Annotated in this window: 181 protein-coding genes, 4 tRNA genes and 8 pseudogenes (1 of these 193 cut by a window edge); 57 read left to right on the forward strand and 136 right to left on the reverse strand. The window is 43.8% G+C overall.

The genetic code is table 11. The annotated features are described in order from the left end of the window. From wapA to NYE56_RS19980, 12 genes and pseudogenes are all read right to left on the reverse strand, one after another. Window positions 1-3,797 carry the 5' portion of a tRNA nuclease WapA gene (gene wapA / locus NYE56_RS19925; RefSeq protein ID WP_341284308.1) on the reverse strand. 3,199 nt of this gene lie to the left of the window's left edge, so the window shows 3,797 of its 6,996 coding nt (coding positions 1-3,797); it begins with the start codon at window positions 3,795-3,797; the stop codon falls past the left edge of the window. Window positions 3,798-3,961: 164 nt separating this feature from the next. Further along, the gene (locus NYE56_RS19930) at window positions 3,962-4,897 is read right to left on the reverse strand and encodes a DMT family transporter (RefSeq protein ID WP_341284407.1); all 936 of its coding nucleotides are present in this window, start codon (window positions 4,895-4,897) and stop codon (window positions 3,962-3,964) included. 151 nt (window positions 4,898-5,048) lie between these two features. Continuing rightward, entirely contained in the window at window positions 5,049-5,495 is a 447-nt protein-coding gene (locus NYE56_RS19935; protein ID WP_003227162.1) for a universal stress protein, read from the reverse strand. Window positions 5,496-5,597: 102 nt separating this feature from the next. Beyond that, complete coding sequence (bglH, locus tag NYE56_RS19940) at window positions 5,598-7,007, reverse strand: aryl-phospho-beta-d-glucosidase (RefSeq protein WP_341284309.1); 1,410 nt, start codon at window positions 7,005-7,007, stop codon at window positions 5,598-5,600. Window positions 7,008-7,029: 22 nt separating this feature from the next. Next, a complete protein-coding gene (bglP, locus tag NYE56_RS19945) occupies window positions 7,030-8,859 on the reverse strand; it encodes a PTS beta-glucoside transporter subunit IIABC (RefSeq protein ID WP_341284310.1) in 1,830 nt (609 codons plus the stop codon). 383 nt (window positions 8,860-9,242) lie between these two features. Continuing rightward, window positions 9,243-9,551, reverse strand: a complete 309-nt coding sequence (locus tag NYE56_RS19950) for a contact-dependent growth inhibition system immunity protein (protein WP_268556041.1) — start codon at window positions 9,549-9,551, stop codon at window positions 9,243-9,245. Between the two features lie 414 nt (window positions 9,552-9,965). Then, window positions 9,966-10,352: a hypothetical protein gene (locus NYE56_RS19955; RefSeq protein WP_268556042.1), complete on the reverse strand. Its 387-nt coding sequence runs from the start codon at window positions 10,350-10,352 to the stop codon at window positions 9,966-9,968. Between the two features lie 15 nt (window positions 10,353-10,367). Next, complete coding sequence (locus NYE56_RS19960) at window positions 10,368-12,065, reverse strand: T7SS effector LXG polymorphic toxin (protein ID WP_341284311.1); 1,698 nt, start codon at window positions 12,063-12,065, stop codon at window positions 10,368-10,370. Between the two features lie 19 nt (window positions 12,066-12,084). Beyond that, complete coding sequence (locus NYE56_RS19965; protein ID WP_003218942.1) at window positions 12,085-12,354, reverse strand: YwqI/YxiC family protein; 270 nt, start codon at window positions 12,352-12,354, stop codon at window positions 12,085-12,087. A gap of 11 nt (window positions 12,355-12,365) precedes the next feature. Next, entirely contained in the window at window positions 12,366-12,731 is a 366-nt protein-coding gene (locus NYE56_RS19970) for a YwqH-like family protein (RefSeq protein WP_268556044.1), read from the reverse strand. Between the two features lie 305 nt (window positions 12,732-13,036). Beyond that, on the reverse strand, window positions 13,037-14,446 hold the full coding sequence (gene abnB / locus NYE56_RS19975) for an arabinan endo-1,5-alpha-L-arabinosidase AbnB (protein WP_341284312.1): 1,410 nt from the start codon (window positions 14,444-14,446) through the stop codon (window positions 13,037-13,039). Between the two features lie 135 nt (window positions 14,447-14,581). Further along, window positions 14,582-14,745 (reverse strand): annotated as a pseudogene (locus NYE56_RS19980) (hypothetical protein). A gap of 283 nt (window positions 14,746-15,028) precedes the next feature. Here NYE56_RS19980 and hutP point away from each other — a divergent pair. The 6 genes from hutP (at window position 15,029) to NYE56_RS20010 (ending at window position 22,502) form a co-directional block, all read left to right on the forward strand. Then, window positions 15,029-15,475: a hut operon transcriptional regulator HutP gene (hutP, locus tag NYE56_RS19985; protein WP_003243875.1), complete on the forward strand. Its 447-nt coding sequence runs from the start codon at window positions 15,029-15,031 to the stop codon at window positions 15,473-15,475. A 112-nt stretch (window positions 15,476-15,587) separates the two neighbouring features. After that, on the forward strand, window positions 15,588-17,114 hold the full coding sequence (hutH, locus tag NYE56_RS19990) for a histidine ammonia-lyase (RefSeq protein ID WP_341284313.1): 1,527 nt from the start codon (window positions 15,588-15,590) through the stop codon (window positions 17,112-17,114). Continuing rightward, window positions 17,111-18,769 carry a urocanate hydratase gene (gene hutU, locus NYE56_RS19995; RefSeq protein WP_014478453.1) on the forward strand — a complete coding sequence of 553 codons (1,659 nt, stop codon included), beginning with the start codon at window positions 17,111-17,113 and terminating at the stop codon, window positions 18,767-18,769. The genes hutH and hutU overlap by 4 nt, the downstream gene beginning before the upstream one ends. Before the next feature lie 12 nt (window positions 18,770-18,781). Then, window positions 18,782-20,047 carry an imidazolonepropionase gene (hutI, locus tag NYE56_RS20000; protein ID WP_341284314.1) on the forward strand — a complete coding sequence of 422 codons (1,266 nt, stop codon included), beginning with the start codon at window positions 18,782-18,784 and terminating at the stop codon, window positions 20,045-20,047. Further along, complete coding sequence (hutG, locus tag NYE56_RS20005) at window positions 20,040-20,999, forward strand: formimidoylglutamase (protein ID WP_015483920.1); 960 nt, start codon at window positions 20,040-20,042, stop codon at window positions 20,997-20,999. The genes hutI and hutG overlap by 8 nt, the downstream gene beginning before the upstream one ends. Window positions 21,000-21,074: 75 nt before the next feature. Next, entirely contained in the window at window positions 21,075-22,502 is a 1,428-nt protein-coding gene (locus NYE56_RS20010; RefSeq protein WP_341284315.1) for an amino acid permease, read from the forward strand. A 42-nt stretch (window positions 22,503-22,544) separates the two neighbouring features. Here NYE56_RS20010 and NYE56_RS20015 read toward each other — a convergent pair whose 3' ends face one another. From NYE56_RS20015 to NYE56_RS20100, 18 genes and pseudogenes are all read right to left on the reverse strand, one after another. Beyond that, on the reverse strand, window positions 22,545-23,846 hold the full coding sequence (locus NYE56_RS20015) for a pyrimidine-nucleoside phosphorylase (protein ID WP_217019951.1): 1,302 nt from the start codon (window positions 23,844-23,846) through the stop codon (window positions 22,545-22,547). A 29-nt stretch (window positions 23,847-23,875) separates the two neighbouring features. Next, window positions 23,876-25,057: a nucleoside permease NupC gene (gene nupC, locus NYE56_RS20020; protein WP_003244143.1), complete on the reverse strand. Its 1,182-nt coding sequence runs from the start codon at window positions 25,055-25,057 to the stop codon at window positions 23,876-23,878. An 80-nt stretch (window positions 25,058-25,137) separates the two neighbouring features. Continuing rightward, complete coding sequence (gene deoC / locus NYE56_RS20025; RefSeq protein WP_003227127.1) at window positions 25,138-25,809, reverse strand: deoxyribose-phosphate aldolase; 672 nt, start codon at window positions 25,807-25,809, stop codon at window positions 25,138-25,140. 105 nt (window positions 25,810-25,914) lie between these two features. Further along, window positions 25,915-26,856, reverse strand: coding sequence for a DNA-binding transcriptional repressor DeoR (gene deoR, locus NYE56_RS20030; RefSeq protein ID WP_014478458.1), 942 nt, complete (start codon window positions 26,854-26,856; stop codon window positions 25,915-25,917). Window positions 26,857-26,989: 133 nt separating this feature from the next. Continuing rightward, window positions 26,990-27,817, reverse strand: coding sequence for a DUF1206 domain-containing protein (locus NYE56_RS20035; RefSeq protein ID WP_187956334.1), 828 nt, complete (start codon window positions 27,815-27,817; stop codon window positions 26,990-26,992). A gap of 72 nt (window positions 27,818-27,889) precedes the next feature. Continuing rightward, on the reverse strand, window positions 27,890-29,002 hold the full coding sequence (gene eutH / locus NYE56_RS20040) for an ethanolamine utilization protein EutH (RefSeq protein WP_341284316.1): 1,113 nt from the start codon (window positions 29,000-29,002) through the stop codon (window positions 27,890-27,892). A gap of 69 nt (window positions 29,003-29,071) precedes the next feature. Further along, a complete protein-coding gene (locus NYE56_RS20045) occupies window positions 29,072-30,409 on the reverse strand; it encodes an MmgE/PrpD family protein (protein WP_341284317.1) in 1,338 nt (445 codons plus the stop codon). Next, on the reverse strand, window positions 30,406-31,548 hold the full coding sequence (gene sndB, locus NYE56_RS20050) for an N-acetyl-sulfur-metabolite deacetylase SndB (protein ID WP_341284318.1): 1,143 nt from the start codon (window positions 31,546-31,548) through the stop codon (window positions 30,406-30,408). Before sndB ends, NYE56_RS20045 begins: the two co-directional genes overlap by 4 nt. A 16-nt stretch (window positions 31,549-31,564) precedes the next feature. Next, window positions 31,565-32,314: an amino acid ABC transporter ATP-binding protein gene (locus tag NYE56_RS20055; protein WP_341284319.1), complete on the reverse strand. Its 750-nt coding sequence runs from the start codon at window positions 32,312-32,314 to the stop codon at window positions 31,565-31,567. 12 nt (window positions 32,315-32,326) lie between these two features. After that, window positions 32,327-33,001 (reverse strand): amino acid ABC transporter permease, encoded by a 675-nt coding sequence (locus NYE56_RS20060; RefSeq protein WP_015715006.1) that lies wholly within the window; start codon window positions 32,999-33,001, stop codon window positions 32,327-32,329. 22 nt (window positions 33,002-33,023) lie between these two features. Then, window positions 33,024-33,818 carry an amino acid ABC transporter substrate-binding protein gene (locus NYE56_RS20065; RefSeq protein ID WP_101169692.1) on the reverse strand — a complete coding sequence of 265 codons (795 nt, stop codon included), beginning with the start codon at window positions 33,816-33,818 and terminating at the stop codon, window positions 33,024-33,026. A gap of 23 nt (window positions 33,819-33,841) precedes the next feature. Continuing rightward, complete coding sequence (gene snaB, locus NYE56_RS20070; protein ID WP_046381456.1) at window positions 33,842-34,339, reverse strand: sulfur-containing aminoacid acetyltransferase SnaB; 498 nt, start codon at window positions 34,337-34,339, stop codon at window positions 33,842-33,844. 13 nt (window positions 34,340-34,352) lie between these two features. Next, complete coding sequence (locus NYE56_RS20075; RefSeq protein WP_341284320.1) at window positions 34,353-35,678, reverse strand: LLM class flavin-dependent oxidoreductase; 1,326 nt, start codon at window positions 35,676-35,678, stop codon at window positions 34,353-34,355. 187 nt (window positions 35,679-35,865) lie between these two features. After that, a pseudogene (locus tag NYE56_RS20080) lies at window positions 35,866-36,093 on the reverse strand (hypothetical protein). Continuing rightward, window positions 36,080-37,066: a penicillin V amidase gene (gene yxeI / locus NYE56_RS20085; RefSeq protein WP_341284321.1), complete on the reverse strand. Its 987-nt coding sequence runs from the start codon at window positions 37,064-37,066 to the stop codon at window positions 36,080-36,082. The pseudogene NYE56_RS20080 and the gene yxeI overlap by 14 nt, the downstream one beginning before the upstream one ends. Window positions 37,067-37,219: 153 nt before the next feature. After that, window positions 37,220-38,032 (reverse strand): sugar-phosphatase, encoded by an 813-nt coding sequence (yidA, locus tag NYE56_RS20090; RefSeq protein WP_341284322.1) that lies wholly within the window; start codon window positions 38,030-38,032, stop codon window positions 37,220-37,222. A gap of 39 nt (window positions 38,033-38,071) precedes the next feature. Then, window positions 38,072-38,629, reverse strand: coding sequence for a hypothetical protein (locus NYE56_RS20095; protein WP_341284323.1), 558 nt, complete (start codon window positions 38,627-38,629; stop codon window positions 38,072-38,074). Beyond that, window positions 38,610-38,987: a DUF3255 family protein gene (locus NYE56_RS20100; RefSeq protein WP_341284408.1), complete on the reverse strand. Its 378-nt coding sequence runs from the start codon at window positions 38,985-38,987 to the stop codon at window positions 38,610-38,612. The genes NYE56_RS20095 and NYE56_RS20100 overlap by 20 nt, the downstream gene beginning before the upstream one ends. Window positions 38,988-39,133: 146 nt before the next feature. Here NYE56_RS20100 and cotNE point away from each other — a divergent pair, with 146 nt between their 5' ends. Further along, complete coding sequence (gene cotNE, locus NYE56_RS20105; protein WP_341284324.1) at window positions 39,134-39,499, forward strand: inner spore coat protein CotNE; 366 nt, start codon at window positions 39,134-39,136, stop codon at window positions 39,497-39,499. A 246-nt stretch (window positions 39,500-39,745) separates the two neighbouring features. After that, the gene (locus NYE56_RS20110) at window positions 39,746-40,099 is read left to right on the forward strand and encodes a hypothetical protein (RefSeq protein ID WP_043858345.1); all 354 of its coding nucleotides are present in this window, start codon (window positions 39,746-39,748) and stop codon (window positions 40,097-40,099) included. Between the two features lie 43 nt (window positions 40,100-40,142). On the opposite strand, the gene NYE56_RS20115 is transcribed toward NYE56_RS20110, so the two are convergent. Further along, window positions 40,143-40,541: a hypothetical protein gene (locus tag NYE56_RS20115; protein ID WP_003227087.1), complete on the reverse strand. Its 399-nt coding sequence runs from the start codon at window positions 40,539-40,541 to the stop codon at window positions 40,143-40,145. 177 nt (window positions 40,542-40,718) lie between these two features. Between NYE56_RS20115 and NYE56_RS20120 the strand changes: the two genes are divergently transcribed. Continuing rightward, window positions 40,719-41,684, forward strand: coding sequence for an iron-hydroxamate ABC transporter substrate-binding protein (locus tag NYE56_RS20120; RefSeq protein ID WP_015715010.1), 966 nt, complete (start codon window positions 40,719-40,721; stop codon window positions 41,682-41,684). Between the two features lie 40 nt (window positions 41,685-41,724). Here NYE56_RS20120 and NYE56_RS20125 read toward each other — a convergent pair whose 3' ends face one another. The 15 genes from NYE56_RS20125 to iolA form a co-directional block, all read right to left on the reverse strand. Continuing rightward, window positions 41,725-42,072: a YxeA family protein gene (locus tag NYE56_RS20125; protein WP_123374111.1), complete on the reverse strand. Its 348-nt coding sequence runs from the start codon at window positions 42,070-42,072 to the stop codon at window positions 41,725-41,727. Window positions 42,073-42,085: 13 nt separating this feature from the next. Continuing rightward, window positions 42,086-43,954 carry an ABC transporter permease YxdM gene (yxdM, locus tag NYE56_RS20130; RefSeq protein ID WP_326209058.1) on the reverse strand — a complete coding sequence of 623 codons (1,869 nt, stop codon included), beginning with the start codon at window positions 43,952-43,954 and terminating at the stop codon, window positions 42,086-42,088. Further along, on the reverse strand, window positions 43,929-44,702 hold the full coding sequence (gene yxdL / locus NYE56_RS20135; protein WP_014115765.1) for an ABC transporter ATP-binding protein YxdL: 774 nt from the start codon (window positions 44,700-44,702) through the stop codon (window positions 43,929-43,931). Before yxdL ends, yxdM begins: the two co-directional genes overlap by 26 nt. A 143-nt stretch (window positions 44,703-44,845) precedes the next feature. Beyond that, window positions 44,846-45,823, reverse strand: coding sequence for a two-component system sensor histidine kinase YxdK (gene yxdK, locus NYE56_RS20140; RefSeq protein ID WP_341284325.1), 978 nt, complete (start codon window positions 45,821-45,823; stop codon window positions 44,846-44,848). Then, window positions 45,820-46,509: a two-component system response regulator YxdJ gene (yxdJ, locus tag NYE56_RS20145; RefSeq protein ID WP_341284326.1), complete on the reverse strand. Its 690-nt coding sequence runs from the start codon at window positions 46,507-46,509 to the stop codon at window positions 45,820-45,822. The genes yxdK and yxdJ overlap by 4 nt, the downstream gene beginning before the upstream one ends. Window positions 46,510-46,616: 107 nt before the next feature. Further along, on the reverse strand, window positions 46,617-47,489 hold the full coding sequence (iolJ, locus tag NYE56_RS20150) for a 6-phospho-5-dehydro-2-deoxy-D-gluconate aldolase (RefSeq protein WP_014478478.1): 873 nt from the start codon (window positions 47,487-47,489) through the stop codon (window positions 46,617-46,619). Window positions 47,490-47,509: 20 nt separating this feature from the next. Further along, complete coding sequence (gene iolI, locus NYE56_RS20155; RefSeq protein WP_341284327.1) at window positions 47,510-48,346, reverse strand: 2-keto-myo-inositol isomerase; 837 nt, start codon at window positions 48,344-48,346, stop codon at window positions 47,510-47,512. A gap of 85 nt (window positions 48,347-48,431) precedes the next feature. Continuing rightward, the gene (locus tag NYE56_RS20160; RefSeq protein WP_014478480.1) at window positions 48,432-49,301 is read right to left on the reverse strand and encodes a sugar phosphate isomerase/epimerase family protein; all 870 of its coding nucleotides are present in this window, start codon (window positions 49,299-49,301) and stop codon (window positions 48,432-48,434) included. Window positions 49,302-49,320: 19 nt separating this feature from the next. Beyond that, a complete protein-coding gene (gene iolG, locus NYE56_RS20165) occupies window positions 49,321-50,355 on the reverse strand; it encodes a bifunctional inositol 2-dehydrogenase/D-chiro-inositol 1-dehydrogenase (RefSeq protein ID WP_003244482.1) in 1,035 nt (344 codons plus the stop codon). A gap of 22 nt (window positions 50,356-50,377) precedes the next feature. Further along, a complete protein-coding gene (gene iolF / locus NYE56_RS20170) occupies window positions 50,378-51,694 on the reverse strand; it encodes a myo-inositol transporter IolF (RefSeq protein ID WP_064671728.1) in 1,317 nt (438 codons plus the stop codon). A gap of 14 nt (window positions 51,695-51,708) precedes the next feature. Then, window positions 51,709-52,602 carry a myo-inosose-2 dehydratase gene (gene iolE, locus NYE56_RS20175; RefSeq protein WP_341284328.1) on the reverse strand — a complete coding sequence of 298 codons (894 nt, stop codon included), beginning with the start codon at window positions 52,600-52,602 and terminating at the stop codon, window positions 51,709-51,711. A gap of 16 nt (window positions 52,603-52,618) precedes the next feature. Next, window positions 52,619-54,532 carry a 3D-(3,5/4)-trihydroxycyclohexane-1,2-dione acylhydrolase (decyclizing) gene (gene iolD, locus NYE56_RS20180; RefSeq protein ID WP_032725033.1) on the reverse strand — a complete coding sequence of 638 codons (1,914 nt, stop codon included), beginning with the start codon at window positions 54,530-54,532 and terminating at the stop codon, window positions 52,619-52,621. Window positions 54,533-54,564: 32 nt separating this feature from the next. Beyond that, the gene (gene iolC, locus NYE56_RS20185) at window positions 54,565-55,542 is read right to left on the reverse strand and encodes a 5-dehydro-2-deoxygluconokinase (protein WP_014478485.1); all 978 of its coding nucleotides are present in this window, start codon (window positions 55,540-55,542) and stop codon (window positions 54,565-54,567) included. A 23-nt stretch (window positions 55,543-55,565) separates the two neighbouring features. Next, on the reverse strand, window positions 55,566-56,381 hold the full coding sequence (iolB, locus tag NYE56_RS20190) for a 5-deoxy-glucuronate isomerase (protein ID WP_014478486.1): 816 nt from the start codon (window positions 56,379-56,381) through the stop codon (window positions 55,566-55,568). A gap of 74 nt (window positions 56,382-56,455) precedes the next feature. Beyond that, window positions 56,456-57,919 (reverse strand): methylmalonate-semialdehyde dehydrogenase, encoded by a 1,464-nt coding sequence (gene iolA / locus NYE56_RS20195; protein ID WP_268553968.1) that lies wholly within the window; start codon window positions 57,917-57,919, stop codon window positions 56,456-56,458. Between the two features lie 415 nt (window positions 57,920-58,334). On the opposite strand from iolA, the gene iolR reads away from it, so the two are divergent. The 4 genes from iolR (at window position 58,335) to NYE56_RS20215 (ending at window position 61,298) form a co-directional block, all read left to right on the forward strand. Next, window positions 58,335-59,090, forward strand: a complete 756-nt coding sequence (gene iolR / locus NYE56_RS20200; RefSeq protein WP_003227050.1) for a myo-inositol utilization transcriptional regulator IolR — start codon at window positions 58,335-58,337, stop codon at window positions 59,088-59,090. Between the two features lie 53 nt (window positions 59,091-59,143). Then, the gene (locus NYE56_RS20205) at window positions 59,144-60,076 is read left to right on the forward strand and encodes an aldo/keto reductase (protein WP_341284329.1); all 933 of its coding nucleotides are present in this window, start codon (window positions 59,144-59,146) and stop codon (window positions 60,074-60,076) included. A 262-nt stretch (window positions 60,077-60,338) separates the two neighbouring features. After that, the gene (locus tag NYE56_RS20210) at window positions 60,339-60,989 is read left to right on the forward strand and encodes a hypothetical protein (RefSeq protein ID WP_003244225.1); all 651 of its coding nucleotides are present in this window, start codon (window positions 60,339-60,341) and stop codon (window positions 60,987-60,989) included. Between the two features lie 3 nt (window positions 60,990-60,992). Beyond that, window positions 60,993-61,298: a YxcD family protein gene (locus tag NYE56_RS20215; RefSeq protein WP_021481035.1), complete on the forward strand. Its 306-nt coding sequence runs from the start codon at window positions 60,993-60,995 to the stop codon at window positions 61,296-61,298. A gap of 177 nt (window positions 61,299-61,475) precedes the next feature. On the opposite strand, the gene NYE56_RS20220 is transcribed toward NYE56_RS20215, so the two are convergent. Next, window positions 61,476-61,946 (reverse strand): hypothetical protein, encoded by a 471-nt coding sequence (locus NYE56_RS20220; RefSeq protein ID WP_341284330.1) that lies wholly within the window; start codon window positions 61,944-61,946, stop codon window positions 61,476-61,478. A gap of 78 nt (window positions 61,947-62,024) precedes the next feature. Between NYE56_RS20220 and NYE56_RS20225 the strand changes: the two genes are divergently transcribed. From NYE56_RS20225 to NYE56_RS20235, 3 genes are all read left to right on the forward strand, one after another. Further along, complete coding sequence (locus NYE56_RS20225) at window positions 62,025-62,591, forward strand: CGNR zinc finger domain-containing protein (RefSeq protein ID WP_103804040.1); 567 nt, start codon at window positions 62,025-62,027, stop codon at window positions 62,589-62,591. Between the two features lie 136 nt (window positions 62,592-62,727). Continuing rightward, window positions 62,728-63,216 carry an HPP family protein gene (locus tag NYE56_RS20230; protein ID WP_223497743.1) on the forward strand — a complete coding sequence of 163 codons (489 nt, stop codon included), beginning with the start codon at window positions 62,728-62,730 and terminating at the stop codon, window positions 63,214-63,216. 117 nt (window positions 63,217-63,333) lie between these two features. Then, entirely contained in the window at window positions 63,334-64,719 is a 1,386-nt protein-coding gene (locus tag NYE56_RS20235; RefSeq protein ID WP_341284331.1) for a sugar porter family MFS transporter, read from the forward strand. A 41-nt stretch (window positions 64,720-64,760) separates the two neighbouring features. Here NYE56_RS20235 and htpG read toward each other — a convergent pair whose 3' ends face one another. Together htpG and NYE56_RS20245 are read right to left on the reverse strand one after the other, a co-directional pair. Then, the gene (gene htpG / locus NYE56_RS20240) at window positions 64,761-66,641 is read right to left on the reverse strand and encodes a molecular chaperone HtpG (RefSeq protein WP_341284332.1); all 1,881 of its coding nucleotides are present in this window, start codon (window positions 66,639-66,641) and stop codon (window positions 64,761-64,763) included. Between the two features lie 167 nt (window positions 66,642-66,808). Beyond that, the gene (locus tag NYE56_RS20245; protein ID WP_014478494.1) at window positions 66,809-67,060 is read right to left on the reverse strand and encodes a hypothetical protein; all 252 of its coding nucleotides are present in this window, start codon (window positions 67,058-67,060) and stop codon (window positions 66,809-66,811) included. A 116-nt stretch (window positions 67,061-67,176) separates the two neighbouring features. Here NYE56_RS20245 and NYE56_RS20250 point away from each other — a divergent pair, with 116 nt between their 5' ends. Continuing rightward, the gene (locus NYE56_RS20250) at window positions 67,177-67,998 is read left to right on the forward strand and encodes an SDR family oxidoreductase (RefSeq protein WP_341284333.1); all 822 of its coding nucleotides are present in this window, start codon (window positions 67,177-67,179) and stop codon (window positions 67,996-67,998) included. 29 nt (window positions 67,999-68,027) lie between these two features. Here the strand turns inward: NYE56_RS20250 and NYE56_RS20255 are convergent, their stop codons facing one another. Then, window positions 68,028-69,170 carry a TetR/AcrR family transcriptional regulator gene (locus NYE56_RS20255; RefSeq protein WP_341284334.1) on the reverse strand — a complete coding sequence of 381 codons (1,143 nt, stop codon included), beginning with the start codon at window positions 69,168-69,170 and terminating at the stop codon, window positions 68,028-68,030. A gap of 142 nt (window positions 69,171-69,312) precedes the next feature. On the opposite strand from NYE56_RS20255, the gene NYE56_RS20260 reads away from it, so the two are divergent. Continuing rightward, on the forward strand, window positions 69,313-70,650 hold the full coding sequence (locus NYE56_RS20260) for an aldehyde dehydrogenase family protein (protein WP_335450126.1): 1,338 nt from the start codon (window positions 69,313-69,315) through the stop codon (window positions 70,648-70,650). 419 nt (window positions 70,651-71,069) lie between these two features. Here the strand turns inward: NYE56_RS20260 and NYE56_RS20265 are convergent, their stop codons facing one another. The 3 genes from NYE56_RS20265 to NYE56_RS20275 form a co-directional block, all read right to left on the reverse strand. Further along, window positions 71,070-71,495, reverse strand: coding sequence for a DUF5391 family protein (locus tag NYE56_RS20265; protein ID WP_335450129.1), 426 nt, complete (start codon window positions 71,493-71,495; stop codon window positions 71,070-71,072). 124 nt (window positions 71,496-71,619) lie between these two features. After that, window positions 71,620-72,561 carry an aldo/keto reductase gene (locus tag NYE56_RS20270; RefSeq protein WP_341284335.1) on the reverse strand — a complete coding sequence of 314 codons (942 nt, stop codon included), beginning with the start codon at window positions 72,559-72,561 and terminating at the stop codon, window positions 71,620-71,622. A 94-nt stretch (window positions 72,562-72,655) separates the two neighbouring features. After that, window positions 72,656-73,021, reverse strand: a complete 366-nt coding sequence (locus NYE56_RS20275) for a MerR family transcriptional regulator (RefSeq protein ID WP_341284336.1) — start codon at window positions 73,019-73,021, stop codon at window positions 72,656-72,658. Between the two features lie 155 nt (window positions 73,022-73,176). On the opposite strand from NYE56_RS20275, the gene NYE56_RS20280 reads away from it, so the two are divergent. Next, the gene (locus tag NYE56_RS20280; protein WP_341284337.1) at window positions 73,177-73,632 is read left to right on the forward strand and encodes an RDD family protein; all 456 of its coding nucleotides are present in this window, start codon (window positions 73,177-73,179) and stop codon (window positions 73,630-73,632) included. 29 nt (window positions 73,633-73,661) lie between these two features. On the opposite strand, the gene NYE56_RS20285 is transcribed toward NYE56_RS20280, so the two are convergent. From NYE56_RS20285 to yxaF, 3 genes are all read right to left on the reverse strand, one after another. Beyond that, window positions 73,662-74,870, reverse strand: a complete 1,209-nt coding sequence (locus tag NYE56_RS20285; protein WP_341284338.1) for a DUF418 domain-containing protein — start codon at window positions 74,868-74,870, stop codon at window positions 73,662-73,664. A gap of 107 nt (window positions 74,871-74,977) precedes the next feature. Next, on the reverse strand, window positions 74,978-75,991 hold the full coding sequence (qdoI, locus tag NYE56_RS20290) for a quercetin 2,3-dioxygenase (protein WP_341284339.1): 1,014 nt from the start codon (window positions 75,989-75,991) through the stop codon (window positions 74,978-74,980). A 93-nt stretch (window positions 75,992-76,084) separates the two neighbouring features. Continuing rightward, window positions 76,085-76,660 (reverse strand): transcriptional regulator YxaF, encoded by a 576-nt coding sequence (yxaF, locus tag NYE56_RS20295; RefSeq protein WP_003227022.1) that lies wholly within the window; start codon window positions 76,658-76,660, stop codon window positions 76,085-76,087. Window positions 76,661-76,791: 131 nt separating this feature from the next. On the opposite strand from yxaF, the gene NYE56_RS20300 reads away from it, so the two are divergent. Next, window positions 76,792-77,862 (forward strand): SDR family oxidoreductase, encoded by a 1,071-nt coding sequence (locus NYE56_RS20300; RefSeq protein ID WP_341284340.1) that lies wholly within the window; start codon window positions 76,792-76,794, stop codon window positions 77,860-77,862. A gap of 56 nt (window positions 77,863-77,918) precedes the next feature. Here NYE56_RS20300 and NYE56_RS20305 read toward each other — a convergent pair whose 3' ends face one another. Continuing rightward, complete coding sequence (locus tag NYE56_RS20305) at window positions 77,919-78,350, reverse strand: MarR family winged helix-turn-helix transcriptional regulator (protein WP_326209110.1); 432 nt, start codon at window positions 78,348-78,350, stop codon at window positions 77,919-77,921. 226 nt (window positions 78,351-78,576) lie between these two features. Here NYE56_RS20305 and NYE56_RS20310 point away from each other — a divergent pair, with 226 nt between their 5' ends. Further along, window positions 78,577-78,981: a CidA/LrgA family holin-like protein gene (locus NYE56_RS20310; RefSeq protein WP_268556076.1), complete on the forward strand. Its 405-nt coding sequence runs from the start codon at window positions 78,577-78,579 to the stop codon at window positions 78,979-78,981. Then, window positions 78,951-79,643 carry an LrgB family protein gene (locus NYE56_RS20315; protein WP_003227015.1) on the forward strand — a complete coding sequence of 231 codons (693 nt, stop codon included), beginning with the start codon at window positions 78,951-78,953 and terminating at the stop codon, window positions 79,641-79,643. Before NYE56_RS20310 ends, NYE56_RS20315 begins: the two co-directional genes overlap by 31 nt. A 39-nt stretch (window positions 79,644-79,682) precedes the next feature. On the opposite strand, the gene NYE56_RS20320 is transcribed toward NYE56_RS20315, so the two are convergent. Beyond that, window positions 79,683-80,714 (reverse strand): polysaccharide pyruvyl transferase family protein, encoded by a 1,032-nt coding sequence (locus NYE56_RS20320; protein WP_014481442.1) that lies wholly within the window; start codon window positions 80,712-80,714, stop codon window positions 79,683-79,685. Window positions 80,715-80,806: 92 nt separating this feature from the next. Then, on the reverse strand, window positions 80,807-81,955 hold the full coding sequence (locus tag NYE56_RS20325; protein WP_326224625.1) for a glycerate kinase: 1,149 nt from the start codon (window positions 81,953-81,955) through the stop codon (window positions 80,807-80,809). Between the two features lie 195 nt (window positions 81,956-82,150). Here NYE56_RS20325 and gntR point away from each other — a divergent pair, with 195 nt between their 5' ends. The 6 genes from gntR (at window position 82,151) to ahpF (ending at window position 89,792) form a co-directional block, all read left to right on the forward strand. After that, window positions 82,151-82,882, forward strand: coding sequence for a gluconate operon transcriptional repressor GntR (gene gntR, locus NYE56_RS20330; RefSeq protein ID WP_014478509.1), 732 nt, complete (start codon window positions 82,151-82,153; stop codon window positions 82,880-82,882). Then, window positions 82,875-84,416, forward strand: coding sequence for a gluconokinase (gene gntK, locus NYE56_RS20335; protein ID WP_341284341.1), 1,542 nt, complete (start codon window positions 82,875-82,877; stop codon window positions 84,414-84,416). Before gntR ends, gntK begins: the two co-directional genes overlap by 8 nt. A gap of 28 nt (window positions 84,417-84,444) precedes the next feature. Beyond that, window positions 84,445-85,791 (forward strand): gluconate permease GntP, encoded by a 1,347-nt coding sequence (gntP, locus tag NYE56_RS20340; RefSeq protein ID WP_003243139.1) that lies wholly within the window; start codon window positions 84,445-84,447, stop codon window positions 85,789-85,791. A 22-nt stretch (window positions 85,792-85,813) separates the two neighbouring features. After that, window positions 85,814-87,220, forward strand: a complete 1,407-nt coding sequence (gene gnd / locus NYE56_RS20345; protein ID WP_341284342.1) for a decarboxylating NADP(+)-dependent phosphogluconate dehydrogenase — start codon at window positions 85,814-85,816, stop codon at window positions 87,218-87,220. Window positions 87,221-87,685: 465 nt separating this feature from the next. After that, the gene (gene ahpC, locus NYE56_RS20350) at window positions 87,686-88,249 is read left to right on the forward strand and encodes an alkyl hydroperoxide reductase subunit C (RefSeq protein ID WP_003243686.1); all 564 of its coding nucleotides are present in this window, start codon (window positions 87,686-87,688) and stop codon (window positions 88,247-88,249) included. Between the two features lie 13 nt (window positions 88,250-88,262). Then, complete coding sequence (ahpF, locus tag NYE56_RS20355; protein ID WP_003243077.1) at window positions 88,263-89,792, forward strand: alkyl hydroperoxide reductase subunit F; 1,530 nt, start codon at window positions 88,263-88,265, stop codon at window positions 89,790-89,792. Between the two features lie 108 nt (window positions 89,793-89,900). Here the strand turns inward: ahpF and bglA are convergent, their stop codons facing one another. Both bglA and NYE56_RS20365 read right to left on the reverse strand, forming a co-directional pair. Then, window positions 89,901-91,340 carry a 6-phospho-beta-glucosidase BglA gene (gene bglA, locus NYE56_RS20360; protein ID WP_046381465.1) on the reverse strand — a complete coding sequence of 480 codons (1,440 nt, stop codon included), beginning with the start codon at window positions 91,338-91,340 and terminating at the stop codon, window positions 89,901-89,903. A gap of 13 nt (window positions 91,341-91,353) precedes the next feature. Further along, complete coding sequence (locus tag NYE56_RS20365) at window positions 91,354-93,222, reverse strand: beta-glucoside-specific PTS transporter subunit IIABC (RefSeq protein ID WP_341284343.1); 1,869 nt, start codon at window positions 93,220-93,222, stop codon at window positions 91,354-91,356. A 157-nt stretch (window positions 93,223-93,379) separates the two neighbouring features. On the opposite strand from NYE56_RS20365, the gene NYE56_RS20370 reads away from it, so the two are divergent. After that, on the forward strand, window positions 93,380-94,090 hold the full coding sequence (locus NYE56_RS20370; RefSeq protein WP_341284344.1) for a GntR family transcriptional regulator: 711 nt from the start codon (window positions 93,380-93,382) through the stop codon (window positions 94,088-94,090). A gap of 129 nt (window positions 94,091-94,219) precedes the next feature. Here NYE56_RS20370 and NYE56_RS20375 read toward each other — a convergent pair whose 3' ends face one another. Both NYE56_RS20375 and NYE56_RS20380 read right to left on the reverse strand, forming a co-directional pair. Further along, window positions 94,220-94,942 carry a peptide ABC transporter permease gene (locus NYE56_RS20375; protein ID WP_014478516.1) on the reverse strand — a complete coding sequence of 241 codons (723 nt, stop codon included), beginning with the start codon at window positions 94,940-94,942 and terminating at the stop codon, window positions 94,220-94,222. A 20-nt stretch (window positions 94,943-94,962) separates the two neighbouring features. Further along, a complete protein-coding gene (locus tag NYE56_RS20380) occupies window positions 94,963-95,592 on the reverse strand; it encodes an ATP-binding cassette domain-containing protein (RefSeq protein ID WP_041337916.1) in 630 nt (209 codons plus the stop codon). A 481-nt stretch (window positions 95,593-96,073) separates the two neighbouring features. On the opposite strand from NYE56_RS20380, the gene fbp reads away from it, so the two are divergent. Next, complete coding sequence (gene fbp, locus NYE56_RS20385; RefSeq protein WP_341284345.1) at window positions 96,074-97,999, forward strand: fructose-1,6-bisphosphatase; 1,926 nt, start codon at window positions 96,074-96,076, stop codon at window positions 97,997-97,999. Window positions 98,000-98,436: 437 nt separating this feature from the next. Here fbp and NYE56_RS20390 read toward each other — a convergent pair whose 3' ends face one another. From NYE56_RS20390 to NYE56_RS20410, 5 genes and pseudogenes are all read right to left on the reverse strand, one after another. Then, window positions 98,437-99,405 carry a TIR domain-containing protein gene (locus NYE56_RS20390; RefSeq protein WP_321541398.1) on the reverse strand — a complete coding sequence of 323 codons (969 nt, stop codon included), beginning with the start codon at window positions 99,403-99,405 and terminating at the stop codon, window positions 98,437-98,439. Between the two features lie 15 nt (window positions 99,406-99,420). Next, window positions 99,421-101,808 (reverse strand): sacsin N-terminal ATP-binding-like domain-containing protein, encoded by a 2,388-nt coding sequence (locus tag NYE56_RS20395; protein ID WP_341284346.1) that lies wholly within the window; start codon window positions 101,806-101,808, stop codon window positions 99,421-99,423. Between the two features lie 870 nt (window positions 101,809-102,678). Further along, window positions 102,679-103,075: pseudogene (locus NYE56_RS20400) on the reverse strand (N-6 DNA methylase); the annotation flags it as partial. Window positions 103,076-103,200: 125 nt separating this feature from the next. Beyond that, window positions 103,201-103,680, reverse strand: a complete 480-nt coding sequence (rlmH, locus tag NYE56_RS20405; protein WP_003226975.1) for a 23S rRNA (pseudouridine(1915)-N(3))-methyltransferase RlmH — start codon at window positions 103,678-103,680, stop codon at window positions 103,201-103,203. Between the two features lie 80 nt (window positions 103,681-103,760). Next, window positions 103,761-103,931 carry a CxxH/CxxC protein gene (locus tag NYE56_RS20410; protein WP_003219122.1) on the reverse strand — a complete coding sequence of 57 codons (171 nt, stop codon included), beginning with the start codon at window positions 103,929-103,931 and terminating at the stop codon, window positions 103,761-103,763. Between the two features lie 184 nt (window positions 103,932-104,115). Here NYE56_RS20410 and NYE56_RS20415 point away from each other — a divergent pair, with 184 nt between their 5' ends. Then, on the forward strand, window positions 104,116-104,529 hold the full coding sequence (locus tag NYE56_RS20415) for a hypothetical protein (protein WP_114523574.1): 414 nt from the start codon (window positions 104,116-104,118) through the stop codon (window positions 104,527-104,529). A gap of 33 nt (window positions 104,530-104,562) precedes the next feature. Here the strand turns inward: NYE56_RS20415 and fdhA are convergent, their stop codons facing one another. The 6 genes and pseudogenes from fdhA to NYE56_RS20445 all read right to left on the reverse strand — a co-directional run bounded on the left by fdhA (window position 104,563) and on the right by NYE56_RS20445 (window position 108,910). Continuing rightward, window positions 104,563-105,789 (reverse strand): formaldehyde dehydrogenase, glutathione-independent, encoded by a 1,227-nt coding sequence (fdhA, locus tag NYE56_RS20420; protein ID WP_080121227.1) that lies wholly within the window; start codon window positions 105,787-105,789, stop codon window positions 104,563-104,565. A gap of 62 nt (window positions 105,790-105,851) precedes the next feature. Next, a complete protein-coding gene (locus NYE56_RS20425) occupies window positions 105,852-106,022 on the reverse strand; it encodes a hypothetical protein (RefSeq protein ID WP_187956286.1) in 171 nt (56 codons plus the stop codon). A 90-nt stretch (window positions 106,023-106,112) separates the two neighbouring features. After that, window positions 106,113-106,372: pseudogene (locus NYE56_RS20430) on the reverse strand (DUF2651 family protein). Between the two features lie 15 nt (window positions 106,373-106,387). Next, a complete protein-coding gene (locus NYE56_RS20435; protein ID WP_268749267.1) occupies window positions 106,388-107,551 on the reverse strand; it encodes a hypothetical protein in 1,164 nt (387 codons plus the stop codon). 10 nt (window positions 107,552-107,561) lie between these two features. Continuing rightward, on the reverse strand, window positions 107,562-108,299 hold the full coding sequence (locus tag NYE56_RS20440) for a YiiX/YebB-like N1pC/P60 family cysteine hydrolase (protein WP_341284347.1): 738 nt from the start codon (window positions 108,297-108,299) through the stop codon (window positions 107,562-107,564). A gap of 140 nt (window positions 108,300-108,439) precedes the next feature. Further along, complete coding sequence (locus NYE56_RS20445) at window positions 108,440-108,910, reverse strand: GNAT family N-acetyltransferase (protein ID WP_341284348.1); 471 nt, start codon at window positions 108,908-108,910, stop codon at window positions 108,440-108,442. Window positions 108,911-109,020: 110 nt separating this feature from the next. Here NYE56_RS20445 and rapG point away from each other — a divergent pair, with 110 nt between their 5' ends. Together rapG and NYE56_RS20455 are read left to right on the forward strand one after the other, a co-directional pair. Next, complete coding sequence (gene rapG / locus NYE56_RS20450) at window positions 109,021-110,118, forward strand: response regulator aspartate phosphatase RapG (protein WP_341284349.1); 1,098 nt, start codon at window positions 109,021-109,023, stop codon at window positions 110,116-110,118. Beyond that, the gene (locus NYE56_RS20455; RefSeq protein WP_003226961.1) at window positions 110,119-110,235 is read left to right on the forward strand and encodes a Phr family secreted Rap phosphatase inhibitor; all 117 of its coding nucleotides are present in this window, start codon (window positions 110,119-110,121) and stop codon (window positions 110,233-110,235) included. It abuts the gene before it with no gap. Between the two features lie 34 nt (window positions 110,236-110,269). Here the strand turns inward: NYE56_RS20455 and rocF are convergent, their stop codons facing one another. From rocF to rocD, 3 genes are all read right to left on the reverse strand, one after another. Then, on the reverse strand, window positions 110,270-111,160 hold the full coding sequence (rocF, locus tag NYE56_RS20460) for an arginase (RefSeq protein ID WP_003226959.1): 891 nt from the start codon (window positions 111,158-111,160) through the stop codon (window positions 110,270-110,272). Between the two features lie 73 nt (window positions 111,161-111,233). Further along, window positions 111,234-112,637, reverse strand: a complete 1,404-nt coding sequence (locus NYE56_RS20465) for an amino acid permease (RefSeq protein WP_341284350.1) — start codon at window positions 112,635-112,637, stop codon at window positions 111,234-111,236. Between the two features lie 222 nt (window positions 112,638-112,859). After that, entirely contained in the window at window positions 112,860-114,065 is a 1,206-nt protein-coding gene (gene rocD, locus NYE56_RS20470; protein ID WP_321541390.1) for an ornithine aminotransferase, read from the reverse strand. A 240-nt stretch (window positions 114,066-114,305) separates the two neighbouring features. On the opposite strand from rocD, the gene rocR reads away from it, so the two are divergent. Further along, window positions 114,306-115,691 (forward strand): arginine utilization regulatory protein RocR, encoded by a 1,386-nt coding sequence (rocR, locus tag NYE56_RS20475; protein WP_015385164.1) that lies wholly within the window; start codon window positions 114,306-114,308, stop codon window positions 115,689-115,691. On the opposite strand, the pseudogene NYE56_RS20480 reads toward rocR, so the two are convergent. The 15 genes and pseudogenes from NYE56_RS20480 to dnaB all read right to left on the reverse strand — a co-directional run. After that, a pseudogene (locus NYE56_RS20480) lies at window positions 115,673-115,834 on the reverse strand (ATP-binding protein); the annotation flags it as partial. The gene rocR and the pseudogene NYE56_RS20480 overlap by 19 nt on opposite strands. 15 nt (window positions 115,835-115,849) lie before the next feature. Continuing rightward, window positions 115,850-115,976 (reverse strand): annotated as a pseudogene (locus NYE56_RS20485) (hypothetical protein). Between the two features lie 19 nt (window positions 115,977-115,995). Beyond that, window positions 115,996-117,198: a serine protease HtrC gene (htrC, locus tag NYE56_RS20490; RefSeq protein WP_071581801.1), complete on the reverse strand. Its 1,203-nt coding sequence runs from the start codon at window positions 117,196-117,198 to the stop codon at window positions 115,996-115,998. Between the two features lie 81 nt (window positions 117,199-117,279). Then, complete coding sequence (locus NYE56_RS20495) at window positions 117,280-118,074, reverse strand: MBL fold metallo-hydrolase (RefSeq protein WP_003226939.1); 795 nt, start codon at window positions 118,072-118,074, stop codon at window positions 117,280-117,282. A 21-nt stretch (window positions 118,075-118,095) separates the two neighbouring features. Then, window positions 118,096-118,938, reverse strand: coding sequence for a WalRK two-component regulatory system regulator WalI (walI, locus tag NYE56_RS20500; RefSeq protein WP_003244037.1), 843 nt, complete (start codon window positions 118,936-118,938; stop codon window positions 118,096-118,098). Further along, window positions 118,925-120,292: a WalRK two-component regulatory system regulator WalH gene (walH, locus tag NYE56_RS20505; RefSeq protein WP_335450188.1), complete on the reverse strand. Its 1,368-nt coding sequence runs from the start codon at window positions 120,290-120,292 to the stop codon at window positions 118,925-118,927. The genes walI and walH overlap by 14 nt, the downstream gene beginning before the upstream one ends. Further along, on the reverse strand, window positions 120,282-122,117 hold the full coding sequence (gene walK, locus NYE56_RS20510) for a cell wall metabolism sensor histidine kinase WalK (RefSeq protein WP_009968432.1): 1,836 nt from the start codon (window positions 122,115-122,117) through the stop codon (window positions 120,282-120,284). The genes walH and walK overlap by 11 nt, the downstream gene beginning before the upstream one ends. Window positions 122,118-122,124: 7 nt before the next feature. Continuing rightward, complete coding sequence (walR, locus tag NYE56_RS20515; protein ID WP_003244363.1) at window positions 122,125-122,832, reverse strand: cell wall metabolism DNA-binding response regulator WalR; 708 nt, start codon at window positions 122,830-122,832, stop codon at window positions 122,125-122,127. Between the two features lie 383 nt (window positions 122,833-123,215). Further along, window positions 123,216-123,288: transfer RNA gene (locus NYE56_RS20520), tRNA-Phe, on the reverse strand. A 35-nt stretch (window positions 123,289-123,323) separates the two neighbouring features. Beyond that, window positions 123,324-123,400 (reverse strand) — tRNA-Asp (locus NYE56_RS20525). Window positions 123,401-123,481: 81 nt separating this feature from the next. Beyond that, window positions 123,482-123,553: transfer RNA gene (locus NYE56_RS20530), tRNA-Glu, on the reverse strand. 9 nt (window positions 123,554-123,562) lie between these two features. Next, window positions 123,563-123,638 (reverse strand) — tRNA-Lys (locus tag NYE56_RS20535). A 224-nt stretch (window positions 123,639-123,862) separates the two neighbouring features. After that, window positions 123,863-125,155, reverse strand: a complete 1,293-nt coding sequence (purA, locus tag NYE56_RS20540) for an adenylosuccinate synthase (protein WP_003226929.1) — start codon at window positions 125,153-125,155, stop codon at window positions 123,863-123,865. Window positions 125,156-125,360: 205 nt separating this feature from the next. After that, window positions 125,361-125,780 carry a VOC family protein gene (locus NYE56_RS20545; RefSeq protein ID WP_335450191.1) on the reverse strand — a complete coding sequence of 140 codons (420 nt, stop codon included), beginning with the start codon at window positions 125,778-125,780 and terminating at the stop codon, window positions 125,361-125,363. A 119-nt stretch (window positions 125,781-125,899) separates the two neighbouring features. Then, a complete protein-coding gene (gene dnaB / locus NYE56_RS20550; protein WP_003226923.1) occupies window positions 125,900-127,264 on the reverse strand; it encodes a replicative DNA helicase in 1,365 nt (454 codons plus the stop codon). Between the two features lie 169 nt (window positions 127,265-127,433). Here dnaB and NYE56_RS20555 point away from each other — a divergent pair, with 169 nt between their 5' ends. Further along, the gene (locus tag NYE56_RS20555; RefSeq protein WP_003226922.1) at window positions 127,434-127,634 is read left to right on the forward strand and encodes a DUF2188 domain-containing protein; all 201 of its coding nucleotides are present in this window, start codon (window positions 127,434-127,436) and stop codon (window positions 127,632-127,634) included. A 47-nt stretch (window positions 127,635-127,681) separates the two neighbouring features. On the opposite strand, the gene NYE56_RS20560 is transcribed toward NYE56_RS20555, so the two are convergent. Then, the gene (locus NYE56_RS20560) at window positions 127,682-127,885 is read right to left on the reverse strand and encodes a hypothetical protein (RefSeq protein WP_341284351.1); all 204 of its coding nucleotides are present in this window, start codon (window positions 127,883-127,885) and stop codon (window positions 127,682-127,684) included. 120 nt (window positions 127,886-128,005) lie between these two features. On the opposite strand from NYE56_RS20560, the gene NYE56_RS20565 reads away from it, so the two are divergent. The 3 genes from NYE56_RS20565 (at window position 128,006) to NYE56_RS20575 (ending at window position 131,575) form a co-directional block, all read left to right on the forward strand. Beyond that, on the forward strand, window positions 128,006-128,146 hold the full coding sequence (locus NYE56_RS20565) for a YycC family protein (protein WP_003242786.1): 141 nt from the start codon (window positions 128,006-128,008) through the stop codon (window positions 128,144-128,146). 72 nt (window positions 128,147-128,218) lie between these two features. Then, complete coding sequence (locus NYE56_RS20570; protein ID WP_003226917.1) at window positions 128,219-129,427, forward strand: CynX/NimT family MFS transporter; 1,209 nt, start codon at window positions 128,219-128,221, stop codon at window positions 129,425-129,427. 105 nt (window positions 129,428-129,532) lie between these two features. Continuing rightward, window positions 129,533-131,575 carry a glycosyltransferase family 39 protein gene (locus NYE56_RS20575; protein ID WP_341284352.1) on the forward strand — a complete coding sequence of 681 codons (2,043 nt, stop codon included), beginning with the start codon at window positions 129,533-129,535 and terminating at the stop codon, window positions 131,573-131,575. Between the two features lie 35 nt (window positions 131,576-131,610). Here the strand turns inward: NYE56_RS20575 and rplI are convergent, their stop codons facing one another. From rplI to NYE56_RS20595, 4 genes are all read right to left on the reverse strand, one after another. After that, entirely contained in the window at window positions 131,611-132,060 is a 450-nt protein-coding gene (gene rplI, locus NYE56_RS20580) for a 50S ribosomal protein L9 (RefSeq protein WP_003226915.1), read from the reverse strand. After that, window positions 132,057-134,036, reverse strand: coding sequence for a cyclic-di-AMP phosphodiesterase GdpP (gene gdpP / locus NYE56_RS20585; protein ID WP_341284353.1), 1,980 nt, complete (start codon window positions 134,034-134,036; stop codon window positions 132,057-132,059). Before gdpP ends, rplI begins: the two co-directional genes overlap by 4 nt. 36 nt (window positions 134,037-134,072) lie before the next feature. After that, entirely contained in the window at window positions 134,073-135,002 is a 930-nt protein-coding gene (locus NYE56_RS20590) for a YybS family protein (RefSeq protein ID WP_003243969.1), read from the reverse strand. 226 nt (window positions 135,003-135,228) lie between these two features. Next, the gene (locus NYE56_RS20595) at window positions 135,229-135,378 is read right to left on the reverse strand and encodes a hypothetical protein (protein WP_003226909.1); all 150 of its coding nucleotides are present in this window, start codon (window positions 135,376-135,378) and stop codon (window positions 135,229-135,231) included. Window positions 135,379-135,523: 145 nt separating this feature from the next. Between NYE56_RS20595 and cotF the strand changes: the two genes are divergently transcribed. Further along, the gene (gene cotF, locus NYE56_RS20600) at window positions 135,524-136,006 is read left to right on the forward strand and encodes a spore coat protein CotF (RefSeq protein ID WP_003243364.1); all 483 of its coding nucleotides are present in this window, start codon (window positions 135,524-135,526) and stop codon (window positions 136,004-136,006) included. Window positions 136,007-136,035: 29 nt separating this feature from the next. Here the strand turns inward: cotF and hypR are convergent, their stop codons facing one another. Continuing rightward, window positions 136,036-136,413 carry a transcriptional regulator HypR gene (gene hypR / locus NYE56_RS20605; protein ID WP_122895658.1) on the reverse strand — a complete coding sequence of 126 codons (378 nt, stop codon included), beginning with the start codon at window positions 136,411-136,413 and terminating at the stop codon, window positions 136,036-136,038. Window positions 136,414-136,617: 204 nt separating this feature from the next. Here hypR and NYE56_RS20610 point away from each other — a divergent pair, with 204 nt between their 5' ends. Beyond that, window positions 136,618-137,547, forward strand: a complete 930-nt coding sequence (locus NYE56_RS20610) for a manganese-dependent inorganic pyrophosphatase (RefSeq protein WP_003226902.1) — start codon at window positions 136,618-136,620, stop codon at window positions 137,545-137,547. Between the two features lie 234 nt (window positions 137,548-137,781). On the opposite strand, the gene NYE56_RS20615 is transcribed toward NYE56_RS20610, so the two are convergent. Continuing rightward, window positions 137,782-138,228: a DUF6376 family protein gene (locus NYE56_RS20615; RefSeq protein WP_341284354.1), complete on the reverse strand. Its 447-nt coding sequence runs from the start codon at window positions 138,226-138,228 to the stop codon at window positions 137,782-137,784. 11 nt (window positions 138,229-138,239) lie between these two features. Beyond that, the gene (locus tag NYE56_RS20620; protein ID WP_003226899.1) at window positions 138,240-138,560 is read right to left on the reverse strand and encodes a hypothetical protein; all 321 of its coding nucleotides are present in this window, start codon (window positions 138,558-138,560) and stop codon (window positions 138,240-138,242) included. 100 nt (window positions 138,561-138,660) lie between these two features. Here NYE56_RS20620 and NYE56_RS20625 point away from each other — a divergent pair, with 100 nt between their 5' ends. After that, window positions 138,661-139,968 carry an MFS transporter gene (locus NYE56_RS20625; protein ID WP_335450198.1) on the forward strand — a complete coding sequence of 436 codons (1,308 nt, stop codon included), beginning with the start codon at window positions 138,661-138,663 and terminating at the stop codon, window positions 139,966-139,968. A gap of 38 nt (window positions 139,969-140,006) precedes the next feature. Here NYE56_RS20625 and NYE56_RS20630 read toward each other — a convergent pair whose 3' ends face one another. The 7 genes from NYE56_RS20630 to NYE56_RS20660 all read right to left on the reverse strand — a co-directional run bounded on the left by NYE56_RS20630 (window position 140,007) and on the right by NYE56_RS20660 (window position 143,557). Continuing rightward, entirely contained in the window at window positions 140,007-140,354 is a 348-nt protein-coding gene (locus tag NYE56_RS20630; protein WP_341284355.1) for a hypothetical protein, read from the reverse strand. Between the two features lies 1 nt (window position 140,355). Next, window positions 140,356-140,700, reverse strand: coding sequence for a hypothetical protein (locus tag NYE56_RS20635; RefSeq protein WP_341284356.1), 345 nt, complete (start codon window positions 140,698-140,700; stop codon window positions 140,356-140,358). A gap of 15 nt (window positions 140,701-140,715) precedes the next feature. Further along, window positions 140,716-140,901: a hypothetical protein gene (locus NYE56_RS20640; protein ID WP_341284357.1), complete on the reverse strand. Its 186-nt coding sequence runs from the start codon at window positions 140,899-140,901 to the stop codon at window positions 140,716-140,718. Further along, window positions 140,889-141,293 (reverse strand): Hsp20/alpha crystallin family protein, encoded by a 405-nt coding sequence (locus NYE56_RS20645; RefSeq protein WP_341284358.1) that lies wholly within the window; start codon window positions 141,291-141,293, stop codon window positions 140,889-140,891. The genes NYE56_RS20640 and NYE56_RS20645 overlap by 13 nt, the downstream gene beginning before the upstream one ends. 98 nt (window positions 141,294-141,391) lie before the next feature. After that, window positions 141,392-141,637 carry a hypothetical protein gene (locus tag NYE56_RS20650; RefSeq protein ID WP_014666114.1) on the reverse strand — a complete coding sequence of 82 codons (246 nt, stop codon included), beginning with the start codon at window positions 141,635-141,637 and terminating at the stop codon, window positions 141,392-141,394. Window positions 141,638-141,672: 35 nt separating this feature from the next. Beyond that, complete coding sequence (locus NYE56_RS20655) at window positions 141,673-142,143, reverse strand: hypothetical protein (protein WP_335450204.1); 471 nt, start codon at window positions 142,141-142,143, stop codon at window positions 141,673-141,675. A 199-nt stretch (window positions 142,144-142,342) separates the two neighbouring features. After that, on the reverse strand, window positions 142,343-143,557 hold the full coding sequence (locus NYE56_RS20660; protein WP_341284359.1) for an MFS transporter: 1,215 nt from the start codon (window positions 143,555-143,557) through the stop codon (window positions 142,343-142,345). A 186-nt stretch (window positions 143,558-143,743) separates the two neighbouring features. On the opposite strand from NYE56_RS20660, the gene NYE56_RS20665 reads away from it, so the two are divergent. From NYE56_RS20665 to NYE56_RS20675, 3 genes are all read left to right on the forward strand, one after another. Beyond that, a complete protein-coding gene (locus NYE56_RS20665; RefSeq protein WP_268554576.1) occupies window positions 143,744-144,622 on the forward strand; it encodes a LysR family transcriptional regulator in 879 nt (292 codons plus the stop codon). A 13-nt stretch (window positions 144,623-144,635) separates the two neighbouring features. Next, entirely contained in the window at window positions 144,636-145,079 is a 444-nt protein-coding gene (locus NYE56_RS20670; RefSeq protein WP_268554575.1) for a GNAT family N-acetyltransferase, read from the forward strand. Window positions 145,080-145,161: 82 nt separating this feature from the next. Beyond that, complete coding sequence (locus tag NYE56_RS20675) at window positions 145,162-145,641, forward strand: DUF2798 domain-containing protein (protein ID WP_268554574.1); 480 nt, start codon at window positions 145,162-145,164, stop codon at window positions 145,639-145,641. 24 nt (window positions 145,642-145,665) lie between these two features. On the opposite strand, the gene NYE56_RS20680 is transcribed toward NYE56_RS20675, so the two are convergent. Next, window positions 145,666-146,553, reverse strand: coding sequence for a LysR family transcriptional regulator (locus tag NYE56_RS20680; protein ID WP_160244388.1), 888 nt, complete (start codon window positions 146,551-146,553; stop codon window positions 145,666-145,668). A gap of 127 nt (window positions 146,554-146,680) precedes the next feature. Here NYE56_RS20680 and NYE56_RS20685 point away from each other — a divergent pair, with 127 nt between their 5' ends. After that, the gene (locus tag NYE56_RS20685) at window positions 146,681-147,259 is read left to right on the forward strand and encodes a LysE family translocator (RefSeq protein WP_268554572.1); all 579 of its coding nucleotides are present in this window, start codon (window positions 146,681-146,683) and stop codon (window positions 147,257-147,259) included. 73 nt (window positions 147,260-147,332) lie between these two features. Further along, a pseudogene (locus NYE56_RS20690) lies at window positions 147,333-147,737 on the forward strand (VOC family protein). Window positions 147,738-147,752: 15 nt separating this feature from the next. Here NYE56_RS20690 and NYE56_RS20695 read toward each other — a convergent pair. Then, window positions 147,753-148,415, reverse strand: a complete 663-nt coding sequence (locus NYE56_RS20695; RefSeq protein WP_268554571.1) for an MBL fold metallo-hydrolase — start codon at window positions 148,413-148,415, stop codon at window positions 147,753-147,755. Window positions 148,416-148,585: 170 nt separating this feature from the next. After that, window positions 148,586-149,038 carry a MarR family transcriptional regulator gene (locus NYE56_RS20700; RefSeq protein WP_003226875.1) on the reverse strand — a complete coding sequence of 151 codons (453 nt, stop codon included), beginning with the start codon at window positions 149,036-149,038 and terminating at the stop codon, window positions 148,586-148,588. A 119-nt stretch (window positions 149,039-149,157) separates the two neighbouring features. Between NYE56_RS20700 and NYE56_RS20705 the strand changes: the two genes are divergently transcribed. Next, a complete protein-coding gene (locus tag NYE56_RS20705; protein ID WP_268554570.1) occupies window positions 149,158-149,598 on the forward strand; it encodes a GNAT family N-acetyltransferase in 441 nt (146 codons plus the stop codon). 1 nt (window position 149,599) lies between these two features. Further along, entirely contained in the window at window positions 149,600-150,196 is a 597-nt protein-coding gene (locus NYE56_RS20710) for a YczE/YyaS/YitT family protein (protein WP_335450222.1), read from the forward strand. A gap of 149 nt (window positions 150,197-150,345) precedes the next feature. On the opposite strand, the gene NYE56_RS20715 is transcribed toward NYE56_RS20710, so the two are convergent. Then, complete coding sequence (locus NYE56_RS20715; protein WP_049140531.1) at window positions 150,346-150,654, reverse strand: hypothetical protein; 309 nt, start codon at window positions 150,652-150,654, stop codon at window positions 150,346-150,348. 125 nt (window positions 150,655-150,779) lie between these two features. Here NYE56_RS20715 and NYE56_RS20720 point away from each other — a divergent pair. Further along, window positions 150,780-150,980 (forward strand): annotated as a pseudogene (locus tag NYE56_RS20720) (DUF255 domain-containing protein); the annotation flags it as partial. 211 nt (window positions 150,981-151,191) lie between these two features. On the opposite strand, the gene NYE56_RS20725 reads toward NYE56_RS20720, so the two are convergent. Further along, on the reverse strand, window positions 151,192-152,013 hold the full coding sequence (locus NYE56_RS20725; protein WP_217019856.1) for a MerR family transcriptional regulator: 822 nt from the start codon (window positions 152,011-152,013) through the stop codon (window positions 151,192-151,194). A 166-nt stretch (window positions 152,014-152,179) separates the two neighbouring features. Here NYE56_RS20725 and NYE56_RS20730 point away from each other — a divergent pair, with 166 nt between their 5' ends. Next, window positions 152,180-153,004, forward strand: a complete 825-nt coding sequence (locus tag NYE56_RS20730) for an SDR family oxidoreductase (RefSeq protein ID WP_268554565.1) — start codon at window positions 152,180-152,182, stop codon at window positions 153,002-153,004. A gap of 174 nt (window positions 153,005-153,178) precedes the next feature. Continuing rightward, entirely contained in the window at window positions 153,179-153,526 is a 348-nt protein-coding gene (locus NYE56_RS20735; RefSeq protein WP_217019852.1) for a DMT family transporter, read from the forward strand. Between the two features lie 540 nt (window positions 153,527-154,066). On the opposite strand, the gene NYE56_RS20740 is transcribed toward NYE56_RS20735, so the two are convergent. Further along, entirely contained in the window at window positions 154,067-154,372 is a 306-nt protein-coding gene (locus NYE56_RS20740) for a hypothetical protein (RefSeq protein ID WP_326209207.1), read from the reverse strand. A 312-nt stretch (window positions 154,373-154,684) separates the two neighbouring features. Here NYE56_RS20740 and NYE56_RS20745 point away from each other — a divergent pair, with 312 nt between their 5' ends. Beyond that, a complete protein-coding gene (locus NYE56_RS20745) occupies window positions 154,685-155,668 on the forward strand; it encodes a recombinase family protein (RefSeq protein ID WP_341284360.1) in 984 nt (327 codons plus the stop codon). A gap of 205 nt (window positions 155,669-155,873) precedes the next feature. Here the strand turns inward: NYE56_RS20745 and NYE56_RS20750 are convergent, their stop codons facing one another. Then, complete coding sequence (locus NYE56_RS20750) at window positions 155,874-156,497, reverse strand: hypothetical protein (RefSeq protein ID WP_326209211.1); 624 nt, start codon at window positions 156,495-156,497, stop codon at window positions 155,874-155,876. Window positions 156,498-156,580: 83 nt separating this feature from the next. On the opposite strand from NYE56_RS20750, the gene NYE56_RS20755 reads away from it, so the two are divergent. Further along, entirely contained in the window at window positions 156,581-156,754 is a 174-nt protein-coding gene (locus tag NYE56_RS20755) for a hypothetical protein (protein ID WP_326209214.1), read from the forward strand. A 228-nt stretch (window positions 156,755-156,982) separates the two neighbouring features. Beyond that, window positions 156,983-159,052, forward strand: a complete 2,070-nt coding sequence (locus NYE56_RS20760) for a thioredoxin domain-containing protein (protein WP_341284361.1) — start codon at window positions 156,983-156,985, stop codon at window positions 159,050-159,052. Here the strand turns inward: NYE56_RS20760 and NYE56_RS20765 are convergent. Beyond that, on the reverse strand, window positions 159,049-159,948 hold the full coding sequence (locus tag NYE56_RS20765) for a CPBP family intramembrane glutamic endopeptidase (RefSeq protein ID WP_032724963.1): 900 nt from the start codon (window positions 159,946-159,948) through the stop codon (window positions 159,049-159,051). The two genes, NYE56_RS20760 and NYE56_RS20765, sit on opposite strands and share 4 nt — an antisense overlap. A 226-nt stretch (window positions 159,949-160,174) precedes the next feature. On the opposite strand from NYE56_RS20765, the gene NYE56_RS20770 reads away from it, so the two are divergent. Continuing rightward, window positions 160,175-161,530: an MFS transporter gene (locus tag NYE56_RS20770; protein WP_341284362.1), complete on the forward strand. Its 1,356-nt coding sequence runs from the start codon at window positions 160,175-160,177 to the stop codon at window positions 161,528-161,530. A 33-nt stretch (window positions 161,531-161,563) separates the two neighbouring features. On the opposite strand, the gene NYE56_RS20775 is transcribed toward NYE56_RS20770, so the two are convergent. From NYE56_RS20775 to NYE56_RS20825, 11 genes are all read right to left on the reverse strand, one after another. Then, complete coding sequence (locus tag NYE56_RS20775; RefSeq protein WP_327810385.1) at window positions 161,564-162,118, reverse strand: sugar O-acetyltransferase; 555 nt, start codon at window positions 162,116-162,118, stop codon at window positions 161,564-161,566. Window positions 162,119-162,135: 17 nt separating this feature from the next. Next, a complete protein-coding gene (locus tag NYE56_RS20780) occupies window positions 162,136-162,516 on the reverse strand; it encodes a VOC family protein (RefSeq protein WP_341284363.1) in 381 nt (126 codons plus the stop codon). Between the two features lie 55 nt (window positions 162,517-162,571). Continuing rightward, entirely contained in the window at window positions 162,572-163,507 is a 936-nt protein-coding gene (gene ccpB / locus NYE56_RS20785; RefSeq protein WP_341284364.1) for a transcriptional regulator CcpB, read from the reverse strand. 58 nt (window positions 163,508-163,565) lie between these two features. Continuing rightward, the gene (xth, locus tag NYE56_RS20790; protein ID WP_187957487.1) at window positions 163,566-164,324 is read right to left on the reverse strand and encodes an exodeoxyribonuclease III; all 759 of its coding nucleotides are present in this window, start codon (window positions 164,322-164,324) and stop codon (window positions 163,566-163,568) included. Between the two features lie 64 nt (window positions 164,325-164,388). Then, window positions 164,389-164,628: a 30S ribosomal protein S18 gene (rpsR, locus tag NYE56_RS20795; protein ID WP_003219224.1), complete on the reverse strand. Its 240-nt coding sequence runs from the start codon at window positions 164,626-164,628 to the stop codon at window positions 164,389-164,391. A 43-nt stretch (window positions 164,629-164,671) separates the two neighbouring features. Continuing rightward, complete coding sequence (gene ssbA, locus NYE56_RS20800; RefSeq protein WP_003219228.1) at window positions 164,672-165,190, reverse strand: single-stranded DNA-binding protein SsbA; 519 nt, start codon at window positions 165,188-165,190, stop codon at window positions 164,672-164,674. 40 nt (window positions 165,191-165,230) lie between these two features. After that, window positions 165,231-165,518 carry a 30S ribosomal protein S6 gene (gene rpsF / locus NYE56_RS20805; protein ID WP_003244064.1) on the reverse strand — a complete coding sequence of 96 codons (288 nt, stop codon included), beginning with the start codon at window positions 165,516-165,518 and terminating at the stop codon, window positions 165,231-165,233. Window positions 165,519-165,628: 110 nt separating this feature from the next. After that, window positions 165,629-166,729 carry a redox-regulated ATPase YchF gene (gene ychF / locus NYE56_RS20810; RefSeq protein WP_003242727.1) on the reverse strand — a complete coding sequence of 367 codons (1,101 nt, stop codon included), beginning with the start codon at window positions 166,727-166,729 and terminating at the stop codon, window positions 165,629-165,631. A gap of 126 nt (window positions 166,730-166,855) precedes the next feature. Next, entirely contained in the window at window positions 166,856-168,859 is a 2,004-nt protein-coding gene (locus tag NYE56_RS20815) for a molybdopterin-dependent oxidoreductase (RefSeq protein WP_341284365.1), read from the reverse strand. A gap of 50 nt (window positions 168,860-168,909) precedes the next feature. Then, on the reverse strand, window positions 168,910-169,116 hold the full coding sequence (locus NYE56_RS20820) for a DUF951 domain-containing protein (protein WP_003219236.1): 207 nt from the start codon (window positions 169,114-169,116) through the stop codon (window positions 168,910-168,912). Between the two features lie 93 nt (window positions 169,117-169,209). Further along, on the reverse strand, window positions 169,210-170,226 hold the full coding sequence (locus NYE56_RS20825; RefSeq protein WP_268553673.1) for a YkvI family membrane protein: 1,017 nt from the start codon (window positions 170,224-170,226) through the stop codon (window positions 169,210-169,212). 463 nt (window positions 170,227-170,689) lie between these two features. Between NYE56_RS20825 and yyaC the strand changes: the two genes are divergently transcribed. Continuing rightward, the gene (gene yyaC / locus NYE56_RS20830) at window positions 170,690-171,307 is read left to right on the forward strand and encodes a spore protease YyaC (protein WP_003226834.1); all 618 of its coding nucleotides are present in this window, start codon (window positions 170,690-170,692) and stop codon (window positions 171,305-171,307) included. 38 nt (window positions 171,308-171,345) lie between these two features. Here yyaC and spo0J read toward each other — a convergent pair whose 3' ends face one another. Next, window positions 171,346-172,194: a stage 0 sporulation protein Spo0J gene (spo0J, locus tag NYE56_RS20835; RefSeq protein ID WP_341284366.1), complete on the reverse strand. Its 849-nt coding sequence runs from the start codon at window positions 172,192-172,194 to the stop codon at window positions 171,346-171,348. Then, window positions 172,187-172,948 carry a sporulation initiation inhibitor protein Soj gene (gene soj / locus NYE56_RS20840; protein WP_003219244.1) on the reverse strand — a complete coding sequence of 254 codons (762 nt, stop codon included), beginning with the start codon at window positions 172,946-172,948 and terminating at the stop codon, window positions 172,187-172,189. Before soj ends, spo0J begins: the two co-directional genes overlap by 8 nt. 247 nt (window positions 172,949-173,195) lie before the next feature. Here soj and NYE56_RS20845 point away from each other — a divergent pair, with 247 nt between their 5' ends. Beyond that, window positions 173,196-173,636, forward strand: coding sequence for a PH domain-containing protein (locus NYE56_RS20845; protein WP_003244005.1), 441 nt, complete (start codon window positions 173,196-173,198; stop codon window positions 173,634-173,636). Window positions 173,637-173,686: 50 nt separating this feature from the next. Here NYE56_RS20845 and noc read toward each other — a convergent pair whose 3' ends face one another. The 8 genes from noc to rpmH form a co-directional block, all read right to left on the reverse strand. Then, window positions 173,687-174,538 (reverse strand): nucleoid occlusion protein, encoded by an 852-nt coding sequence (gene noc / locus NYE56_RS20850; RefSeq protein ID WP_003226829.1) that lies wholly within the window; start codon window positions 174,536-174,538, stop codon window positions 173,687-173,689. 121 nt (window positions 174,539-174,659) lie between these two features. Beyond that, complete coding sequence (gene rsmG / locus NYE56_RS20855) at window positions 174,660-175,379, reverse strand: 16S rRNA (guanine(527)-N(7))-methyltransferase RsmG (RefSeq protein ID WP_015250777.1); 720 nt, start codon at window positions 175,377-175,379, stop codon at window positions 174,660-174,662. A gap of 13 nt (window positions 175,380-175,392) precedes the next feature. Continuing rightward, a complete protein-coding gene (gene mnmG, locus NYE56_RS20860) occupies window positions 175,393-177,279 on the reverse strand; it encodes a tRNA uridine-5-carboxymethylaminomethyl(34) synthesis enzyme MnmG (protein WP_003226825.1) in 1,887 nt (628 codons plus the stop codon). A 20-nt stretch (window positions 177,280-177,299) separates the two neighbouring features. Further along, window positions 177,300-178,679, reverse strand: coding sequence for a tRNA uridine-5-carboxymethylaminomethyl(34) synthesis GTPase MnmE (mnmE, locus tag NYE56_RS20865; protein ID WP_080530025.1), 1,380 nt, complete (start codon window positions 178,677-178,679; stop codon window positions 177,300-177,302). Between the two features lie 310 nt (window positions 178,680-178,989). Then, window positions 178,990-179,616: an RNA-binding cell elongation regulator Jag/EloR gene (jag, locus tag NYE56_RS20870; protein ID WP_268556293.1), complete on the reverse strand. Its 627-nt coding sequence runs from the start codon at window positions 179,614-179,616 to the stop codon at window positions 178,990-178,992. Continuing rightward, window positions 179,613-180,398: a YidC family membrane integrase SpoIIIJ gene (gene spoIIIJ / locus NYE56_RS20875; protein WP_010886648.1), complete on the reverse strand. Its 786-nt coding sequence runs from the start codon at window positions 180,396-180,398 to the stop codon at window positions 179,613-179,615. Before spoIIIJ ends, jag begins: the two co-directional genes overlap by 4 nt. Before the next feature lie 144 nt (window positions 180,399-180,542). Beyond that, window positions 180,543-180,893 carry a ribonuclease P protein component gene (gene rnpA / locus NYE56_RS20880; RefSeq protein WP_003242628.1) on the reverse strand — a complete coding sequence of 117 codons (351 nt, stop codon included), beginning with the start codon at window positions 180,891-180,893 and terminating at the stop codon, window positions 180,543-180,545. 151 nt (window positions 180,894-181,044) lie between these two features. Further along, window positions 181,045-181,179: a 50S ribosomal protein L34 gene (rpmH, locus tag NYE56_RS20885; RefSeq protein ID WP_003178075.1), complete on the reverse strand. Its 135-nt coding sequence runs from the start codon at window positions 181,177-181,179 to the stop codon at window positions 181,045-181,047. Window positions 181,180-181,805: the final 626 nt, after the last annotated feature.

The raw sequence follows: 181,805 nt of genomic DNA on the forward strand, positions 1-181,805 counted from the left end.
GATTTTCCGCTCTGATCGGTTTCGGATACAGCATCCAGTCCGTCATAAGCAATATCCGTGACATTGCCCTCGGTATCCTTCATTTTTGTGACATCGTTGTTTTTGTTATATTCGTATGTCTCAGTTCCATATGCGTCTTTAACCGACGTAACGTTGCCATCTTTGTCATATTGATAGCTTTCCGTTGCTTTTCCGGTGCCGACGTCGTTTGGATCTACATCTTCTACGACATTATTGCCTTCATATTTTGTATTCGTTGTAATTCTTAGCCCTTCAGCATCATCAATGACCTGAATCGGATTTCCCGCTTCATTATAGCCATACTGTACCTTCCGGCCATTTGGCTGTGTCATGAGAAGTGTCTTTTTATCAGCATCATAGCTGTAGACATATGTTTCTTTTTTAGCGTTGATCGCTTTTTCGAGACGGTGTCCGCTATACTGATATTCGGTAAAGACAGGCTTTGCTTCGGTACTGTTGGCTGAATACTGTTTGACAAGGCGCCCTTCGCTATCGTAGTCATAGCTTGTGACAGTCCCGTCTGTATCTGTAACCTTCTTCAGCAAATCATTCTCATATGAGTAGGTGACTTTCTTATTCTTAGGTCCTGTGATGGAAGTCACATGGCCGTTTTCATCATAGGTAAATGTAAGCTTGCGGCCTGATGCATCTGTAATGGCGGTCAGTTGATTTTTGTCATTGTAAGTATAGACAGTTGCATTGTTGTGGCCATCCACTACTTTTTGGAGTTTGCCGCCTTTTTTATTGAAATAAGCATTGGTTTGATCCTTTGTTTTTAATATGAACTGATCAGCTGTTTCTGTTAATTCAAGATATACACCGGTCGGCGGCTGATACGTACCATCGGCTTTTTTCGTGAATCGATGTGTCGTAGCGTCTTCATCGATATACATTGCCCCGCCATCCGTTGAGATGACAGATGTTTCTGCATCAGCATACCAGCCTTGCCCAAATAAATGATCAGAGCTGTCAAGACTGTTGTAGGTTCTCGATAAGCCAAGTCCCGGACCGCGTCCGTCAATTGACAAATCTTCTTCATTCACAATGACATTGCCTGTCGCACCATTTAACTGGCCGCTTGGGATATCAATGATAGACCAGTACTCTTCTGTACCTAGGAATTCTGCGCCTTCATGGAACGTTGGGTTAAAGGGCGCCGTCGGAATCGTTTCACCATTCGCATCATAAGCGACAAGCGTGAAAGAATAATTCTTCTTCCCTTTGTAATTCCCATTTGCATTGTTATAAACAGGTGATGGATCGAGGGCTAATTCCCCGCCTTTTCCATCTGTATGAAGCTTATAGCTTCCGGCTTTGATTTCCTCAGAAGTCGGCCAGATGTTTTTATTTTGGGTTGTCCAATGATCCGCGTCACCAACATCAAAGGACTGATATTCTTTACCGTTGTAAATGTTAACTTTATAGCCTTTCGCATTTTGAACCTTTTCCCATATCAAATTCACATAGCCAGTTTGACTCGATTTTGTATTTGTATACAAATAGCCCGTTAAATTCTTTGGCCTGGCGATATCAGGAAGTGCCGGGTTAGCAGCCGGGGATGCAATGGCTTCGCCGTCTTTGTTGTATGCGATAATTTTAAACGAGTAATTTCTTTTGGCTCCATCTCCCCCGGCGTTTTTATAGGTTGGTCCGGGATTGATCGGCAGCTCTGCACCATTGCCATCGTTCAGATGAAGAGCATATTTTCCCGCCTTGATTTCTGCACTTGTCGGCCAGATCTTTTTCCCTTTTGTGGTCCAAGACGTCTGATTTCCGAGATCAAGTGTCTCAAAGCCTTTCCCATTGAACACCTGAACCTTATAGCCGGTTGCACCGGATACAGCTTTCCAAGAAAGGTCGAAGTATCCTGTGGCATTCCCATTATTGTAGCCCTTTGCTGACGGTGCTTGTGCTTTTCCTACATTAGGGATAACGGGCTTTGCCGGTGCGGACATCGCTCCTTCACCTTGGTCAAATATCGCACTGACGCCAATCCAATAGTTTTTGCTTGTGGCATAGCTTCCGCCGGAGTTCTTATAGACCGGGGATGGGTCTAATGCCAATTCAGCTCCATCCTTGCCGTCCAGATGCAGTTTATATCGCTTGGAGGCAATTTCTGCGCTCGTAGGCCAGATTTTTTTTCCTTTTGTGCTCCACGACGTGACGTTTCCTGCAGAAATCGCTTGATATTCCTTACCATTGTAAATCCATACCTTATATCCTTTTGCACCTTCAACCTTTTTCCAGCTGATATCGAAATAACCAGTGGAATCACCATTGTGATAGGCTTTAATTGTAGGGGTGTTTCCCTTTGGTATGGTATACGTCACTTCAATATACGGTTTATTGGCGGAGTTCGCTGAAGAAATTAGTTTTTTCCAATATTCCTTGCCGTTTCCGTTTGTATGAAGCTTAAATCCATAGTTGGCCCCGCCGGAGTTCCATGACTTTACAGCAGCAGTCACGTCATAACTCGCCCACTGTCCTTTATGGACGTCGGCTTTTCCGATATTTTTAGATGCCGGTTTGGTGTTCCATGTCACTTTTGCATTATCATAATTGCTGTTGACCGTATCCAGCCAAAGACCGGTTGCCTTTGTTCCATAATAGGAATGGGCTACGTATGTTTTTAATGTAGCTTTGGTGACAGTCATATTTTGAATTGGCTTTAGGTTGTTAAATTTCATGAACGCATAATTTGTGCCTGTTGTTTTGTCATAATAGCCCGTTTTCAGTACATAGGCCTTTAAATTAGCATCCCATTTTTGTGAGGAGGCCGAATAGTTCGTCGTCGGGTAGGCACTCATGACAAACGTGTCCGATGAAACAGATAAAGAAGTTGACGGGTCGATAGATACCGGATATACGCGTTCTGGGTCTTTCAGCCAGTTCTCGTCTGCCGTAAGATGAAGCAAATACCCTTCTTCATTCTTTTCCAGCTTATAGCTGACTTTATCTGACCGTTCAACCTCGCCGGAAAGCTCATCTAGTTTTGAATCCGTCATAAAAGGTTTAGGCACAGAAAAAACAACTTTGCCTTTTTCATCAGAAAAATCAATGGATCCATCCTCTTGTTCTTTAGCCTGCAAATCGGTTTTTAACTGAAATGTAAATGTGTTGTATCCATCATACTGATGAAGGACTAAATCTTCTTTTATGTTTTCATTGAATGTGAAAGTCTGAAGATCAATATTCGGAAAAACATCCGGATACACAATCTCATTACTGTCCGTCTTATAATCTGCTGAGGTATCTTTCGGAGTAAGTGAAGTTTTATTCGGGCCTTTCGCTTCTACAAGTGAATATGTAACCTTATGGTCATTATGCTCAAAAGTCGCATAAAGCCCGTTCTTCATTTGCTTTTGAAAATCTGAATTCAAAATGGCATTCTCTGTCTCGACTTGTTTGCTTGTCGACTCTTTTAACTCAGGAGAAATGTCTTCCCAGTCGGCATCAGGTGTTTCCTTTGTATGAATAGGATCAAGGTATACTTCCTGTTTATAGACACCGTCACCTTCATAATAGAGTTTTGTATTTTCTGTTCTTTCAGAGGTGATCTCACCCTCTTTGTTTATATCTTTTGGATCAAAAGGTACGGCTTCCTCAGTTTGTTCTTTCTGAAGAGTTTCTTCTGGATCATCGGCAACAATACGATTTCCATTCTCTTCTTCTGTGGTTTTTGCTAGTACATCTGCTGGCACTAATGAAATCATTAAAGCCAGCACTAAAAATGCTGCAATGAACCTTTTAAAGTTTCGCCTCTTTCTTTTTTTCATTTTCTCTCTCCTTTTGTAATAAAAGTAATATTTACTCAATAATCTTAACTAGACTGAAATATTATTACAATATTTTTCTAGAAAATTTATCTTATTTTAAGGATTAGCGAGAGTCAATTGACCTAAAACAAAAAAAGGCCGCATAGGCCTTTTTACATTTTTTATTATTGCATTTGTTCAATATCCGTACCCTCAGCTGCCACATTCGCATTCCCCTGACTCCTGACAAGCGTCAAGGCTATGCCCGCAAAGATCATTACGATGCCAAGCGTTTGATATAGGTCAGGGCGGAAGCCTGTGAAGACGGTATCTAGCACTATTGCGACAGCTGGGTCGAGAAATACAATAATTGAAATAAATTTCGTTGATAAAAATCGTAAACTGTAAAAAAACAACAAATATACAATGCCCGTATGGATGATGCCGGTAGATACCACCATAATCCAGTTTCCCTGAGATAGGTCAGCAAAAGCGCCAAAGTGAATAAACGGAATCAGGATGATAACCCCTAAACCCGTCTGCAAGAAGGTGGTCGTGTAAGGACTGAGATTGTGAATGCCTTTTCCCAATAAAGTGGTGAACGCATAAAACAGTGCGGCGAGAACTGCCCATATGATCCCTGATCCCATCAGCTGTGTCAATGAAGTGCTGCCGTTAATCCCGCAAATCAGCGCAGTTCCCAGAAAGCAGATGATAATGGAGCTGACGGAGATCACATTTAATTTCTCTCCGTAGAGGAAGCTCCCCAGAAGAAGAACAAGCACCGGCGCTAGATGATAAACGGAGATGCCAATTGTAATGGACGTTTCTTCAAAAGACTTAAATAAGAACACCCAGTTGAATACAAGAAAGAAACCGCACGCCAATGTTTGCAGCACGTCTCTCTTGCTCCATTTTTCAGTTTTATACTGGCCGGACGCCAGCCAGCAAAGGCCTAAAAATAGCGTCGCGCAAAGGCAGCGGACAAAGACCAATTCAAATGACGGCAGACTGGTATGCTCTGAGAAAAAGCCGATAGAGCCGAAAATCACCATGGAGATGACCATTTTGATTACGGCTGTTGATTTTTGTTTTGACGATATGGAAAGATCCTGTTGCATCAAACGTATTCTACCTCCAGTACTGCATAGCATAAACTGTTTTTTATGAATTCAGAAATCTATACATAGAATTCCTCTTTTTTACATGTGGATATTATAACACTTCTATTCTAAATAGAAAAAAGCGCCCAAGGGCGCTTTTTTTACAAATCTATCGAACAATTAAAACCGGGCATGTTGATAATTGAGACACTTTATGGCTGACGCTTCCAAGCATCATTTCTTTCAGGCCGCTGATCCCCCGGCTGCCAACTACAATCAGGCTGACGCCTTTCTCTTTTGCGTGATTTAGTATCTCATGCGCCGGCTCGCCATTCGCGTAAATGGTTTCAGCTTGAACGCCTTTTTCGGCTGCTTTTTCTTTTGCATTTTCAAGGATTTTCAGGCCCTCTTTTTTAACCTCGTTCCTGATTTCATCAATAAAGTGTTCAGGTACATAGACAATTCCCGTCAGAGAAGAAGTCGTGACGACGGCTTCTCTCCCCACATGAAGAATGCTTAGTTCCGCTTGCTGCTCTTTTGCCAAATGCACTGCGGCATCAAGCGCTTTTGCACTCATGTCTGATCCGTCAATCGCTACTAACATTTTGTTAAACATGCTCTTCCCGCCTTTCGGACTGTGGGTGGTTCATCTTTCTCTTTTATTGTCCGCCTGCATTTCGTTATTGTCAATTGAAGCGCATGAGTTTTCAAAAAATTGTCAGAGACTCTCTCCGTTTGTGGCGATAACCTGTTGATACCAGTTGAAGCTTTTTTTCTTGATGCGGTTAAATGTTCCATTTCCTTCATTGTCCCTGTCCACATAAATGAAACCGTAGCGTTTTTTCATTTCCGCAGTAGATGCGCTGACAAGGTCAATTGGCCCCCATGATGTGTATCCGATTAATTCAACGCCGTCCGCAATGGCTTCGCGTGCTTCAATTAAATGATCACGCAGATAGTTGATTCTGTAATCGTCCTGAATCGTGCCGTCCTCTTCAACCTTGTCTACAGCGCCAAGGCCGTTTTCAACGATGAACAGCGGCTTCTGATAACGGTCGTATAAGGTGTTGAGCGTGATGCGCAAGCCTTTCGGATCAATTTGCCAGCCCCATTCTGATGATTTGAGGTAAGGGTTTTTGACTCCGCCCAGCAGGTTGCCCCCTGATTTTGCAAGCTCTTCCGGATCTGTGCTCGCCGCCATCGACATGTAGTAGCTGAATCCAATATAATCCACAGTATGTTCTTTCATGAGCTCTTCATCGCCTTCAGCCATTTCAATTTCAATATTGTTTTCTGCCAGATAGCGTTTCATATATCCCGGATATGCGCCTCTTGCCTGAACATCTGAGAAGAAAAGTGTTTTGCGCTCATTCTCCATTGCCGAGAAGACATCCTCCGACTTAGAAGTCATCGGATAGGTTGTCGTTGCCGCTATCATACAGCCGATTTTCGAATCAGGAATGATGTCGTGGCCCGCTTTGACAGCAAGAGCACTGGCCACAAATTGGTGGTGTGCCGCCTGGTACATCGCGTTTAATTTGTTTTCTCCTTCTTCAAAGACAAGACCGCCTCCGGTAAACGGCGCATGGAGCACCACGTTAATTTCATTGAACGTCATCCAATACTTCACTTTGTGTTGATAGCGTTTGAAAACCGTTTTGGCATAGCGTTCATAAAACTCTATGACTTTGCGATTCTTCCAGCCGCCATAATTTTTCACTAAACCGAGCGGCATTTCATAATGAGAGATGGTTACGACAGGCTCAATATGATGCTTTAACAGCTCATCAAACAGATCATCATAAAAGCTGAGGCCTTCTTCATTGGGCTCCTCTTCATCGCCATTCGGAAAAATTCTCGTCCACGCAATCGATGTGCGGAACGCCTTAAATCCCATTTCTGCAAATAAGGCGATATCCTCTTTATAACGATGATAAAAGTCAATCCCGTTGTGATACAGATTCAAGGAAGTCATTGATTCATCAAATGGAGACATGATCCCGTTCGGCGATACGTCAGCTGTCGAAAGCCCCTTACCACCCTCGTTATAAGCACCCTCCACTTGGTTGGCAGCAACTGCGCCGCCCCATAAAAATCCTTCTGGAAATCGTTTTGCGTTTAAACTCATATTAATCACCCCATTAGTTTTTTCAAGATAAAGCTAGCAACGCTTCTTTTGGCTGCACTTTACCGATCTCTTTCACCGGCGAAAATGAATATTGGTCTGTGTTGGTCACGATCACCGGGGTAATGACGTCATATCCCGCGGCTTTGATTTGCTCCAGATCAAAGGACACGAGCGGATCTCCCGGTGCGACCTTGTCGCCTTCTTTGACGTGAGCCGTGAACCATTGTCCCTCCAGCTTCACCGTGTCCAATCCAATGTGTATGAGTATTTCAGCTCCCTGATCACTCGTAATGCCAATTGCGTGTTTTGTTTTAAAAATGGTGGTAACGCTTCCACGAACAGGCGACACAACTTCTCCTTCTTCAGGCTCAATGGCGAATCCTTTTCCCATGATCCCGGCAGAAAACACTCCATCATTGACTTCACTTAATGCTTTCACTTCTCCTTTAATCGGGCTGTGAATGATCTCTCTGCTGCCTTCATGCACTGCCGGCTGCTGGCTGCCGTCAGAAGGCACATCCTCGAATCCAAGCAAATACGCAGCTGCTGTTCCCGCCGCAAATGCAATCACGAGACCGATCATCGCGTAAATAAACGTTGGACCGATAAAGACAGGGATGCTCGGCAGACCTGCATTCCCCCCGACGATATAGGAAGCAACACCCGTCATGCCGTAAAACGCGCCACCGGCTGCACCGCCAATCAAAGCGGCCGCAAACGGCTTTTTCAATCGCATATTCACGCCGTACATCGCAGGTTCTGTGATCCCCATCAGCGCCGTGATGCTTGTGGTAAGCGCGAGTGATTTAAATTTTTTGTTTCTGGAGCGAAGGAAGACGGCAAATGATGCCCCAGCCTGCCCCATATTCGCCAAAAACATAGCCGGCAGTAAATAATCGTGGCCATTTTGAGCGATGTTGTTGATCATGATCGGCACAAAGGCATAGTGCATGCCCGTCATAATGATTAAAGAGAACGTTCCCGCCAGCAAAATCATTGCCACAAGCCCTGCATGATCAAACAAATAATTGACCCCAGAAGACAAGTATTCTCCTAAAATAGCGCCAAGCGGACCGACTGTAATCAATGTCAGCGGCACGACAATCAATAGCGTGAATGTCGGAACCACAATCAATTTGAGAGATGCGTGTGTAAAACGGTCAATCCATTTTTCTACGTACGAAGCAATCCAAATCGCCAGCAAAATCGGGATGACCGTTGACGAATAAGTGGCAGCGGTTACAGGAAGCCCGATAAAGGAAATCGGTTTCCCCGCACCGAGCAGGGCTGTCAAATCCGGGTGCAGAATCGCCGCCGCAATGGCTGCCGCTACGTACGGATTGCTTCCGAATTTTCTCGCCGCACTCATCGCTAGCAGGAGCGGCAGGAAGTAGAACGCGCCGTCACCGACAGCCGTCAAAATGACATGGCCCTGGCTCTTCTCCGCCATCCAGCCAAACGTGACTGCCAGCGCAACAAGCCCTTTGATCATCCCCGCTCCCGCAATCGCAGGCAGAATCGGGGTAAACACACCAGAAATCACATCAAAGACCGCACTCAGCACATTCTTTTTCTGAGAGGATGAACCAGCGCTCTTTTCATCACTGAGATTGCTCTGCCGCACAATCGCCTGATACACCTTCGGCACATCGTTTCCGATAATGATTTGAAACTGCTCGCCGCTGATATTGGTGCCCATCACCCCCGGCAGCTGCTCCAGCTGACTGCGATCCGCCTTCGCGTTGTCATGAAGATTAAAACGCAGCCTCGTCATGCAGTGGATCACGCGCTGAACGTTTTCTTCACCGCCTACGAGTTGTAATATGTCCTTCGATAATTTATCATAATCCATGTGTATACCTCCTTTTTATGGGGGGACTGCTGGATGAAAGGTGGCCGCCTTTCACCAGCTTTTTTTGTATCAAATGCCGCATCACCTCCTAAAAGAGAATAAAAAAAACCTAAATGACACAGATTGCGAGAGTCTCCTCCTGCACCTGCACCATTTAGGTTTTGCCTGCTATCGCAGTAACAATCCTGACGGGTCGTTTTATTTGTTTGTAGGTATACTTTAGCACTAGATTTGCGGGATGTCAACGCTTTCATTTTTGGTGTTGACTATCGTTTCTAGAACAAAAGTAATCATAAAGATTTGAACTTAGTATTAACTTCAATAAAAAATTATTGTAATTAAAAACCCTGAAAGGCATTTTTTCCAATCAAGGTTATGAATCGTTACCGTTTAAATTTTTTTAAAGACTTCTTTATCTGTACTATTACATTCTTTAGCCAATCTATTGGTTCTAAATTAAACGCAGGAAAATACACGCCATCTGCGCAAGATTGAATGTAATCTTTTTTCTCATTTTCTGAATGCTCACTTTCAATAAAATCCGTTAAAAAGACAATAGCATCCTCCAAATATTCCTTACTTTCCTCTGTTAATAACTCTTGTATAGCGTCATCAGGAGTTTCAATATCTTGATGGAATGTTCCAGCTAAAAATTGAAAAACCGGGTCATCTTGCTTATTGATCGATAACATATCATTTCGCTTCTTTTAGGGAAAAATAATAGGGTTAATATCCTATATATATTTAATTTTATGGTAAATGTTTAAATCATTCATCATCTAATAAATTATAGAAGATCAATGGTTCTTTAAGTGTATGCCACTTTAGAAACTCTATTTATATCCGTCTATATCATTTAATTTTTTTATAAGTACTCTTTTCCTGAATATATAAATACCTAAAGGGAACACAAAGAAAAATATACCATATGATAAACCAGCAATCACATATAACTCTATATCGTGAACTTGATTGGCATTTGCTAACCAGATTGTCATGATAGTTAGAACTATTCCTGCTAGGGGGAAAATAATCTGGATGATTAATAATGATTCATTTATTTTTCTCAATAAAAATTTCTCATCTATCTTCTTCACTTTTTATATTTAAACAGAATCTCTTAAAAATTCTACGCTTATCCTGTCAACTTTTATCTCAACATGTTCCCCAATTAAATGAGGATATTCAGAAAAATACTCATCTTCATCAGTAAGAACGATTCCAGCATCAATTGAATCCTCTTGCAAAATTCCCCTAATATAATATTGATATCCTAAACCAATTTGTTCTAATTCTTTTGTTTTTTCTATACTTTCACGAATAACTAACTCATCCAAAATCGTAAAACCAACTAACACAGGATATTTTTTCCCTACTTCAATTTCATAAGGACAGACAGAAGAAAAACCTGTAAATTCTATCCCTTCTATTTCGAGAATCACTTCCTCTTCTATATGTGGATTAAGTTTTTTAACAAGCGCCTTATATATCATCTTAAGAACTCCCTTCTAATCTGCTGGATTAATTACTGGAATATTTTTTCCGTTAATTGTCTTCCAAATCTTTTTTCCACTCTCAGTATGATAGGTTGTAATTTCCCCTTTATTATTAGTACCTACAAATTCAAATTTCGCTTTACCATTTCTGCTATTACCCATAAACTTAACATAACCTGTTCGAATTTCACCCTTATAATTATATTTAACTTTTATACCGTTTTTGATCACTTCTTTTGCACCTTCAAGATATTCATCAGCATTTTTGTATAATTCACCAAATTCATTTCCATGTTTATAAAAATGAGATTCTAGCTTTTCCCTATCTGCAAAATTAGAAGGATTTTTTCCCTTACCCTTAATATCTTTTCCAACATTCGGAACCCTCTTTACTGCTTTCTCTCCCTTACTCCACACAAAAGCATACTTTCCAATTTTAGCAATAGGTATAATAAAAAGAGTACTCAATATTCGTTCATCAACCGAAACTTTTTTATTGGTTTTAGGATCTTCGCCAGTTGTTGCCCGAATTCCATCATTAACAACAAAAAATTCACCTATTGTATCCGATATTTTTCCTAAACTAGGTACTTCTTCATCAATATTTTTAACTTCGCCAGCTCTTCTTCCTTCTGGAATCTTTTCAACAATTTCTATACTTGGTTTACCATTTTTAAGATACCGCCGAACGATTTGGCCATTTTCGTAGATACTGTATACTCCGCCGATATAGTTAATATCCGCTTGATCCTTCACAGACTCATCTGCAACATCTACTCGTTGAATCACTTTCCAGTCCTTAACGTTATAAAGTTTACCATTTATTACTCGAATATCTCCAGCTACTTTTGGAGATATCTTAGCTGGTTCTTTCTGTAATACCGTTAAGTTACTATCATCAGCATGAATCTCGCGCTCGATCTTCTGTTGTTTGTCATCCATCATCACAGAATCAACGTTTGATTGCTTATGTTTCTCCAGTTTCTTCAGCATCATCTCCATTGGTGAATCATCCGAATGCTTCATTTGCGGGTTAATCGCGCCGAAGGTTTGGTTGATGTTTTCTTCTTCCTGTGATTTCAGGATGGAGCCGCTTTTGTAGCCTGTGATTTCAATTTTCGGGCCGGTGTACATGGTTTCGAGCTGGTCTATATATTTTTTCATCGTTTGAAAATCTGATTTTGCGGTTTCTAGTGCTTGGGTTTGCTGGCCGTCAAATTGAAAGAGCTTATTCAGGGTGTCTGAAATCAGTCGCTCAGCCTGTTCTGTTTCCATTCGGAAAAAGGTATCATTGACTGCCGGCAAGCTGACGATGTGGCCGATGGCTGATGTCTGGCGATTGACTGCATCAGTGAGCTGCTCTGTCACTTCTCGTGCATGCTTGACCCCATGTCTCGCATCGTGTGAGAGAAAAGCCTCTGCAATCATGCCGTGGGAGTCAGATTCTACAGAGGAAATCGCATGCTGTGTTTGTTTCAGCACTTTTTTGTATTCGTCGATAAACATGCCAAAGAAAAGGAGAAAAGGCTTGTGGCACTCCTCGTAAAAGGTTCGGATGGCATCTCCGCCTTTTCCTTTCAGCGCATCCTTCATGCCTGCCAGATGCTCAACGCTTTTTTCCAGCTTCTCTAGCTGTTGTTTTTGCTTGTCCAGTTTCTCAATCGTATGCTGAATGCCCTCGTGAAGAGCGTGGACATCTAATGTTTTCAATCCCTTGTCCTCCCGCGCTTTATTTCATGGAAGATGATATGTTTTCGTCCGTTTCCTTCATGGCGTTTACCGCGCTTTCCGTTTGTGCGATATGCTTGGCCAGAACAGACGCATATGCTTCAGTGAGCTCTTTGATGTCCTTATTTAATTGCTCGATGGACTTTACAACATTCAAATGGTTTCTGCCTGAGAGATGGCCGGGTAAGGAGGACTTGAGTTCAGCTGAATTCTTGAGCTGAGAAAGCCCTTGCTTCACTGTGCCATACACCATTTTAATTTCCTGTGCCATTTGTGCTCACCTCACTTTTTATGTTTTTCCTTCTCTATTTCATGCTCTATCCTCGTAATTTGGCGTCTTATGGAATAGACATCGCCCTCTAATGAGTGGATTTTTCCTTCTATGCTTTCGATGATTCCGCTGACTTGATCGCTTTTGATTTGCTGATATGCTTTGTTCATTCCTTCACGAATATCTTCAAACCGCTGAGCATGTGTTCCTCTCCATGCCTCCCGGTTAAGATGAGGCCGGTGAATGAGATGCTGGGCCTCAGAGATATCGTGTTTGATTTGCCTGATTTCGTGCAGCACTCGTTTTAATTGATGGATCTGTTCCTGCTTTTCATGTAAGTCGGCTTTTACCGAATGTAACAACATTTCACTATGCATGCCGCAACACCTCGTGTTTCTATCAAACTGTGTAAATTCTTTACAATACAGACTATTTTCATATTACATGATGGGTCATATTGGATAAATAGGTAAAAAGGATTGTCTTGAGGGGAGTTATACCAGTTCTAATTTGCTAAAAATACGTTTTTTACAATTTCGCAAGAGGGTGAATAATCACAACAGGGACTTTTAATTCAGGTCTTCAATCTCACTATCATTTACATTCACCCTCGTGCTTAACTGTTACTTTTAGTCAATAATAATCATAAAAAAACGCCTTCCCTCGAAGGCGCTTCTCCATCTTATTTAGATCCCCAAACAGCCTCACCGCTGCCATTCAACACACTAAACGTCATGACGTTCTTCTCTCTCACCGAATCCCACTGGCGTAAAAATACCCCGTTATACTTCTTGCCCGCTAACGTGATGTCGGCTGTGTTTTTTCCGGTTTTCTTCCATGTTCCGGTCATTTCCCCGGAAATGGTATGATTTTTGTTGAGCTGGATGTTGATGGTTTGTTTGATGTCGGCTGAGATATCTTTTCCATGCTGGATGACTTTGTATGTTCCTGTAATGTCTTTTTGTTTTACTTCTTTCAGTGTTTCGCCTGCGTAACGATATGGCGCTGTTACCGGCCAGCCGTCTTTGTTCATGAACAATTGGTGGACTCTGACTTCGTGTTCCTCACCCCTGCCCGGAAAGCGGGTGTGGAAGATTAAATAGGAACGCCCGGTTTTCTGGTCATAGTATGCGGAGTTGTGGCCTGGTGAGACGTACCCGGTGCCTTTTTCATTTTCTGTTTCAAAAGTGTAGCTGCCCATGAGTTTGACGCCGTATGGTTCGATGGAACGGTCGTCGAAGAATGTGCCTTCTTTGCCGCGGACATCGAGCATTGGATTGCCTTCTGCATCATAGTAAGGGCCGTCTGGTTTCTTGGAGCGGGCCACACGGATGTTATAGCCGCCTGTAGCATCAAGACCGCCATATGATAGGTATAAGTAGTAGTATTTAGTGTCTGGATTGTAGAGAACATACGGGCCTTCGATTCTGCTGTGGTTGCCGCCGAGCAGTTTTTTTCCGTATCCCTGTCCAGGAAGCGGGAAGCCTGTTTTCGGGTTCATTTCCAGTATGAAAATGCCGCCTGAGTATGATCCATACACCATCCACAGCTTGCCGTCTTTATCAAAGAAGGTATGCGGGTCGACGACATTCGGGTGTTTGGTTGCGTCATACAGTGTTCCATCGCTGCTTGTGCCTTCCATTCCTGATTTCAAAAAAATGCCTTTGTTTTTGTATGGGCCTTCGATGTTGTCAGCAACGGCAACACCCATGGCGGATCTTGGCGAATCGCCGCGGCAGGCGTTGTAGTACATGTAGTATTTGCCGTCCGCCAGCTGCGTGACGTCAGCAGCCCAAAGAGTATCGGATTGCGCCCATTCGAAGGTTTCTTTTAATTCTTCATAGACATTCGGGATAAGTGGGTTGTCATTGCTTACGCTGGTGGTCAGCTGCTGCCATTGCATGAGGTCATTCGATTTCGCTGAAGCGAGATGAGATCCAAAAACATAATAGGTGCCATTTGTTTCAATGATGGAAGGATCATGAACGCTGACTTCTTTAAATACGGGTTTTTGTGCATTGGCGGAGTTTGGCAGGGTGAAGGCCATGATAAGAGCTGCAAGAAAACATACATGAAACAATCGGTTGAACATCTAAACAATTCGCCTCACTTTTTTATTAAAATTTAAGCGCTTACATATCTCTATGAAGAAACATCAACCCGTTATGAAGGCCGGATGTTTTCATATTCAAACGGGTAGGTGATTCCCCACTGTTCTCTGACATTGTCAGACTGATGTCTGTCTGTTTTGCGCAGAACTGCTGCTTGCATATCCTCTCCTTCATAGTTCAACTCTTTTGCTGTTTCTCCTTCTTTCATCACTTCTGTTTTTCATTCGCGTACATGTAATAACTGCTTTGTCAGGTTTTGCATCGACTGTGATACAGCCATTTCGTTGTCGGCGTTTTTTAAGATGATGCCTGATTGCCCGTCAACACCGGAGTCAGTTGCCTTGGCTGTACTGAGGATGTCATTCGGCTGGACAGCGGCCGGTTACCTTCTGGATATCGTGTGCAATCGCTGAAAAAGCCCGTCCTGCTTTCTGCGTCTCGCTATTACAATAGCAATCTAACTTGTTAAAGACTGTAAAAAATCTTTTGACTTCTGCTGCTGAACCAATTAATATAATACTCAGTTAATAGTTATCAGAATTTTTAGGAATTGAGTGATTCATATGACACTGCATAAAGAGCGTCGGATCGGACGGCTGTCTGTTCTCCTGCTGCTGAATGAGGCGGAAGAAAGTACGCAGGTTGAGGAGCTGGAGCGAGACGGATGGAAGGTCTGTCTTGGCAAGGTAGGATCAATGGACGCGCATAAAGTAGTAGCCGCAATTGAAACCGCTTCCAAAAAGAGCGGTGTCATTCAATCTGAGGGTTATCGGGAGTCACATGCGCTTTATCATGCGACGATGGAGGCTTTGCATGGCGTGACCAGAGGTGAAATGCTGCTGGGATCGCTGCTTCGGACGGTGGGCTTGAGGTTTGCCGTTTTGAGGGGAAATCCTTATGAAAGTGAAGCGGAAGGCGATTGGATTGCTGTCTCGCTTTACGGAACAATCGGGGCGCCGATTAAAGGTCTTGAGCACGAGACATTCGGTGTTGGAATTAATCACATATGAAACAGCCCATAGATCTTAGACGATAGGGGGCTATGCGTGAAAACAGGTGTTCACAGCATAGCTCCTTTTTGTATGGGCGCTTTACCAAAGTAAAGAAAAAGGAGTTGGGCTTATGGTGACTTTAGACGGTTCTTCATTGACAACAGCCGACGTCGCTCGTGTGCTGTTTGATTTTGAGGAGGCAGCGGCTTCCGAGGAAAGTATGGAGCGCGTGAAAAAAAGCAGAGCGGCAGTGGAACGGATTGTACGCGACGAAAAGACAATCTACGGCATCAACACCGGATTTGGCAAATTCAGCGATGTCCTGATTCAGAAAGAAGACTCGGCGGCGCTGCAGCTGAATTTAATCCTTTCTCATGCCTGCGGAGTCGGCGACCCTTTTCCTGAGTGTGTTTCCAGGGCAATGCTGCTTTTGCGCGCCAATGCGCTGTTAAAAGGCTTTTCCGGTGTACGTGCTGAGCTGATCGAACAGTTGCTTGCTTTTTTAAATAAACGCGTCCATCCTGTCATCCCCCAGCAGGGATCACTTGGCGCAAGCGGAGATCTGGCGCCGCTTTCCCACCTGGCGCTTGCACTGATCGGGCAAGGAGAAGTCTTTTTTGAGGGGGAAAGAATGCCGGCAATGACAGGCTTGAAAAAAGCCGGGATTCAGCCGGTAACGCTGACATCCAAGGAAGGGCTTGCCTTGATTAACGGGACTCAGGCCATGACTGCAATGGGAGTGGTCGCCTACATTGAAGCTGAGAAACTAGCATATCAAACAGAACGCATTGCCAGCTTAACGATTGAGGGTTTGCGGGGAATTATCGATGCATTTGACGAGGATATTCACTCAGCACGCGGCTATCAGGAGCAGATCGATGTCGCAGAACGAATTCGCTTTTATCTATCTGACAGCGGCCTGACAACCTCCCAGGGAGAACTGCGGGTTCAGGATGCCTATTCATTGCGCTGTATTCCGCAAGTACACGGTGCGACTTGGCAGACACTAGGCTATGTCAAAGAAAAATTAGAGATTGAAATGAACGCAGCTACAGACAATCCACTCATTTTCAATGATGGTGACAAAGTGATTTCCGGCGGAAACTTTCACGGACAGCCGATCGCCTTTGCCATGGATTTTCTGAAAATCGCAATATCAGAGCTTGCGAATATCGCAGAGCGCCGGATCGAACGACTTGTGAATCCGCAGCTGAATGACCTGCCGCCGTTCCTGAGCCCTCATCCCGGTCTGCAATCCGGTGCAATGATCATGCAGTACGCCGCGGCCTCACTCGTTTCTGAAAATAAAACACTGGCCCATCCTGCAAGTGTGGATTCCATTCCGTCATCCGCCAACCAAGAGGACCATGTCAGCATGGGAACCATCGCCGCTCGGCATGCTTATCAGGTGATCGCAAATACAAGGAGAGTCATTGCGATCGAAGCCATTTGCGCATTGCAGGCTGTTGAATACAGAGGCATAGAACAGGCAGCGTCCTATACGAAACAGCTTTTTCAGGAAATGAGAAAAGTCGTGCCGTCCATTCAGCAGGACCGTGTTTTTTCCTATGACATTGAACGCTTGACTGACTGGCTGAAGAAGGAATCTTTAATACCTGATCATCAGAATAAAGAACTGAGGGGGATGAACATATGACTGATGTAAAAAAATCAATCCGTGCCAACAGAGGAACAGAGCTTGAATGCTTAGGATGGGAGCAAGAGGCAGTGCTTCGGATGCTTAGAAACAACCTTGACCCAGAAGTCGCCGAGAAGCCGGAGGACCTCATCGTATATGGCGGGATTGGCAAAGCCGCACGGGATTGGGACGCTTTTCACGCCATTGAGCATTCCTTGAAAACATTAAAAAATGATGAAACCTTGCTCGTGCAATCCGGTAAGCCTGTTGGCATGTTCCGTACACACCCGCAGGCCCCGCGCGTGCTCCTAGCAAATTCTGTTCTTGTTCCGAAGTGGGCAGACTGGGAGCATTTCCACGAACTTGAGAAAAAAGGGTTAATGATGTACGGACAGATGACGGCTGGCAGCTGGATTTACATTGGCTCACAAGGCATATTGCAAGGAACCTATGAAACCTTCGCTGAGCTGGCGCGACAGCACTTCGGGGGCAGCTTAAAAGGAACGTTGACGCTGACAGCGGGTCTCGGCGGAATGGGAGGCGCCCAGCCGCTGTCAGTCACGATGAATGAAGGCGTCGTGATTGCCGTCGAGGTTGACGAGAAACGCATCGACAAGCGGATCGAAACAAAATACTGCGATCGAAAAACAGCATCGATTGAGGAAGCCTTAGCTTGGGCTGAAGAAGCAAAGCTGGCAGGAAAACCTTTGTCCATTGCACTTCTTGGAAACGCGGCTGAGGTACATCACACACTGTTGAACCGAGGCGTCAAAATTGATATTGTGACAGATCAGACATCTGCCCATGACCCTTTAATCGGTTATGTTCCCGAGGGCTATTCCCTTGATGAAGCTGACCGTTTGCGTCAAGACAATCCAGAGCTTTACGTGCGCCTTGCGAAGCAAAGCATGAAAAAACATGTCGAAGCCATGCTGGCCTTTCAGCAAAAGGGCTCTATTGTATTTGACTACGGCAACAATATCCGGCAAGTCGCAAAGGATGAAGGGCTGGAGAATGCCTTCGATTTTCCGGGTTTTGTCCCTGCCTACATCCGCCCCTTATTCTGTGAAGGAAAAGGGCCGTTCCGCTGGGCGGCGCTTTCCGGAGATCCGGCAGATATTTACCGTACGGATGCGTTATTAAAAGAGCTGTTTCCGACAAATAAAGCCCTTCACCGCTGGATTGATATGGCACAGGAAAAAGTCACCTTCCAAGGCTTGCCGTCCCGTATCTGCTGGCTTGGATATGGAGAACGAAAAAAGATGGGCCTCGCCATTAACGAGCTGGTTAGAACCGGGGAGCTAAAAGCGCCAGTCGTTATTGGGAGAGATCATTTGGACTGCGGGTCTGTCGCCTCTCCAAACCGGGAGACAGAAGCGATGAAGGACGGAAGTGACGCTGTCGGTGATTGGGCTGTGCTAAATGCGCTTGTCAACACGGCGGCGGGTGCAAGCTGGGTTTCCTTCCACCATGGCGGCGGCGTCGGAATGGGCTATTCCCTGCATGCCGGCATGGTTGCAGTGGCCGATGGAAGTGAGCTGGCTGACGAGCGGCTCGCCCGTGTCTTAACGAGCGACCCAGGAATGGGCATTATCCGTCATGCGGATGCGGGTTATGAACGTGCCGTTGAAGTAGCGAAGGAACAGGACATTATCGTGCCGATGCAAAAATAAAGGAGTGATGACATGCCAAAGCAAATTGATACGATTCTCATCAACATCGGTCAGCTTTTGACGATGGAAAGCAGCGGTCCGCGGGCAGGCAAAAGCATGCAGGATCTTCATGTGATCGAAGACGCTGTTGTCGGCATCCATGAACAGAAAATTGTGTTCGCCGGACAAAAAGGGGCTGAAGCCGGTTACGAGGCAGACGAAATCATTGACTGTTCGGGACGCCTTGTAACGCCTGGCCTCGTTGATCCGCACACCCATCTTGTATTTGGCGGATCTCGTGAAAAGGAGATGAACCTTAAGCTTCAGGGCATTTCATATTTGGATATTCTGGCGCAGGGCGGCGGGATTCTGTCTACAGTCAAGGATACCAGGGCGGCTTCAGAAGAAGAGCTGCTGCAAAAAGCCCATTTTCATCTGCAAAGAATGCTGTCCTACGGCACAACCACAGCAGAAGTGAAAAGCGGCTACGGCTTGGAAAAAGAGACAGAGCTCAAACAATTGCGTGTCGCAAAAAAACTGCATGAAAGCCAGCCTGTTGACCTTATTTCCACATTTATGGGAGCCCATGCGATTCCTCCCGAATATCAAAACGATCCAGATCAATTTCTGGATCAAATGCTTTTCCTTTTGCCGGAAATCAAAGAGCAGGAGCTCGCCAGCTTTGCTGATATTTTTACAGAAACAGGCGTTTTTACAGTCAGCCAATCCCGCCGTTATTTACAAAAAGCAGCTGAGGCGGGCTTCGGATTAAAAATACACGCAGATGAAATCGATCCGCTTGGAGGAGCTGAATTAGCAGGTGAACTAAAGGCCGTCTCAGCCGACCATTTGGTAGGTGCATCGGACGAAGGCATAAAGAAATTGGCTGAGGCAGGAACGATCGCCGTCCTCTTGCCGGGTACGACATTTTATCTTGGCAAAAGCACATACGCCAGGGCAAGAGCTATGATTGATGAAGGGGTATGTATCAGCTTGGCAACGGATTTTAATCCTGGCAGCTCGCCGACTGAAAATATCCAGCTGATTATGTCCATTGCCGCGCTTCATCTCAAAATGACTGCAGAAGAAATATGGCACGCGGTCACAGTCAATGCCGCATATGCCATAGGAAAAGGAGAAGAAGCCGGTCAGCTCAAAGCTGGCCGCTCAGCTGATCTTGTCATTTGGCAAGCCCCGAACTATATGTATATTCCGTATCACTACGGGGTCAATCATGTACATCAAGTCATGAAAAACGGAACAATTGTTGTCAACAGGGAGGGAGCCATTCTTGGATAAGTACCCTTTTCTCAGAGAGGCCGGATCTTCGTTTAAAGACCGGGATGTCACAAAAATGAGCGACCTGATCGCAACATGGGACGGCCAGGACATTAAGGGACCGGCGTTGATAGGTGTCCCCCTATCAAAATCATCCATCAGTCATTCAGGCGCTTCCTTTGCACCCGGAACAATACGCCAGGCTCTGAAACATTCATCAGCCTATTCTGCTGAGCTTGGAGAGCATGTCGTATCAGAGCTTCTATATGATCTGGGGGATATCGATATTCATGTCACTGATATCGTAAAGTCACATCATCACATTTTCCAAACCATGCACGCTCTGCTTTCGGACCATCCGGATTGGGTGCCGCTCATACTTGGGGGAGATAACTCTATCAGCTACTCCACAATAAAAGCGATAGCACAAACAAAAGGAACGACTGCGGTGATTCAATTTGATGCCCATCACGATGTTCGCAATACGGAGGACGGGGGGCCGACAAACGGCACCCCCTTCCGCCGCCTTTTGGATGAAGAGATCATTGAAGGTCAACATTTGATCCAGCTGGGTATCAGAGAATTCAGCAACAGCCAGGCCTATGAAGCATATGCAAAAAAACATAACGTGAACATTCACACGATGGACATGATCCGGGAAAAAGGACTCATCTCCACGATAAAAGAGGTTTTGCCAGCCGTTCAAAATAGAACAGATTTCATTTTTATATCTGTTGACATGGATGTCTTAGACCAGTCCCATGCACCCGGCTGTCCAGCGATTGGCCCGGGCGGCCTCTATACAGACGAATTGCTTGAAGCAGTCAAGTACATTGCACAACAGCCCAATGTTGCCGGGATTGAAATTGTTGAAGTCGATCCTACCCTCGATTTTCGAGATATGACTAGCAGAGCTGCAGCTCATGTTCTGTTACACGCATTGAAAGGAATGAAACTCTCCCCATTCAAGTGATCTTCTGGCAGGTTGTATTTTGGGTATAAGAAACTCATCTGCCTAATGAATGGCAGCTAAAAGGAGGGCGAGACGGTGAATCTTCAGGAGAACAGCAGCCAACAGCTAAAACGCACAATGAAAAGCAGGCACCTATTTATGATTTCTTTGGGAGGCGTCATAGGCACAGGACTTTTCCTCAGTACGGGCTATACGCTACATCAAGCCGGATCCGGCGGTACGATACTTGCTTATGTAATCGGCGGGTTGATGATGTACCTCGTCATGCAATGTCTCGGCGAATTGTCGGTTGCCATGCCGGTGACCGGCTCTTTTCAAAAATATGCTACAACATTTATCGGTCCATCTACCGGTTTTATGGTCGGCATCATGTACTGGATCAATTGGGTGGTGACGGTAGGCTCTGAGTTTACCGCATCCGGTATTCTCATGCAACGCTGGTTCCCTGACAGCAGTGTATGGATGTGGAGTGCGATTTTTGCAGCCCTTCTTTTTATATGCAACGCATTTTCAGTTAAGTTATTTGCGGAAACTGAATTTTGGTTTTCCAGCGTAAAGATTGTCACCATTATTTTATTTATCATTTTGGGAGGAGCCGCCATGTTTGGCCTGATCTCTTTAAACGGAACGGCGGATGCTCCTATGCTGTCAAATTTCACAGACCATGGCGGGCTGTTTCCGAATGGTTTTCTCGCCGTTTTTATTGCGATGATTTCTGTAAGCTTCGCTTTTTCCGGTACAGAGTTAATCGGCGTTACAGCAGGAGAATCAGCAAATCCTCAAAAAGATATTCCGCGATCCATCCGTAATGTTGCATGGAGAACCGTGATTTTTTTCATTGGCGCTGTCTTCATATTATCCGGGTTGATTTCATGGAAGGACGCAGGCGTGATTGAAAGCCCGTTTGTCGCCGTATTTGCGGAGATCGGAATCCCTTACGCCGCAGATATTATGAATTTCGTGATATTAACAGCCTTGCTGTCCGTCGCCAACTCAGGCTTATATGCTTCGACCCGTATGATGTGGTCGTTAGCAAATGAAAACATGATCAGCTCCCGTTTTAAGAAAGTGACCTCTAAAGGCATTCCTTTAAATGCCTTAATGATCAGTATGGCTGTATCTTGTTTATCTCTCGTTTCCAGTATCGTGGCCCCGGGAACTGTCTATGTGGTGATGGTTGCAATTGCTGGATTTGCAGGAGTCGTGGTCTGGATGAGCATTGCCTTGTCCCAGCTCTTGTTTCGAAAGAGATTTCTGAAAAAAGGGGGGAATGTAAAAGATCTGACATTTCGCACGCCGCTTTATCCTCTTATGCCTATAGCCGCTCTCTTATTATGTTCTGCTTCTTGTATCGGTCTTGCTTTTGATCCCAATCAAAGAATCGCACTTTTCTGCGGAGTTCCTTGTATCATCCTTTGCTATCTCATCTACCATTTCAAAAGAAATGTTTCAAAAGCGAAAAAAATCAGCCAAGAGGAATATCAGGCTGATCACATCCTGTAATCAAAAAAGCACACCCCACTCAGGATGGGATGTGCTTTATTTTTATTCAGTAATCAACGTATGAATCAGCTTCGGCGCCTTCGCTTCCGCGGCGATGCGGATGTTGTCATAGACTTTTGCGATGACTTCATCAACGTTTTCGCGGTTGGCGTAAAGCGTCACGAGCGGTTCGCCTTTTTCTACTTTGTCGCCGACCTTCTTGCGGAGCATGATGCCGACGGCTAAATCGATCTCATCTTCTTTTGTGGCGCGACCGGCACCTAACAGCATCGCCGCGACGCCGATTTCGTCCGCAACGATTTCAGAGACGACACCCGCTTCTTTGGCAGGCACATCAATTTGATATGCGGCTTGCGGAAGCTTAGACGGATCGTCAACAATTGAGCTGTCGCCGCCTTGGTTTTTCAGGAAATCCTTGAATTTCTCAAGCGCTTTGCCGTTTTTCATGACTTCTTCCAGCTTCGCTCTTGCTTCGTCCAATGTAGCGGCTTTTTTCGCAAGCACAACCATCTGGCTGCCGAGCGTTAAGACAAGCTCATGAAGATCCTCAGGCCCCTCGCCTTTGAGTGTGTCGATCGCTTCTTTGACTTCAAGCGCATTTCCGATCGCAAAGCCGAGCGGCTGGGACATGTCTGAAATGACAGCCATTGTTTGACGGCCGACGTTATTTCCGATGCGTACCATCGCTTTGGCAAGTTCAGCTGCGTCTTCTTCTGTTTTCATGAAGGCGCCCGCTCCCGTTTTTACGTCAAGCACGATGGCGTCCGCCCCGGCAGCGATTTTTTTGCTCATAATCGAGCTTGCAATGAGCGGAATGGAATTGACCGTTCCCGTTACATCACGAAGCGCGTACAGTTTTTTATCAGCCGGCGTTAAATTGCCGCTTTGGCCGATGACCGCAACCTTGTCGCGGTTCACAAGTTTAATAAATTCATCCTTCGTCAGTTCCACGTGGAAGCCGTCGATTGCCTCTAACTTATCAATCGTGCCGCCCGTATGGCCGAGGCCGCGGCCGGACATCTTAGCAACCGGCACATCAAGAGCCGCAACAAGCGGAGCGAGAACGAGTGTTGTCGTGTCGCCGACGCCGCCGGTGGAGTGTTTATCCACTTTAATTCCTTCAATGGCAGAAAGATCAATCGTTTCACCGGAGTTCACCATAGCCATCGTCAAGTCCGCGCGTTCACGGTCACTCATATCCTGGAAGAAAATCGCCATAGCAAGCGCGCTTGCCTGATAATCAGGAATGCTTCCGTCTGTATAGCCGTTCACGAAAAATTGAATTTCTTCAGTGGTGAGTTCTTTTCCGTTTTGTTTTTTGATGATGATATCTACCATTCTCATGTTTGGTCACCGATCCTTTTCGATTAAGTTCAGTAAATCAAGCCCACAATTGCTGCTGATAAAAAGCTGACAAGCGTAGCACCGTATAGTAATTTCAAGCCGAAACGAGCGACGACATTTCCTTGCTTTTCATTCAGTCCTTTTACGGCACCGGCAATGATTCCGATTGAGGAGAAGTTCGCAAATGACACAAGGAATACCGATACGATCGCTGTTGTACGGCCGCTGAAATGGAAACCGTTTTGCGTAAGCGACGTCATGGCGACAAATTCATTCGATACCATTTTTGTTGCCATAATGCTTCCCGCATTAACAGCTTCATTCCATGGGATACCCACAAGAAAAGCGAATGGAGCAAACACATATCCAAGAATGCCTTGGAACGAAATACCGAATACTGCATTAAAAATGCCATTGATCAAGGCAATAATCGCGACAAATCCAATCAGCATCGCAGCGACGACAACCGCTACTTTGAAACCGTCAAGGATGTATTCTCCGAGCACTTCGAAGAAGGATTGTTTTTCTTCTTCCTCAACACGAAGCATATCCTCTTCTTTTGCAACCTCGTACGGATTAATAATAGAAGCAATTATGAAACCGCCAAATAAGTTCAAGACCAGTGCTGTTACAACATATTCCGGTTTCAGCATTGTCATATACGCGCCGACAATCGACATTGACACAGTTGACATCGCAGATGCGCAAAGCGTGTACAAGCGCTGCTGATTTAAAAGACCGAGTTCTTTCTTCAAGGAGATAAATACTTCTGACTGCCCTAAAATCGCAGAAGCCACTGCGTTATACGATTCCAATCTTCCCATACCGTTTACCTTGCTGAGGGCAAGGCCGATATATCTAATAATAAACGGAAGGACTTTCCACTTTTGCAGAATCCCGATCAGAGCGGAAATAAACACGATCGGCAAGAGAACATTCATAAAGAATGTCGTTTGGTCCGCATTCACCAAGCCGCCAAACACAAAGTTAATTCCCTCTGCCGCGTATTCAAGCAGGTAACCGAAACCTTTTGCAAATCCTCCTACGAGGAAATTCCCTATCCCGGTATTGAGGAGAATGTAGCCAAGAATAAATTGCAAAATGAGCATAACAACAATTGGGCGGATCTTAATTCTTTTTTTGCCGCTGCTCGCGATCCACGCGAGGCCTAAAAACACGATTAAACCGATAATCCCAATCAAATACTTCATATGTGTTTCTCCTTTATTTGTATTCGCTTACAATCACTGTTTCCTCAGAAAACGGAAAGCAGTCTGCCTTCCGTCAGCTCTTAATAGTTGTCTCCGCCTGATGCATTTTCTCCTTTTACGATAGAAACGCCTGCGCTGGCGCCAATTCGGCTTGCTCCGGCCTCTACCATTGTGTCTACATCTTCTTTCGTTCTGACGCCGCCAGATGCTTTCACGCCGATATCAGGCCCTACTGTTTTGCGCATTAAGGCGATATCTTCCTTCGTTGCGCCGCCTGTAGAAAAGCCTGTTGATGTTTTTACGAAATCCGCTCCCGCAGACACCGCTAAACGACATGCACGTTCTTTTTCTTCATCAGTCAGAAGGCACGTTTCGATAATGACTTTGACAAGCGCTTTTCCGGCTGCAGCTTCCACTACACCGCGGATATCAGCTTCCACCACATCGTCTTCCTTGTCTTTTAAAGCGGCAATATTAATGACCATATCCACTTCAGTGGCGCCTTTTGAAATGGCGTCTTTTGTTTCGAACGCTTTTGTTTCAGTTGTATTGGCACCGAGCGGGAAGCCGATGACCGTACAAACGTCGACTCCAGTTCCCTTAAGCTCTTTTGCAGCAAGCTCCACCCATGTCGGATTGACACATACTGAAGCAAATTTGTATGTTTTCGCTTCTTCAATTAGTTTTAGAATGTCCGCTTTTTGTGTATGCGGTTTCAAAGCTGTATGATCAATTATGTTGGCTAATGACATCCTTCGCACACTTCCTTTTTTGTTAAGATATTTTTTAGCATAACCGACTTTTGAACATATGTAAATTGGTAATTGAAATTTTGTTCAATGAAAGGTTTGAACGTGTCACAAATCATTAACAAGCGCCCTCGCGGTATGCTGGTCAATGATTAAAACGTTGGCATATTTTCCGGTTAATGCTCCGTGAATGGAAGATACTTTTCTGCTTCCGCCGGCCACTAAAATGGAGCGTTCCTTCAGCCTGAGGTCTTCAAGCTCAACACCGATGGTCCGGTCATTGATGGCGCTGCTGCAAATATTCCCTTTCGCATCAAAAAAGCGTGAACAAATATCCCCCACGGCCTGTTTTTTCAGCAGGGCTTTCTCTTCTTCGTTAAAATATCCGAGCCGGAACAACAGCGCTTCGTCACGGACAGTCCCCACCGTGAAGAGAGCGATATTCGCCTGCTTTCCCATCTCGATGATCCTCTCAATATGACGGTCTTTCTCCACCATTCGCTTCACATCCGCATTATCAAACACGACGGGAAGCGGGAGATAGCGCGGCATCGTTTGAAAAGCCTCTGCAAACAGCTGAATCGTTTCAGCCGAATACGTGTTTACCCGAGAATGGCTGATGCCGCCTTTCAGCTGGACGACCTCGACGCCTTTTACCTGCTTCGGCTGCATGTTTTGCGCGATTTGATACATGGTGGTTCCCCAGCTGACGCCGACAATGTCGCCGTCTTTTACCGTTTCATGCATATATTCTGCACCATAGCGGCTTAGGTCATGTGTAATTCCTGCATAATCGGGTGTCGGGGAAAACACAACATGCGCCTCGAGGAGCCCGTATTTCTCTTCAAGTATGGAACCGAGCGCATCCAAATCCTCAAAAGGGTCCATGACGCGAATCTGGACATACCCTTTTTCCTTTGCATATTGCAGCAGCCGGGAAACGGTTGGCCTTGAAATGTTGAGCTGCTCAGCAATTTGCTGCTGACTGTAGTCAGACTGATAGTAAAGCCTTGCCGCTTCTATGCTTAATTGTTGTTTTTCCCGATCCATTCTGCACCTCCCTGTGGATCAGTCCTGATAAAACTGCTTTTGATTTGCTTTTATTATACAGGCTGGCGCCGGCTTTCATCCACCTGATTTCTAAGAAACTGAAAAACGCTCTGGGCGCGGACCTGCCCAGAGCTTACTTCTCCCAGGTCATATGCTGATAAATGCCTTTCATAATGGCGTACATTCCATATAGGATCAGGCCTAATGCCAATATAGACAGAATCAATTTGCCATGCGGCTGCTGCGCGAGTTCGGCGAGCGCGCCGTCAAAGCCTCTTGTGTCGTCGGGATCAGCGGTCATGGCTGTCTTAATGAGAAAATAGCCGATAGCCGAGAAAATAATGGCCCGGGCGATATTGCCTGCGCGTCCGGTGTTTTTCGTGATGCATATCATCTGTTTGTTCATTTTTGATGTATCGAATTCTTTCATAAAAGCAGCCCGAACGCCTTTCATAAATTGAACAATCGCAAATACGATAAAACCCGCACCCGTAAGCCCTGTGAGCCATTGGCCGAACGGCTGCGCCAATACATAAGCGGACCACGTCTGTTCTGAAGTGCCGCTGTCCCCTTGGCCACATACAAATCGCAAGGCATTCCAAGCAATGGAGGCGTAAACGGCGGCACTGAAAAAGTTTCCTATTCTCCGTGACAGGCCGCGCCTGCTGTTTCCGTGCCCCTCCGTGTCCTTGATCGCGCTTAACACCATCCAGATCACATAGCCGATAAGGCCGATACCTATTAAAAAAAGCAGTAACGATCCATACGGCATGTGTGATAGCGTTTGGAGTGCTCCGCTCGAGTCTTTCGCGCGGCCTGCCCCGGCAGCCGTCATAAAGGCCAAAATCCCAAGCAAAATAAAAACGCCGCCGAATGCAAAATAACCAAGCCTCCCGAATCGTTTGATCCAAGGCTTGGTTTCCTGTTTTATTTTTGACACGTACTGGTCTTTCACCGCCATGTGTCCAACCCTCTTTCACAGAAATCTTTACTGTAACATTCCCGATTGGACAAAGTTGAAACAGCTTCTGCCTCAGCTATGGCCGGCTGAGATGCGTTTTTGCTGATCAGCTGACTGTGCAGGCATCATCCAAGCAGCAGCCGCGGCAGCTGTGACTCCGCCTGCTAATTTCCCAATGATCATGGCCGCCGCCATTTCTTTTTTCATTCCAGCCACAAAACCAAGATGGCTGCCGAGTACAAAGGCGCCGCTGACCGCAAACGCGACATTGATGACCTTTCCTCTCGGCGTCATATTCTTTAATGAAGCCAACATTGGGATATGATGCGCCAAAGAGGTCACTAATCCTGCTGTTGCTGTCTCATCTAAATGAAGGTGTTTCCCCAGGGCCTGAAGCGGTTTTTTAAAGGTTTTTGTAATAAAAGCCGTCATTGGAAACGCCCCTGCCAAGGCAATGGCGATGGTCCCTGTCGTTTGTATCCCTGTCTCGACATTCTCCATTCCCGGAATCAGCACAATACCGGTCATCGTTTCAACCGAGACAGCTGCAAGCCCGATAATCGCAACCACACTGACCGCTTTCCCGAAGAGATGAAACAACTGAATCATACTGTCGGTGTATCGCCATAACCCAAAAGCGATCACAGCAGATAACAGACTCGGGATCAGAAGATTTTTACCTATCATGCCGATGTCAAAGCCTGCGCATAATCCGCCGATTAAGCAACCGATCGGCACTGTGCACAGCCCGATTAATATGCCTTTCGCAAAATACGGATGATCCTCTTTTTCGATGATGCCAAGAGCGACGGGAATCGTGAAGACGATTGCCGGTCCCATCATTGTTCCTAAAAACACCCATGAAAACAGCCCAGCCTGCGGATCTTTCGCCATTTCTCCAGCCAGCGCATATCCTCCCATATCAATCGCCAAAATGGTGTTCGCAAAGGAAGAAGGGTCCGCGCCAATCGCTGTGTAAAACGGAGCAACAATAGGAATCAGGATGGCTGCCAGCACGGGCGCCAGCGACACAATTCCGATCATGGACAGCGCCAGCGGCCCCATAGCCTTAAAGCCGTCCGCAAACCGCTCGCCTAGCCCCCATCTGTTTCCCAAACAATAATCCGCCGCTCCCCATAGTAAAAAGGCAGCCAAAATGAATACAACCGCGTCATTCACCGTCATGGTTTTCTCCTTTTTCAAACGTATGATTGGTTTTATCATATCATCTGAAATCACCGAATAGAGTTGATCTTATTCAATATGAGCTAAAAATCCTTTTATATCGGCTTTTTCAACGGCTGTTATGATGCGTTGCGCTTTTTCTTGAGGAACCGTTAATGTCAATTTTTCTATTATGTCTTCTTCAGACAGCTCATTTCCCGGCGCCCCTTTTGGGCAGTCCACACGCGCTTCGCAAATCCGGCCGTCTGATAAATAGGCCCGGACAATCGTGAAACGGCCTTTCGGAACGGCATGGGGAGCCGGCTGAGTAGCATTGTCATATACGCGCTGAATATGCCCTATTGTCGTTTGAATGCCGTTTGGGATCGGCTGGCTGTTGAAATGTTCAACGGTCAGGTCGTGTCCATGCAAAGCAAGAGCAATCACATATTCAACGCTGAAACGGCCTTCCTCTCCAGTTTTCGGAGATCTTTCCGTCAATGCAGCATCTCCGCCTGGCGGAAAAACCACTTCAATACGTTCGGTATTGGCAGCAGAAATGGCTTCTTCGGAGATAAGCTGTCGTACCGCATCTGCAGCATGGTGTGCCGCGGAACAAAATGGATAGATTTTAAACCATAGACCCGGCTGCACGATTCTCCAGGGTGCCCCCCAATCGTTTAGCAAAGTATGTTGTGCTTTTTCAACGTCACCGTACAGACTGAAGAAACCAGTTTCTCCATCAAGTGCCGTGCGGGACCCGCCAAATTCTGATTGGGCCAGCTTAACGGCCAGCAAGCCAGCCTGAGCCGCCAAACCGGCGTGCAGCGGTTTCATTTCTGTTCCAAATTGCACCCTCATCCCAGCAGATTGCGTAGCCGCAAAACCAATTGCTTTTTCCAGCTCTTCCTGAGCCAGTCCCTCAGCATAACCTACGGCGCAGGCAGCAGCGATGGCACCAAGCGTACCTGTATTATGCCAGCCCTTTTCATAGTGGCGGCTGCCAATTGATTCTCCCAGCCGTGCCATCACTTCAACACCAACAATATAAGCGCCAAGAAGCCGCTCGTCATGTCCGCAAGCGGCAGATGCAATAAGGGCCGGTACGATGACTGCACTGGGGTGTCCTCTTACATCGGAGTGGACATCATCAAAATCCAATGCATGGGCGATAAATCCATTCAGCATCGTGGATTGTAATGGCGCGGCTTTTTTGTCCTGTCCGATAATAGGAACAAGGGGCCGGCCTCCTTCATCCTCTATCAGACGGAGCAGCTTTTGAATTCCTTTATCTTCTCTTCCTGCGAATGAAGCGGCAGTAAAATCAAGTAATCCTTTTTTTGCTTCGCGAATCGCGTCAACTGAATGCTCAGGTTGTGACGTTCTCACAGCCTCTGCAAGACCTGCTGTCAGCCCTTGTTTGCTCATTTGATGGTCTCCAATACAATAACCGCCAGCTCCGCAAAGTATTGAGAGGCAACCGTAAGGGCATCTTCATCCAGTGTAAAGGCCGGATGATGCCACTCCTCCGTCCCGTTCGTTCCCATCCAGACAAAAAATCCCGGAATCTTCTCTTGATACAGAGCGAAGTCTTCTCCGCCCGGAGACTGCTCAGCGTGAACGGTTTGATAGCCAAGCCGTGCTGCAGCTTCGGATGCCGCATTCAAAAATGTGCCGTCATTCTGAACGGAAGGCAAATAAGGAAACCACTTGAATTCTGCTTGTGCCCCATAGCCCGCTGCAATTCCTTCAGCCACTCGTCTCATATGCTCCGGAACAGCCTGCCGCGCTTCTTTTTGAAAGGTTCGAACCGTCCCCTCCATTTCAGCTTGGTCTGGAATCACGTTCCACGACGTGCCCGCCTGTACTCTTGTGATACTGACGACTGCGTTTTGCAGTGAGCTGATATTGCGGCTGACCACAGATTGCAGCCCGCTGATGATTTGTCCGGCTGCAGCGATTGGATCAATACTGTTATTCGGGATGCCGGCGTGTCCGCCTTTCCCTTTGATGACGATCTCAAACCGGTCAACACTTGCCATAAGCGGACCTGCCTTTACACCAATGGTTCCGACAGGCAGATCCGGCTTATTGTGCATGCCGAAAATCGCAGAAACGTCATTAAGTACGCCAGCTTCTAGAACCTTTCTTGCTCCTGCGGCAATTTCTTCGGCCGGCTGAAAGATAAAGCGGACTGTACCTTTCAGCTCGGCCCTTCTTTGATTCAGCAAAATCGCTGTGCCAATAATAGAAGCAGTATGAAAATCGTGTCCACATGCATGCATTGTGCCATCAACCTTAGATGCAAATGGGAGATTCGTCTGTTCTTGGATCGGGAGCGCGTCAATGTCCGCTCGTATTGCTATCATGGGCCCGTCTTCCCGTCCTTTGATTTCTGCAATCACACCAGTCTCCAATTGAGGAACATCAAGTATTTCGATTTGCTCCTCCTCAAGCCAGCGGCGGATTTTTTTCGTCGTTTCAATCTCTTGAAATGACAGCTCAGGATGTTCATGAAGATCACGCCGCATATTGATTAAACGGGTATGAAACACTTTGTCGGCCATTGTTCTTCTCTCCTTCTTATATAAGCTCTGCAGGCTCTCCCACCTGCTTGATAAATCGTTTCGTCCGTTCGTTTTTCGGATGGTCAAACAATTCCTCTGGCGTTCCCTGCTCGATAATATGGCCGTCTGCCATAAAAATCACTTGATCAGCAACCTCTTTTGCAAACGCCATTTCGTGTGTAACAATGATCATCGTTGTTTGTTTTTCCGCAATGGACTTGATGACCTGAAGCACCCCTGTGACGAGCTCAGGGTCAAGCGCTGACGTTGGTTCATCCAGCAAAATCGCATGCGGATTGACCGCAAGCGCCCGCGCAATGCCGATTCGCTGCTGCTGGCCGCCGGACATTGTGATCGGATAGCTGTCAGCCTTATGCTCCAGACCGACTTGTTTCAGAATCTCCATTCCAATACGTTTCGCTTCGTCGCGTGGTTTATGTTGAGCCACGATTAAAGCTTCTGTAATGTTTTGCAGAGCCGTTTTATTTTTAAACAGATTGTAGTTTTGAAAGACCATGGCCGTTTGCTGGCGAAGCCGATGTGCTTCCTTGCGTGTAAACTTTTCCGCATTCAGTTTGGCTTCTCCGATTTCAATAAGGCCTTGATCCGGACGCTCTAATAGATTTAAGCACCGGAGAAGCGTTGACTTTCCGGAACCGGACGGACCGATGATTGCCACCACTTCTCCGCGTTTCACTTCTAGATCGATTCCGTCGAGCACGACGAGATCTTTAAACGCTTTGTGAATATTTTTTACTGTTATCAACTGATTTCACCTCTAAGTCCGGTATGGCTTGCTCATGGCACGTTCAAACAAGTCCTGCAACATGCTGTAGATAATGGTAAGAACCCAATAGACGATCGCAACCGCTAAGTACGTCTCAAAATATTTGAGGTTTCCTGAAGCGTACATCTTCCCTTGGGCGAACATCTCCATGACCCCTAATGTAAAGGCCAGTGACGTTTCTTTCAAGAGCCCGATAAATGTATTACCCGTTGCCGGAATCGCATTTCGGATCGCTTGCGGCAAAATAATCCGTCTGTATGCCTGAAATTTTGTCATACCGACAGACAGGCACGCCTCCAGCTGCCCGTCATCAACAGAATTGAGGGCAGCCCGGAAGATTTCTGCCAAATATGCTGCATTTTTTAAGCTTAACCCGATGATGGCAGCTGTGAGAGCTGTCATTTTGCTCATCTCTGGAAATAGCTGCGGCAGCCCGTAATAGATTAAGAACAGCTGCACCAGTGTCGGCACGCCTCGGAAAAAGGATATATACAGCTTTGACAGCTGATGAAGCACTGGAATTTTGTTCTTTGTAATGAGTGCGAGAATAAGTCCTCCGATAATGGCAAAAATCATAGCCGCTATGGCCATAAACAACGTGATCGGAAGGGCCTGAATTAAAGTCGGGAACGCTGATATCATGAATTCCCAATCAATCGTGTTCATTCTGGTGGTTCACCGCCGTTTCTTAATGCTTCTGTTCTACTGTGATATCTTCATTAAAGTATTTTTCAGAGAGTTTTTTCAGTGTTCCGTCTTTACGCAATTCATCTAGCGCCTTATTGACTTTTTTGCGGAGCTTGTCGTGCGCATCGTCCTTGGCAAATGGGAATGCAACCTGTTCGTAAACAATCGGATCTCCTGCAAGCTTTAATGGCAAACCGGTCTTCTTGATTTGCGCGATCAATACAGTTCGGCTGTTGACATAAGCGTCTACACGGCCGTACGCAACATCCTTCAACGTACCCTCTTGTGTTTCATACGTTTTGATATTGATTTTTTTATCAGGATCTTTGCTTTCAAGGTTTTTCGCGTGGTTTGAACCGAGAACGGCTGCGACTGTCTTGCCTTTTAAATCGTCTACTGATTTGATGTCAGTATTGTCTTTTTTGACGACAATCTGTGTTCCCGCATAAGCGTATGGTTTCGTAAAGTTATACGTTTCCTTACGTTCGTCTGTCACAGCTACCTGGTTGGAAATGGTGTCAAGCTTGCCTGTTTGAAGCTCTCCCATCAGCCCGCTGAATTCAAGCAGCTTCCAGTCCAGTTTCATGTCAATTTTCTTAGCGACCGCTTCCATCACTTCCACGTCAAAACCTGTCAGCTTTCCGTTTTCTTTATAAGCAAATGGGTAACTTTGTCCTGTCGCACCGACATGAAGCACATTGTCATCCTCTTTACTGCTGCTGTTTCCATTGCCGCAAGCTGAGAGCACCGCTAATAATGCAGCAACGACCAGCACAATCCATTTTTTCATTTTCATTTGATTTTCCCGCCTTTTCTTTTTTATAGATCATGTCGCAATTGTTTTTTCATATAGACTGTGATATGCCCTTTTCCAAGGTCTTGCTCCCCTGAGCGGACATACCCTTTTCGTTCGTACATCTCAATCAGCCACGGATGCTTATCCGCTGTTCCGAGTGAGACAAACGGAACCTTTAACGTATCGCGAAGGATTGTTTCCTCCAGCCATTGAAGCAGCTTTGTTCCGATTCCTTTTTTTCCGGTGCCGGGGTCCACAGCAAACCACCAGATATGCGGAACGCCATACGGTCCCGGCTGTTTTCCCCAAGGCATTCTCAAGGTGATGGTCGCGATGATCCGCCCGTCTTCTTCCATGACGTAGCAAGCGTTTTTTCGAATATTTTGCAGCACCAAATCTAAATCCGCATGAGCGGCAGCAAAACGAATGCCGAGCTTTCGAATCGGTTCATAAGCCCGCAATGTCAGCGCGAGAAGCTGTTCGGCATCACGTTCAACTGCAAGGCGATATTGTGGCTTCATCTAGCGTTCCTCCTTACTTTGCATAGCGGTTTACCGGCTTTTCCAAACCGAAGTGCTCTCGTAATGTTGTGCCTTCATATTCTTTTCTGAACACGCCGCGCTCCTGTAAAATCGGAACCACTTGATCAACAAACACTTCAATTCCTTCTGGAAGAAGCGGAGGCATGATGTTAAACCCGTCACACGCTTTCTTATCCACCCATTCCTGCATCTTGTCGGCGAGCTGCTCCGGCGTGCCGACGAAGATATGGTGGCCTCTGGAGCCTGCAACGTATTTGTAAAGCTCTCGTATCGTCATATTGTCACGTTCAGCCATCTCCTGAACAAGCTTGAAGCGGCTCTTCACCGCATTTGAAGCTTCTGCGTCAAGCTTCGGCAGCGGCCCATCAAGCGGATATGCCGACAAATCAATTCCGCCTAAGTAATTTTGGAGAATTTGCAGACCAACAGATGGGATAATCAGATCTTGAAGCTCCTTGTATTTGGCTTGCGCCGCTTCTTCTGTATCAGCAATGATCGGGAAAATACCCGGCATGATGGCAATTTTTTCTGGATCACGTCCGAATTCCGCAGCCTGTTCTTTAATGGATTGATAAAATTCCTGAGCTGATTCCAGGTGGTTTTGTGCTGTGAAGATCACTTCTGCTGTTTTGGCAGCCAGCGCTTTTCCGTCTCCTGATGATCCTGCCTGGATAATGACCGGCTGGCCCTGCGGCGTTCTTGAAACGTTCAGAGGTCCGCGAACCGAGAAATAGTCTCCTTTGTGGTTCAGCTCGTGCATTTTTTCTTTGTCAAAGAATTCACCCGTTTCTTTATTACGGATAAAGGCGTCCTCTTCCCATGAATCCCAAAGCCCCTTTACAACCTCGACAAATTCCTCTGCCCGCTGATAGCGCAAATGGTGTTCAAGGTGCTTTTCACCGCTGAAATTCAGCGCTGTTGATTCAATAGATGAAGTGACGACGTTCCATCCGGCACGGCCATTGGACAGATGATCCAATGACGCAAACTGTCTGGCAATATGGAATGGCTCGCTGTATGTAGTGGAGGCTGTTGCTGTCAGTCCAATTTTTGATGTGACCTGCGCCAAAGCAGAGAGCAGGGTGAATGGCTCAAACCTTGTTAATACATTTGGATGTGATTTGCTGTCAATTGAAAGACTGTCCGCTAAAAACAGCATATCCAGCTTGCCTCGCTCCGCTGTTTTCGCAAGCTCTTTAAAATAATCCAAATTCATGCTCGCATCTGACGGCGCGTCCGGGTGCCGCCAAGACGCAACATGATGGCCTGTACCTGCTAAAAATACCCCTAATTTGATTTGTTTCTTTTTGCTTGTCATGACGATACTCCTTTTATCATGTTTTTAGGCTGAATAATCCGAAAAATAAACTCCTATATTCCTAGTCGTTTAATATGAATAAATCAAAATGTACCTTTGTCTTGGACGTTTGTCAATGAGTTAAGATAATTTTTTCTATTCAAGCGAAGAGACCCTTGCGTGACCAAGATGGTGGAACGGCATTGATTCATTCAACTAGTGCAACCTCTATATCGGCAAGAAAACTGAGTCTAATGAAGCAAAGACTCAGTTTTCATCCAAGAATTTTATATAAGATTTCGCCATTTCCTTTGCCTTTTCTTCGCTTTTGCAAACCGCCTATCCATTCAGACGCCGTAACGATTGTATAAAAAAACAGCTGACTCCAGATATTCAAACCGGAATCAGCTGATTGATGTGAATTAATTAAGCTCATGAATACTCTCTTCTGCTTTAGCGGAAAACACTTTAGGCTCCAAACAGTCAAGGTCTTCATGAAATAAATTTACTTTTTGGATTTGCCGATTGTCATAGTGGTGGAAATAGTAGTTTCCAGTTTCGTTGCACATCACGGAAGTATATTGCGTATAATGAATCTCGTCTTCTTCCGTTATCACTGCGCCCTTTGGTATCGTCATATTTGCCAAAATGTGAAAAGCGGCTGTTACACCTTTCGTTTCATCGGCCGCCGGCTCTAGATGTTCTTTCAAATAAACAGCTCTGACAAACCGGGAAGGCGGTGTATAATCCCCCGGCAGGCCAACCGTTCCTAAGCCTTGGCCAAAAGCGGAAAGGGCTAATCCGCCCATCTCTTTGCTCTCTAATTGCTTCGGTCTGATTCCTGTATATTGCTGCAGATTGGTTACATGCCATATAAAGTCGGGGCTGTTCGTCATGACACCAGGTTGATTGTCATAGACTTTGAGGCCGCCTGCTCTCGGTTCTATTGTCAGGCTTCGTCCCGTCCGGTCAGACAATATCCAATGAAGCGGTAAAACTGTATCCAATAGATCTAATTTTTTCTCTACAATCGTTAAAGATTGAATCTTTTCTTTCACGTCTTCCAAAGACTTACAGACTGACAGCACCCATGTCACAAACTCATGCGGGGCAACGTGAACGGTATCTTCCCGTATCGTTTTTTCGTACTCCGCATAGCCCGGAAAATAAAGTGCAGCACACGATAAACCGCTTTCATTAACGCCGTCTGCAAATAATATATTTCCAAGTTTTCTCCCCATACCGATAAATGCGTACTGTGTCTGATGGGCCTTTCCGTCAGCTTCACTATTCCAAATGTAACGGCGCGGATAGAGAATGACCTCCGTCCCCAGCTGAAATGCAAAATCCATTGTTCTCGCTAATACATGTTTACGGTCAGCAGTTTCCAATGTAAGACTTGTGCACATCTGATTCAGTCCCCTTTCAATTCAGGCTAAAATCGTACATTTTGTGAACAACTTGTTTTATCAGCATAACGAAAGTCAAATCGATTCGTCAAAGAATTGACATTACATCCAATAAAACGAAAAAATCCAGCCTTTAGAAGGCTGGATTTTTTATTATTTAGCCAAAACAAGCTCGTGAATCGCATGCGCAACACCATGTTCATTATTGGAGCGCGTTTGAAAGTTTGCGGCTTCCAATACTTCTGGAATGGCGTTTGCCATGGCAACCCCGCAGCCCGCCCATTCGATCATTGTCAGGTCGTTCCCGTTGTCGCCTATGCACATGACTTCCGCCTGCTCAATTCCAAGCAGCTGTGACAGCTGGCGTACAGCATTTCCTTTGCTGGCTTCCGAGTGCAGAATTTCATAAAAGAAAGGCGCGCTTCTCACCATTGTATATTTTTCTCTCACGTCTTTTGGAATCGATGTAATGACGCGGCTTAAGTTCTCCGGTTTATCAATAAACATCACTTTCGGGATGAGGATATCTTTTGGCACCTCGTCAATCTTGCGGAAATGAAGCGGCACCTGTGTCACATAGGATTCGTATACGGTAAATTCGCTAATATCCCGGTTAGGCGTATACAAATTAGATGAATCAAAGAAATGCATCGGCGTCTTCAGCTCTAAGCTCAGGTCATATAATGAAGTCAAATCATCATAGCCGAGAGACAGCTCCGAGACCACTTCATTTGTATGCGTATTTTGAACAAGCGCTCCATTATACGCAATGACATAGTCGCCTTCTTCAATTAAATTCAGTTCATCTAAATATCTCTGCACACCCCCGATAGGCCGGCCGGTGCAAAGCACAATTTTGACACCTTCCGCTTTTGCCGCGTGAAGGGCGTCGCGGACCTCCTCTGTTACTTCATGATGATCATTTAAAAGTGTTCCATCCATATCAATTGCAATTAGTTTGTACATCCTGCATCTCCTTCATGTCGTTTTCAGGCTATAGTCCCATCATATCGTTTTTTCTTTTTGATATTCAACCGGAAGAGATGGTTTTCTCCGGATTCTGTTTAGACGCCGCCCTTGTCTTCGGATACGCAAGCGCGGTTTCCGCTTTCTTTCTGCCTTGACGCCGTTTTCTGCTTTTTTCTGTTTCATCAGCAGAAAGCCGGCAGCTAGAAAAGGAATGCCGGTTATATTCAAGATGGCAAGCTTCACACCCGCCGCGATGAAAAAGAACCCCCATGAAGATGATGGATTCCGTCTGATCATGACGTAAGCCGCCATTTCCAGAACGATCAGGATGGCATGAAGCACTATGCCATAAATCAGCCATACAAGGGCAAAAAACAACACATAATTCACGATTGCCCCTGAGTACATCATAGCGCGCATCATTTGTATAAACGATAAGGACTGCATGGAGCCGCTGATGACATTAGGGTTATAGATCGTATAGTCACTAAATACATGTTTGACTTTGAGAAAAGCCCATAATATAAATATCCATTGAATGATATGTAAAACAAGCCCCGCTGCCACCAGTCTTTCAGCTTTTTGATTTCTCATCTTTCTCCTCCCTGCCGGTCTTTGATTCGATTCTTGTCATCGTTTTTGTCTGGCCATTTTGCTCCCATATCAATGTCCCGTTTTCTCCTCTTTTCAGCGTGCTTTTGAGCGGATAATAGGGGCCGAGGTACTGAATCTCGATAGACCCGTCAGTGCTTTGGGAAATCACCTTGTATGCCATAAAAGGCAGCTGCACCTCTCCTCTTCCTTCAATGACTTCCGTCTCCACTACCTCATCTTTGGTAAATGTGACTGTTGCTGATTTCACGCCATCCGCTGGCCCGGGGGCAAGCCCCTCATCCCACGTTCCGTAATAAAACGGCGTCTCTTCTTTTTGCTGTTGGCAGCCCGATACCATAATGCATACAGCAGTTAAAAGCAAAATGCCATATTTGTTTCTCAAGGGGATCACATCCTTTCCTCCTCTTTTTGGGCGAATGCCGTGCCGCTGTGCCAATGACTACATAAGTTATAAGGAATTCACCCACAAGGAGATTGATCATAATGAACCCTTATCAATATTACAGCCCTCAGCTGCCTCAGCAGGAACCTTACTATAGCCACTATGAGTACAATCCTTATCCGCAGCAGGATGTATACGATCCATACCAAATGGATAGACAGCCGGCATTAGAAAGAAGAATCGCAGCACTTGAACGGCAAAATGAACAGCAGTCGAGAGAATTAACCCGTCTAACAAACGAAGACCGACGTCAAAACCGCGAAATTGCGCGGCTGGCCGAACAGGTCAATCAGCTAAGCCAGACTGTTGAACGTCATACACGCCGCCTAAATCGGCTCAATCAGCGCCTCCGTACAGTAGAAAACAGGCTGAATATCCCATTTACTGCAGGGGAAGGCGGTTTCTGAGCAAACAAAGAAAAAAAGCGGAATACGATTCTCCCATTTCAGGGTTTCGTTTTCCGCCATTCTTATATGTTAAAACGGAACATTTACATAAAAAGGGTTTGTACCCAGTATACAATCTTTACCGTTTTCATTCAAAGACAGAGGGGCTGAGGAAAATAATTGTAGTTCCTCATTTGCAGAATTTCTTTTCAATCAGGTTGCATGATAATACCGACTCACGTCAATCGATACATGGAGGGATCATTCATGCATAATACACAACACGGCTTGCAGCAGCTGAACCAATGCCGCCAAACTGCTCAGCAGCTCATTCAGCAAACACAGCAAAGCAGCCAGCAATATCGCCACATGCTTCATCAGGAGCAGCAAAACATCCAAATGCTGCAGCAGATTCTAAACCACGAACAACAAGCTGCACATACCATTCAGCAAGCACTGCACGGGCATGACATGGCGATTCAAAAGTGCCAGCAGGTTGTCAACATGTGCAACCAAATGCAACAGGAACTTACTGGACAATCCAGCGTCATGAATACGAATGTGTCTACACTTCCATTCGGCCAAAACACGCCATTTCAGCAGCAATCCTACCAGCAGTAACATATAAAAAGCTCAACACAATGCGAGTGTTGAGCTTTTTTTCTTACTGTTCTTTGCGAATATGTATATCCTGAATAGACTGTTTCGGTGCATGAAATCTGCTCTCGGCTTCACTTCTTGCCTCGGCAAAAGCCCGCGCCTCCACATGATCTTTGTAGACATCCAGCTGAATCAAATACAGCGGGCGCACTTTAAATCCATGAATAATGGTCACCGCCCATAACGGGACCACAATAAAAACACCGGGCAGATCGGGCAAAACAAAACCAAACGCAAAAATGAAAAAATAAATGATGCCGTACATGATCCACTTTCTATTTCTAACCTTGATGCCAATAAATAAAAAGGCAAAAAAACTGGTAATGGCAAAAGGCATGAAAATAAACAGCATCCACCAGCTATGCAGCCATTCCCAAGCGGAACCTCTTTTTGTAATTCCCATATTTTTCTCCTCCTATTTACCTATAATAATCGATTAGGCATACCGCGTCACCCATAAACGGGAAAAACTTTCTCCCTTAAAAATAGTGATAGACGGAGAACAGGTTTCTTGCTATATTATTAATTGATAATGATAATCATTACTAATCTATTGAGATACATAGTGGGAGGGTTCTTGATGAAAAAGAACATATTACTCGTGGGCATGCTTGTGCTGCTTCTCATGTTTGTCAGCGCTTGCAGCGGCACGGCTTCTAAAGGGAGCTCAAGCGATTCTGCTTCCGAAAAAACAGAAATGAGAACATACAAATCACCAAAAGGGAACGTCAACATTCCTGCACATCCGAAACGCATCGTCACTGATTTTTATGCCGGTGAATTGCTGTCTGTCGGGGCCAATGTGGTCGGCTCAGGCTCATGGTCATTTGATAATCCGTTTTTAAAATCAAAGCTGAAAAATGTGAAGGATGTTGGTGATCCAATCAGCGTTGAAAAAGTGATGGAGCTTCAGCCTGACTTAATTGTTGTCATGAATGAAGAGAATGTTGATAAATTAAAGAAAATCGCTCCGACTGTTGTCATACCTTATAACACAGCGAAAAACGTAGAAGACACAGTCAGCATGTTCGGAGATATCGCCGGAGCGAAAGACAAAGCAAAATCCTTTATGGCTGACTTTAACAAAAAAGCGGAAGCAGCTAAAAAGAAAATTGCCGGCGTCATCGACAAAGATGCGACCTTCGGCATTTATGAAAACACAGACAAGGGCGAATTCTGGGTGTTCAATGACAATGGCGGACGCGGCGGCCAAGCTGTATACAATGCACTTGGGTTAAAAGCGCCTGAAAAAATTGAGCAAGATGTCATCAAAAAAGGAGAGATGAAACAGCTCTCTCAAGAGGTTATTCCTGAGTATGCCGCAGATTATATGTTCATTACGGATTACAACCCGAAAGGCGAAAGCAAAACACTCGACAAGCTGGAGAATTCCTCTATTTGGAAAAATCTTGACGCTGTTAAACATAATCGCGTGTTTATCAATGACTTTGACACGTTCTACCCGTACGACCCGATTTCTGTCAGCAAACAGGTGGATATCATCACCGACATGCTGATCAAACGGGCCGAAGAAAATAAAAAATAAAAAAACGGCACAGTCATGACGCTGTGCCGTTTTTTATGATTCACTTTAATTTTGACTGTACGGAGTCCGGCATATCTTCAAACTTGACTTCTTCCCAAGTCTCGACATACTTTCCTTTCGCCCTCACCTTCAAATACGCGTTCTTCCGAAGCTCTTTGCCGGCGAAAAAGGTCACTTCTTCTTTTTTTCCGGATGCATTGTATCCGTCTAATGTATATTCAGTACCGCCCGGGCTAAGATGTCTGCCATCTCGGTCAATCTGCACATAGACATCTTGCTGGTGAATAAACGGATTAAATCTGTCTGTAACATCGTTATGAAAAAAGAGAAGCCCGCATATTACGGCAGCAGCCGCCAAGACGGCCAGGATTGCCATTGCTTTTTTCATCTTTGCACTCCCCTTACTTGTTCATTTTTTTCAAATAGCTTGACCGCACCGCGAGGAAGAATAGAAGCTGAAAAATGAAAAACCCTCCGATGGTGAGACTGAGCGGCCCCGCGACATCGGAATAGCCTTCCACAGCCAATGTTCTCAAGGCAAACAGTGTATGCATGACGGCAATGACAAATGGAAAGAAGAAAAGAATGGCCAATTGTATTGTCACGCTTTGTGCCATTTCACGCTCACTCAGGCCGATTTTGGCCAGTGAACGGTAGCGCTCCCGGTCTTCATCTAAATCAGTGAACAGCCTGAAATATAAGAAACTTGCTGCCGCGACAAAGAATACAATTGCGATAAACAGGCCGATAAATAAACTCAGGCTCGGCAGTTGCACCGTATCATAGTAAGTCCCGGCTTTTGAAGCAAAATCAGAATGCACATCGATATAATTGCCGTAAATCTCATTTTGCAAGGATTGGCTGATCTCAAGACTGTCTTTCCAATGATCATAGCTGTAGCCGTATAATGACGCTTTATCACCGAGTGATTTCAGCTGATCAAAGGTTTGATCATTCACCGCGATGATGGCATTCAATGAGATCAGCGGTTTTTTAACTTCTTTTACCGACAGTTTTTGTCCGGACAGCTTGCCTTTTTGGTTCAGCAGCTTCAGCTGATCCGGCGCTTCGTTTTTGAAATTGCGGTCATACGTTCCTGGGAAATAGACAGCCTCGTCTTCTTTCAGGCCGTTCACTTTGACATGGAAGTATTTTGCCGCATCCGATTCACTGATCATGTAAACAGGGGGAACAGTTTCTCCTTCCTGATAGCGAACATAGGAAACATCTATTTTGTCTTTCTTATACGTAAAGCCGTGTGTTTTCAGTTCATGGTCAATATCTTTCAAATGAGTCTGTTCTTTTGGATTGTTGCTGTAAGATAAATACTCCATTTCATAAGCGGACTCTTCCGCTCCGACGGTCGATTTGTACATTGCGAGCACGCCTGTCGCAGTAAACGCAACCGCGGAAATAATGCTGACAATAAAGAACAGGCGGGCGTTGTCTTTTAAACGATAGACAAGGTCAGAAACCCAAATGACGTTTTTCCCGCGCAGATAAAAGGTTTTCCACTTCTTCAGCGCGCGCAGAATCCATATGCTGCTTTGGCTGAAAAAGAAATATGTTCCGATGACGGTGAGCAGTAAAATGATAAACGGTTCGGCCCCGTGGACATTGCCTTTAAGAACCATGCCGTACCCGCCGCACAGACAGGCGATGCCGAATAAGGACAGAAGCACGGACGGCTTAGGCTCCGGCTTAATCTTGTCAGTGCCCTTTATTAATTTGATAACCGTATTTGATCTGACAAAAAGGATCGTAAACTGCGATAAAAAGAAAAATAAGAGCAGAAATCCGCTGGCCGTAATACCGAGCGCTTTCCAAGGCATATACAAAGGCAGCGCGTCCATTTCTAAAATATAAGCGCCGACCGTAAAGAACGTCTTTGAAAAAATGAATCCTCCGATAATGCCGGCTGCAATTGACATGACGCCGATGATCATATTTTCCGCAGTAATGAGCTTTCTCAGCTGCCCCGGCGTGATGCCCTGCATGAGCAGGATGCCGAATTCTTTATTTCTCGATTTCAAAAATGCATTAACCGAATACAGAACAAATAAGAAAGAAAAAACAAAGATCATCCATTCCGCAGCGGTTAAGCCTTTTTTGGCGATATTATTCAGGTAGCCTTCCTTTAATGCCGGATGAAACAGGAACATCGCAAAGGTAAAGAAAATCAAAACGGAAAAGGCGCTGCTTAAAAAGAATGCAAGATAGGCCCTTTTGTTTCTCGTGACGTTTTTATAAGCGAACTGAAGAAAGGTCATTTGCGTTTCCCCCCAGCATAGACAGCACATCGAGAATTTGTTCATAAAAGACTTGGCGGTTTTCCCCGCGGTAAATCTCATTAAACAGTTCGCCGTCTTTTATAAAGATGACGCGGCGGCAGTAGCTTGCCGCAACAGGATCGTGGGTCACCATCAAAGCCGTGACATGATCATCCTGATTCAGGCTCTGCATCGTTTCCATGACGTCTTTTGACGCTTTGGAATCAAGGTTGCCCGTCGGTTCATCGGCCAGGATGAGTGACGGCTTATGAATGACCGCTCTTGCGATGGCGGCACGCTGGCGCTGTCCTCCGGATACTTCAAACGTCCGTTTGTTGAGCAGGTTTTCGATTCCGAGCTTTGCCGCGATGCCTTGCAGTTTTTCTTCCATGACAGACGGCGCTTCTTTTTCAAGCGTTAACGGCAGCATGATATTTTCACCGATTGTCAGCGTGTCCAGAAGGTTGAAATCCTGAAACACAAATCCGAGCTGCTTGCGGCGGAAATGAGCGAGCTTTGTCCGCTTCAGGCGATGCGGGTTTTCTCCGTGAATCAGGATATCGCCTGAATCCGGACGGTCGATCGTTGAAATGATATTCAAAAGCGTTGTTTTTCCGGACCCGGACGGCCCCATCACCGCCGTGAACTCGCCTTCTTCTATTGAAAATGAAATTTGCTTTAAGGCTTGATAGGACACTTGTCCTTTATAGGTTTTATTTATATGTTTGACTTCAAGCATATTCGCCATGAAAATCCTCCTTATGGTTTTATTCTTGTTGATCTGGGCTGCTTTCATGTAGTGCCGGGACGTTCAACATAAAAATCCCCTTGACATAAATCCATGTTATCAAGGGGAAACAAAGCGGGCTATGTTGTTTTCTTAACGCAGCCTTACATTTTTGTAAGAAATGAAAATCGAACTGATGTCCCTTCACCGGGAGACGAGCTGATGTCCACCGTATGATTGAGCTTACCTGTAATTTCATTGACGAGATGGAGGCCGATTCCCGTAGATTCTTGGAAACGCCGCCCGTTTTCACCGGTGTAATAAGGGTCAAACACCCGCTTGATGTCTTGTGAGGGAATCCCGACACCGTAATCTTTGACTTCAAGCACCGTCCTGTCTTCATCGCGGAAGACATTCAGCTCAAGTCTGTCACTCTTGCCCGCTGAATACTTGACCGCATTTGTGACTACTTGGCCGATCGCAAATTTGAGCCATTTGGCATCAGTGTAAATCTGATGATCATCGCAAACGTTCATTTTCGGATAAACGCGATATTGAATAAAAAATCGTTTATAGCTTTGAATGACTGATTGGAGAAGCTCGGACAGGGAAACCGCTTCAATTTTAAAATCCCGTTCAAACAGGTCGAGCCTTGAAGAATAAAGAAGCGTCTCCAGGCCGAATTCAATCTGCCGGACTTCTTTTTTGATTTGTTCAAAAACGGGCTCGTCCTCTTCTTGAATGATTAAATTAATGACCGACAGCGGCGTCTTTACTTGGTGCACCCATTGATTCATATACGTCACCCGCGCGTCCAGCTTGGCTTCGGTCTCATGGAGCTTCTGGTGCTGCAGCCGGATCAGCTCCATCTGCTTTTCATACAGCTCTGAACAGAACACTGAAGAACCGAGATACGGGATATCCGTCCCTTCCTGCCCCGAGCTGAGCCAATGATACACGCCGCGGTCTTTGTACCAGCGATAGGCAAGATAGCCCGCCAAAATAAGAAGCTGAACGCCCAATATGTAAAACAAGTGAGAAAAAGAATGAAGACCCGCAAACCAGTAATAAAAGAAGACAAACAGCCCTTGAAGGAGAAAAAGCAGAATCAGCACTGCATGAGACCGGAGAAACAGCTTCATGACTGCGCCCTCAGCTGGTAGCCTTCGCCCCGCACCGCTTCAATAGAAACAGGCGCATTCAGTTCCCGCAGTTTTTTTCTGAGCCGCGTGATATACACGTTAAGTGTATTATCATCGATGAATATGTCGGTGTCCCACGTCTTTTCCATGAGACGGTCCCGACTCGTCACCTTTTCCCCCCGCTCAAGCAGCACTTCCAAAAGCTTGCTTTCTTTTTTAGAAAGCTCGCTTTTTTCATCCTGAAAACGCAGTTCAAACCGTTCCACAAAGAGCTGAACGCCGGCATATTCAACCACTTTCTCTCCCTGCTTTGCGGCGTACTCCCCGTACGCCCTCCGGATCTGGCTTTTGATTTTCGCCAGCACAATATCATAAGAAAACGGTTTTTCGATATAATCATCTCCCCCATTTTCAATCGCCATCACCTGATCCATTTCCCCGCTTCTGGCAGAAATAAAGATGATCGGGCTTGTGGAGTGCTGGCGGATCTGCCGGCACCAATAATATCCGTCATATGCCGGCAAATTGATATCAAGCAGCACCACATCGGGCTTTTCCCGCAAAAAGACATCAAGAACAGCTGTAAAATCCGCGGCGATCACTGTTTGATATCCGTATTTTTCAAGGTAATTCTGCAATAGTCCGCGAATGTCTTCACTGTCTTCCACAATCATGATTTTATTCAAACTGAACCACTCCCGTTTCTTACACTGCTGCCATCATCATAATCGTTTTGGGCGTATGGACGCAACACCGCACAAAAAAACCGCCATCTCGGCGGTTTCTGGTCTCTTTAGCCGACCTGCTGCTTAGCTGCTTTACCGGCTGATCCGAACTCTCTCATTTTGCTTCGCACTGTCTCTTCCACGGCTTCAATGCCGGGTGTCAAATAGCCGCGCGGTTCGTACAGATCGCTGTTTTCCTGGAACATGCGGCGTGTTTCGTCTGTCCACGCTACCATACATTCCGTATTGATATTGATCTTCGCGTGGCCGAGCGTGATGGCTTTTTTGATCTGATCCTGCGGAATCCCGGATGCCCCGTGAAGAACGAGGGGAATATCAGTCATGCGGGAGATAGCCTCCATTTCCTTAAATCCGAGATTCGGCTCACCCTGATATTTGCCGTGTACAGAGCCGAGGGCGGCGGCCAGCGCGTCGATATTGGTTTCTTTAACGATCCGCTCACATTCCGTGATATCGGCATAGCAGACCCCGCCGACCAGTCCGTCTTCCATTCCGCCGACCGTGCCGACTTCGGCTTCTACTGACACGCCGTGTTTTGCGGCATAATCGGTGACTTCTTTTGTCATCGCGATATTCTCGTCAATCGGCTGATGGGAGCCGTCAATCATCACTGAGCTGAATCCGGCATCAATGGCCTGTCTGCAGCGTTCCGCACTGCTGCCGTGGTCGAGATGAAGCACGACCGGAACGGTGATCGCCATGTCCTCTATTAACGCGCCTACCATGGCGGCAATCGTTTTAAATCCGCCTAAATAGTCGACCAGGCGATCGGAAGCCGCGGCGATGACCGGTGATTGCTCCTTTTGCGCCGCCTGCAAAATCGCCTTCGTCCATTGCAGGCCGTTGATATTAAACTGGCCAATTGCATATTGCTCCCGCTTTGCATCTTCAAGAAGCTCTTTCATCGATACAAAAGCCATATTCACCCCTCCTTTATCCATTACATGCTGAAGTATTTTGATACGACGTCCACTGTTGTTTTTTTCGCTGTTTGAATGGCTTCCTCAGCAGTTAGCTTATAGTATTCAGGCCGGAAGAGCTCAACCGATACAACATCAGAGAAGCCGATTTCCTTCAGTGCTGATAAGTGGGCATCTAAGTCAATTGCCCCTTGTCCCGGCCATACACGATCCTCATCTGTTAAAAAGCCGATTGGGAAATCTTCTGTATCATCAATATGATAGATGAAGATTTTCTTTCCGTCCGCCTGCTTTAAGCTCTCAATATTTGAACCCATTGCATGGAAGTGAAAACTGTCAAGGACAAGCCCGACATTGTCACGGTTAACTGTGTTTACGATCTCATACGCCTGTTCAAACGTATTGACCGTACATTGCGGATGGCCGACAAATTCAAGCGCGATTTTTACGCCGTACGGCTTCGCGATATCTGACAGCTCAGTCAGCACGTCTACACTGCTCTTTTTGATCTCTTCTTTTACAATCTTCTGCTCTGTCACAAGCGGAACGGCCACCACATATTTCACACCGAGGGTTTTGCATGTTTCCATCATGCCTTTAAATTCAGTGATGATCTCGTTGTGGCCCTTTTCATCACGGTTGTTGAAGAAAACAAGCGCGTTTAGGGCAAGCGGTTTGATGTGATGAGTTTGAAAATATTCCGCAAGGTCATCCAATGAATGGTCTTCTAAGTACTCCGGCAGCTTATCCATTGTGCGGATTTCAATATAATCATAGCCGTGCTTTTCGCATAGTTCTAAATCCTGTTTAAGGTTTGAGTTTTCCAATGTTGTCGCTTCATTAAAACAAAGTTTCATGCCAGACTCCCCCATCTGCGTTTTAGATATGAAGGGAGTTCGGCAGGAAGGCTGTCGCCATATCCCGCCGAACTCCATGCTCAGCTTATGCCAGACCTAATTCTTCTTTCATTTTCTTAAGCATAAATCGGCTTGATTCATCCGCTCTTTCATCGACCCAAGCAAATACGGCATTCGTCGCAATTCCGTCGAACTTCATCTCTCTCAGTTTTCTGAAAATCGTATCAAAATCAACCTCGCCTTGGCCAATGTCCAAATGCTGGTGAACCGTTACTTTCGCGTCAGGCGGATTGACGATGTAGCGAAGGCCATGAGCCGCTTTATGATTATAGGTATCTGCAAATAAAACATGTGTGAGGCGGTCGCCGGCTTCGTCAAACATGGTCTCGATGTCGCCTTTGCCGTCATCATAGAAGAACGTATGCGCAGTCGAGTAGACAAGATTGATCCAATCCTTGTCAAGCGCGCGGATCATATCCATCGCACCTTTGTGCGTTTCGATAAAATCATATGGATGGGCTTGAAGGTTGAGTTTCATGCCTTCTTTTTCAAAGACTGGCAGAAGCTCATCCATGGATTTGATAAATTTTTCTTCACTTGTTAAAGGATCATATTTTGAACCGCTAAATTCGCTGTTCATCAAATCCACTTCAAGTTCAACCGCAATTTCGATTGCCCGTTTCCAGTTGCGCACTGCAGCCTGGCGGCGGTCTTCATCAGGACCCGCCCAGTGATAAAGAGGAAGAAGCGATGAAAGCTTAACACCTGTATCCCTTAAGAGCCGCTTTAATTGTTTGATCTTTGCTGAATCGACTTTCGGATATTTATAAAATGGGCAAAAATCCTCGCGCGGCGATAATTCGATATATTCATAGCCGAGCTCTGCCGTTTTATAGACCATTTCCTCTAAAGTTAAATCATCACGATACATGGATGGATCCAATGCTAACTTCATATTTTCACTCCTCTGTTTTTTAGTTTTGAACTGTTGTAAAAGATTGATAGAATTCCGGTTTTTCCTTCAATTCAACCTTTTCTTTTTGTCCAGATTCCTGGGCTTTTACACATGCGTCAGTCGTGACAGCGGCAATATAGCCGTCCCATGCCGTCGGTCCGCTGACCTCGCCTTTCTTTTGAATCGAATCAATAAAGTCTTGGATTTCCACATCGTACGCAGCGACAAAGCGTCTCTGCCAATCCATCAGAATATCTGTGCTGAATCTGCCTTCTTTTCTCAAGCTGATGCTTGATGGCTCGGGAAGCTTGATGATGCCGTCTTCTCCGACGATTTCGCATTGTATGTCATAGCCGTATTTACAGTTCACATAGATTTCAGCGTTGATGACGATGCCGCCTTTTGTTTCAATCACGACGATTTGCGGATCCTTTAAATGCGGCAGCGCGTTTTTCGATTTTTTCGGGTAGATGACTTGAACAGACTCGTAGTCATCGTTGACGAGCCAGTGCAGGACATCAATTTCATGAACAAGCGTGTCGACTACAGCCATATCGGTTGTGTAGTTATCTCCCACAGTCGGGTTGCGGTGCGCGCAGTGAATCATAAGCGGTTCACCAATCACATGGTTATCGAGTGCTTCCTTCAGCTGTACGTAACCGCTGTCATAACGGCGCATGAAGCCGACTTGAACAAGGCGTTTGCCCACTTTGATTTCTTCTTCGACAATGCGCATGCATCCTTCAGCCGTTGTCGCGAGCGGTTTTTCACAGAACACATATTTCTGGGCTTTAATGGCTTTCAGCACGCTTGACTCATGCGCAGGCCCCCAGCTTGTCACTAAAACAGCGTCTACATTTTCGTCTGCAAGCAGGCTGTCATCATTCGGATAAACCGTCGCGTTTAATTGGTATTGCTCAACGACCTTTTGTGCAGCTTCTTGATTAACATCCGTTACAGCTACGATTTCCGCGCCGGACAGCTTGTTCGTGATGCGGTTAATATGTTCTTTTCCGATTGCTCCAGTTCCAATTACGCCAATACGTAAACTCATTGACAGCCACTCCTTCTGTTGGTTACATGATTTTGCTTTCTGTTCCTTGCTTTACTTGGCTCTGGGGAGATCCGTAGAGTTCCTCTTGAATTTGTTCAAGCGACTTGCCAGACGTATTCGGCGCAAAGAGCAGCCCGATGATCATACTGGCCGTCACACATCCGAGAAGAATTGCAGCCATCGTTCCAATGCCGAAATTGGTGATAATCATTGGGACAAACAGACTCCAAATCCCTATTGAAATACGGACTAGGAAAAACATCAGTCCTTGTGCGGAAGCACGATATTGCGTAGGAAAGATTTCGCTCGCCCATAACTGATAGTTCGCTTGCTGCCCTGCTCCGTTATTGATGCCGATCACGACAATAAACAGGAGCAGAATCGGCAGGCCTTCAACTGGCAGCAGAAACAGTGTCCACCCGATCACCGCCATGAAAGCGGCGATTCCAAATACGGTTTTTCTATATTTGTCGGCAAAGGGCATGAAGATCAAGGCGACCCCCAATCCTGTGAAGATAAACAGCCCCATTTGCAAAAGGTTGGCCATGTTGGCAGATACACCGCCGACCTGCTGATAAATGTATGGCATAAAGAAGCCCATGACCCCGGCAGCTAAGTTCCAAACCAAGTACACACCCATCAAAAACAATATGCTTTTGAGATACATAGGCTTGAGCAAATCAAAATATGATGTCTTATTCAGTACAGCCGGCTTCTCTGCCTGAGCATCCTCCGGCTGATTTTTTGACTGCCAGGCGTCTGATTCCGGAAGCCTGATTCTCAGGATGTACGTAATCAGCGCAATCACAAGCAGATGGGCAAATACGATTTTATTCCCCAAGAGTCCCAAGTCACCGGCCAGTACGGAGAGGAGCAGTACAACGACAGCGCCCGCGGCCCAAGCGACTTGTGCTACGCCGCAATGCCTGGCCCGATTCTTCTTTGGCGCATTTTCCGCAATAATGGTCCATGACGCAGTTATGTCAGCTCCTACTGATAAACCGATAATGATGTAACCGCTTAACAACATGGGGAAATTAACCCCGAACAAAACCAAACAAATCCCTAGTGCATAAACCAGCATACTATTGGTATAAACAGCCTTCCGTCCGACTTTATCAGCCAGAAACCCGCCAAGCAGGGCACCGACAGCGGCAGAAATCGCATTTGCGCTCAGCGCGCCGAGCAGCCCGATTTGCGTATCGGATAGCTTAAGGTAACTGACCCATAATGATAAACCGGCGGAGCCTGCCACAATTGAACCGGCATCAATATAGTTGGCCAATGCTGCGGCGATTGTCCGTTTATTGAAGGCTGAATCTCCATTGGTATTGCCCATATGTCCAGTCCCCATTAAGCCAGATCCAACAACTGCTGATCAATATAGTTTCTCGCAATCAATGCATACTCCAGCGGGTTGGCAACATCGGGGTCCTGTTCAGCTTCAATGACAATCCATCCGGAATAACTGTGCTTCAACAGCAGCTGATATACTTCTCTAAAGTCAATGCAGCCGTCACCGGGAACCGTAAACATGCCTTTTAAAAATGATTGCCGGAACGATTGTCCTTCGAGCCTGCATTGTTCCATGACATTCAGGCGGGCATCCTTAAAGTGCACATGCTTAATGCGGCCGATATGCTTCTCAAGCATCCCCATGTAATCGCCGTCAGAAATATACGCATGGCCTGTATCATAGAGGAGGTGTACATGCGCAGGGTCTGTTCCTGCCATCAGGCGGTCCACTTCTTCTGCTGTTTGGATGCCAGTGCCGAGATGATGATGATAGACAAGCTTCAAGCCATGCTGAGCGGCAATTTCGCCAAGGTGATTCAGCCCTTCGCAAAGCCGCTCCCATTCATCATCCGTAAAGTGAGGCTTCTCTGTGAACACGTTTTTCTCCAAGCCTTGCACGCTGTACGTTTGTTCAGAGACAACTGCGACATCCGCGTTTACTTGCTGCAAATACTCACAATGCAGGGTAAATGTCTTTGCCGCTTCACCAAGTCCGTCACGCAAAATAAAACTGCTGAACCATTTTCCTGCAATGCGTAAGTTCCGAAGCTTCAGCTCTTTGTTCAGGATGGCAGGTTCGGGGAAAAAACCCCCGACCTCCGTGCCTTGAAAACGTGCGACAACGATATCACTTAACAAATGCTGAAGTGTATTTCCCGCTCCAATTTCAGGCATGTCATCATTCCGCCACCCAATGGGAGCGATTCCCCACAGGATTTCATTTTTGCCCATCTATGGTGCCTCCCCTCTAATACTGCTTCGCAGATTCCAGCTTTTTCTCTTTTGCTTCGTATGCTTTCTGAACGCTTTCTTGTTCAGATACCTCTGCCACCCCGACATGCCACCAGCTGTCATAGCCGTCCGTCATTGTTTTAGGCAGCACCTTCATTTCAATTAATGTTGATACATCCTGTTTCTTCGCATCCTCTAACGCCGCTTTTAATTCTTCTACTGTGTTTGCGCGGTAGGTTTTCGCGCCGTATCCCTCAGCAACTTTCGCGTAATCGACATTCAGGATTTGGTTGTCATCTGTGCGGAACTCGCAATAGTAGCTGCCGCTGCCGTGATCCATTTGCAGGTTGTTGATGCATCCGAATCCAGAGTTGTCAAAGAGCAGCACATTGATTTTCTTGTTGTACTGAATCGCCGTGATCAGTTCAGAATGAAGCATCAGGAAGCTGCCGTCTCCGACGATTGAATACACTTCTCTGTCAGGGTGGGCCAGTTTAAGACCGAGTGTCCCGGACACTTCATAGCCCATGCAAGAATACCCATACTCCAGGTGATACGTATTCGGAACATTAGAATGCCACAAACGCTGCAAATCTCCTGGGAGTGAGCCTGCTGAACAGATGATGACGCTGTCTTCAGGAATCGTCTCGTTGATTGTCAGCAATGCCGTTGTTTGCGGAAGCTCAGTATTCAACGCGTCAGCATATTCATTCAGAACCTCTTGAGAAAAATGATGTTTGATTTCCGGGTCAAATGCTTCCCGCTTAAACGTCACTTTGCTGAGACGCTCGCGTTCAGCGAGCCATTCGTCCTTCAGCTCCCGGATCGTTGTGCCGAACTCGCTCTCATAGCCTTCAAGCAAGCCGTGCAGTTTGCCAAGCGTCACTTTCGCATCCGCCACCACTTGGAATGCATCAAGTTTATACGCCTGCATTCGGCTGACGTTAATGTTCAAAAACTTCGCTTTATCAAAATCAAAAGCGGTCTTAGAGGATGTCGCAAAATCTGTATACCTTGTGCCTATGCCGATAATCAAATCAGCTTGGCGGGCCGCTTTGTTTGCCGCAAGTGTACCTGTGATGCCCATTCCGCCAAGGTTGTTCGCAAAATCTGCCTCAACAGTAGACTTTCCTGCCTGCGTTTCAACTAACGGAATGTTATAGGCTTCAGAAATGGCAACCAATTCATCGCGCGCACCGGAATATTTTGCGCCTCCGCCGACGAGAATCACAGGTTTTTTGCTGGATTTAATCAGCTCCGCCGCACCTTGAAGCTCGCGCTCGCTCGGCTGCATGCGATCAATATAGTGAACCCGTTTGACGAAGAAACTTTCATCAAAATCGTATGCTTCCCCTTCAACATCCTGAGAAATACAAATCGTTGCCGGACCTGCTTTTGCCGGATCAGTCATGACTTCAAACGCGCGCAGCAAACTGCTCATCAGCTGCTCAGGGCGCGTAATGCGGTCCCAGTATCTCGATACAGGTTTCAATGCATCGTTTGTCGTAATCGCCGCACTGTATTCTTGCTCCATTTGCTGCAGTACAGGGTCTGGCTGTCTTGTCGCAAATGTGTCTGCCGGAATCAAGAGAACTGGGATATTGTTTGCCAATGCAGTGCCGGCTGCCGCCACCAAGTTAGCCGCTCCCGGTCCGACGGATGTAGACACCGCATATATTTTTCTTCTCAGCATTTGCTTGCTGTACGCCATGGCCGCATGCGCCATTCCTTGTTCATTTTTCCCTTGATAGACTTTCAAATGGCCTGCATCCTGCTCAAGCGCCTGCCCGATCCCTAATACGTTTCCATGACCGAAAATCGTGAAAATCCCTTCGACAAAAGGCTCTTCCTTTCCATCAACATGGATGTACTGCTGGTTTAAGAATTTAATCAGCGCCTGTGCTGTTGTTAAGCGAATTTTCTTACCCACAAACGATCCCACCTTTACTCGATCTTTTTCAATTATGACTGTGCTTCAATAAGCTGTACGATTTCTTCCGCAGTCGGCATCGCTTCTGACGAACTGTGCTTGCTCACCACAATGGAAGCGGAAGCACTGCCGTATTTCAATGCCGTTTCAATGTCTTTTCCGCTGACAAGGCCATAGATAAAGGCTGACGCATAGGAGTCACCGGCTCCAAAGGTTTTTAGCACTTTTGTCTTGTACGCTTGAGCGCGGAATACCTCGCCGGATTTGCTGTATGCGTAAGAGCCTTCGACGCCGTGTTTGATGACAACGAGGTCGGCTGAATGGCCAAATAAATGATTGACGGATTCTTCATTGCTTCCGCCTGTGCGGTTTTCCATCACATCAAATTCATCGCGTGTGCCGATGACGATATCAGACTGCTCGGCAACCAAAGAATAATAAACGGCTGTTTCATCTGATGACTGCCACGTATACGGGCGGTAATCCAGTTCGAACACCACTTTAACCTGATGCTTCTTTGCGTATTGAACAGCTTTTAATACCGCTTCCCGTGACGGGCTTTTGGCGAGCGCTGTCCCGGAAACAAGCAGCATTTTCGCATTTGCGATATAGTCCTCGCTTACCTCTGAAGGCTCAAGATAAAGATCCGCCACATCATCGCGATACATTAAAATGCTGCATTCTTCTGGGCTGAGGATTTCTGTAAATGCAAGGCCTGCTTTGTGTCCATCTTGATCAACAACCATCTGTGTTGTATCAACGCCGGTCTTTCTCATATAGGACTCTATGAATCTTCCATGCTGGTCATCCGGAATTTTGCCGATGAAGCCCGCTTTTAAGCCAAGCTTCGCGCTGCCAATCGCGATATTCGCAGGTGAACCGCCAACGTATTTGGAAAATGTCATCGTCTCTTCCATTGGGCGGTTGTATTCGACTGCGTTCAGGTCAATACATGCCCGGCCGATGGCAATAATGTCAAAAGCCTTCTCTTCATTGAATGTATACTTCATCGTAAACAGCCACTCCTCACTTGTTAGCGTTCTAAAATCCACTCATGCGCCGGGTCGTTATGAAACTTCCATTTTCGCGTCGGCCCTGCCATGACATTTAAATAGTAGGATGTGTATCCGTCCGGAACGCCTACCGGGTGGTATCCCGCAGGAACGATGACAACGTTTTCATTTTCCACAGTCATTGTCTCGTCAATAGAACGGTCATCTGTGTATACGCGCTGAAATACAAAGCCCTGTCCCGGGTCTAACTCATGGTAGTACGTTTCTTCTAAGAAAGATTCTTCCGGCAAGTTGTCTTGATCATGTTTGTGAGGCGGGTAGCTGGACCAGTTGCCGCTGTCTGTATAGACTTCAACTACTAATAGACTGTTAGCTGAAGGGTCTGAATCCGGAAGAATGTTATGAACAGTACGTTTGTTTGAAAATTGCCCGCGATGTTCAATTCCGTTGTCTTCCGCTTTGATCAGCTTTGTCGGAAGCTGCTTTTCCGATGGAGAATAGCAAAGCGCCACTCTTGCGTCGCTGACCGCTGTGATCTCAAATGCACGGTCATTTGACATATAGACGCTGTCTGTCGGTTTTCGTTCAAATACGCTTTCACGCGTGCCGATATTCTCAAAAGTCGACTCATGATCTGTCACTGTAATTTTTCCCGTTACCGCCACAATACAGATTTCTTGTTTTTTCAATTCTTCTGTATAGCTTGAACCTGAAGCAAGATCTAACACTTTAAACTCTACATAAGTGAGATCAGAGTTGGATGTCGTTACTTCATGCACGAGTTTGACCCCATTAGATACTTCATGCGACTGCGGCTTACGCAACAAATAACTCATAGAGAAGCCCTCCTCTTTCTATTGGCAGAATGAGTCCGAACAGCGCACATGGACGCCGTTCGGCTGTTCGTCGTTTAGTTGAAATCAGGTGCCGGATATCTTGCCGTTACCACTTTTTTACGTGTATAGAAGTCGACGCTGTCTTTTCCGTTCGCATGCAGCGTTCCAAAGAATGAAGATTTCCAGCCTGAGAATGGAAAGAACGCCATTGGAGCCGGCACACCAAGGTTGATTCCTAGCATTCCCGCATCAATGTTTTCACGGAAGTAGCGGATTGCGTTTGAGTTGGATGTGAACAAGCAGGCACCGTTCGCAAACTCAGACTTATTGGCGATTTCAATCGCTTCTTTCAGGTTTTTCACACGGATGACAGATAAGACCGGAGCGAAAATTTCATCTTTCCAGATCGTCATCTCTGTTGTGACATTGTCAAAGATCGTCGGGCCGACAAAGTAGCCGTCGTCAGACACATTTTCACGTCCGTCACATACGAGTCTGGCACCCTCTTCAAGACCTTTTTCGATATAGCTGAGCGTGCGCTTCTTGTTGTCTTCGCGAATCACTGGTCCTAAGAACACGCCGTCATCAAGGCCGTTACCGATTTTAATGTCCGCCACTTTTTCCTGCAGCTTCGCCATAAATTCATCGGCGATTCCTTCTTCAACTGTCACAACCGCACAAGCCATGCAGCGTTCACCGGCAGAACCGAAGGCAGCTCCGACGATGTTTGTGACCGTGTCTTCAAGATTCGCATCGTTCAAGACAATCGTATGGTTTTTCGCGCCAGTCAGAGATTGAACGCGTTTTAAGTTTTCGCTTCCTTTTTTGTAGACGTATTCGCCTACTGGCTTGGAGCCTACAAATGAAATTGCTTTAATTTCGGGATGCTCAAGGATGCCGTTCACAACGTCATGCGCACCGTATACGACGTTGAATACCCCTTTCGGAAGGCCCGCTTTTTCAAAAAGCTCAACCAATTTCTCTGTTAACAGCGGAGTCCGCTCAGATGGTTTTAAAATAAATGTGTTGCCGAGCGCGATCGCCATCGGGAACATCCAGCAAGGAACCATCATCGGGAAGTTGAATGGCGCGATTCCGCCGACAACTCCGATTGGGTAACGGTAGTTGGCAGCTTCAACGTCTGTTGCGATGGAAGCAAGTGAGTCACCCATCATCAGGGAAGGTGCTCCAGCGGCGAACTCTACGTTTTCAATCCCGCGTCCCACTTCACCTAAAGCTTCTTTCGTGTTTTTTCCGTTTTCAATTGTAATTAGATGAGCAAGTTCTTCTCTATGCTGGGACAGCAGCTGCTGAAAGTTAAATAGAATTCTGGCACGGCGCGGAACCGCCACCTTTGACCATGTTTTAAATGCTTCAGCCGCCGTTTGCGCTGCGTAATCAATATCCTCTTGTGTAGAAATCGGCACTTGGCATAGTACTTCTTTCGTCGCCGGATTGACGACATCTTCATATTGATCTGTTTTGCTTTCAACCCATTCACCGTTGATGTAGTTTTTTAATTTTCTGATTTCTGCCATTCTTATTGCCTCCTTCATTAGTAAACACATACACTTGTATGGATGGTTCAGGATAGATTCATATCAATATCCACTTTTCAGCAAGCCAAGAATTAAACGCTTTCAAAAAACCAAAAAAATAAATGGCGGATGCATATTTACATACAAGCAACCATTTCATGCACAACAGGTTACTTTTTGGTCATTTCTTGGTTATATTCTAATCGTATAATACCCATAAGTCAATCATAAACACTAAATTTTTTCATTATTTTTATTATATTAATCTTTTAATCAAGTAAGAGAGGTAAGAGAAGCCCGTCGAATCTTGCAAAAGATACACACCGATGTTATCATTTTTTAAGCAACTATTGATTAACTTTTGGTTTTTATTATATATTTATGTTACGTAAAGATTCAAGAAGGAGTTTTTAATATGAAACTGATGCGGATTCAGGAAATGGAGGAGTACATTTTATCGCATGGCACTGTTTCCTTAGATGAGCTGTGCCAGGTGTTCAATGTCTCCAAAAACACAGTCAGACGTGATATCAACAAGCTAACAGAAAAGGGTGCGATTGAAAAAGTATACGGCGGCGTAACATCTATTGAAAAAACCGCATTAGTTCCTTTTGAAAATCGCACCATTCAGCACCAGGATGAAAAAACAAAAATCGCCCATTATGCTTCCCGATTTATTGAAGATCACGATTTGGTCTTCATTGATTCAGGAACGACGACAAAGTCTATTCTTGATACGCTTGATCCAGCCAAAAATGTCACCATCTTAACCAACAGTTTAGACATTATCAATGCGGCGTCAGCTTTGAAGAATATCAACTTAATCATTATCGGAAACAACTATAAGAGAAAAACCCGCTCCTTTGTCGGTATGGACGACCCGGCTATGCTTGATAAGTACAATATCAACAAAGCCTTTATGTCCGCTACCGGAACGACGCTGACACACGGATTGACCAACTCGGATCTGCTGGAGTATGAAATTAAAAAGAGGATTTCGGAAAAAGCAAAAGAAGTGTATCTATTGGCTGACCATTCTAAATTCGGAAAATCAACGCTTCTGACATATGCGCCGTTTGACAGGCTGCATTGCATTGTGACCTCTCAGCCATTAGACGACGAGTACACGCAGTACTGCAATGAGCATCAAATCGGCATTCATCTGGCCTAACGTTTACAATAGTGTTGAGAGTCTATCATCCATTTTATTCTAGGAGGCAGATCATGAAAAAAGCGAAGCTCGGAAAATCAGACTTGCAGGTATTCCCTATCGGATTAGGAACAAATGCTGTCGGAGGACATAACCTCTACCCGAACCTAAATGAAGAAACCGGAAAAGAATTGGTGCGCGAGGCGATCCGTAATGGCGTGACAATGTTAGACACCGCTTACATTTACGGGATCGGCCGTTCCGAAGAATTAATTGGTGAAGTGCTGCGTGAATTCAACCGTGAAGATGTTGTCATCGCGACAAAAGCCGCTCACAGAAAACAAGGCAATGACTTTGTCTTTGATAATTCACCAGAATTTCTTAAAAAATCAGTTGATGAAAGCCTGAAGCGCTTGAATACCGATTATATCGATTTGTTCTACATTCACTTTCCTGACGAGCATACGCCTAAGGATGAAGCCGTTAACGCGCTGAATGAGATGAAGAAAGCCGGAAAAATCCGTTCCATCGGTGTATCCAACTTCTCTTTAGAGCAATTGAAAGAAGCAAACAAAGACGGTTTGGTAGATGTATTGCAAGGCGAATACAACCTGTTAAACCGTGAAGCGGAAAAAACATTCTTCCCGTATACGAAGGAGCATAATATTTCATTTATCCCTTACTTCCCTCTCGTATCAGGTTTATTGGCAGGAAAGTATACAGAAGATACAACGTTCCCAGAAGGCGACCTGCGAAACGAACAGGAACACTTCAAGGGCGAGCGTTTCAAAGAAAATATCAGTAAGGTCAACAAGCTTGCGCCGATTGCCGAAAAACACAACGTGGATATCCCTCACATCGTATTGGCCTGGTATTTAGCAAGACCGGAAATTGATATTTTAATCCCGGGAGCAAAACGTGCCGATCAGTTGATTGATAACATCAAAACAGCCGACGTGACGCTTTCTCAAGAGGATATTTCATTTATTGATAAGCTGTTCGCATAAGAAGAAAACAGCCTTCTCCATTGGAGAAGGCTGTTTTTTTTGTGCGATAAATTCCTAAATAACTGATTTTGAAGCAAAACCTTACAAAATGAGCCATAAATCCGATAAAATAAAGGTAGTTTATCTCAGAAAGAAAGTGATTGAGAAAGCAAAAGTATGAAACGTTCATATCATCTAGCTCATATGAAATAAAGCTGACCCAGCTTCTTTTATTTGCTTGTCAGAATAGCGGACCGTTTCGGCGGTCTATGGAGGAAACAGAATGAAACTTAAATATGTAAAAGCCTTAGTTGCAGTAACCGTTGCTTTAGGTGTACTGCTGCCATCAACGATTTCTCATGCAAAGAGCTTTAGCGGCCGCTCATCATCTAGTTACAGCAGCCGAAGTTCAAGCTCGTCATACAGCGGAAGCTATAAATCAAGCCCGAAATCAAGCTACAGCTCAGGATCAAGCTCTTCTAGCAAAAAATCCAAGACGTCTGACGATTCATCATCATCGATTTCGCTTAAAAAGAAGCCTTCGGAAAAGGCAAGTTCATCAAGCTCTAAAAAATCGTCAGGCACCTTTTCCGGCGCTACATCAAAAGTAACCGGAAAGACATACAGCGGAAAAACGTCTAAAGCCTATGTTGGCGGACGATATGTTTCAGTCAATCATTACTATCACGCAGGTTTCGCGCCCTCAGGATGGTTTGGATATTATAGCGGATTTACAATGGGTATGTTCATGATCAGCATGATGCACCCATGGGGTTACACCTATCATCCAGTCGGAGGCCCCGGTTATGTTTCTTATGGCGCTTCACCCATTGCCTGGATCGTTGATATCATCGCTTTGATTATTATTTTAATCATTGTCATCGCATTGATTCGCGCATTTAAAGCACCGAAGACGTACAGAAGGAGATTTTAGGCAATGAGATTAATATTAAATGAGCAAGAAATTGTAGACGGAATTTGCGTGTATATTTCCAATGAAGAAGATATCTACCCTGAAGACGTTGAAGTAAAGGAGCTATCTTATAACAAGCGTACAGGGTTCTTCGCTGAAGCTACATTTGGCCTGCACCACAAGCAGCTTATGTCAGATGACATTTCAGAAGGCATTATTCAGTTCTTAGAGGAATACCACAACTTCAATCCGGACGTTACCGTCGTTGAATTGCAATTTGATAAGAAAAAAGGCTTCTCCGCCTTGGTTTTTGTCAACGAGGACGAATAAAAACCAAAACCTTACTCCGGGCGAGTAAGGTTTTTTTGATGCTTTTCACCTCCGGCCCATGAAATGCAGGTACAGAAACAGCATGTTTTCCGGTAAATAGGAAGCCCCTTTCAGTATGATATCCTAAAAAAAAAATCGTTTTTGTTTTGTAAGTTATATTTACAAATGATCATTTCATTATGCTGTTGTAAACCACGTATATAGATAAGCTGTTGTCCCTTCATAACCAAACACCATGAACAAATTCCAATCATCATAGATGACGACATGCCTGCTTTCATCCATAAACAGCGACTCATCAATTTGAATACCGTTATTTTCATAGGTATGGATTCGCTGTAAAGCAGATGCTCCGTCAATTTTGGAAAAAATCCCATGCTCTATTACCGGTTCCAGTATGTTCGTTAATACAGCATCTCTAGTTTTCTCTATTACTGCTCTGTTCCATTCCCGGCTTGCTTCGGCATACTCTTCCCTCTCTAGTAATAAACAAAAGACATCTTCAATTGATCTATCTTCTGGCCTTTCAGCTGTTAAGTAAAAAACGAATGATTCTGAATCAGGCTGGCGAAATTCCTGAATGCTGATATGCGGTAAAACATCCAATTGGCTGCTGCATACTTTTTTAAGCTTTTGCTTTTTCAACATAAAAAAGCCTCCCTTTATTAATATCCTTGCGTAAAAAAGGTTTTGGCGCTTACAATAATTTTGAAAGGAATGATCACAATGGCAAATGCTCAATTCCCTCTTATCACACATAACCTATCTGTCGATCTTGTGAATACTGAAATCGTAAGCTATGATAAACGGCACGATCTCATCCAGTCAGAAAAAGACCTGATGACATGGTTTGAAATAATGGGAGAAACTGCTCCTTTTCTCAGTTCTTTGACGCTACAGGAAGTCCGGGGACAATTGCAGCGGATTCATCAATTCCGGGCTGAGCTGAGAAAACACTTTGAGTGTATCGCCGAGGGCAGCGAACCTTCCCCAGCTTTTATCTCTTTCCTGCAAGACCAAATCACCGCCGCTCCTTTTTCTTATCAAATCATAGATGACAAACTTGCCCGCATTCCGAATGGAAAACCAGATGATTCCATTTTATCGCTTATCGCTTACGATGCGTTATGGCTGATTCACACAAAAGAAATCCAACAGCTGAAACGGTGCGCAAACGAAAAGTGCATTTTGCTTTTTCTTGATAAAACAGGAAGACGAAAATGGTGCTCGATGAAGATATGCGGCAACAGACATAAGGTCTCACGCCATCAGAAAAAAATAAATCATGAGTAAGAATCCGTTCCCCAGCGAACGGTTTTTTTATTGTTTTGAAAAACTAACCTCTAAAAATTAAATTGACAGGTTAGTATTTACCTATTATTCTATACATACTGGAGGGATAAATTTGGAAAACAACTTCTTTTTAAAAATGAAAGGGACAGGAAAAACGCCTTTACGGGTAAACGGCAAAGACGCTGTTACAGGGCTTATCGGAGGATTTATGACCATATTAACACTGGCTTCGTTGACCGCTTATACATCAAGCTTATGGTTAATGGCGCCTTTTGGGGCAAGCTGTGTGCTCGTCTTCAGCGCTTGGAATGCTCCATTATCACAACCGAGAAATGTAATTGGCGGCCATTTTATTTCCGCGCTTACCGGGATTGTTGTCCTTCACATATTCGGCGCCCATCCATGGACCTTTGCATTGGGGACAGGGCTTGCCATTTGCTTGATGATGCTGACCAAAACCACTCATCCTCCTGCCGGCGCCGACCCGATTGTTGTCATTCAAGGGGCATATGCTTGGAGTTATTTAGTATTTCCCGTGCTCATTGGGTCTGTCATCATCGTGATCATTGCTCTCATTATTAATAACTTACGAAAAAATCGCCAATACCCCGCCTTTTGGCTATAACGTTTCCGTTTTTTCAAAACAAATGTTTCAAATGAGATAGGAAATGGGTACTAATCTATTAACTTTGTTACATATTTTTAGATACTCATTGGCTCAACAACTGAGGAGGAGACATTTGTGAAGAAAGACACAAGGAAATATATGATCTACTTTTTCGGCGCTTTAGGGGGACTGCTATATGGTTACGATACAGGTGTTATATCCGGAGCACTCCTGTTTATCAATAACGATATTCCTTTAACGACATTGACAGAAGGATTGGTTGTCAGCATGCTGCTCCTTGGCGCGATTTTCGGTTCTGCCTTGAGCGGCACATGCTCAGACCGCTGGGGCAGGAGAAAGGTTGTATTTGTCCTTTCCATCATTTTTATTATCGGTGCGCTCGCTTGCGCATTTTCTCAAACAATCGGCATGCTGATTGCATCTAGGGTGATACTCGGATTGGCCGTCGGCGGTTCAACGGCGCTTGTGCCCGTGTATCTTTCCGAAATGGCACCGACAAAAATTCGCGGTACACTCGGCACAATGAACAACTTAATGATTGTCACAGGAATTTTGCTCGCCTATATTGTGAACTACCTGTTCACACCGTTTGAAGCGTGGCGCTGGATGGTCGGTCTGGCCGCAGTGCCTGCCGTGCTTCTATTAATCGGCATCGCGTTCATGCCGGAATCGCCAAGATGGCTCGTGAAGCGCGGCCGTGAAGAAGAAGCGAGACGCATCATGAACATCACTCATGACCCCAAAGACATCGAAATGGAATTGGCAGAGATGAAGCAAGGGGAAGCGGAGAAAAAAGAAACGACACTTGGCGTGCTGAAAGCCAAATGGATTCGTCCCATGCTTCTGATTGGCGTCGGCCTTGCCATTTTCCAGCAGGCGGTCGGCATTAACACGGTCATCTACTACGCGCCGACCATTTTTACGAAGGCCGGTCTTGGCACGTCAGCTTCCGCACTCGGCACAATGGGAATCGGCGTCCTTAACGTCATCATGTGTATCACTGCCATGATCTTAATTGACCGTGTCGGCCGCAAAAAACTTCTGATCTGGGGAAGTATCGGCATCACACTGAGCCTTGCTGCTTTATCAGGCGTGCTCCTAACGCTCGGACTTTCCGCATCAACAGCGTGGATGACAGTAGTCTTTCTAGGTGTCTATATCGTCTTTTACCAGGCGACATGGGGTCCGGTAGTGTGGGTGCTCATGCCTGAGCTCTTCCCGTCCAAAGCACGCGGAGCCGCGACAGGGTTCACGACTTTGGTGTTATCGGCGGCCAATCTGATCGTGTCGCTCGTCTTCCCGCTGATGCTAAGCGCGATGGGCATCGCATGGGTCTTTATGGTTTTCTCAGTCATTTGTCTTCTCTCATTTTTCTTCGCGTTCTACATGGTACCGGAAACCAAAGGGAAAAGCTTGGAGGAAATTGAAGCAAGCCTGAAAAACCGGTTTAAAAAGAAGAAAAGCACCCAAAACCAAGTGCTGAATGAGCGTACATTATAAAAAAAGGAATCGTCTCCTTATGGGACGATTCCTTTTTCTGTTTACACCATGACCTTGCAAATATTGTTCGTAAATTCCACAGGGTCCTGAATCGGCAGGCCTTCGATGAGAAGCGCCTGATTGTACAGAAGGTTTGTGTACAGGCTCAGCTTCTCTTTATCTTGTTCAAACGCGTCCTGCAGCGTTTGGAATACCTCGTGATTTGGGTTGATTTCCAGCACTTTTTCCGCCTTCACATTTTGGCTGTCAGGCATCGCGTTTAAGATTTTTTCCATCTCAATTGTCACTTCGCCGTCAGCAGCAAGGCAGACTGGATGTGATTTAAGCCGTTTTGAGATTCTGACGTTTTTCACTTTGTCTGACAGAATGTTTTTCATTTCCTCAAACAGATCCTTATACTTGCTTTCCTCTTCCTCGGACTGCTTTTGGTCCTCATCCGTGTCTATGCCAAGGTCTCCGCTTGATACCGATTTAAATTCTTTTTCTTGATAAGATGCCAGCATTTTAATTGCAAACTCATCGATGTCCTCAGTAAAGTAGAGGATTTCATAACCTTTGTCTGCCACCATTTCCGTTTGCGGCAGTTTCTCAATGCGATCGTAAGAATCACCGGTCGCATAATAAATGTATTTCTGCTCCTCTGGCATTCTGGAAACATACTCGTCTAAGCTGACCAGTTTTTTCTCTTTTGAAGAGTAGAATAATAGGAGATCCTTCAATTGGTCCTTATTCGCGCCAAAATCATTGTACACGCCGAATTTCAGCTGTCTGCCGAACGCCTTGTAGAACGTCTCGTATTTCTCGCGGTCTTTTTTCAACAGGCTTTGCAGCTCGCTTTTGATTTTCTTGCTGATGTTTTTCGCGATCAGCTTCAGCTGGCGGTCATGCTGCAGCATTTCTCTGGAAATATTCAGCGACAGATCCTCAGAATCGACCATGCCCTTCACAAAGCTGAAGTGGTCCGGTAGCAGGTCTGCGCACTTATTCATGATCAGCACGCCATTGGAATACAGCTCCAAGCCTTTCTCATATTCCTTGGAATAGTAGTCAAACGGCATGTTTTCAGGGACGAATAGAATCGCGTTGTAGCGAACGGCTCCATCCACACTAATATGAACGTGTGTCAGCGGTTTATCAAACCCGTAATGCTTTTCAGCATAGAATTTTTCATAATCCTCATCTGTCAGCTCGCTTTTGTTTTTTCTCCAGATCGGCACCATGCTGTTGACCGTCTGCTCTTCCTGCACCTCTTCAAATTCATTTTCGCTGCCTTCCTTCGGCTTATTAATGGTTGTATCCATTTTGATCGGGTAGCGAATGAAGTCGGAGTACTTCTTGATGATCGCTTTTAAACGATATTCCTCTAAAAACTCGTCATAGCTGTCATCTTCTGTGTTCTCTTTGATTTTCAGGATAATGTCTGTACCGACAGAATCCTTTTCACACGGCTCAATCGTATAGCCGTCTGCACCCGCAGACTCCCATTTATAAGCCTCTTCGCTGCCAAGCGCTTTACTGATGACTGTCACGACATCGGCAACCATAAATGCCGCGTAAAAACCGACACCGAACTGCCCGATAATGTCATGTCCGTCTTTCAGCTCGTTTTCCTTTTTAAACGCGAGGGAACCGCTTTTTGCAATTGTTCCAAGATGCTGTTCAAGCTCATCCTTTGTCATTCCGATCCCCGTATCAGAGATGGTTAATGTTCTCGCATCTTTGTCAGCTGCGACCTTTATGTAGTAACTGTCTTTATCAAACGTAAGCGCATCGTCCGTAAGCGCTTTGTAATAGATTTTGTCAATCGCATCACTCGAATTGGAGATTAACTCGCGCAGGAAAATTTCTTTTTGGGTATAAATGGAGTTAATCATCATATCCAGCAAGCGTTTAGACTCTGCTTTAAACTCTTTTTTCGCCACTCTTGATCGCTCCTTTACCATTATGTAAACCCTTTTCAGCATCTATTTATCACATAAGATGACAATTGTCAATTAGATTGATAGATGCATATATATGTAAATTTAACACTAGTTGGATTTGTTTTCACTCTTTTTCTCACTTATTCTCATAAAAAAGAGAGGCTTCATCATCCTCTCTTTTTTTCTGTGTCATTCCAGCGGCCAAACTCCCGCTTCATCCATATATGCACCGGGTAGAAAAACAAACCGAACGGTATCAAAAACAATAGATTATGCCATGAAGCATTCAGAAATGCGCTTGCAGTCACCGGAAACGTAATCTCTTGCAATAAAAAAGAGATGACAGTCAGCACAACAAAAGCAGATGGAATGGTCACGAAGCAATAAAACTTGAGCTCCTTCTTATGCTGTACCTTCAAACTTACAAACCTCCCAACAATTTCTAATTCATCTTAACATATGCTGGCCTATCTTTTCTCGCATGTTTATCACTGCACATAGCGGGAAGACAAATAGAAAAAGGAGGTCTCGTATCATGGGAAGACTGGAAAACAAAACAGCAGTGATTACAGGCGCCGCGACAGGCATTGGGCAAGCGACGGCAGAGGTTTTTGCCAATGAAGGCGCGCGTGTGATCATCGGAGATATCAATAAAGATCAAATGGAAGAAACAGTTGACGCAATCAGAAAAAACGGAGGACAGGCCGAATCCTTTCACCTCGATGTGTCAGATGAAAACAGTGTGAAAGCATTTGCTGATCAAATCAAGGATGCATGCGGAACGATTGATATTCTGTTTAATAATGCCGGCGTTGATCAGGAAGGCGGAAAGGTGCACGAATATCCGGTTGACCTGTTTGACCGCATTATCGCCGTCGACCTGCGCGGCACGTTCCTCTGCAGCAAATATCTGATTCCGCTCATGCTCGAAAATGGAGGCTCCATCATCAACACCTCCTCCATGTCAGGCCGTGCCGCGGACCTTGACCGCTCCGGCTACAACGCAGCAAAAGGCGGCATCACCAACCTGACAAAAGCGATGGCGATCGACTACGCACGGAACGGCATCCGCGTCAATTCCATTTCACCGGGTACGATCGAAACCCCGCTGATTGACAAATTAGCAGGCACCAAAGAACAGGAAATGGGTGAAAAATTCCGCGAAGCCAACAAATGGGTCACGCCGCTCGGCCGCCTCGGCCAGCCGAAGGAAATGGCGACAGTGGCCCTGTTCCTCGCGTCAGACGACAGCTCATACGTCACAGGAGAGGACATCACCGCAGACGGTGGCATCATGGCATACACATGGCCAGGGAAAATGCTGATTGATGAGAAATGGAAGATAGAAACGAAATAAGAGAGGGGATGTCCCTCTCTTTTTGTCTTTCAAAGCAATACAACCTTATACTTTTTCACATCCAAAAACTGCAAAAATTCCCTCGCCAGCACTTCAGGCGGATGCGCCTTTCCTTCATCCAGCCGATACAAAAGCAACCCGATAATCATTGCGGATACATAATGGGCATAAAGCTTTTTCTCTGCGTGAATATCAGTTTGCTGATGCAGATAGAACGATTCCAGCGCTTTAAACATATCAGGTATCACATGAGGAACACCCCATTCCCGATTGAGTAAATGGACAATGGGCATGTTTGACAAAGCAGAAAGCAGACTGGCGAGCGCCTTCTCCGCTTCCTTTAAGGAAAATTCATTCGGGCTGGAGGCAATCGTCAGGTGATCAATGATCTCCGTACATGATCGCTGTATCATGGTTTGGAGCAATTCCTCTTTATTGGCATAGTGATCATAAAAGGTTGCGCGGCGGATATTGCTTTTCCGGGTAATATCCGAAATCGTGATGGCTGCGTAGTCTTTTTTCTCCGCCAGCACCTCCAGAAATGCCTTCTGGAGCGCCTCTCTCGTTCGAACCACACGCCTGTCGATTTGCTTGTCCTTCTCTCGCTCTCCTGGCACAGCTTGTCCAAACAGCCAATAAAATCTCTTTTGAGAAACAAGCTCCCATACCTTTTGGCTGATAGCTTCCGGAGTCGCGGCCGCATCCTCATTCAGCCAATACAGGATAATCGCGTACGTGTACAAGGCCCGGTAATGTCCGTAAATGTCCCGTTCGATCGGCGTCAAATTCACATGGACCGGAGTCAGCAGAACATCCTGCTGAAACACATCCCTAAAAAAACGATGGAAATGCCCTCTGTTCATCATCACAGAAAAAAAGGATCGATGCTCATGAACAAAGGACAGCGTCGGATGCACCGTTTGCCGTTTTTTGTTCAAATGAAGGGTATCCATATGACTGAAGGCGTCAAAAAGCGCTTTGCCCAGTCCTTCCTTCATATCTTCGATCACATCCTCAATGATTGAAAACTTATCCTCATAATAAAGGTAGAGCGATCCGCGGCTCACTTTGGCCTTCTCAGCGATTTCTTTCATTGTGATGTGTTGAATATTTCTTTCTTTCAATAAAGCCAGCAGCGCCTCTTTCACTTGAGCTTCAGCAGATTCCGGCACAAAAGACACCTCCAATCATTAGACAGATCTTCGATATATGTACGGTAACGTATAGATGGTTCACCGTTGTCTTTCTTACAGAAAAGGTACCACCTTATAATAGGTCCGAGAAAAGAAGAAAGCAAATGAGGGGGATTTTACAATGGAACAGCAAGTAAAGGACGACATCCAGCGTGTCTTTCAGCTTCAGAAAAAACAGCAAAAAGCCTTGCGCGCTTCAACAGCGGAACAGCGGAGAGAAAAGCTTCAACGCTTTTTAGATTCCGTCATCGCCCATGAAGAAGAAATCATCGAAGCGATCCGCAAAGACGTCCGCAAACCATATCACGAAGTCAAAAAAGCGGAAATCGAAGGAACAAAAAAAGCGATCAGAGATAATATGAACAACCTGGAACAATGGATGGCGCCTAAAGAAGTCGGTTCATCGTTAAGCCCTGACGCAAACGGAATTCTTATGTACGAGCCTAAAGGCGTCACACTCATCCTCGGCCCGTGGAACTATCCGTTTATGCTGACGATGGCGCCGCTTGCCGCTTCTCTCGCAGCCGGAAACAGCGCGATTGTGAAGCTGTCCGATTTCACGATGAACACGAGCAACATTGCCGCAAAAGTAATCCGCGAAGCTTTTGATGAAAAAGAAGTCGCGATTTTTGAAGGAGAGGTTGAGGTGGCAACCGAGCTTCTGGATCAGCCGTTCGACCATATTTTCTTCACTGGAAGCACAAATGTCGGGAAAATCGTCATGACAGCGGCTGCCAAACACTTGGCATCTGTCACACTTGAGCTTGGCGGCAAGAGCCCAACGATTATCGACAGCGATTACGATCTGATGGACGCAGCGAAAAAGATCGCCGTCGGGAAATTCGTAAACGCCGGCCAAACCTGCATCGCACCTGATTACCTGTTCATTAAAAAAGACGTTCAGGACAGGTTCGCGGGGATTTTACAAACAATCGTCAACGCAGGATTTATGGAGGATGATCATACCCCAGACCGCAGCAAATTTACGCAGATCGTCAATGACCGCAACTTCAACCGCGTCAAAGATCTGTTCGACGATGCCATCGAAAAAGGGGCGGAAGTGGTGTTCGGCGGCGTATTTGATGCCAGCGACCGCACGATCTCGCCAACCGTTTTGAAAAACGTCACGCCTGACATGAAAATCATGCAGGAGGAAATCTTCGCACCAATCCTGCCGATGATGAATTATGAAGACATCGACGAGGTCATCGATTACGTAAATGATCACGATAAACCGCTTGCGCTTTATGTATTCAGCCAAAACCAAGACCTGATTGACAACGTCCTTCAGCACACGACATCAGGAAATGCCGCCATCAATGATGTCGTCGTCCATTTCAGTGACGTCAACCTGCCATTCGGCGGCGTCAACACAAGCGGAATCGGCTCCTATCATGGGGTATACGGATTCAAAGAGTTTTCTCATGAGAAGGGTGTCTTTATTCAGGCCTCTAAATAATCGTAATGAAGAGAATCTGCATCATCTTGCAGGTTCTCTTTCGCTTTTCACCCAACCTTTCTATCATTCTATAAACCTGAAAACTAAAAGGGAAAATAAAGAAATGACTGGTTATAAAATATGTTACAAGACAATACTCCTCTAGAGGTAAATGAAACCGTACAGCCTCTAACGTATAATATCAAAATTTATACATAGAAAAGCAAAAAAGGCTGCAGAGATCTTCTCGCCAGCCTTTTCTGACATTCAATTATTTCCCAAAATCCACTAGTTTCTGATAGATTCTGATATAAATCGTTACGTCCTCAGCAAATCAAAGCTTTCATATGAAATAATTTGACCATAAATGAGATCGCAATAAGTACAGCATATTGTCCATTTTATAATTGTATGAGCAGTAAAATTACAAGTCTAGGAAACTATGTAATACTTCTTGTAACGGGCTTTTTTGATGCAGAACGAAAAGCGGCAAAAAACCAAATGACATTGACAGCAGCCGCAGCGAGACTAACCCCAATTACAAAGATCACCTCAGAAAGCAGATGGTCACTGAACAAACTAAACATCAAGATAAACCCGGCAGAAGACAAGTGAATCAGCAGCCCAAAGCCGCAAAGCACGGCCATTACATACCTCATCGCATCTACTCCAAGCATGTAAATGAGAAAAGGAATGAAATACAACACTAGGATCATACCGATAGCTGACCACATGCCGACTGAGTTAAATTGATTGGACGCCCCTCCCGTTCCGGCCAGCTGCGAAAGTGAAGCAGCGACAATCATGGCACAAAAAAGGAACGCGGAAATGATTGTTACGATCGCCACGCTGTTTTTTCTAGACATAAACAGACACCCCATAAAATAGAAAATTTACCCCTTTATATCTTAAAACAAAAACAGCGGAAAAAGCGATCAAAACTAAAAGATATACCCCTTGCTTCAATTTGGGGTATATCTCTGCGATATGTTATGAGCCAAACATCCGATCCATTTGTTTCAGGTCATCTTCTGATAAATGAATATCTGCTGTTTTTAGATTAGCTTTCAGCTGCTCAGGCAGAGTGGCTCCCGGAATAATCATATCAATCCCCGGCTGGTGTAACAGCCAAGCCAATGCAATTTGCGCCGGTTCCGCTTGTTTTTGTCCAGCAAACTGCTTTAATTTCTCCACTTTCTCAAGGTTCTCCAAAAATGCCTGACGCTGAAAAAGCGGGTGATTCGATCTTGATACATCAGTGAAAACATCATCGTGTTTGTACCGCCCGGCAAGCAATCCGGAAGCGAGAGGATAAAACGGGATAACAGAGATGCTTTTTTCTCTGCAGTATGGCAGAATGTCCTCCTCAGCATGCCGTACAAGTAAAGAGTACTCAGTTTGAAACACGTCCAAATGGCCATCAGCATTAAACTCCTGCAGCTGATCAAAGTCCAGATTAGATGCGCCAACAGCTCTAATTTTGCCTTCCTTTTTTAACTGAGCCAGCGCGTCCGCCGCTTCCCCTAATGGTGTTCGGCTGTCAGGAAAATGCAAAAAAAGGATATCAATATAATCGGTTTGCAATCGAATAAGCGCTTCATCAGCAGCCTTGCGCAGCGCTGACGGTCGAATGTCTGTCTTCACAGCTCCATTCACAAACTCGGGAGAAGGGGAAACCTTTGTTGAAATCACGATCTTTTCCCGATTGCTGCGCTGCTTAACGGTCTCTCCAATCAGCTCCTCAGACCTGCCCAAGCCATATAAATATGCTGTATCAATAAAATCAATGCCTTCATCAAATGCAGCATGAATCAGATCTTTTCCCATCTCATCCGTCACCTTGGGATACATCATCGCATTACCGACAACACCTGTACCTAAACCAATGTTGAAAGCGTTCAGCCCGGTCTTTCCAATATTTACGTTTTTCATGTATAAAACACTTCCCTATTCGCGTGATTCCCTGATGCCAGGGTTGTGTTTTATGCTAAAACCTGGTGTAAACACCAGGTCAATACCTATTTTTTTACTGCGGGGGCCCAAATCCTTCTCCGCTCTCCAGCTTTTCTTCAATCAGTTCCCAAATTGTTTGCAGTTCTTTCTGTTTCTGTTTCAACTTATCCTGATAGTTTTTCAGCAGCGCGCGCTGATGATCATCTAACCTGTCAGTCTGCTCTTGCAGGCTGAGGAAGGGTTTTATTTCCTCCAAAGACATACCCGTTTTCTTCAGACATCTGATAAAGATGAGCCGTTTTTTATCGTCCTCACTGAACGCTCGATGCCCATTTGCCTTTCGTTTGACTGGCGGAAGCAGTCCGATCTTCTCATAATAACGGATGGCATCTTCGGTCATTTGGCAATGTTCCATCATTTCTTTTAATGTATAAGACATTTTTCATCACCTGCTAGTAGATTTATATAGTAAAAACAGAAGGATAAAAGACTCATTTTTCTGTAATATCAGGATTTTATCACCATACCATATTGCATGTACTTCTTTTTCAAAGTATACTATTCCAGATTCATTCAAAGGAGAGAGAAAAATACATGGAAAAACCAGCAGGATTTTGGATTCGTTTTTTAGCTTATTTTATTGACGGCATTATTGTATCTATTCCTAGTTATATTATTCTATTTATGATCAATTCTGTTTTTGTAGCTGGGGCTGTGGCAACAAACCCTTACATGACGGAAGAAGAGTATTTAGTGAAATACATGACGATTGCATTTTTGCCTACTATGCTGATCATGATCGTCATCAGTGTGTTATATTACGGACTGCTCACAGCTTCTAAAATGCAAGGCACACTTGGCAAAAAAATTCTTGGCCTGAAAGTGGTCAATGAACAAGGTAAACGGGTTTCTGTCGGACAGGCAATTGGCCGTTACTTTGCCTATATCTTATCTGGAATCATCTTTTATATCGGGTTTATCATGATCGCCTTTGGAGAGAAAAAAGGCCTGCATGACATCATCTGCAAAACACGTGTCGTGTATAAATAATAGAAAAAAGTCTAGACGCCAATAGGCATCTAGACTTTTGTTTTCTTTACAATAGGCTGCCACGACAGATACGTAGCGCTTCTCCACAGCCACTCAAACGGCCCCATCCGAAAGACCCGAAGCCAAAGATGGCTGAAGACCATTTGAACGGCACAAACGGCAATTGTAATGAGCACACCGGCAGCAGGGTACACTTTTCCATACAGGCCCAAGCCGTAATGATAAAAAATCCAAGTACATACAATAGACTGCATCAGATAATTGGTAAATGCCATCCTCCCAACAGCGGAGAATGATTGCAGCACTGTTCTCACTCTTGTTTTATGGTATAGATAGACAACCGTGGTAACATAGAAAAACATGAGAAAAGGCGCGCCAATCAGCAGAAATAGTTCCTTTTCCGTTACACTGTACAGCACATGGGCGCCGATGCCGATGACAAGCCCAGCCATCCATAATCGTTTTAATCCTTTGCGATGCTTTTCCGGTTCATGCAAATACCGTGATTTTGCTGCCGCAGCTCCCAGCAAAAACATGCTGAAATATGGAATGGATGCAAAGAAAAAGTTGAGCGGATTATACGTAAGCATGCCATTCGAAGACATGTAAACAAGACGGTCGTGGATCCGCTGTTCTGCAATGTCCCTCAGGCTGCCGCTTCCATAAACATGAATCGCTTGTTTTGCCTGGTGTGTTACCGCTTGTACCCATTCCTGTCCGTTTGATTGATCAAAACTTGTCAACATGAACGGAATGGAAAACAGAAGATACAAAGAGACCGCCCATATCAGCAGTGTTTTCGGCTTTGCTTTTCGAAACAAGAGCAGGACAAAACCGAGCAGGGCATATTCTGTTAAAATATCCCCGTCCCATATCAAAAACGCATGAATCGTTCCAAACAAGAGAAGCGCCATCAACCTTCTCACATATAACGGAACAAACCGTTTCCCTTTGTTTTCTGCTCTCTCCATCGTGACAACCATGCCAAATCCAAATAAAAAGGAAAACAATAAAATACATTTTGTTTGAATGAAGAATTTCAGTATGTCTGCGGCGGCAAAATCAGCTTCAGACCACTTATCCATGAAAAAATTCTCTTTTCCAAGCATAGACAAATACATATCCGGATAACTGAAATGTGCCAGATTGACAAATAAGATGCCGAAAATCGCCATTCCTCTCAGCACATCAAGCACACCGATCCGCTCATTTGCCAAAGTCGGCTGTAATGAAGACATAGCCATCACGCTCCTTTTTTCTGTACCTTAAGGGTATGAAAAAATGAAGCGCGGAAACATCGATTTAGGTGTCAGGCCGGCATGAAAACCTTACAATCTTGTCATCTTTATGGTTTCATCACCTTTAAATCTAATGCTTCGATATTCTGCAAAACGCGATCAAAGCGCAAAGCCTGAGGCTCACTTGGGAAGATGTGGCCTTCATACGGGTCGCCTAACGTCCGGAAAAACGGTTCAAATAAACCAGGAACCAATACGCCCACCATCTTTGTATAGTGAGAATCAAGGCGATAGGAGTGAACGGTATTTGCAGGGACATGCAGGAAATCTCCCGGATTCAGCTGAATTTCCTGGCCATCTGCCCACATCGTCATCTGACCTTCAAGGCAATAAAATGTTTCTGTATGATGTTCATGGTAGTGATCAACGATTCGGTCACCTTTAGGGCCTTCAGAGGATACGACGATAAACTGGCCATCTGTATTTTTTTGTGCAGCCACAATGCGGTGAAGCTGATCTCCAGTCAACAGGCGATCTCCTTCTCCAGATTCAAGAACGTATGGAACGGCTCCATCTGGCAGCTCTGTAAGTTCCGCTAATTTGGCCGAACATGCAGGCTTTTCTTCATCTAGAAATACAATGTCCGCTACAGCGGCTGCTTCTGCAAATCGATCGTTTGAGACTTCTTCGCTTGCGTACGGCGGATGTTCAGCGTGATCATATGGATTCCCAATAACGGAATACATGTGTGCTACGTTTCCTCTCATCGTGTAGGACACCAGTCTTGTTCTGTGGCTCTGCATCCGGTAGCTGTGCGGTGTTCCCGCCGGAATGTTGGCATAATCACCTGATATTAATAAATAGCGTTCACCATCAAGTGTCAGTTCCAGTTTCCCGTCCAAAACGAGAATTCCTTCATGTGTGTCCTTGTGGACGTGAAGCGGAAAGGCATCTCCTTTTCCCCCGGAAAGAAGCACGATCTCAAACAAATCACCTGTGCTCCTCCCATTCGCCATCACCGTGGCAACCTGTCTGCCGAACAGATAGCGTTCGCCTTCTCCGCTCCGGAGCAAATAAGGCATTTTTTCTTTAGGCAATGAATGTGTACATAATGTTTTCATATTATCATTTCCTCCAATTTAGACCAGTCTATATATTATCATTCATTTGTCTAGACCGTTCTATATAATTGTAGAAGAAAGGATAACAAAATGCTACCCTTTTTTTCTCACCAGCACTGGTATTTGTTCGGCAATGAGAAGAAGGGGCGTTTTGTCTTTATTCGTTAACGAAAGCATGATGCCGCCCTCAATCATCGAATTAATCAGCGTTCCAAGCTGATTTGCTTCTTCTTCTGCAAATCCGTTTTCCATTAATTTTCTGGCAAAAACCGCTTCCCAGCTTTTAAACACCTTCATGCAAACCGTCCGCAGCGGTTCACTGATTAACGCTGTCTCACTCGCCAGCAAACCGACTGGAATACCTTTAATGCTTTCTGTGTTGTCAAATTGGCTGGCTGTTTTTTTGATAAAAAGCTGAATCGCTTCAACAGGATCAGAGGATTCATCCATGCTTTGCTGTATCAGATGTTCAACGATCTTACCTGTATATGTAACCGCTTCAATTGCTAGTTCTTCTTTGCCATTCGGAAAAAAGTGATAAAGCGATCCTTTTGGAGCACCGCTTTCTTTTACAATCTGGTTCAAACCTGTCGCGTGATATCCTTGCAGCTGGAACAGACGTGACGCCGTGTGAAGGATTTTTTCACGTGAATCTCCTCTGCTAGTCATTAAAACATTCCCTCCTAGGTATGGTAGAGCGACTTATATAATATAAAAAAGAACCCTGTGATTGTCAAAAGGGGTAAGACCCTCCCGGATGGGGTAAATGTACAAAAACAGCGTCTAGGAGGGATCTCTCAATGACAATCGATCATTCAGTCACGAATACAGAACAGCTTGAACGACAAAACCCCGCCATAAAAACAAAGCTCAAACTGAAAAAGCTTAAGGATCAGGTGATCGTCATTACCGGCGCTTCAAGCGGAATCGGACTTGTCACGGCACGAATGGCAGCTGAAAAAGGCGCAAAGGTCGTGGCAGCAGCACGAAATGAAGACGCGCTGAAGGAGCTCACTGATGAACTTAAGAAAAAAGGGCACGACGCCATATGGGTAAAGGCGGATGTCGGAAAAGAAGAGGACGTCAACCGCATCGCAGAAACCGCGATCAGCACATTCGGCCGCTTTGACACATGGGTCAACAATGCGGCCGTCTCGACTTTCGGACATGCCATGGACGTCACCGTCGAAGACATGAAGCGCATGTTCGACACAAATTTCTGGGGACCTGTTTACGGAACAAGAGCGGCTGTCAAACACTACACCGGCAGAGGTGTGCCGGGCGCACTCATTAATGTAGGAAGCCTGTTCGGAGACAGGGGCACGGTCATTCAATCCACATATGCATCTGCCAAATTTGCGCTTCACGGCTGGACGGAAAGCATCCGAATGGAGCTCGAAAAGGAACAGGCGCCCGTCTCGGTAACGCTCATCCACCCGGGCAGAATTGACACGCCTTATAACGAGCATGCGCACAGCTACCTCGACAAACAGCCGGCTCATTGCCGCTCCATGATCTATCCGCCGGAAGCGGTCGCTGAAGCTATCCTGTTTGCCGCCGAACACCCTAAGCGCGACATGTACATCGGCTCACAGGCCAAAGCCATCGCCATGCTGGGCACGCTTTTCCCTCGTCTGACCGACAGACTGATGGAAAAAATCATGTATCACAGCCAGCATGCCGAAAAACCGTCCAAACCGCGAGAAGAAAGCGCTCTTTATGATGCGGGCTGCGGTATGCATGACAGAGGAACAAATAAAGGATGGATGAGGTCAAGAAGCTACTACACGAAAGCGACGCAGCGCCCCATTGTATCTGCGGCTGTTGTTGCCGGACTAGTGGCTTGGGCTGCCGCCAAACGATGCAGATAATCTCTAACCATAAGAAAAACCCATGCTGTTCCAGCGAACCATGGGTTTTTCAGCTGTTAATCGATAAAAGCCTTGTTCATACGCTGCAGCAGCTCGCCGAACATCTCTTTTTCCTGTGTTGACCATTCTTTCAGCATCTGTTCATAACGTTCAAGGCGCTTTTGCTTATCGGCTTTTAATGCTTGTTTGCCGAGCTTTGTAATGGTAAACAGACTGACTCTGCCATCGGAAGGGTCTGAGAAACGATAGATAAGCTCCTTCGCCTCTAATGCAGCTGCTTGTCTTGAAAGAGTAGAGATATCTAATTTAAACGAATCGGCCAGCTCCTTTACGCGGGCAGGCCCAAATTCATCCAATTGTCTTAACAATAAGTAGGATGATCTCTCCAAATTCCCTGTTCTTTTCTCTGATTGATCCAGATAAACAGCTCTCCTGATAAAAGTCGTCAGCTCATATTCAATTAATTCAACTGGATTTTGATTTTGCAATCGCTCTCGCTCCCTATTCCAATCTCCGGCATTGACAACATCATATATACTTGTATAATACAAATGTACATTAACTGAATAAATACAAGTCGTTATATGACTAAATCAATTATTATACTTGTATAGTACAATCATATAAGAAGAAAGTAAAGCGATTCCTCAGAACCATCCTAGAAGCAAGCACCAGAAAGGAGGAAGCTGTTCTGATTGGAGAGCAGCACTTGATGTGAAAACCATACGAATTATCTTGCAAGTGTTGATATTATATGTATTTTTTATGATCGGGGAAGCCATTCAGCATCTGTTTCATTTACCCGTGTCAGGAAGCATCGTTGGATTGGTATTGCTTCTGATCTGCTTGGGCCTCCGTATTGTTCCCGTCTCCCTCATTGAAGACGGAGCAGGGTTTTTATTATCCTTCCTTCCATTGTTGTTCATCCCGGCAATGACAGGAGTGATAAACTATCCGTCTCTCATTTCATTCAATGGTCTGATGCTGCTGATTACAGTCGTTCTGAGCACCATCGTCACGATCATTGCGGCTGGATTCGCCAGCCAGCTATTAGAGAAAAAAGCAAAAAAACGGGAGGAGAAAGAGAAATGCAGCAAGCATGTATCGCGATCATTATAATTCTTTTAACAGTTGCCGCTTATTTAGCGATGGTCAAACTCTATAAGCGATTCCCGCTTCCATTTCTGATCCCTGTTCTGACAACGACCATTTTGATTGTAGCGGCTTTGATGATGTTTCATGTTTCCTATGAAGGCTATATGATCGGGGGGAAATGGATCAATTCTTTGCTTGGGCCGGCTGTCGTGGCACTGGCCTATCCGCTTTATAAACAATGGCATATCATTGTCAAACATTGTGTTCCCATTCTAGGCGGCGTCCTAGTCGGATTATGCATGGGAATGATCAGCGGGCTGATCTTCGCAGAAGCATTCGGGATTGATCATGATCTCTTATTATCCATTCTGCCAAAGTCGATCACAACCCCTGTCGCTATTCAGATCGCCGCCGGTCTTGGCGGCGTCCCTTCCATGACAGTCGTATTTGTCATGATTGCGGGCTTTTCAGGCGTCATCCTCGGGCCTCTTTTCCTAAAATGGCTTCGCATACGCAGTTCCCTTGGACAAGGCATTGCATTAGGCAGCGCCTCCCATGCACTGGGTACCTCCAAAGCGTTGGAATATGGGGAATTGGCCGTCTCCATGAGTTCCGTCTCCATGACGCTTTGTGCGGTGCTCGGCTCATTCTTCGGCCCGCTCGTCGTCTGGCTGTTTCATATTTAACAAAGAAAGACTGCCCCGGGGGAGGGCAGTCTTTTTCGTTTAAGAAGCAAAAAAATCAATCAACGGCTGAAAGTCCTTAGATAAATCAACGTCATTCGGTTCTGCTTGAAGCAGGCGGTCAATCATGCGCTCCAGCTCCTCAACATCATTCTTATCCGTATACTCAATGAAGTTTAAGCTTTCAAGCCAATCCCGGTATGAATGTTTGGCTTTGCCATAGCTGTTTCCAAAGACAAGGCAAGGTGTTTTGGTGATAATCGAGAAAATCATCGCGTGAAGGCGGTCGGTAATCACCAATTTACTGGAACCGATGCGGTCTAGCATCTCCATAAAATGCTTTTCACGATCGGCGTAGTCGATGGTGTCGACCGTATCCAGCACCGTATCGGTACGCTCTGTGTAAGTTGTTTTTTCTGCCCATTTCTTCATCTGTGAAATAAAATCTTCGTCAGTCACTTTCTCCTTATCCGCTCTTAAAATAAAGAGAACGCCGTCCCGCTCGAGCTCTCGCGGCACAATATCCAAGGAAAGCACCATGTCCGGTGTAAAGATCACATTGGAGTTGAAGGTCTCTTTCACAACATCCAGTGTTTGCGTCTCACGCGCAGCAATCGTTAAGTTTGTATTTTGATGGTACGCATCCTGTGTTTTTTTCTTTTCCTTCTGTCCTTCCTCTGTATCCTCAAAATAAACGGATTGCGGCAGAGAAATTGATTTGTAGTCTTTAAACGCCGAAAAGACCTTTCTTCTGTCTTCCTCAATATCGAGATAAAGGTTTCCTAAGTTCCCTCCGCCTGTAAAGCAGACAATATCGTCTTCACGAATGATCTCCTTCACCAATTCAATGCCCTCATCCGTCGCATAATCCATAATCTCAATGTATTCATAATACGGAAAATGATTTTTGATAAATTTCTCTTCCGCATACGCAATCGCTTGGTCTCCAATGTTTGTGTAACTAGGGGAACCAAACAGAAATACTTTTCGTTTATCATTTAACAGAGCTTCCGGCTCCACATTTGGCGCAATGCCTTTTACTAGTTTTTTGCCTTTGATTTCTTGTACAGTCATATCTGCGTCCTCCTTCTGGGATGAATTCCTCATTGTGTGTTAACTGTCTCTACCCAAAAAGAAGGATGGCTATGCATTGGTATGTGCATCAGCTATATCAGAAACATCGTTTTCGCCAATTTGATAGACGCTGCAATGTCCCGCGCCGTTCTTTCCATATATTCCGCGGCATGTTCAAACGCATCTTCTAGAGTCACGGCTCCGGGGACGATGCTGAAAAGCGCATCGATTCCGTGTTGATAGACGGCATCACTGTCACGTGATACTGATCCCGCAATACCGATGACAGGCACATCGTATGATTTAGCCGCCTTGGCTACGCCGATCGGCGTTTTTCCATGAACCGTTTGGCTGTCGATCCGTCCCTCGCCGGTAATCACAAGATCTGCATCCTGAACGATACTTTCAAAATCAACCGCTTCAAGGACAATATCAATGCCTCTTTTCAGGTCAGCCTGAAGATAAGTCAGCAGGCTCCATCCAAGACCGCCCGCTGCACCGGCGCCCTCTGTATCTCGGAAGGTTGATCCGAGCTCTTTTTCTGCCATATCAGCGAAATGGCTTACGTTCTGTTCTAGTACATCCAGCATTTCGGCCGTCGCGCCTTTTTGCGGCCCGAAAACAGCCGTAGCACCCTTTGGTCCTGTTAACGGATTGTCCACGTCACAGGCAACTTCCAGTTTGACATTCCGCAATCTGGAATCAAGCCCGCTAACATCTATTGATGCAAGCTGAGATAACGCGCCGCCCCCTGGGCCAATCTCGCTGCCTGAGTTATCAAGAAGCCTTCCGCCCAATGCCTGAATCATCCCTGCTCCCCCGTCGTTCGTGGCGCTTCCGCCAATTCCGATGATCAATCGCTCCGCTCCCGCATCAAGAGCCGCTCCGATTAATTCTCCCGTTCCCCTTGTTGTAGTGATGAGCGGATTTCGCTTATCTACAGGCACCAGATGCAGCCCTGAAGCAGCAGCCATTTCAATCACAGCTGTTCTCCCATCTCCCATCATGCCAAAGAAAGCTTTCACCGGTTCCCCCAGCGGCCCTGTGACAACTTGCTCTATGATCCTTCCATTGGTCGCATCGACTAGAGATTGAACGGTTCCCTCACCGCCGTCCGCCACCGGCAATTTTCTGTAATCAGCACCCGGAAAGACCGATTTGAAACCTCTTTCTATCGCTTCGGCTGCCTCCAGAGCTGATAAGCTTTCCTTAAAAGAATCAGGTGCAATGATGATTTTCATCCAAATCGCCTCTTTCAAAACATGATTCACTTATGCTAGTTATCTCCAATGTACCATATTCCATTTAGAAATAAATACCATAATGATTGGGAAAAATTTTATTAAAAATTAGAAATGAAAGTGTTTGCATAAAAGAAATATTCACGTTATCATACTTGTATACAAGTATACTCCTTGAGTGAGGAAGGTGAGTGTATGCTAGACTCCAAAGACCTGTTGTATCCCGCAAAATGGCTCTCAAAAGCGTCAACCGGAGTTCGTGTCGCATACGAGCTGAGAATGCGGATCGTTTCAGGCCTGATTGAAAGCGGTACCATTTTATCAGAAAATACAATCGCCGCCGAGTTTTCAGTAAGCCGTTCGCCGGTTCGCGAAGCGCTAAAAATTCTCGCATCCGAAAAAATCATCCGCTTAGAACGAATGGGAGCGGTCGTAATTGGTTTAACTGAGAAGAAAATCGCGGAAATTTATGATGTGCGGCTACTATTAGAAACATTTGTCTTTGAACGGCTTGTCAAAATAGACATTGAGCCTTTAGTTAAGGATCTCAGCAAAATTCTTGAAATGATGAAAGTCTCAATCAAATATGAGGACGCTGACGAATTTTCATTTCAAGATGTGCTGTTCCATGAAACGATTATCCGAGCGATTGATCATTCATACATTCAGATGATCTGGAACAATCTAAAACCCGTCATGGAAAGCTTTATTCTTTTATCGATGCGGGTACGGTTAAAGGAAAAGTATGAAGACTTCACAAGGATCTTAGATAACCACGAGCTTTATATTCAAGCCATCAAAACAAAGGATAGGGCGCTGATGATTCAGTCTCTTCACCAAAACTTTGATGATGTGCAGGATAAGGTAGAAGACCTATGGCTCTCACAACAAATGCTGGCAAAAGGAGCTGAATACAGCAATGACTAGTTATATGTTAGGAATCGATATCGGCACGACAAGCACAAAAGCTGTGCTGTTCAGTGAAAACGGGGATGTGGTACAGAAAGAAAGCATCGGCTACCCGCTCTATACACCGGACATCTCAACAGCAGAACAAAACCCGGAAGAGATATTTCAGGCAGTCATCCGTACAACAGCGAAAATTACAAAACAGCATCCCGAAAAACAGATCTCTTTCATTTCATTCAGCAGCGCCATGCACAGCGTCATTGCAATCGACGAAAATGACAAGCCGCTGACGCCATGCATCACATGGGCCGACAACCGAAGTGAAGGCTGGGCGCATAGGATCAAAGAGGAATTGAACGGACATGAGGTGTACAAACGGACGGGAACACCGATTCATCCGATGGCACCGTTAAGTAAAATTGCCTGGATCACGAATGAACGGAAAGAAATCGCTTCCAAGGCAAAAAAATATATCGGCATCAAAGAGTACATTTTTAAACAGCTGTTCAATGAGTATGTCATCGATTACTCCTTGGCATCAGCGACAGGCATGATGAACCTGAAGAGCTTGGATTGGGACGAAGAGGCACTGCGCATCGCAGGCATCACGCCGGATCACTTATCCAAACTCGTGCCGACAACCGAGATCTTTCAGCACTGCAGCCCGGAAATAGCGATCCAAATGGGAATCGATCCGGAAACGCCTTTTGTCATCGGCGCCAGCGACGGCGTGCTGTCCAACCTCGGCGTCAACGCCATTAAAAAGGGCGAAATCGCCGTCACCATCGGAACAAGCGGTGCCATCCGGACGATTATTGACAAGCCGCAAACCGATGAAAAAGGGAGAATTTTCTGCTATGCCTTGACGGACAAGCATTGGGTTATTGGGGGACCTGTGAACAATGGGGGCATCGTCCTTCGCTGGATCAGAGACGAGTTTGCCTCCTCCGAAATCGAAACAGCGACACGGCTGGGCATTGATCCATATGACGTGCTGACGAAAATTGCCCAACGCGTCAGACCCGGTTCTGACGGTCTGCTGTTCCACCCATATCTCGCCGGAGAACGCGCTCCGTTGTGGAATCCGGATGTACGCGGCTCATTTTTTGGCCTGACCATGTCGCATAAGAAAGAGCATATGATACGCGCGGCATTGGAAGGCGTCATTTACAACCTGTACACGGTGTTCTTGGCGTTAACTGAATGCATGGATGGCCCGGTAACCCGCATCCAAGCGACAGGGGGATTTGCAAGGTCGGAGGTTTGGCGCCAAATGATGTCGGATATCTTCGAATCAGAGGTAGTCGTTCCGGAAAGCTACGAAAGCTCATGTCTCGGCGCCTGCATTTTAGGCCTGTATGCAACAGGAAAAATTGACTCTTTCGACGCCGTGTCCGACATGATCGGCAGCACATACAGACATACGCCGATCGAAGACTCAGCCAAGGAATACAGAACATTAATGCCGATTTTCATCAATCTATCAAGATTATTAGAAAATCAATATACACAAATTGCAGATTATCAGAGGGGCTTAATCACACACAAATAGTACATGACATGAAGGGGAGGGCATTACCATGCCGTTAATCATCGTTGCACTTGGGATCTTAGCATTACTATTTCTGATTATGGGCTTAAAATTAAACACATTTATTTCCCTGCTGGTCGTATCGTTCGGCGTGGCACTGGCACTCGGGATGCCGTTCGATAAAGTTGTCAGCTCCATCGAAGCAGGAATAGGGGGGACTCTTGGCCACATCGCGCTCATCTTCGGACTCGGTGCGATGCTGGGCAAGCTGATCGCGGATTCAGGAGGCGCACAGCGCATTGCGATGACGCTCGTCAACAAATTCGGTGAGAAAAATATTCAATGGGCCGTTGTCATTGCCTCATTCATTATTGGGATTGCGTTATTTTTTGAAGTAGGACTGGTTCTATTAATTCCGATTGTCTTTGCGATTTCAAGAGAATTGAAGATTTCTATTTTATTTCTCGGAATCCCGATGGTCGCGGCACTATCCGTCACACACGGTTTCCTGCCGCCGCACCCGGGACCTACGGCGATCGCCGGTGAGTATGGCGCAAACATTGGAGAAGTGCTGCTGTACGGCTTTATTGTTGCTGTTCCGACAGTGCTCATCGCAGGGCCGTTATTTACAAAGTTCGCGAAAAAAATCGTTCCTGCATCATTTGCGAAAAACGGCAATATTGCATCACTCGGCACACAAAAAACGTTTAACCTTGAAGAAACACCCGGCTTTGGAATCAGTGTCTTTACCGCAATGCTCCCGATTATCATCATGTCGGTCGCGACCATTATCGACCTGCTTCAAGAAACAATCGGGTTTGCAGATAACGGAGTTTTAGCTTTTATCAGATTGATTGGAAACGCATCGACTGCTATGATTATTTCGTTATTGGTCGCAGTCTATACAATGGGCATCAAGCGCAACATTCCAGTCAAAACCGTGATGGATTCTTGTTCAACTGCCATTTCACAAATTGGCATGATGCTTTTGATCATCGGAGGAGGCGGCGCCTTCAAACAAGTGCTGATCAACGGCGGTGTCGGCGATTACGTAGCAGACTTATTCAAAGGAACGGCATTATCACCAATCATTCTGGCATGGCTCATCGCGGCGATCCTGCGCATCTCTCTAGGATCAGCGACTGTTGCCGCACTAAGCACAACAGGTCTGGTCATCCCGTTATTGGGCCATTCTGATGTTAACCTGGCGTTAGTCGTGCTCGCAACAGGCGCCGGAAGTGTCATCGCTTCACACGTCAATGACGCCGGCTTCTGGATGTTCAAGGAATACTTCGGATTAAGCATGAAAGAAACATTCGCCACATGGACATTGCTGGAAACCATTATTTCCGTTGCTGGACTGGGATTCATTTTATTGTTAAGTTTAGTTGTATGAAATTAAGAAGGAGCTGTAACACATGTTCAATTCGATTGGTGTCATAGGCTTAGGCGTAATGGGAAGCAACATCGCCTTAAACATGGCAAATAAAGGCGAAAACGTCGCTGTCTATAATTACACCAGAGATTTAACGGACCAGCTTATCCAAAAGCTGGATGGACAATCTCTCAGCCCGTATTACGAGCTTGAGGACTTTGTTCAATCGTTAGAAAAACCAAGAAAAATCTTTTTGATGGTCACAGCGGGAAAACCCGTAGATTCCGTCATCCAATCATTAAAGCCTTTGCTTGAAGAAGGCGACGTCATCATGGACGGAGGAAACTCCCACTATGAAGACACAGAAAGAAGATATGACGAGCTGAAGGAAAAAGGGATCGGCTACCTGGGAGTCGGCATTTCCGGCGGTGAAGTCGGTGCATTAACAGGGCCTTCCATCATGCCGGGCGGAGATCGCGACGTCTATGAGAAAGCCGCTCCTATCCTGACGAAAATCGCAGCTCAAGTCGGAGATGACCCTTGCTGTGTCTATATCGGACCAAAAGGGGCAGGGCACTTTACAAAGATGGTGCATAACGGCATTGAATATGCAGACATGCAGCTGATTGCAGAAGCGTATACGTTTCTAAGAGAAACGCTTCATCTGCCGCTCGATGAAATTGCATCTATTTTTGAAACATGGAATCAAGGTGAGCTGAAAAGCTATTTAATAGAGATTACAGCTGAGATTTTACGCAAAAAAGACGAAAAAACAGGGCAGCCTCTGATCGATGTCATCCTTGATAAAACTGGACAAAAAGGCACTGGGAAATGGACAAGCATGCAGGCGATTGATAACGGCATCCCGTCCACGATCATCACAGAGTCCTTGTTCGCCCGCTACTTGTCATCCTTAAAAGAAGAACGGATGGCAGCTCAAGACGTATTAGCAGGCCCAGAATCCGAAGAAAAACACTTGGATAAAGACACCTGGATTGAATACGTCAGACAGGCTCTTTACATGGGGAAAGTATGCGCCTATGCACAAGGCTTTGCCCAATATAAGATGTCATCTGAGCTTTACGGCTGGAATCTGCCGCTCAAAGACATTGCCTTGATTTTCCGAGGCGGCTGCATCATCCGCGCTGATTTCCTAAACGTGATCAGCGAAGCATTCAGTGAGCAGCCAAATCTGGCAAACCTGCTGATCGCGCCTTATTTCACAGATAAGCTCCATGCCTATCAAACAGGCCTGCGAAAAGTCGTTTGCGAGGGTATCAGCACCGGAATCTCATTCCCATGCTTAACAACAGCGCTCTCTTATTACGACGGCTACCGCACAGGGCGTTCCAATGCGAACCTCTTGCAGGCGCAGCGCGATTACTTTGGCGCTCACACGTACGAACGGACTGATATGGACGGCGTTTTCCATACGAATTGGTCTGAATAACCAGTCATCAAAAACACGGTCAGTTTTCAACTGAACCGTGTTTTTTTCTTCTATCCCAAACAACAGAAGACATAAGTTATGTTTTAAATATCATAAACAGTGATACAATAATAGCTAGAAACAATCCCCAAGATCATCATGTGACAGCAGCTTGCTGTTCCGTTCTATTCTGCTTTTGGCCATTGTCCTTTGCCCTTGACCATGGTGTCATAAAATGTTCAAATGCCAAAACGGCCTGTCATTCTGATTTACAAAAGTCCCTGAAAACCTTGTCTAATTGAGAATCAGCCTCTCATTTGTTATAAAAGAAATGCATAAATCCTACCTGTCACACCTTTAGTAAGATGAAAAAAAGTAGGTTATGGCTTGACAAAAAATATATATTAATTAATAATTCATATATAATTAGAATTATTATTGAAAGCGAATATGCTTTCTAATACATTTTTAGGAGGAATATACATTATGTCTTTAATCGGTAAAGAAGTACTTCCATTCGAAGCAAAAGCATTCAAAAACGGTGAATTCATCGATGTAACAAACGAAGATTTGAAAGGCCAATGGAGCGTATTCTGCTTCTACCCAGCAGATTTCTCTTTCGTATGCCCAACTGAGCTTGAAGATCTTCAAGAACAATATGCTGCTCTTAAAGAATTAGGTGTTGAAGTATACTCTGTTTCTACAGATACTCACTTCGTACACAAAGGCTGGCATGACAGCTCTGAAAAAATCAGCAAAATCACTTACGCAATGATCGGTGACCCATCTCAAACAATCTCTCGCAACTTCGATGTTCTTGACGAAGAAACTGGCCTTGCTGACCGCGGAACATTCATCATCGATCCAGACGGCGTTATCCAAACTGTTGAAATCAATGCAGGCGGTATCGGCCGTGACGCAAGCAACCTTGTAAACAAAGTAAAAGCAGCTCAATACGTTCGTCAAAACCCAGGTGAAGTTTGCCCGGCTAAATGGGAAGAAGGCGGCGAAACTCTTACACCTAGCCTTGATCTAGTAGGTAAAATCTAAGGAGTGCATTCAATTGGTACTTGATGCAAACATCAAAGCACAATTAAATCAATATATGCAGCTAATTGAGAATGACATTGTTCTCAAAGTTAGCGCAGGCGAAGATGACACTTCTAAGGACATGCTGGCTCTCGTTGATGAGCTGGCTTCCATGTCATCGAAAATTTCAGTTGAAAAAGCTGAATTAAACAGAACGCCAAGCTTCAGTGTCAATCGTGTCGGAGAAGACACTGGCGTGACTTTCGCCGGTATCCCTCTGGGCCACGAATTCACATCATTAGTGTTGGCGTTGCTCCAAGTGAGCGGCAGACCGCCTAAGGTAGACCAAAAAGTCATTGATCAGGTGAAGAAGATCAGCGGTGAATACCACTTCGAATCTTATATCAGCCTGACATGCCACAACTGTCCTGATGTTGTACAAGCTCTAAACATGATGAGCGTGCTGAACCCGAACATTACGCACACGATGATTGACGGTGCAGCATACAAAGCAGAAGTTGAAAGCAAAAACATCATGGCAGTGCCGACCGTTTACCTGAATGGCGAATCCTTCGGAAGCGGCCGTATGACGCTTGAAGAAATTCTTGCGAAAATGGGCAGCGGCACAGATGCATCTGAGTTTGCTGACAAAGAGCCGTTTGACGTTCTTGTGGTCGGAGGCGGACCTGCTGGTGCAAGTGCAGCGATTTATACTGCACGTAAAGGCATCCGCACTGGTGTTGTCGCTGAGCGCTTCGGCGGACAGGTTCTCGACACCATGAGCATCGAAAACTTCATCAGCGTCAAAGCGACGGAAGGACCGAAGCTTGCGGCAAGTCTTGAAGAGCATGTGAAGGAATATGATATTGATGTCATGAACCTTCAGCGTGCGAAACGCCTTGAGAAGAAAGATCTGTTCGAACTTGAACTCGAAAACGGCGCTGTCCTGAAAAGTAAAACAGTGATCCTTTCAACAGGTGCACGCTGGCGCAATGTCAACGTACCTGGTGAACAAGAGTTCAAAAACAAAGGTGTCGCATACTGCCCGCACTGTGATGGGCCATTGTTTGAAGGCAAAGACGTTGCGGTAATCGGCGGCGGAAACTCTGGTATCGAAGCAGCGATTGATCTTGCAGGTATTGTGAATCACGTTACTGTGCTAGAATTCGCGCCAGAACTGAAAGCAGACGAAGTCCTGCAAAAACGTCTCTACAGCCTGCCTAACGTTACTGTCGTGAAAAACGCACAAACAAAAGAAATCACAGGTGATCAGAGTGTTAACGGCATCACATATGTAGACCGCGAAACAGGCGAAGAAAAACACGTTGAACTTCAAGGTGTATTCGTCCAAATCGGTCTCGTGCCAAACACAGAATGGTTAGAAGGAACGGTTGAACGCAACCGCATGGGCGAAATCATTGTCGACAAACACGGCGCAACAAGCGTACCAGGCTTATTTGCTGCCGGCGACTGCACAGACAGTGCGTACAACCAAATTATTATTTCGATGGGATCAGGTGCAACTGCCGCCCTCGGCGCGTTTGATTACCTTATCCGTAACTGATAAAAAAATCCGCTATATTGCCAGATTGGCAGGATAGCGGATTTTTCTTTTTCTACAGAAAAAACCCGAACCAGGCACTTCGGTAAAAGTGCTTGATTCGGGCGCTTCTTATAGTTCCTCTCCGTTCGTTTGAATGACGTTTTTGTACCACTCAAAGGAATCTTTCTTATACCGCTTCATGGATCCGTTTCCTTCATTGTCACGATCAACATAGATCATGCCGTAGCGTTTTTTCATTTCGCCAGTTGTGAAGGAGACAATATCAATAATGCCCCACGGCGTGTAGCCAATTAAATCAACACCATCGTACGTGACCGCTTTTTTCAATGCTTCAATATGCGATTTTAAATATTGAATGCGTTCCGGATCATGAACCTTGCCGTCCTCCTCCAGCGTATCCACTGCGCCAAAGCCATTTTCAACGATGAATAACGGGATTTGGTATCGGTCATAAAAACGATTTAACGTATATCTCAGCCCGGTTGGATCAATCGCCCATCCCCAGTCACTCGAAGTGATGTACGGATTTTCGACACCATTCGGCAAGCCGCCATTTACAATATCGCCAGTGTTATCATTTTTCACATCACTTTTCACAGTTGTTGACATGTAATAGCTGAAGCCTAAGTAATCGACGGTTCCGTTTCTTAAAATCTCATCATCGCCGTCTTCGAATGTGATATTGTAGCCTTCTCGCTCAAATTCCTTCAACGCGTAGCTTGGATAATAACCGCGAACCTGCACATCAGGGAAGAAATAGCGCTGCCTCATTTCTTCTTCAGCCAGCATCACATCTTTAGGATTGGAGGAGAAAGGATAAATCGGCACGTGTGATACCATGGCCCCGATCTGGAACTCTGGATTGATGTCTTTTCCTTTTGCCACTGCTAAGGCGCTCGCCACTAGTTCGTGGTGCGCAGTTTGATACATGACTTCCTTGGCGTTTTCGTTTTCGCCAACCACAACACCTGAATTCGTCCATAGGAACAACGGATTGTTCACATCCATTTGGTTGTTGATCTCGTTAAATGTCATCCAGTACTTCACTTTCTCTTTGTAACGGGTAAAGCAAGCCTCTGCGAAGTTGACGAAGAAGTCCACGACTTTCCGGTTTCTGAAGCCGCCATATTCTCTTGCCAGGTGCAGCGGCATTTCAAAGTGAGACAGGGTAATGACCGGCTCGATCCCATGCTTCAGCAATTCATCAAACACATCATCATAAAACTGCAAACCAGCTTCGTTCGGTTCAGCCTCATCGCCTTTCGGAAAAATCCGGCTCCAGCCGATGGACGTCCGCAGGCATTTTAATCCCATTTCTGCAAACAAAGCGATATCTTCCTTGTATCTGTGATAGAAATCAATGGCTTCATGGTTCGGATAAAACTCGTTCTCTTCAATCGTATCCGTGATTTTTCTCGGCACGCCATGTGCACCCGCTGTCATCACATCGACGACGCTCGGCCCTTTACCGCCTTGATTCCATCCGCCTTCAAATTGGTGGGCAGCTAAAGCACCGCCCCATAAAAAATCTTTCGGCATGTTTCCCATGTTTCATTCCTCCTCAGCTTACGACTGTAAATATTTTTTGATGTAATGCACTTTCCTCAATCTCTTCAATCAGAATTTCCTGGTACGCATGTGAATTCGTGATGATGACAGGAGTAATCGTTGTTAACCCTTTCTCTTCAATGAAAGCTTTATCAAACTCAACAAGCACTTCGCCTTTTTTGACGGTATCGCCTTCTTTTACCTTCAAGGAAAAAGGAGTGCCGTCTAATGTCACCGTATCCAGCCCGATGTGCGCAAGCAATTCGACGCCAGACGCTGAACGCAGGCCAATCGCATGCTTTGTAGGCGCAACCATGACAACCGTACCGTCAAACGGGGCATAGAGCTTACTGTCGGATGGCTCAATCGCCAATCCTTGTCCCATTGCGCCTGAGCTGAATACCTCATCAGGCACGTTAGAAAGCGGGATCACCTTGCCGCTAAACGGAGCATATACGGTTTCTTCATTTGCCTGTGCCGTTTGACCATTTTCCTTTTCCGTCTGTGCAGCAGTATCTTCACCGTAGCCAAAGATCTGAATCAGCACAACAGGGAGAATCACCGCAATCGCAGCACCAATTAAAATGCCCCAAATGGATGTCGGGAATTGTTCATTGATACCATTCACGATCGTCAGCGGTCCCGGAAGTCCCGCATAGGCAAAATAATACGGATGAAAGAAGCTTGCCACAATTGCGCCAACCGCGCCGGAGATACAGCCAAAGATAAACGGCTTCTTAAATCTCAAGGTTACACCATAGATCGCCGGCTCTGTAATGCCAAACAATCCTGTGATTCCAGCTGAGACGCTGACTTTTCTCGTTTCCTTGTTTCCCGCTTTCAAAATGACGCCAAGCACGGCCCCAACCTGCGCAATGACCGCAATCGTTTGATACGCCTGAAACGAATCCCGACCGTATAAATCAAAGTTTGCCAATACCATCGGCGTGATGCCCCAATGTACACCGAAGATCACGATGACCTGCCAGAATGCGCCGATGATTGCTCCTGCCAAAGCCGGCACATTTTCCGCCAAGAAGTTGTAACCGTTTGCAATTCCATTTGCGCCTAAAGTTGTCACAGGGCCTATGAGAAGAATCGTTAACGGCACCATGATGACCATGCATAGAAACGGAACAAATAACGGTCTGACCACTTCGTTCATTCTCTTATTCAAAAACCGCTCAAGATAAGATAAAATCCACACTAAAAATAATGGCGGCAGCACGGAAGATGTATATGTCGTTTCTGATAAAGCCATCCCTAAGAAAGAAATGCTCTTTCCGTCTGCAATTTGTGCAGCCATCTCCGCCCATGTCGGGCTGACCAATGCGGCACAGCACGCTACAGCGAGATACATATTGGTTTTAAAATGCTTTGATGCCGTAATAGCGATAAAAATAGGCAAAAACGTAAACGGCGCCCAAGATATGAAACTGAAAACCTGATAAGTCCCTGTTTTCTCAAAGCCGTCAAACAATAAGTTAATGATAATTAATGCACCTTGCAAAATACCAGCAGCGGCCAGAATGTAGATAAATGGCGCAAACACCGCTGACATCGTCGCAATGACCCGGTTCAACATCGTTCCTTTATTCTCGCTCTGTTCGCCAGAAAGATCAATATGGACCAGCTTTGAAAATTCCTCGTACACTTCCCCTACGTGCTGTCCAATGACAATCTGGAATTGGCCGCTGTTCTCGACCACCGTAATGACGCCGGGCATCGATTTTACGATATCCTTCGCTTTAGGGTTAGACCGCTTCAGCACCAATCGAAGTCTGGTAGCGCAGCGAGAAGCCCCAATCACATTCTCTTCCCCGCCTACGGCCTCTAAAATGTCTTTTGCTAGTCTCGTATAATCTCTCACTTTCCCCGACATTTTCACCCACCCCTTTGTTTTGGTTACGCTTTCATTATAATTGTACCGGTATAATTTATCAATACCGAAACAAAATATTTACGCACTAACTATCATTGTAAGCGGTTTATGCTATAATTTTGACAAGTGAAACTAAACGAATAAATGAGGAATGCGTATGTTAAAGTACCAGCAAATCGCAGCGGAAATTGAAACATATATAGAAGAACACCAGCTTCAGCAGGGAGACAAACTGCCAGTCCTAGAAACCCTCATGGCCCAGTTTGAAGTCAGCAAAAGCACCATCACAAAGTCCCTCGAGCTATTAGAGCAAAAAGGCGCGATCTTTCAGGTCAGAGGAAGCGGCATCTTCGTCAGAAAACATAAACGAAAAGGCTATATCAGCCTTCTGTCGAATCAGGGATTTAAAAAAGACCTCGAGGATTTTAACGTCACCTCAAAAGTCATCGAACTGGACGTGAGAAAGCCAACACCGGAAGCGGCGGAAAACCTGAACATCGGAATGGACGAGAACATCTACTATGTCAAAAGGGTCCGCTACATCAACGGCCACACCCTTTGCTACGAAGAATCCTATTACAACAAATCGATCGTGACGTATTTAAACAACGAAATCGTCTCCCACTCCATCTTCCATTACATCCGGGAAGGACTGGGGTTGAAGATTGGTTTTTCTGATTTGTTTCTGCACGTGGGCCAGCTTAATGAGGAGGAAGCGGAATATTTGGGATTAGAGGCTGGACTGCCGAAGCTGTATATAGAAAGTATTTTTCACCTGACAAATGGGCAGCCGTTTGATTACTCGAAGATTTCGTATAATTATAAGCAGTCGCAGTTTGTGGTACAGGCTAATAGTTTTTTGTTGTGAAATTCGGTATCTAATAGAATTTCTTTTAATAATTCTCCACCAAATATCAAGATATCTAGGTAAGCAGTGGGGATTTTTGTGGTCCCTTATGTTCAAAAAAGCTACTTCACTGTGAAGTAGCTTCCTTTATTAAATGCCCATTTTGATCCATCTAGTTTTAGAAAAGCGAAGGATAATCGCATTTATGATAATGATTGAAACTAAATACAAAATAATAAATAAAACATCATTACTCCCAAGTGTCATGTTATCAGATTGCAACACTCTTTCTATTCGGGGATACATAGTGTTACCTGCCTCAAAAGGAGCAATGAAACCAAACGTTTTATTGCTTATAGCTACTAAGATAACAGAAGTCATCCAATAAACGATACTGACACCTATACTAATTAATATATTAGGACATAACATGCTTATAGTTCCGATAATTAGAATATACTGCAGTATAACTGCAGAAAATAAAAAAAGTAATAATGCAAAATGCGAAAAATCATGGTACATCAACGATATGATTAGCAGGCCTAGCGTTATAAATGCAAAACATTCCAAAAATAAAACAGCTATCTTTTTATAAAAGAAAGTATAGATGTTCTCTCCAATTAACTTGTAAAAGAGAATATTTTTGTTTGAATACTCTCTATTAATAAAGAAAGCTATAACAAATGAAAATAACATCAAACCAAACTGGGTTGCAACAGTATAGGAGCTAAAGAAAAACATTTCAGGTGTAACATTGCTGACTTTATCAATTCCAACAAGTAAAAAATATCCCAGTAAAAATAAAAATACAAACATTGCTCCTAAAATAATGATAACTTTGTTGCTAATACTCTTTTTAAACTCTAATTTCATCTCAAGCCCCCACTGTTTTATTACTCATTTATATACACTTCAATTAATTGATCCACTGAATGATATTGTTGAATTTCTTGGTGATTAAATATATAATAATCCCCTTCTATCGCCTTTAAATCAGACAAATCATGTGTAATGTTAATGATAATCTTCTCGGGGTTCTCCTGAATATACTTATTTAAGAAGCCATGAATCTCTATAACCGTTTTTTTGTCTAATGAATTCGTTATTTCATCTAAAACAATAATATTTTTATCCTCTAATAAGAAACTGAGCAATTTTAATTTTTGCTTTTGTCCATCACTCAAATTTTTGATCAGAACTTTTCCATCAATATTATCCAGATTAAGTAAATGTGCAATTTTATCTATCATTTCCGCATCAAATTTTTTACTCAAAAAGTGTAATAAAAAGTCCTTAGAAACATCATTAGGTATATTCGACGAGCTGGATATTAAAGAAACATTTTGACGAATATCTCTGCCGATTCGTTTGCTATTATTCAACAAAAAGTCTTTGGCAAGCTGTGATTTACCGACTCCATTTTTTCCAACAACGTGATTAATTTTCCCGCTCGAAAAATGCAAGTCGGTGTCCTGAAGTAACGTTTTTCCTTTCACTTTTAAAGTGTAATTTGCTATATTCATATACATACTCCTAGGAAATATTTGTATTTTCGAGGTACCTCTTTCGTTTCCGGTTTGGAACTGTAAGAAATGTTTTTCGATGATTAATCTGGATATCTTTTACTCTAGTTTACAATATATAACACTCAATGTACAACAACGGCAGTTTCCTCAAGGTAATTACTTACAAGATAACTGACAAACAAGCTAAATAAATGGATCGTCAATACCATATCAATGCATATTGATAACAACAATAAGGAGGATACTGAACCTTTTAGCCTAAGCCCTTGACTAAATAACCTCCTCCGTAGATTCTGCTGAAAGGTTTTTCAGCTCTAGCTGCCTTAATCTTTCACTCGTTTTAATTGTCTATAAAAGCAGTTATGCGGTACTATCATATAAAGGTCCAATGATGAAAAACAATGACATACTTTTAAATTCACCTTATCATGCACATGCTCATAAAGAGGGGTTTATTCTAAAAAGGGGATGGACGGTTTTGGAAAGCAAGTACCTAGATCTACTCGCACAAAAATACGATTGTGAAGAAAAAGTGGTAACAGAAATCATTAATTTGAAAGCGATATTGAACCTGCCAAAAGGCACCGAGCATTTTGTCAGTGATTTGCACGGGGAGTATCAGGCATTCCAGCACGTGCTGCGCAATGGTTCAGGACGAGTCAAAGAGAAGATACGCGACATCTTCAGCGGTGTCATTTACGATAGAGAAATCGATGAATTAGCAGCATTGGTCTATTATCCGGAAGACAAACTGAAATTAATCAAACATGACTTTGATGCGAAAGCAGCGTTAAACGAGTGGTATAAAGAAACGATTCATCGAATGATTAAGCTCGTTTCATATTGCTCCTCCAAGTATACCCGCTCCAAATTACGCAAAGCACTGCCTGCCCAATTTGCTTATATTACGGAGGAGCTGCTATACAAAACAGAACAAGCTGGCAACAAGGAGCAATATTACTCTGAAATCATTGATCAGATCATTGAGCTTGGCCAAGCCGATAAGCTGATCACCGGTCTTGCTTACAGCGTTCAGCGATTGGTGGTCGACCATCTGCATGTGGTCGGCGATATTTACGACCGCGGACCGCAGCCGGATAGAATTATGGAAGAACTGATCAACTATCATTCTGTCGATATTCAGTGGGGAAATCACGATGTCCTTTGGATCGGCGCCTATTCCGGTTCCAAAGTGTGCCTGGCCAATATTATCCGCATCTGTGCCCGCTACGACAACTTGGATATTATTGAGGACGTGTACGGCATCAACCTGAGACCGCTGCTGAACCTGGCCGAAAAATATTATGACGATAATCCAGCGTTCCGTCCAAAAGCAGACGAAAACAGGCCAGAGGATGAGATTAAGCAAATCACAAAAATCCATCAAGCGATTGCGATGATTCAATTCAAGCTTGAGAGCCCGATTATCAAGAGACGGCCGAACTTTAATATGGAAGAGCGGCTGTTATTAGAGAAAATAGATTATGACAAAAACGAAATCACGCTAAACGGAAAAACATATCAACTGGAAAACACCTGCTTTGCGACGATAAATCCGGAGCAGCCAGACCAGCTATTAGAAGAAGAAGCAGAAGTCATAGACAAGCTGCTATTCTCTGTACAGCATTCCGAAAAGCTGGGCCGCCATATGAATTTTATGATGAAAAAAGGCAGCCTTTATTTAAAATATAACGGCAACCTGTTGATTCACGGCTGTATTCCTGTCGATGAAAACGGCAATATGGAAACGATGATGATTGAGGATAAACCGTATGCGGGCCGTGAGCTGCTCGATGTATTTGAACGATTCTTACGGGAAGCCTTTGCCCACCCGGAAGAAACCGATGACCTGGCGACAGATATGGCTTGGTATTTATGGACAGGCGAGTATTCCTCCCTTTTCGGAAAACGCGCCATGACAACATTTGAGCGCTATTTCATTAAAGAGAAGGAAACGCATAAAGAAAAGAAAAACCCGTATTATTATTTACGAGAAGACGAGGAAACCTGCCGAAACATCCTGGCAGAATTCGGCCTCAATCCAGATCATGGCCATATCATCAACGGCCATACACCGGTAAAAGAAATCGAAGGAGAAGACCCAATCAAAGCAAACGGAAAAATGATCGTCATCGACGGCGGCTTCTCCAAAGCCTACCAATCCACAACAGGCATCGCCGGCTACACACTGCTATACAACTCCTACGGCATGCAGCTCGTCGCCCATAAACACTTCAACTCCAAGGCAGAAGTCCTAAGCACCGGGACCGACGTCTTAACGGTGAAGCGATTAGTGGACAAAGAGCTTGAGCGGAAGAAAGTGAAGGAAACGAATGTTGGTGAGGAACTGCTGCAGGAAGTGGCGATTTTGGAGAGTTTGCGGGAGTATCGGTATATGAAGTGAGGGGTGTGGGGTTCAGGGATTATTCTCTGGGCTCTTTTTTTTGATGATTTCTCATTTTGTATAGCTAATTGCTAACAAGGTCTGGTTATTTGCCTTTCACCAGTGCGTTAAATATACCAATTGAATTCAATTTTAATTTTACAAGATCAATATATCCCAAGACCTTTTCACCTATACAGAAGCTATATCGTGAAACGGATAACGATGATATTTTCACTGCCATTATCCACTTCAGACATAAACCACTTTCAGTTATAACTTTTTTGTCTCTACTTATGGTACATTCACCGTAGTTATTTAAGAGGCAAAAAACAGACAGGATAATTATTTCCCTGTCTGTTTTAGTTTATTTAAGGAAGAATTTGAATAATACTTTTTAAAGAATTAGCCTCTTAAAGCCACCTGAAATAATATATTTACTAATGTTAAAAGTATTACTATCTATTAATTGTATCTAGTATTTCCTTGAATTCATCCTCATACATTTCTGTAAATGATCTGCCTACTTTATCACTCAACAACTTGATGAAGTCATCCATTGAAGGAATTACAGAATTTAACTTTCGCATATCTACTGCTAGATTGACCATTAACTCTGGTGAAAGCCCTGCTTCATTAATACTTCGCTCTAGTTCTACTTTTTTATCTCTCCAATGAGTAATATATTTTAATCTATCCATAACATCATAAATTTTCGCTTCAAAGCCATCATATCTATTTTTTTCAGCATAGTATTTTACATCATTTCTACTAACAATAATAAAAAATAACTTTTCTAGATAATCTTTATCTTGCATTAAATGCATAACTTCATACATGCAATTTAATGACTTGATATAGGCACTACTCACCACTGAAATAACAAAATCATGTTCCTTAATAGTCTTCATAAATTCGTCCAAACTATCTCTGTATGCTGTAACATTTATATCACGAGTTATTTTGATGTTTTTATGTTTATTCAATTCTTCTTCTAGAATATTAACTAGATCGCTATCTTTGTGCGCATACGAAATAAAAACTTTTTTTATTACCATCTCTTCTACATCACCATCTTTATTAATTTTATAAGGTATATTATTTACTTTTACTAACTCATCTGACTTATTAATTGAAATGTAAAAAAGATTATTGCCTTGAAATGTAAAACGATTATACTCAATTTTTACCTCACCATCTAATAAATCTAAAATATTGCCTATATTAAGCTTAAATGCAAATTTTTTAATGCTTAATGTAATGCCATCATCTTTTATACCTAAAATAATATCTCCACCATTACTGTTCGAGTATGCAGCAATAAATTTAGCTATTTCTTCAGGACTGGCAATTGGGTGTATATATAATGTATTCTTTCTATAATTTGTACTTATTTTGTTTTTTATATCATTAATTGTTCTAAACACTAAAAATTACCTCATTCATATCTTGGTTAATGGAATTTTAGATATACCTGTTGTTTTAAGCAAATCACCTAGAGTAACCATTCTTTGTTTTTCTCCGTCATCCGTCCACAATTGATAGGCGTAATCATCTAAAGCCTCTAATTCTTCATCATAATAAAATATTATTTTTTGATAATCACTTGGACGAATAACAATTCTTATGTCATCTTTCTTATACTTAGCTGGAAATACTGTATCAGAATACTTTTCATTCATCCATTCTTCTAAAGTTGCAGGAACTGTATAATCTTTAAGACTACTTAAATAATTAAAAATATTTTCTGTACTTCTAAATATTAGATTCTCAACATAGCGTCTCATCTCTTCGGTTGAGGTAACAACATGTTTTAACTGTTCGATTATATCTTCTCTACTCAGTTCATCGTTGTTAATAATTTCCAATACCTTGTCTCGATTACTAATAATTTCATCTAAATCTTCATACTTAATATTATTCTCTTCTATTTTTTCTGCTATTTTATATCTTCTAAGATTTTCTTCTGGAGAAGATAACATCATTCTCTTTGAATATAAAGTTTCAAACCACTCTTTTGATTTTTCTGGATTTGCTAGGAACCAATTAGTTAATCTATTAAATATTTTTTGAGTATCTTCTTTTCTTTCCTCCCTATCAATAGCTTCTTTGCTTAACAGTTGTGATACTTTTATATCTATTTGATCGGAACATAATTCATTAGTCTTAATTCTATCTGGATGTTCTTCAAAATATTGATATAATGAAATAATGTCTTGGTTTAATAGCTGTTTTTTAATTTTGCCCCCCAGTAATGTTAAAATCTCTTTTAATTCAATATCAATATTGTTATCCAAATGAATATTACCAAATTGTACAAAATCATTGATCTGATTCGGTACAAATGCAGATTCTACAACTTCTTCAACTCCTGCATCACTAATCCAAAGAGAATAAAATGTATTCAACCAATCTGAGCATAAAGTACCTTTTTCCAACCAGCCGGCTAATGTTTCAATATTTAGATCTTTAAGAACACTATTCATCCAAGAGAAATCAACATTCTCTCCAAAAACCGCAGCCCAACCTAAGTATGTATCTCGTGTCGGTATCTTTAACCCTTTATACTTAGACAAAATATCCCAAAGTGAATCATTATGTAAATTCTTTTTGGTCTTTGGTATACCTATTTTAATCTTACCTTCATTATCTTTATATGCTATTCGCTCTGAACCCTGAATAGGGACAATTGCACTCTTTTCAATATATTCTTTAACTTCTTTATAGCTATATGTTTGAATAGTTGATGTGACATTGGGTTTTAGTATACAAATATTAAATTCATTTCTAGTCTTACTGCTATTGGCACAATAATCTATTAATTCCTTATATAAAGAGACAGCTACCTTTATTAATTCATAATTAACCGGATTGTTATCTCGAATGGCATTTCTATCTCTTTCTACTTCAAATAATTTCGAATTAATAATCATAGGAAAACTAAATTCTTCAGTTCCTAATAGCGGAAATTCACAGAAAACCTTTGGCATAATACTAGGTATTGCTAAGAAATATAACTTATTGTCTTTACGCTCAATTGTGCATCCAATAGTTACATTTTTTTCATTTAATATTAGTAATTCTTTATTATCATCAGAAGCATCAATTCGAACAACTTTTAGCTTGTCATTTTTTTTTGAAATATTTTCTTTACCCTTCTTGTAACAATTTCCATTGTAAGTAATAGAGCTTATATTCTCATTAAAAGCTAACACGTATGGGATAGATTCTTTTAAATCAACTATCCCTTCCTCTACTGCTTCTCTTATGTTTTCATCTTCTATTGAATAAATGAATTTTGTATCCTCATATGTGGCTTGTAATGCCTCTTGACTTTTGGTTAATAGTTCTAGTTGTTCTAACATTATTTTTGTTTTATTCTTAATATCGCTATAATTTTCTCCCGCTCTATCAACAGTGAACTCTAGTTTTTTATACTTATTATCTTCTTGAATAAAAGACCCTTGAATTTGTACAACATCTGACAATAAATGGGTTGACATAAAGCCAGTTCCAAACTTCCCTGTTTTCTTTTCTTCTGAACTTTGTTTAGAAGAAATTTGAGTGATTAAATCTAATAAATTTCCATAGGAAAACGGTAGCCCATTATGGCTGAATATAATTTTCTGATTAGAATAATAAATATTTATATCTATCTTCTTACCTTTTGGCGTACAATCCGATGCATTCTGGATGAGTTCCCATATCCACCTACGTCTAATAGTTCTTTTTTCTATTTCTGATGACTCTTTTATCTTTTTCAATTCATCCCAAATTGTATTAGAACTCGCATCTAAAACTTTATTTAATAATACTACTTCATTAGACATAGTGATAATCAAACCCCTTTTATATCTATTTGACATAAATTTCCATTCATTGATACTTCATTAAAATATTTCATTTGTTTAAGAAATTCTTTATTTCGTCGTCTCTGGTTGCTTCTCTTAGAAGTTCTCCTAAAATGAAGTTGAACATATTTTCCTTCAAAAATGTACTGCAATGGATTCTTCCCTGAGATCGTTCACTTAAATGAGAGGCATCTTTTGCAGAGATTCCACCTTGGCAGCAACTTTACATATGGTGGTGATTATGATAGCCTAGTTCTGTATTTCTACACTTTTTTGTCCATAGCTATGACACTTCATCTAATTATAAACAAGACACTGAATTTTACTAACTGAGCCACCTGTTTATTTCCATTATAAAGATTTTGATAGTCAGGCCATAAAATAGTTATTTAATGACCTGACTTAGACAATTATCTTTCGCAGAAGACAATTGTCTAGGACAGATTGTCCTAGATATATCAGGCTTTTTTATTCAATGGATTCGAATTTTTCTTTAATATGTAGCATTCCTTTAACAGCCAGATTAGTTGCTACTTCAATTTCATCAACAGGTTTTCCTGCTATCAATATTTTAGTAACGTCAACTGCATCATAATTTGCTTTTTCGAAAGCTCTCTCTAATTCAAAGATTATTAAGCCCCCTTTTATGCCTATGCTCTATTATTTGAGAATGCTTTCGACCCTTCCAAGAAATAGAGATAGATGATGAACTTCCGAATCTGGATACCTTCAAACTAGTTTCTTTATCCCCAGCTTAACTGCTAATTCTATGTGAATACATAGGTATCCTTGGAATGTGGGTCGATTGTATTGATATTGCCTAGGATAGAACCAACACCTCTAACGAACGTGAAATTCGAAAGAATATGTGACCCCAATATTTCCATCGAGTCCGCGGATGGCCAAATTCATTTTACAAAGCTTCCAAGTTGTAGTTTTAGATTCTTGACCATATATCAATAAGTCCGAAATCTTACCTTGATGTTCTTCGGCAATCTTTTCGCTTTGCATGAACATTCCCCCACTTTCACACGCTGGGTAATAAACCCTACCTTTATACGGCTCTACCATTTCAACTAATGTTTTAACGACACTGGTAGGAGTATATAATTCTCACCACCTTTACCTTCTGCACTTGCAAACCTACCAAGGAAGTATTCATATACGCGGCTAAGTAAATCCTTTTCGCATGTAATTTTATCGTTTGAATAAGGTCGTTTAGCTCTCCTAAACGTCTTTTATCTAATCTAGTTCAGCTCTAGCGTATCGTTTATCTAGTACCCTTCTTAAACAGAAAAAGAAGGTTTATCAACCCCTTCTGTCCCTGCTTCAAATAGTAAATATCCGCCCTATATACAAAAATTTTTGCCTCTATTTATGATAAGGCTCCCCACGATTAATCCGAAAAGCCCGATAAATCTGCTCAACTAGTATGAGTCGCATCAACTGATGAGGAAACGTCATTTTTGAGAACGACAGCTTCTCATCCGCTCGCTTCATCACTGCGTCACTCAATCCGAGTGAGCCGCCGATGACGAAGGTGACTTTGCTTTTTCCATAAGTAGCCAGCTTATCTATTGTATCGGCTAGTTCTTCTGATGTTTTCATTTTTCCTTCGATGGCGAGGGCGATGACGTGGGCGTCGGGGCTGATTTTTGATAGAATGCGGTCGCCTTCTTTGTCTTTTATGATTTTCATGTCCTGGTCACTTAGGTTTTCCGGCGCTTTTTCGTCCGGGAGTTCGATGATGTCGATTTTTGCGTAGGCCGAAAGTCGTTTGGTGTATTCTTCAATGCCTTGCTTGAGGTATTTTTCTTTTAGTTTTCCGATTGTCACAATATTGATATTCACAGGTCATCCCCACTTTAGAAACAAGTTATTCATATATATTGTCCACAATTGTGGATATCTTTTCTGTATTTTGTGTAAGATCATTCGTTCCCCACTATATATACTGCGGGGTCTCCACATAATTCACAGGCTGTGGATAAACTGTTAGTATGTTCGATTTTTCTGATTTCGGGCGGCAGCTCGTGGTCGTCTATGTACATATCCAGCACCGTTTCGATGTGTTCTTCACAAGAATAATACGCTTGTTTCATGTTCAAATCCTCCGATGTTTTCTTCCATTTTTACAAATGTTCTCTTCTCAATATAACCTATTTATTCACATGTTAGTAGTGCTTCGGGCTGAGTTTTATCCACAATTCGACAAACAAGCTGTTGATGACTCTATTTCGCTCGTGTGTTAGTTTGGATGTAACCGATGTGTGGGGAGGTTTGCATTTGCGCTTTAGATGGGTTTGGCTTTTTGTGATCATGTTGCTGCTTGTTGGGTGTCAGCCGTCTTATTGGGTGTTGGAGAAGGATCGAATCGGTGAAGGCAGTCCAGACTTAGAAATATACGCTAATTACCTTCAAATACATGATGATGTAAAAGGATATCAAGTCTTCACCATTTTAGAAGGGAGAAAAATGGTTATTGTGTCTCTCGGAAGCAGCGAGAAAGATAAGAAGCTTGAAGTGTCAGACGTCAAATTCTCATCTAAAGAAACGATTGTAACTGTGAAACGAAAACCTGCTCCTACGGCAAATGAGAAAAACCCTTATATTTTGATTGGACTGGACAAAATCGAAGGGGAATTCATTGTACAGGATGAAAAGGGAAACCGCTTTGAAGAAACGGATTACCAGCAATAAAGCCGGCGTTCTGAGAACGTCCGGCTTTTTCTTTTACTTCAGTGTCCCATGCGGGTCGATGACGAATTTTTTGGCTGCGCCTTTGTCGAAGTCGCTGTAGCCTTTTGGCGCGTCGTCCAGAGAAATGACGGTGGCATTGACGGCTTTTGCGATCTGCGCTCTGCCGCTCAGGATCGCTTTCATCAAATTGCGGTTGTATGTCATGGCGGGCGTTTGGCCGGTGACGAAGGTGTGGGCTTTGGCCCAGCCGAGCCCGAAGCGGATTTTTAATGAGCCTGTTTTGGCGTCCGCATCCTTTGCGCCGGGATCTTCGGTCACGTATAAGCCTGGAATGCCAAGGCTGCCTCCGACCTGGGTGACGTCCATGATCGAGTTCAGCACGGCGGCAGGTGCTTCTCCTTGATTGCCGTGCCCAGATGCTTCAAAGCCAACACAGTCCACTGCAGCATCAACGGTTGGTTCACCTAGTATTTGTTCAATTTGCTCGCCGAGGCGGTCGTGTTTTTGTACGTTGACCGTTTCACAGCCGAAGCTTCTCGCCTGTGCCAGTCTGTCTTCGTTCAGATCTCCGACAATCACGGTGGAGGCGCCTAGGAGCTGAGCGGAGTGAGCGGCTGCTAAGCCGACAGGCCCCGCTCCCGCGATATAAACGGTTGAACCTGTTTGCACGCCCGCTGTGTAAGCTCCGTGGAAGCCGGTCGGGAATATGTCCGACAGCATGGTCAAATCGAGAATCTTTTCTAACGCCTGTTCTTTATCAGGGAACACCAAAAGCTGAAAGTCAGCGTACGGCACCATGACGTATTCAGACTGGCCGCCGACCCAGCCGCCCATATCGACGTAGCCGTAAGCCGATCCCGGCCGGTCCGGATTTACATTCAGGCACACATGCGTTTTCTGCGTTTTGCACATCACACAGCGTCCGCAGGCAATATTGAAAGGAACGGATACGATATCTCCTTTTTTGATAAATTCAACATCACGCCCCGTTTCAATGACTTCTCCCGTAATTTCATGCCCGAGCACCAAGCCTTCTGGCGCCGTTGTGCGGCCTCTGACCATATGCTGGTCGCTTCCGCAAATGTTGGTTGTAATGACTTTGAGAATAACCCCATGCTCACATTTTCGATTCACATTCGCCTTCGGAACGCCGGGCCCGTCCCTCAAGATTAACTCCGGATAGCCGATATCCTCCACCGCCACGTTTCCTTTACCTTTGTACACAACCGCTTTATTTCCTGTCAACGCCATTCCCCCCATTCATGTGTTTGGACTCTTGGCCCTTGAACATGACTTCGGTTCGGCATGACCCTTTCCCTTTTTCACGCCTGCTTTTTCTGTATTCTTACAACAACAAATATGCCAAGAAAGCAGCCGATAATGGTTCCGATGATGTCGAACCAATCTGCTTTACCTCCATTTAACAGGAATACAGTAATGGCCGAAACCAGGCTGATCATAACTGCCAGAAGAATGACCCGTTTGGTGTGCATGTAATTCCTCCTTTAGATTCGTTTCTAAAACATACCCAAAATCTCTGCAAACTTCGATTCAATAAAAAAAGAGACTTCACACCAGTCTCTTCATAAACAGAGATCAATTAAAAATTTCCTGAGAAATAATGTGACAATACTGGTTACTAAGCAATCCCCGTATACATAACAACCCAAAACAAGAATGAGCCATTGCCCGAAGCTAACGTAAATAACAATATCAAGCTCGCAATAAGGACGATGAGCGGTGCCACCCAAAATCTTTTAAATAAAAAATGACCCGCTATACCAAATACACCTGCGATGATCGGAAAACCAAAAACGATAAATAAAACGGCGACGGCTCCCATACTACCCTCCTTGCCTTAAAACCCCTTCATCACCTCAACATCATACAGCTTCAAATGACTCTTCGGCGTCACGACATCCTTTACCTTCCCAATCTCTTTTTCTTTCACTTTCTTTCCGGTTTTCAGGCTGTACTGTTCAATGTAGGCAGGCTTGTTATACGTGTATGTGAAGAAATAGAGGCTGCTGCCTTTTTGGGTGATTTCTTTGAAATCGGCTTTCATTTTGTCTCGGGAAAGGGTGAAGGCGATGCTTGTTTTTCCTGTCTTGGCATCGATTTTGTGTACCTTTCCTAAGCCGTCAATGAAATACAGGTTCCCGTCATAAGGGAAAAAGCTGTTTTTAAAGCTGAAGGGCATGGAGCTGTATATCGTTTGTTCGTCGTTTTTGTATTCGGCGATGTCGTGCAGCTCTACTTTGCCGCTTTTTTTGTTGATCTTGACCATTTGATAGAGATTGCGGGCTTTTTGGCCGCGAACCATAACATAAACAGCTTGGTCGTCCACAGCAAGCTGGGATTCGACTGAGGCTCCTTCCCGGTACTGCCATTCCGTTATCGTGTGATAAGTGAGCTTCTTCTGATCCACATGAATCTGGAGGAGCTGATAGCCTTTTTCGTCAGCTGTCGGGACGAGTGCATAAATGGCGCCGTTATGAAAACCGGAGGCTCGGATGTAGTAGGGAATGACGTCTTTTTCCCACTCTCCGTCCATCTGGCGGTACAGCTCTGAACGGTATTTGTCTCCCTTTTTGTCGTAGCCGGAGTTGTATAAGGTGTAAAAGCCGTCCGTGTTTTGCAGAAAGCCTGCGCTGTCGCCTGTGTGCTGATAGGTTCTTTTATGGGAGCGCAGACCGTTTTTGATCGTATAAATCTTGTTTTTGTCCTCCAGCAACACACTGTCGCCGTGAACCTTGGCTGAGCCCAGCTCAAGGCCCTTCATCTTAAAGGAAGACAGCGTCCCGTCCTGGCTGATAAACAGGGCGTAGCTTTTCCCGTCGCCAAATGCATCTTGATCTGCAGAGGATGAGAAATACAGCAGGACTTCTTTGTCATCCAGGAAATCGGGGTTTCTGAGATCCTGCTGACTTACGGTTTTATGGCTTTTGAGAGGAGAAATGAAGACAAATAGTGCGATTCCTGCGAGAATCAGCATGACGATGGTAATCATCCACTTTTTCATATCCTTCTCCTTAGTAAATGGTCATGATGGTTGTCGTATACGAAGAACTTGTGATGTCGCGCGGATACACGCCTAAGCCTCCGTTGCTGTCTATATCAATGCCTGCTTTCAGCAAAAAGGCAGACCATAGGAGCTTTGAACAGTTTTTGGCGCCGTCATGGCCGGTATTTCTGTTATTGACGAAGTTAAATGAGTATGGGTCGCCGACTTTTGATACCGCCCAGTCGGCAGCAGCTGTTTTTTGAGATGAGGATACGCTGACGGTTTGCACAATGGAGTTGTCTTCCACGTCTCTGGCATTATAAGCAATCTGCCTGACACCGTCGCTCGGGACAGATTCAACAATTTTGTCAGCGGCAGAGTACATGCCGACGTGGCCGTGATTGTAGTAGGCTGTGTAGGAGTTCGTGTAATAGATATTGCCTTTCGCGCTTGTCGGGAGTTTATTCGTGCCGGACGACCCGCCCATGATAGACATGCCGCTTTCCTTGGCGAGCCGGTCTCCTTCTGCTTTATCAGCCGTGATTTCCTTATAGAACTGTTTTAGGATAACGTCCTGCTTTACGTGCTGCTGTTTGGCAATCTGGCTGGCAGATTTCATGACTTCTTCCGGTGTCGTGCCTGGCTGCAGTGCGGCGATTTCTTCAGCATAATTTGTGGTCTTTACGGCTTTGGCGGGAGAAACAAACAGGCCGCCGCACATTGTAAGCGCTACCAAAAACATCGACACTCGTTTCTTCAACTTCATTAGATCTCCTCTTTTCTTGTGAGTGTAGGAAAGGTAATTTCCTCACCCACATTATATTAGGAAAATAAGGAAAGTAACTAGGTTATTTACAGAATTTTTAGATATCATTTACAGAAAAAGGCCTTTATCGGCCCTTTTCGTTAAAGCTTCTTGCTCATCACTACGTCTGTTTCTTGAAATCCGGTTTGCTCATATAGCTTTCGCGCCGTCTGATTATGAGCAAAGACATGAAGGGACAGCTTGCGGATTCCCATACTGCGTGCCGTTTGATCTAATGCTGCCAATGCTTGCTTTGCGTAGCCCTTGCCCCGATACAGTTCATATAACCCGAAATCATAAATAAACGCTTCCTGCTGCGGATGCTCCGGTTCAGCATGTATCCAGAGCCAGCCAACGATTTCCTTTTCATTCAGCTTGAGGCTCCACAAATGGTGATGGGGTGTTTCCAGCCCTCTCGGAAGCAGATCAGAAAACGCCTGCTTAGACAAAAGCTGTGCATCCTCAGGCAGCCATGTTCCCGCTTTTACCTTTTCTTTCGCGTAATGCTTTGTTGTGTATGTGAGATAAGACCGAAATTCTTCTGTCTGCATTGGGGTCAGCATGATTTTCATATCATCTCTCCTTCATATATTGACTAGAGGATTTTACATAAAATAGAAAGAGGTGTTACTATCAGAATAAGCAACTGAGATTGATAAGTCACTAGAGAAAGGAGTTTCACATGAATAAGATTGCACCCGCAGAAATCGCTAGCATGCTCAACGATTGGTACCTTGCTATCAAGAAACATGAAGTGGAAGAGTCCTCCCGTTTATTTAAAGAAGTGAAGCCTTTATTGGATGACATGGAAGAGGATCAGGAGGTGCTTGCCTACTTCTCCTTATTGGAACTGCGCCACAAGGTTTTGCTTCACGAGGCGAGAGGACAGGGCTTTCAGCATGAGGAGCCTTCTCATATGAATGCTACGTCTGACATGCTGAAATATTACTTTTTTCTGTTTGAAGGCATGTATGAGGCCTATAAAAATAATTATGACATTGCCATTGGGCTGTATAAAGATGCAGAGCAGTATCTCGACAACATTCCCGATCCGATTGAGAAAGCCGAATTTCACCTGAAGGTCGGAAAGCTCTATTATAAGCTGGGACAAAATATTGTATCCCTCAATCATACACGGCAAGCTGTCAAAACGTTCAGGGAAGAGACCGATTATAAAAAGAAGCTGGCTTCAGCCCTGATCACCATGTCAGGCAATTTTACAGAGATGAGCCAGTTTGAAGAAGCTGAGGCTTATTTGGACGAAGCAATTCGGATCACGAGTGAATTAGAGGATCATTTTTTTGAAGCCCAGCTTTTGCATAACTTCGGCCTTCTTCATGCGCAAAGCGGCAAATCAGAAGAAGCGGTTTCGAAATTAGAGGAGGCTCTACAGAACGATGAGTATGCCCGCTCCGCCTATTATTATCATTCTGCCTACTTGCTGATACGAGAGCTGTTTAAGATCAAAAAGAAAGAACAGGCCTTATCTTATTACCAAGAAGTGAAGGAAAAATTGACTGCTGAGCCGAATAGAATATGTGAGGCAAAAATAGACATTTTATATGCCATTTATGCAGAAGGAGGTCATGCGGAAACGTTTCACTTATGCAAACAACATATGGATGACTTGTTGTCCGAGAAAGAGTATGACAGTGTAAGAGAACTTTCCATTTTGGCTGGCGAACGGTATAGGGAACTTGAGCTTTACAAAGAAGCTTCCCACTTTTTTTATGAAGCATTACAGATTGAAGAACTGATTAAACGAACGGAGGTTATATAAATGAAAAGATTTCTGATTGGCGCAGGCGTCGCAGCGGTGATTTTATCAGGTTGGTTTATTGCAGACCATCAAACCCATTCACAGGAGATGAAAGTCGCTGAGAAAATGATTGGATAAATGAAAAACCCCCGCGGGTGCGGGGGTTTTCTTATTACAGCAGCTTCTTCCCTAGCAGGGATTCTACGAGCTCTACTGCTGTTTTACCTGTTTTGTTTTTGTGATCAAGGATCGGGTTAACCTCAACGAATTCGGCTGAGGTAATGATGCCTGCGTCATACAGCATTTCCATAGCCAAATGGCTCTCCCGGTAGCTGATGCCGCCGACGACAGGGGTTCCGACACCCGGTGCGTCGTTCGGATCAAGTCCGTCCAGATCAAGGCTCAGATGGACGCCATCACATGCTGATAAATAATCAAGGGTTTCTTCAATGACCTTTGTCATGCCAAGACGGTCGATTTCGTGCATTGTGTACACCTTCATGCCGCTTTCCTTAATGTACTTGCGCTCCCCTTCATCAAGTGACCGGGCGCCAATGATAACGACGTTTTCCGGTTTGATTTTAGGCGCGTAGCCTTCAAGGTTAACCAGTGACTCGTGGCCAATGCCGAGGCTGACCGCGAGCGGCATGCCGTGAATATTGCCCGATGGTGAAGTTTCAAGTGTATTCAAATCGCCGTGCGCGTCATACCAGATGACGCCGAGATTATCGTAATGCTTCGCTGTGCCTGCAAGCGTGCCGATCGCAATACTGTGGTCACCGCCCAGGACAAGCGGGAATTTTTTCTCTTCAATGACTTTGTTGACCTTTTGCGCGAGTTTTTCATTTCCCGCCAAAACGGAATTCAGGTTTTTCAGTTCCTCGTCATTTTTTATTTTTTCGCGGTTGATCGGAATGTCACCGAGATCTTCAACCGTATACCCCATGTCTGACAGCCGCTCAATCAGATGAGCGTACCGGATGGCACTCGGGCCCATATCTACTCCGCGTCGTGCTTGTCCTAAATCCATTGGCATTCCAATAACCGAAATCGTTTTATCCATCTGTGATTCCACCTCAACATTTAAGATAATGTCCTATGCGGGTTATAACAAAGATGACTTGCGGACAACGTTTTTAAAGCTCTAGCTGACGATTTGCCTGCTGGCGTTTTTTAATGACGACATGATAAATGATGTAGCAAATGATCATAAACGGTACGCCGCAATACAGCGCGATACGCTGCTCCGGATCAAATGCAAGGCTGATGAGCACGACCGTATTTAATGTTAGGCCGATCAGCGGAAGCACCGGGTACAGCGGTGTTTTAAATTTCAAATCTTCTATCTTCCCGCCCTCACGGATATATTTGCGTCTGAACATGATTTGGGAAAGCGAGATCGTAATCCAGCCGACCTGCGCGCTCATACCCGCCAAAGATAACAGTACCATATATACAGTTTCAGCCTGCGCAAACTTTGTCAGAAGTGATAGGCAGGCCACAGCCATCGTTACGATTAACGAGTACATCGGCACACCGCGCTGATTTGTTTTGCCGAGCGCTTTGAAGGCTTGTCCTTCATTCGCCATCGCGTACAGAATACGTGTCGATGCGTATAAACCTGAATTCGCAACAGATAACAGCGCGATTAAAATAACAAAGTTCATGATATCAGCTGCATATGGGATTCCGATTTGCTCAAATACGGCAACAAATGGACTTTCCACGACACCCGCCTGTTTCCACGGAATCATGCCGGCAATGACAATGATGGAAAGCACAAAGAAGACAAGCGTTCTCCATACTGTCTGTTTGATTGACCGTGGAATCGTTTTTTCAGGGTCTTCACTTTCTCCGGCTGCAACCCCGATCAGCTCAGTCCCCTGAAACGCAAAGTTCACGGTAATCATCGTAATCAGCATTGCCTTTATGCCGTTCGGAAATAACCCGTCTTCATAAAAATGTGTCAAAAACGGCGCCTGCTCTCCGCCCTTCAGATCAATCAGCCCAAACATGGCAGCTCCGCCGAGAATAATAAATAAAAGGATAATCAAAATTTTAATGCCTGAGAACCAGAATTCAGATTCCGCAAAGGCTTTTGTGGTGATTGCATTTAGAATAAACATCAGTGCCGCAAAGACCAGACACCAGATCCATACGTCTATATGCGGTAACCAGCGTTGCATCAGCTGCCCTGCTGATAAGAATTCAATGGCGCATGTAACCGCCCAGCCGAGCCAGTACAGCCAGCCGAACGCAAACCCGAAGGCCGGGCTGATAAATTTCGTGGCATAGGTCTGGAAGGACCCTGACACAGGAAAGGCGACTGCCAGCTCTCCTAAGCAGAGCATGGTCAAAAACATGATAAAGCCGCCCACTAAATAGGACAGAACCGCGCCGAGCGGTCCCGCTTGGTTAATGGTAAACCCGGTTCCAAGGAAGAAACCGGTTCCGATCACTCCGCCCAATGAAATCATGAACAAATGGCGTGATTTCATTGTCCGCTGGAGCTGATTTCCGTTATCTTGGTTTGTATTCACATTCTGCACCCCTTCAGCAACTTGTATTGGATCTAAGCTGGAACATCTGCATGGTGCTATCCCAGTTTGCTGTCCAAAGAGTCTCTATCTATTTAATATAAAATTCACTTCTTCTCATAAAGATACATTATACTAAAATACTGTAGCTGAGCAAATAGGGAGTGCTGATTTTTCTGTTGTAAATTTATACAAACGAAGTGAATAACCCGCCATGGTGCGGATTTATGCGTTTTGCAGCACGTGCTTGATTTTCTCTATTGCCCAATCCAAATCCTCTTTGGAAATGATTAATGGCGGTGCAAAACGAATGACTGTATCATGCGTTTCCTTGCATAAAAGCCCTTCTTCCTTCAAACGCTCACAATACGGACGTGCGGCTTCCGTCAATTCCACACCGATAAACAGCCCTCTGCCGCGGACTTCTTTAATGACCGGGCTGTCAATGCTCTCAAGCTCGCTTTTAAAGTATTCTCCAAGCTCAAGAGAACGATCCGCCAGCTTTTCATCCTCCAGCACTTCTAATGAAGCGATAGACACTGCACATGCAAGCGGGTTTCCGCCAAATGTTGAGCCGTGTGAGCCAGGGTTAAACACGCCTAGGATCTCGCGGTCCGCCGCAATGCAAGAGATCGGGAACACACCGCCGCCAAGCGCTTTGCCCAAGATATACATATCCGGAACAATGCCGTCCCAGTCACAGGCAAACGTCTTGCCTGTACGTCCGAGACCCGTTTGAATTTCATCCGCAATAAACAAGACATTCTCTTCCTTACAAATCGCCGCCGCTTCCTGTAAAAATCCTTCAGGCGGAATCACAATGCCCGCTTCGCCTTGAATCGGTTCAAACAAGAATGCCGCTGTATTCGGCGTAATGGCCTGTCGAAGCGCTTCCACATCGCCGTAAGGAATGAGTTTGATTCCTGGGAGCATCGGGCCGAATCCTCGTTTATATTCCTCTTCAGAAGAAAGAGATACCGCCAGCATCGTGCGGCCGTGGAAGTTCCCGACACATGCGATAATTTCCGCTTGATTGTCAGCTACGCCCTTCACTTCATACGCCCAGCGTCTCGCCGCTTTCACCGCAGATTCAACCGCTTCGGCTCCTGTATTCATCGGCAGAATCATCTCTTTGCCTGTCAGTTTAGCTGTTTTTTCGTAAAACGGCCCAAGCTGATCGTTATGAAACGCGCGTGACGTGAGGGTAATTTTATCAGCCTGATCCTTCAATGCCTGAATGATTTTCGGGTGTCTGTGCCCCTGGTTTACTGCAGAGTAAGCACTCAGCATATCCATATATTCATTGCCTTCCGGGTCCTTTACCCAAGCACCCAGCGCTTCAGAAATAACAATCGGGAGCGGATGATAATTGTTGGCTCCGTAATGAGACGTCTGATCAATAATTTCTTTGGATTTAGATAAAGCTGTCATATTAGAATTCCCCCTTGTTTTCTGTTTCAACATGTTATCCTGCTTTCCCTTTATATAAATGCAAGTTCTGTGCCAAATCAAGAATTCGTGTGTTTTCTACAATTTTCGAGGACAAGGTGCAAAAACATTCTGATATTTCGGGCAAAAATTTCAGCAAGTGCAAAATTCTTTTGCATATCCTCTCCATTTTTTTATAAAATAGAAGCAATATTAAGAAAATAATTGAGGGAGGTTCATACAGTGGTCAAAGACAGCGAATTCCTCACATTGGTTTTTCAGAGTATTTTAGATGAAATCGATGTTGGCCTGCACGTGGTAGACGAGCATGGAAACACAATCGTTTATAACAATAAAATGATGCAGATTGAAGATATGGAGAAGCATGACGTCTTGAATAAAAACCTGATGGATGTGTTTATGTTTTCAAAGCAGCAGGACAGCACACTGGTACAGGCTCTTCAGGAAGGCAAGACGATTAAAAACGTCAAACAGAGCTATTTCAATAATAAAGGCCAGGAAATCACGACGATCAATCATACATATCCCATCGTCCAAGACGGCAAAATCAAGGGCGCCGTTGAAATTGCCAAGGATGTGACAAAGCTTGAACGGCTGATCAGGGAGAATATGAACAAAAAAGGCAGCACAACCTATACGTTTGACAGTATTCTCGGCACCAGTCCGGCCATTCAAGACGTCATCGAAAACGCCAAGCGGGCAACCCGTACGTCATCATCTGTCCTTCTCGCAGGCGAAACCGGCACGGGAAAAGAACTGTTCGCGCAAAGTATCCATAATGGAAGCGATCGTTCTGGCGGCCCGTTTATTTCGCAAAACTGTGCTGCGCTGCCAGACAGCCTTGTGGAAAGCATCTTGTTCGGAACAAAAAAAGGCGCGTTTACCGGCGCTGTCGACCAGCCCGGCCTGTTTGAACAAGCCCATGGCGGCACACTGCTGTTAGATGAAATCAACTCGCTGAATCTCAGCCTTCAGGCGAAGCTGCTGCGCGCCCTTCAAGAACGGAAAATCAGGCGCATCGGTTCGACAAAGGATACACCGATAGACGTACGTATTATTGCCACGATGAATGAAGACCCAATTGATGCAATTGCAGGCGAACGAATGCGGAAGGACTTGTATTACAGGCTGAGTGTCGTCACACTGATCATCCCGCCGCTTCGGGAACGAAAAGAAGACATTTTGCTTCTCGCGTCGGAGTTCATCCAGAAAAACAATCATCTATTCCAAATGAATGTTGAACACATCAGCGATGACGTGAAGCAATTTTTCCTTTCTTATGACTGGCCGGGAAATATTCGCGAGCTTGAGCATATGATCGAAGGCGCAATGAATTTCATGACGGACGAGCAAACGATTACGGCTTCCCATCTGCCCTATCAATACCGCATGAAAATCAAGCCGGCTGACATCCCAGAGCCGGAAACACCAAGACACCAGCCAGCCGCGGACTTAAAAGAAAAAATGGAAAGCTTCGAAAAATATGTGATAGAGAACGTGTTAAGAAAACACGGCCATAACATCTCGAAAGCTGCTCAGGAGCTTGGCATCAGCAGACAAAGCCTCCAATATCGGCTGAAGAAATTTTCTCACTCGTCTAACGAATAATCCGGGGTAGGAAGCCTGATCAGAAAAACAGTGCCTCTGCCGATTTCACTTTTCACTTCAATCGTCCCATTGTGGCTGTCGATAATCGATTTCGATATGGCAAGACCTAATCCCGACCCTCCATATTTTCGGGAGAATGCTGAAAATGAAGGTATTTGCTAATTGCTATTTGCTGTTTCACGTGTAACATCCATCTTGTATTTTTCTTCATATTCGATATATCCATTTCAACTGAACGGGCTTGACCCCTGTTCAGTTTTTTTGCATATCAAAACAGCCTGGCAACGATGCCAGACTGTTTTTATTAACTGCCTAATTGGTCTGCGGAGGACAGCTTGATGTCTACAGATTTTTCTTTTCCGCCGCGGTAAAACTTCACCTTCACCCGGTCACCGACTTTTTTCTGATAAAGCCGTTTTCGCAGGTCAACAATATCATTTACTTTGTATCCGTCAAATTCCGTGATGACATCCAGTTCCTTCAGCCCCGCTTTCCCGGCAGGTGAAAAGGCGTCTACACCCATCACAACCGCTCCAGTGGTGACATTCTTAGGAAGCTTTAATGTTTCATCCCAATGATAGCTTGCAATGTCGCTTAGCGATTTCATCTCAATCCCAAGGAACGGGCGTTTGACCTTTCCGTATCTCTCTAAATCCTCTATCACAGGGATCACGAGCTTAGAGGGAATCGACAGGCCAATCCCTTCAACCGCCGACTCGGCAATTTTCATTGAATTGATGCCAATGACCTTCCCATCCATATTTAACAAAGCACCGCCGCTGTTCCCAGGGTTAATGGCCGCATCTGTTTGCAGGACTTCTGCGTTCCAGTCAGGCTGTCCATCACCGTTTGAATCCACTGGAATCGCCCTCTCCGTACCTGAGATGACGCCTTGTGTGACAGAGCCTGCAAACTCAAGGCCTAACGGGTTCCCGATCGCAATAACCGGCTCCCCAGACTTCACTTTATCTGAATTTCCGAAATCGGCGACTGCTTTAATCTTATCGCTTTTCACCCGTAAAACGGCAAGGTCCATCAGCTGGTCGCTGCCGACAAGATCAGCTGATACACGTGAGCCGTCTTTCAAGCTGATTTCAATTTGGGAAGCGCCTTCGATGACATGATGGTTGGTCACGACATAAGCGGAATGGTCATTTTTCTTATAGATGACGCCAGAGCCGCTCCCAGCCTCGCCGCTCTCTCCCCAAATATCTGATTTTTGGATGTTCACAACACCGACAACGGCGGGCGACACATTGCTGACAATCTTGGTGACGGCATTGTTGACACTGACATTTACCGTCCTGATTGATTCCCGGCCATTGTTGTTTTGCTGCTGATCTAAGGCGCCTGTATCCAGCCCTTCATTTGAAAGGTACGGCATGATAAACGCCATTAATACGGCACCGACAATCACGCCAATCAGACTCGAAAGAAAATATCCTTTTTTGCTTCTCTTTGGCTGTTCAGGAGTAGTATGTTCTTCCTCACGTTCGTAATCCACCATATTCCATCCTTTCCAAGAACGTTAATATGGTTATATTGTGGGTTAGAAGCTCCTAGAATAGTCATGATTTACATAGAAAAATTATACAGCGCAAAGCGGAGTGGCCTTCTTCGGATCGGTGTCGTATAAGTCAAATGTCTCACCCGTCACAAATCCTTTAGAAGCCAATGTCTGCTGTACAGACATTCTTGCCAGCTCCTTCATGTTGTTGTCCTGGCTCAAATGCGCCAGGTAAATACGAGACGTCTCATCGCCAATGACATCCGTCATCGCCAAGGCAGCATCTTCATTTGACACGTGCCCGACGTCACTTAAAATCCGCCGCTTAATGCTCCATGGGTATCTCCCCATTTGCAGCATACCGACATCGTGATTGCTTTCAAACACAAACACATTCGCTGAACGGATAATGCCTTTCATTCGGTCGCTGACATATCCCGTATCTGTCATTAACGCGAGCTTTCGGCCGTTATAATGGAACACATAAAACATCGGTTCGGCCGCATCGTGGGAGACGCCAAACGATTCAACATCAAGTCCGCCGAACGACTTTACCGTCTCCATCGGAAATACAAACTTTTGATCGGTGTCAATTTTGCCGATTTGATTCTCCATCGCTTTCCAAGTCTTCTCGTTCGCATAGATCGGAAGCTTGTACTTTCTGGCGACTACACCAAGGCCCTTAATATGGTCACTATGCTCATGCGTCACAAAAATGCCGTCTACATCATCCAGCTTACGCCCGATCTGCGCCATCAGCCCATCCATGGCTTTCCCGCTCAAACCGGCGTCCACTAAAAATGCGTGATCCTCTGTTTCGAGGTAAAACGCATTTCCCGTACTCCCGCTCGCAAGTACGCTAAATTGCAAGCTCATGTTTGTCTCACTCCATTATTTTCATTGATCTGTATCTAAAATCGTACTCTCCAAAGCATTCACAGTAAAATACTCTTGTACTGTCTTTTTCTCACCGTTCACTTTTTTCTCGTACTCAACCGTAATTCTCCATACCGGCGCCAGCACCTGCGTACTCGTCAGCGGATATTGTGCTACATAGCCGAATTTACAGCTCTTCACAGTGCTGTATTCTTTTAATTGATTTTGATAGTACAATAGCTCAACCGCATCCATTTCAGTAATTAAGCTTTCTTTCTGGATTTGCTTGAAGGTCTCAAGCGTAGTCTGGTCGTATGACACAACCTCGTTTTTACCGTTTAAGTGCAGCACCACTTGCCCGATCATATTAGAGGGATTGTCGGTCTTTTGGTAAATATAATGACCTTCGTACGTTTGGAAGAAAATAATTTCTTTCTTCGATTTATCAACCTTCCAAAGCTTATATTTTTCGCCATCTTGAATTTTCGAAGAAACAAGTGCCTGAGCATCGTCCTCGATATCCTTCTTTGATAGAGCGATTGGATTTGCAAACTTCATTTTCAGGCTCGTTACTTTATGATCATCACTAGGCATGTCCATCAAAGGCTTCTGATCCTTCAGCGCCTCAATTTCCTCCTTGGAGAAAGATTTTTGATTTGCCGTGATCCGATAGCCTTCTGTCGCTTCCTTATTCAAGCCTTCATACGTGATATGATCGGCCTTCATGTCATGCTCGACATCATTTTTAATGACTTCATATTCTTTGCCGGTAGCCTGCCATTTTTGAAAAAACTGATAGCCTAAGAAAATATCTAAAATGAGGAAGGCAACGATGAAGATTGATTTTGTCTTATTCCACTCCACTGTTAGCCCCCTCCTTCCTCAATAAATCCTTTGTAATCGGCACAATTTTCCCATTTACTTTCATCGCCCAAACCGGTTCCAGTTCAACGAGAGGATCATCGTTGGTTGATGTTGATACCAATTGATAAGCAAGGAAGATCTGATCAATTTTATCCGTATCATAAGCGGTTTGTTTCGAAAGCAGCATCCTCACTTCGCTGCCGCTCATGAGCTCTGTTTCACTTGTTTTAATCGGATTCGTTCCGAGACTGTAATTCGGCCGCTTATAGCTGAGAATATCATCATTCGCCCATTGCACCGTAATCGCCGATGTCGCCCCGAAAGGTTTGGCGGTGCTGTTAATGACCGGGATCTGATCCATAAAGATATAGAAGCTCAGCTGCTGGCTATCATTGATATTGAAAAATTGATAGTGATCCGTCCAGCTCCCGGTATCCTCAAGGTATTTTTGGCTCTTTTTGATTAACTCACCTGTTTGATAGGATGTGCTCTGCACCAAATTGCGCTGCTGGAATTGCACCTGTCGCTGGCTTAGATTTACATCTAAACGGCTGATCCCATCTGTCAGCACATTTCTGTTGTTGTAATTCGAATCTTCTCTTACAATGCTCGGATCGCTAAACAAAGCCTGCTTAAAGGTATTTGTTTTAATCGATTCTGTGACAAATTCTTTTTTGTCCATCGTAAGCGGTTTGTTCGGCAGCAAGAACTCTTTCTTTGAGCCAATGGAGAACAAGCTGAACGCCGGCATATTTGATTGCCTGTTTTTCAAGTCGTTCATAATGTTCCGGTAGTTTGCTGATTCAACCGTCACTTCAAGAATGAGCTGCTTGCTGTAAGACACCAAATAGATTTTCTTGTTCGCTTTTGTTTCATTGAACGGGATCAGAATATGGTCAAACGAACTGTATTCAAACGACTGATTAGACCATTTAAACAACGTTTGGAAAATATCAATCGGGATCGTATCGCTGAATTGCAAGTCAAGCTTGGCTTCAGAACTGCCTATTCCATAAAACCAGCTTTTGAATCCAGCCTTGTCATACTGATCCGAAATATCTTTAATTCCTTTCACATCCCAATGTGGCAAGTCAGACCAAATTTCTTCATAGAGGGCATTGTCATCCACCTTGTAATGAGCGCCGTCATCATGGATAAACATGTCCCTTGGCCTTACCGTTTCAGACAGCTTTTGGGTGGTTTTTTCGATTTTATGTTTCACACGAACAGTAGACTCTGTTGAGGATGAGCCTTCAGAAAAGTTTGGCTGGAACGTCCATATCCCCCATGTAAAAACAAGACTGATGACGACGAGTACCGTAAGTAATATCGTTTTTATATTTTCACGCTTCATCCCAATCATCCTCTTGTTCCTCTTTATATGGAAGAGTAAATGTAATCGTCGTGCCTTTTCCTTCTATGCTGTCCGCCCAAATATCTCCGCCGTGCGCCTGTACCATTTCCTTGGCAATCGCCAATCCCAGACCAGTGCCGCCAAGCTTTCTCGTTCTTGCTTTATCCACCCTATAGAAGCGGTCAAAGACTTTTTCGACATCTTTTTTCGGAATGCCGATCCCTTCATCCTTCACGCTGATATAGAGAAGTTCTTCCTCTTCATTGACATCAATCGAGAACGTGACATGTCCGCCTTCCGGTGAATATTTTAAAGCGTTAGAAATAATATTATCGAGCACCTGCGTTATTTTATCTTGGTCAATCTCGACGTACAGATCTCTGTCCGGCAGATTGCGGATAAACTCCACATGCTGCTCTTTTGTCATTTCAAAACGGTCAATAATAAGTGACATAAACCGGACAATCTGAATCCATTCCCGGTTAAATTGATAATCTTTACTGTCAAATTTCGACAGCTGAAGCAGATCATTGACAAGCCGGATCATACGCTCTGTTTCATTTTGCGTCACCATTAAGAAGCGCGGAGCAATGTCTTTATTTTCCCACGCGCCTTCAGCTAACGCTTCTAAATAGCTGCGCATTGTCGTAAGCGGCGTCCGCAGCTCATGTGATACATTCGCAACGAATTCTCTGCGTTCCTGATCCATTTTCTCTTGTTCGGTTACATCGTAAATGACAGCGATTAAACCATCAATTTTGCCGTGTTCCCTTTGAATCACAGAGAAATTCACGCGAAGCACCGTTAATTCATCATCGCGCTCAATTTCAAGCAGCATAGAATCCTGCTGCTCCACTAAATCTTCAAAAGTATAATTCTCTTGAAGCCCCAGCAAACTCGTAATCGGCATTTCTAAGGCTGTTTCACGTGAAACGTTCAACAGCTCCAGAGCCGGGCTGTTTAAGAGAATAATCGCTCCGTTTCGGTTTGTGGCGATTACGCCGTCTGTCATATAGGCAATGACAGAGGCTAGCTTTCTGCGTTCTCCTTCAGTCATCGCTTGGGCATCTTCAAGCTCTCTCGTTAAGTGGTTAAACGTTGTGGCCAGCTGCCCAATTTCATCATGCCCGTACTTTTTAACCTTCCTCGAGAAATTCCCTTTCGCAAGCTCCATCGCCTGCTTTCGCATATCTGAAAGCGGGTGGGTAATGGTTCTTGCCAGAAAAATACCGAGAAGGGCCGTCAAAACAAGTGCCAAACCTGTGCCGGACGCCAGTATCGTGTTGATCGTCTTCATTTGATTAAAGACATCTTCCATACTCGCGACAACATAGATCGCGCCGACAACCTCTTGGTTTTCAGTCATGACAGGCTTCGCGGAAATAAGAACTCTGATTTTGCTTTTCGGGTCATAATATTTTCTTAAATACGACTGTTTGGTAGAAAAAATTCTTTTGAAAATCAGATCGGTCGTTTGTTTCCCAGCCACTTCCTCACCGTACGGCTTTGAAGAACCGACCACTTCATAGCTTTTATCTACAAAGCTAATTTCCCGAACCTCATCACTTTTCGTGAAGTCATTCAAAATACGGCTGACGTCATCCTTTATGACGGTACTGTCGTTATCGCTCTTATATTCTTGTTCGATATAATAAGAAAGGTTGTCGATTCGCTGATTCAGCGATTGTTCATAAGAGCTGATCAGCGACTTCTCTACCTGATTGACAAAATACACACCAATGATTTGCATGGCAATGATAATCAAAAGCACATAAATCAAGGTAATCTTAAATTGGATCGACCGAAAAAAACCAACCTTATTCATATGGGCATTAGTCCTGTTCTGGGTTTCTCAAGTAATAACCTACACCACGGCGTGTGACGATCCAATTTGGATGGCTCGGGTTGTCCTCGATTTTTTCACGAAGCCGACGGACTGTTACGTCAACCGTTCTGACATCGCCGAAGTAATCATAGCCCCAAACGGTTTGAAGCAAATGTTCACGGGTCATCACTTGTCCGATATGTTTTGCTAAATAATGAAGCAATTCGAACTCACGATGAGTCAATTCGATTGTTTCGTCTCGTTTTGATACAACGTACGCGTCAGGGAAGATGACGAGAGAGCCGATATGAATCTCGTTAGAGGAAGGCTCTTCCTCCGCAGGCGCTGTCGTCAGCTGGCGACGCAGGTTCGCTTTTACACGCGCCAAGAGCTCGCGTGTGCTGAATGGTTTTGTGACATAGTCATCAGCACCGATTTCAAGCCCGATAACCTTGTCAATTTCTGAATCCTTAGCCGTCAGCATAATGATTGGCATATCGTATTTCTTTCTGACTTCGCGGCATACTTCAACGCCGTCTTTATTCGGGAGCATAATATCTAAAAGAATTAAATCAGGCTGAAGCTCTTCTACCATTTCAACGGCTTCGTTTCCGTCGTGGGCACAGTGCACTTCATAGCCTTCTTTTCTTAAGTTAAATTCCAATATATCTGCAATCGGTTTTTCATCATCTACTACAAGGATCTTTTTATCCATCATTTTGATTTTCCTCCTGCCGAATGACTTCATTTCATCTATATAACATTCGTTTCATCACTTATGGCCCATGTAAAGAATGGGTCCTTGTCTATTATAACGGTTTAAGGTCAAAAGATAAAAAAAATAAAGGTTTAGAAAAAAAACACATGTTTCACCTTTATCGCCAGTTGTTTATCTATTGTCATGCTGGTCAACTTTTTTTAAAAAAGATAACTTTATTGAAACCTCCCCTCACCGGAGTGCGTCTTTATCAATGACGTCTTCTTCTTTGAACCGGCCGCAGGGCCGGTTCTCCCTTTTTCTTCTATTATAACACTCCTCATGTTTGCCTTTTTCCTAAAAGAAAAAACGCACCTACGATTGCAGATGCGTTTGGTAAGTGGCTCGGGACGGAATCGAACCGCCGACACACGGATTTTCAGTCCGTTGCTCTACCAACTGAGCTACCGAGCCAAATGTTTTATTTTTCTCTACTAAGTAAAGTAAAATGGCGGTCCGGACGGGACTCGAACCCGCGACCTCCTGCGTGACAGGCAGGCATTCTAACCAACTGAACTACCGGACCTTACAGTAATTGCCCGGAGAGCTGTCGTGTCAGCTCTCACAGACAAATAAGGAATTTAGCAATAACGCTAAAGTAAATCAATGACCCGTACGGGATTCGAACCCGTGTTACCGCCGTGAAAGGGCGGTGTCTTAACCGCTTGACCAACGGGCCTTCACGAAATGGTGAGCCATGAAGGACTCGAACCTTCGACCCTCTGATTAAAAGTCAGATGCTCTACCAACTGAGCTAATGGCTCTTAAAGATGTCGGAATTTCTATAGAGCAAACGACTTAGATCTAGTTCTCATCTTGTACTCTATTGAAGCAGTTTCCGTAACAACGAGATTTATAATATCACGAACAAATAGAAGTGGCAATAACTTTTTTGGTTTTTTTTCATATTTTTTTCTCAGACCAACTTATATGCGGCTTTCAAACAAAAAACAAGCCCCTTAAATAGGGGCTTGCAGACATATTCTATTTAGTTCGCGCGGTACACACTGCGAAGGACATTTGTTTGTGAGCGGTCTGGACCGACAGAGAAAATAGAAAGCGGAATGCCTGTCAGCTGAGACACACGCTCAAGATAATGGCGCGCATTTTCCGGAAGCTCGCTCAAGCTCTTCGCACCTGTAATATCCTCAGTCCAGCCCGGCATTTCTTCATATACCGGCTCACATTCAGCAAGTGCCTTAAGACTTGCTGGAAATTCTTCAATGATTTCGCCTTTGTAGCGGTACGCCACACAGATTTTCAACGTTTCAATTCCTGTTAGGACGTCAATTGAGTTCAGAGAAAGATCTGTAATTCCGCTCACACGGCGGGCGTGGCGGACAACAACGCTGTCAAACCAGCCGACACGGCGCGGGCGGCCTGTTGTTGTTCCATATTCGCGTCCGACTTCACGGATTTGATCGCCGATTTCATCTTTCAGCTCAGTCGGGAAAGGACCGTCGCCGACACGAGTCGTATATGCTTTTGATACACCGACAACGTGCTTGATTTTGGTCGGGCCGACACCAGAACCGATCGTGACACCGCCGGCAACCGGGTTAGATGACGTAACAAACGGGTATGTTCCTTGGTCGATATCGAGCATAACCCCTTGTGCGCCTTCAAATAATACACGGCGCCCTTCATCAAGAGCATCGTTCAAGACAACAGATGTATCGCAAACATATTTTTTAATCTGCTGGCCGTACTCATAATATTCGTCTAAGATATCCTCAAGTTTAAACCCTTCTGTCTCGTACATTTTCTCGAGAAGACGGTTTTTTTCTTCAAGATTGCGCTCAAGCTTTTCCGCAAACGCGTCACGGTCTAACAGATCCGCGATGCGAATTCCGATGCGGGCTGCTTTATCCATGTAAGCAGGGCCGATTCCTTTTTTCGTTGTGCCGATCTTGTTAGCCCCTTTACGCTCTTCTTCCACTTCATCCAATTTCAAATGATACGGCAGAATGACGTGAGCTCTGTTGCTGATTCTCAGGTTATCTGTACTCACGTTGCGCTCATGAAGATACGCAAGCTCTGTGACTAATGCTTTCGGATCTACAACCATTCCGTTTCCGATTACACACGTTTTATCCTTATAGAAAATTCCAGACGGGATTAAGTGAAGCTTATATGTGATTCCGTCAAACTTGATTGTATGCCCTGCGTTATTTCCGCCTTGATAACGGGCGATCACTTCTGCATTTTCTGATAGGAAATCTGTAATTTTACCTTTTCCTTCATCGCCCCATTGCGTACCTACTACAACTACTGAAGACATGTCCGTGCACCTCCGTTAACCTTTCAAAACGATTCTATTCAAACAAATCAAGTTTATCAGTGAAGAAACAGAAAGTCAATTGTAAATCCGAACATTAAATTATTGTAAATCTATATTCGTTCGCTTCCATTCGTTTTATAAGCGTTTTCTCACTACTTTGTCATAAAAAGCTTGCGAAACTTTCATCCTTTAGCATAAGAAAGAATCACTTGCCTGATATCCCTTTTGAATTCATAAAAACGACCCGCCAGCCGTCCGGGTCCTCTATCGTTACGCCCCCATTGCTCCAGTACGGGTTCTCTGATTCGACCTCTTGATAGCCCATGTGCTTTAGCTTTGAAGTGATCGCTGCCAGTTCATCTGCATTCGGCACATAAAAAACAAGAAGGCCGTCGGGATGGGGAACGGGGGCACTGCTTCCCCCTTCATACTGGGTGAATTCCAAATGATAATCGGCATGAGGAAGGCCGAACATGACACCGTCATACCCGTTATGCTGTGAAAATTCTCCTATTCGTTTCAAACATAGTCCCTCTTCGTAAAAACGAATAATCTCATCAAGCTGGCCCGTAGGACGCGCAATTCGGATTTGTGCTGCGTGAAAAGACGAAAAACGTTTTCCCATATTGTTACCATCTCCTTTTTGCACCATTTTATTAAAACGCTTTCAATTTTTCATCCGCTGAGCGAACGGTATTTCTTCCATCTTTCGAATGAAAAAACCCCAAGAGCAGCTCTTGGGGCTTATGCGCCGGGCGGAACGCCTGCGTCATCAAAACGCCGTTCCAGGTTGACGAATTTGTTGTATTCTTTTACGAACGCAAGAGACACGGTTCCTACCGGGCCGTTACGCTGTTTGGCGATAATAATTTCGATAATATTTTTATTCTCGGTTTCTTTGTCATAGTAGTCATCACGATAAAGGAACGCGACAATATCCGCGTCCTGCTCGATACTTCCTGATTCCCGGATATCAGACATCATCGGACGTTTATCCTGACGCTGCTCAACACCCCTGGAAAGCTGAGAAAGCGCGATGACAGGGACTTGCAGCTCCCTGGCAATCGACTTCAGTTCACGGGAAATTTCAGATACTTCCTGCTGACGGTTGTCCTTTGAACGACCGCTTCCCTGAATCAATTGCAGGTAATCGATCAAAATCATGCCCAGCCCGCTTTCCTGCTTCAAGCGGCGGCACTTGGCACGGATTTCACTCACTCGAATACCCGGTGTATCGTCGATGTAAATCCCGCTGTTCGACAGGCTTCCCATTGCCATCGTCAGCTTGCCCCAATCCTCTTCGGTCAGGTTACCTGTACGGAGATTCTGGGCATTGATATTTCCCTCGGCACAGAGCATACGCATAACGAGCTGCTCTGCACCCATCTCAAGACTGAAAATCGCTACGCTCTCATCGGTCTTCGTCGCCACGTTTTGTGCGATGTTCAGGGCAAAGGCTGTTTTCCCTACTGACGGACGGGCAGCCACAATGATTAGGTCGTTGCGCTGGAAACCCGCAGTCATCCGGTCAAGCTCCGTAAACCCTGTTGGAATTCCCGTGATATCACCTTTTCGATTGTGAAGCTGTTCGATATTATCATAGGTCTGGACAAGGACGTCCTTAATATTTTGGAAGGCACTCGTGTTTTTGCGCTGTGCCACTTCCATAATCGTTTTTTCCGCTTCACTGAGTAAATCCTCGACCTCATCCTCACGGGTATACCCGTCTTGAGCAATCGTTGTCGCAGTTCTGATTAATCGGCGAAGAATCGATTTTTCCTCAACGATTTTCGCATAATATTCTATGTTAGCCGCTGTCGGCACCGAGTTTGCGATATCTGTCAAATATGAAATGCCGCCTACTTCTTCCAGCAGGTCTGTGTTCGCAAGCTCTGATGTTACTGTCACCAGATCAACCGGTTCACCTCGGTCACCGAGCACCAGCATCGCATTATAGATTTTTTGGTGGGACATTCTATAGAAATCATCTGGAATCAATACTTCTGAAGCCAGTGTTAAAGCAGACGGCTGTAAAAAAATAGCGCCTAACACGGCTTGTTCGGCTTCTATATTTTGCGGAGGAAGCCGGTCATTCAGAAGGTCTGTCATGCTAAGCACCGTCCTCTCATTAAAAAATCTCCAACCTCCATTCTACCATTTCTACAGAAAAAAAATAGAAAAATTGTCTGTTTCCTGTTTTTTTCAGTTAGCAGATTGGATCGTTTCGGACAGTAACAAGGCGGGAAAAATGCAATAAAACATGAGGGAGGAATGAAAGATGATAAAGAAATATGCGATTACACCCAATGTTGATGCGGACGGCTGGTTTATTGAGGTGGAGAATGTAGCGCCGACAGCTTTGTATACGTCTAAAGACGCCGCTATTGAAAAGGCCAAACAGGTGGCTAAGGAAAACAGTCCGTCTAAGCTTGTAATTTATGACCAGTTTAAAAATGTGGAAGAAGAACACTCATTTTAATGAATGAAAGCCTTCGCTGCAGCGAGGGTTTTTTAGCGGTTATCGGTTTATTTCATCCATTGGATGCCTATGTGCATCATCAAATCTGCCGCTTTTTGATACAGATCCCACTCCCCGATCGAAGCAAATTTCCCCATCAGCTCCTGAAGCTTTAACCTCATTGCTATATATTCTTCGAAAGTGACAGCTTTTTCAGTGCCTATTTGGTGTTCCTTCAGCATTTGTTTTAATAAGGATAACGGTGCGTGCATAAGAACCCTCCTTACCTCTTTTATAACGGTCATTTTCCGATTGCTCTATTCCTTTGTGACATCTTCTTACATTTCACATCTGATTCTTGTACAATGGACAGAAGAGAGGAGGGATCTTTTGTGAGACCTTTGCAAATTTCTGCTGAAACTGCACAAAAGCTTGCAGAGTCCTTGAATCTGCCGCTTGAACAGATCATGCATATGCCTCAGCATATTCTGCTTGCCAAAATGGCTGAACTGCAAAAAGAGGACAAATCATAGCCTTCATTCACATACTTGCTTACCTGTTTCGGGATAATATCATGTATATGTTAGAAAAGAGGAGTAACTGCTTTGCCACATCCACATAATAAAAAAATCCAATCATTTTGGCTGATCACCGGCATTATCTTTATCGCCTTTAACTTACGGCCCGCGATCACTTCAGTCGGTCCGGTCATTAGCTCTATCCGGGCAGAGCTGCACATGTCCAATGGGGCAGCCGGTTTTTTGACCGCACTGCCGCTGCTTTCGTTTGCAGTTCTTTCTCCGCTTGCACCTAAGCTTGGACAGCGCCTCGGAAATGAGCGAACTTTATGGCTAGGTCTCGTGATACTGCTGATCGGTGTTCTGACTCGTTCTACCGGCTATACTGCCGCTTTGTTTTTCGGAACGGCACTTATCGGCGTCGGGATTGCGATTGGTAACGTACTTTTGCCAAGCTTAATCAAACATAAATACCCTGAAAAGCCAGGGATCATGATCAGCCTGTATACGACATCAATGAATATATTCGCAGCTTTAGCATCGGGTGTCAGCGTTCCTTTAGCGACCCAGATGAATGGCGGATGGAAACAAGCCTTTCTCTTATGGGGCGGGCTGGCTTTGCTTGCATTGCTGATCTGGATACCTCAGCTGCGCCACCGGGATACGGCAAACCAGACAATGAAGCTGCAATCCAGTTCCATTTGGGCTTCCAAAATGGCATGGTATGTCACCATCTTTATGGGCCTGCAATCGTTTTTATTTTACAGCAGCATCGCTTGGTTTCCTGAAATTCTCCGTTCACACGGGATTGATACGGCAACAGCCGGATGGATGGTATCACTCATGCAATTTGCGAGTCTGCCTTCCACTTTTCTGACACCGGTTTTAGCTGACCGTGTGAAACAGCAGCGCGGTATCGTTGCGGCGCTGGCCTCAGTTTATCTGATCGGCCTCTGCGGATTATTAGCGGGCGGAAGCCATACATTGCTTGCCATCTGGATGATCATTATCGGTATCGGGCAAGGCTCCAGCATTAGTCTGGCGCTCACTTTGATTGGTCTCCGCAGTGAAAATGCCCAACAGGCCGCTGCGCTGTCAGGCATGTCTCAGTCATTCGGCTACCTGCTGGCAGCAGTCGGGCCAATCTTTGTCGGCTATCTCTTTGACCAGACGCATTCTTGGACAATGCCGATTGTGCTTCTCATTGCTGCCCTGATCGTAATGGGAGCAGCCGGACAGGGAGCCGGACGAGATCGATACATTTTTCAGTCAGAAAAACAAAGAAATTCAGCATAAAAGCGGGGAAAATATCTCCGCTTTTTTCTTTGAATATTTATGGTTTATTCATAAGTTTTTCATATTTGTTTTTTACAATTAGACATCATAAAGAGGTGAAAAACGATGAAAACCAAACGATTCGACGCAGCTCTTATTCTTATTTTGCTGGCAGCAGCTTTTTTGAATACGTATCACATTTGGCAGGATGATACAGCGAACCAGTACTATTTGGCGGCTGTAAAAAGCATGACGCAAAGCTTCCATAATTTCTTTTATGCGTCATTTGACCCTTCTGGATTTGTGACAGTAGATAAGCCTCCTGTCGTGTTATGGATTCAAACGATTTTCGCACTGATTTTCGGTGTTCACACGTGGAGTGTCATCATTCCCCAGGCTCTTGCCGGAGTTGGGTCTGTCTTTCTACTCTACAGAATGATAAAGCCGACTTTTGGAGTTGGAACGGCCCGCATTGCCGCACTTGTCATGGCACTGACCCCTATCGCAGTAGCTGTCAGCCGGACAAACAATATCGATAGCATGCTTGTTTTTACCTTATTGCTCGGTTCAACTTGTCTGCTTAGGGCAGTAAAACAAGGTAAGCTGGTTTGGCTGCTGACGGCATTTGCCCTGATTGGGCTCGCCTTTAATATGAAGATGATGCAAGCGTTTATGGTATTGCCTGCATTTGTGTTATTCTACCTGATTGCATCTCGGGTTTCTCTGAAGAAAAAAATCGGGTCCCTGCTTCTGTCTCTTGTCCTTCTGACAGGCCTTTCACTCTCATGGGCGATTGCAGTGGATTCAGCCTCTTCCTCAAGCCGGCCTTATGTAGGAAGCAGCCAGACTAACTCAGTGCTAGAACTGGCCTTTGGCTACAACGGCACAGAGCGTCTGCTTGGGCAAACTACGGGCCTTGCAAAGGGTGATATGAATGCTGCTGGCGGAGGGAACATGCAGAATCAAGACAACATGCAAGCGCCAAATGGCAACGGTTCATCTTTTTCTCAGAACGGAAATCATTCATTCGGAAACCATTCACAGGCGCCTCAGCCGCCTAACGGACAAACCGGCGCTCTCAATGGAGGCGGAGGCACACCTCCCACAGGTGGCAACGGGCCTGGCGGTGGAGGCGGAAAAAGCGTGAATATGTTCGGCACTGGTGATCCTGGACCGCTTCGTCTTTTCCAATCAGCACTTTCCGGCCAAATCAGCTGGATGCTTCCATTCTCATTGATCGGATTACTGGGCGCAATCGTCAGCTGGTACCGTGATCGCCGCGGACATGCTGCTGAAATGAAAGAAACGCTATTCTGGGCGGCTTGGCTTGTTCCCGTGGCTGGTTTCTTCAGCATCGCAGGATTCTTCCACCAGTATTATTTGATTACGCTGGCACCGCCGATTGCCGCCCTTTCTGGTATCGGATGGTATACGATGCACCGCTTATACAAAAATAATAAAGACTGGTCCAGCTATCTTCTGCCGGCAGCCGTTCTGATCACAGCCGCGTTCCAGGTGTATATTCTGAGTGCTTATACAAGCCAAATCGGCAGTGTATGGATGTATGCCCTGGGGCTCTTAGGACTAGGCATCTCCCTTGCACTTCTGATGCTTAAACGCAGCCATCCGTTCAGTAAGCAGCTGACCATCATCAGCTTGTGCGTTCTGCTTCTCACACCTGTTTACTGGTCAGCAACGCCGCTTCTATACGGTGGCAACAGCGTCCTTCCTGAATCCGGTCCGCAGCTCAAAGACTCAGCAAACGGCGGGAACATGTTCTCTTCAGAGGTCGACAGCGGGCTCCTGTCCTATCTGAGAAAACACAATACCGGCGAAGAATATTTATTTGCTACTTTGACAACCGTAACAGCTGCGCCATACATCATTTACGAAAATGAATCTGTTATGGCAATGGGCGGATTTAACGGCACGGATCCCATTCTGACTGTGTCGGAACTGAAAAAACTGATCAAAGAAGGCAAAGTGAAATACTTCCTTCTGTCAGAAAACAACTCAGGCAACAGCGAACTTGTTTCCTGGATTAAGAAAAACGGAAAAGAAATAACATCTGACGAGTACAGCGGTTCCTCCAGCAGCACAAACAGCGTGCAGGAAATGCGAGGAGGACCTGGCGGAGAAAGCCAGCAATCTCTTTATCTCGTGGAATAAAAAAGAGGCTTGGATGAATCCAAGCCTCTTTTCTATTAAGCTTCTTCTTTTACATGTACCTTTAACACAGCCTGCACTTCAGGATGCAGCTTCACAGGCACGTTTGTATATCCTAATGCACGAATGCCGTCCGGCAGTTCAAGCTTCCGCTTATCTACTTTAATGTTATGGTCTTTTTGGAGCTGTTCAGTAATTTGCTTGCTTGTCACTGAACCAAATAAACGGCCGCCCTCACCTGATTTTGCGCTAAGCTCAACAGTCAGTTTTTCTAATGTCTCTTTCAAGCTCTTAGCCTGTTCAAGCTCAGCAATGGCTTCTTTTTTCTCTTTCTGCTTTTGTCCGTTTAGCGCGCTGATGTTTGACGCGTTCGCTTCAACCGCGAGGCCTTTTTTAATTAGAAAGTTATGCGCATAACCGTCTGCTACATTTTTGACTTCGCCTTTTTTTCCTTTTCCTTTTACATCTTGTAAGAAAATAACCTTCATCTCTGTACGCCTCCCTCAAAATACTCATCTATGGCGTGCTTCAGCCGTTCCAGCGCTTCAGAAACTGAAATGCCGGACAACTGAGTCGCCGCATTTGTTAAATGCCCTCCGCCTTCCAGGGCCTCCATGATGATCTGAACATTTACCTCGCCAAGCGACCGCGCACTGATACAAACCGTTTGTTCATCCCGTCTCGCCACCGCAAATGAAGCCTCAACCTCACTCATCGACAGCAGCGAATCGGCAGCCTGCGCAATCAGCACTTGATCGAAGTATTCCTCTTCATTTTCAGGAAGAGAAGCAATCGCAATGTTATCTTTATAGAGGACCGTATGCTGGATCAGCTTCGCCCGTTTAATATAGGAATCAACGGTTTCTTTCAGGAACTTCTGCACCAGCACCGTGTCGGCGCCTTTTGCCCTTAAATAAGAAGCCGCATCAAAAGTCCGCGAGCCCGTGCGGAGAGAAAAGCTCTTTGTATCCACTATTATACCAGCTAATAGGGCTGTTGCTTCAATCATATTGATTTTTAAGCGCTTCGGCTGATATTCAAGCAGCTCTGTCACCAATTCCGCTGTGGAAGAAGCGTATGGTTCCATATAAACGAGCAGCGGATCTCTGATAAACTCCTCACCTCTGCGGTGATGGTCGATGACCACGATATGTTCAATTTTATTGACCAGACGTTCCTCCATGACGAGTGACGGCTTATGTGTATCGACGATCACAAGCAGTGTGTCATCATTGGAAATTTCCATTGCTTCTTCAGGCGTAATAAATCTTGACCACAGTTCTTCATATTTTTTGATTTCCCCAATCAAACGCTGCACACTTGATCCGATTTGATTTGGGTCAATCACGATAAAACCATCTTTGTTATTTGCCTGAGCCACCTTTAAAATCCCGATCGCTGCGCCGATAGAATCCATGTCGGGGAATTTATGCCCCATGATAATCACATTGCTGCTTTCGGTGACGATTTCCTTTAAGGCGTGAGAAATCACGCGGGCCCGCACCCTTGTTCGTTTCTCCATTGGGTTTGTTTTACCGCCGTAAAACTTCACCTTGCCGTTTGGCAGCTTAATGGCTACCTGGTCTCCGCCGCGTCCCAGTGCTAAGTCCAAGCTGGATTGCGCTAAATCGCCAAGTTCTTTCAGGGAAGAGACTGAAGCCCCGACACCGACGCTTAACGTCAGCGCTACACCGTCAAACGAGGTTTTTTCCCGCACTTCATCAAGAATCGAAAACTTCGAATTTTCGAGTTCAGTTAAGATGTGTTCATTAAGTACAGCGATAAAGCGTTCTGAAGACGTCCTTTTCAAGAAGATCCCGTACTCCTGCGCCCAAGCGTTCAGCAAAGATGTCACCTGGCTGTTCATCGTGCTTCTCGTCTGGTCATCCAATCCTTGTGTCACATCATCATAGTTATCAAGGAAAATATATGCCAGGACGGTTCTTTCGTTTTCATATAGCTTTTCAATCTGAATTTGTTCTGTTACATCAAAGAAATATAAGAGACGCTCATCCCGTTTGATGACAACCCTAAACTTGCGGTCATTCAATGTAACCGTTTCCGATTCCACCTCTTGTTTGATAAGCGGCACTACCGATTCACAAGTATCGTAAAGTGATCTCCCCACTAAAGTGCTTTCATTAAAGCAAGAGGAAAGAAACGGATTTGCCCATTCTATATAATATTGGTCATTAAAAAGCATGATTCCAATCGGCATTTCCATCAATGCCTCTTCACCGACTTTTTTCAACCTGTAGGACAACGTAGAAATATAAGCATCAATCTCTTTTCGAATAAGAGAATCAGCACGCTTAATAAAAAACAAAATAACTACCAGCAGCAGCACTTCGACGGTTCCTAATATCCAGTTAAAATAAAAGCTGATGAGGATTGTAATAATTGACAGAGCAATCAATGCATAGATGGGATACCGAAACAGCGGTTTTTCATAAAAGCTTGGCATTTCTATCACTCCCCACCATGTGAGTAAAACTCATGTTCACTTCACCTTATTCCTTATATGAAAGCCCATATCTAAAACGCCTAAAATGCGAATGGCTGCCATGAAGACCGGATGCACAAACCCAAGTATGACAGCAATCACAGCCGCAGCCTTTGGATATTGTTTCTTATGGCAATAGAAAAAGATAAATGATAAACCTTGGATGAAAATCAGAAACCCGAGTATAAACTCCCCATTTAAAGCGATAGAGTACAGCATTTGGCCTTTTTCTAAAGGCAAAAATGAAAGCATGACAATAATCAAATACAGTACTACAACACTTTGCGGAAACTTCAACTCTCTAAAAGGCTTTAGATTAGGAATATCGGGGGAGAATCGCCTTAAGAGCGGCTTAGCGATAAGGTAACTGAGGAAAGAAAAAATAACTCCTACCATCACAATAGCTGTTGGAAAAAGATATTGAACGATACCCAATTGTTCTTCCATCAGTTTTAATTGCTTCTCAAACTGCCCAGCATTGCCCGACTGCTTCGCTACAGTTTCTACAATATCAAGAGATTGCCGGTATTGTGTCATTGCCTCATCAATGATATTGATACCCAAAAACTGAATGCTTATCACAAAATAGAAGACAATACTAAGCATATAAATAAGAGCGCCCGAAATAATGGCGTGCCCGGGCTCTTTCCTTTTGAAAAAATGTCCCATGGCAATGCCGGCGCAAGCTGACATAAAAGCTACAATAAGCCCGTTAAAGGACCCGACAATAAAAACAACCGGAAGACTGACAGCGCCCATCCATATCCCTAGCTTCAATCCATGTCTGATCGTATACAAGATCATTGGCAGCGGCAGTGCAAATAACAGAATTGTTCCAATCACAGGAACATAAACAACCAGAAGCGTAATGATCGCAAACAGACTGATTAAAATAGCACCTTCCATTAAAGCTCTCGTTTGTTTCACTTAGTCACCTCGTATCATCCTGAACATACGAATAGAAAAGAGCAGCATAAACGACTGCTCTTTTTTTCATCGCTGCAACATGCTTTGCACCGAATGTTTTTATATCATCTCTAAATTTTACTTTTATATTTTAACATAAGTCCAAATCGCAAGTAAAATGACGCTAATGTTTCATGTGAAACATGAAAAATGAAAAGACATTCTTTGAAAAGAATGCCCATCACAATTAATGTTTATCATCCATAAAGCCAGAAGATTCCTTGTTTTTCTTTTTCGTTTTTCTGACATACATAAAAATTAAGATCACCAGTAAAAGGGTTGTTGCTTGCAGAACGCCGCTGCTAAACAAGAAAAAGTTCTTTATCATGTCCCACATTGTGTTTCACCTCTTTGTGCATGTTCTCAACCCGTATCCTATATAAGGTGAATTTCCCTTTTTAAAAACTTCAAAACATCATGAACAACATTGAGCGTTGGGCATATGCTGATATGGAATCTGATCGATAAAGGAGAATTTTCACATGGATGAACGCAGAACATTGGCTTGGCATGAAACATTAGAAATGCACGAGCTGGTTGCTTTTCAATCAAACGGACTCATTAAACTGAAGAAAATGATAAGAGAAGTAAAAGACCCTCAGCTCAGACAGCTTTATAACGTGTCTATTCAGGGCGTTGAGCAAAATTTGAGAGAGCTTCTTCCGTTCTTTCCACAGGCTCCGCACAGAGAGGATGAGGAAGAAGAACGCGCAGATAACCCATTTTACAGCGGTGACCTGCTCGGTTTTGCCAAAACATCTGTCCGCAGCTATGCCATCGCAATTACAGAAACAGCAACACCTCAATTAAGAAACGTACTGGTCAAACAGCTGAATGCTGCCATCCAGCTGCACGCCCAAGTTTATCGATACATGTATCAGCATGGATATTATCCGTCTTACAACCTTTCTGAACTGTTGAAAAACGATGTCAGAAACGCCAACAGAGCCATTTCAATGAAATAAAACAAGCAGCAAAGGAGTTCCCTTTGCTGCTATTTCTGCTGGTCCTTCAGTAAGCCGTTCGAACGATAAGATTCCAGCACGTCTCTGTTGGATTCTCCCCATTCTTTCATTTGCAAAACAATCGGTTCAAGCGTTCGCCCAAATTCCGTCAGAGAGTACTCAACCTTGGGCGGCACCTGGTGATAAACCTCACGATGCACGATGCCGTCCGCTTCCAGCTCCCTCAGCTGAAGAGTAAGCATTCTTTGAGTAATACTCGGGCAGATTCTCCGAAACTCATTAAACCGTTTCTTGCCATCTATCATGTGATAAAAAAGAATTCCTTTCCACTTTCCGCCAATGACATCTAGAGTAAATTCAACTGGACAGCCTTCTTTGTTCGGGTATATATTCTTTTTTCCACTCATTCTTGACCCTCCAATAGTACCTTTTTTGATACTACATTACATTTCGCAACTAAGCTACCCAGTATTTTACACACCTTTTCTCCTTAGCTCAAAGAAAATGCTTCTTATTCACATCAATTTTTAAGGGTTTGCATGATTACACCTGCAGCAAGACGTGTTAAACTATATAAAGATTACACTACTTAAAAAAGGATAGGAGCTATCATGGAAAAGATACTTATTTTCGGACACCAAAACCCAGACACAGATACGATTTGTTCTGCGATTGCTTATGCTGATTTGAAAAACAAACTCGGCTTCAATGCTGAGCCTGTCCGCCTCGGACAAGTCAACGGCGAAACACAATACGCGCTTGACTATTTCAAACAAGAAAGCCCGCGTCTTGTTGAAACAGCTGCAAACGAAGTAAACGGCGTTATCCTGGTTGACCATAACGAACGCCAGCAAAGCATCAAAGACATTGAAGAGGTTCAGGTTTTAGAGGTTATCGACCATCACCGCATCGCTAACTTTGAAACAGCTGAGCCGCTTTACTATCGTGCTGAGCCTGTAGGCTGTACGGCTACCATCTTAAACAAAATGTACAAAGAGAATAACGTGAAAATCGAGAAAGAAATTGCTGGCCTTATGCTGTCTGCGATCATTTCTGATTCCCTGTTATTTAAATCTCCAACTTGCACGGACCAAGACGTAGCGGCAGCAAAAGAGCTTGCGGAGATCGCTGGAGTAGATGCTGAAGAATACGGCTTAAACATGTTGAAAGCAGGCGCTGATCTAAGCAAAAAAACAGTGGAAGAGCTCATTTCTCTTGATGCGAAAGAATTTACGCTCGGCAGCAAGAAAGTCGAAATCGCACAAGTAAACACAGTGGACATTGAAGATGTAAAAAAACGCCAAGCTGAATTAGAAGCTGTGATCTCAAAAGTTGTGGCTGAGAAGAATCTTGATCTGTTCCTTCTCGTTATCACAGATATCTTAGAAAATGATTCACTTGCTCTTGCAATCGGTAACGAAGCAGCGAAAGTGGAAAAAGCGTTCAACGTTACATTAGAAAACAACACAGCCCTCTTAAAAGGCGTTGTTTCCCGTAAAAAACAAGTCGTTCCTGTCTTAACAGACGCAATGGCTGAATAATAAAAATAGCATCCCGTCCTCGGGATGCTTCATATTACTGACAACATCCTAAAACGGTTTATAGTTTTAGGATGTTGTCATCTTTTCAGCGTGATTGAAAACCCTTGAAGTCTAGGAAGGACGAGCATCGGAGCACAGCGAATGTTGGAATTCGTGAGCACCGAAGCGCAGGCCTGACAACGAATGCGAGGGTTTGTCGACACGCTGATGCATCCCGCGTCGGGATGCTTTTTCTTATTCACCCAGCTTCTCAATTTGTCCCATCACATCAGTAATTTGCTTTGCGTTTTGGACCAGGTCTGACTGCTCCAATTCTTTAAGCGATACCTTGCCTTCCTCGGCTTGTTTCAACACATCTTCAGCGCTTTTCTGCAAGGTTTTGTTATGTTCCTGAGTGGTTTGATGAATCTCCGCTGCGGCATCAGGCGGCGTTAATTCATTAAAATCAGCGGCAGCCTTCTGAATCGACTCAAGCTGCGCTTCAAGTTTTTCTTTCGCCTCGGTGTCATTTACAGCTTTCTCAGCCAATTCAGGCGCTTCCTCTGCAAATGTCTTCACCTTCTCCACATAACCCGCTGCTTCACTCGTATAGTTCAATCCGTCGTTCACCTGATCAAGCATGCCGCATCCGCCTGCACTCAAAAGTCCCACTCCGGCAAGTACTGTCAAAATGATCTTCATCTTCAGCCCCCTCATCGTTTCTTTTTCATTTTTTCTTTTAAGATCGGAATCAATTTCTCTTTCGCTAACGGCAGCCCTTTCCTCACCAATTCACGCTTCAGCCACTTTTTCAGCTTAGACATTCTGATGCTCCTCTCCCTTTTTGATAAAAATGAAAAAACTCCACCAATTTGGTGAAGTTCCTGAAACAAAAAGACCTTCACCAAATCAGATTTGGCAAAGGTCTCGCTAACAATGAGATTGCCAGCAAAGCCGAGGACACCTTGTCCCGTAATGACGACTTTACTGTGAAAGCTACTCCCCTTTGGAGTGTTCATTTTTATTACTTTCATTCTAAAGCACCGATCTGTTCCAGTCAAATTCCTGCCGTTTATATAAAAGCGCGCTGTGGTATTTAAAATTTGAATGGTTTTTCCATCAGGAGATCATGCTATGACAGAGGAGGTTTTCATCATGAGTCAAGAGCGCGTGAAACGGCCTGGGCATACCAGATGGTACATATCTTCGTTACTTAGCGGCATTATTATTCTTAATTATTTTGACCGAGTGGCCATCTCGGTAGCGGCCCCTGCGATACAAGATTCGTTTCACCTTACTGCAACTGAACTCGGCATTGTGTTTTCCATTTACACCTATTCCTATACACTGATGCAGCTGCCTGTCGGAAGTTTGCTGGACCGTTTTGGGGTCGCATGGGTCACGAGGGTTGGAATGACAATATGGAGCTTTTTAACGATCCTTCTTGCTTTTTTGCAAGGAAAATTGCTGTTGTATCTGTTCCGGTTTCTCATTGGGCTGACGAGCGCCTCTGCGTTCCCTGCTGCCTCTAAGGCAACCGCTCTCTGGTTTCCTCCAAGTGAGCGGGGATTGGCAAACTCACTGTTCGATTCGGCCGCCAAGTTTTCAAATGTAATCGGCGCGCCATTGGTCGCCTTTCTTGTCACAACATTTGACTGGCGTGTCGCTTTTTTGACGATTGGATGCATCAATGTGCTGTTTACGATCTTTTTCTGGCAGTATTATGAACAGCCTGAACGGCACAAACGCATTTCTAAAAGTGAACTAAACTATATTCAAAAACACAATGCCATTACAACAGAGCAAATCCCTTACAAAACGGGCCCGCTTTTAAAAAAGCTTTTCACCAATCGAAAAGTATGGGGCTTAATGATCGGATTTACAGGGTACGGGTATACATTCAACCTGCTGCTCACCTGGCTTCCGACTTTCTTTAAACATACATACGGTATGGATCTCATGTCGTCCGGTTTATTTACAGCAGTGCCGTGGCTGATCTCAACCATTTCCGGAATTGCCGTCGGCGGCTGGCTCGTCGATTATTTTATTAAGAAAGGCTATCCTAACACCAAGGTGTACCGAACCGTAATCATAGTCGGAATGAGCTTTGGCTTTTTCTTTTTAGGATCCATTCTGACGAACAATATTACCGTAGCCATTATTTGCATTTCCATCGGACTCGCCGGAATTTCCGCAACCGCTCCGGTCGGCTGGTCCATCTCCGCAGAACTCGCGCCGATCGGTTCCGTATCCATGCTGAGCTCCATGGTGAATCTCGCAAACAACCTGTTCGGAGGCATTATTGCTGCGTCACTGACAGGGTATTTGTTTGATGTGACAGGCTCCTTTACGCTCAGCTTTCTGGTAGCTGGTTTTGTGCTGTTGCTGGGATTGTTTTTTTATGTGTTTGTATTAGGGGATGTAAAACGAATTAAACTATAGAACATGAAAAAGAGAGCTGCCATTTGGCAGCTCCCCCTTTACATTAAAGAATCATGCCCGTCCCCGTTTATCTCCTCTTCACCCTGTTCCTCTATATCAAGTCCCGAAGCCAGCATTTCTTGCTCTATGTGCTCGAGCACCTGCTCGTTTTTTCCTTGAAGAACGCCTTCATAATGAAAAGCATCCTGTATGCCGTTTTCCTCTATTGTCGCTAAAATATCATGGATATCATTATGGTCTCCTGAAATGGAGCCGAATCCTTGGTTTTGTTTTTTATAATTCACAAAACCGCTGGGGAGATTGTTTCCGAGGTTCACACATGATGCGCCTTCAACCGTACCAATGGAAATGGAGCCAATAAAAAAAGAGGGAGAAAACCGTTTCACGTTAAACATCCTTTCCCTGATTGATGGTATACGGCACTGGTTTTCCATCTATTTTGACCTCAATATCATCTTTTTTTGTTTTCTTTAATCGAGACTGCGATTTGGATTTCGGGTGAACATGAGGAGAGAATACGTTGCCAAGATTCAGCATCCCGCTTAGCTCCTGTATATCCAGGTGATCGAGATGAAACGCTAAATCGTCTAAATGCAGCTTCTCTACATTCAAATCCTGTACATCCATCTTCACAAAAACAGAAGGACGGCGTTTCTCCTGGGAAGATTGTTCAAGTGTATGGACTTTTTGGGCTAATTCTTCAAGCTTTTTTAGGATCTCATCTATGCTCATATACGCCATCCCTTTTTAAGAACTCTTCTCCACAGCTCCCGCATTTCCTTTGATTTTATTATGTTTCCCCTTTATGGCACCAAAACCTTCATTGATAAAGGTTTCACTTTTTCTGCCTTTTTGGACATTTGTTCCGACAAAGAGGCCAGAAGAATTTCGCAGATGGTTAACCCGCAAAGAACCGTATTTTATAGAGGCCATTGCTCTTCTCCTTTTTCATTAGTGCGGTACGGAATGGTAACCGTTAATATTCCGCTTTCAAATTTCGCATGAATCTGATGCAGATCATACTCTTCGGGAATGGCTATCTCCCGTTTGAAGGGGCCGTAAAACCGTTCTCTGGCGATCCACTCTTGTTCCTCTTCCGTCGGCTGGGGTTTAATCTTTCCTTCAATGATGAGTGTGCGATTCTTTTGGCTGATTGACATATCCTCTGCACTTGCACCAGCTGCATCAATGGTTATAGCCAATCTGCGGTTTGTTTTTATGATATCGGCTCTCGGTTCGACAAAGGGAGCAATTTCGCGCAGCAGCTCAGCGAAATCTTTTCCCATCATTTCTTTTACATGGGGATAAAAATGAGATTTTGGCATAAATAAAAACCCCCTGCACATAGCCATACATTTTTAGAATCTATAACTATGCTTATGTGCTTTTTATGGAGGTATGCTAAAAAGAAAAATTTTCACCGTTAAAGAGTTTGATTTTGTACACTTGGCGATATATTTTGGTTATTCATGACGCCGTCTATGCCATCAGGGTCAATAACCGTAGAAACATTCCCCTGGTTCAAGACATTTCCTGCGAAGAAGCCGATTCCGTTATTTACTTTACGATGTGCAGCCCATCCGGGTAACTGATTTTCTCCAATCGCGATGGCTGTATTTGTCTGTTGGGAATTCACATTGATTGCACCGAGTGTAAAACCGATAGCCAAACAAATCCTCCTCCTTTTCAAACCAAGGCAGCCTCTTAAAAGTAATCATTTATTTGACAGTCATTTTCGTCGTTATCTATCACGAAAGACGAGTTTTGAGTGTTTTGAATGGTGCCTAATAACCTTCCCTGGCCGGACGTTCGTTTACTATGTGAACTCCAGCCGGTAAGTTCGTTTTCGCCAACTGAAATGGCGGCACACGTGTCCAAAACGTTAATATTAATTTCTCCAACGTCAATATCATTCTGGTTTTCTCCCGAGTTCCCTTCAAATGAGATCCTGTTTTCATGATGAATCGGTGTATCTACCTCATCATTATCAGTCACATAGCTAAAATTGTGAGACACCTGGGAGTTAGTTATTGATCCGAGTCCGTAATTGTTTTTCCGGTGCGAAGACCAATTATGCGCATAATTGGTTCCGATAAATATTCCTGAGGAGGTATCAATTGAAATCACGCTAATGTTGTTGACTTGAACCTGGTTTACTGCTTGTCGATGATTCAATCTTATTCAGTCCTTGATATGTCTTTTCAGTCCATTACTTTACAATATGTTTTACATCGATTAATGGTTCGGGTTCTTTTTCAAGCAGTATCTGACTTTGACACGTCTAAAGATCAATTAAATCCGTACCATTGTCTTTACGAATCCCTGCCCATTGGAAATAAAAAAGGACCCGTTAACGGTCCTTTTTTTGCTGTCATCAATTCAATCCTTTTTCGTTCCTTTTATCCGGCATTTTCACACTTCTTGCCAAGTATCCCGACAGCCATAACGCAACCAGCAGCATGAAGGTGATCATACCGACGACGCCCAGCCAGTGAAAAGCAGACCAGAATAGCCCTCCGATTGTTCCGAAAACACTTGAACCGGCGTAATAAAAGAATAAATACAGCGATGAAGCCTGTGCTTTGTTGTGAAGGGCTCTCCTGCCCACCCAGCTGCTGGCAACTGAATGCCCTCCGAAAAAACCGAATGTAAAGAGGGCAATCCCCAGAATTTTCACTGCCAGCATACTGTTTATCGTGAATAAAGCACCTGCAATGACGATGAAAATATTCATCACCAATATTTTCGGATAGCCATACCGATCAACCATTCTTCCAATGAAAGACGAGCTGAAAATGCCTACAATCATCACAATAAAGATCCAGCTGGCAAATGCTTTATTAAGCGAATACGGCGGGCCCAACAGTACATACACAATGTAATTAAACAATGCAACATTGCTTCCGAGCAGCAAAAAACCAATGAGAAACAAGCTGAATAGTTTACGGTCCCTCAAGTGGCCTATCAGAGACATTCCCAATTTCCCGAGCTTCAATTTTCTTGGCGTAAAATGCCTGGATGGCGGCAAATTCATAAAAAATATAATACTAGCAATCAAACTAATGACACCAATTGCCCCCATCGCCATATGCCAATTCAAGTACTCGCTCAGGAGCCCGGAAACGATCCTTCCGAAAACGGCGCCGATTGCATTTCCGCTGATATACAGCCCCATCGCTGATCCAAGACTTCCGGGTTCAATTTCTTCCCCAAGATAAGCCATCGCAATCGACGGAAGGCCTGCGAGCGCAACGCCTTGAACGGTTCTCAATACGAGCAGTGTATGAAAGTTCGGACTAAAGGCCGATGCCAGACAGAGAACCGATGCGGCCAGCATGGAAATACCCATAATCGGCTTGCGCCCCCACACCTCGGATAATGAACCAAAGACAAGCATGCTCACAGCTAACAGCATTGTGGTAACAGATAAAGAAAGACTCGCCGCAGTAGGCGTTACATGAAATTCCCGCGTGAATTCCTCCATGAGCGGCTGTACGCAATAAAGAATCGCAAATGTATTGAAACCCGCAGCGAAGAAAGCAAACGTGATTTTCCGAAAAACCGGTGTGCCTTTTTGAATGTATGTCATCGGGATTTTATCGGTCCCTCAGCATGTTGTGGAGCACTGCCATTCATAAACAACCATCCTTTATTTCTTCCGAATTCAAACATCCTCGAGTCTGTTTATATTCTTATCTTAGCACCGTTGATATATGTTGTATAATGCATATAAAATATCCTTTTCATGCTTATATGTAATAAGGAGGGATGATAATTGGAATGGGAACAACTTGAATATTTTCAAACACTGGCCCGGATGCAGCACGTCACGAAAGCCGCAAAAAGCCTCTCCATCACACAGCCTGCGCTTTCACGTTCTATCGCCAGGCTGGAAAATCATTTGGGCGTCCCGCTATTTGACAGGCAAGGACGATCCATTAGCTTAAATCAATACGGATACATTTTTTTGCGACGGGTTCAGGCGATGATGAAGGAGTACACCGAAGGAAAAGAAGAAATCCAAGCTTTATTAAAGCCAGACCAAGGCGAAGTCTCTCTCGGTTTTTTGCATACATTAGGCACCACGCTTGTTCCGGATCTCATCGGCTCCTTTCAGCAGGAATACCCAAACATTTCCTTCCAGCTGAAGCAAAACCACTCTTATTGGCTGCTTGAACGATTAAAATCCGGGGATCTGGACCTCTGTCTCCTCGCTTCGATTAAGCCTGAAACTCCGATCCAATGGATCAAGCTGTGGAGCGAAGAACTCTTTGTATTTGTGCCAAATGATCACCCATTAGCCAGTCGCGAGAGCATTACCCTGAATGAGATTGCCAGGGAGCGTTTTATTTTATTGAAAAAGGGCTACGCGCTTCGGATGACGGTCGATGAGCTGTTTGAGAAGGCCGATATACAGCCGAACATCATGTTTGAAGGAGAAGAAGCAGCTACTGCCGCAGGTTTTGTGGCAGCCGGTCTGGGCATATCTATTCTCCCAGACCTGAAAGGCTTAGACCAAAGCAAAATCACCAAAATCCGCGTCAGCTGGCCGGAATGTCAGCGTGTCATTGGAATTGCCTGGATAAAAGGCAGGTTTTTATCACCGGTTGCTGAGACCTTTAAACAATATGTGATCAGCCATTTTTCTGAGTAGGGAGGATTCAAGCATGAATATCAAAAAAATCACGTCAGAACAGGATTTACATACAGCGTTTGAAATCAGAAAGGCCGTATTTGTAGTGGAACAAGGCTGCCCCATTTCGGATGAATTCGATGAGTTCGATACACTCCACGGCGACTGCCAGCACATCCTGGCTTATCATCAGAATGTACCTGTTGGCACTGCACGTGTCCGTATCGTTGACCACACGGGGAAACTGGAACGAATCTGCATTCTGAAGCCTTACCGCAAATTCGGTTTGGGAAAAGTGATCGTCGATGCATTAGAACGTATTGTGAAAGAACAAGGCATTTCTGCCTTCAAACTGCACGGCCAGACACAGGCGGCAGGCTTTTATGAAAAGCTCGGCTATCAGACTGCATCAGAAGAATTTATGCTGGACGGCATTCCACATGTGCTGATGACAAAACAAGACGATTCTGCGCTATAGATTGTTCACAAATTTGTCACTTATGAGCATGAACGGTTCATTGGTATACTAATCACCGATTATGAAGAGAAGGAATGATTGTATGCCAGCAAATAAAAAAGAGAGTCTTATATTTGGCGTGATGATGTGCTTTGGAATGGTCTGCGTCATGTCGATTTACAATGCCATCATCAACGGAGCCATTCAGGATTTTTCACTGGTGACCGTTTTTGAAATGGTCATCGGTTTTATGGTCGCCCTCCTGTTAGATTTACTGTTAGTGGGTCCCCTCGCCAAGAATATTGCATTCTGCATGCCGTTCGACAAGACTAAAAAAATTTATGTCATCCTTGCCATGTCAACTTGTATGGTGATTGGCATGGTACTTTGTATGTCTGTGTTCGGTTTAGTGACAGCGGTTCTGGCAAATGGGCTGAACGGGGACAACCTCTTCAGTGCTTATCTTATGATTGTGTTGAAAAATTTCATCCTGGCCTATCCATTGCAATTACTGATTATGGGCCCATTAGTCAGAGGAATTTTCATGAAATTTGTAAAACCAAAGCTCACAGCCGCAATTTAAATAGAATAGGAGTGAGCCTGACACTCACTCCTTTTGCTCATGAATTGAATGTAAAACAAGCTCCGCAAAAGCCTCTGCGGCAGGCAGCTGCCATTTTTTCTTTTTGAGTAACAGGTGTGAGTAAATCGGATCAAGGGCTTCACCATGCTGAAGAATTTTCAGCTTCCCCGCTTCCACTTCTTCTTTTACTGTGATGTACGGCAAAACAGAAAATCCAAGTCCGCTCATGACCGTTTGTTTGATTGCTTCGATACTCCACAGCTCCATCGTTTGAAAACCGCTGATGTCATGCTTCACAAGGTATCGTTCAAACATCGACCGGTAACTGCAGCCCTCTTCATTTGTGATAAAGAATTGGCTGCTGTTTTCTTGTTTGTAATCATCAAAATGATCCGGTCCATCCATACTGCCCACAAGGACGATCTCCTCCTCGGTTAACGTGTAATGAACGCATTTTTCGATATGAATGTCCGGATAGACCATTAATGCGATATCGACCCGTCCGCTTAACAAATCTACCTGATTTTGTCCGCATGTGCCGTTGCTTAAGATGATTTTGACATGAGGATATTTCAGTGAAAATTCCCTTATGATCGGTCCAAGTCTGGAAATGGTTAACGACTCAGGTGCCGCTACTTTCAACACACCCTTAACTACGTGAACGTTTTGCATATTCTTGATTTGTTCATGGGTTGATAGTAAATCCTCAGCTAAAGGGATCAATTCTCTTCCTAAAGCCGTCAGTCTTAAACGCCTTTTCTCGTACATGAATAACGCCCCTCCGATTTCCTGCTCCAGCGCTTGGACATGAGTGGTGATCGTGGATTGCGTATAGCCTAGCTTCGCCGCGGCGCCAGTATAGCTCCCCTTTTTCACGATGGTCTGAAACGTGATAAGATGTCTGATCTCCATATGATTTCTCCTTTTTGATCTATCGAAAAAAATGATAATGCCTTTTTATATTTCAATTTTATTTATAGATATCATTATCATACAATAAAAACTACCCCGTACGACATTAGTAAATGAAGGTGATTTTATGAGTATAATAGCTTTTCTTTCGTATGTGATTTTGACATCCATTACGCCTGGCCCGAGCAACATCTTAATGATGAATGAAGCGCGGCGGTTTGGCTTTATAGGGTCATGGCGTTTCAATAGCGGCATTTTGGCAGGTTTTGCTGTCCTTGGGATTCTAAGCGGTGTATTTACGATAGGACTATACAAATGGATTCCGGTTGCAGAGCCATACTTCAAAATAGCAGGTGCAGTCTATCTGCTTTATTTGGCCTGGCAGATCAGCAAGTCCACAAAAGCAAAGAAGGACTCTGAAGATGTACATTCTTCTTTTTTATCAGGATTTATTTTTCAAGTAATCAATGTCAAAAGCATTTTGTTCTTCTTAACAGTGATGAGTGCTTTTATCCTTCCGTTTCAGCATACAATGACAGCGATTATTGTTTATCTCACACTAGCCATTATTCTCGGCTGGCTGGCGTTGCTGTTATGGTCAGCATTCGGCTCTGTGTTCAAAAAACTCTTTGAGAAACACGATAAGGCATTTCGCACCGTCATGTGTTTGCTGCTTGTTTACTCTGCCGTCAGTATTTATCTGTAGCACCTGTAAATCTATCTTATAAAGCAGGTCATCTAGTGATTGTGATGATTTTCGTTATAGGAGGGAGTTCATCTTGATCAAACGAATTGATCATCTGATGTTAACTGTACAAAACCTTCAAGAAACGATCGACTTTTATACATCTGTTTTGGGAATGAAAGAAGAAACTTTTGACGCAGGCAGATAAGCCTTGTGTTTTGGCAATCAAAAAATCAACTTGCATGAAGCCGGCCATGAATTCAAACCTAAAGCTAAGCGCCTATTCCCGGGATCTGCCGATTTATGTTTGATCTCTGATGAGCCTATTAGTCAAGTACTAGAGCATCCCAAGAAAACCAATGTCAAAGTTGAGGAAGGTCCAATAAAAAGAACCGGTGCACTCGGCCCGATTCAATCTGTCTATATAAGATACCCCGATCAGATCCTCATTGAGATATCGGGGTATTTAAATTTCTCTGCACATCCCAATTTGTTTTGAATTTTTTCATTTCCATTAATCCCTATACCGTAACACATAATTTTTATACAACTCTTCATTGTAAAGAATTTCTTCGCCATGTGAAGAGCAAATGAGCGTTGGTTTGATTTGATCTATGATTGAGCCGTTATCGATGTTCTCATTTATATCAACACTGAATCTTCTTATAGGTGGGTGTAAATCCTCCTTACTTGTGATAAAAAGGTCGCCCGTTAATAGCGTACGATCGATTTTATGATAATACACGACATGCCCCGGCGAATGGCCAGGTGTTAAATAGTATTTCAGAGGCAGGTGAGCAAGCGTTTGCTCCGTCAGCGGCTGGACAATATGGGCTACCCCTGTGTTCTCCACTTCATTTTTGTTCGGATATGGCTCTTCCCCATTGATGTACTTTAGTTCTTTCTGGTGCGCAAAAATCGGAATATCAAATCTCTCTAACCATTTTGATGCACCTCCGATATGATCGCTGTGGCCATGAGTAAGCAAAATGGCTTTTGGATTGCCGATCGCGAGTGTTGCCCTAATTTGAGCATCAGCAAAACGTTCTATTCCCGTATCAACAATATAAACATCATCACCATCTTTGATAAACCAAGTATGAACCGGGATACGAAGAGGCACATCAAGCTCAAATTCACATTGATAGACATGTTCTGATAATTGTCTCAAGTTCACGCAAACCACTCCCTTTGGAGATTTTTGATAGTTCAAAAGTAAACAGAAGTGAACAGACTATTTTCAAGGCAGATTATCTTGAAAATGGTCCCACACTCCAGCGGACTGGTATCCTTGAGAAGGAAACGCCGATTTTCGCCAGCATCAGCTCAACTTGTTAACGTTGTCCATTAATAATCCCTTTTGTTCCCCTTCTTCACATATTCCCAATCACGTTCTATATTCTTCCTCACTCTATGAAGGAGTGCAGAAATGGTTTCCTTTTCCTCTGAAGTAAAACCGGACAAGGCCACTTCCGTGGAATGTTCTCCTTCTCTTCTTAACAATGGATATACCTTTTTCCCTTTCTCAGTCGGGAACAGTTTTTTTATTTTTTTATTTTGCTCATCCGGCAGTTTTTGAATAAATCCCTGCATTTCCAGCTTCTTAATGGCCCGCGCGGCCGTTGTCCGGTCCACTTTTATCATTTCCGCCAATTTTTCTTGAATAATTCCCGGATTTTCGTATATACGTACGAGATAGAGATACTGCCCTCTTGTTAAGTCTAAATCTTTAAATTCGATGTTGCTTATGGAATCCAACGCTCTTGCTATCATGCCGATCTCACGCAAAATATCATTCATTCCTAAAACCCCTCACATATTTTTGTTGCAATTACAACAAAAATGTTTTAACCTTACTATTATAAGACCACATGCATGCTGTACAGTCCAGACTAATATCAGAAAAGGATTGATTCATAATGAATATAAAAAGAATAACAACTGAAGCTGATTTACATGAAGCTTTGAATATTAGAAAGACGGTTTTCATTGAGGAGCAACATGTATCGGAATCCGAAGAGTTCGATGAATTTGATACGCTCCAGAAACAATGCCAGCATGTCTTGGTATATCATGAGAATCAGCCTGTCGGCACGGGCCGTGTGCGCATCGTTGACCATACAGCAAAGCTGGAAAGAATCTGCATCCTAAAACCTTACCGTAAGTACGGATTGGGGAAAGTCATCGTAAGCGGGTTAGAAGAAATCATAAAAGAAAAAGGACTGACTGCATGTAAGCTGCATGGTCAAACACAAGCAGCAGGCTTTTATCAAAAACTCGGCTACCAGATTTCTTCACAGGAATTTATGGAAGACGGCATCCCTCACGTCCTTATGACAAAAGACATATCGCGGATTTAACATGAAATATATTTTTTACGGATTAGGCATACTCATATTAAGTTTGGGCATTTCCTTAACCATACAATCAGGACTGGGCACATCACCCTTCGATGCCCTTTTGGTTGGTCTGTCAAAAGAAATCGGTCTTACCGTAGGAAGCTGGGAGGTCCTTATTTCTGTGATCCTCTTAATCTGCAACGCTATATTAACGAGAAAAAAACCTATTTTGCTGGGCTTGATTACAGCATTCATTACTGGAATAGGCATTGACCTATGGTTGTTTGTTGTAAAAAACACCATCTATCTAAACGCGTTGTTAAGCAAACTGATTTGTTTCGGAATTGGTTTGGTGCTCATCGGTCTTGGAACAGCCATCTATCTTCAGACGAAATTCGCATCAACACCCATCGATCATTTAACACTTATTATCCGAGATCTCTCCAAAAGAACAATCTTGTTTTCAAGAACATTGGTATACGCTCTTTTCTTAGTATTAGCCATTATCTTTAAAGGCCCTATCGGCATCGGAACCCTTTTAACCGTCTGTTTAGGAGGAATGCTCCTTCACGTTTTTATGCCTTTAGTTAAAAGACGCTTCTTATCCTGCAAAATGTAAATTGATTGTTGAATACCAATGTTTAAAAAAAGAAGAGGTTAAAAGACCTCTTCTTTTCTTGCTGTTTTACATATGAAATCACTCAACAACTTCACCCAAATACAAAAAAACAACTGACTTTTAAAAATAGCTAAGCTTTTTTCGTTCACCTATTTTTTAGGTTTTTCATTCTTTCTTTGATCTCTATCTTCATTATCAATGCCACCTGAAATAGCATCGATAAAATTATCAATGGCCTTACCGATTTTTCTTATTATTCCATTACTATTACTCATATTTTCACTAGTGTTTTTCTGATTTGAATGAGAGTATTTAATAAAACTTCCAAATAAAGCACCTACAAATCCAATCCAGTTTGGAAATCCTTCTAACCCTCTTGGCTCAAAGTATAACCAATTGATTCCGAATACCACAAGACTAATAAGTATAAGTGTCGTTCCAATTATATTTTTAATCATTCTTAGTATCTACCTCCCGAAATACAGATATATCAATTACGTCTTGAGTATTCAAATGTTTCATTATTTTTTGTGCCAGTTTATATATTGTTTTTTGTGGTAAGCTAACAAAATAACTTTACTTTATACATAAAGAAGGTGATCCCACGCCAAATAAAAGTAAACCCAATAGATTAATCGCTGAAAAGTCTCCTTATTTACTCCAACACGCCCACAACCCTGTGGACTGTTTCCCGTGGGGAGAAGAAGCATTTGAAAAAGCAAAACGCGAAAACAAGCCGGTTCTGGTCAGCATCGGTTATTCGACTTGCCATTGGTGGCATGTCTATTAAAATAGCCATATGAATATAAATACTGATTAAATAGACCACTCATGTTAGACACACTTTAATAAAATAGAACTTAAAATATCTCAATACTCATAGTTATTCTCCTTTTTTCTCTTTTTCTGACAGAAGATTTTCAGATAAATAACGTTGTTACGCTTTCATCCTCATATAGTCTTATAAGGAACAATGAGTTCTTTAGTTAATCCCCTTACTTTACAATTTGCACAAAAACCTTAATTAAATACTTTTCATAGCCTTTAACTGATAGCTCATCTAACATCACTTCTTCATAGAAAAAGCCTTGTAATTTTATATTTTTGTCGCGAGAAAATGTTAACAATCTATCGTAAGTTTCTTTAATACGTGAATATCCGTCTGCGTGATACGCGGTTAAATATGTGCCTTTGTTTTGTACATAATTATAATGGTTTAATGTTTTGTTCACTCTCGTATAAAGATAATCATAACTAAAGGGTTTACCGCTCATTATTTTCTTGGTATCCATCATCCAACCTGGTGAATGATGGGCATCTAAATTTTGAGTGTTTAAATATTTATTGTGATTGATCATGGAATCGTAAATGCTTTTATCTCCTGTAAAAGGCTCTGCTTCAGTTAATACTAATGCTTCTTCTTGCCTTTCTTCAAATAGAATAGCTGCACGATCTATTTCAGTTGCCTTCTTCGTAATTCTTGATTTCTCCGAAATTATTTTTTTCATTTCTTGAAGCTGTTTAATCTTAGTGTCAAGTATTGATTCTTTACTTTCGAGAAGATTAATAAGTTCATCGGGGGATCTTTTGTTCAGATACTCCTTTATTTCCTTTAATGGCATTTCTAATTCTTTTAGGGTTGAAATCACATGAAAAACATCGATTTGATTGATTGAATAATACCTGTAACCATTAGGAGCTTTCACTTCCGGAGAAAAAATCCCAATTCGATCATAGTGAAACAATGTGTCTTTGCTTATCCCCATTAATTTGGCAAATTGCCCAGTCGTTAAATGAGTATGTAAATGTAAATCCATTAAAATCTCTCCTTGACTATGGTGTTACACCACCCTTTATTATAACCAAGAAGGGCAGAGATGAGTACGATTTCGGAATAGCTACAGTCAAAATAGATTTCATTGATTATTCCGATAATTATCTAACCTTTTTTATTAAAAATGAAAATGTTTGGAGGAAATAAATATGACAATCTTAGTTACAGGAGCTACAGGAACAGTAGGCGGGCACATTGTTGAGCTTTTAAATGGAAAAGGAGTTAAGGTGAAGGCGTTAACAAGGGCCAGAAACAAAACAAATCTGCCTGCTGAAGTTCAACTTGTCTCTGGAGATCTTGATAATCCTGAAACTTTGAAGCCACATCTTTATAAAGTAGATGGTTTATTTTTAATCACACAAAGTGATCAATCAGACACTAAATTCTTGGCCAATCAAAGAATTGTGCAAATGGCTGAAAAAGCTGGCGTTAAAAAAATTGTGGCATTGATGGATTTTGAAGGGAACCCTATTGAAGAAGTAATTATAAATAGCGGAATGGAGTGGACGATATTAAGGCCAGTAGAATTTATGAAAAACGTACTTTATGATTGGGCAGAATCTATTCAAAAAGAAGGAATTATCCGTACTGCATTTCCCGATAGTCTAAGCGCCAGAATCCATGAAGCTGATATTGCGGCTGTTGCAGTAAAAGCTCTCACGGAGGAAGGTCATCATAAACAAACATATGATTTAACTGGACCAGAAGCATTAAACCCGAGAAATATGCTTAAACAAATTTCAGAAGTGATTAAAAAACCTATTGAGCTGATTGAAATGACAGAAGATGAAGTAAAAAAAGAATGGAAGAGCAAAGGATATGACGAGCAATTTATTGATTACTTCATCATTGAAATGGGAAAAAACCCGCCTAAACAAGTTTATACAGTTTTACCAACAGTTGAACGGGTTTTAGGAGAGCCTGCCAGAACATTTGCCCAATGGATAAAAGAAAATAGGCATCACTTTGAGTAGTCATTATACGCTTAAATGAACGGGGTGTTTGTTAAATGACTAAAGTCCAATTCCCTTATTTCGTGGATTTCCATTCGCATTATTGTCAATCAGCAATACCCATGTACTAAGGCAACATTGCAGGGAAGAAAGGTGACCATATTATATAAATGAATAAACAGAAGGTGAAGAATCATGAGTTATGTATATCTGATCATTGCAGTGCTAGGCGAACTTACAGGAACATCTATGCTGAAAGCTTCAGAGAGTTTTACTAAGATTGGGCCTGTTATCGGGGTTTTTGTGAGTTTCTTTATATCCTTTTTCTGTATTTCACTAGCTATAAAAACGATTCCATTAAATGTAGCTTATGCCATATGGGCTGGACTGGGGACAGTGGGAACCACACTGATTTCCATTCTCATTTGGAAAGAGAAAATTAATTTTGCAAGCGGCATTGGAATTCTCCTCATTGTTGTGGGTGTAGTCGTATTAAATGCTTTCGGACCAGGACATGGTGAAGCAGCCAGTACAGGTAACTAAAAATGATTAAATATTAAGTAAGTGTTGTGGTGAGCAGCTGAGCTGCTCTTTTTTTGTAGAGTAACCAGTTAAGTCCTCTCGGTATGATACCAAGGGTTATAGACTCCTAGTATTTTTTATGCCTTTTTTTACTTTAGACGTTATCACCAGTTTTTTATTTGTGGGAGCGAGATGACCAACACCTTCATTATGATTTTGGTTGAAGCTTGTCCTGAGTAATCTTTTATGGCGAGTATCTTCTTTTTGATGAATGAATATAAGTTTTTCTGCGCATAAATCCAATTTCTTATTTCGGAATAATAACTATCCGTTTTCAAACTTAAAGGTGTTTTTTAATTGTCTCACATTATGGGGTCAGTACCAAAGATGCATTTGCTTTTATATCAAATTAAATGAAGGGCAAGGAATCCTTGCCTTTTTGTATGAACTTTCAGATTGGTTATTCAACTAATCATTGGTGGCATGTCTATTAGAATATCCAAAAGGAGCAGACTAATGTCCACTCCTTTTTAAGACCTAATACCAATATGTTATTAAGAATTATATTTGAAGTTGTTCAAAAGAAACTCTCGATGTAACTAAATGTTCTGGCAATATTTCCGGAGTACCTTCTTTCATTGCTTTAATTGTAGCAATTACATCATTCATATCTTTGCCAATGTACATCATTTTAGCTTTGACATGTCCACCAATATAAACCTCATTACAATCCTCGCCTCGTGCATTTGCTTCTGCTACAGCATTTATAGAAAGTCTCTGTGGCATATTCATATGCGTGCGGATTTTAGTCTTTATCTGATCTAATTCACCTTCAAAGTTTCCTTCCCCGTAGGCTTCTACTAGCATCAAGAAGGACTCTTCGACGCTGTTTTATCTGTCAACCTTGCACGTGTTACTAGAGACGATGCTGAAACACCTAAATTTATGAGTTTATTTAAGACAAGAAGATGTCCTCTTTGTTACCGATAGTGAACGTATCTATGACTTAAAAATCCAAGAAGATTGGCAAGCTTTAAAATTCACCGGGTTCGTAAATAACTGGGAGTACGAAAATATAAAAGCGCAGCTAAGGAAAGGAAAAAAGGAAGTGCAAAGTTAGGCAGGTGGTCAAACGGAACCCCGCCATTTGGTTATATTTATAACCCTTTAGAAAAAAGAGTGGAAATTGATAAAGAACGGGCAAAGGGTGTCAAGTTGGCTTTTCAGTTGGTTTTAGATGGAATGGGTGTCGATAATATCGCCATAAATCTAAATCAGTTAGGTTATCGAACTAAAAGAGGGAATTTATTTAGTGGAAAAAGCATTGAAAGAATGATCCGTTCTGAAATTTACAAAGGATGTATAGTGTCCAACCGACTAAAAGGAAGGAATACTCACCAAGGAAAAATAAGACCTAAAGAACAATGGATTATTGTTAAAGATGCAATAAAACCTTGCATTATTGATGAAGAAACGTGGGACCTAGCCAATGAAAAATTGACCCTTAGACAAAGCCTTGCCCCAAGAGCAAGACAACGAAGACACGGTTTATCAAATTTGATTAAATGTGCCTTATGCGGAAGAACTCACTCAGTGACCATTAGAAAAGATCGAAAACAGAAAAAGGAACTTAAACCTTGCAATAGGAAAGACCCTTTAGGCAACAGTTGCTATAACAGAGGCTTAAATTATAATTCTATGATGGATCTCATAATAACCAGAATTAAAATTAGGCGAGAAGAAATAATTGCTGAACTCAAAAATTTAAAAGAGGAATCCCAGCCTTTCGATTCTAAGGCAATCAAAATACAATTGATTGAAGAACGAATGAAGAAAGTTGAAAAAGCACTGAAAATGCTTCAAATACAATTAGAGGAAGACTTAATTAGTTTAGAAGAATTTAAAGAAAGAAAAAAAATACGTTCACGAGAATTAGATAAGCTTCAATTAGAATTACAAGAAACAGAAAACATAACACAAGAAGATGAGATAAGGGCAAAAGAATCCCTCGTTGAGCGACTAGATCACTTTCTTAACAATTGGAAACAGCTCGATGATACGAAACTAAATGAAGGATTAACATCATTTATAAGTAAAGTGATATGGCATTATCCCAAAGGTAGCAATAAACCACCATCATTAAATATAGAATGGATAGATTAACGTTGCAAAGATTACTCCAAAATTATATACACAAAAAAAGAGGAGTAAACACACATGGACTACTCTACAATATCTTGACTGTGACTGTAATCAATTAAGAAGGAGAAAACATATATGTCTACTATGTTTTCTCCTTTATTTTAAGGGTTTTTATAATTTAGGTCTTGATAATTTAAACCTGTTTGTATTTCTGTTTTTAAAACAATTAGAAACAATTATTAACAACGTCACCTAAACTAAAGAATTCTAGTACAGCTTTTTGTGTTTCACCTGGTAGTGCTTTAGTAGAGACTTTTACGGCTTTTTTAATAGCATTTGTTCTAGAAAGTCCTAGGTTTCTTTGATGTTTATAAGCTCTAATAATTGTTTTTGTCATGGAATTTAGTCCGCCCATTAATTTTGCGGCTTTTTTAACCTTTAAGATCTTTGCCCATGGGATAGCATTTACTGCTATAGCTTTAGCAGCACTAGAAATGCAACTCCATGTATTCAATACTATAAATGGTCCGATATTATCCTGTACGGTTTTAACAGCAGTCAGGTTTTCTCCATCAGCAACAAATTCATAACCATCAAATTCGTTACCTTTATGTATGTTTAACCATTCAACACCGGAGTTTATTCCTTGTTCAGCAACATCCTCTGGCATTTGATCAATTAATTCTAATAGGGGTTCAAGAGTTCTTTTCATGTTCTGAGCTTCTACATTAACTTGCTCAGAAGAAACTTCATTAGAATTTTCTTTTGCGTTAGCTATTGGTATTGTTATAGTGGTGAAAATTAGAGAGAAACAGATTACAATGACCAATTGTTTAATGCTTTTCTTCACGATAAAACTCCTTTACAATATTTTTGTAGAATTATTTTCCGATGAAAATAATAACATATTTTTAAAAAAATAGGAGTGTGTTTATGAAAAAAATTTTATATTTTTTGATACTATTGATCGTTGCAGGCTCGTTTATTGTTAATATTTTTGTAGATAATGAATCTATTTCAACAATAGTTAATATTATTGGACTAATTGCAATTATTATTATGGGCATTGGTTTAAGAATTAGTTTTGGTAACTCTTCTGAAAAGTAATCCTTTTTAAGACCAGAGGAAAAAAGTATCATCAATTTTAGAATGCTTTTTTTCAGTAAATTTTATTGGAAATTTACTTATAGAAAAACTTTCTCGCTATTAGACACAATATGCAAAGATTTAAGTATAGATTACCCTCAGGAAAGTTATCGTTGGAATTACGTTATAAAATTAGGAAGAACACACATAATAGATTAAATAATAATCTTTACGAAAGAAGGTGATCCCATGCCAAACAAAAGTAAACCCAATAGATTAATCGCTGAGAAGTCTCCTTATTTACTTCAACATGCTCATAACCCTGTGGACTGGTACCCTTGGGGAGAAGAAGCATTTGAAAAAGCAAAACGCGAAAACAAGCCGGTTCTGGTCAGCATCGGTTATTCGACTTGTCATTGGTGCCACGTGATGGCTCACGAAAGCTTTGAAGACGAAGAAATCGCGCGTCTTCTCAATGAACGGTTTGTGGCGATTAAAGTCGACCGGGAAGAGCGGCCGGATGTGGATTCTGTTTATATGAGAATCTGCCAGCTGATGACCGGGCAGGGCGGCTGGCCGCTGAATGTGTTTATCACGCCTGATCAAAAGCCGTTTTACGCGGGTACATATTTTCCAAAGACGAGCAAATTCAATCGTCCCGGTTTTGTTGATGTGCTTGAGCATCTTTCTGAGACGTTTGCGAACGACCGCGAGCATGTCGAGGATATTGCGGAGAACGCCGCTAAACATTTGCAGACCAAAACAGCCGCCAAATCAGGCGAAGGCCTTAGCGAGTCAGCGATTCACCGGACATTCCAGCAGCTTGCCAGCGGGTTTGATACGATCTACGGCGGTTTCGGGCAGGCACCGAAATTTCCGATGCCCCATATGCTGATGTATTTGCTTCGTTATCATCACAATACGGGGCAGGATAACGCTTTATACAACGTGACGAAAACGCTGGACAGCATGGCGAATGGCGGCATTTACGATCATATCGGCTATGGGTTCGCCCGCTATTCGACCGATGACGAGTGGCTCGTTCCCCACTTTGAAAAAATGCTGTACGACAATGCGCTGCTGCTGACCGCTTATACCGAAGCCTACCAGGTCACGCAAAACAGCCGCTATAAAGAGATTTGTGAGCAGATCATTACGTTCATTCAGAGGGAAATGACTCATGAAGACGGAAGCTTTTTCTCTGCTTTAGACGCGGATACAGAAGGAGAAGAAGGAAAGTACTACGTGTGGTCAAAGGAAGAGATTCTGAAAACGCTCGGGGACGATCTCGGAATGCTGTATTGCCAAGTGTATGACATCACTGAAGAAGGAAACTTTGAAGGCAAAAATATTCCTAACCTCATTCACACAAAGCGAGAACAAATCAAAGAGGATGCCGGGTTAACCGAAAAAGAGCTCAGTCTCAAACTCGAAGACGCAAGACAGCAGCTCTTGAAGACACGCGAGGAAAGAACCTATCCGCATGTCGATGATAAAGTGCTTACCTCATGGAACGCGCTGATGATCGCGGGTCTTGCGAAAGCGGCAAAGGTATACCAGGAGCCAAAATATCTCAGCCTAGCGAAAGACGCCATCACATTTATTGAAAACAAATTAATCATCGACGGCCGTGTGATGGTCCGATATCGTGATGGCGAAGTGAAAAACAAAGGCTTTATCGACGATTACGCTTTTCTCCTATGGGCTTATCTGGATCTCTATGAAGCTTCGTTTGATCTTTCTTATTTACAAAAAGCGAAGAAACTGACAGACGATATGATCAGCTTATTTTGGGATGAGGAGCATGGCGGATTCTACTTCACCGGACACGATGCAGAAGCCTTAATCGTACGGGAAAAAGAAGTGTACGACGGCGCCGTGCCTTCCGGAAACAGTGTGGCAGCAGTTCAGCTGCTGCGTCTTGGACAAGTCACAGGCGACTTATCACTGATCGAAAAAGCGGAAACGATGTTTTCCGTGTTCAAGCCAGACATCGACGCGTATCCGAGCGGCCATGCTTTCTTTATGCAAAGTGTGTTAAGGCATCTAATGCCTAAAAAAGAAATCGTGATTTTTGGAAGTGCAGACGATCCAGCCAGAAAACAAATCATAACAGAGCTTCAAAAAGCCTTTAAGCCTAACGACTCCATTCTGGTAGCAGAGCATCCTGATCAATGCAAAGACATTGCGCCCTTTGCAGCAGACTACCGCATCATAGACCGCAAAACAACCGTGTATATTTGTGAAAACTTCGCCTGCCAGCAGCCGACAACGAATATCGAAGAAGCGATCCAAACGTTAATAAGCAGCAGGGATTAAGATCCTTGCTGCTTACTTTTTGATTTCTTATGGTACCATAAAGCGATCCCCGCAAACACAAGGTTGACCGCTATCGTAAAGAAAGCCTCCCACATCGGGTTCCCCCGCGTAACCGTAAAGAGAGAAGGAATTCCTCCATACACACTGTTTTTTTCTGTAATAAACATACACAAAAACATATTATTCGCGGCATGGGCGCCAAGTGATATTTCGATGCTTCCAGTTTTAATCGTGTAATAGGTCCACACAAACCCAAATGTTAAATACTCAATTCCTGCCCAGACAGCGCCGTTGTTCATTTCTGGATTCGCAAAATGCAATACGCCAAACAATCCTCCGACAATCAGTGTCAAAAATAGAGGATTTTTCGTCAATCTCCCGAAAGCTTGAAGCAAAAATCCCCTGAAAAACAGTTCCTCAGCTGATGTCTGAATCGGAACCAAAATGAGGGCAGCCGCTAGCAGCCAGATAAAGCGTGAGGCATTAAACTCTTGCATTGAATAGCTATCAGGATGAATCACAAAATCAATCAATTGTACGGCGATCATCAGCAAGAAATAAGCAATAAAACCAAAGGAAATTCTCCGCCAATTCATCTTTGAATTTGGTGTTATCACCGTTCGGAAAGGCCGCTTCAAAATAAAGCGCACAGCCAGCCAAACTCCCGGAATGGCGAATAAATAAATCACATGGGACAAATAAAGATCTACGAGGGGATCACTCAGCACAGCTTCATCCAAATCAAACGTGATATTGGGATTCACAATAACCGTGAACAATATAGCGAAAAGGTAAGCTATATTCCCGAATACATATAACCCTACCATCACCAAAAAAGCGAAAAAATATCTCCACAACGTATTGTTTCCTTCTATAGGACGGATAAATGAATTCATTCCTTCTATGTCTTTTCCTTTCAATGAGAATATTACTATATATTTGCATAAATTGGTCTATGAACCTACTGTTTTGGAAATCTTTTAAGCAAAATTAAAATATAAAGTGTGAATTTAGTTCTTCCATCTAGTGATTTGAACTCTGTTGCCAATGAACCAAGATACTTATAATAGTCCCAAGAGGGGAATTTTCAGTCTTTTCTTACTACTAAAAAGGGGGTTTTTTATGAATACGATCTTCAAACAAAAGAATACACATCCTTTCTCAAACTCAGCGAATCGTTTAGACCGCCTTCCGATTTCACGCGTTCATTTCCAAGTGTTAACCGCTCTCGGCATTGTTTATTTCTTTGATCTCGCAGATTTATTCACCCTCAGCAATGTAGCGCCGGCACTGATCGAGCATTGGGGCATCCCGCTTTCAACTATTGCTAACGTAACGGCTGCTTCGTTTTTAGGCATGTTTTTAGGCGCTTCACTGGGCGGACGGCTGTCCGATCGAATCGGCCGCAAAAAAGCCTTAAATCTATTTGTCTTTGTTTTCTCAATCGCATCGCTATGCAATGCTGCGGCATGGGACATTCCATCTTTAATGACATTCCGTTTCCTCACCGGATTTGGCGTTGCAGCCGCCATGGTCATTACGAATAGCTATTTGGCGGAATTTTTCCCTTCAAGTGTTCGTGGAAAATATATTTCTTTTTGTGCCATGATTGGATTGATCGGGGTTCCGATCACCAACATTGTGTCTGCCTTTGTCATTCCGCTTGGTTCATGGGGATGGAGGCTTGTGTTTGTATGGGGTGCCGTCGGCCTTATTTATTTTTTCTTTATTCGACGGCTGGAAGAGTCGCCTCGCTGGCACGAAAATCGAGGGGAATATGCGAAAGCCGATGCGATCCTCAACCGAATTGAGGCACAGGTTGAAAAGGAGAAAGGCCCGCTTCCGGCAGCATCCCAGCCTAAAGTAAGTGAAACTGTTAAGCAGCATGCAGGTTACGCAGGCTTATTGAAAGGCAGAAACCTCAAAATCACCATCGTATTATCTGCTGTATGGATTTTTGAAACGTTTGGGTTTTACGGATTTGCCTCATGGGTTCCAAGCCTGCTAAAAAGCAATGGCGTCACCATGGAAAATACATTGTGGTATAACGTATTGCATTCCGTCGGCGCTCCGCTTGGCGCACTGCTCGGCTCCATGATTTCCGAAAGATTTCAAAGAAAATGGATTTTAGCTGCGAGTGCGTTTCTGACGGCCATCGCCGGGCTCTTATATGGTATGACTTTTATTCCCATCATGATCATTGTATTTGGTTTTATCGTGAATATCACAGAACGGGTCTTTACCTCGAACTTATACGCCTATACATCTGAACCTTATCCGACTGAATACCGCTCGTCTGGCAGCGGTTTAGCCTATGGTCTTGGCCGTTTTTCAAACATTTTTGGCTCATTGCTTGTCGGATTTATTGCCGTTCAGCTCGGCTATATCAGCGTCTTCTTATTTATTGGGGGCTGTTGGCTCGCATGCTCCTTGCTGTTAATCTTCTTCGGTCCTAATACGAATGCAAAACAGATTTAAAAAAGTCAGTGCGGATCTGCCGCACTGACCTCATTACAATTGCTTCAAAATCCTTGCGGGGTTTCCGCCTACAACAGTATTAGCGGGTACATCCTTGGTGACAACAGATCCAGAAGCAATCACTGCGTTATCACCGATTGTCACTCCCGGGTTAATCACCGCCCGGCCTCCAATCCAAACTTGATCTCCAATTGTCACAGGCTTACCGAACTCCTTCCCGGATTTCCTTTCGATCGGATCAAGAGGATGACCGGCCGTGTAGATATGTACACCTGGCGCAATCAAACAATGACGGCCGATACGCACCTCACACACATCTAAAATGACACAGTCAAAATTAACAAATGTATGATCTCCGATATGAATGTGATAGCCATAATCACAGCGAAATGTCGGCAAAATCGTGACTTGACCCCCAACCGAACCGAGCAGCTCCTTCAAAAGCTCCGTCCGCACTGCATCATCTTCCGGTGTTTCGTTATATTGTCTAATCAGCTGTCTCGCATGCTTGCGTTCTAGTAATAGTTGTTGATCTTCCGAATTGTATAATTCTCCAGCTGCCATTTTTTCTTTTTCTGTCCTCAGCATTTAAGTCACTCCAGATGTCAGATTGTAATCTCGATCAAATTCCCTTCATCATCTTCAATCACACTTTCATAGTAGCCGTCTCCTGTTGTCCTCGGGCCGTTTACTACTGCGAAACCATCCGCCTTCAATCGATTAGTCAGTTCGTCAACTTTCTCCCGGCTCCCAACGGAAAAGGCAATATGTGCCCAGCCTGTCATTGTTTGTGAGGGCGGATCGGTCACATTCCCTTTTTTCATAATCTCCAGCCTTGCTCCGGAATCAAACGTAATAAAATAAGACTTAAAATCTTTTTTCTCATTATGATACAAATCATTCGCTTCGCCATTAAAATACGTTTCATAAAAAGACTTCATTCGCTCTAAATCATTGACCCAGACCGCTATATGTTCAATCTGCATTTCTTCCTCCTCCTTCGCCTTCAATGAAGTTATAAGGTATGAAATGCATTTCAGTTCAAGCTTTTTTCTTAAATTTATGCTGAATTTTGATATCAGCGGGTTCATCCTGCAAAAATAGAGAAAATGCTGCGATGCCGAGCTGCTCAAGATTCAAATCAAGCGACGGAAAACCAAGAACACGGCTGATAGAAGTAATTCCCTCGCCTATGATTTCAACATCCCAATTATTCTTTTTGGCAAATAGATGAATTCCAGCTGCCACTTCATCACTATTTGCATAAATAGCAGTCGGAACCCGCCCGCTCATATAAAAATGTTCAGCTGCCAGCTCACCATCATTCATATCGTTGCATCCGGACAGCATATGGTGGTCTTCCAACCTTCCGCAGACAGCTTTATAGGCCGCAGCTTTATCAGCCGTGCTCGGGCTCCTATCAGCTTCTCTGACACACGTAAAAGCAATATTCTCATGCCCGCGGCTCTTTAAATAGCGAAAGCTCTCTGCATAAGCAGTTTTTCTGTCATTAAAAGCACAAGGGACATCAATGTCTCCGGTATCCTCACAAGCGATGACCGGCCCATATTCCTGATAAGCTAAAATGCTGTCCCAATGATTGGCGCGGGAAGTAATGATGAGACCGTCTATTTTCTTCGTTCTTAACAGCTCTAAATATTTGATTTCAATATCGGGGTTATAATTGGTGGGGAGAAGGGTCGTTGCATACTCATGCTGAAAAGCCGCCTTGGTGATTCCGTTAACGATTTTATCAAAGCAGGGATGATCGCTATAAGGCAGAATCACACCGACTGTATGGGTTTTCCCGCGAATGAGATCGATTGCGGTTCGATTTGGTGTATAATCCAATTCCTTCATGACTTGATGAACAAGCTTTCTCTTTTCTTCAGATACATACGGATGATGATTCAATACACGCGAGACAGTCGAAACAGATACATTTGCCAGTCTTGCGATCTCTTTTATATTTGCCATCTCTTTCTCCTTTTCATATAAAAAAAGCAGTAAGTGTAAAATCCTTACTGCTATCTCATCATATATTGATGATAAGTTCAACAGGACAATGGTCGGAACCCATGACATCCGCTGATATGCTGGCATCTTCAATCTGTTCCTTAAGGCTTTCAGAAACAACAAAATAATCAATGCGCCATCCAATATTTCTGTCCCGGGCGCCGGCACGATACGACCACCAAGAATAAGCGCCTTCAAGATCAGGATAAACATGACGGAAAGAGTCAACAAAGCCAGCTTCTAAGAAACGAGTGAATGCCTCTCTTTCTTGATCTGAAAATCCAGCGTTATTCCGGTTCGCCTTTGGATTTTTCAAATCAATCTCCTGATGAGCTACATTCAAATCACCGCATAAAATCACTGGTTTTTTCTGATCCAATTCAAGAATATAAGACAATAAAGCCTCTTCCCATTGCATGCGGTAATCAATACGCTCTAATCCCCTTCTGGAATTGGGCGTGTAAACAGTCATCACATACACGTTTTCAAATTCCAGCGTAATCACTCTGCCTTCTTGGTCATGCTCTTCTACTCCGATACCGTAGATGACATGCAGCGGCTCTTGCTTAGAAAAAACTGCTGTGCCGGAATATCCTTTTTTCACTGCATAATTCCAATACACATGATAGCCTTCAGGCTGGAGGTCAACCTGGCCGTCCTGTATCTTCGTTTCCTGAAGACATATAATATCTGCATCCTCTTCTTTCAAATAAGAGAGGAAATCCATTTTTCTCATCACAGCCCGCAGGCCGTTTACATTCCATGAAATCAACTTCATGTTTCATCCTCCCCCCTATAAAAAAGAGCAAGAACCCGAAGGTCCTTGCTCTTTACGTATCAGCTTACTCACCGCTTACGTATGGAAGTAAAGCCATTTGACGTGCGCGTTTGATCGCTGCAGTCAATTTACGTTGGTATTTAGCGTTTGTTCCAGTTACACGACGTGGTAAAATTTTACCGCGCTCAGAAACAAACTTTTTAAGAAGATCTACATCTTTGTAGTCGATGTGCGTGATACCGTTAGAAGTGAAATAACACACTTTACGGCGTTTCGCACGACCGCCTCTGCGTCCTCCTGCCATTGTCATTTCCCTCCTTTCTTTTTCATTTTAGGCGATAATCACATTAGAATGGAAGATCATCATCCGAGATGTCAATCGGTTTGCCGTCGTTGGCAAATGGGTCATCATTAAAGCTGTTCCCCTGATTGCGTCTCTGGTTGTTTTGATTTCCCCCAAATGGATTATCATTTTGGCCTCCGCCAAAGTACTGGCCTCCGCCGCTGTTTCCTTCGTTGTATCCACCTGAACCAGAACCGCCGCCGTTTTTCGGCTCAAGAAATTGAACACTTTCAGCTTGGACCTCTGTCACGAAGACACGCTGTCCTTGCTGGTTTTCATAGTTTCTTGTTTGTAAACGGCCATCTACGCCTGCAAGGCTTCCTTTTTTCAAGAAGTTTGCAACGTTTTCGGCTTGTCTTCTCCAAGTGACACAATTAATGAAATCGGCCTCACGTTCTCCGGACTGGTTCGTAAATGTACGATTCACAGCAAGAGTAAACGTAGCAACAGCCGCACCGTTTGGCGTATAACGAAGCTCTGGGTCTTTTGTCAGTCTTCCGACTAATACAACTCGGTTAAGCATAAGAAAGACCACCTTTTACCATTATATATTTCAAAATTGCTTATTCTTCTTCTTTAACAACAATGTGGCGAATGATATCGTCACTGATCTTAGCTAGACGGTCAAATTCTTGAACTGCCGCAGCGTCAGATTGAACGTTTACGATTTGGTAGAAACCGTCGCGGAAATCGTTGATTTCGTAAGCAAGACGACGTTTACCCCAATCCTTTGTTCCAGTGATCTCCGCACCGTTAGAAGTCAGAACGTTGTTGAAACGCTCGATAACTGCTTTTTTAGACTCTTCGTCAATGTTTGGGCGGATAATGTACATAACTTCGTACTTTCTCATCTGTTTGCACCTCCTTTTGGACTAAGCGGCCCATAATGGGCAAGGAGCAATAATTCTATTACTCACAATTTTATATTATACCAAAGCTCTTGTCCCTTTACAACTGCATCCTATACATTAAATCGGAAATGAATAACATCTCCGTCTTGGACCACATATTCTTTCCCTTCAAGGCGGACTTTTCCTGCCTCTTTAGCTCCTGCCATACCGCCGCCCGCAAGAAGATCCTCATAAGCAACTGTCTCAGCACGAATGAAGCCCCGCTCAAAGTCACTATGAATAATTCCTGCACACTCAGGGGCTTTCATGCCTTTTTTGAATGTCCAAGCTCTGACTTCCTGTTCTCCGGCTGTGAAATATGTTGCGAGGCCGAGAAGAGAGTAAGACGCTTTGATCAGCTGATCAAGACCTGATTCTTGAATGCCCAGCTCTTCCAAGAACATTTGCTTTTCTTCGCCTTCAAGCTCAGCGATTTCAGATTCGATTTTTGCACACACAACGATAACTTCTGCGTTTTCGCCGGCAGCGTACTCGCGAATCTTCGCTACATTTTCATTGCCAGATGGATCAGCAACTTCATCTTCACTTACGTTGGCCACGTACAAAATAGGCTTCGAAGTCAGTAAATGGAGCTGCTTCACAAGCTTTTGCTGCTCTTCAGTGAATTCTACAGATCGAGCAGGCTTTTCACTCTCAAACGCTTCTTTCAGTTTAGATAAAATCTCAAACTCAAATACAGCGTCTTTATCTTTTTGCTTCGCAAGCTTGCTGACGCGTGTAATCCGCTTTTCAACCGTTTCCATATCAGCGAGGATCAGCTCAAGGTTGATCGTTTCAATGTCATCAATCGGATCAACCTTTCCGGAAACGTGAGTAATGTTGTCATCGGAAAAAGCACGGACAACGTGGCAAATCGCGTCAACTTGGCGAATATGAGATAGGAACTTGTTGCCGAGTCCTTCTCCTTTAGATGCGCCCTTTACAATCCCTGCAATATCAGTGAATTCAAAAGCAGTCGGCACAGTCTTCTTCGGGTTGACCAGCTCAGTCAGCTTTTGCAGACGATCATCCGGTACCTCTACAATTCCCACGTTCGGATCAATTGTACAGAACGGGTAGTTGGCTGATTCGGCACCGGCCTGTGTAATTGCGTTAAATAGTGTTGATTTTCCGACGTTCGGCAAACCAACAATTCCAGCTGTTAAAGCCATTCTTTCATCTCCTCTATATAAAACCGTCATTGTATGAACGTATTTTGAACCTAGAGCAATTATAAGGAGGTTCACTGGAAAAGACAAGCTGACAAAAAAGCATTTTCAGCCTGCCAATCCCTTTGATTATGCTTTTTTCAAGCCTACTAAACAGTCAAAAAGCGTACTTCCCATTCCATTATCAGAATTTGTATCATTTGTCAGTGCATTGACTGACCCTCCAAAAGCCGCCCACATGCCTTCATCTATATTAATCGTCTTCGCATGAGCCTGCTTCATCACTTTCACCTTGCCCTTCAAGCGTCCGCGGTCATTAAAGATGACAACTTCGTCTCCATCCTGAAGATCCTGCTCAGCCGCTATATCTGGAGAAATATCGACCTGAACGTGCTGAAGCTTTTCAATAAACGGCACATGCTGTGAATGGTTGGAACGCTGCGGATGAATGGATAACAGCGTATAAGGGTACTTTTCAGCTAACTCCTCATTATGGAAAACAGATTCTTCGGGCACATTTAATTGAAGCGAGCCGCTAAATCCTTTTTGCTCAGCTAGCGACGAAGTAAATTCAAATTTTCCACTCGGCGTCAAAAACTGATAATCATCCCACGGCACCTGTTTTACTGGAAGAGGGAGGTGGCCTTTTTCTTTTAAACGCTCAAGTGTCACATCCTCTGCTTCCAATGAAGAAAGCCCCATCTCTAAAAATTCTTGAGTGCTGTATTCAAACAGCTCGCCAAACCCAAGACGTTTTGCAAGCTCTGACCAGATCCAGCTGTCCGATTTCGCTTCACCCTGCGGCTCCACAAGCTTCTTCCCGTACTGAACATAATGATGATACATACTGGAATAGTAGATATCTTCTTCTTCAAAAACAGTGGCAGTCGGCAAAACATAATCACACAGCTTTGCGGTATCCGTCATAATGGAATCAATCGCGACCGTCATTGGAACCTTTTTAAAAGCTTGTCTCACCTTATTTGTATTCGGCACCTGAGTCAGCGGATTTCCGCACGTCACAATAATCATCTCAATCGCAGGATCAGCAGCGGTCAACACTTCTTCAGCCTGTGTCATCATTGAAAAAGAACGGGATGTTGTTTTTAATTCCGGCAGCGTCAGCTTTGTTTTTGCAAAGCTCTCACCAATCTGGACATTTCCGAAATTCGCGCCGCCGCCCTTAATTCCGACATTTCCGCTTGCCGCAATAAGTGCATCAATCCAACGAATCGTTCCCCCGCCGTTTTTATATCGCTGCATGCCAAGCCCCATAAAAGTAGACACCGGACCATCAGCATACAAACCGGCCAAATACTCCAGCTCCTCCATAGAAGTTTCTGTTTTCACAATAAACTCTTCCAGAGAAACGGTCTTCAAAAGCTCTTTCACATCATCAAAACCGACAGAATGCTCAGAAATAAACGTTTCATCCGTTCTTCCCGTCTCAATCAGAACCTTCAAAACGGCTGCCGCAAGCCAGCCGTCCATTCCAGGCTTTACAGAGATATAGCGGTCGGCAAGCTTAGCAGTCGGGTTAAAGATCGGATCAATCACCGTAATCGTGGCGCCCTTCTTTTTCACCTGCTGCAAGTGATGGTATAAGTGTATATTTGTTCTTGATACATTTCTTCCCCACACAACAACATGCTTGCTGTTGTAAATATCAAGCGGGCCGTGCCCGTACGAACGGCCAAAATCCCAGCTTTGCGCCTCGATGCCGGAGCCCCAGCATATGCTTCCGACGATTTCAGTCACGCCGCCATATCCATTAAAAAAACGCTGATCAAGCGCTTTTAACAGACCGTTATTCGCATAATCATGGCTGTGCAAAACAGCAGTCGTCTCCGACGTTTCCTTGATTTCCCGAAGTTTGTCGGCAATTTCATCAAGTGCCTGCTCCCAAGAAATCCGCACAAACTCGCCATTTTGTTTTTTCATTGGATAGCGAAGCCGATCAGGCGAATTTGTTTTTGTCTCAAGCATTCTGCCACGGCCGCAGATTTTACCTTCCGTAATCGGATGGTTTGGATCTCCGTCCACTTTTGTTACCTTTCCGTCATCAACAGTCACCAAAAAGCCGCAGCTGTCCCAACAATTCAGCGGACATGCCGACTGATGCACTTTGCTCATCGCCGTCTACTCCTTACCTTCTATATGAAAAAGCATGAGTGTCGGCCTATTTATGAAGTAGGCTCCTCATGCTTGACTAGTACTTTTTTTAGTTTTCTTTCAAATTCTTTTCTCGGAATCATAACACTGTGAGAGCATCCCTCACACTTAATTCGAATATCCATTCCCATGCGTATAATTTTCCAGCTGTTCGCTCCGCATGGATGCGGTTTTTTCATTTCTACGATATCATTCAGGCCAAAGTCTTTATCCGCCAAGACCCTTCACCTCTTTTCATAAACTGCTGTATCTATTGTACAAAAAAACTGATCATAAGAGCAATCAAGATACCCGAAAAGAATTACATCCTCTTATTTCCATTTACTCAAAATAGGATATAAGAGCAGACAAACTAACAAATACAAATTGAGCATCCCGTATATCGGATACAAAAACGCGATCAAATCAGAAAATCCGAAAGAAGTAAAAGGTACCATTAACACTAACAAAATCAACACTATCAACCATCTCGGCATATGAATAAACGCCATCAGCCGGCTGGACAGCCCCAGCAAACCAGCTACCGTCGTCGTGTAAATGGCCAGGCACAGCACCGCCGTCATACATAAAAAAAGGAAATAAGGCGCACCCTCCAGAACGGCAAACAGCGGTATTTCAAACTGAGAAAGGGAACCCGCCAGCTCCACCAACGTTTCATTATAAACAAATGAGATCACGCCAAAAATAAGACCGCTTGCCACACTTGCGATTTTTGCTTCTCCGAGCCCTTTCATCTCTTTCCCAACGGAGGATAAAATCGCAACAACTGAAAGGATGTTTAAAGAGGTAAATGTAATGCTCGCAGGCCAGTTATACTGCTGGGACAAATCAATCGTCCACGTATGGTGATGTGTGCTCTGAAAGGAGATCAGCGCATATAAAAGCCCCGCTACTAACACAGGAATCAAAATACTATTTATAGATAATATTCCTTTCACATCCCACAAAAACAAGCACACTGTCACGATGCAAATCAGCGTGATTCCCCACCAGAAAGGAAGCTTGTACATTTGCAGGGTCACACCGCCTCCGGCAATCATCACCATAGTTGTCGAAAACAAATAAAAAATGATGAGGACATCATAAATTTTCGCCAGCCATGGCCCCATTAAATGCTCCAGAACCGGCAGAAAATGAGTGGATTGAACCTTAAAACTGATTTTCATCACAATATAAGACGAGAAAATGAACATGATTGTAAACAGCACAATAGCAAGTCCGCTTTCCGCCCCAAAAAACTGCCATATCTCCTGACCGCTCGCATATCCGGCCCCGATCAGGCTCCCTAATATGAGCAGCATCCACTTCATTCCGGCTCTCCACAACACTATCACCTCATAGACAAAGTTCAGCTTGTTCCCGTTATTGTTACTATATAAATAAAGGAAAGCAAACATGCCATATTTTCATAGACATTTGAACACAAGTTGAAATTATCATACGAAATACACATAAAAAAAGACTGCTAATACGGCAGTCTAAAAAGAGATATTTATTTATTTGTCCGCGGAATGAAGAAGTGAACTTCACTCTTCACTTTTTTCTAACCATTCCTACCTATTCAAGTGTTTCATAAGCAGACCATTGCTTGATCATGATCGAGGCAATGGGGGACAATACTTGTAATCGCCCACTAACCATTCATACCATGCCCTCTACTTTTTTTAAAATCTCCGGTGCCATACACAAAGCATAAAAAATCATACTGCTGGATATACTGTAAACAACCTTACATAACGAAACACACACCATAGCAATTCTGTTACCTACTATAACAAGGAAGTGAAACCCATGAATCGAAAAGGCGGGCTTTTTTCCTCTCAGGAACGAGTAAAGCAATATGTTTCACATACAGATGCTGCAGCGGCAAAACAAATCCAAACCATCCTTTCTTCATCCTTACGTAAAGCTGCCGGCAAACCAATTGTCGTGGTTTGTATCGGAACAGACCGTTCAACCGGTGACTCATTAGGCCCGCTCGTAGGAATGAAACTCAAACAGATGCAGCTCACCAGATTCCATGTCTACGGAACCTTATCTGACCCCGTCCATGCTGTGAACATGAAGGATAAAATCAATGACATTCATAAATTACATAAAAACCCATTTGTTATAGCAGTGGATGCATGCTTAGGCCGCGTTAAGAGTGTGGGTTCATTTCAAATCGGGGACGGGCCATTAAAGCCCGGAGCCGGTGTACAAAAAGACCTTCCTGAAGTGGGAGATCTTCATATTAACGGAATCGTGAATGTGAGCGGTTTCATGGAATATTTTGTATTACAGAACACTAGACTCAACTTGGTCATGAATATGGCAAATGTTCTAGCGGAAGGTTTGAGTTTAACAGATCGGACAGAGTGGAGGCAAGAACGCATTAATCCACTGCAAAGGCTCACTGGGCGCATATAAAACAAAAACCATCTTCGTTTGAAAGATGGTTTTTTCATTTATGATTCTCGTTCAGACAAAAGCTCTAAAATCCGGTCAAGGTCTTCATTAGAGAAAAATTCAATTTCGATTTTGCCTTTTTTCTTCTGTCTTTTAATATTAACTGTTGTTCCAAAATAATTTTGGAGATAGGATTCTCGTTCTTTTAGAACCGCATCTTTCACAGGTTCTTTTTTCTTTGTTTCACGTGGAACATTCTGATTCAACTGCTGAATCAGCTGCTCAAGCTGGCGAACATTGAGCTGCTCCGCAATCACTTTTTGTACCAGCGGTTCAAGCTTATTTTTGTTTTTTAAGCCAAGAAGCGTGCGTCCATGTCCCATAGAAAGCGTACCTTCGGCAATAAGCTGCTGAATATTTTCTGGCAGTGTCAGCAGTCTTAAATGATTCGCAATATGCGGTCTGCTTTTCCCAAGACGTTTGGCAAGCTGTTCTTGCGTGAGATCTAAGTGTTTCAGCAAGGAGTCATATGCCTGAGCCTCTTCAAGCGGAGATAAATCTTCACGCTGAAGGTTTTCTAATAAAGCAATTTCCCTCATTAACGCCTCTGATAATTCACGGACAATGGCCGGAACTGTATCTAAACCTGCCAGCTTTGCCGCTCGAAAACGCCGTTCACCCGCAACAATATCATAGCCTTTTAAAGATTTTCTGACGATAAGCGGCTGAAGAATGCCATGCTGCAGCACAGAATCTTTTAGTTCAGCTAATGCCTCGTCATCAAAGTGTTTTCTTGGCTGATAAGGATTAGGGCGTAAATCGGCAATTTTAATTTCTTCAACTGTCTCTTCAGACAAATCTACCTGATTAAATAACGCATTAATCCCTTTTCCAAGGCCTTTAGCCATTCGCAGCCACTTCCTTTGCTAAATCTAGATATACTTCCGCACCTCTTGACCGCGGATCGTATAAAATGATGGGTTTTCCGTGACTCGGTGCCTCACTCAGACGGACATTACGCGGAATAACTGTCTTATATACTTTATCCCTAAAATACTTTTTAACCTCTTCAATCACTTGAATGCCAAGGTTTGTCCGGGCATCAAGCATTGTCAGCAATACACCTTCAATCATTAAATCAGTATTCAAATGCTTTTGCACAAGACGTACTGTATTTAATAACTGGCTGAGACCCTCCAAGGCATAATATTCGCACTGTACAGGAATCACAACGGAATCCGAGGCTGTAAGGGCGTTAATCGTCAGCAAGCCCAATGACGGCGGACAATCAATGATAATATAATCATAATTTTGCTTTACTGCTTCAAGCGCTCTCTTCAATCTCACTTCTCTTGATATTGTAGGAACCAGCTCGATCTCAGCCCCTGCAAGCTGAATCGTCGCAGGAATCACATCCAAGTTCTCTACTGTCGTTGCTTTAATAATATCTATTACATCTGCATCATCTACTAAAATATCGTACACACACTGCTCTACATCGGCTTTTTCAATCCCTAATCCGCTTGTCGCATTTCCCTGCGGATCAATATCTACCAGCAGAACCCTTTTCCCTATGTAAGCCAAACATGCCCCAAGGTTGACAGACGTCGTTGTTTTGCCGACCCCGCCTTTTTGGTTCGTAATTGCTATGATTTTTCCCACGATGTCACCTACTTTCACATGAACATGTACTATCTTGCTTCTATTCTATCAAAAAAAGATTAAAGCGTTTCATTTTTTTCATCATTTTGTTCCGAATCAGAAGGGAAATAATTGAAAATTCAAGCACGCTTTATGCTTTCTCTTATAAATTCTGCAGTTTCTATGTTTTTTTGACTTAAAAAAGGAATTTCTTAAAGAAAAAAAGAAGAAGTCACAGTACAGAACGTGGAAACAGGATGGTGAGAAAATGGTTTATCAAACGAAGAGAGATGTACCCGTTACGCTGATGATTGTGTTTCTCATATTACTGATACAAGCAGATGCCATTGTTCCTTTTGTGCTGGGAAATATGAGAGTTTCCGGCTGGATCATTTTTATTCTGCTGACTCTTTTAAATGGACTCATCATTTGGAGCTTTATTGACCTAAAATATGTATTGAAGGAACACCATCTGATCATTAAAGCCGGATTGATCAAACATCAAATTCCTTATGAAAACATCGATAAAGTCGTTCAAAAAAAGAAACTGTGGTCCGGTTTTCGTCTGATCGGCTCTCGCCATGCCATCACAATATATTATCAGGGGGGATGGGGACATGCAGTGATTTCACCGCAAAAATCTGAAGAATTTATCCACAAGCTCAAAGAAAAGAATTCTAATATAATAATATTCACTAAAAGTAAGTGATTACCTTTTATTAAAAATATAAAAAGCTCTCCTGCTTTTCAGGAGAGCTTCTATTTTGGTATGCGAATCGTTAATTGAATATATTCTTCAAATTCTTCTTCTTCCGTATTCAATTTTACACCGCTGTCTTCCACCATTGATAGTGACTGGCGAATCGTGTTCATCGCAATTCTTGTATCTCTGCTGAATGCTTTGCGTCTCGGCTTTGGCTTTCTCTGGCCTTGCTCCAGCATTTTCACCACGCGGTCTTCTGTCTGCTTTACATTTAAACTTTTCTCAATAATCTCTGTGAGCAGTGTGACTTGGAGCTCAGGCTGTTTCAGCGGAATCAGTGCTCTGGCATGGCGCTCGGTGATTTTCTTCTCCATAATCGCCTCTTGGACCGGCTGAGGCAGCTTTAATAACCGAAGCTTATTCGCGATTGTAGACTGCCCTTTTCCTAAGCGCTGTGCGAGTGCCTCCTGTGTTAAATCATGCAGCTCAAGCAGCCTAGCATAAGCATGCGCTTCCTCAATAGAAGACAGTTCTTCCCGCTGCAAGTTTTCGATTAACGCCACAGAAGCGGTTTCCGTGTCGGAAAAATCCTTAATAATTGCCGGAATCTTTTCCCACTCAAGCGATTGCACCGCTCTCCAGCGTCTTTCACCTGCAATGAGTTCGTATTGGCCTTCTTCTTCTGTATGCCTAACAACAATCGGCTGAATAATGCCGTGTGTATGAATGGTCATTGCTAACTCTTTGATTTTTTCATCTGAGAAAATGGTGCGTGGCTGAAAACGGTTGGGAACGATAGCATTTACCGGTATTTCCAGAATCTCTTCTTTGTTTGTATCATGTTCAGCAATCTCCGGCTCCTGTTCCTTCTCACCAAGCCCGAAGAAACGAGAGAATGAATGCTTCATGTACCTACACCACCTTTAAAAACTGCCATTTTTATAATTCTATTTTCTCATGGTTTTTCCTGCTGTACATCCATCAATTTTGATGAAAATATGATGGTATTGTCATATCAGGCTGTCTAAATTACCCTTCAATTGGCGATTTATTAGGAGTTCCCGGTTTTCTTGGATACTTCTTAGGTGTATTTTTTATTTTGCGTATCACCATAATATTACGATCGCTTTCTTCAATAGGCAGCTTAAAAGAATGGATATTCTCAAGTTCTCCTCCAAGCGTCGTGATTGCTTTTTTGCCTGCATTCAGTTCTTCTTCAGCTGATGCGGCTTTTAAAGCAACAAATAAACCGTTTTTCTTCACCAGAGGCAAGCAAAGCTCACTCAAAACAGATAATCTCGCAACTGCTCGCGCTGTCACAATATCATAGCTTTCACGCACGTCTTTCCGTTGCCCGAACGTTTCAGCTCTATCATGGCAGAATGTTGTATTCTCCAATTGCAAAGCCTCAGATAACTTTTCTAAAAACGTGATCCGTTTATTCAGTGAATCCACGATTGTGACATTGAGGTGCGGAAAGCATATTTTTATCGGCAGACTTGGAAAACCCGCTCCCGCTCCGACATCACAAATCGTGTTCACCTGATTGAAGTCGACATAAAAAGCAGCTGTAATGGAATCATAAAAATGCTTTAAATACACTTCTTTTTTCTCTGTTATTGAAGTCAGATTGATTTTTTCGTTCCATTCAACCAGCATGTCGTAATACAGCTCAAATTGCTCCAGCTGACGGGGAGAAAGGGAGATCCCTTTTTCCGCCAAACCAGAAGTGAATTCTTCAATATTCATGCCGTCATCCTTTCTATTCGGCTATCTTCGCAATGCGTCCCTGCTCTAAATACACCAATAGAATTGAAATGTCCGCCGGGTTTACACCGGAAATGCGGGAAGCTTGGGCAACAGACAAAGGCCGTACATTTTTCAGTTTTTGACGCGCCTCGGTCGCAATCCCCTTAATTGCGTCATAATCAATTCGGTCTGGAATTTTTTTATTTTCCATCTTCTTCAGTTTTTCCACTTGCTGAAGAGATTTTTCAATATATCCTTCATATTTCACTTGGATTTCTACTTGTTCTGCCACGTCTTGAGGAACGGGCACTTCTGGCGGCGCCAGTTTTGTGACTGTTTCATAGTTCATTTCAGGACGCTTCATCAAGTCTGTGCCACGAACTCCATCTTTCAATTCGCTTCCGCCAAGAGAACGGATATATTCTTGATTTTCCGGAGACGGCTTGATAATTACAGAATGAAGACGTTTTTTCTCCGCTTCGATCGCAGCTTTTTTCTTCTCAAAGGCCGCATAGCGCTCATCAGAAATCAATCCAATGCGGTGTCCGATTTCTGTCAGACGCAAATCAGCATTGTCATGGCGAAGCAGCAATCTGTATTCAGCACGTGATGTCAAAAGACGATATGGCTCATTGGTACCTTTTGTCACAAGGTCATCAATCAGAACACCAATGTAGGCGTCAGAACGGCTTAAAATCACTTCTTCTTTTCCAAGCGCTTTTCGTCCTGCATTGATTCCCGCCATAATCCCTTGTCCCGCAGCTTCTTCATAACCGGAAGTTCCGTTAATTTGGCCTGCAGTGTAAAGGTTTGTGATTTTTTTTGTTTCAAGTGTCGGCCAGAGCTGTGTCGGTACGATTGCATCATACTCGATCGCATAGCCGGCTCTCATCATTTGCACGTTTTCAAGTCCAGGAATCGTTGCAAGCATTCTTTGCTGTACGTCTTCTGGAAGACTTGTAGATAAACCTTGGACATAGACTTCCTGTGTATTTCTGCCTTCCGGCTCAAGGAAGATTTGGTGACGCGGTTTATCATTAAATCGTACAACTTTATCTTCAATGGACGGGCAATATCTTGGACCTGTACCTTTGATCATACCGGAATACATCGGTGAACGGTGCAGGTTGCTGTCAATAATCTCATGTGTCTCAGGGCTTGTATATGTCAGCCAGCAAGGGAGCTGATCTGTGATATATTCCACTGTTTCATATGAGAAAGCGCGAGGCACATCGTCACCAGGCTGAATTTCCGTTTTACTGTAATCAATCGTATCGCTTTTAACGCGAGGCGGCGTACCTGTTTTAAAACGAACAAGGTCAAAACCGAGTTCCTCCAAATGCTCAGAAAGCTTAATAGAAGGCTGCTGGTTATTCGGGCCGCTTGAGTAAGACAGATCGCCAAGAATGATACGTCCTCTTAAATATGTCCCTGTCGTCATGACAACTGCTTTCGCACGATAATGTGCGCCTGTTTGTGTAATAACGCCTCGGCATTCGCCGTCTTCAACGATCAGCCGCTCCACAATTCCTTGCAGCAATGTTAAGTTTGGTTCTTTTTCAAGCGTATTTTTCATTTCGTGCTGATATTGGAATTTGTCTGCTTGCGCACGCAAAGCACGAACCGCAGGACCTTTTCCTGTATTCAGCATTCTCATTTGAATATGTGTTTTATCGATGTTTCTTCCCATTTCTCCGCCGAGCGCGTCAATTTCGCGGACGACAATCCCTTTTGCGGGGCCGCCGACAGACGGATTACATGGCATAAATGCAACCATATCTAGGTTGATGGTCAAGACAAGCGTTTTGGCGCCTTGGCGTGCAGATGCGAGGGCAGCCTCAACACCGGCATGCCCGGCGCCAATCACAATCACATCGTATTGGCCTGCTTCATACCCCATGATTCTAGTTCCTCCTTTAATTATTTTCCTAAACAGAATTGAGAAAAGAGCTGATCAATTAAGCTTTCGTGGACAGAATCTCCAATGATTTCCCCTAAAAGCTCCCAGCATCTTGTAAGGTCAATTTGCACCATGTCGATCGGGACATCCTGTTCGATGCCGCTAAGCGCATCTTCAATGGCGCGTTTTGCTTGCTGTAAGATAGAGATGTGACGTGTGTTGCTGACATAAGTCAGATCACCGCTTTCAATGGCACCCGTGTAGAACAATGATTGAATCGCTTCTTCCAGATCATTGATGCCTTCCTCTTTTAAAAGAGATGTCGTAACAACTGGACGTCCATTGGCAAGCTCACGGACACGTTCAGTGTCAATCTTCGCCTCAAGGTCAGTCTTATTCAAAATCACGATAACATCCATGCCCTCAACGGCTTCAAAAAGCTTCACGTCTTCTTCAGAAAGCTCTTCACTATAATTAAGCACAAGTAAAATCAGGTCCGCTTCCTTTAGGACCTGGCGAGAACGTTCAACACCGATTCGCTCAACAATATCCTCTGTTTCACGAATACCTGCTGTATCAACCAGACGAAGCGGGACGCCCCTTACATTCACGTATTCCTCAATCACATCCCGTGTCGTTCCGGGAATATCGGTTACAATGGCTTTTGCCTCATGAACGAGGCTGTTCAGAAGAGATGATTTTCCTACGTTTGGCCGGCCGATAATGACGGTAGAAAGACCTTCACGCAAGATTTTTCCTTGCTCAGAAGTCCTCAGCAGCGTCTCAATTTCCTTTTTCACGGCGGTTGCCTTTTCGACTAAAATCTGATGCGTCATTTCCTCTACATCATCATACTCCGGATAATCGATATTCACCTCAACATGGGCCAGTGTTTCTAAAATCTCACTACGCAAACGGCGCACCAAAGCAGAAAGACGCCCTTCCATTTGATTCATAGCAACGTTCATTGCCCGGTCCGTTTTCGCTCTGATTAAGTCCATAACCGCTTCCGCCTGTGAAAGATCGATACGCCCGTTTAAAAACGCACGTTTCGTAAATTCTCCAGGCTCTGCCAGTCTCGCTCCCTCTCTCAATGCGAGCTGAAGCACTTGGTTCACAGTCACAATTCCCCCGTGACAGTTTATCTCGATAACATCTTCCCGTGTAAAAGTTCTCGGCGCTTTTAACACTGATACCATTACTTCCTCAACGACACGATCCGAAGGTCTGTCTACGATATGACCATAATGAATCGTATGTGATTCGACCGAGCTGAGTGTTTTCCCCTTCGGTCCCTTATAAATTTTATCTGCGATTTGAATGGCTTCTGGTCCGCTCAACCGTACAATCGCAATCGCGCCTTCTCCCATCGGTGTGGAAATTGCCGCAATTGTATCCATGTTGTTCACCTCTCTTTACTTATACTTCATCTATATAAAAAAATTTTTATTATGCCAAAACTAAAAGATAACATAGTTTGGTTCGAAGTGGAAGATTTGTTATCCACAGAAATAGAAATTCGTCCCTTATTACTTTAACTTATCCACATGTGAATAACAATTAATTTTATTTCCTGAACTTCCTTTTTATCAACAGGATACACCTAAAAAGAAAAAACTTAAACGGCAAAACCTTGATATTACTAGGAAAAGTGGATTTTTCGGATACAAAAAAACCGAAATCCAATTTTTATCGGACTTCGGTTTTATGCTATCTTTTATGGGAAATAACGAGATGACGATTTTCGCCCTCACCCATTGAATATGTTTTGATCTGGTGGTTTGCATATCCAGAAAGAGTATCGTGAATAATTTTTCTTTCGCTGGACGGCATAGGCTCAAGCTGGATGGACTTTTTCGTTTTCAAAACCTGGTCAGCAAGCTTGATGGCCAGCTGGCTCAGTGTTTCTTTTCTTTTCAAACGATAGTTTTCTGCATCCACCGTCACATTTTTATATTGGCCTGGATAACGGTTATGGGCAAGCTGTGTCAAAGTTTCAAGGGCGTTTAAGGTTTGTCCTCTTTTCCCAATTAACAATGCTGCCTTTTCACCTGTTATATGATATCTCACTGTCTTTTTGCTTTCTTGAACAGTCACATCAGACTTCCCGGCAATGGCTTCGGCAATCGTTTGAAGATATAACTTCGCTTGCTGAATCGGATCAATCTTTTCAACCAGCTTTACGATCGCAGGCTTTTTACCGAAAATACCGAGAAACCCTTTGTTTCCCTCTTCAATAACAGTAATTTCTACCTTATCCTTCGTTAATCCCAACTCTTGCAATCCGGACTGTACTGCTTCATCGACATTTCGCCCTGCAGCAGTCACATTCCTCACTTTTTCTTTCCTCCGGCTTTTTGCGGCTCAGGATTTTTTTTAATATCAGGTCCTTTAATGAGGAAAGTTTGCGCAATCATAAACAAGTTACCGACTACCCAATAAAGAGAAAGAGCCGCCGGGAAGTTGATCGCAAATACGATAATCATAATTGGCATAATCCAAAGCATCATCGCCATTTGCGGATTTTGCTGCGCATTGCCCGCCATCATCAGTTTTTGCTGAACAAATGTAGCGACACCGGCAACGATAGGAAGAATATAGTAAGGATCTTTTTCTCCTAAGTCAAACCATAAGAAGCTATGCTCTGAAATCGCCTGGGTTCTCATGATCGCATGATAGAATCCAATTAAAATCGGCATCTGGATCAAAATCGGGAAACATCCCGCCAATGGATTGACACCATGCTTTTGGAATAAAGCCATTGTTTCCTGTTGGAGCTTTTGCTGCGTTTTTTGATCCTTTGAGCTGTATTTTTCTTTAAGCTTTTGCATTTCCGGCTGTAAAGCCTGCATCGCTTTCGAACTTCTCAGCTGCTTAATCATCAGCGGTAAAATTAATAAACGAATTAAAATGGTAACTAGAATTATTGAAAGCCCGTAGTTATCTCCCGTCAATTTCGCTACATACGTAATGAGCTCAGACAATGGATATACTACGTACTTGTCCCAGAAATGCGGACTATCTGCAGTGATCGGCTCTTTCACACTCGAGCATCCAGCCAAAAGCATGAATACGCCAACCATACTTAATAGCAACCCTATTCTCCTTTTCAACAACATTTCCTCCTATAATTAATCTTTACACTCTTTTATTGCAAAGCATACTTGTATGTATTTTAGCATCTTTCAGTTTTAAATGGTGTCTTTTTCTGATCAACCAGAAAGGAAGCGCTTTTAAAAGTTGTAAGAAAGCAGTGGTGATGCCTACTTTGACGAAGATTTCTTATATAATGAAGACTTTCTGAATAGATGCTGCAGACTTTTTTTCGTTTCCTCATATGTCAGCTGGCTCGCCGGTTTTCTGGCAATAATGATGTAATCCTTTTCCTTCAGTCTCTCTTTCTCTTCAAGAAAGGCCTGCCGAATCAAACGTTTGATCCGATTTCGCATCACGGCATTGCCAATTTTTTTGCTGACGGAAAGCCCGACACGCAGTTCATCATTTTCAGGCTGATCAAGCGTATATAAGACAAACTGGCGGTTTGCAACTGATGTCCCATGTTTAAACACTTTTTGAAAATCTTCATTTTTCTTTAAACGATTTCGCTTCTTCAAATGACTCACTCCGATACTGGCTGGCAGAAACTTTTAAAATTTATTATGAACATGAGATGCATCTGAACCAGGAAGCATGCCCCGGTTCATTACGCATCACATCTATCTTTTCCCATAACGTGAAAAAAGACCACTGACATTATTCAGTGGCCTAAGCTGATAATACTTTTCTGCCTTTGCGGCGACGGCGTGCTAAAACTAGACGACCGTTTTTTGAACTCATACGGCTTCTGAAGCCATGAACTTTGCTGCGTTTACGGTTATTCGGTTGGAATGTTCTTTTCATTTATGACACCTCCCTCGAGGAATAGCTGTTAAAGACAGTCTTACTTATTATATTTGCGTTACCTATTCATTGTCAACTTCACTAGTGCTTTTATTTCTTGCAACCATAATAGGATACCATACCTTTTCAACTTTCGAAACCTTATTTTTTAGATTCCTTAATTTTACGGAAAAAAGACAAATCCAAACAATTTGCCCCTAAAATCACGCATGTGGATATCTTTTTCGGCTTTTTTTAGTATCCACAGAGGTTATCGACAACATTTTCACATTACCAACCCCTGTGGACAAGGTTTTTTCAACAGGTTGTCCGCTTTGTGGATAAGATTGTGACAACCATTGCAAGCTCTCGTTTATTTTGGTATTATATTTGTGTTTTAACTCTTGATTACTAATCCTACCTTTCCTCTTTATCCACAAAGTGTGGATAAGTTGTGGATTGATTTCACACAGCTTGTGTAGAAGGTTGTCCACAAGTTGTGAAATTTGTCGAAAAGCTATTTATCTACTATATTATATGTTTTCAACATTTAATGTGTACGAATGGTAAGCGCCATTTGCTCTTTTTTTGTGTTCTATAACAGAGAAAGACACCATTTTCTAAGAAAAGGAGGGACGTGCCGGAAG

Origin of the sequence: Bacillus sp. FSL R5-0603, from assembly GCF_038050295.1 — a bacterium.
GTDB classification, from domain to species: Bacteria; Bacillota; Bacilli; order Bacillales; family Bacillaceae; genus Bacillus; species Bacillus subtilis.

Bases quoted from the DNA above. Each gene is read 5' to 3' on its own strand.
- yidA (WP_341284322.1), bottom strand. From the start codon at position 38,032: ATGTACAAACTAATTGCAATTGATATGGATGGAACACTTTTAAATGAT.
- hutH (WP_341284313.1), top strand. From the start codon at position 15,588: ATGGTGACTTTAGACGGTTCTTCATTGACAACAGCCGACGTCGCTCGT.
- walK (WP_009968432.1), bottom strand. From the start codon at position 122,117: ATGAATAAGGTTGGTTTTTTTCGGTCGATCCAATTTAAGATTACCTTG.
- rsmG (WP_015250777.1), bottom strand. From the start codon at position 175,379: ATGAATATTGAAGAATTCACTTCTGGTTTGGCGGAAAAAGGGATCTCC.
- hutI (WP_341284314.1), top strand. From the start codon at position 18,782: ATGCCAAAGCAAATTGATACGATTCTCATCAACATCGGTCAGCTTTTG.
- rocF (WP_003226959.1), bottom strand. From the start codon at position 111,160: ATGGATAAAACGATTTCGGTTATTGGAATGCCAATGGATTTAGGACAA.
- snaB (WP_046381456.1), bottom strand. From the start codon at position 34,339: ATGAAGCCACAATATCGCCTTGCAGTTGAACGTGATGCCGAACAGCTT.
- NYE56_RS20285 (WP_341284338.1), bottom strand. From the start codon at position 74,870: ATGTCTTCATTACAGCCGACTTTGGCAAATGAGCGGATCGGTGTGCTT.
- ccpB (WP_341284364.1), bottom strand. From the start codon at position 163,507: ATGGCAAATATAAAAGAGATCGCAAGACTGGCAAATGTATCTGTTTCG.
- NYE56_RS20705 (WP_268554570.1), top strand. From the start codon at position 149,158: ATGAATATAAAAAGAATAACAACTGAAGCTGATTTACATGAAGCTTTG.
- iolG (WP_003244482.1), bottom strand. From the start codon at position 50,355: ATGAGTTTACGTATTGGCGTAATTGGAACTGGAGCAATCGGAAAAGAA.
- deoC (WP_003227127.1), bottom strand. From the start codon at position 25,809: ATGTCATTAGCCAACATAATTGATCATACAGCTTTGAAACCGCATACA.
- NYE56_RS20380 (WP_041337916.1), bottom strand. From the start codon at position 95,592: ATGAATATAGCAAATTACACTTTAAAAGTGAAAGGAAAAACGTTACTT.
- mnmG (WP_003226825.1), bottom strand. From the start codon at position 177,279: ATGGGGTATGAAGCAGGCCAATACGATGTGATTGTGATTGGCGCCGGG.
- NYE56_RS20435 (WP_268749267.1), bottom strand. From the start codon at position 107,551: ATGAAAAAGTGGATGATTACCATCGTCATGCTGATTCTCGCAGGAATC.
- NYE56_RS20645 (WP_341284358.1), bottom strand. From the start codon at position 141,293: ATGCCAAAATCTCATTTTTATCCCCATGTAAAAGAAATGATGGGAAAA.
- NYE56_RS20725 (WP_217019856.1), bottom strand. From the start codon at position 152,013: ATGGATTTACATTTACATACTCATTTAACGACTGGGCAATTTGCCAAA.
- NYE56_RS20210 (WP_003244225.1), top strand. From the start codon at position 60,339: ATGAAACTTAAATATGTAAAAGCCTTAGTTGCAGTAACCGTTGCTTTA.
- NYE56_RS20250 (WP_341284333.1), top strand. From the start codon at position 67,177: ATGGGAAGACTGGAAAACAAAACAGCAGTGATTACAGGCGCCGCGACA.
- NYE56_RS20845 (WP_003244005.1), top strand. From the start codon at position 173,196: ATGGTTTATCAAACGAAGAGAGATGTACCCGTTACGCTGATGATTGTG.
- iolB (WP_014478486.1), bottom strand. From the start codon at position 56,381: ATGAGTTATTTGTTGCGTAAGCCGCAGTCGCATGAAGTATCTAATGGG.
- NYE56_RS20045 (WP_341284317.1), bottom strand. From the start codon at position 30,409: ATGAGCAAACAAGGGCTGACAGCAGGTCTTGCAGAGGCTGTGAGAACG.
- NYE56_RS20555 (WP_003226922.1), top strand. From the start codon at position 127,434: ATGATAAAGAAATATGCGATTACACCCAATGTTGATGCGGACGGCTGG.
- cotF (WP_003243364.1), top strand. From the start codon at position 135,524: ATGGATGAACGCAGAACATTGGCTTGGCATGAAACATTAGAAATGCAC.
- NYE56_RS20610 (WP_003226902.1), top strand. From the start codon at position 136,618: ATGGAAAAGATACTTATTTTCGGACACCAAAACCCAGACACAGATACG.
- yxaF (WP_003227022.1), bottom strand. From the start codon at position 76,660: ATGACTAGCAGAGGAGATTCACGTGAAAAAATCCTTCACACGGCGTCA.
- ssbA (WP_003219228.1), bottom strand. From the start codon at position 165,190: ATGCTTAACCGAGTTGTATTAGTCGGAAGACTGACAAAAGACCCAGAG.
- deoR (WP_014478458.1), bottom strand. From the start codon at position 26,856: ATGGATCGGGAAAAACAACAATTAAGCATAGAAGCGGCAAGGCTTTAC.
- NYE56_RS20300 (WP_341284340.1), top strand. From the start codon at position 76,792: ATGACAATCGATCATTCAGTCACGAATACAGAACAGCTTGAACGACAA.
- NYE56_RS19950 (WP_268556041.1), bottom strand. From the start codon at position 9,551: ATGTTATCGATCAATAAGCAAGATGACCCGGTTTTTCAATTTTTAGCT.
- walH (WP_335450188.1), bottom strand. From the start codon at position 120,292: ATGAAGCGTGAAAATATAAAAACGATATTACTTACGGTACTCGTCGTC.
- NYE56_RS20225 (WP_103804040.1), top strand. From the start codon at position 62,025: ATGGCAAATGCTCAATTCCCTCTTATCACACATAACCTATCTGTCGAT.
- NYE56_RS19935 (WP_003227162.1), bottom strand. From the start codon at position 5,495: ATGTTTAACAAAATGTTAGTAGCGATTGACGGATCAGACATGAGTGCA.
- NYE56_RS19930 (WP_341284407.1), bottom strand. From the start codon at position 4,897: ATGCAACAGGATCTTTCCATATCGTCAAAACAAAAATCAACAGCCGTA.
- NYE56_RS20680 (WP_160244388.1), bottom strand. From the start codon at position 146,553: ATGGAGATCAGACATCTTATCACGTTTCAGACCATCGTGAAAAAGGGG.
- yxeI (WP_341284321.1), bottom strand. From the start codon at position 37,066: ATGTGCACAAGTCTTACATTGGAAACTGCTGACCGTAAACATGTATTA.
- NYE56_RS20780 (WP_341284363.1), bottom strand. From the start codon at position 162,516: ATGCAGATTGAACATATAGCGGTCTGGGTCAATGATTTAGAGCGAATG.
- fdhA (WP_080121227.1), bottom strand. From the start codon at position 105,789: ATGGGGGGAATGGCGTTGACAGGAAATAAAGCGGTTGTGTACAAAGGT.
- nupC (WP_003244143.1), bottom strand. From the start codon at position 25,057: ATGAAGTATTTGATTGGGATTATCGGTTTAATCGTGTTTTTAGGCCTC.
- NYE56_RS20280 (WP_341284337.1), top strand. From the start codon at position 73,177: ATGGAAAAACCAGCAGGATTTTGGATTCGTTTTTTAGCTTATTTTATT.
- NYE56_RS19970 (WP_268556044.1), bottom strand. From the start codon at position 12,731: ATGCATAGTGAAATGTTGTTACATTCGGTAAAAGCCGACTTACATGAA.
- gntR (WP_014478509.1), top strand. From the start codon at position 82,151: ATGCTAGACTCCAAAGACCTGTTGTATCCCGCAAAATGGCTCTCAAAA.
- NYE56_RS20770 (WP_341284362.1), top strand. From the start codon at position 160,175: ATGAATACGATCTTCAAACAAAAGAATACACATCCTTTCTCAAACTCA.
- dnaB (WP_003226923.1), bottom strand. From the start codon at position 127,264: ATGACAGACCTTCTGAATGACCGGCTTCCTCCGCAAAATATAGAAGCC.
- NYE56_RS20815 (WP_341284365.1), bottom strand. From the start codon at position 168,859: ATGAGCAAAGTGCATCAGTCGGCATGTCCGCTGAATTGTTGGGACAGC.
- NYE56_RS20120 (WP_015715010.1), top strand. From the start codon at position 40,719: ATGAAAAAGAACATATTACTCGTGGGCATGCTTGTGCTGCTTCTCATG.
- NYE56_RS20100 (WP_341284408.1), bottom strand. From the start codon at position 38,987: ATGGTATCGGGCTGCCAACAGCAAAAAGAAGAGACGCCGTTTTATTAC.
- NYE56_RS20735 (WP_217019852.1), top strand. From the start codon at position 153,179: ATGAGTTATGTATATCTGATCATTGCAGTGCTAGGCGAACTTACAGGA.
- qdoI (WP_341284339.1), bottom strand. From the start codon at position 75,991: ATGAAAACATTATGTACACATTCATTGCCTAAAGAAAAAATGCCTTAT.
- NYE56_RS20625 (WP_335450198.1), top strand. From the start codon at position 138,661: ATGACAGAGGAGGTTTTCATCATGAGTCAAGAGCGCGTGAAACGGCCT.
- NYE56_RS20395 (WP_341284346.1), bottom strand. From the start codon at position 101,808: ATGTCTAATGAAGTAGTATTATTAAATAAAGTTTTAGATGCGAGTTCT.
- yyaC (WP_003226834.1), top strand. From the start codon at position 170,690: ATGAATCGAAAAGGCGGGCTTTTTTCCTCTCAGGAACGAGTAAAGCAA.
- bglH (WP_341284309.1), bottom strand. From the start codon at position 7,007: ATGAGTTTAAACGCAAAACGATTTCCAGAAGGATTTTTATGGGGCGGC.
- gntK (WP_341284341.1), top strand. From the start codon at position 82,875: ATGACTAGTTATATGTTAGGAATCGATATCGGCACGACAAGCACAAAA.
- NYE56_RS20125 (WP_123374111.1), bottom strand. From the start codon at position 42,072: ATGAAAAAAGCAATGGCAATCCTGGCCGTCTTGGCGGCTGCTGCCGTA.
- NYE56_RS20275 (WP_341284336.1), bottom strand. From the start codon at position 73,021: ATGTCTTATACATTAAAAGAAATGATGGAACATTGCCAAATGACCGAA.
- NYE56_RS20035 (WP_187956334.1), bottom strand. From the start codon at position 27,817: ATGGCGGTGAAAGACCAGTACGTGTCAAAAATAAAACAGGAAACCAAG.
- hypR (WP_122895658.1), bottom strand. From the start codon at position 136,413: ATGAGTGGAAAAAAGAATATATACCCGAACAAAGAAGGCTGTCCAGTT.
- NYE56_RS20595 (WP_003226909.1), bottom strand. From the start codon at position 135,378: ATGTGGGACATGATAAAGAACTTTTTCTTGTTTAGCAGCGGCGTTCTG.
- yxdM (WP_326209058.1), bottom strand. From the start codon at position 43,954: ATGACCTTTCTTCAGTTCGCTTATAAAAACGTCACGAGAAACAAAAGG.
- abnB (WP_341284312.1), bottom strand. From the start codon at position 14,446: ATGTTCAACCGATTGTTTCATGTATGTTTTCTTGCAGCTCTTATCATG.
- walR (WP_003244363.1), bottom strand. From the start codon at position 122,832: ATGGATAAAAAGATCCTTGTAGTAGATGATGAAAAACCGATTGCAGAT.
- NYE56_RS20375 (WP_014478516.1), bottom strand. From the start codon at position 94,942: ATGAAATTAGAGTTTAAAAAGAGTATTAGCAACAAAGTTATCATTATT.
- rpmH (WP_003178075.1), bottom strand. From the start codon at position 181,179: ATGAAAAGAACATTCCAACCGAATAACCGTAAACGCAGCAAAGTTCAT.
- NYE56_RS20495 (WP_003226939.1), bottom strand. From the start codon at position 118,074: ATGAGCTTGCAATTTAGCGTACTTGCGAGCGGGAGTACGGGAAATGCG.
- NYE56_RS20685 (WP_268554572.1), top strand. From the start codon at position 146,681: ATGAGTATAATAGCTTTTCTTTCGTATGTGATTTTGACATCCATTACG.
- rpsF (WP_003244064.1), bottom strand. From the start codon at position 165,518: ATGAGAAAGTACGAAGTTATGTACATTATCCGCCCAAACATTGACGAA.
- xth (WP_187957487.1), bottom strand. From the start codon at position 164,324: ATGAAGTTGATTTCATGGAATGTAAACGGCCTGCGGGCTGTGATGAGA.
- NYE56_RS19965 (WP_003218942.1), bottom strand. From the start codon at position 12,354: ATGGCACAGGAAATTAAAATGGTGTATGGCACAGTGAAGCAAGGGCTT.
- NYE56_RS19955 (WP_268556042.1), bottom strand. From the start codon at position 10,352: ATGATATATAAGGCGCTTGTTAAAAAACTTAATCCACATATAGAAGAG.
- NYE56_RS20660 (WP_341284359.1), bottom strand. From the start codon at position 143,557: ATGACATACATTCAAAAAGGCACACCGGTTTTTCGGAAAATCACGTTT.
- NYE56_RS20670 (WP_268554575.1), top strand. From the start codon at position 144,636: ATGAATATCAAAAAAATCACGTCAGAACAGGATTTACATACAGCGTTT.
- NYE56_RS20220 (WP_341284330.1), bottom strand. From the start codon at position 61,946: ATGTTGAAAAAGCAAAAGCTTAAAAAAGTATGCAGCAGCCAATTGGAT.
- NYE56_RS20730 (WP_268554565.1), top strand. From the start codon at position 152,180: ATGACAATCTTAGTTACAGGAGCTACAGGAACAGTAGGCGGGCACATT.
- NYE56_RS20015 (WP_217019951.1), bottom strand. From the start codon at position 23,846: ATGAGAATGGTAGATATCATCATCAAAAAACAAAACGGAAAAGAACTC.
- yxdK (WP_341284325.1), bottom strand. From the start codon at position 45,823: ATGAAGCTGTTTCTCCGGTCTCATGCAGTGCTGATTCTGCTTTTTCTC.
- rpsR (WP_003219224.1), bottom strand. From the start codon at position 164,628: ATGGCAGGAGGACGCAGAGGCGGTCGTGCGAAACGCCGTAAAGTGTGT.
- NYE56_RS20325 (WP_326224625.1), bottom strand. From the start codon at position 81,955: ATGAAAATCATCATTGCACCTGATTCTTTTAAGGAAAGCTTATCAGCT.
- NYE56_RS20755 (WP_326209214.1), top strand. From the start codon at position 156,581: ATGAAAAAAATTTTATATTTTTTGATACTATTGATCGTTGCAGGCTCG.
- NYE56_RS20065 (WP_101169692.1), bottom strand. From the start codon at position 33,818: ATGAAAATGAAAAAATGGATTGTGCTGGTCGTTGCTGCATTATTAGCG.
- spo0J (WP_341284366.1), bottom strand. From the start codon at position 172,194: ATGGCTAAAGGCCTTGGAAAAGGGATTAATGCGTTATTTAATCAGGTA.
- NYE56_RS20075 (WP_341284320.1), bottom strand. From the start codon at position 35,678: ATGACAAGCAAAAAGAAACAAATCAAATTAGGGGTATTTTTAGCAGGT.
- iolE (WP_341284328.1), bottom strand. From the start codon at position 52,602: ATGGGCAAAAATGAAATCCTGTGGGGAATCGCTCCCATTGGGTGGCGG.
- gntP (WP_003243139.1), top strand. From the start codon at position 84,445: ATGCCGTTAATCATCGTTGCACTTGGGATCTTAGCATTACTATTTCTG.
- NYE56_RS20365 (WP_341284343.1), bottom strand. From the start codon at position 93,222: ATGTCGGGGAAAGTGAGAGATTATACGAGACTAGCAAAAGACATTTTA.
- yxdL (WP_014115765.1), bottom strand. From the start codon at position 44,702: ATGGCGAATATGCTTGAAGTCAAACATATAAATAAAACCTATAAAGGA.
- NYE56_RS20265 (WP_335450129.1), bottom strand. From the start codon at position 71,495: ATGTCTAGAAAAAACAGCGTGGCGATCGTAACAATCATTTCCGCGTTC.
- iolI (WP_341284327.1), bottom strand. From the start codon at position 48,346: ATGAAACTTTGTTTTAATGAAGCGACAACATTGGAAAACTCAAACCTT.
- NYE56_RS20760 (WP_341284361.1), top strand. From the start codon at position 156,983: ATGCCAAACAAAAGTAAACCCAATAGATTAATCGCTGAGAAGTCTCCT.
- NYE56_RS20545 (WP_335450191.1), bottom strand. From the start codon at position 125,780: ATGGGAAAACGTTTTTCGTCTTTTCACGCAGCACAAATCCGAATTGCG.
- cotNE (WP_341284324.1), top strand. From the start codon at position 39,134: ATGAACCCTTATCAATATTACAGCCCTCAGCTGCCTCAGCAGGAACCT.
- NYE56_RS20620 (WP_003226899.1), bottom strand. From the start codon at position 138,560: ATGAAAGTAATAAAAATGAACACTCCAAAGGGGAGTAGCTTTCACAGT.
- sndB (WP_341284318.1), bottom strand. From the start codon at position 31,548: ATGGCCGACAAAGTGTTTCATACCCGTTTAATCAATATGCGGCGTGAT.
- NYE56_RS20455 (WP_003226961.1), top strand. From the start codon at position 110,119: ATGAAAAGATTTCTGATTGGCGCAGGCGTCGCAGCGGTGATTTTATCA.
- NYE56_RS20260 (WP_335450126.1), top strand. From the start codon at position 69,313: ATGGAACAGCAAGTAAAGGACGACATCCAGCGTGTCTTTCAGCTTCAG.
- NYE56_RS20060 (WP_015715006.1), bottom strand. From the start codon at position 33,001: ATGAACACGATTGATTGGGAATTCATGATATCAGCGTTCCCGACTTTA.
- rocD (WP_321541390.1), bottom strand. From the start codon at position 114,065: ATGACAGCTTTATCTAAATCCAAAGAAATTATTGATCAGACGTCTCAT.
- NYE56_RS20640 (WP_341284357.1), bottom strand. From the start codon at position 140,901: ATGGCCTCTATAAAATACGGTTCTTTGCGGGTTAACCATCTGCGAAAT.
- eutH (WP_341284316.1), bottom strand. From the start codon at position 29,002: ATGACGGTGAATGACGCGGTTGTATTCATTTTGGCTGCCTTTTTACTA.
- NYE56_RS20270 (WP_341284335.1), bottom strand. From the start codon at position 72,561: ATGAAAAACGTAAATATTGGAAAGACCGGGCTGAACGCTTTCAACATT.
- iolF (WP_064671728.1), bottom strand. From the start codon at position 51,694: ATGGGCAATACCAATGGAGATTCAGCCTTCAATAAACGGACAATCGCC.
- NYE56_RS20230 (WP_223497743.1), top strand. From the start codon at position 62,728: ATGAAAGGGACAGGAAAAACGCCTTTACGGGTAAACGGCAAAGACGCT.
- NYE56_RS20765 (WP_032724963.1), bottom strand. From the start codon at position 159,948: ATGAATTCATTTATCCGTCCTATAGAAGGAAACAATACGTTGTGGAGA.
- NYE56_RS20215 (WP_021481035.1), top strand. From the start codon at position 60,993: ATGAGATTAATATTAAATGAGCAAGAAATTGTAGACGGAATTTGCGTG.
- NYE56_RS20315 (WP_003227015.1), top strand. From the start codon at position 78,951: ATGCAGCAAGCATGTATCGCGATCATTATAATTCTTTTAACAGTTGCC.
- NYE56_RS20320 (WP_014481442.1), bottom strand. From the start codon at position 80,714: ATGACTGTACAAGAAATCAAAGGCAAAAAACTAGTAAAAGGCATTGCG.
- NYE56_RS20160 (WP_014478480.1), bottom strand. From the start codon at position 49,301: ATGAAGTTAGCATTGGATCCATCCATGTATCGTGATGATTTAACTTTA.
- iolJ (WP_014478478.1), bottom strand. From the start codon at position 47,489: ATGGCTTTTGTATCGATGAAAGAGCTTCTTGAAGATGCAAAGCGGGAG.
- noc (WP_003226829.1), bottom strand. From the start codon at position 174,538: ATGAAGCATTCATTCTCTCGTTTCTTCGGGCTTGGTGAGAAGGAACAG.
- ahpC (WP_003243686.1), top strand. From the start codon at position 87,686: ATGTCTTTAATCGGTAAAGAAGTACTTCCATTCGAAGCAAAAGCATTC.
- NYE56_RS20710 (WP_335450222.1), top strand. From the start codon at position 149,600: ATGAAATATATTTTTTACGGATTAGGCATACTCATATTAAGTTTGGGC.
- NYE56_RS20440 (WP_341284347.1), bottom strand. From the start codon at position 108,299: ATGAAGTTGAAGAAACGAGTGTCGATGTTTTTGGTAGCGCTTACAATG.
- iolC (WP_014478485.1), bottom strand. From the start codon at position 55,542: ATGAAGTATACATTCAATGAAGAGAAGGCTTTTGACATTATTGCCATC.
- purA (WP_003226929.1), bottom strand. From the start codon at position 125,155: ATGTCTTCAGTAGTTGTAGTAGGTACGCAATGGGGCGATGAAGGAAAA.
- gdpP (WP_341284353.1), bottom strand. From the start codon at position 134,036: ATGCCAAGCTTTTATGAAAAACCGCTGTTTCGGTATCCCATCTATGCA.
- NYE56_RS20115 (WP_003227087.1), bottom strand. From the start codon at position 40,541: ATGGGAATTACAAAAAGAGGTTCCGCTTGGGAATGGCTGCATAGCTGG.
- hutP (WP_003243875.1), top strand. From the start codon at position 15,029: ATGACACTGCATAAAGAGCGTCGGATCGGACGGCTGTCTGTTCTCCTG.
- NYE56_RS20635 (WP_341284356.1), bottom strand. From the start codon at position 140,700: ATGAGCATAGATGAGATCCTAAAAAAGCTTGAAGAATTAGCCCAAAAA.
- NYE56_RS20740 (WP_326209207.1), bottom strand. From the start codon at position 154,372: ATGCTAGTAGAAGCCTACGGGGAAGGAAACTTTGAAGGTGAATTAGAT.
- NYE56_RS20110 (WP_043858345.1), top strand. From the start codon at position 39,746: ATGCATAATACACAACACGGCTTGCAGCAGCTGAACCAATGCCGCCAA.
- rplI (WP_003226915.1), bottom strand. From the start codon at position 132,060: ATGAAGGTTATTTTCTTACAAGATGTAAAAGGAAAAGGAAAAAAAGGC.
- bglA (WP_046381465.1), bottom strand. From the start codon at position 91,340: ATGGGAAACATGCCGAAAGATTTTTTATGGGGCGGTGCTTTAGCTGCC.
- iolA (WP_268553968.1), bottom strand. From the start codon at position 57,919: ATGGCAGAAATCAGAAAATTAAAAAACTACATCAACGGTGAATGGGTT.
- NYE56_RS20575 (WP_341284352.1), top strand. From the start codon at position 129,533: ATGAAAACCAAACGATTCGACGCAGCTCTTATTCTTATTTTGCTGGCA.
- rapG (WP_341284349.1), top strand. From the start codon at position 109,021: ATGAATAAGATTGCACCCGCAGAAATCGCTAGCATGCTCAACGATTGG.
- NYE56_RS20715 (WP_049140531.1), bottom strand. From the start codon at position 150,654: ATGATTAAAAATATAATTGGAACGACACTTATACTTATTAGTCTTGTG.
- NYE56_RS20560 (WP_341284351.1), bottom strand. From the start codon at position 127,885: ATGCACGCACCGTTATCCTTATTAAAACAAATGCTGAAGGAACACCAA.
- ychF (WP_003242727.1), bottom strand. From the start codon at position 166,729: ATGGCTTTAACAGCTGGAATTGTTGGTTTGCCGAACGTCGGAAAATCA.
- gnd (WP_341284342.1), top strand. From the start codon at position 85,814: ATGTTCAATTCGATTGGTGTCATAGGCTTAGGCGTAATGGGAAGCAAC.
- NYE56_RS20445 (WP_341284348.1), bottom strand. From the start codon at position 108,910: ATGAAAATCATGCTGACCCCAATGCAGACAGAAGAATTTCGGTCTTAT.
- hutU (WP_014478453.1), top strand. From the start codon at position 17,111: ATGACTGATGTAAAAAAATCAATCCGTGCCAACAGAGGAACAGAGCTT.
- NYE56_RS20095 (WP_341284323.1), bottom strand. From the start codon at position 38,629: ATGAGAAATCAAAAAGCTGAAAGACTGGTGGCAGCGGGGCTTGTTTTA.
- NYE56_RS20675 (WP_268554574.1), top strand. From the start codon at position 145,162: ATGCCAGCAAATAAAAAAGAGAGTCTTATATTTGGCGTGATGATGTGC.
- NYE56_RS20370 (WP_341284344.1), top strand. From the start codon at position 93,380: ATGTTAAAGTACCAGCAAATCGCAGCGGAAATTGAAACATATATAGAA.
- mnmE (WP_080530025.1), bottom strand. From the start codon at position 178,679: ATGGATACAATTGCGGCAATTTCCACACCGATGGGAGAAGGCGCGATT.
- bglP (WP_341284310.1), bottom strand. From the start codon at position 8,859: ATGGATTATGATAAATTATCGAAGGACATATTACAACTCGTAGGCGGT.
- htrC (WP_071581801.1), bottom strand. From the start codon at position 117,198: ATGGTGGATTACGAACGTGAGGAAGAACATACTACTCCTGAACAGCCA.
- NYE56_RS20775 (WP_327810385.1), bottom strand. From the start codon at position 162,118: ATGCTGAGGACAGAAAAAGAAAAAATGGCAGCTGGAGAATTATACAAT.
- iolR (WP_003227050.1), top strand. From the start codon at position 58,335: ATGAAACTGATGCGGATTCAGGAAATGGAGGAGTACATTTTATCGCAT.
- spoIIIJ (WP_010886648.1), bottom strand. From the start codon at position 180,398: ATGTTGTTGAAAAGGAGAATAGGGTTGCTATTAAGTATGGTTGGCGTA.
- NYE56_RS20700 (WP_003226875.1), bottom strand. From the start codon at position 149,038: ATGAATGATATTTTGCGTGAGATCGGCATGATAGCAAGAGCGTTGGAT.
- NYE56_RS20615 (WP_341284354.1), bottom strand. From the start codon at position 138,228: ATGAAGATCATTTTGACAGTACTTGCCGGAGTGGGACTTTTGAGTGCA.
- NYE56_RS20410 (WP_003219122.1), bottom strand. From the start codon at position 103,931: ATGAAACAAGCGTATTATTCTTGTGAAGAACACATCGAAACGGTGCTG.
- NYE56_RS20425 (WP_187956286.1), bottom strand. From the start codon at position 106,022: ATGCACACCAAACGGGTCATTCTTCTGGCAGTTATGATCAGCCTGGTT.
- NYE56_RS20205 (WP_341284329.1), top strand. From the start codon at position 59,144: ATGAAAAAAGCGAAGCTCGGAAAATCAGACTTGCAGGTATTCCCTATC.